We start from the raw sequence: 211,221 nt of genomic DNA on the forward strand, positions 1-211,221 counted from the left end.
TCTACTGGACCGGCGAACCTGCCCGCCTGGATCCGTCCTTCGACGCTGGCATCGAAAAGGCAGCCAGGCGCATCGCCGAGATCGTCGCCGGCAACGCGCCCGTCTATGGCATCAACACCGGCTTCGGCAAACTGGCGTCGATCAAGATCGATAGCGCCGATGTTGCTACCCTGCAGCGCAATCTGATCCTGTCGCACTGCTGCGGCGTCGGCCAGCCGCTTTCCGAAAACATCGTCCGCCTGATCCTGTCGCTGAAGCTCGTCTCTCTCGGCCGCGGTGCCTCCGGCGTGCGGCTCGAACTTGTCAGGCTGATCGAGGCTATGCTCGACAAGGGCGTTATCCCGGTCATCCCGGAAAAGGGCTCGGTCGGTGCATCCGGCGATCTCGCCCCGCTCGCCCATATGGCGGCTGTCATGATGGGGCACGGCGAGGCGTTCTTCGCAGGTGCCCGCATGTCCGGCGCCGAAGCCCTTGCCAAAGCCGGGCTGACGCCGGTGGTGCTTGCCGCCAAGGAAGGACTGGCGCTGATCAACGGCACGCAGACCTCCACGGCACTTGCTCTCGCCGGACTCTTCCGCGCCCACCGCGCTGCCCAGGCGGCACTCGTGACCGGCGCCATGTCGACCGATGCGGCGATGGGATCGTCGGCCCCGTTCCATCCCGACATCCACACACTTCGCGGCCATCAGGGCCAGATCGATACTGCCGCCGCCCTTCGCGCACTTCTTTCAGGCTCGGCCATTCGCGAGAGCCATATCGAAGGCGACGAGCGGGTACAGGACCCCTATTGCATCCGCTGCCAGCCGCAGGTGGACGGCGCCTGCCTCGACCTCTTGCGCTCGGTCGCGCGCGTGCTCGAAATCGAAGCGAATGCCGTCACCGACAACCCGCTGGTGCTTTCCGACAATTCCGTCGTCTCCGGCGGCAACTTCCATGCGGAACCCGTGGCCTTCGCCGCCGACCAGATCGCGCTTGCCGTCTGCGAAATCGGCGCGATCTCGCAGCGACGCATTGCCCTTCTTGTCGACCCGGCCTTGTCCTACGGCCTGCCCGCCTTCCTTGCCAAGAAGCCCGGCCTCAACTCCGGCCTGATGATTGCCGAGGTGACGTCGGCGGCGCTGATGTCGGAAAACAAGCAGCTTTCGCACCCGGCCTCGGTCGACTCCACCCCCACCTCGGCCAATCAGGAAGACCACGTTTCGATGGCCTGCCACGGCGCCCGCCGCCTGCTGCAGATGACCGACAACCTGTTTTCAATCATCGGCATCGAGGCGCTGACGGCGGTGCAGGGCGTCGAGTTCCGCGCACCATTGGCGACAAGCCCCGAGCTTCAGAAAGCCGCAGCAGCGCTGCGCGCTGTTTCGCCGACGATCGAGGAGGACCGCTATCTCGCCGACGACCTGCAGGCCGCCGGCGAACTGATCGCCTCCGGCACACTGAACGCCGCGATTTCCACTGGCATTCTGCCGAAGCTGGGAGCGTGACATGAGCGTCTTCGAAGTCCGCCAGGGCACCTCGCCGGTCATTCTCGGCTTTCCGCATACCGGCACCGACGTACCAGCAGAGATCTGGGAGCGGCTCAACGACACCGGCCGGCTGCTCGCCGACACCGACTGGCACATCCACAAGCTCTACGAAGGGCTGTTGCCGGATGTCACCGTCGTGCGCGCTACTTTCCATCGCTATGTTATCGACGCCAATCGCGATCCTGAGAATGTCAGTCTCTATCCCGGGCAGAACACCACCGGCCTCATCCCGGAGACCGATTTCGATGGGTTGCAGATCTGGAAGGATGGCGAAGCGCCGACGGAGACCGACACGGCAGAGCGCCTGCGCCAATTCCATGCGCCCTATCACGCGGCGTTTCTGGCAGAGATCGAGCGGGTCAAGGCGATTCACGGCATCGCCATCGTCTACGACTGCCATTCCATCCGCTCCCATATCCCCTTCCTGTTCGACGGCAAGTTGCCGGACCTGAACATCGGTACGGATATGGGCCGCACCTGCGCGCCCGACATCGAGAAGGCCGCTGTCGATATCGCAGCTTCGGCAGAGGGTTACACGAGCATTCTCAACGGCCGCTTCAAGGGCGGCTGGACCACCCGCCACTACGGGCGGCCGGAATCAGGCGTGCACGCCATCCAGATGGAACTGGCACAATCGACCCATCTTGCCGCCGAGGAGCCGCCGTTTGCGCTCGACGCCGACAAGGCAGAACGCCTGCGTGCACCGCTTCGGGCCATTCTTCAACGCATCGAGAACACCGCATTCGACCTTAAAACGCTGACAGGGAGCGAGGCATGAACATGAACAATCCGCGCCACAACATTCGCGACGTGCGCGCCCCGCAGGGCACCACGCTCAACGCCAAGAGCTGGATGACCGAAGCGCCGCTGCGCATGCTGATGAACAACCTCGACCCGAACGTCGCGGAAAACCCGCACGAGCTGGTGGTTTATGGTGGCATCGGCCGCGCCGCCCGTACCTGGGCGGATTTCGACAAGATCGTCGAGACGCTGAAGGACCTCAATGAGGACGAGACCCTGCTGGTCCAGTCCGGCAAGCCGGTCGGCGTCTTCCGCACCCACAAGGATGCGCCGCGCGTTTTGATCGCCAACTCCAACCTGGTGCCGCATTGGGCGACCTGGGACCACTTCAACGAGCTGGATAAGAAAGGTCTGGCGATGTACGGCCAGATGACGGCCGGCTCGTGGATCTATATCGGCACGCAAGGCATCGTACAGGGCACCTACGAAACCTTCGTCGAGGCCGGCCGCCAGCACTATGGCGGCAGCCTCAAGGGCAAGTGGGTGCTGACAGGTGGCCTCGGCGGCATGGGCGGCGCGCAGCCGCTGGCCGCTGTCATGGCCGGCGCCTCGTGCCTTGCCGTCGAGTGCAATCCGGACTCGATCGACTTCCGCCTGCGCACCCGCTACGTCGATGAAAAGGCCGAAACGCTCGACGAGGCAATGGAGATGATTGCCCGCTGGACCAAGAACGGCGAAGCAAAATCCGTCGGCTTGCTCGGCAACACTGCCGAAATCCTGCCGGAAATGGTTCGCCGCGGCATTCGTCCCGATATGGTCACCGACCAGACGTCGGCACACGACCCGGTCAACGGTTACCTGCCCAAGGGTTGGACCATGGCCGAGTGGAAGGCCAAGCGCGAGAGCGATCCGAAGGCTGTCGAAAAGGCCGCGCGCGCCTCGATGCGCGAGCATGTCGAAGCCATGATCGCCTTCCAGGACATGGGTATTCCGACCTTCGACTACGGCAACAACATCCGCCAGGTCGCCAAGGAAGAGGGCCTCGAAAACGCCTTCGCCTTCCCCGGTTTCGTGCCGGCCTATATCCGTCCGCTCTTTTGCCGCGGCATCGGTCCGTTCCGCTGGGCCGCCCTCTCCGGCGATCCGGAAGACATCTACAAGACCGATGCCAAGGTCAAGGAACTCACCCCGGGCAACACCCATCTGCACAACTGGCTCGACATGGCGCGCGAGCGCATCTCGTTCCAGGGCCTGCCGGCGCGCATCTGCTGGGTCGGCCTCGGCGATCGCCATCGCCTCGGCCTCGCCTTCAACGAAATGGTCCGGAACGGCGAGCTCAAGGCGCCTGTCGTCATCGGCCGCGACCATCTCGACTCCGGCTCGGTCGCCTCGCCGAACCGCGAGACCGAAGCGATGAAGGACGGCTCGGACGCCGTCTCGGACTGGCCGCTGCTCAACGCGCTCCTCAACACCGCGTCCGGTGCCACCTGGGTGTCGCTGCATCATGGCGGCGGCGTCGGCATGGGCTTCTCGCAGCATTCCGGCGTCGTCATCTGCGCCGATGGCACGGATGACGCCGCCAAGCGCCTTGAGCGCGTGCTCTGGAACGACCCGGCCACCGGCGTGATGCGCCACGCCGATGCCGGCTACGACATCGCACTTGATTGCGCCAAGGACAAGGGCCTGCGCCTGCCGGGCATTCTCGGCAACTGATGAACGACAAGGGGCGTCGGATTGGCGCCCCTTCCTCTCGTCTTTAGGGTGAGACTGTTTTACGGTTGCCACCTTCAAGGAAGAGCAACAACCCGAGGCCCGCCAGTCCTCCGAGGCCTCCTAAAAGTGCGGTTCCCGAATAGTCGCTGACGCGCGTGCCGAGCGCAAAGAGTGCCGCGCAAATGCCGCCGCTCATGAAGATGTTGACCGAGATAAGCGAGCTTCCCAGCCCTGGCCGGTCTGCAATCAGCTCCTGCAGGTAGGTTATCGGGATCGTGATGAGCGCGGCAGCACCGAATGCGCTGATCACGGTCAGTGCATAGATGTGCCAAGGTGCCGACGACAGTCCGAGCAGGACCATGTAGCCGATATAAACGACCGTGCCGACCGCCAGCGCCTTGGCGGGCAGCAGGCTCAGCTGGATGCGAGCCCAGACGAGAATGAAAACCACCTCCAAGAAGGCGACGACGCCGACAATGATACCGATATCCGTGACGCTGCCGCCGACTGCGTCGGTCAAGATCAGCGGCAGGACGGCCGCGTTGATGTGCAACGTCGAGGTGATCATCGCGACGGCGACGACGCGCGCGAAAATGCGCGGTGCGAGGATCTCGCCAAAGGACGTCCAATAGGAAAGACGCCGCCCCAGGCCGGGATCGACGCCCTGCTCGTTCGGTAGGGAGAAATAGACCAGCAGCAGGTTGGCCGCGCATCCGAGACTGGCAAGCAGATAGGCGGGGAGCATGCTCTGGCCACCGGCCAGTGCAAAGCCCACCAGCCCCGGCACCAATACCCAGGCAAGCGAGATCGCGGCGCGGGCGCCGGTCGTCAGGGCGCCGGCATCCTGACCGCTCATGCGTCGCGCGACACTGCGGACATTGGCAAAGAGCAGCGTGTAGAGTGCGCCATAAATCGGCAGGAACAGAAGCACGCTGACGACGAAGCTCGTTTGGTTCGGGAGGACGTAGACGATGCCGTAGCCTACGACCCCAAACAGGATCGCGCTCGACATCAGTACGCGATAATTGCCGATGCGGTCGGCAAGAATGCCGATGGAAACACTGACGATGACGTTCACCGTCGCAGCCATCAGGATCAGGAGCGAATAGAGGCCGTCACTCAGGCCCAGCTCGTTGATGCCGACCACCGACTGATAGGGCGACGTGGCGGCGCCGGCAAAGCCGAAGAGAAAGATCGCCAGCATGCTGACCCGGATCGACGGGTTGCGCATGGCGCTGAAAAGCGAGGAGGTCATGATGGTTCACGTCCGCGAAGCAGGCGATTTCAGGGGAGTGCTTGGCGCCGGCGGATTGCGCCGGCGGTTGCATTGCGGAGAACTGCTTACATTGATTTTGACCAGCGCGCCGAGAGTTTCGCCTCGGGCAAAAACGCAAATTCCTGATCGAAGGGAAAGACGGGACGCTGGCGGTGAAGGCTGGCAAGGCCGGCGATATCCTGGTTGACGACGCCGTCGGTCAAAGCCATCAGGTTGGGATTGGCGATCGGCGCCAGTTCCGGCGAGAGGTAGCCCGATTTGACCACCAGCAGCCGGACCGATTGCGGGTCGAGACCCAACCGTCGAAAATCCTCGATGTTGTGGTAGGGCCGACGTCGCGCCGAAAGCACGACGTCGATCGCGCCGGCACGCACGACCGCCTGGCGTTCCTTTTCCGGACCGGGATCGTCAAGCCGAACAACTTCCACCAGCATTTCGGCAACCGGGCTTGCCGCGTCGAGGCTGCCGCCGATCTTCAGCATCAGGGTTTCGCCTACACCGGCAGCAAAACAGGCGTCGACTGCGGGACGGTCGGCGATCCCTGCGATGAGCGCGCCGCGCCATCCGCGCGCCAGCAGGGCCTTCAGCACGTCCGCCCTGTCACCAACGCCGCCACCGGTCGGGTTGTCGCCGGAGTCGGCAAGGATGATCGGGGTTGTCGTCGCCTTTTCGGCGATATCGAGCATGGTATCCAGCGGCCCTGTGACCGGACCGAAGCGGAAGTTGTGACGTTGCGCCCAGTAGGCTGCTGCGATGTCAACGGCGGCCTGCTCGGCAGCGGCCTGATCGGTCGCGGTGACCACGGCGCAGGCCGTTGCACGCGGCTCGTCCGCCCAGACATAGCCGACCATCAGGTTGGCATCGAGCACGCCCGGTCTGGCGTCGATGTCAGGCAGCGCTCGGTAGAGGCTCCTGGCCGGTTCATCTTCGGTCGACGTGCATTCCCCCGGCAGCAACACAGGGATCCTGGCCCAGGCCACACCTGGACGCGTACCGCTGCGCAGCGCCGAAATGAGCATCGTCCAGGCACGGATCATCGTTTCGCGTGTGTCGATGTGCGGCGCGGTGCGATAGCCGGCAAAGATGTCGATCTGGTCGATGATGCGCTGACTGACATTCCCGTGCAGATCGTAGCTGGTCGCGATCGGGCAGTCCGGGCCAACGAGAGATCTCGCCGCCGAAATCCAGTCTCCCTCGGCATCCTCCATGCCGTCGACCTTGATCGCCCCGTGCATGGCAAGATAGAGCCCGTCGATCGGCAAGGCCTGCTGCAGCCGATCGAGGAACTCGGCCTTGAAAGCGTCATAGGCCGCTCGTGAGACCGGCCCGCCGGGTACAGCGCGGGCATGCAACAGCGGCAGATGCTCGATACCCTCGGCGTTCAGAAAGTCGAAATACTCTGCCTGAAGCAGCTCTGCACCACGCAACACCCTAAAATCTTCAGTCGCCATCAGCACCGGCGAATAGGTGCTGCATTCCGTGTGGATACCGCCGACGGCGATGCGCATGAAAGCTCCTGTCACAGTTTCGGGCTCAACGGAGCGATCACGGCAAAGCGCTGCCAGTCCTTGGCCGATTTCGGAGTCCATGCGGCTTCGGCAATGGCACAAAGCCTCGGGAAGACCAGCCGGTTGAAATAGCCGCGTGACAGGAAATGCTCCGACCAGATGCAGGCCTGCACGCCCTTCATGCGAGACTTCAGCTCTTCCGGAAATTCCCCTTCGGCGTCATAGCCATAGGTGTGTGCCGGCGTCGCCGTCCCGGCCCAGCTCGCACCCGGCTCCTGCCAGGCATCGGCCTGCGCCATGTCGAGATAATAGGCCTGCCCGGGCGTCATGACGACGTCATAGCCTTCACGCGCAAGCTCGATGCCAACCTCCGGCCGCTCCCACGCCATCAAGAGCGTGCCCTCGGTTGAAACGCCGCCGCCATGGGCGACCTCGTTCCACCCGGCAAGCTTGCGGCCTCGGACCGTCAGCATCTGCTTGACCTTCTTCAGGAAGAAGGATTGCAAGGCGAAGGTGCCGGAAAGACCTTCCTTTTCCATCAGCTTCTTGGCCAGCGGCGAGGCAAGCCAGGACCCATTGGCAACCTCGTCACCGCCGATATGGACGTATTGGCTCGGGAACAGCTCGACGATTTCATCGAGGACTTTTTCGAGGAATTCGTAGGTGAACTCGATCGCCGGATTGAGCGCGTTGTTCGGATAGCCTTGAACCGAGTGGTAGCTTTCCGGCGCCTCCTGACCATCAGCCAGATCAGGCAGCGCAACCAGCGTGGCGGTGCTGTGGCCGGGAATGTCGATCTCGGGCACGATCTCGACATGAAGCGCCGTGGCCTGCGCGACCAGCGCCTTCACATCGTCCTGGCTGTAGAACCCGCCGACCGGCTCGGCGCCATTGCCGAGTTGCGGCAGCAGCGGCTCGTCAGGACCGCGCAGGACCCCGAGCGTCGTCAAGGTCGGAAACGCCTTGATCTCGAGCCGCCAGGCCTCATCGTCCGTCAGGTGCCAATGGAAGATGTTAAGCTTGAACCAGGCGAGAATATCGATGAGCCGTGAAACGTCCGATGTCGGATAGAATTGCCGCGACACGTCGAGATGGCAGCCGCGCCAGCTATAGCGCGGCGCATCGGAAATCGTGCCCTGTGCCGGAAAGCGGAACTTGTCCGGATGCGTGCGCGCGCCGTTCATGAGTTGCGCGAGCGTCGTCAGCGCATATTGCCGACCGGCCGCACCGCCATAGGCAAGGCCGATCTCCTTGGTGGAAAAGGCAAGTTGATAGGCTTCCGGGGCGAGTGCTGCATTCTTCGAAAAGACAATCGCTCGTCCCTGGCTGGAGGCAACCAGGCTGAACGGAGCATGCCCTTCCGAAAACAACCGGTGAAAAAGGGCCAGCACCTCGCCCACCGCTGCGATTTCGTCAGGCGCAGCACCGGGTGCCGGGTAGAGAACGACGGGAAAACGGTCACCCGCCCATGCATCGATTTGCGCCGGCCATGGCTGCATCGAAAACGGCAGGTCGAGCTTGCCTTCGGGCAACCGCTGAGGCGGTGGGTCACTGACTGCATTTTCCAGGAGCAGGTCGGAGACGGCAACCGCCACATGCTCGCCGCTGGCAAGCGTGAGATAGGCGGACTTCGCACCATCCGTGCAATGCCTAGCGTTGCGGTGCAGGCCGCTCACCGTAAACGTCCAGCTTTCGCCTGGGGCAACCGTCAATCCTACGGGCGGCGCGAATTCGTGGAAATTGGCATTGCGACGCAGGAAAGTCGCGTTGTCGCAGGCCTCCGGTACGATCACGCGGGTCAACGAGGTGTAGACCAGCCGGAAGCCCGCGAGCGGCACAGCCGAGAAATTGAAGAGCGTGAAGGTGAACCGGCCGAATGCGCCGCCGTCAGGCTGCCAGGACGCTTCGAGACGATAGGAAACCGGCGCCATGATCTTCCTCCCAGAAGTCTTACAGTCAGTAGTGGCTTGATTGCGAGAAGGTTCGCGCGAGCTCCGCCTGGCCGGCCGTCAGACCGCAATCGACCGGCAAGCATACGCCCGATATCGCCGCGGCCATCGGGCCAGCCAGGAAGTGTACGGCGTTGGCGACATCGTCAGGGTTGACGATACGCTGTAACGGATACCAACGGCGGGCCTCCTCAAAGACCTGAGGATTGGCGGCAGCACGCGCTTCCCAAGCCTGCGTTCGCACGGTGCCCGGCGAAACGGCGTTGGAGCGAATGCCGAACTTGCCGTATTCGACGGCAATCAGACGTGTCAGGTGCAGAAGGCCGGCCTTGGCGACGCTGTAGGCGGGGTGCCCAAAGACATTCATGCCGTTGACGGAGGCGATGTTGATCACCGACCCGCGGCTCTCCTTCAGCATGTCTTCGACCGCGCGGAAGCACAGGAAGGCTGCCTCGAGGTTCAGCGCATTGTCCATGCGCCAGATATCCGGCGTCGTGTCGTGCAGGCTGACGGCGCGCGCAGCACCGGCGTTGTTGACGAGCGTGCGCACGATCCCCTGCTCTCTTGCAGTCGCCGCCAGTTTGTCGACGCTTGTCGCATCCGTCACATCACAGGCCACCGCGACGAACCGCTTGCCGTCGCCGATCTCGCGCGCAGCCTTCTCCGCAGCGTCCCTGTCGATGTCTGCAAGCAGTACGACCTCATGATCCTCGCCAAGGCGCCTGGCGATTGCGAGACCGATATCGCCGGCTGCACCGGTGACGATGGCTATGGACTGCGTCATGCGGGAACCTTTCGCGGCAGGTCAGTCTCCCAACAGCTGGCGGTCGTCACCGTCGCGGTGGGTCACCAGCTGTTGTTTGATGCGCCGAAGTGTGACCGTGGCCTGCGGCTGAACCCGGTAGGCAACGAGGCTGGAGAGAATATCGAGCAGCGCCAGGTAGGCGATGCGTGTGGAGGTCGGGCGATAGATGTTGTTGCCCTCGGGCAAATCGACAGGAACCGTAATCGTCGCCGCTGCCGCGACCGGACTGTTGCTCTGGGTCAGCGCGATCGTCGGCACCTTCAGCTCGCGCGCCAGTGTAAAGGCACGCACCAACTCGGCATTGCGGCCGGAGAAGGAAGAACCGATCAGCAGGTCGGTAGGACGAGCGGCGGCTGCCATCATCAGCTGCATGCTGTGGTCCGAACTGGCGGTCACGCGCAGACCGTAGCGAAAGAGCCGGTTCTGCAGCTCGCTGGCAATCATCGAGGAATTACCGCCCGAACCGAAGGCATAGATCATTTCGGCGGTTGCGATGCGCTCGACAGCCTGCTCGATCGCCGCGAGATCGAGGGAGCGATGCAGGAGGAACAGCGCGTTTTGCGCCTTGGTAATGATGTCCTGGGCGACGTCACCGGTTTCGCGGCTCTTCGGCTCCGGCTTCAAATAGCGCATGCCGATATAGGCGGTGCGCGCCAGTTGCACCTTGAAGTCTGAAAAGCTGTCGCAGCCGAGCCGCCGACAGAAGCGCGTGACCGTGGGGGGAGAAACATCAGCCTTGCCGGCCAACTCGATGATCGACGCATTCACCGCGAACTCGAAATCATTCAGAAGAATGTCGGCTATTCGGTTCTCTGATTGCGAGAGCCGGCCTTTTTCTTCCTGAAGTGTCGCGAAAATATCCATCGGCTGCTGATGTCCTTAGGGTCTATCAGCTTTCCTTCGGCTTGTAGGCGACGCAGTCGATCTCGACCTTGCAATCAACCATCATCGCCGACTGGACGCAGGCCCGGGCCGGTGGATGCGCACCGAAATACTCCTGATAGATCTTGTTGAAAGTCCAGAAGTCACGCGGATCGTCGAGCCAAACGCCGCAACGCACCACGTGTTCGGTACCGTATCCGGCCTCTTCCAGAATGGCCAGAAGATTGGCGATCGCCTTGTGCGTCTGCGGGATGATTCCGCCCTCGATGATCTCGCCTTTTTCCATCGCGACCTGGCCGGAAACGTGCAGCCAACCGTCCGCTTCCACCGCGCGTGCAAAGGGTAATGGCTTACCACCCGCACCGACTTGTTCAGTGCCATACCGTTTGATGGTCATGTGCGCCTTCGTGCAAATTATTTTCTTTGATCGTTGACAAATGACCATAGAAAGCTGAATTTGGCCAGAGAAAAACACCATTAATGAAAAGAATTTCAATTTAGGGCGAAAACATGCGGGATCCCTTCCTCAATCCGTTCCCCTCCTCCGACACCGCGCGCCATGCCATCTGGGAGATGCTGGTTCCGCGTGACATCGACGCTTTTCTTTCTGCCGATTGGTCGATGGTATCAGGCGATTTTGTCGAAGACGGCTTCATCGGTATCGACGGACGTCGCGAGACCAATCCCGACGATTGGCGCCTCACCTTTCCCTCGCTTGTCGCCTATCGCGACGAATGGCTGCGCCAGGCGAAAGACTTCGCAGCGCTTTCTTTCGCCGAAGACACGCGCACCGCAATCTTCACCACGACGACGCTTGAGGACATCGAGGTCAATGGCGACGTCGCGCTCGCACGCAAGAAGTTTGATGGCGGCTTGAAAAAGTCGGACGGCAGCTTCGACGTGATGCAATGGCAGACCGTTTATTACTGCCGCCTGCACCAGGGACGCTGGAAGATTTCCGGCTTCACCGGCTACCTGCCGAACCCGATGGGATCGGCTTGAACCAGCGACGCACGAGAAAGGCAACGGCATTGCGGATCTTCACAGCGGCGCTTGCGACGGAAACCAACACCTTCTCTCCCATCTGCATAGACCGCCGTGCCTTCGAGGCGTCGCTCTATGCACCACCGGGCGAGCATCCGGAGACGCCGACGCTCTGTACGGCGCCGCTCACGGTCGGCCGCCGCATTGCAGCGGAGAAGGGTTGGACGCTGATCGAGGGCACCGCCACCTGGGCGGATCCGGCCGGCCTCGTCAACCGCCAGACCTATGAGAGCCTGCGCGACGAAATTCTCGATCAATTGCGCGCGGCACTGCCCGTCGATGCCGTTGTCATGGGACTGCACGGCGCCATGGTCGCCGACGGCTACGAGGATCCCGAGGGCGATCTTCTGACCCGCATTCGCGCGATCGTCGGCCCCGACGTCCTGGTCTGCGCCGAACTCGACCCGCACAGCCACCTCACCGGAAAGCGCGTTTCGGCGGCGGACTTCTTCGTCTTTTTCAAGGAGTTTCCGCACACCGACTTCGTCGATCGGGCGGAAGATCTCTGGCGGATTGCCATCGATACGCTTGAAGGCCGCGTCAAGCCGGTGATGTCCGTTTTCGACTGCCGCATGATCGACGTCTATCCGACGTCGCGTGAACCCATGCGCTCGTTCGTCGACAAATTGATGCGCATCGAGGCAGAGGATCTCGACGTCCTGTCGCTGTCGGTTGTGCATGGTTTCATGGCCGGCGATGTCCCCGAAATGGGAACGAAGGTGCTTGCCGTGACCAACGGCAAGCCGGAGAAAGGCGAGACGCTGGCACGGGAACTCGGGCTCGAACTCTTTTCGAAGCGCGGAACCTTCATCATGCCGCAGATCGATGAGAAGCAGGCTGTCGCCGAGGCGCTAGCCGCAACCGAAGGCCCGGTTGTGATTGCCGATGTCTGGGACAATCCAGGCGGAGGAACCGCCGGCGACGCGACCGTGCTGCTCGAAGAATTGCTGGCGCGAGGCGCGACCAACGCCGCCGTCGGAACGATCTGGGATCCGATGGCGGTACAGATCTGCATGGCGGCCGGCGAAGGTGCTGAAATCCCGCTGCGGTTTGGCGCCAAGTCGGCGCCGGGAACGGGCAGCCCCGTCGATGGCATCGTCAAAGTCGTCAAGCTGGTGCGCAATGCGGAGATGCAATTCGGCGAGAGTTTTGCTCCCTTCGGCGACGCGGCGCTCATCTCTTATCGCGGCATCGACATCATCCTCAATTCGACGCGCGCACAGAGCTTCGATCCGAGCCTCTTTTCGGTGATGGGCGTCGACCCGCAGGCAAAGAGCATCCTGGTCATCAAATCGACCAACCACTTCTACGCCTCGTTCTCCAAGATCGCCACACAGATCCTTTATTGCTCGGCTGGTACGCCCTACCCGAACAATCCCGCCAAGACCGCCTATCTGCGCGCGCCCAGGAATATCTGGCCAAAGGTTGCCGATCCGCATGGCCTTGAGAAAGGCGCAGCCTAAAGCATGACGCGCAAAAGTGCGCCGCGATTTTGCGACAACGACATGCACAAAAACAAGAACTTAAAGCGCGACGAGCGAATCTGAAAGACCGCGACGCGCTTTGGCCCCGCTGCGGTAGCCGCTCGGCAGACCGGCCTCTTCGACCAAGCCTTATCCGATTGGATATGAAACGGCCGCCGTCCCCATCGTGGACGGCGGCCGATTGCATTGGGAATGATCGTCAGGCCGCAGCCGGATCGAGCAACCCCATGTCGATATCAGTGAGCTCTACACGCCGCTCAAGCGCGATACCCGCCTCGTCGAACAGGTGGCAATCAGCGGCGCGAATGCCCGTCAGCACCTGTTCTTCGGGGCGGATGGCCACCGTGCCCGGCAACATTGCGCAGTAGTTTTCGCCTTCGCCACCACCGATCGCGGCGTAGGCAACGGTGTGCGCACCGAGACGCTCGATCACAGTTGGCGTGACGGTCAGCGACAGGTCGCCCGCTCCAAGCAGAATGTGCTCGGGCCGCACGCCCAGCGTCAATGTTCGCCCGACCAGACCGGCATGCGGCCTGACCGGAACGACGACAGTCTGCCCCTTATAGTCGACCTCCACGCCGGCATCGACGACGCCTTTGCATGTCACGGCCAAGAAGTTCATCTTCGGATTGCCGATGAAACCGGCGACGAAGATGTTGGCAGGCTTGTGGTAGAGTTCGAGCGGCGCGCCCGTCTGGGCGATCTCACCGGCATTGAGGACGACGATCCGGTCCGCCATCGTCATCGCTTCGACCTGGTCGTGCGTGACGTAGATCATCGTTGCCTGCAATTGCCGATGCAATTTCGCCAGTTCAATGCGCATGTCGGCACGCAGCGCCGCATCGAGGTTGGAGAGCGGCTCGTCGAACAGAAAAATCTTCGGTTCGCGCACGATCGCCCGACCTATGGCAACCCGCTGACGCTGGCCACCGGACAGCATTCCGGGCTTTTGCTGTAGCCTCTGGTCGAGATGGAGAATGCGCGCTGCGTGCTCCACCTTGGCCTTCAGTTTCTCTTCCGGCATCTTTTCCACGCGAAGCGGAAAGGCAATGTTCTCGAAGACGGTCATGTGCGGGTAGAGCGCGTAGGATTGGAACACCATGGCGATCCCGCGTTTGACCGGCGGCAGGTCGTTGACACGTTTGCCATCGATCAGGATGTCCCCCGAGCTGGTCTCGTCGAGACCGGCTATCATCCTGAGCAATGTCGACTTGCCGCAACCGGAAGGTCCGACGAAAACGACGAACTCACCGTTTTTGACTTCGAGCTCGATGCCTTTCAGCACCTCGAATGTCCCGTAGAATTTCTGAACCGTATTGAGATTGAGCTGTCCCAAGAAACTGTCTCCGGCCACCGGCGAGAAGCGGCAAGTTAAATCTTACGCTGAGGAAGGGCCGCGAGCTGGAAAGTCCGCGGCCCCGATGGCCTTACTTGAACTGCTCGAGGTCGGCCGCAGCCTTCTTCAGTGCATCCGCTGGTTCGGCCTTGCCGGTCACCACGGCCTGCACCATCTCGATCATCGTGTTCTGCAGGCCCTTGTAGTCGAGGAACAGCGGCTCCGGCCCACCGTTGGAGATGCCGTCGATGAACGGCTTCCAATAGGGGTTGGCAGCAACCATGTCGTCGACGGCCTTGCCCGGACGCAGCGGCGTCAGGCCTTCCTGCGCTTCGTAGATCGGCTGGTTCTCGGGATCGGTCAGGAACTTTGCGAATTCGATCGCCTTCTCCTCGACGCCCGTGCCGCTGAAGACAGCAAGGCTGTCGGTGATCAAGAGCGTGCCCGGGCCCTTGGCGCTTGGTCCGAGCGGCAGTGCGGCGACGCCCCAGTCGATCTTGGTTTCCTTCAGGCGGTTGACGGCGCCGACCGATGCCTGGATCATGCCCAGCTTGCCATCAAGGAAGATCGCCCGCACTTCATTCTGCTCGTAGGAGGTCGGACCTTCTTCGGCGTAGGGAACGATATCCTTCAGTGCGGTCAGGGCTTCCAGGTTCTGCTTGCTGTCGAGCGTAATCTTGCCATCGCCGTCGATCACCGAACCGTCATTGGTGTAAACCCAATGCAGGAACTGGTGCATGGTGTTGTCGAAGGTCTTGGCGACGACGCCGAAGCCCGGAATGCCGGTCTTTTCCTTGATCGTCTTGGCGTATTCGAGTTCTTCAGCCCAGGTTGTCGGCGGCTTTTCCGGGTCGAGGCCGGCCTGCTTGAACAATTCCTTGTTCCAGTAGAGCGCCTTGGTGGAGAAGGCGACCGGGATGCCCCATTGCTTGCCGCTCGTCGTCACCGTGTCCATGATGTAGGGGTAATAGGCGGCTTTCTCGGCGTCCGAGAAGGTGATCGGCACGATCAGTTCGTTGTCGGCAAACTCCTTCAGCGTGCGCGAGCCGACATAGGCAAGGGCGACCGGCGTGCCGGCGGCGGCAAGCGTCGTCACCTTGTCCTGGCACTGTGCCCAGCCGACGACTTCCGATGCGATCTTGTATCCGGGATTTGCTTCTTCCCATTTCTTGATGAAGTCGGCGTGCGCCGGCTGCATCTTGTCGCCGCAGGCGATGAAGCTGATTTCCTGGTCGGCTGCCAGCGACGGCAGCGCCGTCGTGGCGAAGAGCGCCAGGGTTGCTGCAATCAATGAGGCATGCTTTTTCATGGTGGTTCCCCTTGCTTATGAAGCTCGTTGTTGCGGTTATTGTTTCACGGCGCCGGCGGTCAGGCCCGCGACGAGATAGCGTTGCATCAGGAAGATGAGGATGACGGCAGGCGCAATGCCGACGAAGCTTGCGGCCATCAACTCATTCCAGATCACTTCCTGCCGGCCGAAATAGGCATAGAGGCCGATGGGAAGCGGCATGTATTCGGTCTTCGAGTTGAAGGTCAGCGCGAAGATGAATTGCTGGGCGTAGGACCCGATGAAGGTGGTGATCGCGACGACGGTGATGCCGGGCATCGCGATCGGCAGGATGACGCGCCGCAACGTGTAGAAATGGCTTGCGCCATCGACGAAGGCGGCCTCGTCCAGTTCGCGCGGAATACGCATCATGTAGGTGCGCAGCAACCAGATCGCCGAGGGAATGAGAAAGGCGACGCCCGGCACGATCATGGCGAAATAGGTGTTGAGCACGCCGAGCGTGCGCATCAGCCGGAAGAGCGGAATAAGCAGAACGGCGCCCGAGAACATGTTGACCGCCAGGAACGCCGCCAGCAGCGGGCCGCTGCCGCGAAACTTGAAGCGGGCGAACGCATAGGCGGACGGCACGACGAGGACGAGCACGACGGCCGTGACGATCGTGGAGATGAAGAAGGAGTTGAAGATGTAACGGGCAAAGCCCGGAACGCTGACCCACATGGTTCGGTAGGCGTCGAATGACCCGTTCTCCGGCCAGAACTTGTAGGGCGAGGAAAAGAGGAGACCGAGCGGCTTCAGCGACACCAGAAAGCCTTCGACGAAGGGCGACAGGATGAACGCCAAGAAGACAAAGATGCCGGCATAGATCGCAATCAGTTCGTACCACCGGTAGCGGTTGATCATCGCGGGCTGGCTCATCGGCTGTCTCCCTGAGCAAGGCGGCTGGTGACTCGGAAATAGGCGAGGCAGAAGATCGACAGGAAGATGCAGATCAGAACCGCCCGAGCAGCCCCCTCCCCGTACTTTTTCGAACCGATGGCCGTGCGATAGGTGTCGATGATCATCGTCGTCGTCTCGCCGTTCGGCCCGCCCTGGGTCAGGATCCAGATGATGTCGAACGAATTGAACGTGGCGATCAGCGACAGCATCGACATCGTGATCATCGACGGAATGAGGAGCGGCAGCGTGATGCGCCGGAAGCGATAGAAGCGCCCCGCCCCGTCCGTCCAGGCGGCCTCGTAGAGATCCTGCGGGATAGCCTGCATTGCCGCCAGCATATAGAGGGTGACGAGCGGCACGCCGATCCAGACGTCGGTGATGATCGTCGCCCAGAAGGCCGTCGAGCCCCGCGCCAGGAAGGCGACCGGCCCATCGACGATGCCCCAATTCTGCAACATGCCCGAAATCATGCCGAACTGGCCGTTGTACATCCAGCCCCACATGAAGATGCCGATCGCCATCGGCACGATCCATGGCGGCATCGTCAACACGCGGAAGAGCGCGCGGCCCGGGACTGCAGCATTGAGCATCGTCGCGCCGAAGACCCCGACGATCATCTTGATCGAGACCGAGAAGAACGTCCACACGAAGGTGCGAACGATGACTTCGGCAAAGGTGCCGTTGAAGATCTTGTCGTAATTGGCCCAGCCGACCCAATTCGTCGTCTTCTTCAGCGACGCGTCGGTAAACGACAGGATGAAGGTATCGACAAGCGGATAGGCGACGATGACCGTGACATAGAGCACGGCGGGCAAGAGCAGGATCCAGGCGAAGATGACCGTGCTGCGTTGAACACTCATCCCGCTTCTCCTCTCAAGCCGCGCGCGAATGCAAGGCTTCGTCGAAGCGGTCCCAGATAGGTCTGAGATCGATTACGCTCCGCTTGCGCCGGGCCTCGTCCATCGACAAGGCCAGGATGCCCGCTTCGAGCGCGTCGATCGTCGAGACAGGTAGCGGGCGGCCGTCACGCACATGGCCGATGATATCGGTCGCCATCTGCTCGTCGGCGCCATAGTGCTGCGACAGTTCTGTGGCGGCGTATTTGTTCTCGATCACCTTCTTGCCGCTCAGCATCTCGTGCACGTCGAAATAGCCGCGAATGAAGTCACCCTCGGCCATGCCGCGCGACCCCATGATGCAGAAGCGGCGGAATTGATCCGGCACATTGAGGTTGGTGTGGAAGTTCATGCCGACACCATTGGCGTATTCGACGATGGCAACCTGGTAGTCGATGATGTCGCCGTCGCTGTCGAACACCTTGTCGGATCCCATCCAGCCGCTTGGCTTGCGATGGAAAAGCTCGAGATCGTTGATGCCCTCGCGTGCGGGGTCGTTTGCCGGAATGAAGCTCTTGCGGCCACCGAAGCTCGCCACCCGTTCCGGGCGGGCGCCAACGACACCGTTGTAGAGATCGAGGTCGTGGCAGCATTTCTCCAGCATGAAACTGCCGGAATAGCGCTCATAGCGACGCCAGTCGCGCATGAAGAAGGCGCCATGGTATGGCTCGATGTGCTCGGATGCCTCGATCGAAACGACCTGGCCGAGCTTCCCTTCGGCAAGGGCTGCGCGCAGGTCGCGGTACATCGGCGCGTAGCGCAGCACCAGACCGACCATCAGGCGCTCATGGCCGAATTTCGCCATCAGCTGCGCCAGCTGCAGGCTTTCCTGAACGGTCGTCACGATCGGCTTTTCGCTGAAGACCTTGAGGCCGGCCTCAAGCCCGATCCGGATATGATCGAGATGCATGTGGTTCGGCGAACCGATCATCAGGAGGTCGAGCTTTTCGTTGGCGATGAGCTCTTCAGGCGTCGCATAGGCCTTGCCGGCGGAGATGCCTTTTTCGACCAGACCCGGCAGGCCAGCCGGCGCCGGATCGACGTAACCGGCGATCTCGAAATTCTCATCCATGGCTTTGAAAACGTAGCCCAGATATCCCAGGCGGAATCCGAGTCCGATTATCCCGACTTTCATGCTCGCACTGTTCCCTTGCCTTATGGCGTAATTTATTTTCGCAGACTGGGACAGATTTTTGAGGTCGTCAACCCAAATCCGCGTATTTTGTAAAATTGTGAAATTCATTTTCATGGAACGCGAGAAATGCCGCTGCGGCAGGCATTCCCTAGACAACCAAAGAGGGTGCGACGACGACAACTCTCCGGCAGGAGGAAAGCGGTCCAGACCACTATACGTTGCGTGGGTGATTTCTGATCGGTTCAGGCTGTTGCGCGCAAGCGGTTGCACCAGTGCAGCGGCCGTAGCGATGGCCTGGCCAGATAGGGTGGCGGTATCTTGGGATGGTCGCCGACCGTTCCCTGCCGCGCGATCGGCGCATTTGGCGCAATCAGGAACGCCACGCCAGCGCACTGCGCGTGGCAGAAACCGCCTTTTGACGCCTCTGTAGAGCACGTGTCATTCGAGCACGCAGGACTGTCTTGCGACGCAACACGCAGCCGATGGCCCCAATGGCATGGCAGGCGGTGAATGCGCCCTGTCCTAGCGTCCCATTCTGGAGCCGAGGCTTCGTTCGGCTGCCTGGAGGGCATCGTGGATCAGGACGGCGAGCACCGCAACGATGAGCCCCCCCTGGACGACGAAGGCAAGGTTGTTGGACTGGAGACCGGCGATGATCACTTCGCCGAGCGTTCGTGCCGCAACCGTCGAGCCGATCGTCGCTGTCGCCAGGCTGATCACCACGGAAAGCCGGATGCCGGCGAGGATCACCGGCATCGCCAGCGGCAGTTCGATCTTCATCAACCGTTGTCGCCCGGTCATGCCGGTACCCCGCGCCGCCTCCATGATCGATGGCGGCAAGGTCGTCAGACCGGTCAGGGCGTTTTCGAAGATCGGCAGCAGACCATAGAGGAAGAGCGCAATCAGCGTCGGCTTTTCACCAAATCCGAAGATCGGCACGGCAAGCGCCAGTACGGCGACCGGTGGAAAGGTCTGACCGATATTCACCAGGCTGCGCGAAAGCGGCAGGAACTCTGCCCCCGAACGGCGCGTCACCAGGATCGCCAGCGCCAGGGCGACGACGGTCGCGCCGGCCGTTGCAATCGCGACCGTGCGCAGATGCAGCAGCGTCAGTTGCAGCAGGCTACCCTGGTTGTAGATCGCCGGCGCGTTCTCCTGAACCAGCGGCCGCAACAGCGGTTCGAACCATTGCGGCTGGACCAGAAAAGCGATGAGGACGGCAAAAGCAAGCAGCCGAAACAGGGTTGGAAGACGCAGCATCACGTCGGCCCCGCGGCACGCTGCGCCAGCCCATCAAGGCTGACCTTGCCTATAACAGCGCCATCGGGGCCGACGACGGGAAGTGCCTTGCGACCGGACCAGAGAAGCATCGACAAGGCTTCGCGCTGGGAGGCCGAGCTCGCAATCGCCTCGCCTTCCGCAACACCCGGCTCTACGGCATCGGCGACGGTGTCGATCGCCAGCAGTCGGAACGGTCGTTCGCCGGCTCCGATCAGGCTTTCGACGAAGACGGTCGCCGGTTTGACGAGCATCTCGGCGGGCGTTGCGTATTGCACCACTTCGCCCTTGTCCATGACGGCGATCCGGTCGGCCAGATGGAAGGCTTCCTCCATGTCATGGGTGACGAGCACGATCGTCGTCTCGAAATGTTTCTGGATCGCCAGGAGATCATCCTGCGCCTTGGCGCGAATAATCGGATCGAGCGCACCGAAGGGCTCGTCCATCAGCAGCACTTTCGGTTCTGCTGCCAGCGCCCGGGCGACGCCTACACGCTGCTGCTGGCCGCCGGAAAGCTCATGCGGATAGCGCGGGCCGAACGCCACCGGGTCGAGCTGGAACAGCGTCAGCAGTTCATTGACCTTGGCCTCGATCCGGGCGCGATCCCAACCGAGCAGTGTCGGCACCGTGGCGATATTCTGGGCGACGGTGCGATGTGGAAACAGCCCATGCCCCTGGATCGCATATCCGATCCGCCGGCGCAGTTCGTAGTCCGGAAGCGAGCGATTATCCTCGCCATCGAGCTTGATCGTGCCCGATGTCGGCTCGACCAGACGATTGATTATCCTTAGCAACGTCGTCTTGCCGGAGCCGGAGGTGCCGACGATGACGGTGACGGTGCGCGGCGCGATCGTCAGGCTGACATCCCTGACGACGGTGGTTTCGCCATAGCGCTTGCTAATACCTTCGATCTCGATCATGCGCTTTGCACCCGGTTGCGGTTTGGTGTGACCGTCTCGATCAGGGCATCGAGGACGATTGCGGCGGTGAAGGCGAGAAGGACGGTCGGAACAGCGCCGAGCAGCACCAGGTCCATTGCCGTCTGCCCGACCCCCTGGAAGACGAAGACTCCGAAACCGCCCCCGCCGATCAGTGCCGCGATCGTCGCAAGCCCGATGTTTTGAACGAGAACGATGCGAATGCCGGTGAGAATGACCGGGAAGGCCAGCGGAAACTCGATACCGATAAGGCGTTGAAAGTCCGTCATGCCGATGCCGCGCGCCGCATCGTTGGCCTCCCTCGGCACGCCGGCAAGGCCGACCACGGTGTTGGCGACGACTGGCAGCAGCGAATAGAGGAAAAGGGCTACGAAGGCCGGCGCCGTGCCGATGCCGCGAATGCCGATGGCGGCAGCACCTGGAACATGGATCGCTATCCAGCCAAGCGGTGCGATCAGAATACCGAAAAGCGCGATCGACGGAATCGTCTGGATCGCATTCAGGACGCCGAGCAGGCCGTCGCGAAGGCGCGCGACGCGATGGCAGAGAACGCCGAGCGGAATTCCGACGGCCGTCGCAGCGGCAAGGGACCCCAAAGCGAGCATCAAATGCTTGCCGGCCTCGGCCCAGAAGGTGTCTGCGCGGCTGGCATATTCCTTGAGCAGGGACAGACCGTCCCAGGTACCGGACGTAAGAACAGCGGCGATGAAACCGAGGACCGCGGAAAGAAAGAGCACGCGCACCAGCGGCGACGGCCGCAACCGGGTCAAGGCGTCGGCAGCCAGCAGACCGAGTGCGAACAACAGGATCCAGAACCCGGACGCCGGCGAAACGCGAGCGTAGGTGTTTTCAGGTGGCGTCAGATGGGCCGCGGCAGCCCCGATGCCGAGCGCCAACGCGGCGATCATCGCAAAGGCAGTGCCAAGGCGCAGCCGGCTTGGCGTTTTCAGGATGGCGATACCTGCCGTGGTGATGATCAAGAAAAGGATGATGGCAGCCCACGCCGGCGGCAGGGCTTCACTTATCGATCTCGCCTCGCCGGCGACGATGCGATTGGCGCGAAAGGTCGCGAAAGGCGCCAGGAGTGCGCCGTAGGCGGCAAGTGCGGCAATGATCACACCAAGCTTGTCCACGCGGAGCTGCATCAGATCCCTTTTTCTCATCCGGCTATCGCTCGCAGGACCTTCGTTGTTCCACGCCCATAAAAGAAAACGCTGGTCGGATGCGTGCCATCCGACCAGCGTCGCGCTTTTGCGTCAACCTATTTCAGGAAGCCGTTCTTCTTCAGGAAGTCCTCGGCGACCGCCTTAGCCGGCTCGCCGCCCACCTGGACGCGGCCGTTCAGTTCCTGCAGCGTCACCAGGTCGAGTTTCTCGAAGACCGGCTTCAGCAGCGTCTCGATCTGAGGGTTCTCTTTCAGCACCGCCTCACGGATGATCGGAGCCGGCTGGTAGACCGGCTGAACCGACTTGTCGTCTTCCAGCACCACGAGGCCGGATGGGGCGATACCGCCATCGGTCCCGTAAACCATCGCGGCATTGGCACCATTCGTCTGGTTGGCCGCCGCAGCGATTGTCGCGGCTGTATCGCCACCTGAGAGGGTGATGAGCTGTTCCGGCTTCAGCGTGAAGGCATAGGTCGTCTGGAACGCGGGAAGCGCTGCCGCCGAGTTGACGAACTCGGACGACGCGGCAAGCACCACGCTGCCGCCGCCAGCAACATATTTGCCGAAATCGGAGAGCGTCTTCAGCTTGTTGGCGTCAGCCACGTCCTTGCGCAGACCGATCGCCCAGGTGTTGTTGGCGGGCGATGGCGTCAGCCAGACGATCTTGTTGGCGTCGTAGTCGAGCTTCTTGGCGTTCTCGTAAGCCTTCGCGGCATCCTTCCAGGCCGGGTCGTCCGCCTTCTCGAAGAAGAATGCGGCATTACCGGTATATTCCGGGTAGATGTCGATCTCACCGGCGGTAATCGCCTTACGTACCACCGGCGTTGCGCCGAGCTGCACACGGTCTACCGTCTTGATATTGTTGGCATTCAGTACAGCAAGAATGATGTTACCGAGCACGCCGCCTTCCGTGTCGATCTTGGAGGACACGACAACGTCGGCGTTGGCGGCGGCGGCCGTGAGCGTGAAGGCAAAGGCTGTTCCGATAAGCAGTCTGGTCAGGCGCATGGAGTTCTCCCTCGAAATTCGGTTCCGCAGTTTGATCACGGAATATTCCCGTCGTCCGGGCAAGCCATTCCATATATGTCAGCCTTCGACGAAAAATAGAGCTGCTGTCAGAGAGCGCCATGGGCGAAAAATCCCAAACTCCAGTATCAATATCGAAAGCATAGACTAAAGGCCGCGCCGGCAGGCGATTGGGCGTTGCAATCGGCAGCGTTGTCGGTCACTCTGATTGCGGCCCGCCATAAAGTCCGCTTTCACTCTTGGTTGCGATGCCGCTCGATCCGAACCGCCTGGGGGCTGGCGGCGCGGGTTCGCCCGGCGAACCTTCGGGGAATCAATGTCGATCTACTTTCTCGCGCTTCTTATCGGCGTGGTCGCCGGCCTTCGCGCCATGACCGCGCCTGCCGCCGTCAGCATTGCGGCTGCGGCCGGATGGCTGCCGGTTTCCGGGACCTGGGCAGCCTTCTTGGGCTTCCGTTTCACGCCCTATATCTTCGGGCTTCTCGCTTTGGTCGAATTCGTCACCGATCAGCTACCGAGCACGCCAAGCCGAAAGGTGCCGCAGCAATTCGGCGCACGTATCGTCAGCGGCGGTTTCTGCGGTGCAGTCCTTGGCACGGTCGACGGCTCGATGATCGGCGGCCTGGTTGCCGGCTTCATTGGCGCCGTAATCGGCACACTTGGTGGTTATGAGGCACGCAAGCGGCTGGTTGCAGCAACAGGCGGCAGGGACCTGCCGATCGCCCTGGTCGAAGACCTTGTCGCCGTGCTGCTCGCGCTCTGGGTGGTGTCCTCGGTCCTATGACGAAACATTTCGATGCCATCATCATCGGCGCTGGCCAGGCGGGACCATCACTTGCCGGCCGCCTGACGGCTGCCGGCAAGTCCGTTGCCCTTGTCGAGCGCAAGCTCTTCGGCGGCACCTGCGTCAACACCGGCTGCATGCCGACCAAGGCAATGGTCGCCAGCGCCTACGCCGTGCACATGGCGCGTCGTGGCGCCGATTTCGGCGTGACGACAGGGCCCGTTTCCGTTGATTTCAAGCGCGTCATGGCGCGCAAGGACAAGGTCAGGACAGACGCGCGCACGGGCGTCGAAAATTGGCTCAAGGGGATGGAAAGCTGCACCATCTTCGAAGGCCACGCCCAATTCGAGGACCCGCACACCATCCGGGTCGGTGAAGAAAGCCTCAGTGCCGACCAGATCTTCATCAACACCGGCGGCCGAGCGGCGACGCCAGATTTTCCGGGTGTCGACGACGTGCCTTTTCTCACCAATGTGTCGATGATGGATCTGGACGTGCTACCGACCCACCTGATCATTGTCGGCGGCAGCTATATAGGCCTCGAGTTTGCGCAGATGTTCCGCCGCTTCGGCTCCGAGGTGACGGTGATCGAGAAAGGCCCGAGGCTGATTGCGCGCGAAGACCCTGACATTTCCGATGCCGTGCTTGCAATTCTGGAGAAGGAGGGCATCCGGTTTCGTCTCAATGCCGAATGCATCCGCTTTTCGAGACAGGGCGACAATGTCACCGCCGGTGTCGACTGCACCTCCGGCGCACCCGAGATCACCGGCTCGCATCTTCTGCTTGCGACGGGACGGCGGCCCAACACCGACGATCTGGGCCTCGACAAGGCGGGCGTGAAGATGGACGCACGGGGTTATGTCGAGGTCGATGACACCTTGTGCACGAACGTGCCGCATATCTTCGCCATGGGCGATTGCAACGGTCGCGGCGCCTTTACCCACACCGCCTACAACGACTTCGAGATCGTTGCTGCCAACCTGCTCGACGGCGAGCCCCGAAGGGTCAGCGACCGCATCTCAACCTATGCGCTCTATATCGATCCGCCGCTCGGCCGGGCGGGCATGAGCGAGACCGAGGCGCGCAAGACCGGCCGCAAGATTACCGTCGGCAGGCGGCCGATGACCCGTGTCGGTCGTGCGGTCGAAAAAGGCGAGACCGAGGGGTTCATGAAGGTGGTTGTCGACGCCGACAGCAAGGAAATCCTTGGAGCGTCGATCCTGGGGACCGGCGGCGACGAAGCGGTGCAGAGCATTCTCGACGTCATGTACGCGAAAAAGCCCTACACCACGATCACCCATGCGGTGCACATTCATCCGACTGTTTCGGAACTGATCCCGACGGTCTTCGGCGATCTCAAACCGGTGGGCTGACGGCCGGGAAACCGGCCGTCACGCACGCTCATACCAGCGCCGAACGCGCCAGGTGGTAAAAATACATCGCCCCGCGCTCGAGGATATCGTCGTTGAAGTCGTAGCGGGTCGTGTGCAATCCGCTCGAATCTCCGTTGCCGATCAGAACGTAGGCGCCAGGGACTTCCTCCAGCAGGAAGGAAAAGTCCTCGCTGCCCATCAGCGGTTCTGCCAGCTCGACGAACGCCTCCTCGCCGAATTTGTCGCTGATCACCGCCCGTGCGTGCTCGACCGCCTCCGCATTGTTGATGGTCGCGGGGTAACCCACCTGCCAGCCGAACGTGACGTCGGCGTTGAAGCTCTGCGCCTGGAAGCGGGCGATCTGCTCGACGCGTTCCTGCAGTTGCTTGCGCACGACCGGGTCGGTCGCCCGCATGCTGATCTCAAGCAATGCCGTGTCGGGAATGATGTTGGAGGCCGAGCCTGACTGGAATGAACCGACGGTGACGACCGAGGGCTGATGTGGAGAGACGTTGCGCGACACCAGAGTCTGCAGCGCCATGACGAGGCTCGAGCCGACGACGACAGGATCGACCGTCAGTTCCGGCTGCGCCCCATGACCGCCCTTGCCCTTGATCGTCAAGGTCAGCACGTCGATGGAAGCGGCCATCGCGCCGGCACGGGTCGAGAAGGTGCCGGCAGGCAGGCCCGGCCAGTTGTGAAGCGCAAAGACGCGCTCGCAGGGAAACCGATCGAACAGGCCGTCGTCGATCATCAGCTTGCCGCCGCCAAAATTTTCCTCGGCCGGCTGGAAGATCAGATGCACCGTTCCGTTGAAGCTTTCGTCCTGCGACAGCGCCCAGGCAGCACCCAGCAGCATGCTCGTATGACCGTCATGGCCGCAGGCATGCATCGCGCCCGGATGCTGGCTCTGATAGGCAAGCCCGGTCTCTTCCTGCATCGGCAGGGCGTCCATGTCGGCGCGAAAGCCGATCGAGCGGTTGCTGTTGCCGCGCTTGAGCGTCGCCACGATGCCGGTGGTCGCCAAGCCGCGCGTGACCTCGAAGCCCCAGGATTGCAGCAGCCCGGCGACGAATTCGGAGGTCTTGACCTCGGAGAGGCCGATTTCCGGCATCTCGTGCAGCTTGTGGCGGATATTGACGAGTTCGGGCAGGAATTCCGACAGGGTCGCGTCGCGCATAGTTCTCTCCTCAGGCCATCTGCAGGAACTGGCGCAGGCGCGCCGATTTCGGGTCACGCATGACCTGGGAAGGGGCGCCGCGTTCCTCGACGAGCCCCTTGTGAAGGAAGATGACTTCGCTGGAGATGTCGCGCGCCAGCGACATTTCGTGCGTCACCATCACCATGGTGCGCCCTTCCTCGGCTAGCTTCTTGATGACCAGCAGCACCTCGTTGACCAGTTCCGGGTCGAGCGCCGAGGTCGGCTCGTCAAAGAGCATGACATCAGGTTTCATCGCCAGAGCGCGCGCGATTGCCGCGCGTTGCTGCTGGCCGCCCGAAAGCTGGTTGGGGTAATGGTCGCGCTTCGGCGTGATGCCGACCTTCTCCATCAGCACCTCGGCCTCGCCGACGGCGTCCTTGCGCGTCATGCCCAGCACATGCATCGGCCCTTCGATGATGTTTTCGAGGATGGTCTTGTGAGACCAGAGATTGAAGCTCTGGAACACCATGCCAAGGCGTGTGCGGATATGTTCGAGCTGGCGCTTGTCGGCTGCAACGAGCTTGCCGTCCTTGCCCTTTACCGTCCGGATCACTTCGCCCGAAACCGTGATTTTGCCCTCGTCCGGCGTCTCGAGATAGTTGATGCAGCGCAGCAGCGTGCTTTTCCCCGAGCCGCTGCTGCCGATCAGCGAAATGACGTCGCCGGATTTCGCTTCGAACGAAACGCCCTTGAGCACCTCGACCGAGCCGAAGCTCTTGTGGATGTTCTTCACAGACAGTGCGGTTGCGACCATCGTCGTTCCTCCTGTGGCGCGGTTGCGCGCCTTGTGCTTATGCCTTCGCCGTGCGGTAGCGGGTCAGCCGCTTCTCGACGACGTTCATGACCCGCGTCAGAATGAAGACGACGGTGAAATAGATGATGCCGGCGGCGATCAACGGTTCGAAGATCAACAGCGACTGGCGCTGCAGCATGCGCGCCGTGCCCATCACTTCGAGAATGGTGATGGTGGAGGCGAGCGAGGTCGTCTTCAACAGAATGATCAGATCGCCCGTCAGAACCGGCAGGCAGGACCGCAGCGCCTGCGGCAGCGTGATGCGCCGAAGGATCAGCGACGAGCGCATACCGATCGACTTTGCCGCCTCGATCTGTCCGCGCGGGATCGCCTTGATCGCGCCGCGGATGACTTCGGCGTTGTAGGCGGCCTGGTTGAGGCTGAGCGCGAAGATCGCATACCACAGCCCGTCGCGAAGATAGGGCCACAGGAAGCTGTGGCGAACCCAGGTTCCCGGCAAGACTTGGCCGAGGCCATAATAGACGAGATAGATCTGCACCAGCAGCGGCGTGCCGCGAAACGCGAAGGTGAACACATAGGCGGGCATCGACAGGATACGGCGCGGCGAAAGCCGGGCGAGTGCCACAAGTGTGCCGATGACCAGACCGAAGATGCCGGCAACAGCCGTCAGAAGCAGCGTGAGCGGGGTCGCCTTGATGAGGGCCGGCAGGAAGCCGATGACGTTGGAGATCGTATCCATCAATGGTGCCCCCGGTTCAGGCGGCGCTCGATCTGGGCGATCACCAAGGCCGAGACGAGCGTGATCAACAGGAACAGGACCGCCGTCAGGCCGTAGAAGAAGATGTATTGCTTGGTGCCTGCGGCAGCGCGGTAGCCTGTGTAAAGCAACTCGCTGAACGAGCCGAGCACGCTGATGATGGCGCTCTCCTTGGTGATCGAAAGCCAGAGATTGCCCATGCCGGGAACGGCGTGCCGCATCATCTGCGGCAGCACGATACGGGTGAAGACCTTGCGCGGCCGCATGCCGATCGACACCGCGGCCTCGATCTGCCCCGGAGGGACAGCAAGAAAGGCCGAGCGCAGCACCTCCGTCATGAAGGCGCCGGAGACGAAGGCAAGCGCGATGATGGCCGCCCAGAAGGAGCTGAACTGGAAGGTCTCGGCAACGAGGCCGAAATGCTTCAACAGTCGCTCAACGCCGCTTGCCACCGAGAAATAGAGAAGCAGGATGACCAGGAGTTCGGGCAGCGAACGCACGACGGTCGTATAGATATCGGCGAGGAGACGGGGAAGACGGTGCTTCGACAGCTTTCCGGCAGCGCCCAGCAAGCCGAAAAGGACCGCGACCGCATAGGCGACCACGGAGACCTGCAGCGTCATCACAAGGCCCCAGGCGAAATCGTCGCCCCAGCCCTCGCCGCCCCAGGCAAGCAATTGCCAGTAATAGTCCATCCGTCGCTACCTGTTCCCGATTGGTGTCGTCAGCCAAAGGGCTGCGATGATGCCCGGACGCTGCGGTCCGTTCGGCAATCGAGGGCGAAGGGGCTCGGCCCGACGCCCTCGATAATCTCAGTTACTTCTTGCCGAAGATCCACTTGTCGACGAGCGTCTTGACCTGACCGTCCTTTTCGAGAGCAGCAAGACCGGCATTGACCTTTTCAAGCGTCGCGGCATCGCCCTTGCGCACGGCATAGGCAACGCCTTCGCCGAGAACGGCGTTCTTCGGAACCTCTACCTTGACTTCATAGTCGGCGCCGTCAGGCGACTTCAGGAACGTCTGGATGTAGAGATCCGGGATCAGAACGTAGTCGACGCGGCCGGCAACGAGATCGGCGACGGAGTTGTCGGCGGTATCGTAGCTCTTGGCTTCTGCGCCCGGCAGGTACTTGGCAACGTAGGCCGACTGCACGCTCGACGTCTGCACGCCGATGATCTTGCCTTCGACGCTGGCCGGATCGATGATCTGGCCCGTGCCATCGGCAGCGTCGACCGTCTTGATCTCGCTGGTGTCGGACTTGGCGCCAACGAAGGACGTGCCTTCGGTGTAGTAAGGCGTAGAGAAATCGACGACCTTGCGGCGCTCATCGGTGATCGAGAAGGCGCCGATGATGAAATCGACCTTGTTTTCCTTCAGCGACGGGATGAGGCCATCCCAAGCCATCTGGTTGATGTCGCACTTCACCGCCATCTTTTCGCAGAGCGCACGCGACAGGTCGGCCTCAAGGCCTTCCCATTCGCCGCCGGCGTTGACCTGCGTGAACGGCATGTAGGGCTCCGGCGTCATGCCCAGGCGCAGCGTGTCCTCAGCGAAAGCGCCACTTGCCGCCAGGGTAAGGGCGATCCCTGCAAACAGGGCAGACTTGAACGTTCTCATGATAATTCCTCCGCGAAAATATGTCTGGATCAGAGCGTGTTGCTGAACCAGCGCAGCGACATGCAGGACAGGCCGGCGTCGATCTTGCCGATTTCAGTCGTCTTCATCGGCACGACCTTGTAGCCGAGCTTGTCGAGCATCTCGATCGTGCGCGGGAAGTCCGAGCCGACCATGACGACATCGTTGACGCGCAGCGCATTGGCCGCCGGCTCTTCGCCCTCAGGGATGATCACCTGCTTGAAACGATCGAACACGCCGGACTTTGCGAGACGGGCGGTCGACAACACGGTCTCTTCGTCAAGAAGCGAGCAATCGGTCTTGAAGTGCAGCACGCCTTCCGGGGTGGCGACGATCTCGCTCTTGCGGCCGAGCTTGTCGAGGCAGGCCTGTAGCGCTTCGGCGCCGACCTTGTCGGTGCGGGCCGAAAGGCCGATCATCACGCTTTCGCGGGTCGTCAGCACGTCGCCGCCGTCGGCAAGACCCGTACCCGGCAGGTCGAGAACGGTCTCGAACATGGCGCGAAGCGTCGGTTCGATCTCGATCGTTTCCTTGACGCGGGTCGCAGCACCCGGACGGAGCAGGATAGCACCTTCGGTGAAGACCAGCGCCGGATCTTCGACGAAGATCGAGTCCGGGAAGGCTTCGAGAGCCGGAAGAACGGTGACCTTGACGCCCGCATCCTTCATCGCAGCGATGTAGGTGTCGTGCTCGGCCTTCACGCCTTCATAGGTCGGATTGCCACGATCATCGGCGCGCAGGCCGTTGACGACGGTCGTCGAGGGCGTGCGGACGATGATGTTGTTGAAATTGTAGACGGGGCGTGCTTGCGACATTTGTAGTACCTTTGGCTTGGATGAGGTGCTTCTATCGATCGGATGGGACGGCGTAAAGCTTTTGCGTACCGGCCGGTTCTCTGCGCGACAAATGAACGCCCGCGAGCATGCAGCGCACGGAGCCGCCGGCAAGCTCGATGGTGGGCACGTCGAAGGCAAGCACCCGGGCCGAAGAGTCGAGCGCCTTGATCTGATCGGCGCGAAGCGACGCGAGCGCCCGCGCCGACATCACCACCACGCGCCCGTCGGCGCCATCGAGCTCGATGGCGTTGCCGGCGAAGTTTTCGATCTGATCGATCGTGAGGTCGATGACCTGGCGACCGGTCTCTTCCAGACGCGCGCAGATCTCCTGCCGCCGTGCGACATCCGGGATCATGCTGGTGCCGATCAGCGCGAAGTCGGTGCCAATGCACATCAGCACATTGGTATGGTAGATCGAGTTGCCGTTGCGGTCGACCGCGCCGAAGACCATCGGCTCGAAATTGAAGTGGGTGCAGAAGCGCTCCAGCGCCACCTCGTTGGTGCGGTTCGAGCGTGCGGCATAGGCGACACGGCCAATATGGTCGAGCACCATCGCGCCGGTGCCTTCGAGATAGACGCCATCCTTTTCGAGACCGGAATAGTCGATCACGTCCTGAACGCGATACTCGGTCTTCAGCATCTCGATGATGTCGGCGCGGCGCTCGCTCTGGCGGCTTTCCGAATACATTGGATAGATCGCCACATGCCCGCCCGAATGGGTGGAGAACCAGTTGTTCGGGAACACGGAGTCCGGGCGCGTGACCGTCTCGTCCTCGAACAGATGGACGGCGACGCCCGCGGCCGAAAGGCCGTCAGCCATGCGCGTCACTTCGTCGAAGGCGGCCGTTGCGATCGCCGAGGGCTTGCGCGCCTTGTCGGTCGATTGGAAGGCATTGTCCTTGGCCGTCATCGGGTTCGGGCCGAAATGGTGCGGGCGGATCATCACGACGCCCTTTGGTGCCTGTACGGACAGTCTCTTCATGTTATGCAGCGCTCCGCTCGGCAGGGGCCGCCGGCTGCTGCCGGAACAGACCGTAGAGATCGCGTGGGTGCGCCGGCTGCGTCGTAAGGTCGAGCTCGGTGTAGAATGCGGTGCCCTGGATCTTGTCGCGCAGGAAGCGGAGCGCCGAGAAGTCCTCGGTGGCAAAGCCGACGGAATCGAAGATGGTGATCTGACCGTTGCTTCGGCGGCCTTCTGCGTCGCCGGTGATAACCTGCCAGAGTTCGGTGACCGGGAAATCCGGCGCCATCTGCTGGATCTCGCCTTCGATGCGTGTCTGCTCCGGATATTCGACGAAGACGTCGGCGCGACGCAGGATATCGCCCTGCAACTCGGTCTTGCCCGGGCAGTCGCCACCGACGGCATTGATGTGGACGCCGGCGCCGACCATGTTGTCAGAGAGGATCGTCGCGTTGCGCTTGTCGGCCGTCACCGTCGTGATGATATCGGCTCCGGCAACGGCCTCTTCGGCGGTCTTAGCAACGACGATGTCGAAATCCATGTCGGCGAGGTTCTTCAGGAACTTGTCCGCCGCCTCGATATCGATATCGAAAACCTGCAGGCGCTTGACGCCGAGCAGAGCGCGGAAGGCCAGAGCCTGGAACTCGGACTGCGCGCCGAGGCCGATGATCGCCATCGAGCGGGCATCGGGACGAGCGAGATACTTCGCCGCCAGCGCCGAGGTTGCGGCGGTGCGAAGGCCGGTCATGATCGTCATCTCGGAGACGAGACAGGGATAACCCGTGCTGACATCCGAGAGCACGCCAAACGCCGTGACCGTCTGCAGGCCGACATTGGGGTTCGTCGGGTGGCCGTTGACGTATTTAAAGCCGTAATGCTCGCCATCCGAGGTCGGCATCAGTTCGATGACCCCCGTCTTCGAATGGCTCGCCAGCCGCGGGGTTTTCTCAAAAGCGTTCCATCTGCGGAAATCGTCTTCGATATATTCCGCGAGACCCAACAGGAACGTTTCAATGCCGATCGATTTGACCAGCTCGATTACGTTGCCGACACCGACATACTGAACCACGATTCCAACTCCATCGCGAAATTTGATGAAGTCAGCGTAGGCATGCAAGAAGCGAGTTGAAATTTTAAACCTGCTCAAAAAGAAAACTATTATTGAGCAAATTGCACAATCAAGTTATACAACATTCATGCATATCTTCGACGAACTCGATCACCAGCTTATTTCGCTCCTGCGAGAAGACGGCCGTGCGCCTTACTCCAAGATCGCAACGGTGCTGGGCATTTCGAGGGCAACCGTCCAGACGCGCATCGACCGCCTGCTGGAGAGCGGCGCGGTTCTGGGCTTCACCCTGCGCGTGCGGCAGGATTATGACGATCGCGCCATCCGGGCTATCATGATGATCGAGGTCAGCGGCCGCAACACTACCAAGGTGATCAAATATCTGCGCGGCCTGCCCGAACTCTACCAGTTGCATACGACGAATGGCGGCTGGGATCTGGTGGCAGAAATCCGCGCAAACAGCCTCAGCGATTTCGACCGCATCCTGCGTGAAGTGCGCGACGTCGAAGGCGTATCCAACAGCGAGACGAGCATTCTGCTCAGTACCGTTTAACTCCCAACAGCAAGAGCGCACCGAAACCGCGCCAGACAGGCATGACCGTGAGCCATATTCCGCAGATCGACTACGACACCGCCTCCGAAGATATCCGCGCCGCCCATGACGAGGAGGTGCGTGTCCGTGGCCGCATGACCAACATGAAGCGTACGCTTTTGCATTCGCCGACGGCGCACCGGATCTATGCGGAGTGGTTCACCCTGAGGGAGGAGTTGCGGCCAGCTCTCGACGATCGGGCGATCTGGCTGCTGTCGCATGCGATTTCGGAGGCGATGCAATCGCCGATCGCGATGGGGTTCTTCCGCCGCGCCTTTGCCAATTCCGGCGTGGACTTCCATTCGCTCGTGCCGACGGCGGACGAACAGCGGCTGATCGATTTCGGCCGGGCGATCGTCGCCAATTCCAATGCGGTGCCTGCGGAGATCTGGGATGGATTGAAGGCACGCTATGACAATGCAGCGCTCGTTAACCTGGTGGCCTTTGTGGGCATCATGGTGGCCACCGCGCTGTTCAACAATGTCGTCGAAGTCGAATTCGACGCGGAACTCGCGCCGTTCATGGATTGACACCCGATGTGGCCCGAGACAGTCGGGCCACTCATGCAAGAACGTCAATCGGCGTATCGGGTCACAAATTCCGGGTTGCCGCGCAAGGTGTTGCTGACGGTGCAGATTTCGTTCTCTGCCGCCTCGGCAATGGCATGTCGGGTCGCCTCGTCGAAATCGCCCTTGATGTCGAAGACAATCTCGAATTTCCCGATCCGTGACGGTTCGTCGTGGGCCTTCTCACCGGTCACCTTGGCGCTGACTTCGGCCAATCGGTCGAGGACGCCAAAGCGGCTTGCCGCAATGCGGGCACTCAACACCAGGCAGCTGGCGAGCGAGGCATAGAGCAGATCGAGCGGTCCGTAGCCGGGCTGCGATGGGCCCGTCACGATATCCAGCTCACCGCCCGTAACCGAAGTTACATGCGGAAAACCGGTTTTTCCCACCTTGGCCGTGGCGCCTGTTTCCCGCGTCCTCACCTTCACGTCTGCCATGTTACTCGCCTTCTTCAGTGTTCACGCCATCGGGCTTTGCTGTTGCGCAGAAGTCCCGAACCGGCCGTCATGCCGTGGGCCACGCGTGGCCCACGGTGCTGATATGTCCGCGCTCAGTCGCTGACGCAAGTGAGCGCGCGCAGGAATCAGTTCTTCTTGACGAGACGGTAGAAGACGAAGTCGGAGGTGGCGCCGTTGACGTAGCCTTCGACCTTGTCCTTCATGGCAACCTGGGTTGCGGCCTGGAACATGATCACGATCGGCGACTTTTCCTGAACCTTGCGCTGCAGGTCGACATAGAGTGCCGAACGCTTGGCCGGATCGGCTTCCTTCAGAGCAGCCTTCGTTTCTTCGTTAAGCTCGGCCGGAACCGCCCAGCCGTTACGCCACGTGGTGGTCGACTGGTACTTGTCGTCCGCATTGTCTTCGTTATAGGCGAAAGCCTTGGCGTTCGAATGCGGGTCCATGAAGTCAGGGCCCCAATAGAGCAGCATGGCTTCATGCGTGCGAGCGCGGTACTTGGTGATGACCTGGCTGCCGGTTCCCGGGATGATGTCGAAGGTGATGCCGGCTTCGGCGAACGAAGCCTGCAGCGACTGGGCCATATCGGTGAACGGCGTCGAGTTGATGACGTCGAGCGTCACCTTGATCGGCGTCTGGACACCCGCGTCGGCAAGGATCTTCTTCGCCTTTTCGACATCATAGGTGTACGGGGTTTCGTCGAGCGAACCCGGGAAGCCCTTCGGCCAGAAGGCCTGGTGGATGTCCATCTGGCCCTTCAGGAAGCTGTCGGTCATGCCCTTGTAGTCGACGAGGTAGCGGGCAGCTTCCCAGACGGCGGGCGGCTGCAGAGCTGCGGCCTTCTGGTTGAACGACAGGAAGTGAACGGCTGCCTGCGGATAGGATTCGACCTTCATACCGCCCTTGGCGGCAACACTTGCCATCTGGTCCGGCGTCAAGTTCTTCGCCATATCGACGTCGCCGGTTTCAAGCATCAGCTGCTGCGTTGCGGCTTCTGCGACGTGACGGATGATCACGCCCTTGATTGCCGGAGCGCCACCGAAATAGTTCGGGTTGCTCTGCAGGTTCAGGAGTTCACCTGCGCGGAAAGCCTTCAGCACGAACGGGCCGGAACCGGCCGAATTCGCCTTCAGCCAGGCGTTGCCGTAGTCGCCGTCCGCTTCGTTCGCCTTGACGGCTTCAGCGTCGACGACCGAGGCCGGACGGGCGGCAAGAACGTTGAGCACGAAGGCCGATGAGAAGTCGCCTTCATACTTGATCGTCACCTTGTTGCCGTCGGCGGTCACCATCTTGTCGATGTTTTCAGGCGTCCAGCCAAGCTGCGTCAGGATGAAGGCGGGCGCCTTGTTGAGCACGACGACGCGCTTGAAAGAGTAGACGACATCTTCGCCACGCAGCGGGTTGCCGGAAGAGAAGGTCACGCCATCACGCAGGGTGAAGGTGATCGTCTTTGCTGCATCGTCAGCGGTCCATTCGCTGGCAAGGCCCGGCGAAAGCTTCAGAACGTCGGGCGCATCGTACTGCACCAGGCGGTCATAGGTCTGCGTCACATATTCGCCGGACGAAAACTCATAGGCTTCGGCCGGGTCGATGCTGACGATATCGTCGATGTTCTGGGCAACGACCAGCACTTCGGCAGGGGTCTCCGCCAAAGCTGCCGGCGACACGCTCAGCATAAGGGACGCCGCGAAAACCGCGACCTTGAACATTCTCATCATTGCTCTCCTATTTTCGATGAGGTTTGGTTTTTGTTGTCGTCGCCGGCTTGGGGACTGCCTGGGGCATGCCGGTCTCGTTGGGCAAGGGTGTGCGGGAACGGAACAGCGGCAACGTTCCGGTCCAGATCAGCCGCACGGGCCGGTCCGTCTTGTTCCACCAGTAATGTGGCTGGATCCCGCGGAAGTGCAGGCCGTCGCCCGGCGTCAGCGTGGTCTCGTCATCATCGAGGCCGAAGAGGATTTCTCCCTGCAGGACATACACCAGCTCTTCGCCTTCATGGCTGAACACCTCGGAGCGGTGCCCGGCGGGGATGGTGATGACAAAGCTGGACAGCTGGTTTCCGGCAAAGTCGGCGCCAATGCGCTCATAGGACACCGGCGAGCCGCCGACGGAAAAGACCATGCGTTCGCTGGCACGCGACAGACCGGTGTCGATCGCCGGCGCCAGGATGAAGTGATTGAGCTCGGCGTTCAGCCCCTGGGCGATCTGCGCGAGCGTGCCGAGCGACGGCATGGCGAGGTCTCGCTCGATCTGGCTGAGATAGCCGACGGAGACGCCGGCCGCATCGCTGAGCGCCTGCAGCGTCATATGCATCTGCCGTCGCCGCGCACGCACCAGCGCGCCGATCCGCGGCTGACCCGCAGTCGCGGCTTTGCCGGATGCGGTCTCTGCATCCTCAGATGGCACGGTCACGATGCGTTCTCCTCCCCAGTAAAATTTTTTTGATTTAAGCAAACTTATTTATATACTCCAAGCGAATTCTTGCGCTATCGACAGCCGCGAGCGCAAGCGAACGAGGGATGGAATCGCCACGTGGCAGACAACAATATGACTACAGCGCCCGCTCCGACGCGCCGCGCCGGGGTGCAAAGCCCTGGCAGACGGCGGTTTTTCTCGGCTCTGGGCTTCCTCGTCACGCTTGGCGTGACCTTCATCGGCCTGCTCGCAATCACCTTCTTCATCGGCCGCATCGTGCCGATCGATCCGGTGCTCGCCGTCGTCGGCGACCGCGCGCCTGTCGCTGTTTATGAGCGCGTCCGCGAGGAAATGGGGCTCGATCGACCGCTGGCGGCGCAGTTCGTCAGCTATGTCGGCGATGTGGTAACCGGCAACTTCGGCACGGCGGTTTCCACAGGAAAGCCTGTGATCGAGGATCTCGCCCGGGTCTTCCCGGCGACGCTGGAAATGGCAACGCTCGGCATCATCCTCGGTGTTCTGATCGGCGTCCCGCTCGGCGTGATCGCCGCAAGCCGCCGCGGCTCGTGGCTCGATCAGGGCATCCGTGTCGTCGGCTTGCTCGGTTATTCCGTACCGGCCTTCTGGCTCGGTCTTGTCGGGCTCGCGGTGTTCTATGCGAAGCTGAAATGGGTCGGCGGTCCCGGCCGGGTCGACATCTTCTATGACGGCGTCGTCACCCCGATCACCGGCCTCATCCTCGTCGACAGCATCATTGCCGGCGACTGGGAGATCTTCCGCAACGCGGTCTGGCACCTGATTCTGCCGGCATCCTGCCTCGGCTTCTTCTCGCTTGCCTATATCGCCCGCATGACGCGCTCCTTCATGCTCGACCAGCTGAGCCAGGAATATGTGACAACGGCTCGCGTCAAGGGCGTGCCGGAACGGCTTGTCATCTGGCGCCATGCCTTCCGCCCGATCCGCGTGCCGCTGATCACCGTCATAGGCCTGTCCTATGCCGGCCTGCTCGAAGGCTCCGTGATGATCGAGACGATCTTTTCGTGGCCCGGCATCGGCAATTACCTGACCGTCGCCCTGCTCAACGCCGACATGGCGGCCGTTCTCGGCTCGACCTTGGTGATCGGCGCGGTCTTCATCGGCATCAACAAGATATCGGACGTGCTCTATCGCGTGCTCGATCCGCGTGCGCGCTAGGGAGAAGCGGACATGACAACACTTCGCGACTGGCTGATTGACGACAGCCCCGCCTCGCCGATGCAAGCGCGCCTCGGCCGGTTCTACCGGATTTTTGGCGCGCTGATGCACAACCCGCTCGCCGTGGTCGGCGCGATCATCATCCTGGTGCTCGTCTTGACCGCGCTGTTTGCGCCCTGGATCGCGACGCATGATCCGCTGCGCCAGGCGCTTGGCGAACGCCTGCTGCCGCCAAGCGCGGCGCACTGGATGGGAACCGACGAACTCGGCCGCGATATCTGGTCGCGTGTCGTCTACGGTGCACGCATCACGCTGGCGATCGTCACCCTGGTTGCCGTCCTTGCCGCACCCGCCGGTCTGGTGATCGGCGTCGCCGCCGGCTATTTCGGCGGCTGGGTCGACCGCATCCTCATGGGCATCACCGACATCTTCCTGTCGCTGCCCAAGCTGATCCTGGCGCTCGCCTTCGTCGCAGCGCTTGGCCCGGGCATCGAGAACGCGATCATCGCCATCGCCATCACCTCCTGGCCCGGCTACGCCCGCGTCGCCCGCGCCGAAACGATGACCTTCAAGAACTCGGAGTTCATCTCGGCCGTGCGCCTGCTCGGGGCTTCGAGCCTTCGGGTCAATCTCGGCCACGTCCTGCCGCTCTGCACCTCGTCGATGATCGTGCGCGTCACGCTCGACATGGCCGGCATCATCCTGACGGCCGCGGGCCTTGGCTTTATCGGCCTCGGTGCACAGCCGCCGCTTCCCGAATGGGGCGCGATGATCTCGCGCGGCCGCTCCTTCATCCTAGACCAGTGGTGGGTGGCAACGATGCCGGGTTTTGCGATCATTCTCGTCAGCCTCGGCTTCTGCTTCCTGGGTGACGGCCTGCGCGACGTTCTTGATCCGAAGAGTGGGGAGCAACGCTGATGAACCCGCTTCTCGAAATCGAAAACCTGCGCGTCACCTTCCCGACGCCGCGCGGCGACCTTGAGGTCGTGCGTGGCCTCTCCTTCACCCTCGGCCGCGAACGTCTCGGGATCGTCGGCGAAAGCGGTTCGGGAAAGTCGATGACCGGCCGCTCGATCCTGAAACTGGTGCGTGCGCCGGGACGGATGACGGCAGACAAGCTGACCTTCGACGGCATCGATCTGTTGACACGCTCCGAACGGCAGATGCGCCCGATCCGCGGCGCCCGCATCTCGATGGTCATGCAGGATCCGAAGTTCTCGCTGAACCCGGTCATGACCATTGGCGAACAGATCGCCGAGGCGCTTCTGACGCATCAGCGTCTGCCGCGCCGCGAGGTGAACAACCGCGTCCTGACCATGCTGGAATCGGTGCGCATCGCCGATCCGGAACGTGTCGCCAAGCTCTACCCGCATGAGGTGTCCGGCGGCATGGGTCAGCGCGTGATGATCGCGATGATGCTGATCCCGGAGCCGGACCTCTTGATCGCCGACGAGCCAACCTCCGCGCTCGACGTCTCGGTACAGGCCCAGGTTCTCGACATCATCGACGAACTGGTCAAGCGCAAGGGCATGGGCCTGATCTTCATCAGCCACGACCTCAATCTTGTGTCGAGCTACTGCGACCGCATCCTGGTGATGAACACCGGCGAGGTGGTGGAAGAGTGCAAGGCGGGCGAGTTGATGAACGCCAAGCACCCCTACACCCGTGGCCTCATCGCTTCGATCCCGCGTCTCGACGAAACCCGGACCGAGCTTCCTGTGCTCGACCGCAGCGCATGGGCAAAGAAATGACGGCGATTTCGCTCAAGAACCTCGACATTTTCTACGGCGAAGCGCACATCACGCACGACGTCAACCTCGAGATTGCCGATGGCGAAAGCTTCGCCCTCGTTGGTGAAAGCGGCTCCGGCAAGTCGACGGTGCTAAAGGCAATCGCCGGGCTTGCGCCCGAATGGACCGGCGAGATCAACGTCTTCGGAAAGCCGCGCAGCCATGGCATCGACCGCGCCTTCTCCCGCCAATGCCAGATGGTGTTCCAGGATCCCTACGGCTCGCTGCATCCGCGCAAGACCGTCGACGCCACGCTCGGCGAAGCCCTGACGATCCACGGCATCGGCGATCGCAGCGCCCGCATCGAAGAGGTCATGTCCTCCGTCGGTCTCGACCGGAAATTCCGCTTCCGCTTTCCGCACCAGCTTTCCGGGGGACAGCGTCAGCGTGTCGCCATCGCCCGGGCCCTGATGCTGAAGCCGAAGGTCCTGCTGCTCGACGAGCCGACATCGGCGCTCGACGTGTCGGTGCAGGCGGAAATCCTCAACCTCTTGAAGCGCCTGCGGCAGGAGCAGAACCTGACTTTCCTCATGGTCACCCACAACCTTCCAGTCGTTTCCTTCCTCTGCGACCGGCTGGCCGTCATGCGGCAGGGCCGCATCGTCGAGGTGGCCGACGTCGCCGACCTCAAGCGCGGCGACCTCAAGGACCCGTATTCGCGCGAGTTGATGCACATCAGCGCAGCGCACGCGAATTAATCAACATTCCAAGGACATATGATGAACAGTGAACAGATCGCTGCCGCGTTGGCTGAATTCGATGCGGCGATTGCAAGGGAAACCGACGCGGACGCCATCTTGGGCGCGCTTCAGACGCTTTGCCGCCAGGTGATCGGCGCCAAGCTCTTCACCACCATGACCGTCGATATGGTCAACGAAGTCGCCCGTCGCGCCTACACTTCGCACCCCGAGGAGTATCCGACCTCCGGCACCAAGCCGATCCGCTACGACAGCTGGTTCGACATCGTCCACAAGGAGCATAAGACATTCGTGGCCAACACCATCGTCGATATCTCCAAGGTGTTCGGCGACCACGAAACGATCTGGGCACTCGGCTGCGGCTCGGTCGCCAACATCCCGGTCGTCGTCGGCGGCGTGCTGCTCGGAACTGTCAACTGCCTTGACGTCGAGCACCATTACACGCCGGAGCGCATTGCCCTGTCGAAGCACCTGGAACTGCCAGCGAAGCTGGCGTTTCTTGCCGCAGCCCGCGCGGCCAAGAGCTGATCTCTCGAGACCGGGGGCATCCATTGTCCCCGGTCCCGGCCTTTGCTTCAGCGACGGATCGCCATCCCGGTCTGCTTCAGGAAGAAATGCATTTTCTGCGCCTCGATCGGCACCTCGATCGTGTCGTCCGGCCGGACAGGCGATGCCGCATGTATCTGTCCGGTGAAGGTGGCTTTCCCAACCTTTCCGAGCGCCAGAGTATGGGGCCCCAGCGGCTCGATATCGCGCACCTGTAGGGTGAGCCTTGGCGCATCGGCCTCCGACGACATCGTATGCTCCGGGCGAATGCCGAGCACGACCGCCTGACCGACAAAAGCGTCCAGCCTCTTGGCGCGGGTGTCCGGGATCTTGACCGCGACACCTCCATCCGCCTTGAACCAGAGCCCGCCATCACCGCGTTCGAGCACTCCTTCGACGAAATTCATGCTCGGCGCGCCGATGAACGCGGCGACGAACAGATTGCTCGGCGCCTCGTAGAGCGTGATCGGATCGGCCGCCTGCTCGATGCGTCCCTGGTTCATGACGACAACGCGGTCCGCCATCGTCATGGCCTCGACCTGATCGTGGGTGACGTAGACCGCTGTGGTCTGAAGCCGTCGGTGCAGCAGTTTGATTTCAGTGCGCATTTCAATGCGCAGTTTGGCGTCGAGGTTCGACAGCGGCTCGTCGAACAGGAAGACATCAGGCTGGCGGACAATCGCGCGGCCGATGGCGACGCGCTGGCGCTGGCCACCGGACAAAGCGCTTGGCTTGCGATTGAGGTAAGCGCCCAGATTGAGAATGCGGGCCGCCTCGGCGACGGATTTTTCGATATCGGCCTTGGACGTGCCGCGCACCTTCATGCCGTAGCCGATATTCTCCGCCACCGTCATATGCGGGTAGAGCGCGTAGTTCTGGAACACCATCGAGCAGTTGCGCAGGCCCGGGCGCAAATCGGTGACATCACGTTCACCAATCCGAACCGTGCCCGAGGAAGCCGTCTCAAGGCCCGCAATCATGCGCAGTGTGGTCGTCTTACCGCAACCGGACGGCCCGACAAGCACGACGAACTCCCGATCGGCAATTTCAAGATCGAGCGGCGGGATAACGGTGACGCTACCGAAGGACTTGGTGATCTGCTCCAACCGGACCTGGGACATGCTGACGCCTTTTCTCATGACGATAGCCGGCGCGAAAGCGGCCGGGATGCTGCACAATTCCTCACCGATTTTAGGATGGAATTATGCAGCAGGTTTCAAGCGCTACAGCGTCAGTGGCGCGTCATATTTGGCGCGTGGCGCTGTAGCATATCTGCGTCCGGTTTGAGCCGGCTGCACCGATTGGAAGCCCGCCCCGATCGTTTCGGAGCGGGCTGCCGATCATCTTACTTCTGCGGCAAGCCCATCGATGCGCGATAGGCAGCAAGCTGCTTGTCGCGACCGAACTCGTCCGTCAGCTTGTTCCACTGATCGGCGACGCTATCGAGCGCCTGTTGCGGCGTGACCTCTCCGGCAAGCGCCTTGGAGAGCTCGATCTCGAGCACTTCGGTGTAGGAGAAATAGCCCGGCAAACGCATATCGAGGGCGATGTTCTTCGCGGTCACCGCTTCCTTCTGCGCACCCAGATATTCCTTGGCTTCACGCTCGGAGAAGATCTTCGACCAGAGATCGAGATTGGTCGTGTGCGAGATGCGGTAGGGATTCACGCCGGTACCGCCGGTGATTGCCGCCTGGCCGGAGACGGCAGGGCTCGACAGATACTGTATGTAGTTCCAGGCCGCTTCCTGCTTGGTGGACGATACGGGCACCGCCGCCTGCCAGCCGCCAAAGGCCATGAAGGAAGTCTGCACGACGTGGTCGAACTTGTCCCACTTCTTGGTCTTGTAGTTCCAGATTTCATCCGAGCCCGGCAACGGTGCCGAGCCGACACTGCCTGCCACCTTCGACTGTTTCGGATCTGCGCCGATGACGCCGGTATCGCCCCAGCCGATCGACTCGGCGACCTGGCCGCCGGCAAAGGCCGCGTTCACTTCGCCGAAGGAGAAGTTGAGGGCGTTCGGCGGAGCGAGCTTCGATGCGCGGATATATTCCTCGAGGCCGCGGACCCAACCCGGATTGTTGACCTGTGCATCCATCGTGTCCGGGTCGAAGAACATGCCGCCCGGATTGTCGGGATGGCTGGTGTAGCCGGCGACGTGACTGAAGAGGAACCAGAACTGCTGGCCACCGCGACGGAAGGCTTCCGCCGTTCCCCACAGGTTGTTGGTGGGCTGGTTGAAGTACTCGGCGATGTCGAGATACTGCTTCCAGGTCTTGGGCGGCGCGAGATCGTAGCCGTACTTGTCCTTGAAGGCCTTCTGGTTGTCGGCGTTTTCGAACAGGTCGATGCGATAGCTGTAGGTGTGGGCGTCGCCGTCCATCGTCTGAGACAGGATCTTGCCGTTCCAGACCATCAACTGCTCGCGATAAACAGGCGCGATATCTTCCCAGTCGGCGCCCTTCTGCATGTCAGCGGGCATTTCCGACAGGAAATCGGTAAAGTCGGGCGCCCAGGCCGGCGCAAAGGCGATGACGTCAAAGGCATCTTCACCCGATGTCAGGGACGTGACGATCTTCGGGTAGAGTTCCGACCACGGAAACTCGACAACCTTCACCTTGCCGCAGGTCTTTTCCTCCCACCCCTTGGCCGCAAGTTGCAGCGCGGACGCGATATAGGGCCCGGTCTGTGTGGTCGCCGTCAGTTCGACGCCGGAATAGTCGGGGTCGCATGCGAGTGCCGTGCCGGTGCTTGCCATGGCAAGAACACCCAGCGACGCTGATGTCAGTAGCAGTTTCCTCATTCGTTCCTCCCTTGAATGAATTGTTGCCGAAAACAGGTCGTTACTTGATCGCCCCCAGCAGCAGGCCGGAGCGCATGAGCCGGCTGAGAAGCCCGGCCATGACCATCATCGGAATGATCGCCACCAGGGCAGCTGCGGAAATTGCCCACCACTCGTCGCCGCGCTGGCTGTTCTGGCCGGCAACGAGGATCGGCAGCGTCTGCCATCTTGAATTCGTCAGGAACAGCGCGAAAAGGAACTCGTTCCACACGAAGGCAAGCGTGATCATGAAGGTCGCGATCAGCCCCGGCTTCGACATCGGCAGCACGATGCCGAAGAAGATGCGCCATGTGGGCACGTTGTCGACCATGGCGGCCTCTTCGACCTCGACAGGCAGCGCCTCGAAGAAGTCGCGCATCAGCCAGATAACGATCGGTAGCGAGAAGGCGATGTAGGCAAAGGTCAGGCCAATGTAGCTATCGACCAGCTTGAAGCCGAGTTTGCCCATCTCGGTGTACATCAGATAGAGCGCGAAGGCGGCCACGATCGGCGGGAACATGCGCTGGCTCACGAACCAGAAGACGATGTCGTTGTTGCCGAGTTCGGGTCCCGGCAGCCGGAAGCGGCTGGAGAGAACCGCCAGCGCCAGGGCGGCGATGAAGGCATAGATCAGCGAGATCCCCTGCCCGAAGCCGAGCGCATTGCGACCGAGCAGGAAGCCGCCGAAGGCGATGACGATGAAGATCAGCGCCGACAGCAGCCGGAAGCGGAAGGTGAAGCGCACCAGCGCATAGGCCGCCATCGCACCGATGCCCGTCGCGAGAACCGATGCCGAAAGGCCGATGATCGTCGAGGCCAGGAACGTGTTGAAGAACTGGCCCCGCTGACCGGACAGCAACTCGCGCCAGGCCGTCAGGCTCGGCTCGAAATCGACGAAGGGCAGATAGGTCGGGCCGCCGACCACCGCGATCGGTGTCTTGAACGATGTGATCAGGACCCAATAGAGCGGAAAGAACGTGATGGCGAGCCAGACAAGGCAGCCGCCAAGCGCGATCCAGCGCCGCTTTCCCTTGAGAGTGCGCACGCTCATTTGTGCTTCTCCAGATACGGTTTGAGGATGGCGAGATAGACGAGGCCGATCACCGTGATGACGATCAGGAACAGGAACGACAGCGCCGAGGTGTAGCCGAGATTGAACTTCTTGAAGCCCTCCTGGTAGGCAAAGAGCGTCAGCGTCTCGGTCGAGATCCCAGGTCCGCCTCCCGTCATCACGAACACGGTATCGATAATCTTGTAGCTTTCGATCAGCCGGATGAAGACGACGGCGACGGAGATGGGCAACAGCATCGGAAAGGTGATGTCGCGGAACTGTTGCCAGGGCGTCGCATTCTCCAGAGCCGCGGCCTCGTAGACATCATCGGGCAGTGTCTGCAACCCGGCCAGCAGCATCAGGATGACAAACGGCGTCCATTGCCAGACCTCGACGGCGATGATCGAGCCGAGCGCCCAGCTCGTCTGCGTCAGGAACGGCAGATTGGGGAAACCGAGGGCGCTCATCAATTCGTTGAGCGGGCCCATCGTCGGGTTGAGCACCTGGCGGGCGATCAGCGCCACGGCGACGGGAGCAACCAGCATCGGCAGGAGAAAGCTGACGCGAAAGATGCCCTCGCCCGGCACCCGGGAATTGAGCGCAAGCGCGACGGAAAGGCCGATCACATATTGCAGGCCGACGGAGATGAAGGCGATCAGCGTCGTCGTTCCGGCCACGTGCCAGAACCGGGGGTTCTGCAGGAGATCCGCATAATTGCCGAAGCCGACGAAACGCGCCGGCATTGGCGGCACGAGGCGCATGCTCATGAAGCTCGTGGTCAGCGAATAGACCAACGGAAAGATGGAGATCACCAGAACGATGATCAGGGCCGGCCAGATGAAAAAGTGTTTGATCGGGTCGTTGCGCGTCGTCATGCGGCCGCCCCTTGCGCAAGGAGAGCTTCGATCTCGCCAAGCGTCGGCATTGCAGGGGCCGTGCCGCGGCGGGTGACCGAAATCCCGGCCGTCGCGCAGCCGAAGCGCGCCGCATCCACCGGCGCCAGCCCCCGTGCCAAGGCTGCTGAAAACCCGCCGACGAAAGCATCGCCCGCACCGGTCGTGTCGATCACCGGACCGCTTGCCATCGCCGGGACGAAAACGGACTGGCTCTGATTGTGGAGAAGAACGCCTCTTTCACCGAGCGTGATCAGTGCCGACCTTGCGCCCTTCCTCAGAAGGGCGTCACCCGCCCGCCGCGCATCGTCAGCCGTGGCAAGAGCAAATCCGACCAGTGCCGCCGCTTCGGTCTCGTTCGGCACGATGTAGTCGCAAAGCGGATAGATCGCATCCGGGAAGGGTTCTGCCGGCGCCGGATTGAAAACGGTCACCACGCCTGCCGCATGTGCAATTTCCAGCGCTCGCTGGGCGGCGGCCGCAGGCTGCTCCAGTTGCGTGACGAAGATGCGCGATGCTTCGATTGTATCCCGCGCCGCCTCGACATCGTCGATTCCGATCGAGCCGGCGGCACCGGGATAGACGATGATGGCGTTCTCGCCATTCTGATCGTTGACGTAGATGAAGGCGGCGCCGGTCGGCAAGTCGTCCATCTGGACGATTTTCGGGGTCACGCCCGCCTCGGCATAGGTGCGAAGCGCCATGTCGCCGAAGGTGTCGCGTCCGATTTTCGAGATGAAGGACACCGGACTACCGGCACGTGCGGCTGCAACCGCCTGGTTCGATCCCTTGCCGCCTGGGCCGACCGAGAAGCCGCTGCCGGTAATCGTTTCGCCGACAACCGGCATGCGCCGCGCCAGATAGGCCGTATCGGCAACAAAGATCCCGAGGATCGAAACACCAACCTTCATTCCTGCCTCCCCTGGTCACGCCGCTGCCAAAGGCGAAGCGGCGATCCAAGATAAATTTCACGCGTTCAAGATGTTATGACGCCCAGCTCTGAGAGCCGATGCGCAGGCTAACGTTTGTCAGCTAGGCATTTTCAGGCGGAATGACGCCCTTGGTGAAAAGGAAGCAGCCATAAAAGCGCGTTTCACCGGTGGTAATGACGCAATAGGCCTTCTTGGCTTCTTCATAGAAGGCGAAGCGTTCAATGCCGTACATCGGCGCGGGCTTGCCCTCGGCACGATCGATTTCGGCCTGGACTTCCTGCTGCACGCCAGGAATTTCCGTCGGCGCACCCATGATCTCCATGCGGCCTGCCGATGGCTGCAGCGGCGTGTCGAGCGGAAGCACCGACAGAACCGCCTTCACGGCGCGCGCTGCAGAGACATTGTCGATCCGCAAAAGTTTGCCGAGTGTGGTCTGCCTGGCAATCGCATCGGACGGGAAATTGGTATCGGAAATGACCAGCGTGTCGCCGTGCCCCATGGAGCGAAGCGCGTGCAAAACATCGGCGTTGAGTGCCGGGTCCAGATTCTTCAGCATAGACAACCCTCCTCCAGACGCCGGCTCGCATGCTTTCGAGTGGCGCGAAACTCGGTGACGCGCTGTCGGCGCCACCTTCTCCCAAATAGATCTTGCAACGTTGCAGTCGCTGCATTCCCGGGCCGGCTCCCCCCGCCCCGGGATCTGGATTCCTTACTCCCCGTAAGGGATCCAGATGTTCTTCACGTCCGTCGCGCGACGCAGATAGGCTTGCCCTTCGGCTGCGAAGCGATCGAACCAATCGGTCGCCTTGCCATAGTCGACGAAGGTCCGCTTCAAATTGCCAGCCGAGAGCTTCTCGACGACGGTCGAAAGCTCCTGCGTGCCGAAGGCCCAGAGCGCATCGACGTCGTTGTGGCTTGCCAGTGTCTTCGCCAGTTCCATCGCCGAACCGGTGACGATGTTGACGACACCTGCCGGAACGTCGGACGTTTCGAGGATCGAATAGAAGTCGGTGGCTGCCAGCGGATGCTGTTCGCTCGGTACCGCGACGACGCGGTTGCCGGTGGCAATCAACGGCGCCACCAGGCTGATGAAGCCGAGCAGCGGCGCTTCCGTCGGGCAGATGACGCCGACGACGCCGATCGCTTCAGGCATCGCGAGTGCGACGCCCCGCAACGGCGGCTGATGGACCACGCCCTCGTACTTGTCAGCCCAAGCGCCGTAGCTGAAGAGCCTGGATATCGACGCCTCGACCTCGGCCTTCGCACCGGCTGCCGATACGCCGGTCATCGCGGAAATGCGGTTGGCAAACTCATCGGCCCGGCCGCTGAGATTTTCGGCGATGTAGTAGAGGATCTGCGCCCGATTGTGCGATGTCGCCGACGCCCATCCGGAAGCCGCATGCGCAGCAACCACGGCGTTTCGGATATCCTTGCGGTTGCCCTCTCCGACTTCACCGATGACCTTGCCCTTGGGCGAAAGCACGGGACGCGAATAGTTGCCGTCAGGGCGCGCTTGCTTGCCGCCGATGAAAAGCTTCGCCGTGCGATCGAGCGACGGAGCCGAGAAATCGCCGGTGGCCTGCTTCAAGACCGGTTCTCCTGGCGCTGCGCGCAGCTTGCGACCCGCCCACGCCTTGGGCTTCAGATACTCGTAGCAGCCTTCGCGGCCGCCCTCGCGGCCGAAGCCGGATTCGCGCTTGCCGCCGAAACCAGCCGCAGCATCGAACAGATTGGTGGCGTTCACCCAGACGACGCCCGCTGCGAGCTTGGCAGCGACGTTGAGCGCCAGACCGATCGTCTCGCTCCACACACTTGCCGCAAGACCGTAGCGGGAATGGTTGGCGAGCTGGATAGCCTCTTCCGGGGTACGGAAGGTCATCGACACGGCGACGGGACCAAAGATCTCCTCGGTCGCGACAATCGATGTCGGCTGCACATTGGTGAGCAAGGTCGGCGGGTAGAAGCTTCCGCCCTTGGGCAGCTCGATGTCAGGCTGGTGGAGCTTGGCGCCTTCGGCCACGCCCTTGGCGACCAGGCTCTCGATGCGCTGCAATTGAACCGGCGCGACGATCGCCGCCATGTCGATTGCTTTGTCGAGCGGATGGCCAACGCGCAGGCTCTGCATGCGCCGCGTCAGGCGTTCGTAGAAGAGAGGTGCAACACCTTCCTGCACCAGCAGCCGCGAGCCGGCGCAGCAGACCTGGCCCTGGTTGAACCAGATCGCATCGACCACGCCTTCAACGGCGCCATCGATGTCGGCGTCGTCAAAGACGATGAACGGCGACTTGCCGCCGAGTTCGAGCGTCAGCGACTTGCCGGTGCCAGCCGTCTTCTCGCGGATCAGGCGGCCGACTTCGGTCGAACCGGTAAAGGCGATCTTGTCGATATCCGCGTGCTCGACAATCAATGCTCCGGTTTCGCCCTCGCCGGTCACGACATTGAGCACACCCGCCGGCAGGCCGGCGGCAGCGGCGAGCTCTGCAAACAGCAGCGCCGTCAGCGGCGTGAACTCGGCCGGCTTGAGGATGACGGTGTTGCCCAGCGCCAGGGCCGGAGCGACCTTCCACGCGAGCATCAGGAACGGGAAATTCCAGGGGATGACCTGACCGACGACGCCGACCGGCACCTGATCGGCAAACTCGGTCTCCTGCAGCTGCGCCCAGCCGGCATGATGGTAGAAGTGACGGGCAGCGAGTGGAATGTCGATATCGCGCGTCTCGCGGACCGGCTTGCCATTGTCGATCGCTTCGACCACCGCGATCAGCCGCGCATGGCGCTGGATCATGCGGGCAAGAGCATAGAGGTGGCGGGCACGGGCATGGCCCGGCAGTTTGGCCCAGGGACCTTGCGCTTTGCGTGCGGCGGCGACCGCGTCATCCACGTCCTTGGCATTGCCGAGGGCGAGCTTCGCCAGCAGCGCGCCGGTTGCAGGCTCATGGCTCTCGAAGGTCTTGCCGGAGGATGGCGCAACAAATGCACCGTTGATGAAGTGGCCGAACTCGCCGTTGTGGCGCGCCAGCCATTGGCGGGCCTCGGTATCGGCTTCCGGTGCGGGACCATAGGACATTTCGTCAAAATACCTTGCGACGGTCATCGGGATCATCCAATCGGGTGTCGGTTGAGGGCCGAGTAGGCGCCGGTCACGTGATGCTCGAGTTGGCGCTCGATGTCGCCGAGCAGACTCGATGCACCGATGCGGAACAGATCCGGCTCCAGCCATTCGCGACCGAGTTCGTCCTTCATTAGGAACTGGTAGTTGAGGATATCCTTGGCGGCCGAAATGCCGCCGGCCGGCTTGTAACCGACCTTGATGCCGGTGCGCTCCTGATAGGCCCGGATCATGCGCAGCATCACCAGCGTCACCAAGAGGGTGGCGTTGACGCCTTCCTTGCCGGTGGAGGTCTTGATGAAGTCGGCGCCCGCCATCATGCAGACGAGCGAGGCGCGGGCAACATTGCGCAGCGTCTTCAGGTCGCCGGTCGCCAGGATCGCCTTGACATGCGCATCGCCGCAGGCGGCACGGAAATCGCGCATCTCGTCATAGAGTGCCTGCCAGTTGCCTGTCAGCACATGCTCGCGGGTGATGACGATGTCGATTTCCTTGGCGCCATCGGCAACCGAAGCCTCGATCTCGCGCAGCTTGACGTCGTGCGGGATGAGACCGGCGGGAAAGCCGGTGGAGACGGCGGCAACCGGTATGCCTGAACCTTCGAGCGCCTCGACAGCGGTCGAAACGAAACGGTGATAGACGCAGACGGCGCCGGTGGTGATACCACGATTGCCCATGCCAAGCGCTTCGAGAATGTCCTGGCGCACCGGCTGGCGCGCCTTGGCGCAGAGCCGCTTGACGCGTTCCGCCGTGTCGTCGCCATTGAGCGTCGTCAGATCGATGCAGGTCACGGCCTTCAAAAGCCATGCGGCCTGAGCGTCCTTTTTCACCGTCCGGCGGCCCGGCAGCGTCGCCACGCGCCGCTCGGCGGCTGACAGATTGATGCGCTGGTCGACCACCCAACCGAGATCGAGCTCCGTGCCGTCGTTGCGCGGCCAGTTGTGGCTCGAGGCCACGGGCGGCACGCTTTTCACGGCCACATTCTTCACAGCAAGGTCTTCCAAGCGATTGCTCCTCGAACTCCCTGACATCGCAGCACGATACCATGGCTGTTATCCATGGCGGCGGCGATTCTCTTTTTGTTATTTTTCTATCGTATTTTTGTTAGCATTCCATCAGATGTGGAAAGTGTCAAGCGCCACGATCGCGTTTCGATGGAATCCTGTCATTTTCTCGGCGAAGCGTCAGACCGCCGGAAAGAGCGTGTCGCCGTCCTCGGTGATCACCGAGCGAAAGACGTTCATCGGCGCAAAGAAAGCGGGCTTCAGCTTGCCGATCTTGCTCAGGTCGACAACGAGATGGCTTTCGCGCGCCAGCGAGATCACCTTCTGCTTCACCGCCACCTCGTGAAAATGCACGCAGGTTGCACCACGTCCGGGGTCTACGCCTGCAGCTGAAAGAAAGGCGACATTGATCCCAAGTGAATCGAGCGTTTCGAGCCCGGAATTTCCCGAAAACGACGCTGATGCCGGATGATAGACACCGCCGAGCATGACGATGCGGACATTGGGCTTCCGCGTCAGCCTGTCCGCGACGTTCAACGAGTAACATACTGCAGTAATTGAATAATTTTCTGGAATGAGATCGACAAGATATTCAAGGGTCGTCCCGCAATCGATAAAGATGGTTTCGTCCGGACGGATGTGCTGGGCAGCATGAATACAGGCTTCGCGCTTTGCGGCTGCATGGCTGTCGGCCTCCCGCGCCAACTCATACGGCATATCGCCATCCATCTCGCCCGCCGGTACGATATGGCCGCCCAAGAAGGTGAATTGCCCCGGATTATCGGCGACGTCGCGCCGAACGGTCATCTCGGAGACCCCGAGCAAGGCTGCGGCGTCGCGCAGATGAAGAACGCGACGGCCCGAGAGCGCGTCGGCGAGTTGAATGATGCGGGATGTCTTGCGGCTGGCCATGATCGTTCCGTATGTCCGGTCGTCCGAACCAGTGCATCGCAGCTGAAGTGGTCGAACAATATTTGTGACAATTATCACAAAGAGTCGTTATTAGGCAAGTAACTTCACACGGGTCAGCGAACGCAAACGACGGAGACCGCATCGCAAGCCTCCGTCGTCCAAATCTTCACATTGAGAACGCCAAGGGCGGCAGATCCATTCCCGGCCGCCGCTTTTCGTTCGGCTATTTGCCGATCGGTGCCGTCCTTGCTGCCAGCCAGGCATCCGTCGCCGGATCGAGCAGCCCTTCCATGGTCCTGGCAACGCGCCAATGATAGGCGTCGATCCACTGCCGCTCGGCTTCGCTCATGAGCTTGATATCTGCGAGCCGCAGATCGATCGGCACCAGCGTCAGGCTGCGAAAGCTCATGAAGCCGTCGCCATCGTCGATGACTTCCACCTGGTTCTCGATGCGGATGCCATATTCCCCGGCCTTATAGTAGCCAGGCTCGATGGTCGTTACCATGCCTGGCCGCAATTCGATTTCGTTGACGCGTCGGTCGAAGCGCTGCGGCTGCTCGTGCACCGACAGGAAGTGACCGACACCGTGACCGGTGCCGTGATCGTAGTCGAGGCCGAGATCCCAGAGCGGACGGCGTGCGAAAGCGTCGAGCTGATGGCCGTAGGTCCCCTTCGGAAATTTGAGCGAAACCATGGAGATCAGCCCCTTGAGGACGGCCGTATAGGCGCGGCGGATCTCATCGCAGACTGGCCCGATCGCTGTCGTGCGTGTCGCATCCGTGGTGCCGGTATAATACTGCCCGCCGGAATCGAGCAGATAGACGCCATGCGAGGTGATCGGTGCATCGCTCTTGGCGGTGGCTGCATAATGACACATGGCAGCGTTGCCGGCAGCCGCCGAGATCGTGCGGAAGCTCGGCTCGACGAAGGTCTGCTCCATCTGGCGGAAGTCGAGGATGCGATCCTCCGCTTCCAGTTCGGTCACCGGACGCCCGCCCTCCTCGCGCTCTGCGGCATTGGCCTCCAGCCATGCGAAGAACCTGATCCACGCGGCGCCATCATGGCGATGGCAGTCGCGAAAGCCGGAGAGTTCGACAGGGTTCTTCAGCATCTTGGCAAGCGTGATCGGGCTGCGCGAGAGGCGCACGCTGCCGCCGGCCTCGCGCGTCGCGTGGGCGACTGCCGATGGTGCGAAGCCGGGATCGATGAGCGCCACCCGCCCGGCGGTCGCGGTGCGGACCCGAGCGAGCAACAGATCGGGCTCGGACATTGCCACCCCATCGAGTTCGAAGTCTGAGAGATCATTCGGCAGCTTACGGTGATCGACCAGCCATTCGACCTGGCCATCCCTGTCGGCGATCATGAAGGATTGTGGCATCGGGTTGAAAGCGACGTCGCGGCCGCGAACATTCAGGAACCAGGCGATGTTGTCGGGCTGCGCCTCGATCAGGACGTCGGCGCCCTGCTCCGCCAGCATCTGGCCGATGCGGCGTTTCTTGTCGGCGACGCTTTCGCCTGCATAGTCGCGCGACAGGGCAATGACATTGCCGAGCGGCTTCTCGGGCTGGTCCGACCAGATCGCATCGACGAGATCATCGGTCACGGCAATCCATTCGGCGCCGGCGGCCGCAACGGACTGGCCGCAGTCGCTGTCCCAGGTCGATGGCAGCAGCAAGGAGTTGAAACCGACGCGTTCGCCCTTGCGCAGGTTCTTCCGCAGCCAGTCCTTCAAGGGGGCATCGTAAAAATGCTCGATGGCGAGGCTGTCGACATCGATCTCCTGCCGAACCTGCACCTGATAGCGGCCATCGACGAAGATGGCTGCGCGGTCGCGCATGACGATCGCAACGCCTGCCGATCCGTTGAAGCCGGTGACGAAGGCGAGCCTGTTGTCATGCGGCGCGCAATATTCGCCCTGATGTTCGTCGAACCGTGGGATAACGTAGCCGTCCAGTCCCTGCTCGTCGAGTTTCCGGCGCAGGGCCTCTATCCGGCTGGAGGTATCCGGCCCGTCTTTCGATGTCATGTGGTCTTTCCCTATTGAATAATAGTTTTCACGCGCCGGCGATCGTTTCGGCGAAGTGACAGGCAGTCATGCCGGGTCCGACCGGCCGCAGCGTCGGTTTCTCCTGTCGGCATAGCGCGGTGGCGTGCGGGCAACGGACGTGGAAAGGGCAACCTGGAGGAATGTCGAGCGGGCTCGGCAACTCGCCGGAGAGCGCCGGCGCCCGGCGTCGCGCCGTCGGATCGAGCGAAGGGGCTGCCGCCAGCAACGCCTGCGAGTAGGGGTGCATCGGCTTGGAGAAGAGCGCCTCTGAGGGAGCGATCTCGACGATAGCACCGAGATAAATCACGGCAACACGATGGGAGACGTGGCGCACCAGCCTGAGGTCATGGGCAACGAACAGCACCATCAGTCCAAGGTTGTCCTGCAACTCCAGCAGCAGATTGACGACCTGCGCCTGGACGGAAACGTCGAGTGCCGAAACCAGTTCGTCGGCAACAAGGCAGGTTGGCTCCAGCGAAAGCGCCCGCGCGATGCCGATGCGCTGGCGTTGCCCACCGGAAAATTCGTGCGGATACTTGTCGGCGGCGCCGTCAGGCAACCGCACCAGATCGAGCAGTTCATCGACGCGACGGTCGACGCCCGCACCCTCGCGCATATGGTGGACAGTGATCGCTTCCCGTAGCGTGTCGCGCACCGTCATGCGCGGATTGAGTGAGGTGTAGGGATCCTGGAACATCATCTGGACGCGCTTGTTGTAGCCGCGTCGTTTGGCGCCCTTGAGATCGATGACGCTCTCGCCTTCAAAGCGGATATCGCCCGATGTCGGCCGGTTGAGACCGGCGATGCAGCGCGCGAGCGTCGACTTGCCGCAACCGGACTCGCCGACGATCCCCAGGGTTTCTGCCGGCATCACGTCGAGATCGACACCGTTCAGGGCCGAGACGACCTGTCGCGGACGGCCGGCAAGCATGTCCGATAAGGACCGGCGCTTCTCGAACCGCATGTGGAGATCGTGGATGGAAAGCAGCGGCGTCGCCGCCTGATGGCTTGATCGGCTCATTGCGCAGCCTCCCGTGCGCTGAAATGAATGAGGGCTTCCTCGCGGTGATGGCAGGCGACCTGACGCTGTCTTCCGGTGGTTTCGAGGCTCGGCCGAACATCGCGGCATTCCGGCCCGGCCACAGGACAGCGCGCCGTAAATGCACAGCCGGCCGGCAAGGCGTTGAGTGACGGCGGCGCACCGGGGATGGAATAGAGCGGCGTGCGCGGCGCGACGTCGCGCGGGATCGAACGCAGAAGTCCGAGCGAATAGGGATGCCGGGCATCTGCGATGACATCAGCCGTCAGGCCGGTCTCGCAGAGCCGGCCGCCATACATCACCGCCACACGGTCGCAGGTCTCCGCCACCACGCCCATGTCGTGGGTGACGAGGATCACGGCCATGCCGAGATCGCGACTGAGCGCCTGGATGAGCCGCAAGATCTGGTCCTGGATGGTCACGTCAAGCGCCGTCGTCGGCTCATCGGCCAAAAGCAATTGCGGGTTGGAGGCAAGGGCAATCGCGATCATCACCCGCTGCCGCATGCCGCCGGAAAATTCGTGCGGATAGTCGCCAAGCCGATTGCGTGCTGCGGGAATGCCGACCATGTCGAGCAGTTCGATCGCGCGGGCTTTGCGCTCCTTCGAATTCAGATCGGTATGAGCGGCCAGGTTCTCCGAGATCTGCAAACCGACGGTCAACAATGGGTTCAACGACGACATCGGCTCCTGAAAGATCATCGCGATTTCACGCCCGCGCACCCGCCGCAAGGCCGCCTCGTCGAGCGGCACCAGGTCCCTGCCCTTCCAGAGGATTTCACCCCACACGCGACCGCGCGGCCGGACAATGCCGAGGATCGAGCGCAAAGTAATGCTCTTGCCCGACCCGGATTCGCCGACAAGCCCGAGGATCTCGCCTGCCTTCACCTGAAACGATACATCGTCGACGGCGACCAGCGGGCACTCGGCGAGGCCAAACTCCGTGCGCAGGCCCCGGACGTCCAGAACCGTTTCTTTCTCAATCTGGTGCATGTCAGCGCCCTTTCGGTCGGAGCAGATCGGCAAGGGCGTCGCCGACGAGGCTGAAGCCGAGGCCGGTGAGCACGATAGCGATGCCCGGCATCAGGCTCATCCACCAGGCGGTCAGCAGGAAGTTGCGGCCTTCAGCGATGAGGACACCCCATTCGGCAGCCGGAGGCTGGGCGCCGAGGCCGAGATAGCCGAGCGACGAACCAAGCAGGATGGCGAGCGCCATATCCGTCATCCAATAGACGATGATCGGCGAGGTCGCGTTGGGAAGCAGATGTCGGAAGATGATGCGCCGGTCGGAGTAACCGAGGACCCGGCCGGCAGCGGCATAGTCGTTGGCCTTCTGCGCCATGATCTCGGCCCGAGTCAGACGGGCATAATAGACCCAGTTCACCGCCGTGATCGCCACATACATGTTGACGAGGCCCGGCCCGAGCACGGCGACGATGGCGATGACCAGGACGAGGAAGGGAAAGGTGATGATCGCATCGACACAGCGGCCGAAAATGGTGTCGGCGATGCCGCCATAGTAACCGACCAATGCGCCGACCGTGACCCCGATCAGCAATGCGAAGATCGTCGCGAAGAACGCCATCTGCATGTCGACGCGATAGGCCCAGATGACGCGCGAGAGCACGTCACGTCCGAAATTGTCGGTGCCGAAGGGATGGACGAGGCTTGGCCCCTGCTGGATCGCGCTGAGGTCGAAGGCGAGCGGATCGTAGGGCGCGAGCACCTGCGGGAACAGTGCCAGTGCGATCGACAGCGCCAGGATCGCAAAACCGATAACGAAAGATGGCCGCGAGAAGGCCCGGCCAAGGAAGGCGCCAATACGGCCGGCCTTGCGCGTGGAGGATTGCACGACGATGCTCATGACTGACGAAGCCTCGGATCGAGCCAGGATTGCACGATATCCGTCAGCAGGAAGACGACGGAGACGAGCACAGCGAAGGTGAGAGTCAGCCCCTGGATCAGCGGGTAATCCCTGGCGAAGATCGCCTCCAGCATCAGCCGGCCGACGCCCGGCACCGCAAAGACCGTCTCGGTGACCAGCGTTCCGCTCATCAGGTTGCCGATGGAAAGGCCAAGCAGCGTCACGGTCGAAACCAGCGCGTTGCGCAGGACATGCCTCGTCATGACGATACGCCGCGAAAGCCCCTTGGCGCGTGCGAACTGCACGTAGTCGGCATCGAGAACCTCGATCAGCGAGGCCCTGAGATTGCGAAGGATAATGGCCGAGGTGTAGAGCGCGACGCTGAGCGCCGGCAGCATCAGATGATGAAGATTGTCGAGAAAGCTCGTCCCGTAGCCGCCGACGGGAAACCAGCGCATTTGGGCGGCCAGCACCGTCAAGAGCACCAGACCGATGTAAAAGACCGGCATCGACAGTCCGACCTGGAAGACGCTGCGGATCGTGACGTCGACGGCACTGTTGACCCGCGCGGCTGCAAGAAACGCCAGCGGACCGGCAAGGCAGATGGCCAACAGCACGGAATAGAGCGCGAGGAAGATCGTGGTCGGCAGGCGGTCGAGGATGATCTCGGTGACCGGTGCCTTCAGCATGATCGAACGGCCGAGATCTCCAGTCAGCGTGTTCTTGACGAAAACCAGAAACTGGATCGGCAGCGGCTGGTCGAGACCGAGATTGTGGCGGATCTGCTCAAGTTGGGCGTCGGTGGCCTTAGCCTCGGCCATGGCAATCGCAGGGTCGCCGGGCAGCAGGCGGACAAGCAGGAAGATGAAGATCATGACCAGAAGAAAGGTCGGGATGATCTGCAGCAACCGCGCCAGAAGATAGGATAGGGAAGGCATGGATTGAACCTTGTGTGCGATGCCGGGCAGCGCTTGCCACCCGACCTCGTGAATTCAGGCTGTGGTCACTTGGCCCGCCAGGCCTCGGAGAAATCGTTCGCACCGAGCGGCGTCTGCACATAGCCCTCGATCGACTTCGAGACAGCGACGGCAAAGGGCGTTTCGAACAGGAAGAGCAGCGGCGCGCCTTCGGCGTAGATCTCCTGCATCTTCTTGTATTCGTCCTTGCGCTTGGCCGGATCGACCTCGACATTTGAGGCTTCGAACAGGGTGTTGAACTCTGCGTTGTTCCACCCCGTGCCCACGGCCTGGCGCTGCTTGTAGTAGCCGAGCCAGCCGGTCACCTGCGCCGGGTCGTTGACATCGTTTGCCCAACCATAGGTGTGGATGTCGAAGTCGCCGGAGCGGTTCTTTTCGCCGCGCGTGGGGTTGTCGACCTGCTCGACCTTGAGGTTGACGCCGAGCGGCGACCACATCTGCTGGAGGGCCGTGAACAGGGTCGCGTCGTCGGCGCTGCCGGCAAGCGTCGTGAACGTCACTTCGAAGCCGCCGCCGAGGCCGGCTTCGTCAAGCAATTGCTTGGCCTTTTCCGGGTTGTAGGGGTAGAGCGGCTCAGGCCCATAATGCAGTTGGGTGGCCGCCGACATCAGCGACGTCATCGGCTTGCCGGTGTCGAAGGTGACGAGCTTGATCAGCATGCTCTTGTCAGTGGCATAGTTCAGCGCCTGACGTACCTTGACGTCGGCAAGCGGGTTCTTGGCGCCGTCCTTGCGGGTCTCGCGTGTATTGATCGGCGCATAGACGATGCGGGTCGAGGGGAAGAGTTCCATCTTCAGCGCCGGATCGGCACCGAGCTCACCCACACGGGCGGAGGGAATGAATTCCGCCGCGTCGACTTCGCCGGCCTGAAGCTTGAGAATGCGGGTGGCATCGTCGGGGATGATGACAAAATCGACTTGATCCAGGTAGGGCAGCGGCTTGCCGTCTGCGCCTGGGCGCCAGTAGTTGGGATTGCGCTCGAACGTCATGCTCGAGCCCTGCATGCGGCTCTTCATCGTGAAGGGACCTGACGTCACCGGACCGGCCTCAAAGAAGGCGCGTGCCTTTTCCTGGTCGTTGGCGCCGGCCGCCTTCTCGAAAGCCGCCTTGGGCATGATGCCGGTGTTGAAGGTTGCCAGAATCGAGACGATTGTCGGGTCCGGGTTCTTGAGCGTCAGCGTCACCTGGTTGCCGTCGGCCGAGACCTTGTCGACGGCGCCAAGCAGGCCGGCCCATGGGCCAAGTTCGGGATTGCGGGCCCGATCGAGCGAGAACACCACATCGGCGCCGGTGAGGGCAGAGCCGTCGGAGAACTTCAGGCCGTCGCGCAACTTGAGCTTGATCGAAAGCCCGTCGGCCGCAACGTCATAACCTTCCGCCAGCCCCGGGACGATCGAACCGTCAGGGCCGTTGCGCAGCAGCGTTTCATAGAGACCGGTGACCATCCAAAGATCGGGATTGCGATCGGCATAAACAGGGTCGATGACGGTGGAATCGTCGTAGCGGGCAAAGGTCATCGCACCGCCACGCTCCATAGCGAGCGCCGACGTGGCGGCAGCCAGTCCAAGCGCTGCGCCCAGCAAGATTGGCAACAAACGTTTCATCTCTCACTCCTCCTGTTTGATCGACCGGCGAGCGCCGGCGCGACGCCTATCGCTGATTGGATATTGGATCCTATTTTTCCGGACGTTTTTCTTTGCGTCTGGATTGCAGCGCGGGCATTGTTGTTGTTCCCCTTTTAAAAGCGGTCGGCGGCGGGATTGATCCGCTTGCATAACCGACTTTAGCTGGACTAAAGTACAACGACAGACGCGAGTCAAGCGGAAAGAAAATCATGCCTCTCGATACCGACGAGGCGCCAGTGACAGATGCCGGCGCCCCCCTCACCGACATGCCTGCGGCCGCAACCATCGGCCAGATGCTGCGGGCCCGCCGCAAGGAAATCGGCAAGACGATGAAGCAGGTCGCGCGCGAAGCCGGCCTGACCGAGGGCTTCATCAGCCAGATCGAAAGAGGCATTTCCACCCCCTCACTGATCTCGCTCTATAACGTCGCCAATGCGCTCGGCACCAGCGTCGATACCTTCCTGTCGCAACCGCCGCAGCACGCCCACTCCATGGTGTCGCATGCCGGCGAACGCCGCGGCTACAATGTCGAGACGAAGGAACGTGTCTATGAGCTGCTCGAACGCGGTTTCCCAGGCGCGCAGCTCAACGGCTGCATCACCCATATGCCGGTCGGCTACGCGTCCGAGCTGACCAGCCACGAAGGCGAGGACTTTCTCTATCTGATCGAGGGCGAAATGCTCTACGAGATCGACGGCAAGGAATACGTGCTGAAGGCAGGCGATACCTTGCACTTCCCCTCATCCCTGCCGCACCGCGCCCGCAACATTGGCGCAGGGCCGGCCCGTGAACTCTGGGTCGGCACCACGCGCATCATTGCCGAGTAACAGGCTTCTGACGGCCTATTGCTTCCGCGGCCAGGTGTCGGCGAGCCGGTAGCCCGACGGCCAAGGGTCGGCCGGATCGAGCATCACCTGATGCGTGCCGGTGACCCAGGCGCGCCCGGAGATTTCCGGGATGATGGCCGGGTGCCCGCCAACCGTCGTTTCGCCGACGATGCGGCAATCGAAGGTCGAATCGATGATCGAGTGGCCGACGAAACGCTGCCCCACCTTCATCTGCCCGCGCGCGTGCAGCACTGCCATGCGCGCCGAGCAGCCGGTCCCGGTCGGCGAGCGGTCGAGCTTGGCCGGCTGAATCACCACCGTATTGCGGCCATGAAGGACACCCTCGCGCTCCTCGACCGGCAGCGTCAGCTGGCAGAACGAGATATGCGCCCATTCCGGGTTTTCCGGATGCGTGAAGCCGAGCTGCTCGTTGGCCGCACGGGTGATCTTGATGCCGGTCTCGGCGAGTTCACGCGCTTCGTCCGGAGTGACGGCAAAGCCAAGCGTGCGCGCGTCGGTGATGACGAAGCTGTCGCCGCCATAGGCAGTGTCGACCGTCAGCGTGCCGAGCCCTTCCACTTCGAGCTTGGCATCGAGCTTGCCGGCAAAGGATGGGACGTTTGTGACGGTGATGCGCTCCGCCTTGCCATTGCGGCAGGTGGCGACCACATCGACCAATCCACCGGGCGCCTCCAGCACCATCCGCGTCTCCGGCTCCTGCATCGGCACGATGCCGCTGTCGAGCAGCACGGTCGAAACGCAGATCGAGTTGGAACCGGACATCGGCGGCGTGTCCTCCGGCTCCATGATGATGAAGCCCATGGTCGCGCGCGGGTCCTTCGGCGGGACCAGCAGGTTGATATGGCGGAACACGCCGCCCCGCGGCTCGTTGAGCACGAAGTTGCGCAAGGTCTGATCCTCGGCGATGAAACGCCGCTGCTCCCAGAGTGTCTTGCCGGGCGGCGGCGCCACGCCGCCGACGATGACATCGCCAACTTCGCCTTCCGCATGGCAGGAAACAATATGAATGACCTTGCTGCTTCGCATTTTCGCCTCCACGCGATGCATGCGGACCGTATCCACATGCCCTGCCTTGATATCTATACATCGACACGCGGGAGAAGGGCTCTCTCACGGCGACCGAAGAGCCGCCACCGCCGACGCGTCAACAGTCATAGAAATATTGGATCCAATATACAATGTGAAATATACGAAATTTTTGCGCAGGCCCCGGCCTCTGTTGCCCGGCCGTGGGAATGGACCTATGACCGGAAGGACGGCAGGCTCCGCACTGCCATAGCCAGAGACACAAGCCACCGGGAACTGGACGCGATGAAACTCGATGCCGTTGATATCAGGCAAGCTGCTTCCGCCGCCGATATCGTTTACGAGGCATTGCGCAAGGCGATCATCGAGGGCGCGCTTGCAGAAGGCGAGAACCTGCGGCAGGACCAGATCGCCCAGATGTTCAACACCAGCCGTATCCCGGTGCGTGAAGCGCTTTCGCGCCTTGAGCAACACGGCTTGATCACGACGCAGCGCTACAAGGGCGCCGTCGTCGCCGGTCTTTCCATCGAGGAGATCGAGGAGATCTTCGAGTTTCGCGCCCTTCTCGAAGCCGAGGTCATCCGGCTCGCGGTTCCCAATCTGGATCGAAAGACGCTCGACCTTGCCCGCAGGCACTGCGACGACTTTGGTAAAGAATCCGATTCGGCAAAGTGGGGCGAAACCAACCGCAACTTCCACTACAGCCTCTATGAAGCCGCACGCCGGCCCTACTATCTGCAAATCGTGCGTGCCTCGCTGGATCGCATCGATCGTTATCTGCGCGCTCAGCTGACGCTGACGGACGGCATGAAGCGTGCAGCGCGCGAGCACGAGGCGATCTTCGACGCCTGCGCCAAAGGGGATGCCGATATGGCCTCCTCCCTGACACGGGATCACATCCTCGATGCCGGCCGCTCGCTCGTCGTTTTCCTGAGAGATCAGAGGGGTTAAGCGCCTCTTCGCCGGCCATCGACAGCCATGATACGCATGGCGCACTCTGATGCTGATCGTCGTTCAACTCTTGGGCGTCCAAGGTTGACAATGCGTCCCGAACCTTGAAAAAGTGAAGCCCTATCGAGACCGGTTGCGTTGGGAGGACTTGATGTCTGTGCGCGCGTTTTTCGGCCTTTCCACTCTCCTTGTTTCTGTTTTGGCCACCGGAAGTCCGGCCTTTTCGGCCGAGACCGGCCGGCAGGTCGAGATCACGCAAGACGCCGATTATTTCGGGTTCGATCTTCGAACCGAGCAGAATGTTTCCCTGGACCAGTGCGAGACCGCCTGCATTGCGGATCAATCCTGCCGTGCGTTCACCTACAATCCCAAGGTGAAATGGTGTTTCCTGAAATCCGACTTCAACCAGCTGAACGATTTTCCAGGCGCCATCGCCGGCAAGGTCGTCCAGGCACAGGCGGTTCAAGCGGACCTCGGCGCCCCGCCGCGGCTATCCTTCCTGTCTGATCAGATCCTGCAGGATGCGCGCGACGCCAAGGCAAATCTTTCCCTTGCCGAAGACCAGCAGGGCTTTGGCGTCAACGGCCTGATCGAATCGGCGCGAGCTCTGGCGTCGTCGGGCACGATCGACGCTGCGTTGAAAGCATTCCAGGGCGCGCTTGCCATCACCCCCGATGACAGTGAACTGTGGCTGGAGACGGCACGCACGGCAAACCGAATTACCGGCAATACCGAGGTCGCAACGCAGGCGGCGCTTGCAGCTATCAACGGCTACGAGCTGACCCGCACGGCAGAAAGCCGCGCCCATGCGCTGGCCGTTCTCGCCAAGGCGCTGGAAAATGCCGAGAATTTCCGCGGATCGCTCAATGCCTACAAGGCCAGCCTCGAACTCGTGCAATCGAAAACGGTCGAGACGGCCTATCTCGACCTGAAAGAGCGCAAGCGCTTCCGCGTCATCGAAAACACTGTCGACGCCGACAGCGCCACGCCGCGCGCCTGCGTGCAATTCTCCGAGCAACTGCTGAAGAGCGGCGCCGACTATGCGTCCTTCGTCACCGTGGATGGTGCCGCCGCGAAGGCGGTGGAAGCCAAGGGCGACCAGATCTGCGTCGAGGGGCTGTCGCACGGCCAGCGCTACAAGCTGACGCTACGCACCGGCCTGCCCTCGTCGGTCGATGAGGTGCTGGAAGCGCCGGTCACGCTCGAGGTCTACGTCAAGGATCGCGGCCAGGTCGTGCGCTTTACCGGCGACAGCTTCGTGCTGCCGTCGACGGCGCGACGCGGCATTCCGATCGTTTCGGTCAACATCGACAACGCCAAGCTCAAGCTCTATCGCATCGGCGACCGCAGCCTGGCGCAGGTGTTGCAGAATTCGCAGTTCCTGACACAGATCGACGGCTACAGCGCCCAGCGCATCCAGGACGAAAGCGGCGAACTGGTCTGGGAAGGATCGATCGCCATCGACAGCGTGCTCAACAAGGAAGTGGTTACCAGCTTCCCGGTCGATGAAGCCTTGCCGAAGCGCAAGGCCGGCGTCTACGTGCTGACGGCTGCGTCCGAAACCGGTCTCAGCCAAGACTGGGATGCGCGCGCTACGCAGTGGTTCGTCGTTTCCGATATCGGCGTGTCGACCTATGCCGGCACCGACGGCCTCAACGTCTTTGCCCGGTCGCTCGCAACCGCCAAGCCGATCGAAGGCGTCGAGTTGCAGCTTGTCGCCAAGAACAACGAGATCCTCGGCACGGCAACGACCGACGGAGACGGTCGCGCCACCTTTACCGCCGGCCTCATTCGCGGCGCGGCCGCGCTGACGCCTGCGGTGATCACCGCAAAGAACGGTGAAGACGATTTCGTCTTCCTCGACATGACCCGAGCCGGCTTCGACCTTTCGGATCGAGGCGTTACGGGTCGTGCGGCTCCCGGCGCAATCGACATTCTTGCCTGGACCGAACGCGGGATCTACCGCGTCGGCGAAACGGTGCATGCCGCAGCGCTCGCCCGCGACGTCAATGGCGAGGCGATCGAGAACCTGCCCCTCACCTTCGTCTTCCTGCGCCCCGATGGCGTCGAATATCGGCGGATGATCAGCAACGGCGGCAAGCTCGGTGGCCATACGCTCGACCTCGATGTTCAGGAAAACGCCATGCGTGGCACCTGGACGATGCAGATCTTCACCGACCCCAAGGCTTCGCCGATCGGAGAAAAGCAGTTCCTTGTCGACGATTTCGTGCCGGATCGCACCGAGTTCGACCTGACGAGCGAAGCAAAAGAGATCGCCATCGGCGAACCGGTGCAGGTCGCAGTAGATGGACGCTATCTCTATGGCGCACCGGCCGCCGGGCTGACGCTTGAAGGTGAAGTTGTTCTGAAGCCCACGCGCGAAAATGCTGCCTTCAAGGGCTATTTCTTCGGCCTTGCCGACGAAGAGGCGAGCGAGGATACGCGCCTGCCGCTCGAAGAGCTCGTGCCCCTTGATGACGAGGGCAAATCGACGTTCGACGTCGTGCTCGCCGAAGTGCCGTCGACGACACAACTCATCAACGCCAATGTCACGGTGCGCATGCGCGAGGCCGGCGGCCGTGCCGTCGAGCGCTCCCTGACGCTGCCGGTAAGGCCGGAAGGTCCTGTCATCGGCATCAAGCCGGAATTCTCGGGCGACCTGCAGGAAAACTCGGTCGGAAAATTCCGCGTGATTGCCATCGATGCGGACGGCGGCAAGGCCGCCATGCCCGGCGCGCTCTGGAAGCTCGTCAGCGTCGAGCGCAATTATCAATGGTACCGCGACGGAACCGCCTGGAAGTATGAGCCTGTTGTTTCCACCAAGCAGGTGGCGAACGGCACGATCGATGTGACCGCCGACGGCAGCGAGATCTCGGTACCGGTCGGCTGGGGGCGCTACCGTCTCGAAGTTGAGACTTCCGCCCTCGATGGACCGACGTCGAGCGTCGAGTTCGACGCCGGCTGGTACGTCGCCTCGACATCGACCGAGACGCCCGATGGCCTCGAAATCGCCCTCGACAAGGAAAACTACGCCGTCGGCGAGACCGCCAAGCTCAAGGTTTCTCCGCGTTTTGCCGGCGAGTTGCTCGTGACGGTGGGAACGGAAGGCCTGGTGACGACGAAGAGTGCGACGATTGCCGCCGAAGGCGGCGAGGTCGATCTGCCCGTCACTGCCGAGTGGGGCGCCGGCGCCTACGTCACCGCGACCCTTTACCGCCCCGGCGACGCGCAGGAAAGCCGCATGCCGATGCGTGCCATCGGCATCAAGTGGCTGACAGTCGACCCGGCCGAGCGCAAGCTTGCCGTCACCCTGGACGCGCCCGAAAAGACCGAACCGCGCAAGCCGCTCGATATCAGTCTGCAGGTCGCAGGCGCGGGCGCCGACGAGGAAGCCTATGTCACGATCGCCGCGGTCGACGTCGGTATCTTGAACCTGACCCGCTACGAGGCGCCGGATCCGGCCGCCTGGTATTTCGGCCAGCGCCAGCTCGGCCTTGAAATGCGCGATCTCTACGGCCGGCTGATCGACGGCTCGCTTGGCGCGACCGGCAAGCTGCGCACCGGCGGCGACGGCGGCCAGGTGGCGCTGCAGGGAAGCCCCCCGACCGAAAAGCTCGTGGCCTTCTTCGAAGGCCCGGTGAAGCTGGACGCGGACGGCAAGGCGACCGTCAGCTTCGACATCCCGCAATTCAACGGCACGGCACGCATCATGAGCGTCGCCTGGACGAAATCCGGCGTTGGCAACGCCGTGCGCGACGTCGTGATCCGTGATCCTGTTGTGGTGACCGCCAGCCTGCCCCGGTTCCTGGCGCCGGGAGATCGCGCCGAGCTGCGGCTCGATATCGCCAACACCGATGCGCCTGCCGGCGACTATCAGGTCCAGCTGACCACCAACGGACCGGTGACAGTCGAACAGGCCGGCCCGAGCGAGACGGTGCGCCTCGATGCCGGCGGGAAGTCGGTCCTGACGCTGCCGCTCGTCGGCCAGCACCCGGGCGACGGGCTCGTTACAGTCCAGCTCACCGGCGCCTCAGGGCTTTCTCTCGAACAGGTGCTCAACATTCCGGTGCGCCCGGCCACCCTGCCGGTCACGCAGCGGCAGGTGGTCAACCTTGCCGCGGGAAGCAGCCTGACGATCGACGGCCAGTTGCTGGCCGATAGTGTGCTGCAGGGCGCCTCGGTGTCGCTGAGCGTCACCCGGTCGGCCGCCTTCGATATCCCAGCCATCCTGATGTCGCTCGACCGCTACCCCTATGGCTGCGCCGAGCAGACCACCAGCCGGGCGCTGCCGCTGCTCTACATGAGCGAACTGGCGATGCGGTCCGGCCTTCCCGATGATGCCGAAGTAACGAAGCGGGTGCAGGAAGCGATCTATCGCGTCCTCTCGTACCAGTCGTCATCAGGCAGCTTTGGCCTGTGGGGCCCAGGCTATGGCGACCTCTGGCTCGACGCCTATGTCACCGATTTCCTGACGCGTGCGCGCGAACAGAAGTACGACGTGCCTGAAGCGGCGATGGTGCAGGCACTGGAAAACCTCCAGAACGGCCTCGGCTACGACACCAATGTTAGGGATCGTGGCAACGAGATCGCCTATTCGCTCTATGTGCTGGCGCGCAATCGCAAGGCCGCGGTCAACGACATCCGCTATTACGCCAACACGCTGATCAACGACTTCCCGACGCCGCTCTCCAAGGCGCATGTGGCGGCCGCACTAGCACTCTATGGCGATGCCCAGCGGTCGCAGGAGATCTTCGCGGCGTCCGCCAACATGTCGACGGGGCTTGTCAATGTCAGCCTGGCGCGATCCGACTATGGTTCTTCGCTGCGTGACGACGCGGCCGTGCTCGCGCTCGCTGCCGAAAGCCGCCCCGTTCCGCCGATAATTCCGGAACTGTCGAAGATCGTGGCGCGGCAATGGGACCAGAAGAAATATACAAGCACCCAGGAACAGGCCTGGATGCTGCTGGCCGCACGCGCCGTGCAGGGCGGCGACGAGGACATGGTGCTCGACGTCAACGGCGCCTCGAAGAACGGCGCTTACGCCGCGCGCATCACCGGCGACGCCCTGCTGTCGCACCCGGTGGTGATCAAGAACGAAGGGGCGGATGCCGTCTCTGCGGTCGTGACGACAGTTGCGGCCCCGGCACAACCGTTGTCCGCCGGGGGCGACGGCTTTGCCATCGAGCGCACCTACTACACACTTGACGGTGCCGAGGCCAATGTCAGCCAGGCAAGGCAGAACGAGCGTTATGTCGTGGTGCTGAAAGTGACGGAAACCAATGACTGGCCGTCGCGCGTGCTCGTGTCGGATCTGCTGCCGGCGGGCTTCCAGATCGACAATCCGAGCCTGGTCGACAGCGCCCAGCTTACCAACTTCGAATGGCTCGGCGAGATCAGCGCGACGCACACCGAGTTCCGCAACGATCGCTTCGTCGCTGCCTTCGACCGCGGCACAGGAGACAGTCGCGAGTTGACGCTCGCCTATGTCGTGCGCGCTGTGAACCCTGGTGTTTACGACCATCCTGCCGCAAGCGTCGAAGACATGTACAGGCCGCAGTTTTCGGCCCGCACCGCGACAGGGCGCATGGAGGTGCTTGCAGCACAATAGGCCTGACGATGTCGATAAGGCACAAATTGCTGATCGCAATCCCCGTCGGCCTGTTGCTGACAGGGTTGTCGGCCTTTGCGATAGACAAGGCCGACCAGGCGTTTCCGCCGCCGCTTGAGGCAGCCGGCGTCGTGTCGCGTGAGGTGCTCGACGTCGACGGACAGTTGCTCAGGGCCTTTGCCACGCCTGACGGCCTGTGGCGGCTGAAGACGACTGTCGATGACGTCGATCCGCAATTCCTGCGGATGCTGGTCGCCTACGAGGACCAGCGGTTTCGCGAGCATGCCGGCATCGACATCCTGGCGCTCGGGCGCGCCGCGCTGCAGTTCGTCACCAATGGCCGCATCGTTTCCGGTGCCTCGACCCTTTCGATGCAGGTCGCGCGGCTGATCGAACCGCGAGAGCAGCGAAGCATCACCGCCAAGCTGCTGCAGATTGCCCGCGCGATCCAGATCGAGCACCGGCTGTCGAAGGACCAGATCCTTAACCTCTATCTGAGCCACGCGCCCTATGGCGGCAATCTCGAGGGCGTGCGCTCAGCCAGTCTTGCCTGGTTTGGCAAGGAGCCGAAACGTCTTTCGGTCGGTGAAGCGGCCCTCTTGGTGGCGCTGCCGCAATTGCCGGAAAAACGCCGGCCCGACAGAAACCATGTCGCCGCCGAAGCGGCGCGCCAGCGTGTCCTAACCCGGATGGCCGTCGCCGACGTGATCGGCGAAGGCGAAGCCGAGCGAGCGGCAATGACGGCCGTTCCCAACCGTCGCCTGCAATTGCCGGCCTATGCCGCGCATCTGGCCGAGATTGCATTGCGCAAGCAGCCGACGGCCGTACAACATCAGACGACGCTGCGCCGCAATGTCCAGCGTGGTCTCGAAGCGGTTGCGCGCGACGGCGCCGCCAAGTTGGGACCGAAGGTGTCTGTCGCCATGATCATGGCCGACGCGCGCACGGGCGAGATCATCGGCGAAGTCGGCTCCGCCGATTATTTCGATGCAAGCCGCTCCGGCTGGATCGACATGACGCGGATCAACCGCTCGCCGGGATCGACCCTCAAACCCTTCATCTACGGCCTCGCCTTCGAAGAGGGCCTGGTCAGCCAGGAAACCATCATCGAGGACCGCCCGGCCGATTTCTTCGGCTATCGCCCGCGCAATTTCGACATGAGCTACCAAGGCGACGTCAGCGTGCGCCAGGCGCTGCAATTGTCCTTGAACGTGCCCGCCATCCGCCTGCTCGACGTCGTCGGCCCTGCGCGGCTGATGGTGCGGTTCCGTCGCGCCGAGGTGAAGCCGGTGCTGCCGGCCGGCGAGGCTCCCGGCCTGGCGATCGGCCTCGGCGGGGTCGGGCTGACGCTGCGTGATCTCGTGCAGCTCTATGCGGGGCTCGCCAATCGCGGCTTCCCGGTGCGCCTCGGCGACGGCATCACCGGCACGGCGGGGCTGATCGACGGAGAGCCGCTGCTGTCTCCGGTTTCCGCCTGGCACGTCTCGGATGTGCTTTCCGCCGTCCTGCCGCCGGCAGGCAGCCGCCAGCGCGGCATCGCCTACAAGACCGGGACCAGCTACGGCTATCGCGACGCCTGGTCGGTTGGCTATGATGGCCGGTATGTTCTCGGTGTCTGGGTGGGGCGGCCGGACAATGGCGCAGTCCCAGGTCTGACCGGCTATGGTGCTGCCGCGCCAATTCTCTTTGAGGGATTTGCAAAATCCGGCCTGCCGATCACACCGCTCCCGGATGCGCCGTCGGGTGCTGTGCGCATCTCGCAGACGGAACTGCCGATCAGCCAGCGCCGCTTCTCGATGACCGCAAGCGGCCTCGTCAACGCCTCGGCGCGCGAGCCGGCTCCACAGATCGTCTTTCCGCCCGAGGGCGCCCGCGTCGAACTCGGCGTCGGCCTTGACACCATGTCGCCCCTGACGTTGAAGCTGCAAGGCGGCCGCGCCCCCTTTCGCTGGCTGGCCAATGGCAAGCCGTTGCCAGATCCTACCCGGCGACGAACCACACAGTGGCAACCCGATGGCGCCGGTTATTCCACCTTGACGGTCATCGACGCCGTCGGCCGGGCCGCGAGCGTCCGTGTCTTCATCGAATAGATCAGCGCCTCAATGGTCTGAAGTCTTGGGCAAGACGTCCGACAGGGCGGGGCATCGGGAGCCAGCGAGACATTGCGCTCCATCTCGTATGCGGCAGGCCAGCAGCGGTCACCGCCTCCCTTCCAGAACGACGGCAACCGGCGGTAGAATGCTCAAATTTGCGACCAGCACCGCGCAAGATTGACGAAATAGTAGCTCTATCAGGAGAGGTCGCAATCGCTGATTGCCGTTTGCGTCGCCACCTCGCGCCAACCTGTCTATGGTCGCGGACAACGACTGATATCAATGAAGGATTGCTTAAATGTCGAAGGCCATGACCGTTATCGTTGCCGACGACCATGCCATCGTGCGCGAAGGCTTGAAGATGCTGCTGTCTACGATGGCGGATGTATCCGTGGTTGCCGAGGCGGCTGACGGCGAAGCCGTGCTGGCCCTTGCCCGCAGCGAGCCGGCAGGCCTTCTGATCCTCGACCTCGGCATGCCGGGTGTTGCCGGCATCCAGTTCATTGCCGACATCAGGGAAATTGCACCCCGAATGAAGATCCTGGTGCTGACCGCCAATGTCGAGCCGCGGACGGTCCGCGCCGCCATCGAGGCCGGCGCCAACGGCTATCTCACCAAAAACGGCGACCCCGCCGAGCTTGCCGACGCCGTTGATGCGCTGCGCGCCAATGATATCTATCTCGCCCAGTCGATCCGCTTCGCCGTCAGCGATCCCGCACGACAGACACTGCCGTCGGCCACCGACGAGGCGCTTTCGCCCATTCCGCTCACCCGGCGAGAGATGCAGATCCTTTCCCTCGCCGCCCAGGGCCTGACGGCGCGCGAGAGCGCCGAGCGGCTTGGCATCAGCCCACTCACCGCACGCAAGCACCGCGAAAACCTGATGCGCAAGCTCAGCCTGCACAGCGCCGCCGAAATCGCGGCCTATGCGGTCCGCATCGGCCTGCCTATCGGCTGAGATCCGCATGGCGCAACTACTCCCGTTGGTCACGTTCGCTTAACCACCGCAATGTCAGCCCCAGGTTCATCCTGTCGAAATACGGCACCTGCCGTATGTCGCGCCGATACAACCAAGCGTAGTTCTCCGCCTGCTCGATTCCGAATGTGTCGGGGTCGGGTCGAATGCCGCATTGCCGCAAGGCCATGCGGCGAACCGGAGGAACTGCGATGCCATCGATTGATCACTGGATGTCCTTTGCGGTTGCCACCGCGATCTTCGCCTGCATGCCGGGGCCAGCCATTCTCTATATGACGGCACAAACGCTCGCGCATGGCCGCAGTGCCGGGTTCCTCGCAGCACTCGGCATTCACCTCGGTTGCTATGCCCATATCGCCGCTGCGACGCTGGGTCTTGCCGCCCTTCTCAGTCACGCCCCCTTTGCCTATGCGGCAATCAAACTTGCCGGCGCGGTCTATCTCATCTGGCTCGGCGGCACGATGCTGCTCGGCATCGGCAAACACGACGAGCACAAGACGGACGCCAAGCCGGGTGTGCTGCGCGACAGCATCCTCGTCGAAATTCTCAACCCCAAGACGGCGCTGTTCTTCGTGACGTTCCTGCCGCAATTCGTCGATCCGGCAGCGGCCATGCCAGTCACGCTGCAGTTCCTGATCTTCGGCATGCTCGTCAACCTGGCATTGTCTGCGGCGGATGTCGCGGCGGTGCTGCTCGCGTCGCTGACCCTTGGTCGTTTCACCGGCGGCCAGAGCCGTCTGGTGCCGCGGGCTTGCGGGTCGATCCTTATCGGTCTCGGCATGATGCTGGCGACGCAGTCGGTCTGACGGGCGCTCCCCAATTCCAATATGTCGGCGAGGCTCGTTCATCCCATCGCGCCCTTTCCTATCGCCCGTGTTTCGGCGATGATATCGGCACCTGGAAACGCAGCGGAATACTCGAAATCCTTCCGATGCCCATCGCCAAGGCGTGACGGGCGGCCCTGTGAGAGGAAGACGGTCGCATGCTTAGTCTTGCCGAGATTTCACAAGCAGCCGAGAGCCTCCACCGGGCCGAAGTCGATCGCAACCAGATCGGCCTCCTGTCGCTCAAGCACCCTGGTATGACCGTCGATGACGCCTATGCGGTGCAGTCGGCCTGGATCAGGCGCAAGCGTGACCTCGGTAGGCGCATCATCGGCTTCAAGATCGGTTTGACCTCGAAGGCGATGCAGCAGGCGCTCGGCATTGACACGCCGGATTCCGGCGTCCTGTTCGACGACATGCTTTTCGAGGATGGCGCAACCATTCCGGCCGACCGATTCATCCAGCCGCGGGTCGAGGCGGAAATCGCCTTCGTGATGAAGGCGCCGCTCAAAGGCCCGCGCGTCACCGTGTTGAACGTGCTCAATGCCACCGACTTCGTGATCCCAGCCCTTGAGATCCTCGACACCCGCATCCTCAGACGCGACCCAGAGACACAACAAGCCCGGGGGATCGCTGATACGATCGCGGACAATGCAGCGAATGCCGGTCTGATCCTCGGTGGCCGGCCGATGCGCGCGGACGCGGTCGACATGCGCTGGATGGGCGCGATCCTCTCGCGCAATGCCGAGGTTGAAGAAACCGGATTGGGCGCCGGCGTGCTCAACCATCCGGCCCATGGCATCGCCTGGCTCGCAAACCGGTTGGCACATTATGGCGATGCGATCGAACCCGGACAGATCGTTCTATCCGGTTCGTTCGTGCGGGCAGTCGAGGCGCGCAGCGGCGACACGTTCGTCGCCGATTTCGGCGCTCATGGTACGGTCAGTTGCCACTTTGCTGGCGTGACGCCTGACAACGCGGTACCAACACTCTAGCCGGCTTAACCTCGTGTGCTATTGCACCAAGATCGCCCGGAAATCATTGACATTCGTGCCCGTCGGCCCTGGCTTGAAGATATCGCCAAGCGCGTCGAAGGCGCTCCAGCTGTCGTTGCGCTGCAGGAACGCTGCCGCATCGAGCCGTTGCGCCACGAGCCGGGTGATGGTGGTGCCATCGGCAAAGGCGCCGGCATTGTCCTCGGAGCCGTCGATGCCGTCCGTGTCGGCCGCGAGCGCCGAAACGCCGCTTGCACCATCGATGCCGAGCGCCAGCGACAACAGGAATTCGCTGTTGCGTCCGCCCTTGCCGGCACCCTTTATCGTCACGGTCGTCTCGCCGCCGGAGAGAACCACAACCGGCTTGGCAAAGGGACGGCCGCGACCCGCGACCTCGCGGGCAATCGCGGCGTGCACACTGCCGACGTCGCGCGCCTCCCCCTCGATGGCATCCGACAGGATGATTGCCTCGATACCGGCTTCCCGCGCCTTGGCGGCCGCGGCTTCGAGCGAGACGGAAGCGGACGCGATCAGGCGTACTTCATTGTCGACGAAACGCCGATCGGACGGCAACGGCGCGTCGGCGGCCGGGTTGGCGAGCCATGCCCGCACCTTTTCGGGCAATTGCAGATCGTAACGCTCGACGATCTTCAAAGCGTCGGCACGATTGCTGGCATCGGGTAAGGTCGGGCCGGACGCGACCAGCGCCGGGTCGTCGCCGGGTATGTCGGAAACGACCAGCGAAACGACCTTCGCCGGGTAAGCGGCAGCGGCAAGCCGGCCACCCTTGATCATCGAGACATGCTTGCGCACCGCGTTCATGGCACTGATCGGCGCGCCGGAGGCGAGCAGCGCCCGGTTGACCGCGACCTCGTCCTCAAGCGAAAGCCCTGGAGGGGGGGCAGGCAGCAGGGCCGAGCCGCCACCGCAGACAAGGGCAACGACCAGATCGTCCTTTGTCAGCCCGCTGACCTCGGCAAGCAGGCGCTTCGAGGCCTGCAGCCCGCTTTCGTCCGGTAGGGGATGCGACGCCTCCAGAACCTCGATGCGCTCGCACGGGACCGCGTAGCCATAGCGGGTGACAACAACGCCAGAGAGCGGGCCGTGCCAGTGACGCTCGAAGGCCTGCGCCATCTGGGCAGCACCCTTGCCGGCGCCGACGACGACGGTGCGGCCTTTCGGCCTCGCCGGCAGGTTGGTGGCGATCACCAGCGCCGGATCGGCGGCGGCAACTGCGGATGTAAACAGCGTTTCCAGAAATCTGCGCGGATCGGCAATCGCTGCCATGTCTCTCCCCTTCATCTGATATTTCGGGCGGCGGCTCCTCCTTCCGCCGCCCGCAGGCACGATCGGCACGGCGGAATGCTCCGCCAGCCAATCATGCGCATGCCAAGCTTTCGTCCAAGCGTGTCAGGCGACCTGATGGTTTGCCATGCGCTCCAGCGCCCGCACCAGCCCGGAATGGTCGAGCCCGCTGTCGCCGTTGGCGGCGCAGTTGTTGAACAGTTCCTGGGTTGCGGCCGTGTTCGGCAGAGAGATGCCGAGGGACTTTGCGCCCTGCAGCGCCAGGTTCAGGTCCTTCTGGTGCAGCGAGATGCGGAAGCCCGGATCGAAGGTGCGCTTGATCATGCGATCGCCATGCACTTCGAGAATGCGCGAAGAGGCAAAACCGCCCATCAGCGCTTCGCGAACCCGCGCTGGATCTGCCCCGGCCTTCGACGCAAAGACCAGCGCTTCGGAAACCGCTTCGATCGTCAGCGCAACGATGATCTGGTTGGCGACCTTGGTCACTTGGCCGTCACCGCAATCGCCGACGAGTGTGATGTTCTTGCCCATCAGCTTGAACAGGGGCAGTGCCCGGTCGAAACTCTCCTGAGAACCACCGGCCATGATCGACAGCGATGCGTTCTTGGCGCCGACTTCGCCGCCGGAGACCGGCGCATCGACGTATTCGGCGCCGGTTTCGCGGACCTTCCTGGCGAATTCCTTGGTCTCGATCGGCGAAATCGAGCTCATGTCGATGACGAGCTTGCCTTCGGAAAGACCATAGGCGACGCCGTTCTCGCCGAAAAGAACATCCTTCACTTCGGGCGTATCCGGCAGCATCAGGATGATGGTGTCGACCGTTTCGGCAAGCGCCTTCGGCGTCTCGACGAATGTCAGGCCGTTGTCGATGAGTTCCTGTCGCGGCGGGATCGCGAATTTCGAAGTAATGATCGTGTGTCCGGCGTCCTGCAGATGGCGTGCCATCGGCGTGCCCATGATGCCCAGTCCAATAAAGCCGATCGTTGCCATTGTGCTTAACTCCTGATCTTGATGATGTCTGCGGATTGCGTGCGCTTGCGCTCGGCCCCAAGCCAGCCAAGGCCTTCGGCCGTCGTCGTGCGCGGCTTGTATTCACAGCCGATCCAGCCGTCGTAGCCTGCCTCTTCGAGCGCATCGAAGACGTAGGGATAGTTGATCTCGCCGGTCCCCGGCTCGTTACGGCCGGGGTTGTCGGCAAGCTGCACATGGGCGATACGGTCGGCAAAGCGCCTGTAGGTGCCGATGAGTTCGCCCTGCGTGCGCTGCTGGTGATAGAGGTCGTACTGGATGAACAGATTGTCGCTGCCGACTTCGTCGATGATCGAGGCGGCCTGCTCGACCGTGTTGAGATAGAACCCCGGAATATCGAAGTCGTTGATCGGTTCGATCAGCAGGCGAATGCCCTGCTTACCGAGTTCGCTTGCCGCAAGCCGGAGATTGGCAACGAGCGTGTTGCGCAGAACGTCTTCCGCGATACCCGCCGGCGCGATGCCGACCAGGCAGTTGACCTGTTTGCAATCGAGCGCAGTCGCGTAGTCGATGGCGCTCGCCACGCCCTTACGGAACTCGTCGATCCGGTCGGGCAGGATGGCAATGCCGCGCTCGCCGCCCGCCCAGTTGCCGGCCGGCAGGTTGTGCAGCACCTGTGTCAGGCCATAGCGCTGCAGCTCGCCGCGCAGGCTCACCTTCTCGAACTCGTAGGGGAAGAGATACTCGACGCCTTCGAAGCCGGCCTTGGCAGCCAGGGCAAAACGATCGAGGAACGGCGCCTCGGTAAACAGCATTGTCAGGTTCGCAGCGAACTTCGCCATGCGGTGTTTCCTCCTTATGATTGGTTTTAGTCGAGCAGCGCTTCGATCGCGGTCGGTGCGTCCTCACCGCGTGCCGCAAGTTCCTCGAACTCCACCACCGCATTGATGTCGACACCCATGGCGATGTTGGTGACGCGCTCGAGGATGAATTCGATGACGACGGGAACCTGGTGCTCGTCCATCAGGGCGCGTGCCCGGTCGAACGCGTCCTGGAACTCGTTGGGGCTGCGCACCCGGATCGCCTTGCAGCCGAGCCCTTCGGCAACCGCAACGTGGTCGACGCCATAACCCTTCTCCGCATCTTCAGACGCATTGATGTTGTCGAAGGCGAGGCTTACCTCGAAGTCCATGTTGAAGCCGCGCTGGGCCTGGCGGATAAGGCCGAGATAGGAGTTGTTCACGACCACATGCAGGTAGGGCAGCTTGTGCTGGGCGCCGACCGCCAGTTCCTCGATCATGAACTGGAAGTCGTAGTCGCCGGAGAGTGCCACGATTATGCGATCCGGATCGGCGGCGCGGACACCAAGAGCGGCGGGAAGTGTCCAGCCCAGCGGGCCGGCCTGGCCGCAATTGATCCAGTTGCGCGGCTTGTAGACGTGCAGGAACTGGGCGCCGGCGATCTGGCTGAGACCGATAGTCGACACATAGCAGGTGTCGCGGCCGAAGGCCTTGTTCATTTCCTCATAGACACGCTGGGGCTTGAGCGGTGTCTGGTCGAAATGGGTCTTGCGCAGCATGGTCCGCTTGCGTTCGCGGCATTCCTCCGCCCAGCCTGTCCAGTCTCGCAGCTTGCCGGCCGTCTTCCACTCGGTTGCGACGTCGAGGAAAAGCTTCAGCGCTGCACCCGCATCGGAGACGACGCCGAAATCAGGCGCGAAGACGCGACCGATCTGCGTCGGTTCGATGTCGACGTGGACGAACTTGCGACCCTCGGTATAGGTTGGGACATTGCCGGTGTGGCGGTTGGCCCAGCGATTGCCGACACCGAGCACGAAGTCGGAGGCGAGCATGTTGGCGTTGCCGTAGCGATGCGACGTCTGCAGGCCGCACATGCCGGCCATCAGCGGATGGTCATCGGGGATCGTGCCCCAGCCCATCAGCGTCGGGATAACAGGAATGCCGGTAATCTCGGCAAATTCAGTGAGCAGGTCCGAGGCGTCGGCGTTGATGATGCCGCCACCGGCGACGATCAACGGCCGTTCGGCCTCGTTCAGCATCGCGATCACCTTCTCCGCCTGGGCGCGCGTCGCCTTGGGCTTGTAGGGTTCCAGCGGTTCATACGTGTCGGGATCGAACTCGATCTCGGCCAGCTGAACGTCGACCGGAAGGTCGATCAGTACCGGGCCCGGACGGCCGGAGCGCATCAGGTGAAAAGCCTTCTGGAAGACGAAGGGCACCAGCGCCGGCTCCATGACGGTGACGGCCCATTTGGTGACCGGTGCCGCAATCTTGGCGATGTCGACCGCCTGGAAATCTTCCTTGTCGAGACGAGCGCGAGGCGCCTGGCCGGTGATGCAGAGGATCGGGATCGAGTCGGCCGATGCCGAGTAGAGGCCGGTGATCATGTCGGTGCCGGCAGGGCCGGATGTGCCGATGCAGACGCCGATATTGCCGTGCTTGGCGCGGGTATAACCTTCGGCCATGTGCGAGGCGCCCTCGACATGGCGGGCGAGGATATGGCGGACCGAGCCGCGCGCCTTCAGGGCGGAATACAATGGATTGATCGCCGCACCGGGTACGCCGAAGGCACAATCGATGCCCTCTTTTTCGAGAACGTAAACAGCCGCATCGACGGCACGCATCTTAGCCATGGGAACTCCTCCTATTTGATGAGACGATAACCCATTATCCACGACACACAACACATAAATGGAATTCATTTCCAGCATATGGAAATAAACATCTTCAAGAATTTCGAAACAATCGATCTCGGTCCTGCTAGAGGATGATGATCACGACTCGGGCGCTGGAGGATGAATGATGGACGCGACAGGCAAGGGAAAACGCGGTCGGAAGGCCGGCGAAAACGCGGCACCCGGCTCCGTGCAGGTGCTTGATCGCAGCCTGATGCTGCTCGCGATCGTCGCCGAAAACGATGGCTCGACCCTGACGCAGTTGTCGGATGTAACCGGCATGGCGCCATCGACCGTGCACCGGCTACTGACGTCGCTCGCCAACCACGGAATGGTGATGAACGATCCGGACACCGGCGCCTGGACCATCGGCCTCAAGGCCTTCGAGATCGGCAATGCCTATCTGCGTTTCCGCAAGCTCGGCACCATCAGTCGTCCGTTCCTGAAGCAGCTGATGGAAGAAAGCGGCGAGACTGCCAATATCGGTATCGAGGAAGGCGGAGACGTCGTCTTCATCTCGCAGGTGGAGAGCCATGCCCCGATGCGGGCGTTCTTCCGCCCCGGCCGGCGCGGGCCGATCCATGCATCGGGCATCGGCAAGGCGATCCTGTCGACCTGGGCGGACAAGGATGTGGCGCATCTGCTTGCCGGGCGCGAGCTTGCCCATTTCACCGACAAGACGCGCGACAGCTTGCCGGCGCTGCTGCAGGACATCCAGACCATCCGCCAGCGCGGCTGGTCTGTCGACGATGAGGAACACACGCTCGGCATGCGCTGCGTGGCCGCTCCGATCTTCAACGAGTATGGCGAGACGATTGCCGGGATCTCGATCTCAGGGCCGTCGGTCCGCGTCAACGACGACAGGCTGGCACTGCTCGGGCCGGTCGTGCGCGAGCGCGCCGACGCCCTGACCCGGGCGATGGGCGGCAAGCGGCCGGAAGATCTGTAACGAGGAAGACCTCTTTCCCTGTCGGAGAGGTCCTAATTGCCGACAAAACCAGAACTACGAGACTGAGTGCTCGCTAGGTTCTTCGTCATTCCTGTGCCTGTGACAGGAAGCTCCAGCAGTTCCGCAGGAACTGCGGGACCAGCACAGGTCCTTGGGCGGAAACGCCTTATGACCTGACGGAAGTCAGGTCGTTGGGTTCCGGCACAACGCCTGTCTGGGAGAAGTGCGCAAACTTCCCCCAGACAGGCGTTCAAGATTTGTCCGATTCAAGCTTTGGACGGCGGCCGCCGCAACGGCTCAGACCGTCTCGAGTGTCCGGCTACCTTCGGATTCTGCCGCAACGGCTTGGGCACTTGCGCGATTCCTCATCGGCTTGCCGGCGACATAGGTTTCCGCCACCGAGCGGTCATCCCCCATCGTCTGCAGAATGAAGAGTTCCTCGGCGAGCGTCTTCGCCACGCGCATGCGCAGCTCCATCGAGGGCTTGGCGCGACTGTCGAGCACGACGATATCGGCGTCGGCACCGACATGCAGCGAGCCGATGCGGTCATCGAGTTCGAGCGCCCGCGCGTTACCGAGGGTCATCATGTAGAAGGAATTGAGCGGCGAGAGCCGCTGGCCCTGCAGATGCAGAACTTTGTAGGCCTCATCCATCGTCTCCAGCATCGAGAAGCTGGTGCCGGCACCGACATCGGTTGCCACCGACCAGCGCGCGCCGAGCTTGTCGAACCGGTCGCGATCGAAGAGACCCGAGCCGAGGAACAGGTTCGATGTCGGACAGAAGGTGCCGACGGCACCGGTCTCGGCCAGAACCGAAATCTCGCGATCGCTCAGATAGATGCAGTGTCCGAGCAGCGTCTTGTGCGTCAAAAGGTCGTAGCGCGCATAGATGTCGGTATAGTCTTTCGCCTCCGGGTAGAGCGAGGTCGCGAACGCGATCTCGTCCTTGTTCTCCGAGAGATGCGTCTGGACGTAGCACTCGGGATGTTCGGCCACGAGCGCGCGGCTCATCTCCATCTGTTCCGGTGTCGAGGTGATGGCAAAACGCGGGCTGATGGCATAATGAGCACGGCCGCGGCCATGCCACTTGCCGATCAGGTACTTGGTCTCGTCGTAGCCGAGCTCAGGCGTATCGCGCAGCGCGTCGGGCGCGTTGCGATCCATCATCACCTTGCCGCCGATCATCAGCATGCCGCGTGCCTCAGCGGCGCCGAAGTAGGCATCGACGCTTTCCGGATGCACCGAGCAATAGGCCACAGCCGTGGTCGTGCCGTTAGACAAAAGCTCGTCCATGAACCGACCGGCAATGAACTGCGCATGCCCCGGCTCACGAAACTTCTGTTCCTCGACGAAGATGTAGGTGTTTAGCCATTCGAGCAGTTGCGCGCCGTAGGAGGCGATCGCCTGCGTCTGCGGGAAGTGCAGATGCGTGTCGATCAGACCCGGCAGCACCAGGTTCGGCCGGTGATCGGCGACCTTGACGGCGGGACCCGCACGGCGCGAAACGTCCGTATGCTCGCCGATATCGGCAACCTTGCCGCCACGCACCAGAACGGCACCATCTTCGAAGTAGCGATAGGAGGCTGTATCGTAGATGCCCTCAGGCTTTTCGACGAAGGTCAGCACGCGGCCGCGGATCAGCAAATCGGTCATTGAACCTTCTCTCCCTTTACGACCGTCTCATACCAGGCAACGAGGAGCTTGCGCTCCTCGTCGGATATGCCGGTGACATTGGCGGGTGGCATGGCGTGCGAGCGGCCGGCCTGAAGATAGATTTCGCGCGCGTGGTTGGCGATCTCGGTATCGGTCTCCAGCGTCACACCCTTAGGCGGCACGACGATGCCCTCCCAGCCGGGTTCCTTGGCATGGCACATGGAACAACGGCCAAGCACGGTGTCGCGGACCTTCGGAAAGGCTTCGGCGGTGACAAACGGCTGCTGTGCTGCCGAAACCTTCGCCTCCTCGTCGCCGCTCAGAATCTTCGGCACGGTCGACAGCCACATGATGACGATGAAGAGCAGCACCGTGGCAAGCCAAGTCCAGGTCGGGTTGCCCTTGTCGGCATGGCGGGTGTTGAAATAGTGGCGGATGGTCACGCCCATCAGGAACACCAGCGACGCGATGATCCAGTTGTACTGGGTACCGAACGCCAGGGGGTAATGGTTCGACAGCATCAGGAACAGAACGGGCAGCGTCAGGTAGTTGTTGTGGGTCGAGCGCTGCTTGGCGATGACGCCGTATTTCGCGTCGGGCGTGCGGCCGGCGATGAGGTCGGCAACGACGATCTTCTGGTTCGGAATGATGATGAAGAACACGTTGGCCGACATGATCGTCGCTGTGAAGGCGCCGAGATGCAGGAAGGCGGCGCGGCCGGTGAAGAGCTGCGTATAGCCCCAGGCCATGCCGACCAGGATGAAATACAGAAGCACCATCAGCTTGGTGTTGTCGCGACCGGCTGGCGACTTGCAGATCGTGTCGTAGGCGAGCCAGCCGAAGCCGATCGATGCCAGCGAAATGGCGATCGCCGTTGTCTTCGAGACGTCGAGCACGTTGGGGTCGATCAGGTAGAGGTCCGCACCAGCGTAATAGACCATGCACAGCATGCCGAAGCCGGAAAGCCAGGTGACGTAGGATTCCCATTTGAACCAGATGAGGTGCTCGGGCATATTTGCCGGCGCCACCAGATATTTCTGGATATGGTAGAAGCCGCCGCCGTGAACCTGCCATTCCTCGCCATAGGCACCGACCGGCAGGTCGGGTCTCTTCTTCAGGCCAAGGTCGAGCGCGACGAAATAAAACGACGAACCGATCCACGCGATACCGGTGATGACGTGCAGCCATCTCATGGCAAAGGTCAGCCAATCCCAGGCTATGGCATACTCGTACATGCAATTCTCCCATTTCTCCGTGCGGCATTATGTGTCATTGCTGGAGGTCGGGGGAACGTCGCTGCGTCACCAACACTTTCAAAAAAATCTATATAATCGCGACGGAATGGATGCGTTACATAACGCCCGGAGGAGAGATCGGGAGGCATGTCATATCTGGACAATGTGCGCGTATTCGTACGCGTCGTAGAACTTGGAACCCTGTCGGCGGCTGGTCGCGACCAGCGCGTCACGCCAGCGGTTGCGAGCAATAGAATCAAGGAGTTGGAGCGCCACATGGGCGTTCGGCTGTTCAATCGGACGACGCGCAAGCTGACGCCGACGGAGCACGGCCGCGTCTTTTACGACGGTGCGGTCAAGATCCTCGAGGCGGTCAACGAGGCGGAAAATGCCATCGCGGACCTGTCGCACAATCCGAAGGGCGCGCTGAAGATTACCGCTCCATTGGGGATAGGTCGAAGGCTGATCGCTTCGGGTATTCCGGAGTTTCACGACAAGTATCCTGATATTGAGGTGCGGCTCAGGCTCTCCGACCACAACGTCGACATCTTGTCGGAAGGCGTCGATGTCGCCTTCAAGCTCGGCATCCTCGAAGATTCAAACCTGCGCATGCGCGGCATCATGAACTGCGAGCGGGTCGTGTGCGGTGCACCCGCTTATTTCGAGAAGCGCGGCCTGCCGCAAACGCCCGACGAGTTGATTGCCAACAAGCATGACTGTCTGCTTTTGCGCTATCCCGGCTCCAAGGAATATTTCTGGACGCTGCAGACGCCAGAGGGCGTCAAAAAGCTCGAAGTGACGGGACCCTACGATTCCGATGACGGCGACGTGCTGACCCAATGGGCGCTCGACGGGCGCGGCATTATCAACAAGCCGCTGTTCGAAGTGAAGAGCCACATCAACGCCGGCGAACTGGTGCCGATCCTGGCGTCAACGCCGCCGCTCGGCGTGCAACTGGCGGCGATCTATCCCCACAAACGTTTCCAGGACCCGAAAGTGCGGCTGATGATCGACTATATGGCAGAGCGCTGTCAGCGGCTCATCGGCAAGATGCTCGCCTGACGCCCAGGCGAGCTCAAACAACGCTCTCCGCATAACTACGGCACAAGCACGATCTTGCCGATCGTGCTTCGCGCTTCCATGGCGCGATGCGCCTCGGCCGCCTGCGCCAGCGGAAACCGGCCGCCCACATGAACCTTCAACCGCCCATCTTCTATGCGACGGAACAGATGGCCGAGATCCGCCTTCAGGGACGAAGGTGTGAGCAGCGGCAGCAGCGCGAAACCGCGCAGGGATTGGTTGTCCGCCGCCATTTTCTCGACGTCGGCCGCGTCTAATTCGAAGCGGCCCATCGCCCCAAAGACGAGCTCGCCGCCGGGAGAAAGCACGCCAAGCGCAGATTTGGTGAAGTCACCACCGACGAAGTCGTAGATCGTCTCGATCGAGTTGCCCGCCAGATGCCGCCCGAGTGTCTCCCGCCAGTCTGATATCCGGTAATCGATCGCAAGGTCCGCGCCAAGCGAGCGCGCGAACGCGACCTTCTCGCTGCCACCCGCAAGCGCGATCACCGTCTTGGCACCCGCCTCCCTTGCAAGCTGAAGGAGCAGCGAGCCGACGCCACCGGCCGCAGCAGTTACCAGCACGGTCTTGCCCGCGGGATTGCTCTGCCGAAGAAGATGACGCGCCGTCAGTCCCTGGATCATCAGCGCCGTCGCCACTTCGAACGAAACGTCGTCGGGGAGCGGCACGAGAGCGTCCGCATCGATCGCGACATACTCTGCGCAACCACCCGAGCCGCGACCAAAGGCAAACATTGGTACGGCGACGCGGGTGCCGACCGCTGCCGATTCCACACCTTCGCCCAGCGCCTCGATAACGCCTGCCACCTCGACGCCCGGAACCATCGGCACATCAGGCGTGACAGCATATCGATCCTGCCGCATCAGCACTTCGAAGAAATTGAGCCCGATAGCGCCGACCCGCACCAGCACTTCACCGCGCGCAGGCACCGGCTTCGGTATATTGAGCAGCTCTAGGACTTCAGGGCTTCCGAAGGAGCGGTATTCAATAGCTTTCATGAATCTCGACCTGATTTGATTGGCGTTGATCCGTAGCTAGCCCTACTCTCCAATTTGGCTCTACACACTCTTTCGTTCCATACTGACCTGTTGGTAACCATGGCCGAGATCTTTAAGCGACTGCCGTCACTGCCATCCGAGCGTGCGCTCAAGGTGATCTCCGGGCGATGGAAGGCGGTGATCCTTTATCACCTGTTCGACGGTCCGAGACGGCTTTCGGAACTGCGACGGCTCGTCCCGGCCGTGAGCCAGAAAGTGCTGATCCAGCAGCTTCGCGAGATGGAGGAGCACGGCCTCGTCCATCGCGAGATCTTTCGCGAAGTGCCGCCGAGGGTGGAGTATTCGGCAACGGCGCTGGGCCAAAGCCTCGAGCCGGTTCTGCTCGCTCTATGCGAATGGGGGCAGCGCCATGCCGAGGAGTTGGGCGAAGTCGATCAGGTCGGCGATTGCATCATCCGGCCGCGCCAAGGCGCCTGATGTCAGGCGCCGACGTGCTTGCCCCGCTTGGTCGACACGACGGCCGGTGTTTCCCAATTATGGTTGAGAGCAGCGGTCATGATCTCGGCGGCGGCCAGCGCCGCGATCACGGTGGGCCTCTTGTCCTTTACCGCCGTGCCGCCAATCGGGCAGACGAGCCGGTCGAACAGATCCGGCCGACCGATTTCCCGAGACAGCCAGCTTTTGAACGTGGAACGCTTGGTCTTCGAACCGATCATGCCGACATAGGAGGCGTCGTCGCGCCGGAGCGCCTCGGCCGCGATCAGGAAGTCGAGCGCATGGTCGTGGGTAAGGATGACGAAGGCGCTGCCGCGCGGCGCATCGCGGACCACCGCCTCGGGCATCGCCGTCAGGCAGGTCTCGATGCCATGGATGCCTGCGGCCTCGAGCTCATCTTCTCGCGTGTCTACGAGGATGGTGCGCACCGGCACGAGCGACAGGGCCATCGCCAAGGCGTCGCCGACATGGCCGGCGCCGAAGACGTAGACATGGGGTCGGCTGGCAATCTCCAGATCGCTGCGTTCAATAAGCATGGCGGCTTTCTCCCGGTCGATGCGCGTGAAGGCGAGCGCGACACGCCCGCCGCAACACTGGCCGATCTCGGGGCCGAGCAGGATCGTCATCGTGTCGGCGCGGTCGCCGCGCTTCAGCGCCCGCCGGCCGTGATCGATCGCCATATACTCGAGCTGGCCGCCGCCGATGGTGCCGAAAAGACCGTCCGGCGCCACCAGCATCCAGGCGTCGGTGTCGCGCGGCGTCGAGCCGGCAGCCCCCGTCACCTCGACCAGCACGCAGTCCGGCTCGCGGCGCAGAAAGTCCCGGATATCCTCTCGGCTCGCAACCATCGTCATCAGTCCTTACGCCACGTCCCCTTGCCTTGCGGCAGCGCGAAGTCGCTCGATCGCCATCAGCACCCGCTCCGGCGTCGCCGGCGCGTCGATGCTCGGAGCAATACGATACTCCGCAACGCTCGCGGCTGCCATCGACAAGGCCTCCAGAACCGAAATGCCCAGCATGAACGGCGGTTCCCCGACGGCCTTCGACCGGCGGATCGTCTCCTCGCGATTGACAGACCATTCCGCCAACCGGACGTTGAACACACGCGGACGATCGGAGGCAAGCGGGATCTTGTAGGTCGACGGAGCATGCGTGCGCAGCCGTCCCTTGGCATCCCACCACAATTCCTCGGTGGTCAGCCACCCCATGCCCTGGACGAAAGCACCTTCCACCTGCCCCAAGTCCAATGCCGGGTTCAGCGACCGGCCGACATCGTGCAGGATATCGGTGCGATCGACCTGGTATTCGCCGGTCAGCGTGTCGACGCTGACTTCGGAGCAGGACGCGCCATAGGCGTAGTAGAAGAACGGCCGTCCGCGCCCCTCTGAACGATCCCAGTGGATCTTCGGCGTCTTGTAGAAGCCGGCGGCAGACAGCTGGATGCGGGCGCCATAGGCGAGCTTGATGAACTCGCCGAAGGGTAACCGTTCCGCGCCGATGCGCACCGTGTTCGGCTCGAAAGCAACATCGGATTCCGCAACGTTCCAGCGTTCGGCAGCAAAACGCACCAGCCGCGCCTTGATCTGCTGCGCCCCATTGGCGGCGGCCATGCCGTTGAGATCCGCGCCTGAAGATGCAGCCGTCGCCGACGTGTTCGGCACCTTCGCAGTTGTCGTCGCCGTGACCTTGATCCGGTCGAGATCGACCTGGAACTCGTCGGCCACCACCTGGGCGATCTTGGTGTAGAGACCCTGCCCCATCTCGGTGCCACCGTGGTTGAGGTGGATCGACCCGTCAGCATAGACATGCACCAGGGCGCCCGCCTGATTGTACTCTGTCTTGGTGAAGGAGATGCCGAATTTGACCGGCGTGAGAGCAATGCCGCGCTTGATGACGTGGTTTTCACGGTTGAAGGCGATCACGGCCTTTCGACGCGCGGCGTAATCGGCCGACGTTTCCAGCTCTTCGATGATGCGCCCGATGATGTTGTCTTCGACCGTCTGGTGATAGGGCGTGAGATTGCGGCCTTCGCCACCATAGAAGTTGAGCTTGCGGATCTCGAGCGGATCCTTGCCGACGGCATAGGCCACGTCCTCGATCATGCGTTCGCCACCGACCATGCCCTGAGGGCCGCCGAAGCCACGAAACGCGGTGTTGGACACGGTATTGGTCTTCAGCGGCTTCGAGCGCAGGCGCACGTTCGGATAGAAGTAGCAGTTGTCGGCATGAAACAGCGCACGGTCGGTCACCGGACCGGAGAGGTCGGCGGAGAAGCCACAGCGCGCGGCAAACACCGTATCGACCGCTTCGATGCGACCTTCGTCGTCGAAACCGACCTTGTAGTCGACATGGAAATCGTGGCGCTTGCCGGTCGCCGACATGTCGTCGTCCCGGTCGGGCCGCACCTTGACGGCGCAGCGGTATTTCTTGGCGGCCAGCGCCGCCACGGCTGCGAAGATGTTGGCCTGTGTTTCCTTGCCGCCGAAGCCACCGCCCATGCGGCGCACGTTCACGGTGACGGCGTTCGACGGCACGCCGAGCACCGTTGCCACCATGTGCTGGGTTTCGCTCGGATGCTGGGTCGAGGAATAGACCAGGACCTCGTCGTCTTCGCCTGGAATGGCAAAGGAAATCTGGCCTTCAAGGTAAAAGTGGTCTTGGCCGCCGATGCGCATCTCGCCCTTGACGACGTTCTTCGCCTTGGCAAAACCAGCTTCGATGTCGCCGCGCTCCAGCTTCAGGGGATCGATGACCAGAGGGTAGTTCGCGGCCGCCGCTTCCAGCACGTCGGTCACATGCGGCAGATCGCGATACTCGACCTTGACCTTGGCGGCGGCCCGCCGTGCCGCTTCACGCGACGTGGCGATGACGGCGAAGATCGGCTGGCCGTGGAATTCGACCTTGCCGGTCGCAAACACCGGATCGTCGTGCTTGTGGGCCGGGCTGATATCGTTTTCGCCCGGAATATCGTCGGCAGTCAGTATGCCGATGACACCTTCGGTAGCACTGACCGCCTCGAAATCAATCGACAGAATATCGGCATGGGCGCGTTGCGACAGACCGAGATAGCCGTGCAGCGTGCCTGATGGTTCGGGGATATCGTCGATATATTCGGCGGTTCCCGACACGTGCTTGTGGCCGGATTCGTGTTTCTCGTTTTCGTGGACGCCACCGCGGATGCGGTCGATGGGCTGCATCACATTCATGGGTCTCACCTCCTAAACGGCAACGGCGATGGTGCGGTCGAGCCGGATCTGTCCGGTCGCCTGTGTTTCCAGATAGAAGCGGCGCAGCAGGTTCTTCGCCACCAGCTGGCGGTATTCCGCCGAGGCCCGCCAGTCGGTGAGCGGTGTGAAATCCTCATCGAATGCCGAGATCGCCTGCTCGACGGTCGCCTCGCTCCATGCCTTGCCCTTGAGCGCAGCCTCGACATGGTCAGCCCGCTTCGGCGTTCCGGCCATGCCGCCAAAGGCGATCACGGCGTCCGTGACATTGCCGGCACCGTCGAACGTCAAGCGGAACGCGCCGCAGACCGCGGTGATATCCTCATCCAGACGCTTGGTTATCTTGTAGACGGCAAAGCGCGTATCGGCTTCGAGGAAGGGAATATGTACCGCCTCGACGAATTCGCCGGGCTCGCGATCCTGTTTGCCATAGGCGATGAAGAAATCTTCAAGCGCCACGGTACGGCGGCGCGACCCCTTGCGCAGCGTCACCGAGGCTCCGAGCGCAATGAATGCGGGCGGCGTGTCGCCGATCGGCGAGCCATTGGCGATGTTGCCGCCGACGGTGCCCATATTGCGCACCTGCTGCCCGCCGATCCGGTCCCAAAGCTCGCGCAGCTGCGGAAAATGCTCGGTGATCACTGGGTAGGCTTCGGCGTAGCTGACGCCAGCGCCAAGCGTCACGCCCTTGTCGTCGACGGTGATGAGGCGCAGCTCTTCGAGATGCGTCAGGTGCACGACCGGGGCGATATCGCGCATGAACTTCGTGACCCAGAGGCCGACGTCGGTCGATCCGGCGACGATCGTCGCCTTCGGATTGGCTTCGAGCACATCGGCAAAGTCGTCGACGGATGCCGGCAGCATGAACAGTTCGGATCCCTCGCGGATCACCACGCGGCGGCCGTCCTGCAGGCTCGCAAGTTCGCCGGCGATCCGGTCCCGTTCGGCAAACAGCGGATCCTTGCCGAGATCACCGATGGTCGAGATCGCTTCCGCGGCACGGATGATCGCGGCATAGCCGGTGCAGCGACAGAGGTTGCCCTGCAGCGCCTTCTCGATTTCCGTGATCGACGGCTTCGGGTTCTCCATCCAGAGCCCATAGAGAGACATGACGAAGCCCGGCGTGCAGAAGCCGCACTGCGAGGCGTGCGTCTCAACCATCGCCTGCTGGACAGGGTGAAGCGGGCCGCCCGGCGTTGCCAGCGAATCCACCGTCACCACATGACAGCCGTCGAGCGAACCGACGAAGCGGATGCAGGCATTGACGGCCTCGTATTTCAGCTGGCCGCCGAGCAGGCGGCCGACCAGCACGGTGCAGGCGCCGCAATCGCCTTCGGCGCAGCCTTCCTTGGTGCCGCGCAGATTGCGGTCGATGCGCAGGAAATCGAGCAATGTCTGCACCGCGGAAACATCTGAAAGCTCGACGAGGCGGTGGTTCAGCAGGAAACGGATGGTGTTGCGAATCTGGATAGTCATTGCAGCTCAGCTCCCGCGATAGGTCGAATAGCCGTAGGGCGACAGGAGCAGCGGTACATGATAGTGCGCGGCTTGGTCGTCGATACCGAAGCGGATGGGGATGACATCGAGAAACGGGTTGGCGCCGCGCGCCGCTTCGGACCCGAGGTAGTCGCCGGCGTGAAATTGCAGTTCGTAGGTGCCGGCCTGCATCAGCGATCCGCTGAGGAGCGGCTGGTCACAGCGTCCGTCGTCGTTGGTGCGGACGGAACGCAGATGCGTCTGGCGCTCGCCCTCGATGCGATAGAGCTCAATGCGCAGGTCCTTGGCCGGTTTGCCACTGGCCGTATCCAGCACATGGGTCGTCAGACGGCCGTCGTTTCCACCATGAGATTGCATGCGTATTGCTCCTCCCGAAGTCAGCTTTCCAGTTGGCAGTATCGAGGTGAGCCAGTGCATTGAGAAGCAGGCGGATCATTCGAGACTTTCAAATTTTTTGGGGGGAATGACGCTGGAAAAATCCCGTTAGGAATCAGGCCGCAGAGACAAATGTCTGGAGGACTGCTTCAAATGAGATACCCCCGCGATCTTCACGGCCATGGCCAGAACCCCACCACCGTCTGGCCCGACGAGGCGCGGATCGCCGTGCAGTTCGTGATCAATTACGAGGAAGGCGGCGAGAACTGCGTGCTCCATGGAGACGCCGCATCGGAGGCTTTCCTGTCGGAAATCGTCGGTGCGCAGGCATGGCCCGGACAGCGCCACTGGAACATGGAATCGATCTACGAATACGGCGCCCGCGCCGGCTTCTGGCGCCTCCACCGCATGTTCGCCGAAAAGGCGGTGCCGGCCACGGTCTATGGCGTCGCGACGGCGCTGAAGCGCTCTCCGGTGCAGGTCGCCGCCATGCAGGACGCTGGCTGGGAAATCGCCTCGCATGGCCTGAAATGGATCGAGCACAAGGACTTCAGCCCCCAGCGTGAGCGGGCGGAAATCGCCGAAGCAATCCGGCTGCACACCGTGGTCACCGGCGAGCCGCCGCGCGGCTGGTACACCGGCCGCTGTTCCGATAACACGCTGGATCTCGTGACCGAAACCGGCGGCTTCGACTATGTCTCCGACAGCTATGCCGACGATCTGCCCTACTGGCATGAACATGCCGGGCGCCACCAACTCGTCATTCCCTACACGCTCGACACCAACGACATGCGCTTTGCGACGCCACAGGGGTTCAACAGCGGCGACCAGTTCTTCAGCTATCTCAAGGACAGTTTCGACGTGCTCTATGCGGAAGGTGCAGCCGGCGCGCCGAAGATGCTGAGCATCGGCCTGCATTGCCGCCTCGTCGGCAGGCCCGGCCGCGCAGCAGCGCTGGCCCGCTTCATCGACTATGTCAAAGGCCACGAAAAGGTCTGGCTCGCCCGGCGCATCGATATTGCGCGCCACTGGGCAAAGGCCTATCCGTTCAAGGCCTGGGACGATCGCCCGTCGCGGCTGTCCGAGGCCGATTTCGTCGCCCGCTTCGGCGGCGTTTTCGAACATTCGGAATGGATCGCCAGGCGTGCCTTCGCCGGCGAACTGTCGGCCGCCAACGACACGGCGATTGGGCTTGCTGCGGCGCTGAGTGCAGTCTTCCGCGAGGCGACAGCAGACGAGCGTCTCGGCGTACTCAACGCCCACCCGGATCTCGCCGGCAAGCTGGCGCAGGCAAAGCGACTGACCGAAAGCTCGACCAGCGAACAGGCCTCGGCCGGTCTCGATGCGCTGACCGATGCCGAACGCGCGCGGTTCACCGAACTGAACAGCGCCTATGTCGAAAAATTCGGCTTTCCCTTCATCATCGCCGTCAGGGGCCGCAGCAAGGATGACATCCTCGCGGCATTCGAGACCCGGATCGGCAACGATCGCGACAGCGAACTTGAAACGGCCTGCCGACAGGTGGAGCGGATCGCGCTTCTCCGCCTCAAAGACATGCTGCCGAGCTGAGGTCGGGCGATGACGATCGACGGCGCCGGCCTGCCTGAATTCGCGCGAAAGGCGATCAATCTTGCCTCTGCCGGGCTCGGCGCGCGGCCGGTCCTTGCCACGGACGAATTCTTCGCGCCGCTCGAAAGGATGCTGCAGGATTGTCCTGCCGTCTTTCATGCCGGCGTCTATGACGACCACGGCAAGTGGATGGACGGCTGGGAAACACGGCGGCGGCGCGACCTCGGGCATGACCATGCAATCGTTGCCCTTGCGACCACCGGACGCATTGCCGGCTTCGACGTCGACACCGCGCATTTTACCGGCAACTACCCCAGCGCCTGCGCCATCGATGCCTGTCTGGCGCCGGAGGGCCCGAATGATACGACGGTTTGGACCGAGCTTCTGGGCATGAACCTGCTTGGCCCAAGCGCTCATCATTTCTTCCCGGCGCAGGGCGAAGGGGTCTGGAGCCATGTCAGGCTGCGCATCTATCCCGATGGCGGCATTGCCCGGTTGCGGGTCTACGGCACGCCCGAACTCGACCTCGACGGGATCGGCGACGAGCCTGTCGACCTCGCGTCCTCGCTGCTCGGCGGCCGGATTGTTACATTTTCCAACGGCCATTACGGCCATCAACGACTGTTGGCACCCGGTCGGGGGATCAATATGGGCGACGGCTGGGAGACGCGACGGCGGCGCGAGCCCGGAAACGACTGGATCATCGTAAAACTCGCTGCGCGCACCTCGATCGAGCGCATCGTCGTCGATACCGCGCACTTCAAAGGCAACTACCCCGACGCCTGCTCGGTGCAGGCGGCCGACATCGGCGAGGCGGAGTGTACCGTCGACGCCGCGATAACAGCATCTTCGCTTTACTGGCGAGAGGTGTTGGCGCGCCAGAAGCTGAGCGCCGACAGCATCCATGACTACGGCGGCAGCATGATCGAGGACATCGGCCTTGCCACCCATGTCCGCCTCAACATTTACCCCGACGGCGGCGTCAGCCGGCTGCGTGTCTTCGGGCGCATTGCAAGGGCCGGCACCCCCTAAACGACCAACATAGGACGGAGGAGCGTCACATGAAGGAGATCGAGATAAAGCCGCTGACACGCGAGGCATTCGCGCCATTCGGCGACGTGATCGAGACTGAAAACGCCCACAGCTTTCCCATAAACGGTGGCAAATGCACCCGCTACCATGACCTCGCCAAGATCGAGACGGCCGGCGACAAAGGCCGGCCGATGATCAGCCTCGTGCGCGGCGAGCCCTATCCGCTGCCCTTGAAGCTCACCATGGTCGAGCGCCACCCGCTCGGCAGCCAGGCCTTCATTCCCCTGACCGACAATCCGTTCCTGGTGGTCGTTTCGGGAGAGACGAAGGAAGGCCCGAGCGAACCGATCGCCTTCAGGACTGCGCCCGGCCAGGGCGTCAACATCGCCCGTAATGTCTGGCACGGCATCCTGACGCCACTCGACGATGTCTCCGACTTCGCCGTGGTCGACCGTGGCGGAGAAGGCGTCAATCTCGAGGAGCATTTCTTCGAGGAGCCGTTCCTGCTGCGTTGATGGCAGGTTCGAAACAGGAGGACGGACCCGCTTCTTTCGAGTGGGTACCGTCATCTTTTCATCGCGATCTCAGTACCCACCGTCGCGCCTGAACTTTGTCGGCGTGTAGCCGGTCAAACGGCGAAAATCGCGGGAAAAATGATAGGGATCCGGATAGCCGCAATGCGCGGCGACCGCCGAAATCTTGGCCCTCGGCTCAACCAACAGGCGCTTGGCCTGGTTGATGCGCTCATGGCGTAGCCAGTCCATCGGCGTCGTCCCTATCGTATCCTTGAACCGGCGAAACAGTTGCGACGGGCTGAGCCTTGCAAGAGCAGCAAGGTCGTCGATCGTCCAGGCCTTCGCCAGGTCCTTTCTGACCGCGGCAAGCACGCCGGTTATCCGATCGCGCAAGGCGGGGTCGTCAGGTGCTGCGGCGCCGGCCAATCGTGGCGCGCTGAGGTTGGCGATCAGGCCGGCAATGGCGGCGCTGACCAATGCATCCGTTGCCGATGAGCGATCGTCCAGATAGGCGATGACGGACTGGAACGCGGCCTGCGCCGCCTCGCGATCCGACGGCTCGAACAAGGGCGCCTGCTGCACATTGAGGAAGGCATAGACGTCGTCCAACCCGTGCCCCTCGACGCCCATCCAAAGATAGCGCCACTCGGCAGCGTCTGGGGAGCAACGATGCTCATAGGCCTGCGACGTGTCCAGCCAGATCGACATGCCCTTTTGCGCGACAAACCGCTGCCCACGCACTTCGATCTGCCCTTGCCCTGAGGTGGTGTGAACGAGCACGTGCTGATGGAACCGTTTGCGGATCGGCGGCTCGTCGGGCAACGCCACGCGGGCGCCGGCCACCAGCGCCTTGTAGGGAAACGCTCCGGCCAGACGGGCTGGGGTGTGAAAATAGATCTCTTCGCGCTCGGCCGACATGCGAGACACTCTGCACATCGATGCGAGTTTTGTCCATTATCTCGCGAGATCGCTGCATTTCCATGAAGCTGGCGATGACGCTATCATGCAGTTTTTGCAGGGAGTGCGGCCAATGACAGAGAGCGTATCGACACGGGACCAACTGGAGGTGACGTTCGCCCCTCTCTCCCCGGATTTCGCGCGCGATCCCTACCCGACCTACAAGGCGCTGCGCGACAAGGGCGGCCTGCACTATTTCGAGGATTTCGACATCTGGCTCGCCTCGCGCTTCGAGGATGTCTCGGCCATCGTCATGGACAAGCGCATGGTCCGCTCGCTCGAAGATATCGCCACAGCCGAAGAAATCGCCCGGATCCAGCGCGCCGGCAACTGGCACGACATGCCGAACCATTCGCGCTTCGTGCAGTTCAGCCTGCTCGACAGCGACGGCGCCGTGCATGACCGGCTTCGCCGGCAGGTCTTCAAGCTGTTCACGCCGGCAATGATCGCCAAGCTGCGCGACCAGATCCAGACCTATGTCGATAAGCTGTTCGACAGTCTCGCCGATCGCGGCCAGATCGATTTTGTCGACGATCTCGCAGCCCACGTGCCCGGTCACATCATCGGCCGCCTTCTTGGCGTTCCCGACGAAGACTGTCCCCAGCTGCGCATCTGGTCGGAAAACATCGTGCAATTCTTCGACGTCGACCGCTCGAATGAACGCAAGCGGATCGCCGAGACCAACACCACCGAATTCTACGAATACCTGACGGCGCTGAAACACGAGCGCGAGCGCAGCCCCAAGGACGACCTCATCTCGGTGCTGATCGAGGCGGAGCGCGCCGGTGCGATGAACGCCGACGAATTCATTTCGACCTGCATGCTGATCCTGATGGCCGGTCACGGCTCGACGATCGACGTGCTTGGCAGCGGAATGCATGCGCTCTTGCGCTTTCCCGAGCAGATGGCGCGGCTGCGCCAGGATCCGGCATTGATCCAGACGGCGGTGCAGGAGATGTTCCGCTACGAGTCGCCGCTGCCTTTCTTCCACCGCCACTGCATCGAGGATGTGGAAATCGGCGGACGGACCTTTGCGCGCGGGACGAAGTTCGGGCTGCTTTATGGCGCGGCAAACCGCGACCCGAAACAATTCGAGAACGCCGATGCCTTCGACATCGGCCGCAGCCCCAACCGACATCTCGCCTTCGGCGGCGGCGTGCACTTCTGTCTCGGCAACCATCTCGCCCGGCTGGATATGGACATCATCTTCAGCACGCTGCTGCGACGCTTCCCGACGATCGCGCTTGTCGACGAACAGCCCGAATACAAGCGGGGCCTTTCGGTGCGTGGCCCGAAGAAGCTGCAGATCGCGATCAGGCCGGCTTAAGGGCCGGACGCGGGGCGACCAGTGCCAATCAACACGACGATTTCAGATTTGAGTGGAGACTATTTATGCCAAGGATTGTGTTTGTGGATGCTGAGGGAAAGACGACCGAGGTTGTGGCCGAGATCGGCCAGTCGGTGATGTCGGCAGCCGTGCAGAACGGTATCGACGCCATTGCGGCCGAATGCGGCGGCTCCTGCGCCTGCGGTACATGTCACTGTTACATCGATGCGGCATGGAGCGAAAAGCTGCCCGCGCCCGACTATCAGGAGCAGGACATGATCGAGTGCGTCGTCAATCCGGATGAGCGCAGCCGGCTCAGCTGTCAGATCGCGGTCTCCGATGCGCTCGACGGATTGGTCGTGCACTTGCCGGCCGGGCAATATTGATCGGGCGTCCGCCCGATTGTCAAAACGAAAAAAGACCGGAGCCGCAGCGATGTCTGCGGTCCGGCCAGCTTCACGGGGGAAGTTCTGAAGATGCGGAGCCGGGGCATCGCCCCGGCTTCTTACTATTCGGCGAAGAAGGCGAAGCGCACGATGAAAAGCGCCGCGACAAGCTGTGTTGCAGGGTGGATGACGCTCCACTTGCCGGTGAACACCTTGAGCACGACATAGCTCACGAAGCCGAAGGCCAGGCCATTGGCGATCGAGTAGGTGAAGGGCATGGCAAGCGCGGTGAGTGCTGCCGGTGCGGCTTCCGTCAGGTCGTCCCAGTCGACTTCCGTCAGTTCGCGCATCATCAGGCCGGCGACGTAGAGCAGAGCCGGTGCTGTCGCATAGGTCGGCACGGCGGCTGCCAGCGGCGAGAAGAACAGGGCCGCCAGGAAGAGTACGCTGACGGTCAGCGCCGTCAGGCCCGTGCGACCGCCAGCCTGGACGCCCGAGGCGCTTTCGACATAGGCGGTGGTGCTGCTGGTGCCGATCAGCGAGCCGGCGACGATGGCGGTGCTGTCAGCCAGAAGCGCCCGGCCGAGGCGGTTCGGCTTGCCTTCTTCCACCAGCTTGGCGCGCTTGGCCACACCGATCAGCGTACCCGTGGCGTCGAAGACTTCGACGAGCACGAAGACGAGGATCACGTGGACCAGGCCACCATGCAGCGCACCCATGATGTCGAGCTGCATGAAGGTCGGCGCGATGCTCGGCGGCGTGGAAACGATGCCCTTGAACTCGCTGACACCCAGCAGCATCGACAGAATGGTGACGACCAGAATACCGATCAGGATCGAGCCGCGCACTCTAAGCGAATCGAGCACCGCAATGACGAAGAAGCCGAGGATCGCCAGCAGCGGGCCGGTCTGCTTCAGGTCGCCGAGTCCGACCAGCGTTGCCGGATTATCGACGACGATGCCAGCATTCTTGAGCGCGATGATGCCCAGGAACAGTCCGATACCGGTGGCGATCGCGCTTCTGAGCGAATGCGGGATACCGGCGATCAACCAGCTTCGGACCCCGGTTACCGTCAGGATCAGGAAGATCACGCCCGAAATGAACACGGCGCCGAGCGCCTGCTGCCAGCTGAAGCCGAGGGCTGCAACGACTGTGAAGGCGAAAAAGGCGTTGAGGCCCATGCCCGGCGCCATGCCGATCGGCCAGTTGGCGACGAGCGCCATGACAGCCGAGCCGAGTGCGGCGGCAATACAGGTTGCGACGAATACGGCATCCCTATCCATGCCCGTGGTCGACAGAATGTCGGGGTTGACGAAGATGATGTAGGACATCGTCAGGAATGTCGTGACGCCGGCGATCACCTCGGTGCGCACGGACGTCCCATGCTCATTTAACTTGAATAGTCGTTCAAACATATTTCCTCCCTTGGCGGCGTCGCCACGACGCAGCCGAACGACAGAGATCGGGACACAGTCTCCTCCAGTACCCGACCGATGCATTTCGATCATCGCCGAATATTCCGGCGCGATCGCATCACGAACCTTTGACGGTCCATGCCGGGCGGGCGAACGTCCGCCCCCATGAGACGACGCGAATGCCCTTGTGCACAGCCTTCGGATTGTGCGTCTTCCCGCGGCCGACCGCTAGCCGTCCATTCCAGGGTTCGGTAATGAAAGACTTTCAAATTTTTCGGAGCAGTTGCCGGCGAAATACGCGCCGGTTTCCAACCTTTTGCCACCGGGTTGAGCGACCGAAGCATGTTGAAAAATATCGGCGAACGGCCACTTGACCTTCCAACGGTGGGAAGCCCCATGTTTGTCTCACATCGAAAAGAAGGAGACAAGCGATGCAGAATTACAAGATCGACAACATGACCTGCGGACACTGCGCCGGCACCGTGCAGAAGGCGATCCTGAGCGTCGACCCGCAGGCAACCGTCAAGGTCGATCTCGGCGCGCGTGAGGTCAGCGTGGAGACTGTCGCCGCGGCCGGCCCGATCACAGAGGCGCTGAAGGCAGCCGGCTACGACAGCCGCCAGCTCTGAATTGCAAGCTTAGCGGTGCCTCCAGCCACCGGTTGACGCCTCGGCCTTGTGCCGGGGCGTTTTTCGTTTAACGGCGCCGGACCGAGGCAGACGATCGTGGCGCGCATTATCAGAAGAAATGTTTCGAACCGCCCTTGACCTTCCCATCGTTGGAAGCCCCACCTTCCGATAAAAGAACAGGATAAAGGAGCACGATCATGGGATCTGTGACCACCATCGAAACGAAGAACGCGACCGCAATTCCCGGCGCTGCGCTGACGGCGAGCATACCGGTCGAAGGCATGACGTGCGCGTCCTGCGTCGCGCGCGTCGAAAAGGCTATCCGCGCGGTCCCAGGCGTCACCTCCGCTTCCGTCAACCTTGCGACCGAGCGGGCAGACGTCCGATTCGATGGAACGACCAAGACCGTCGACATCGTCAAGGCGATCGAAAACAGCGGCTATGCCGCAGCTGAAGAATCGATCGAGCTGGCAATCGAAGGCATGACTTGCGCCTCCTGCGTCGCCCGCATCGAGAAGGCGCTGAAGGCGGTGCCCGGTGTTACGCAGGCCAACGTCAATCTCGCAACCGAGCGCGCCTCCGTACGCCTGACCAAGGGCATTGCAACGGTCGCCAGCCTCGAAGAGGCCGTGCGCGCCGCCGGTTACGACGCCAAGCGCATCACCGGCGATGAGAACACCGACGAGGAAGCCGAAAAGCGCGAGCGCGAAGGCCGGCGCCTCAGCCGCTCGTTGCTGGTTGCCGCAGCCTTGACGCTGCCGATCTTCGTCCTTGAGATGGGCTCGCACTTCATCCCAGCCGTGCACGACTTCGTCATGAACAATATCGGCATGCAGGAGAGCTGGTACCTGCAGTTCGTGCTGACGACGCTGGTGCTCTTCGGCCCGGGTTTGCGCTTCTACCAGAAGGGCATACCGGCTCTGCTGCGCCTCGCGCCCGACATGAACTCGCTCGTCGCCATCGGCACGGCCGCCGCCTGGGGCTATTCTGTTGTCGCGACCTTCGCCTCCGGACTTCTGCCCGAGGGCACCGCCAACGTCTATTATGAGGCCGCGGCCGTCATCGTGACGCTGATCCTGCTCGGCCGGGTGCTGGAAGCCCGTGCCAAGGGCCGCACGTCCGAGGCGATCAAGCATCTGATGGGCCTGCAGGCAAAGACGGCGCGCGTCTTACGCGACGGCGAGACGATGGAGATACCGCTTGCCGACGTCCATTCCGGCGACACCGTTATGGTGCGTCCCGGCGACCGGGTACCGGTCGATGGCACCGTTATCGACGGCAGTTCCTACGTCGACGAATCGATGATCACCGGCGAGCCGGTTCCCGTTGAAAAGTTCGCCGGTGCCGATGTCGTCGGCGGCACGATCAACAAGACGGGGTCCTTCACCTTCCGCGCCACCAAGGTCGGCGCCGACACGGTGCTTGCGCAGATCATCCGCATGGTCGAGCAGGCGCAGGGCGCCAAGCTGCCGATCCAGTCGCTGGTCGACAAGGTCACAGCCTGGTTCGTTCCCGCCGTCATCGCGATTGCCGCGATCACCTTCGCGATCTGGCTGATCTTCGGCCCGGATCCGGCGCTGAGCTTTGCGCTCGTCAATGGCGTCGCCGTGCTGATCATCGCCTGCCCCTGCGCCATGGGCCTGGCGACCCCGACCTCGATCATGGTCGGCACCGGCCGGGCCGCTGAAATGGGTGTCCTGTTCCGCAAGGGCGAAGCACTGCAGACATTGCGCAACGCCGAGATCATCGCCGTCGACAAGACGGGCACGCTTACCAAGGGCCGTCCGGAGCTGACCGATCTTGATACTGCCGCCGGATTTGAACGCGATGACGTGCTCACACTGGTCGCCGCTGTCGAGACCCGGTCGGAACATCCGATCGCCGAGGCAATCGTCGAGGCTGCCAAGAAGGAAGGCCTCACCATTGCCGCCCCGGCAGACTTCGAAGCTGTCCCGGGTTTCGGCGCCAGCGCCTCCGTCAATGGTCGGAGCGTCCATGTCGGCGCCGACCGGCTGATGACCAAGCTCAACCTTGATGTCTCGGCGTTTGCCGACCAGGCGGCTCGCCTCGGCTCGGAAGGCAAGAGCCCGCTCTATGCCGCGATCGACGGCAAGCTTGCCGCCATCATCGCCGTTGCCGATCCGATCAAGGAAACGACACCGCAGGCAATCCGCATGCTGCACGATCTCGGCCTCAAGGTGGCGATGATCACCGGAGACAACCGTCGCACGGCCGAAGCGATCGCCGCCAAGCTCGGCATCGACGAAGTCATCGCCGAGGTGCTGCCCGACGGCAAGGTTGCCGCGCTGAAGCGCCTGAAGGCTGACGGCCGTGCCGTCGCCTTCGTCGGCGATGGTATCAACGATGCGCCGGCCCTTGCCGAAGCCGATGTCGGGCTGGCGATCGGGACCGGCACGGATGTCGCGATCGAAAGCGCAGATGTGGTGCTGATGTCCGGCGATCTCCTGGGCGTGCCGAACGCGATCGCCCTGTCGAAGGCAACAATCCGCAACATCAAGGAAAACCTGTTCTGGGCCTTCGCCTATAACGCGGTCCTGATCCCGGTTGCAGCCGGTGCGCTCTATCCGGCCTATGGTTTGCTGCTGTCGCCGATCTTCGCCGCCGGCGCGATGGCGCTGTCGAGCGTCTTCGTGCTCGGCAATGCGCTCCGGCTGCGGCGTTTCCGCGGCGTTGTCGCGCAAACGCCGGGCGCTCGATAACAGCTCACGTCTTTCCGGCGGGTTCGCCCGCATGGCGTCCGCCGGGGAGACTTCCTATATTCGACCTGAATACCCGCGCTCCGCGCACCGCTCGAAAGGTGAAGTCATGAACATCGGCGAAGTTGCACGCGCTTCCGGCGTTTCGACGAAGATGATCCGCTATTACGAAACGATCGGCCTCATTCCGCCCGCTGATCGCAGCGAGGCTGGCTATCGCAACTACGGCGACAACGACGTCCACACCCTGCGTTTCATCCGCCGCTCCCGCGATCTCGGCTTCACGGTCGAGCAGATGGCCGACCTCTTGACGCTGTGGCGCGACCGTTCGCGCGCCAGCAGTGAGGTAAAGAAGATCGCGCTCGAACACGTGGAAATCCTTGAGCGAAAGGCCGAGGAGCTGAAGGCCATGAGCCGGACACTCAAGCATCTGGCCGCCAACTGCCACGGTGACGGCAGGCCGGATTGCCCGATCCTTGATGATCTCGCCGCCATGGCAGCTGAACCCGGCAAGGCTCCAGAGCCTGCCCGCTTTGGCCCGGCCGGCATCGAGCCCGTCCGCAACCGCCGACGGGCCTGAAAACTTGGGCAAAGGCTCACGCATTCGTGAGCCGAAGCCCAGTCGGCAGCATTGACAGGAATCGAGAGCGTTTCTACGGATTGATGATGGAAAAGGCACGACATGCGTATCAGCGTCTGCTGACGATGCTCAAGCTGGTGACGATGCTGTCGCTGGCGGTGTTGCCCTTTTCCACGGCTGCCGGCATGACCCATGTCGCCTCGCACGCCGCAATGCAGATGCACATGGTGACACAGACCGATGCCTCGGTCGACAACAGTGCTTCGGCGCTGAGCGAACACTGCCCGAGTGCCGACACAAACAAGACAAAACCGATCGGCGACAGCGGCAAGTCCGACAAGAAGGATTGCTGCAAGACCTTCTGCGCCTCCGTTGCCGTTCTTGCCGACGCCGGCGAGGTACGCTTCGGTCTACCGCGCTCCACGTTGAACGTTGGCCTGCAGTCGCAGCTGAGCCCTGGCGAACGCGCCGGCCTGCACCGCCCTCCAAGAGCCTGATTTCGTGAACAGCTGACCGCGTCTGCGGTCAAGGTCTTGGCCTGCCCGGCATCGCCGGTCGGACGCCGTCGTCCATCCTTCACATTTCAGGTTGAACCATGAAACGTCTGTTTCCCATGGCGCTCCTGCCCATCCTTCTGGGCGGATGCGCAACCACAATGCCTGCCGAGGTAACAAGCCTCGCCGATCCCGCTGAAAGTTCCACTGGCGCTGACGGCCAGACCTATCGAAGCCCTGTCGCCGGCTACGTCCACCGTGAGCCGGTCGGCCCAAAACGCTGGGTGCCGCTCAACGACGCCCAATCTCCCGGCAAGGGAGACGCATCATGACCATACAGAAGTTCAAGCTCGCCGCGATCATCGGCCTGCCGCTGGTCCTTGCCGGCTGTGCGACGAACACGGAGTATTCGGCTGGGGATGCCGGCTTCACGGCCGTCGAGGCCAAGGTCGGCGCCGGCACGGCCAAGCGAAGCGTCTGGATCCAGAACCGGCAACAGGCCGAAAAGGCTGAGGCACAGGTGAAGGCGCTGCTGGCGCGCAAATCGGTCGATGCCGATACCGCCGTGCAGGTCGCGCTGCTCAACAACAAGGGCCTGCAGGCCGCCTATGCCGATCTCGGCGACGCGTCGGCGGACGCCTGGCAGGCAACGATGCTGCTCAACCCGACGATCTCGATCGGCACAAGCGGGATCGGCGCGCCGGAGCTTCAGGCCTATCGTGCCATCGAAGGGTTGATCACCACCAATATCCTGGCGCTGATCACGCGGGAAAAAACCATCGCCGTTGCCGACGCCCGCTTCCGCCAGGCTCAGCTTGCCGCCGCGTTACAGACGCTTGCGCTTGCCGGCGAAACCCGCCGTGCCTGGGTCGAGACGGTCTCGGCCTGGGAAACGGTGACACAGCTCAACCGAGCACAGGCCGCCGCCGACGCGGCCTCGGAACTCGCCGCCAAGCTCGGCGAAACCGGAGCCATGGGCAAGGCAGATCAGGCCCGCGAGCATGTGTTCAATGCCGAACTCGCCGGCCAGGTGGCGGAGGCCCGCCTCGCGGCACGCCTTGCCAAGGAAAACCTCACCCGGAAAATGGGGCTCTGGGGGGCAAATGCCGAATACCGGGTCCCGAACCGGTTGCCTGACCTGCCGAAGGCGCTTTCCCGCCTCGATAGCATCGAGGCCGAGGCACTCAAGCGCCGTGTCGACCTGCAGATGGCACGCCTCGATCTCGAGGCCGTGGCAAAGTCCTATCGGCTGACCGAGGCGACACGCTTCGTCAGCGATCTCACGCTGGTTGCCGGTGCGGAAACCGAGCGCGAACGCGAAGACGGCGGCACCAAGTTCGAGACGACAGGCCAGGCGGAGTTGGAGTTCTCCATCCCCATCTTCGATACCGGCCAGGCAAGCCTGCGCAAGGCGGAGCTGGCGCATATGCGCGCCGCCAACCTGCTTGCCGAAAAGGCCGTCAACATCCGCTCGGAAGCCCGCTCGGCCTACCAGGCCTATCGGTCGCGCTACGACATCGCCCGCCACTACCGCAACACCGTCGTGCCATTGCGCACGAAGATCGAGGAGGAAGCCACCCTCAGCTACAACGGCATGATCACCAGCACCTTCGAGCTGCTCGCCGACAACAGGTCCAAGGTGGATTCCGTGATCCTGACCATCAATGCCAAGCGCGATTTCTGGCTCGCGGACGCCGATCTGATGACGGCGATCCATGGAGGCGGTGAAGCAGGCGCAGCGGCAGCAGCGGGCGCGGATTGAGAAGGACGATGACCATGTTCAACAGACGACAAATCCTCGGTGCGGGCGCCGCACTTGTTTCAACCACCGCCTGGGCACAGACATCCAACTCCGGCCTACCGGAAGCGGAGGGCATGAACAATGCCGCCACGCAAAAGCCGCTCGTGCCGACGAGCGGGCCGGACTACAACCCGGTCGTTACGCTCAACGGCTGGACGCTGCCGCACCGGATGAACAATGGCGTCAAGGAATTCCACCTCGTCGCCGAACCGGTGGAGCGCGAGATGGCCGACGGCATGACCGCCTATCTCTGGGGCTATAACGGCCAGTCCCCCGGACCAACGATCGAGGCGGTCGAAGGCGACCGCGTGCGCATCTTCGTCACCAACAAGCTGCCTGAGCACACGACGATCCATTGGCACGGCATGATCCTGCCGTCCGGCATGGATGGCGTCGGCGGGCTGTCGCAACCGCATATCCCGGTGGGCAAAACGTTCGTCTATGAGTTCGATCTCGTGAAATCGGGGACCTTCATGTATCACCCGCATGCCGACGAGATGGTCCAGATGGCCATGGGCATGATGGGTTTCTTCGTCATCCATCCGAAGGACCCGGCCTTCATGCGGGTCGACCGCGACTTCGTCTTCCTGCTCAACGCCTATGACATCGATCCCGGCACCTATGTTCCGCGCATCATGGAGATGACGGACTTCAACATGTGGTGCTGGAACAGCCGCATTTTCCCGGACATCGATCCGCTGGTCGTTGCCAAGAACGACCGGGTGCGGGTGCGCGTCGGCAACCTGACGATGACCAACCATCCGGTCCACATGCACGGCTACGATTTCGAGGTGACCTGCACCGATGGCGGCTGGGTTCGCCCGGAGGCAAGATGGCCGGAGGTCTCGATCGACATTCCCGTCGGCGCCATGCGCGCCTACGAGTTCGACGCCAAGTATGAAGGCGACTGGGCGATCCATTGCCACAAATCGCACCACACGATGAATGCGATGGGCCACGATGTCCCGACCTTCATCGGCGCCGACAAGACCGAAGTCGCGGCCAAGATCCGCAAGATCAAGCCCGACTACATGCCCATGGGCACGGCCGGCATGGCCGACATGGGCGAAATGGAAATGCCGCTTCCCGACAACACGATCCCGATGATGACCGGCTGGGGTCCGCACGGGGCGTTGGAGATGGGCGGCATGTTCTCGGTGGTGAAGGTCCGCGAAGGCATCTCCGCCGGGGATTACAGCGACCCCGGCTGGTACGAGAACCCGCCGGGAACGCAGGCATGGGAATGGTCCGGCGCGTTGCCGGAAACCACCCGGGCCACCGATGCCAAGACCGTGATCACGCCACCTTCCGCAAGAAAAGGCTGACCGCAATGACCTCTTCCAACGCAATCAAGGAAATCAAGATGAAGACGACACTTTTCGCGCTGGCGTTCCTCGCCGCTTCCTCGCTCGCCTCGCCGATGCTGGCAAGCGGCTCGCACGCAGGCGTTCATCAGTCCATGTCGATCGGAGAACCCGGCGAGGCCAAGAAGGCGACTCAGACCGTGCGCGTGACGATGAAGGAAACCGACGACGGCAAGATGATCTTCACGCCGGCAAGCATCAAGGTCCGCCAGGGGCAGACCGTGCGCTTCGCCCTCAAGAATGTCGGCGAGCTCGAACATGAATTCGTGCTCGACGACAAGGCGCAGATCCAGGAGCACAAGGCGGCGATGGAGAAGTTCCCGGACATGGAACACGCTGACGCAAACGCCATTCGCCTCGAGCCGGGCAAATCAGGCGAGATCGTCTGGACCTTTACCAACACCGGCACGTTCGAGTTCGCCTGCCTGGTCCCCGGCCACTATGACGCCGGCATGCATGGGCCGCTCGAAGTCGTGAAGAAGTGACTGTAACCGATTGAAAGGATGCCATTATGAAAACGCTCATCACATTGTTTGCGGCTCTGACCCTCGCCGCTTCCGCTCAGGCAGCCGAGTTCACCAAGGGAACCGTCAAGAAGCTTGATGCCTCCGCCAAGAAGGTGACGATCGCCCATGAGGACCTGAAAAACCTGGATATGCCCGCCATGACCATGGTGTTCCGCGTCAAGGACGAGGCTATCCTGGCCAAACTCAAGGAAGGTGCGGCGATCGAATTCGTCGCCGACCGGGTCGATGGCAAGCTGACAGTGATCGAGATCAAGTAATCCAACGCTCAAGGCCCGGTATAAGGCCCGGTATAAGGAATGTCCGGGCCTTGGGCGACCAGGCAAAACAGACAGGAAAGGAGCGTTCGATGTTGAACCTCAAAAGTAGACATTTCATTGCCGGCACGATCACGAGCATGTCAATGCTGACGGCCGGTGTGGCGATCGCGGCGGGCCCGATGACGGTCTACAAGGATCCGCAATGCGGCTGCTGCGAACAATGGGCAGAAGCGATGGAGGCAGCCGGCTTCAAGGTCGACATCCGCGACGAAGCCGACATGACGCCGATCAAGACCCGGTTCGCCGTGCCCGCCGAAATGGAAGGTTGCCATACCGCCGTCATCGACGGTTACGTCGTCGAAGGGCATGTACCGCTTGAGGCCGTGCAGAAGCTGGTCTCCGAAAAGCCGGATGTTGCAGGCATCGCCGTGCCGGGCATGCCCGCAGGCTCGCTCGGAATGGGCGACGACCCCAAGGCGTCCTATGACGTCTACACCATCGCAAAGACCTCGGGCGCGGCGGCAACCGTCTATTACAAGGTGCGACCGGCGCAATAGCGCCGGCTTGACTGGGCAGATTGGACCGTCAGGCGGCGCGCCACGCGCCGTCTGCCTCTTTGGTCAGCAACGGCGTGCGGAACACACCGACGACGCGGTCCGGCCAATGCGGCGCGAGGTCGGCCAGTGGCTGTCGCCAACGCTCGGTCTGCAGCATGGCGGCACCGATCGCGACCGGCTCCACGCCGCAGGTCTGCATCAGGGTCAGTCCGGCCACGATCGACGTGCCGCTGGAAATGACGTCATCGACGAGCACGACGCGCTTGCCCTCGAGCAACGGGAGCATGCGCGGATCGACATACAGCCGCTTCGTCTGGTCGGGGGTGGTGATGGACGACAGTGGGACGGAGAGATCGTCGACATACCAAAACTTGCGCGACGTTCCGAGCGGCACGTAACGGGCATGTCCGAGCTTGCGGGCCACGGCGCTCGCGAGCGTCAGTCCCAGCGTCGGCAGGCCGGCGATCACGTCCGGGTTGAATGGCGCCAGCCTTAGAGCAAGTTCCGTTGCCAGGGCTTCCTCAACGGCGAAGCTCGCCTGGTTGATGATCAGCGAGGCCAGCGCATGCTTGCCATCGGAGAGCTGCCGGATCGGCAACTGGATCTGACGACCGTCGTCGAGTGTTGCCGGGAAGAAATCCCGATAACCGCTTCTAGTATCGAAACTTTTCGGCGGAAACACATCCTGCCAGAATTCATGCGGCTGCATCGATACGGTCCTATTCTGCGCCAACAAGGCTTCGAACGAAAGGCGATGAAAACACCGGCGCACTGTTCTGGTTCCGGCGGTTTTCGTCTATACCGTTTACCACTTCGATCAAACCGAAAGGGCGCCCCGGCCGACGCAAATCTGGGGAATTCGACGGCCCTGCTCCGACAGACATGCAAGGAACTGCCAGACAATGCGCGTGCCAGATGGGATCTCCAACGACCTGCCCTTCCTCACCGAATTCCGTCGTGATCTGCACGCCCACCCCGAACTTGGCTTCGAGGAGGTTCGCACCAGTGATCTGGTCGCCAAACTCCTTGAAGAAGTCGGCATTAAAGTCCACCGCGGCCTTGGAAAAACCGGTGTCGTCGGCACGCTGCAGATCGGCAACGGCACCCGCTCGATCGGCCTTCGGGCGGATATGGACGCACTCGCCATGCCGGAGCTGGCCGACCGGCCGTACAAGTCGAAGGAAGCCGGCAAGATGCATGCCTGTGGCCACGACGGTCACACGACCATGCTGCTGGGTGCCGCCCGCCATCTCGCCAAGACACGGAATTTTTCTGGCACGGTGCACTTCATCTTCCAGCCTGCCGAGGAAGGCCGTGGGGGTGCCAGACGCATGGTCGAGGACGGCCTCTTCCAGCTCTTCCCCTGTGATGCCGTCTACGGCCTTCACAACATGCCCGGCCTCGATCCAGACGAGATGGCCGTGGTGGCGGGGCCGCAGCTTGCCTCCTCCGACAGCTGGCGGTTGACCTTCCGCGGTGTCGGCACCCATGGCGCCAAGCCGCATCTCGGCCGCGATCCGGTGACGGCGGCCGGCACCTTCCTCGCCTCGCTGCAATCGATCGTCGGTCGCGTCGTCGACCCGCTGCAGCCGGCTGTCGTCAGCGCCTGCTCGGTGCGCGCCGGCGACCCGAAGGCGCTCAACGTCATTCCGGATACGGTCGAGATCGGTGGCACGGCCCGCGCCTACACGCCTCACGTCCGCGATCAGCTCGAAGAAGAGATCGGCCGTCTGGCGCGCGGCACGGCCGAAATGTACGGCATCAAGGTCGACTACGAATTCGAACGCCGCATCCCGCCTGTCGTCAATGACACAGATGCGAGCGAACGGGCGCTTTCGGCCGCCCGCACCGTCTTCGGAGAAAAGACGCGCACGCAGTTTCCGCCCTCAACCGCCGGCGACGATTTTGCCTTTTTTGGCCTCGAAGCGCCCGGCTGCTACGTCTGGCTCGGCAACGGCCCCGCCGTCGACGGCGCGCTTCACCACAACACCGCCTACGACTTCAACGACGACGCGATCGGTCCCGGTGTCGCCTTCTGGACGACATTGGTGGAACAGGAATTGAGCGCCTCGGCGGATCGCTGAACATCGAACGCCTTCACTCGGCACGTCTCCGCGTGCGTGGTTGCTCTGAGCAGATTGCGTGAGCAAGATTCCAGGAAAAGGGCACGCCAAAAAAGGCGCCGGCCTGTCGCGCCGCCAAGACGCCTTGGGCGTCAGCACTTGCATCGATGGTCGGACTTTTGCACTGGGCACACGGGATTTCGCCAAGGCGGCGAACGGATGAATTGTCGCGATCACTTGTGTGCATGGCAGGGCGACAACCGTAGCCCTGCGTGATGCCTCACAGGACTTCGAGCACCGGGTTTTCGAGCAACTTGCCCGTCACCACATCGGCAATGCCGCGATCGGTCTGGTGCGGACCTGCGTTGCAGGCAAGCGTCGCTCCGAAACACGCCTTGAAGACGAGATAGGGCGGCTGCCACTCGACGATCCGCCCGACAGCGTCGCGCAAGCGCGCAAAGCCGGCTGACACCTCTGACAGCGGCGCATCCGAGACCAGGCCGCACAGCGGCAAGGGCAGGATCGCATCGACCTTGCCCGCCGACGCCACAGCCATGCCGCCGCCGGCAGCGATGACGGCATTGGCCGCCACCGTCATGTCGTGGGCGTTACCGCCGAAGACCGTGAGGTTGTGGCTGTCATGCGACACCGTCGTCGCGAAAGCCCCGCGCCATTCTCCCCAGCCGGTGAGCAGCCCGACACGCGGCCTGCTGTCGGCGCGGCCGTGGCGGTGGGCAACAGCAATCAACGCCGCGCCTTGCGGCGGAACGACGTAGCCGTCCTCGACGTCGGCCACGACCTCACTCCACTCAGTAAAGCGCGGACGGTCGATGGTGGCGATGCGAACCTTCGACCCCGTCGAAGCGATGGCGAAATCGGTCTCGTGCAACGGCTCGATCTTCATCGTACCGGCAAGGGTCCGGACGTCTGCCTTCGGCGCGCCCTCGATCATTCGTTCGCCCAAGGCTACCTGCCTGCCGCCGGCAATGACCGACCGAGTACGAAACGCCTGCACGTCGTCGAAGATCGCGATATCCGCCCGCCGTCCCGGCGCAACGAGGCCGAGGTCGGCACGGCCTAGGCGCTGAGCGGCGTTCAGCGTTGCGGCGCGCAGGGCCCATTCGGGTTTGAGCCCGTAGCGCACCAGCCGCCGCACCACGTCGTCCAATCCGCCTGAGCGGACGAGATCGTCTGGAAAGACATCATCGGTGCAAAGCGTGACGGTCTGCGGCAGGTGGCCGAGCGTGTTCAGCGCCTCGACGAATTCCGGCAGCAGGTGATCGTGCGAGCCACGCAGTTCGATCGTGAGCCCGGCACGGAGCTTTGCCATGAGATCGTCGGCAGAGACCAGCTCATGATCCGAACTGACGCCTGCTGTCACGAATGCCTGCAGGTCGGATCCGGCAAGGCCGCGCGCATGGCCGTTGACCGGCTTGGCAGCAGCAAGCCCCGCCTGCACGATCGCGTGCATGCGGGGATCGCCATCGATCACGCCGCGCATGTTCATCATCTCGGCGATGCCGCCGATCTCGGGCCAGGCGAGCATGGTGGCGATGGCATCGGCGTCGAAATCGGCACCCGTCAGTTCAAGGCCAGGAGCCGACGGCACGCTCGACGGTGCGAGCAGCACACAGCGCAGCGGCAAGTCTGCGATCGCATCGGCAGCCCAGCGCACCCCGGCAATGCCGCTGACATTGCCGAACTCATGCGGATCCCAGACAACAGTCGTAACGCCGCGCGGCAGCACCGCGTCGGCATAGGTCGCGGGCGTCACCATCGAGCTTTCGACATGCATATGGGTGTCGATCAGTCCCGGCGACAGATAGGCGCCGGAGGCATCGACGATATCTGCGGCATCGCTGCGGCTACCCGGCGCATGCACGCTGGCAATCAGCGCACCGACGATGCCGACGTCTGCTGCGCGCCGTTCGCCGGTGACCATGTCGACCACGGTGCCGCCGGTGATCAGCAGGTCGAATGCCTCAGAACCCCGCGCGGCCGCGATGGCGCGCGCGCGCAACGTCGCATCCATCAGATCCATCGGCTCCTGCGGGCGCGTCACTTCGCGGCTTCCTTCATCAGGGCGCCAAGGATCTGCGCACGGGCCGTTTCCGCATGCACGTCGGTTGCGTATTCCGCGTTGAAGGCAGCGTGACTTTCACGGGTCTCGACCACCGTGCGCCCACGCGTGAGTGTGCCGGCAAGTTCCGCATCGATGCGGGCCTTGCGGAAGGAAATCGCGCCAGGATTGACGAAAGCGACGGCGGCTGAAGGATCGTAGATCGCCATGCCCGGACGCCCGCGGCTTGTGCCGATCGAGACGTAGCCGGACAGGAGATCGGCGATCAGCGCAGCGTTGACGCCACCGGTGGCCCGAATGGGCGCGATATCATCGGGATAGGCGAAGACCTTGCGGCAGAGGTCGAGGTCGACCATGCGCAGCGGCAGGTCGTGCGCCAGCACGATCGCGAGTGCTTCCGGGTCGGCGAAAGCGTTGAATTCGGCCGACGCCGTGTGGTTGCCGCTGGTGACGCCACCACCCATCCAGGTCAAGTCGGTGATCTTCGCCGCCAGATCCGGACGCGCGAGGCAGAGGGCTGCAAGGTTCGTCAGCGGACCAAGCGCCAGGATGCGGCGTGGCTCGTCGCCCTCCTCCAGCCAGCGGCTAAGGGCGACAAAGGCATCGCTCGCCGGGAGTGGCTGGGCCGTCGGTAACGACAGGCCTGCGGTCGGCATGCCGGTCTCGCCAAGAATCCGCTCCGCGGTTTCGAGCTTGCCGAGCACGGGCAAAGCGCGCCCTTCGTGGATGGGAAACGTCCAGCCGAATGCCATCGCCGCACTGGCGGCGTTGCGCCTCACCTGCTCCATCGGCGTGTTGCCGAACACGAGAGAGACGCCGTCAATCACCTCGTTGGCGTGGAGAACGACGAGCACCGCTGCGATGTCGTCAAAACCCATGTCGGTATCGATCCAGATCCCCATGGCCGGTTATCCGAACCGCTCGAGCCGTGCCGCCTTGGCGACCGGCAGGTCGAAGCTGAGTTCGGTGCCGGGCTGATGCGCGGCGAGGCCTGCATCCTCCTCGGCCTTGATGGCGCCGAGCGGTGTGTCGAGCAGATATTCGCGGGTGCTTCCGGAGAAAGAGGCTCCGCGCACAGTGCCTTGGAAAGGACCTGAACCAAGGGTCACCATGCGCGGACGCCACGCAAGCCCTGCCGTGTCAGGCGGCAGGGATTCGGAAAGAGCGATCGGGCCGTTTGCGGCTTTGAGCTTGCCGCCTTCGACCGCAAAGATGTTCTCGAAGCCGACGAAATCGGCAACGAAGCGGGAAACCGGGCGATTGTAGATGTCTTCCGGCGTGCCGATCTGCTCGATCGCGCCGTTCAGCATCACCACGATCCGGTCTGCAAGCGACAGCGCTTCGCCCTGATCATGGGTGACGAAGATCATCGTCACGCCGGTTTCCTTCTGCACGCGCTGCAGCTCTGTGCGCATCTCCAAGCGAAGCCGCGCGTCGAGGTTCGACAGCGGCTCGTCGAGCAGCAGCACCTTCGGCTCCATCACCATCGAGCGGGCAAGGGCAACGCGCTGTTGCTGGCCGCCGGAAAGCTCGGCCGGCTTGCGTGTCGCGAACTTCGACAGTCCTACGGATTTCAGGCCAGCGGTGACGCGCGTCTCGATATCACTTACCGGCATCTTCTTCAGGCGCAGGCCGAAGGCGACGTTTTCGAACACCGAGAGATGCGGAAACAGCGCATAGGACTGGAAGACGAGCCCGACCGACCGCTTGTTGGCGGAAACCCGGGTGATGTCGACGCCGTCAAGACTGATGCGGCCAGACGCCGGCGTCAGCAATCCGGCGATCGAGCGCATCGTCGTCGTCTTGCCGCAGCCGGACGGACCGAGGAACGCCACCAGTTCGCCCTTGCGGATCGACAGGTCGAGATCCTTCACCGCGACAGTATCGCCATAGGCGAGCGTGAGTTTTTCGAGGCTGAGGAAGGAAGCGTCAGACATAGCGGGAAAATCCTAGGAAGCGTTCGGCAAGGAAGACGATGCCGATGGACATGAAGGCGAGCAGCGCAGACAAGGCCGCAACCGACGGGTCATAGGTGATCTCCATGTAGGAGAGCATGTCGATCGGCAGCGTGCGCACGCCCGGCCCGGACAGGAACAGCGAGACCGGCACCTGGTTGAAGCTCGTCACGAAGCCGAGGATGAAGGCGGCCAGGATGCCGCTGCGGATATTCGGCATCACCACCCGGAAGAAGGCACCGGCTCGTGAGGAGCCAAGCAGCACCGCCGCTTCCTCGATGTCGGAGCGCAGGTTGTTGAGGCTGGCCGAAACGACGCGCACCGCATAGGGCAGCACCAGCGCCGTATGCGCCAGGAACAGCGCCAGCGTGATGTTGAAGCCGAAAGGCACGACGATGTAGCGCAGCAGCGCCAGACCGACGATGATACCCGGCACGATGATCGGCAAGGACACGATCGTGCGGATGGTTTCGCCGAACGGCAGCTTGTAGCGCGACAGCGCATAGGATGCGGGAATGCCGAGCACCAGCGCCATCGCGGTGCCGCCGATGGCAAGGAACATCGACACGGCGAAACTTTCGCGGAAGCTCTCGACCGTGAAGACCTTGACCACCCACTTCAGCGAGAAGCCCTGCGGCGGGAAGGCCAGCGTCTCGCCACCCGAAAGCGATGCCGCGACAATGATGAAGAACGGCCCGATCAGGAAGGCGACGACCAGAAGCAGGACGAGGGGCGAAAAGATACGGGGGGTCATCGCTTGTTCCTCGCGGTGGCAAGCCGTTTCAGAAGGAGATTGGCAGCAAAGCTCATGACGATCAGGATGAAGGCGATGACGCTGGCCGAGACGAAATCATTGGCGACGGTGACGCGCTGATAGAGCAACGTCTCGAGCATCAGCACCTTGGAGCCGCCGAGGATTGCCGGCGTGATGTAGGCGGTGAGCGAACCGGTGAAGACCAGCGTTCCACCGATGACCAGACCTTCCTTGGTCAGCGGCAGGATGACCTTCCAGAACACCTGGAACCAGTTCGCACCCAGCACGCGCGCAGCGGGAATGGCGTCCTTCGGCATGTTCTCGAGCGCGCTGATCAGCGACAGGATCATCAGTGGCAGGAACAGCTGCAACAGGCCGATGAACACGGCCGTTTCGGTAAAAAGAAAGCGGATCGGTTCATCCGAAAGGCCGATGAGCTGAAGCGCCTGGTTGACGATGCCGGTGCGGCCGAGAATGACGATCCAGGCATAGGTGCGCGCGACCGACGAGATCATCAGCGGCAACACGACGAGGCCGATCATCTGGCCCTTGCTGCGCGGCGAAAGATTGACGATCGCAAAGGCCGCGGCATAGCCGATCACGGCGGAGACGGCGGTCACCATCAGGCCAAGCCGGAACGTGCGCAGGAAGACGGTGCGGTTCAGCGGGTCGGTGAAGAAATCGACATAGGCGGCGAGCGACCAGCTGTCGGCGCTGCGAAAGCCTTCGGAGAGCAGAATGACGACGGGCGCCAGAAAGACGATCGCCGCAAACACCGCTGCCGGCAATGCGAGCGCCAATGCCTCGGCGCGGTTCTGAAACATCCTTCGTCTTCCTTTCGTCGCGTTCATTCATTGCGGGGTCGGCTCAGTTCACCGGATCGCCCGCGAAACCGCCCCCACCCTTCGGATGGGGGCTTCTCCAGGTGGTGTTACTGGCCGACCTGGGCGTTCCACTCGGAAAGCCAGGCTTCGCGGTTGTCGAGGGCAACTGCAGACGGAATGAGCTTCAGGCTCTTCACCGTCTCCTCGCCATAGGTGAGGTTTTCGGCGATTTCCGGCGCGACCTTCACGTCCTTGTTGGAGGGGCTGTCGACCAGCTTTTCGGCAAGGGCCGTCTGGATTTCGGTCGAAAGCCAGAAGTCCATGAATTCAAGCGCCAGGTCCTGGTTCTTGCCACCCTTGGTCAGGACCATGACGTTCATGCCGCCGGTCTGGCCTTCCTTCGGGGTCGCCCACTTGATCGGCAGGCCGAGCTTGGTGAAGCCTTCCCAGGAGAAGCGGCCGATCGGTGCGGCCCAGATTTCTTCCTGCTGCATCAGCTGCACGAGTTGCGAAGACTTGACGTAGAAGGTGACGATCTCGTCCTTCTTGGCGCCGACGGCGGCGATAGCTTCCTTGAGGTCCGGCGTATTCTTGCCGATTGCCTCACCGACCATGTAGAGCGCCGGCGGGCCCTGGTTTGTGGTGACGTTCGGGAAGGCGACATGGCTGGCGTTCTTCTCATCGAGCAGGTCTGCCCAGGAGTTCACTTCCATCTTGTCGGAGCGATAGACGATCGAGGTTGCGTAGAAGGTATAGCCGACGCTCATGCCGTCGCCGTTCGGATCCTTGGCGATGTCGTAGAGCTTGTTGAAGTTCGTGAGCTTCGCGTTGTCGATCTTCTCGATCAGGCCGGCACGCGAGGCCGAAAGCGCATCAGCCATGGAGACGACGGCCATGTCGACCACGGGACTAGCCTTGTTGGCTTCCATCTTCGCCAGGCGCTCGACGCTGTTGCCGGTCTCGACCACCAGCTTGCAGCCGCACTTGGCTTCGAAGGGCGTGTAGACCAGTTCCTTGAAGGCGTCCTGGGCGAAACCGTAGACGGAAATGGTCAGCGTCTTTTCCTGAGCGGAAGCGGCATTGGCGCCGACGAGCAAAAGCGCGCTGGAAGCGAGCAGGATCTTCTTCATGGCTGGTGTTCTCCTTCTGGGGCTGTGTTTCTGGCTGAGGCCGCGGCTCCGGCGTTGGCGATCGTCTGGGCAGGCTGAAACTGTGTTGCGGGCGGCGCAGCACTCGATTGCCGCACGACCAGTTGCATCGGCACTTCGGCGTTTTCGGCGGTCACCGGCGCGCCGATGCCGGCATCGGCCGGATCCCGCTCGCCGATCGCCTTGACCAGCGCTTCAACGGCGATCGCCGCGATCCGGGTCATGTCCATGCGCGCCGTGGTCAGCGCCGGCGTCACCACCGGCGACCAGATGAGATCGTCGAAGCCGGTGACGCTCGCCTTTTCCGGCACGTTGATGCCGGCGCGCTGCAATTCGGTCAGGGCTCTCAGCGCATGCAGATCGGAGACGCAGGCAAAGGCGGTGAAGCCTTCGGCCACCTTCGCGGCAAGGCCGAGCGGGCAGCCCTTGCCCTCTTCGCGTTCAAGCGATTCGATCCACAGGATCTCGACGAATGCGCCATCGCCGAAGGTCGAGCGAATGCCGCCGATACGATCGTTCTGCACGTTGGAGGCAGGGTTGTTGCCAATCACAAGTACGCGCCGATGCCCGAGCGCCTTCAGGTGCTCGGCGATCTGCCGGCCACCGCCCCAATGATCGGCGGCAACAGTGTTGCCCGGCGTCGATGGGGTATCGATGACAGCGACGGGACAGCCGACATCGGCGATGCGCGTTCCGCGCCGGGGCACGATGACCATGCCGTCGACATCACGATCGATCAGCCGCTCGATGGCCTTGGTCTGGGTGGCGACGTCGCCGCGGGAGTCGGCGATCAGCACGCCATAGCCGGCCGAAGACGCGGCAAGCTCGATGGCCTGTGCGATCTGCGGGAAGAGCGGATTGGCGATATCAGGGAGTACGAGGCCGAGGACGGCGGTGCGACCGGTTCGAAGCGCCCTGCCCGCAAGGCTCGGGACATAACCGAGCTCTGCGGCTGTTACTCGTATCTTTTCGGCGAGTTCCGCAGAGACGCGGCCCTTGCCAGAAAGCGCGTTGGAAACCGTCGCCGCGGAGACGCCCAGTGTTCTGGCAATCCTCGTCAGTTTTGGTCCGGAACGCGCCAAGGCCGTAGTTTCCGCTATCGATGATTAAACGATTAATCATGCGATATATCAGAATGCCGTAACTGTCGAATCCTTTTGCCGGCTCAGGATGATTTTTGCCGCATTCGCTGGCGTCACCTGTGGACAGTCTCGGCGCTTTCCGATCAGCCACGACCAGTCGGTATTGAACCGTTCCGCCCGGAACCCGAGCGCGAAGATATGTTTCGCCTCAGGATCGGCATGAGGCGCTTCGCGCGCGATCCTCGATCCCAGTTGGCCGCAAGAATGCCCAGCCGACCGGACGTACCGACGTCAGCAATGGCAGCACGCAAGTGAATATCCTCACTCGTGGGATTACCGCGGGATGCCTGCCACTGACGGCAGATGGATATGCGCGCTCGATCGACGCGGTTCTTCAAAGAGCTCCGTCGGATGTCGTCGCCATAACGTCGACGAAGGCGCCGTTGCTATCGAACCGGCATCGGAACGTCTTGACGCCTTCGCTCCCTTTGTCGACCGTACCGTCGATCACCGTGCTGCCGTCCGCCTGCTTCATCGGCGTGCCGGTTTTCACATAGGCCGGTTTTGTCGCGTATTGGCCGGCCACCTCCCCGCGACAAAAGGCCGGCATGTTGCCGGCAGCAATCGGCGCGCCGCTCCCGACAAGCGCCGTCGCCGTCGGCAACTGCGTTTGCGCAGGCACGGGTGCGGACGTGCTCGAAGATTCACATCCGTAAAGGCCAAAGGCCAAAACGGCGGAGACGGCTGTCAGAGCTGGATGCCTCATATCATTCCTCAATTGTTCAGACGAAAGCCTATGGTGTCTGTATGGCTGTGATGGGTCTGCAAAGCGATGGATCCGCAAGGGGCCCGGTGGTTGAACCGACCGCGCCGAGTGCCTCCTTCGAATTCGAATGCCTGACTTGTTGTTACTTAACCAACGCCTGGATTTTGTCCCATAGTTCTCACGAGATGTCGTCAACATTCGCATCGACCGATACCCGCTCGATACCGGCCACGGATATCCGCGCGAGCCGCCTCCCGTCTTCCCTTCCCCGACGACGCAGAATAGGTCTAGGAAAAAGCTACAGGAAACCACCATGACCTTTCAGCGACGGCGTCGGATCATCAAGCGCCAGCGAACCGGCACAGCGCTTCTCGTGGTCGCGCTCATTTCCTTTCTGGCCGGGATGACCGATGCGATCGGCCTACTGACGGTGGGCGACTTTGTCTCCTTCATGAGCGGCAACACCACGCGCGCCGCGACAGCCGTCTCCGACGGCAATATCCTGCGATCGCTCATCCTTCTCGGCTCGCTCGCGGTCTTCGTCGTCGGCAATGCCTTGGGAACGATCGTCGCAAGCCGGTTTCGTGCGAGCGGCGTTCTATGCTGCGTCACCGTCATCCTCACCCTAGCCGCCGCAGGCGGCGACCACTTGGCGAACGAACTGCGCTTCTATCTCATCGTCCTTGCCATGGGCGTCGTGAACGCCTCCGTCGAGCACATCGAGGGACTGCCAATCGGCTTGACCTACGTGACCGGCGCCCTCTCCCGTTTTGGCCGCGGTCTGGGCCGATGGATCATGGGGACGGGCAACATACAATGGACGATCCAGATCGTCCCCTGGCTTGGCATGCTTGGCGGGGCCATCGTCGGCGCCATACTGGAAAATCGATTCGGGCAACTGTCGCTCTGGGCACCCGCTCTCCTGGCCGGGCTGCTGTGCATTCTGGTCCTGACGATTCCGGCGCGCTGGTCGAAGCGTTACGCACAAAGATAATCCCGTCGGTGCATCCTCCACGGGAGGAACGCCCTTCGCTTGCCGGCGCCAGCCGCAGGTGCAAATTTCAACTTTGCGCGACAAAACGAACCAAAATTCCCACTAAATTACTAGGGAATTTGTATGATGGACCGCAACCGCCCGATGTGTACATTCGGAAGGCAAGCGCGACATCGCGTCATGAGCATTTATGCAGGAGTTAGGGAAATGACAGGCAACACGATCGATTTGGGCGGACTTTCAGGGAATGGCCGGAAACGCGGGCGTTCGATTCTTGCCTCCGCAGCCTTGGTCATGGTTGTGTCGACGAGCACGGCAGCGCTCGCGCAGGACGCAGGTTTCAACCCGGATGCCTCCATCGTCGTCGGTTCGCTCTATGAGCCGCAGAACCTGGACAACACTGCCGGCGCCGGCCAGGGCATCAACGAAGCCTTCAACGGCAATGTCTATGAAGCGCTGTTCACACTGACCGACGCGGGCGATGTCGCGCCCGGTCTCGTTGCCGAACAAACGGTTAGCGAAGACGGCCTGACCTACACCTTCAAGCTCCGGCCGAACGTAAGCTTCCACTCCGGCGACCCGCTGACGGCCAAGGACGTGAAGCACAGCATCGAGCGTGTTGTCGCGCCGGATTCTAAGAGTTCGCGCAAGAAGAGCCTGGCGACGATCAGCGAGATCCAGACCCCCGACGACCAGACTGTCGTGATCAAGCTCTCCGCCCGTTCCATTTCGCTGCCCTATAACCTCAGCTACGTTTGGATCGTCAACGACGCAGCCAAGGATCTGAACGCCAGCGAAGACGGCACAGGCCCTTACCGCCTGGACGAATGGCGCCGCGGCTCCTCGCTGGCGCTGACGCGCAACGACAAGTACTGGGGCACCGCGCCGACCAACGGCGAAGTCGTCTTCCAGTACTTCACCGATGCGACTGCGCTCAACAATGCGCTGTTGACCGGTGCAGTCGATGTCATCACCAGCGTCCAGAGCCCGGATTCAATCGCCCAGTTCAAGGACAATCCTGATTTCACCGTAACCGCCGGCCAGTCGACCACCAAGGAGTTGCTGGCATTCAACGACAGGATCGAGCCCTTCAACAACGTCAAGGTTCGCAAGGCCATTGCCCGCGCGATCGACGACAAGAAGCTGCTGCAGTCGATCTGGGGCGAGTACGGCACGCTGATCGGCTCCTTCGTGCCGCCGACCGATCCTTGGTACGTCGACCTGACCGCCGTCGATGCCTATGACGTCGAAAGCGCCAAGGCGCTTTTGAAGGAAGCCGGCTTTGCCGATGGCTTCTCGTTCAAGCTCGACACGCCGAACTACGATCCGCATCCCATCGTTGCCCAGTTCCTGCAGAGCGAACTGGCGAAGGTCGGCATCAAGGTCGAGATCAACGTCATCACCGCCAACGAGTGGTACACCAAGGTCTACAAGGCGCACGACTTCCAGGCGACGCTGCAGGAACACGTCAACCACCGCGACATCGTGTTCTACGGCAACCCCGACTTCTACTGGGGCTACAACAACCCTGAGGTTGTCGACCTGATCAAGCAGTCGGAAGCCGCCGCCAACACCGACGAGCAGACGGCAAAGCTGACGGAGGCAAATCGCATCATCGCCGAGGACGCAGCCAGCAACTGGCTCTACCTCTATCCGCAGATCGTGGTCTCAAGCTCGGCCGTTACCGGCTATCCCGTCAACGGCCTTAACTCGCAGTTCTTCGCCTACAACATCAAGAAGAGCGGTAACTGATCCTCGTTTCCCAGAGCATTTCCAGGAAAAACGCGAAGCGTTATTCCGTCAGGAAATGCGTAGAAACAAAGAGGCAGAGCGCTTCAGCGGACCCGCCTAAGACGGAAGCGCTCTAAGCTATCCGTTGCAACGACACGCTGATGAAGGAGCCCCAAGCGATTTGGGGCTCCTTTGCGTTGCACGTCAGTCAGCTTTGTTGCGTCGGCAACGGCAACGCAAGGTCAGCTCATTTTCGCCCACATTTGCGACTGCTCCCCGCGCCGGCTCGGATGCCCGAAGTGCAGTGCAGCGTTTGAAACCCGCCGGATCATTTCCGCGGATATCGATGCTCATTTTGGGGACAATGCAGTAGCGTCACGGTTGTTTTTGTGCAAAAGCCAGCACTGCCGGCCTCGGGCGTCACGCCTGTCGGACGAAAGGAATCCTACCATTCTCGCCTATATCCTGCGCCGATTCGCCATCTTGATCCTGTCGCTGCTGATTGCTGCGGTGGTGCTGTTTGTGTTGCTGCGTCTGCTGCCGGGCGACCCTGCGAACGCCCTGCTCTCCGTCGGTGCAGATCAGCAACAGATCGAGGCGGCGCGCGAACAGGTCGGTTCCAACCTGCCGCTCTGGGAGCAGTTTCTGCGCTTTGTCGCCAGCCTCGCCCGCTTCGATCTCGGCACGTCCTTCGTCAGCGGCAAGCCCGTTGTCGAGGAGATCGCCACGCGCCTGACCGTGACGGTGCCGCTGGCGCTGCTGGGCTTCGCACTCGCGGTCGCCATCGCCGTTCCGCTTGGCATCCTGTCGGCCGTCAAGGTAAACCGCTGGTACGGCGCAGCCATTTCGACCGTGTCCCAGCTTGGCATAGCCATACCGGTCTTCTGGGTCGGAATCCTGCTGGTGACCGTCTTTGCGGTCAATCTCCGACTCTTTCCCTCCGGCGGCTACCCACGGCGCGGCTGGCAGAACGAAGGCCAGGTTCTCTACGCGCTCGCGCTGCCGGTTTTAACGATAGGCCTCGTCATGGCAGCCTCCCTCATCCGCTACATTCGATCCGCGACGCAGGACGTTCTGGGCAGCGACTATCTGCGAACCGCCCGCGCGCTCGGGGCCAGCTTCTCGCAAGCACTGATCCGGCATGGCATTCGCAACGGCGCCGTGCCGATCGTCTCGATCCTCGGCATCGAACTTGCAACGACCCTGCTCGGCGCCGTCGTGGTCGAGCGCGTGTTCGCCCTTCCCGGCCTCGGCTCGATGCTGCTCCTGGCGATCGAGCAGCGCGATTACCCCAACGTCCAGGGCGTTTTGTTCATCTCGACCCTGCTGGTGCTGCTGATCGGTTTTGCCGCCGACCTGCTCCAGCGCGTCATCGATCCGCGCCTGCGCGAACGGGCTACGGGGGCTGCTACATGACCGCGTTGGATCTTTCGGCGGATCGCCCCGCCCGCAAACATTCACTGGCGCTTTCCATCGGTCTTGCCCTTGTCGGCCTCAATGTCGCGGTCGCGATCCTCACCCTGTTCTGGACCCCCTACGACCCGCTGAATGCCTCCGGTGGCCGTCTCGAAGCGCCGTCATTGCTGCATTGGGTCGGCACGGACCGGCTCGGGCGCGATTACCTGACGCAAATCATGATCGGAGCCCGCACGGCGTTGATCGTCGGAACCGGTGCGGTTGCAATCGGCGCCTCCATCGGCGTGACGCTTGGAATTCTTGCCGCCTTCGCGACGCGCCTACTCGACGATGTGATGGCAGCCACGCTTGATATCCTGATCGCTTTCCCAACGCTGCTGCTCGCGATGTTGGTCGTCGCCGCCAGCGACAGTGCCAGCCTGTGGTCGGCGATCCTGGCGCTTGGCCTGGCCATCTCCGCGATCGTCGCCCGTCTGACCCGCATCCTTGCAAAACGCGTGCTGCGTCAGGACTATATCATCGCATCCCGGACCTCCGGCACGTCGTGGCCGGGCGTGGTCGTTCGACATGTGCTGCCCAACATCTGGCCGACGCTCTCGGTCAACTTCGCTCTGCAATTCGGCTTGGCAGTGATCGCGGAAGCGTCGCTTTCCTATCTCGGCCTTGGCGCACCGCCGCCCAACGCATCCTGGGGCAGGCTGCTGCAGGAGGCGCAAGGCACGGTCTACACCGCCCCCGTCGGCGCAATCGCGCCGGGCATTGCCCTGGTCGCGCTTGTCATCGGCATGAACCTGCTTGCCGATGGCCTAAGGGATGTAGGCGACCCGACACGCGGGAGATCCAGATGAGCGCCTTGCTTTCCGTTCAGGGCCTGACCGTGAGCACCGGCGGCAAGACGCTGGTGTCGGACCTGTCGTTCTCCATCGGCGCCGGCGAACGCATGGGCTTGATCGGCGAATCCGGCTCTGGCAAGTCGATGACCGCGATGGCCGTTACCGGCCTTTTACCGGGGAACATCTCCGTGTCAGGCTCGATCATACTTGATTGCCAGGAGGTGGTCGGCGCGGATGACAGGCACCTGAACCGGCTGCGCGGGGTGGCAACCGCCGTCGTCTTCCAGGAGCCGCTGACGGCGCTTGACCCCCTGATGAAGATAGGCAAGCAGATAGCCGAACCCGTCCGCCGACGGCTCGCACGCGAGCAGGGACGTGCGATGCGGCTGGCGGTCGACCGCGAAGTGCTGGATCTGCTCGACAAAGTCGCGCTACCGCAGCCGGAGCGCATTGCCAACGCCTACCCGCACGAGGTGTCGGGCGGTCAACGCCAACGCGTGGCGATTGCCATGGCGCTCGCCTGCCGTCCAAAACTTCTGATCGCCGACGAACCGACAACGGCGCTCGACGTGACCACGCAGGCGGAGATCCTCAGGCTGCTGGATGGGCTGGTTCGTGAAACGGGGATGGCGCTGCTCTTCATCAGTCATGACTTGCCTGTCGTGGCCCAAGTCGTAGAGCGGGTGATGGTCTTGCGCGACGGGATCGCGCTTGAAGAGGGCGCCGTTGCCGACGTGTTCGGCAATCCGTCGCATGACTATACGCAGACGCTCGTCGACGCCGCCCGTGTGTTCGACGAAGCCCTTGGACGAACGGGATCGTGATGCTCGACCTGCGGAATGTGAATTTCGGCTACTCCCGCCACCGCAAGGTTTTGACCGATGTGTCGTTCAGCGTGCGTTCCGGCGCCAGCGTCGGCCTGGTCGGCGAGTCCGGTTCCGGCAAGACGACGCTGCTGCGATTGCTGCTCGGCCTCGAATGGCCCACCAGCGGCACCATTTGCTTCGGTGACGATCCGCTCGATCCGGCAGATGGCGCGTTCATGCGCCGCTACCGGCGTGCGGTGCAACCGGTCTTCCAGGATCCCTATTCGTCGCTCGATCCGCGCCAGAAGGTACTCGACATCATCGCCGAGCCGCTGCAATCGCTGCGCATCGCCGGACCGCACAAGGATGCGGTGGCGCAGGCGCTGGAGGCCGTTGGCCTGCCGCTCGACGCCATGCAGCGCTATCCACACGAATTTTCCGGCGGCCAGCGCCAGCGCATCGCGATTGCACGCGCCATCGTCGCGCGCCCACAGATCATTCTTGCCGACGAAGCCGTCAGCGCACTCGATCTGTCGACCCGCATCCGGATCGTCGATCTGTTCAAGACCCTATCGGCAACGCTGACGCTAGTGTTCGTGTCGCACGACCTCGGCGTCGTCGCAGCGCTTTGCGAGGAGATGGTGATCCTCGAAAAGGGACAGGTGGTCGAGAGCGGCAAGACGCGCGATATCCTGGCGGCGCCGCAGCATCCCTATACGCGGCGGTTGCTTTCCAGCATCCCGCGCATGCCCGCTTGAGCCCTTCGATTGGATAGCCTTCCACCCGGCCACGAATCTGCCGGCGGCCGCCATATCGTCAACAAACTGAAGACCTTGATCTAGAACAACCTCTCCCCGGACGGAGTTGTCCATAGTGCCGCTGGCCGCAGATTCCCTGCAGCCGCCTGCCCTAAATGGCAAATTTGAAACTCTTCTGGGGGTCCGGAATCATGTCTACTCGCTCCATCCTGCCAACTGCCGTCGCATTTCTTCTGCTGGCGGCCTCGGTCACTACGGCGCGCGCCGCGGACCTGACTGCACCGAGCGAACCTGCCCCTGAATTGCCGGCCATAAGCGAGCAGAGCCCATGGATGATCCGCGCTCGCGCGCTCGCCGTTCTGCCCGAAGACAAGGCGTCGTTGCAGCTGAACGGCACGTCGCTTAACGGCGAAAAGGTCGGCGTCAGCAATTCGGTCGTACCCGAGCTCGATATCACCTACTTCTTCACCGACAATATTGCGGCGGAACTGATCCTTGGCACGACCCCGCACACGGCCAGGGGCAGCGGCTCGATCGCCGGCCTCGGCGAGATCGGCAAGGCGTGGCTGCTGCCACCGACGCTGACGCTGCAGTACCACGTCAATCTGACCGACACGATCAAGCCCTATGTCGGCGCCGGCGTGAACTACACCATCTTCTACAACGAAAAGGCGAAGGGCGACTTCTCCAGCTTCAACCTCAAGAACACCTTCGGCGTTGCCTTGCAGGCCGGCGTCGACATCAAACTCGACGATCACTGGGGGATCAACTTCGACGTCAAGAAACTGTTCCTCGAGCCTGAGGTCAACGCGACCCTGCCGGGGGCCGGCACGGTGACAGGCAAGGTGAAGCTCGACCCGTGGCTGATCGGCACAGGCATCACCTACCGCTTCTGACGTTCGTCGCCAGCGCGAAGCGATCGCGCCGTAGGATCGACGACGCCACCCGAACGACTGTGCGCCTTCGTCACTGTTCAGCGGCGAAGGCGCATCCAAGTCGTCAGTCGCCTGTCATGCGTGGTGTGCGGTTACGGCCTTAACCAATCCGGTTGTCAATTCACGGCTGGTCGCATGCGAGATATCGCCAAGCGACAACATGCCGACCATGCGCTTTTCGTCATCGATGACCGGCAGGCGCCGTACTTTCTTTGCCTCCATAAGACGGACAGCCTCTTCGATACTCTCGCTGGTGCGGCAATAGACGATGTCCTTCGTCATGACGTCGCGCGCGGTCAGCGATGCAGCGTCGTGCCCATTCGCCCAGGCCCGAACCGCAATGTCCCTGTCCGTCACCATGCCGATGAGGCGATCGTTTTCGCCAACCGGCAGGGCGCCGATATCCTCATCACGCATGATCCTTGCCACGGTGCGCAAATCCGTTTCAGGGGCTATCCAGCGCGCGCCGGGGTGCATGGCTTCCCAAGTTCTCATCGCATCCTCCTACGGTTTGGAGAGCTGACGATAGACGAAGATCGTGGCCAATCGTTGATCCGCGCAGCCGGCGTGGTCAGCGATATCAGTTGCTCAAAATCCAGAAGGAAAGAAGTCGTCGGACCGGACGGGGGCGTCGTTGCTCAGGCGAAACGCAACCGGCCCGACGCCATCGGCGACCGGCAGGTGAAGCGTTCCGTCCAGGCCGACCGGAGAAACGCGCAACGTCGTCGCCGCCCTCGCGATCGAGAGATCGATCTCCCCTCGCCGGATCGGCACCAGCGGTGCACTGCCCGGATCGTAGCCGCCGACCCAATCATGGCAGGTGTTCACCGTGACGACTTCGAGCTCACGGCGGCTGCCGTGCGCTCGAAAAGCCACACGTTTTCGTTCTCGGAAGTGTGAGGTTACCGGCCGCCGTCTTTGGCGACGAAGAGCAGATCGAACCCGCGGAATTCACGCCGGGCGGCGGACTTCTTGAGGGCAGTCCATATCGCCTGGGGATTGTCGAGGCGGAAGCCATTGAAGCTGCGGACCAGGCCCAAGGTCGCCAGGATGGTGCGAAACGCCCTGACGATGACGGGGCCACTCAGCGAGGCGAACAGAATTTGCGGGTGCACGGCGAGCAGGACGCCCGCCGTCCGCGCCCGATCGATATCGCCGAACTGAGCCAGGGACCTGTACTCATAGCCCTCTATATCGATCTTGAAACACAGCTTGTCGGTTCGGGCCATCGATTGCAATTCGGCGATCGTGATCGTTTTCGCCTTGATTGCCTGCCCCGTCTCGTCCGCGATCAAAGCCGAGGTTTCCGAACTGCCAAAGCCGCCGCCAACCGAGTTCAGCACCAGCACCTCGTCCTCGGACAGTGCGGCATTGATCAACGTGACATCGCCCTCATTCTGCGGCTCCATTTCCTTCAGTATGCCGAAGCAGACGGGGTCGGGCTCAACAGTAATGACATTGTCGGCAATCTGAGCCGCCCAATAGGGCGTCACGCCGATCCAGCCGCCGATATCGACAAAGGTCGTGTTGGCGTCGACGAGGCGTTCGATGTTCTGGAACGTGCAAGGCTCCCACTCGCCGCTTTGAAGGCGCGTAAAGAAACGCTTCTTCTCAGGCTTGTCGGGGAAATGGACGGTCTTACAGAAATAGGTGATCGCACGCATGGCGCTTCTCTAGCCCATATCCCGGCGAAGCGGAATCGTTTTTGCGAAGATCTTCCATGCGGCCAGGGCATGTCAAAGACAGGTGCCGTCGGTCCGGTTTCACGCTTCCATGCGCTCGTTGCGGCTGCGCGCTTCCGTCAGTTCAGCGGTCGTCTGGCTCAAGCGGTCAGCCAGCACGCGCATGATCTCCACCGCCATTTCGGGGAAGTCGGCCAGCAGCTTCAGGAAGTCGTCCTTGCGGATGCGCAGGGCCTCGAGCGGGGTCGTGGTGCGCACGGTTGCCGTACGCGGGGTATTACAGAGAATGGCGATTTCGCCGACGATGGAATTTTGCTCGACCTCCGCCAGCTTCAGTGGCCCGCCTGCGGTCGTCACCAGCACGTCGGCCTTGCCGGAGAGGATGACATAGGCGGCGTCACCGATATCACCCTGGTAGAAAAGGGCCTCCCCGGCGCTATACATGACCCGATCGGAGGTAAAGGCAAGAAGCTTCAATTTTGCAGGCGGCAATCCCGAAAACAGGGTTATCCGGCGCAGCATTTCCACTTCATCCTTGAGCAACATCACAATCCGTTTCTCCCAGTATCCGGTCGAAGGCAACCCGTGTCCCGCTTCGCTGCGGGACCTTATGCTCGTGCCCTGACATTAATATTACATCAAGATGCCATTTCCTTATAGTCGGGTCCTTCGTTAGCCCCCACTTCCGTATGGTCGTCGCGAAGCAGGCGGCCATTCTCGAAAACTGCGACGCGGTCGAACAGTTCCATCACCGCCGGATTGGCAACGACCCAGACGATTGCCGGGTTGCGACCATCCTGGCGCAGAAGCGCAAAGACGTTGCGGATCACCTGCTCCTGTACGCGTTGGTCGAGTGCCAGCAGGGGCTGGTTGAAGATGTAGAAATCGCAGATTCGGATGAGCGCGCGGGCCAGATCCAGCTTCTGCCGCTGGCCTGCGGTCAACCGCTTCCCCCCAGCACCGACATTGAAATCGAAGCCGAAGGCGAGCACATCGTTGTAGAGGCCGACAGCCTCGAAAAGATCGCGCACGATTGCCCGGATCTTCTCGGATCCGTCGGCGTGCTTGTGGCCAATGCGCCCGAAAAGCACGTTGTCGATGATGCTGCCGGAAGCGATGTAGCGGTTTGGACGATAGTGTTCGATCATGCCTGCAAGGTCCGCCGGCAGCCCTTCGTCGAACTCACGTCGTGCTGCGACGATCTTTGCCATGAGCTCGTCGGTCAGGAGACCGAAACGGTGGCGAGGTTCGATGTAGCCGAAACACAGACGAATGATCTTGACCTGATCGTCCTCGGCAACATCGGCGCGCGCTCGGCCGCGAACCTTTTGCAGCAACGCCTCATACACGGGGATTTCTTCCGCTGTCATGAAGGTCAGCTGCTGGAAGAACGGGTGATCCGGCGGCAGGTCGCGGAACAGTTCGACAACGTTCTCGGCAATCTCCAGGCCCATTTCGTAGAAGACGTCACGCAGGCCGACCCGCTGCAGCACTGTCTTGAAAAACGGATGCCCCTCGAGCGCACCGTCCCACATCACCTGGTCGGTGATCGTGCCGAAGAGCAGGTTTTCGCCGATGGTCGCTTCGATGTTGTACGAGCCGGGCTCGAAGAACACCACGAGATCGCTGAGCTTCTCCTTTTCGAGGCGCTGCCGGAGCGCACCGCGCATCTCGACGATACCGGCGGCAAAAGCCGCATTGCGGTTCGGATCGATGGTCGAGCGAACCGCGAGCGCCATCACGTCGTTGGTGAGAAGAACGGCATCGAGCACCGGCCTGATCTTGACCAACAGATCCTCAGGCCCGGTTGCGCCAGCGGCCCGATAGTCGATCCAATCGCTGTTGACGTCGAAGTGCGGGTTCCCGGCGAGTTTGGCTTCGACCAGCTCCCACTTGCGATGGACCGCACCTTCACCTTCGTAACGCACTTCCGTCAAAGGCGCGTGCTTCAAGCCGTAGAGCAGGTTGTCGCCAAGGCTGCCCTGAAACACGTAGACATCCGAGGAAGCGTAGGAGATACGCCTGCCCGTCACCGATTCCGGCATCTCCAGAATATCCTGGCTGCCGATGAGAATTCGACCGCTCGCCGGCCAGATCAGTCGGGCGAAAGCTTCGGCCAGCACTTCGCCGCCGGGTTTGAGTGCGACCGCCTCGCCTGGCTGCACCTGCAGCGAAACGTGATCGAGAAGCGTTGCGCCGCCATCATCAGTCACCGTCAGGTTGACCGCTGCGAGCGCGCCACTCAAGGGCTCGGCACTTGTCGCTGCGATCGCGTGAACCTTGGGATCGAGCAGCGGATCGACGCTGAATTGCTCGACGACCTGCGCATATTTGACCTGCACGTCCTGGCGCGCCTGATCCCAGTCGATCAATTCCTTCAGAGGCCCAGGCAGATCCTTGTAGGCGCCGATGACGGCAACGAGTTGGCCTATGTCAAGCCGGCCCTGAAGCGCGAAATAGCCACCGATCGAATAGAACAGGAACGGCGTCACCTGGGCGAGGAAGTTGTTGATGAACTTGACCAGGAACTTCCACTGATAAAGGTCGTAACGGATCTTGAAGATCCGGGCGAGCCGCGATGCGATGTCGGCGCGCTCGAAATTGGAGGTGTCGTAACCCCGGATGGTGCCAATGCCATCGACGATCTCGCTCACCCGGCCGGACAATTCTCGCGCGGTCAGCTGGCGCTCTCGCCCAAGGACAAGCAACCGCTTTCGCATGCGTGGGATAATGATCGCCTGCACGGCGACGATGACCGTGGCGATGAGACCGAGCCAGAAGCTCTGCAGCAGAATGAAGATCAAGGCCGTCAATGCCTGGCCGCCGAGCAGCGCCGGCGACACGAAGGCATCGCCTGTGAAACCGCCGAGGGGCTCCACTTCATCCTTGATCATCGTCGAGATCTCGGCCGGCTTCACCCTTTTGAAATGCGTTGGTGGAAACCGCAGCACCCGATCGACGAGTTCGAAGCGGATGCGCCGCAAGAGGCGCTCGCCGAGCCGCCCCTTGAAGGTGTTGATGTAAAACTTGAAAAGGCCGTTCACCACCACAAGCAGCAGGAAGACGAGACTCAGCGCCAGAAGCATACCTTCGCGGCCGAGCTGGAAGCCGTCGAACAGATTGATCGTCCCGAGATAGGGCAGGTCAAAAGAGATCGCCAGGAACGCCTGCGTCGCTTCCGGACTGTCAAAGCCGTCGCCTTGTATAGGTCCGTTGACGATCTGCTTGGGCAGATCGAAGGACAGGAAATACGGGATCATGGAAAACGCGACGACCACCAGAATCCAAAGCTGGTCCTTGCGCGTATGGGTCCAAATGTAGCGGGAGAGGCGTGATTCCATGTTTCTGGCAACGGGACCTTATTGAACACTACGATGTGTGCGGCGAGGGCTGCCACCATACCCGGCCACGATATGCTTGCTTACCGCGCATTTCGACTGAACCGATACAGGCCTTCGGCCGCGAACGCGTTTCGGCAAAATCCGATCCGGCTTCGAATCCGGTTTATTAGATTATGCAGGTGCAAGAGAAATCCGCAATGGACCTGCCTTCGCCTTTGAGACCCGCGATCGATTTCCATGGCAAGAGGTGGAACTGGTACCAAGGGAGAAGAGCGCGCTTATTGCACTCGATTGCCTGCCAGCTTACAACGGCAGCATGAAACACGCCAGCCACCACCCTACTCCTGCGAGCGACTGGTACGAAAACGCTTTCGACCTGACGCGCGGAATTGCCGCTTACACCAGAAGTCCGCTGGTCGACGGCATAGCCAAGGTGATCGCCAAACATCCCGACGCCGATATCGCCAACGCCTTCAACCATAAGCAGGTTGCCTGCAAGATCTGGGCGCGCGACACGCTGCTGCAAGCCGCGGGGAAATCCTATGAGCGGATCGTGGTTCTGGGCGGTTGGTATGGAATCCTTCCGGCCATGTTGCTGGAGGACCGCCGATTCGAGATTGCCGTGGCTGAAAGCTATGACATCGACCCCTCCGTAGAGACTGTGGCGCGTACGCTCAACGCGACCCATGCCGACCGTTTTCGTGCGGTCACCGCCGATATGTACGCGATCGACTACCCTCGCCTCGGCGCCGACCTGATCATCAACACGAGCTGCGAACACATCGCCGATCTTCGCAGCTGGCTTGAATTGATACCGGCCGGCACACGTGTCCTCCTGCAGTCCAACGATTATTTCAGCGAACCGACACACATCAACTGTGTTGCGTCCGTAGAAGCATTCGCCGACCAGGCGAAACTTTCGACAATCGATTTTGCCGGCGCCTTGCCGACGAAGAAATACACACGGTTCATGCTGATCGGGACGGTCTGACAGGCGCCTTCAAAAGCCACTCACGCAGGATCGCCGCCGTCTGGGCGGCGCCTTCGAGGTCAAGCGGCGGCATTGCCGGCTTCGCGCGAGCAAGCTGTGTTTCAACATCGCGCGCCAGGCGAGCGGGCGTTATGTCGTTTTCGGGCAGGACGCCGGCGAGCCCGAGCTTTTCCAGTCGCGCTGCCCGCGTCGATTGTTCCGTTTCGCCGCCGGCCGTGAACGGGATCAACAGAGATGCACAACCCGCTCGAATGATGTCGCAGACCGTATTGTAACCGGCCTGTGAAACGGAAAGCCGCGCGCCGGAAAGCAGGCTGGCAAAATCCTGGCGAAACCGGAACAGATTCACATTCCCGGGAGCAGCGGATTCGAAAGCGTCATAGTCGGCCTGCGGCAGATTGGGGCCTGTCACCAGGCACCATTTAAGCTCCTGCGGCAGAAGTTTCGCGGCCTCAAGGCCGGCGCCGATCAGCTCTTTACCAACCGCGCCGCCGCCGGCCGAAACCAGCACGTCGAACCGCTCCCGCGGCAGCGCAGGCGCGCTGCCCGCGACGAGGCCGGTATAGGCGACCTTGTCGGCGATCTCCCGCGCGTAGGGAAACGTCTCTTCAAGCCGGGCAAAGGCGGGATCGCCGTGGACGAGCACAAGGTCGAAATGCGCCTGCACCAGCTCCAGCATTTCCTCGGCGCGGCCCGGCTTGTTCCGCTCCTGCAGGATATCGCGCAGCGATGTTGCCACCAGCGGGCGCGGGTTTGACGCCTCGATCAGGTCGAGCAACGGCATCAATTCAAACCGCATCTGGCGGCGCCCGAACGGAAACGCCTCGAAAATCACAACATCCGGGTCGCAGGTGCGGAATGAATCCAGCAGCATATCCCGCCGACGTTCCTTGAATTCATCATCCACCGGCTGTCCGGTTTCGTCGGCGAGGCCAGAAAACCCCTTGTCGCCGGCAACGACCGGCGGCAACGCTACGTGCTTCAAATCGGACGCTGGAAAGCCGGGAACCGGTGTACCGCCAGTGACGACCGTGACGTCGAAACCGTCGACAGCCAGCGCACTGGCAATGCGACTTGCCCGTGCCAGATGGCCGATCCCCAGCAGATGCTGGACATAGAAGAAGACCCGCAGCTGCCGTGTCATGCCAATTTCCACTCGTTTGCAAACAGCTTCGTAAGCTGGTCGATGCTGGAGTGATGGTCAAACTGCGTCCTCACCCGCTGTTCGGCAGCAGCCCCCAACTGGGCGCGGCGTGCAGGGTTGCGGATCAACTCTTCCAGCGCGAGCGACAGCGCCTGCGGATCTTCCGAAGGAACGACCCGGCCGTTTTCGCCGTCAATCAGGAGTTCGGGCACGCCGGATATTGCCGTAGACACGCAAGCAAGTCGCTGGCTCGACGCTTCGACGAGCACATTCGGCAGGCCATCGCGATCACCGTCGGCCGTCACACGGCAGGCGAGCGCAAAGATATCACTGGTTCGATAGTGCGCGAGTACGTCCGTCTGATCGAGCGCACCCTTCCAGGCAATTCTGTCGGAAATGCCGAGCTCGTCACCCAAGATCTTGAGCTTCCCCGTCAGTTCTCCGGCGCCGATGTGCTCGAAGCGCCAGTGCAGCTCGGGCGGCAACAGGGCGAGCGCCCTCAGCAGGACATCGTACCCCTTCTTGCCCACCGCCCTGCCGACGCTGACGATGCGGACCGGTTCTGCCCTGTCGGAGCCATCGCGGATCGAATGTGCGCCTTCGAAATGCGGGAAGCGCTGAAGGTCGAGACCATGATAGCTCAGGTGCACCCTTGCCTTCTGCGATGTCAGGCTCTGCAGGTGCTCATATCCGGTGCGCGTGCACGTCACCGTCCAGCGCGCGCGCGCGAGCTTTTCGGAAAGCTCCCAGTCGGGCGATGTCCAGATATCCTTGGCATGCGCCGAACAGGTCCATGGCGTACCGGCGATCATGCTCGCATATGCTGTGACCGAAGCGGGCGTATGAATGAAGTGCGCATGCAGCCAGCCTGGATCGCCCGGCCACTCCGACGCAAGCACAAGCGCCTGCCCGAAACGGCGGAAACGATTGCGGGTCGGGTCCCGTGCAAGGTCCTTAGAGAATGGCCCAAGTGCCTGCCAGAAACCCGCTTTTGGCAGCGAACGCACCAGCGCCTTGAGGACCCGCAACGGCTCCTCGTGCAGATACTCCGGCAGATAGTGGACATCGGCACGGATCTCGTCATGCACCGGATGGCGCTTGCCATCGGTGGGACGTCGGAGCGCGATCAGGACGAGATCATGCCCGGCCTTCTCAAGCCCGAGCAATTCCTGTGCAATGAAGGTTTCCGAAAGGCGCGGGTATCCTTTCAGAACGACGGCAATCTTGCGGTCTGTTGGCAATGCTTCAGCTCGATTTCTTGACGATGCTCAGATGTTCGCTCGACTGCTCGCCGAGCCATCCACCGACAATTTCCGAGATATGAACGAGCCCCTCGAGCCGCAGCCCGTTGGCACAGCTTTTAGACGGCGGCGCACGTTGCGGCAGAGCCTTCAACGCAGCGGCGAAACGCAAGGGGTCTTCGGCCTCCTCGGGCAGCAACATGTCGATAAGACCCAACTCCGAGGCGCGGCGCGCGCGGATCAGTTGCTCTTCACGCGGCTGGATCCGGGGCACGATCAGCGCCGGCTTGTCGAACGACAGGATTTCGCAATAGGTGTTGTATCCGCCCATCGCCACGACGCCCTTGGCTCCAGCGATCAGCTCTTCCATGCGGTTGTCGAACTCGATGATCTTGATATGGGGGATCTTGCTTCCCTTCCTGATCAGCTTTTCACGTTTCTTCACCGGCATATAGGGCCCGAGGACCACCAGCGCCTTATGGGTCAGCCCCGGATCCTGCTGGTAGGCATGAATGAAATCGTGGATCAGATCGGCACCATCGCCGCCGCCGCCGGTCGTCACGAGAATATAGTCACCTTCCGGCTTGTGGCCGGGCAGTTCCTCTCGCGGCACGCTCCTCTGCAGGAAGCCGACAAAATTCATGCGCTCGCGCACCGCAGGCGGCACTTCGAGTTCCGTGAGCGGATCGTAAAAGTCCGGCGGGCCGTAGACCCAGATCGTGTCGTAATACTGCTCGATCTTGCGCATGGTGTCGCGGCGCTTCCATTCCGCCTCGAGCAGATGCGGCGCATCCATGACCTCGCGCAAGCCCAGCACGAGCGTGGTGCCATGCGCCTTGAGGTAGGTGAGCGTCTCCTCGACCTCGCCCCGCAACCCCATCGGTTCCTTGTCGACGATGAAGATGTCCGGCTTGAAGGTTTCTGCCGTGTGCCGGATGATCGACTGGCGCATCTTCAAAGTCTCGTCGAGCTCGATATGGCGATCGAGGGACGTGTAATCGCCGTTATGCAGCTTGATGACGCTCGGTATCTTCACGAAATCGACGCGAGCGCGATAGTCGAAGGCGCCGGCAATCGTTGCGCCCGAAATGATCAGGATGTTCAAACCCCGATAGTCTTCCACCAGCGAATGCGCAATCGTACGGCATCGGCGCAGGTGGCCGAGCCCGAAAGTGTCGTGGCTGTACATGAGAATTCGGGCATCGTCTAAGCGCCGCGTCATGCCAGAAACCTTTCGCTCAGGAAAAAACGTACCAAAACACGCGACGCCGGCTTGCGGCCGGCGTCGAAACGAACCTCATTTGTAGGGATCGGCGGCATCGCGCAAGCCATCTCCCAAGAAGTTGAACGCCAAAATCACAAAAATGACCGGGATCGTTGGGAATAGCAGCCAGGGGTAGAAGGCAATGACGCTCACGCTTTTCGCCTCGGTCAGCAGGATACCCCAGCTGGTGATCGGGGGACGCAACCCCAATCCAAGGAAGCTTAGCGCCGTTTCGCCAAGGATCATGCCGGGGATGGAGATTGTCGCGGTGGCGATCAAGTGAGACATGAAGCCTGGCACCAGGTGCCGGCCGATGATGCGGCCGCTCTTGGCGCCCATCAATTGCGCGGCAAGGACATAGTCCTCCTCGCGCAACGCCAGCAGTTTCGAACGCACCGCTCGGGCAAGCCCTGTCCAGTCGAGAAGCCCAAGGATGATCGTGATGCCCAGATAAATCAGGATCGGGCTCCAGGTCGCTGGCATGATTGCGGCCAGCGACAGCCACAGCGGAATGCTCGGGATCGACTGCAGCACTTCGATGACGCGTTGGACGATCAGGTCGAAAATGCCGCCGTGATAGCCAGCGAGACCACCGATAACGATCCCAAGAACGAAGCTGACGGTAATGCCGAGAAGACCGATCGTCAGCGAAATGCGGGCGCCATAGATGATGCGCGACAGCACATCACGGCCAAGCCTGTCGGTACCGAGCAGGAAGAGCTGCCCATCCTTTGCGGGGCACACAAGGTGCAGGTTGCTTTCAAACAGCCCCCAGAACTTGTAGCCGTCACCGCGGCAGAAGAAGCGGATCGGCTCGACTTGCTGCGGATTGTCGGTGTAGGCGCGCCTCAGCGTCTCCATGTCGAGTTCCATCGTCCGCCCGTAGACGAACGGGCCGATGAACTTGCCCTCATGGAACAGGCGCACCGACTGCGGAGGCGCATAGATGAAGTCCACATTGCGCGTGTGCAGATTGTAGGGCGCCAGGAACTCGCAGATGAGGATCATCAGGTAGAGGGCGACCAGGAAGATGCCGGAGATCAGCGCCAGCTTGTGCCGGCGGAATTTCCACCACATGAGCCGCAGTTGCGACGCCTGGTTAACCCGCACCTGCTCTTCCGTCATCGCTTCGACGGAATAGGGATCGAATGGTGCAGTCGATACGTAGTGCGGCAACGGTTCGCCGGGCGCCGGAAGGAATGACGTCACTTGGTGCTCCTGCCTTGCAGCCGTATCCGAGGATCAAGAATGGCGAGCGCGAGATCGGAAATCAGCACGCCGATGACAGTCAGAAAAGCGAGGAACATCAGGAAGGATCCCGCAAGGTACATATCTTGGCTCTGCAGCGCCTTGATCAACATCGGGCCGGTGGTTTCGAGCGAAAGCACGATCGCCGTGATTTCCGCACCGGAAATGATTGCAGGCAGGATGGAACCGATATCCGAGATGAAAAAGTTCAGCGCCATGCGTAGCGGATACTTGATGAGCGTACGCATCGGCGAAAGCCCTTTTGCGCGTGCGGTCACGACATATTGCTTCTGCAATTCATCGAGCAAATTGGCACGCAAACGCCGGATCATGCCGGCGGTCCCTGCTGCACCGACGATTATGACCGGTATCCAGATGTGTTCGAGGATCGATTTCGCCTTCGCCCAACTCATGGGCTCGGCCATGTATTTCTGATCCATGAGGTGGCCGATCGAAATGCCGAACCAGATATTGGCGAAATACATCATGATCAGCGCCAACATGAAGTTGGGTATGGCAATACCAATCAAGCCCATCAGAGAGAGGCCGTAATCGCCCCAGCTATATTGATGCGTGGCCGAATAAATGCCGATCGGGAAGGCGATCAGCCATGTGAAGATGATCGTCAGGAAGGAGACGAGGATCGTCAGCCACAACCTGTCGCCGACGACATCGCTGACCGGCAGTTCGTATTCGAACGAATAGCCGAAATCGCCCTGCAGCATGCCACCGAGCCAGTGGACATATCTGAGCAGCGGCGGCTGATCGAAGCCATATTCCTTCCGGAGCGCCTCGATCTGCTCCATGTTGACGCCTTCGCCCTGCGCCCTGATCTCGGCGACATAACTTTCGAAGTAGTCGCCGGGCGGCAACTCGATGATGGTGAAGACAAGCGCTGAAATGATGAGCAAGGTCGGAACCATCGCCGCGATGCGCCAGAGGATGTATCGCAGCATGTCAGCCTTCCTGCTCGATCCAGAACGTATCGGGTTTGTAAACGCCGAAATAGCTCATGGGGTCGAAGCCGTAGAGCGCTGATTCCGGGACGTTCCTGATCTTGTTGGCAACGAGGATCGGCTGCAAGGAGGCGTTCACGATGCCGATCGAGAAGACCTGATCGGTATAGATCGACAACATCCGTCCCCAGATTTCCGCCCGCTCCGCATCCTCGGCCGAGCGCCGCCAGCGCTCGAGCAGCTCTGTCAGCTCGACGACGGCCGGCAGATCGGGCGCCTGCCCCATCTCCCCATGCGAGAGATAGTTGAGCCCCCAGACCGGCCATTGCAGCTGATCGTCGGCGGTCGGCGCCAGCTGTCCGGGGTTCATGTCCGCCGTCGGCACGCCATTGTCGAGCCCGAACCACATGGACATGATGATCTCGCCGCCTACGGCGCGGCTTCGGAACGTGTCACGCTGCGACGTGCGGATGAACAGGGAAATGCCGACTTTCTGCCAGTAGTCGGTGATCAGTTGCAAGACATCGGTCTCGAGCGTGCTTTCGCCAGCGGTCTCGACGACGATCTGCGCGGCGCGGCCATCCGAGAGAATACGAATACCATCGCTGCCGCGGTTCGTCAGACCGGCTTCATCCAACAGCGCGTTGGCCTGTACCGGATCGTGGGCGATCCAGGCGGAGGCAAATTCCGGCCGGAACAGCGGGCTCTCGGGCAGAACCGTGTCGGCGCTTTCCTTGGTCAGCCCGTAGAAGACGGCCTTGTTGATCTCGGAACGGTCGATGGCCAGCGACAACGCTCGCCGTACGCGCACATCCTGCAGCAGCGGACGCCAGACCGGATCGGAGCAGTTGAGGTTGGGAAGCAGCGCAAGCCGTGAGCCTTGCGTCTTCTTCCACAACTTGACCGTTACGGGATAGCGCTTCTCGGCGTCCTTCAGAAAGGTGTAGTCGATGAAGTCGATATTCGTCGCTTGCAGGTCGCTTTCGCCGGTGCCCGCTTTCGCGGGGATCAGCGCCGGCGAGCTGACATTGAGGACGAACTTATCGATGTAGGGCAGTTGCAGACCGTTCTCGTCGACCCGGTGATAATAGGGATTACGCTCGAATACGAACTGTTCGGCCGGCATCGACGTCGTGTTGCGCCAGGGGTCAAGCGTCGGCAGATCGGGATTTTCCGGGCGATAGGAACGGGCCATGCGCATATGCAGCTGGCTCCATTTCTTGACCCTTTGTTCCTTCATGATCGCCTTGAGCTTGTCCTCGTCCTGGTACTTTTCGTGAAACTGCTTGAGGTAGGCGGCTGGCATTGCCAACACCAAAGGCTGCGGCGCCGCGAGCTTCTGCAGGAAATCCGGGTTGGGTGTAGACCAGGAATAGCGCACGGTTCGCGCGTCTATGACCTCGAATTTCCCGGCTTCGCCGTCCATCACCAGCGCCGTCGACAGGCCCGCCGGGCTGAGCTTCTCATTGAGCAGCACATCTTCCCAACAATAGCGGAAGTCTTCCGTCGTCAACGGGCTGCCGTCTGACCACTTGTGTCCCTCGCGCAAATGGAACGTGAAGATCCGATCCTCGACCGTCTCGTAGCTTTCCAGCACGTCTGCGTGCATCTCGAGTTTTTCGTCGTAGCCGACGAGGCGCGAATAGCCATAGACGGTCATCAACCGTATGTCCTTCGCGCTGCCGATCAGGCTTTGTACGGTGCCGCCATGCTTGCCCGGCTGGCGGCCCATGCCGGCAACATTGATGACGCGCGGGGTCTTCGGCACCCGCTCATTGACGGGCGGCAGCTTTCCCTCGGCGACAAGCGCCTCGAAAAACTTCGGCTCGCTTGCCGCCGCAAGGAGATATTTGGGAAACGCCGCGGTAGCGAGCAGGGCGAGCGCGGTTCGGCGAGTGATCATGGCCGTAACTCCCTAGCATCCACTGACTTGCGCGCCAGCACGTAGTGATCGCCGCCGAGATCAGCAGGAAAAAGCGCACCTTCCTCGCCGTCGTCACTGAATTGCGGCCCCCACCGTCGCATGTCCGATCCCTCAACTGCCTTGAGCAGATCGAAATCCAGCGGACGATCGAGATCCGGATACGGAACGGCAGCGAGCAGCGACTTCGTATAGGGATGCACTGGCTTGCGCATCAGAACTTCGCGCGGCGCCAATTCCACGATGCGCCCTGCACACATCACCGCGATCCGATCGGCCATGTAGTCGACCACCGCGAGGTTGTGCGAGATGAACAGGCATGTCAGCCCGAGTTCCTTCTGCAGATCCTTGAGCAGATTGAGGATTTGCGCCTGGACCGAAACGTCGAGCGCCGACACCGGTTCGTCGCAGATCAACAGTTGCGGCACCAGGGCAAGCGCCCTGGCGATACCGATGCGCTGGCGCTGGCCACCGGAAAAACTGTGCGGATAACGGTTGACGAACCGCTGGTCGAGGCCAACGGCCTGTAGCAGCAAACGGACCGTCTCTTCGCGCGACTTTGCCGTTCCGCGTCCATGGATCTCGAGCGGTTCGCTCAGGATGTTCTTGACGGTCATGCGCGGAGACAGCGACGACACCGGATCCTGAAAGACCATCTGGATTTTCGAACGCAGCGTTTTCAGCTCGTCACCTTCGGCCTTGAGGACGTCAATCGGCCCCTCGCCGTCGTCGAAGTTGACACTGCCGCCATCCGGCGTGATGGCCCGCATCAGGATCTTGCTGATCGTCGTCTTTCCGCAGCCGCTTTCACCCACCAGGCCCAGACATTCGCCACGACGGATATCGAAGCTGACATCGTCAACCGCGCGATGCCGGGACGGATCCTTCTTGCCGAACCAGGAGGTTTTGCGCGTGCCGTAGGTCTTGGAAAGGTTGCGTACCGACAGAAGGACGTCGGGGCCAGCCGCCTTGTCGGAATCCTTGGCTCCCAGCAAAGTCCCTGCTTTGACCGGCACTTCGCGAAGCGCCTTCAGCCGCTCGCCCGGCTTCATGTCGAAATGTGGAACGGCGGCCATCAGGCCCTTGAGATAGGGGTGCTGCGGATTGCGGAAGATCGCATCGACCGGGCCCGCCTCGACGATCTGGCCGTGGTAGATCACCACGACTTCGTCAGCCATGTTGGCGACCACGCCAAGGTCGTGGGTGATCAGCAGCATCGCCATGTTGAGCTTGACCTGCAATTCCCGAAGCAGTTGCAGGATCTGTGCCTGCACCGTTACGTCGAGCGCCGTCGTCGGCTCGTCGGCGATCAACAATGCCGGCCGGCAGATCAGCGCCATGGCGATCATCGCGCGCTGGCGCATGCCGCCGGACAGCTCGAAGGGATACATGTCGTAGGCGCGCTTCGGGTTGGCAAAGCCAACATAACCGAGCAGCTCTTCCGTTCGTGCGCGCCTCTCGGACTTCTCCGCATCCGTATGAATCTTCAGAACTTCGGAGATCTGGTTGCCGATCGTATGGAGCGGTGACAGCGACGTCATCGGCTCCTGGAAAATCTTGCTGATGCGCGTGCCGCGCAAAGCACGGATTTCCTCACCTTCGCGTTCCAGCGAGAGCAGATCGATCGGCTTACCCTTGACATCGGGATCGTTGAAAAGGATCTGCCCGCCGACCCGCGCAACGTTGGGAAGAATGCCCATGACAGCCTGGCTGATGGCCGACTTTCCGGACCCGGACTCGCCAACGAGAGCGGTCACCTTTCCTGGCAAGATTCTGAAATTCGCTTCCTTGACGGCTTCAACCTTGCCGCCGAGCACCGAGAATGTGATCCGCAGACCTTCAACTCGAAGCAGGTCCGCCCCTGATGTCATCGCAGCACGCTTCCCTCATTGCCCGTGTATCCGTCGCCACTAAAAAAGACTATCGCAGCTTCAGGAGGCTGTCCAGCTTAGGCCTTGCAACCACAGCATAGTTCACGGTCGCGTCGCAATCGTCAGGGAAAGGGGCAAGCCTCTTTGGCCAGCACGTCGGCGCAGCTCGGGGACCGACGGAAATCGTCGTAGTAGAGCGTCCAGTCCGTCACATCGGCCGCACGATATGGCCCGAACTTGAAATACTGGTTGTGGCCGAGCCCCTTGTCCGCGTGTCCGACATGACCCTTGACGGTGATGATCGGCTTACCATTGGCATAGAGCTCGATATGGCCGGTGCCGTCGGCGCCGGGCTTCGTGTAAATCGCGAAATCGATCCAGCCCGATTTCGGATCCGGCAGTGCATTGCCGTGGTTCGTCACGGCGATGGCGTCGGTGCAGCCATTGAACAGATTACCGTCTTCCGCCGTCCACGCGGGATCGGTCGCCACCAGCATGCGCATCTGGTTGAGGCCCAGGCGGCCCCAAACCGGCACTTCACCCGGCCGGCAGACGGCAGCGACGCCGTCCGGCCCGGAAGACGCGGGCGCGATATAGTTGGTCTCCACCGTCGCAAACAGCTTGCCGGAATTCATGCGCAAGGCGAGGAACGGACTGAAATCGCCTTCCGCTCCCGGGTCGATTTCGCGCTTCCATTGCGCCACGAGATAGCGGTGGTCGCCTGATGGCACCGGGTCGGCAAACTTCACCGAGAAGCCATACCAGATACCCTGGTCATACGGCACGCGCAGGGGCGTCTTTTCCCAGATCTCCGCTCTTTCGCTGCAGCCATCAAGTGAATCCGGGCAGGTCGGCACGACGCTCAGCTTGAGACCGCCATTGCCGCTGCGTTTGACGGCGCTCTGAAACTCGACCGTGCCCGCGCTCTGTTCGAAATTCTCCCGGTAGTAAAGCCCGCCATCCGGCGAGAAGTCCTTTCCCTCGAAACCGTCGTAAAGCTTGGTCTCCCACGGTTGCGCAGCCGCAACGCCAGTGATGAAGAAACTCGCGACGATGAGGGCTGTTCGGAACATGGCGATCCTTACTGAAGCATCTTGTCGATGAGGCCGCGCGGCGGCTGCAACGGACGGGTGTTGCGATGGAGCAGCATGACATGTTCGGCCTCCGAAAGTCCATCCTGCAAAACGTCGTCGAGGCGCTCGTCCGTCTTCGGCAAAAGTGCTGCCTCGTTCGGGTAGAGAATGGTGAACTTCTGGCGCACGCCCCGCAGTTTTTCTTGGCCCAGCGCCGTCCAGTCGCCACCGCAATAATTGACGAAAGCCTCACTCGCGACGATGCTGTGGGCGTACTTCTTCGTCAGGTTCTGCAGCCGCTGCACCTCGTTGACCGCCGAACCGAAGGCCGAGAAGGTCAACCGGTCGCGAAGACCGACATTGCCGAACATCACATTGCCGACATGCAGGCCGACGCCGTAACCGATAGGATCGCGCCCCTGCTTTCGCCGCTCGGAGTTGAGCAGCTCCATACGGGCCGTTGCGGCGCGCACTGCGCCGAACGCTTCGCGGGCAGCAAACTCGGAAGGCTCCTTGTGCCGGCCACACGGATAGACCGCAAGGAACCCATCGCCGACAAAGCTCAAAATGTGGCCGCCATTGCGGTTGAACGGTGCGGCAATCGCATCGAAGTAGCCGTTCAACGTTTCGATATAGGACTGGCGTCCCTCCTTTTCCGCAAGCATCGTCGAGCGGCGCATGTCGGCCATGACAAGGATGGCGCGCACCGTCTCGCCGTCGCCGCGCCGGACCTGCCCGCTCATCACCCGACGGCCGGCGCTCGATCCGAGATAGGTGGTCAGCATGTTGTCGGCGAGCTTGCCGAGAACGGCCATCTTGGCCGCAACCGCCAGATGGTTCTGCAGTCGCAGCAACGCGCCGATCACATCATCGGTGAAGCCGCCATGCCGGTCCGTCGTCCAGGAGCCGACCATACCGTGGCCGGAGTCAGCACCGAGCGACTGCATGAAGGCGATATAGTCGGTCGCCCCCTGCTCCTTCAGTTCGTCGAAGATCGGGAACTCGGACGGGGTATCCTTGTAGATGCGGCGCCGCACATGCTCGAGATTGTTGTTGAGCAGGTAATAGTATGGACTGCGCAGGAACCGCTCGGGGTTGAGCGCAAGCTCCTCATGGCGAAGACCGCTGACCTCGACGCCCTTGCCCCGCACCCAGGTGAAGCCGAGCGCGTCGTAAAGCGGATGCAGCATCGAAAACGACAGGTGCACGCGCATCAAGGGCAGGCCGGCCGCAGCCAGCCGCTCGCAAAAGCCCTTGACGATCGTCTCCAGCGACTCGTCGCTGAGCGACGTTCGCATGAGCCAGTCCGCGACCTTGTCGATCAGAATTTCGGATACGTTGTCGTTTACCGCGCCCATTTCGCGTCCTCACCGTGACAGACAGTCCAGCACCATCCCTTTGCGATGGTCGAACGGCCCGACGATGTGTCGGCGTTCGCTCGCGGCGGGTGATGATGATACGTGCCCGTTAAGAAAATGCTCCAACCGATTCCAGCGTCGATGACGTGCAGGCACCCGGAATGCGGCGGTTATATGCTGCAGATATTGATGGCCCTCTGCAATTTCCAGAGGTGTGACAAGTTTTATTCGTTCATCTGGCCACGCGAAGATTTGATAGCGGGCTCACCACGCGCGGCCACAGCCGGGAAGAGTTGCCGCGCTTGACTTGCGGCCCGTTTCTATCCAACAAACCACGGCATGTCGCCTGGTAGGCGCTTCCCATTCACGAGAGCTGGAACCGAACTTTGACCTCCCCCCACAACGAAAGGCTGCTGGCGTCGATTTCGGCCCGCGCCGCCCATGTCGGCGTCATCGGACTTGGTTATGTCGGCTTGCCGCTGGCGATCGCAGCCGCGCGCGCGGGCTTTTCCGTCACCGGATTCGACATCGACCCGGCAAAGATCACGACACTTGATGCGCACAAATCCTATATTGCTGCCGTCCCGGACACGGTACTTGCCGAGCAAGCGACGGCCGGACGGTTTCGCTCGACAACGGATTTCGAAAGGCTTGGCGGCTGCGACGTCATTGTCATCTGCGTGCCGACGCCGCTGACGAAACACCGCGACCCCGACCTTTCCTTCGTCGAAAGGACGGCGCGCGCGATCGCTGCGACGTTGAGGGCCGGTCAACTCATCGTTCTCGAGTCGACGACATATCCGGGAACGACCGATGGCGTCGTGCGCACCATTCTCGAAGAAACAGGCCTGAAATCGGGCCTCGACTTCTTTGTCGGTTTTTCGCCCGAACGCGAAGACCCGGGCAATCCGGTCTACGAGACGACGAGCATCCCGAAGGTCGTCGCCGGCGACGGACCGCTCGCCGCAAGCCTGATGGAGGCTTTCTATGGTGCCGTCGTCAAGACGGTCGTTCCGGTATCGTCCAATGCCACCGCCGAAGCTGTCAAGTTGACGGAGAACATCTTCCGCTCGGTCAACATCGCCCTCGTCAACGAATTGAAGATCGTCTACGAAGCGATGGGCATCGATGTGTGGGAAGTGATCGAAGCGGCCAAGACCAAGCCGTTCGGCTACATGCCCTTCTATCCAGGCCCCGGTCTCGGCGGCCATTGCATCCCGATCGATCCGTTCTACCTCACCTGGAAGTCGCGCGAATACGAGTTGCCCACCCGGTTCATAGAGCTGGCCGGCGAGATCAATTCGGCGATGCCGCGGCACGTGATCAGCCGGCTCGCCGAGGCGCTCGATCGCCACCAGGGCAAGGCGCTCAGCCGCTCGACAGTCCTTGTCATCGGCCTCGCCTACAAGAAGAACGTGCCGGACATTCGCGAAAGCCCGTCATTGAAATTGATCGAACTGATCGAGGAACGCGGCGGTCATTGCGAATACCACGATCCCTATGTCGCTGAGATTCCGTCGACGCGCGAATACAGCGCCCTGAAGGGCAGGCGATCCATGGCACTCGACGAACAATCGATACGCCAGTTCGATGCTGTGCTGGTGGCGACCGACCACGACCAGGTCGACTACGCCGCGCTTGCCGCTGCCTCGCCGCTCATCGTCGATACCCGCAACGTGTTTCACCGCCAGGGGCTAATCGGCACGCACATCGTCAAGGCCTAGCCAAGGCCGCCTTCAACTTGGCAGCGGCAACGGCATAGCCGCCAGAGGCTCCGTCGACGAAATGCATATGGTCCCGGCTCATCGGCGTCGGCACGATGCAGGTCATCAGCGCGGAATCCTGCTGATGCAGACCGTAGCGGCTGACACCGTCCGCTGCGGCCCGGCGCAACCGAGCCTCGATCAGGGCGAGGCGCGCGGCACTGATGTCGATGGTCATCTTGAGACCGTCGTCGAACTTGCGAAAGTCGGTGTTGTTGGCGAGATCCCGTCGATAGCGATTGGTATCGAACGTGCCCAGATTCCAGCCCATGCGAAGGCAGACGAACAGCGCCAATGTCTGCAGCGTGATCCAAACGCGCGACAGAAGCCGCCCTCCTCGCGGTGATCGCGCGCGCGATTCGGCTTCGATGCCTTGGATGGAGAACCGCGGTTCAGGTCCAAGTTCGGGTACGGGGTGCGCGTGTCGTTCCTCTTCGTCGGCGAGGGCGACAATATCGGCGATCAACGCCTGAAACTCGGGTCCACTGCCTTTGTCTCCAGGCACCGCGATGATGGACGCGATCGAACCGTGACGCGATTGGATCGGGTTCCAACGGCAGGAAAGCCCCGTGAGATCCGGCCGTGTGCCAGGCGGCGCGGCCTCCACCTGGTATCGACCCGCCTTCATGGCCGCTTCCGCCCAGCTTGCTCCGCCACCGGCAAACATCGCATAGGAAACGTCCTCGCTCGCCTTGAAGCGCGCGACGCGCATGTCGAGGCCTGCGGCCCTGACATCGCTGACCGGAACCAGTGCGGCACGCAGTTCCAGACCGAGTTCTTCGAGCACCCAGGTCTTGACGGCAGAAAGCGTATCCTTCGCGCGCCCGGACATCGATGCCGGCAGGACCGCCAATGCGCCGTCGCCGCCAAAAACGAACGGCATCGACTTCACGTCGAACGCGTTCATCAGCGCCGAGATAACGCTCGCGCCAGCCATGTTCACGGATTTGTATCGACCTTCGGCGATCGCCCCGGTGGAATTGACGATGTCGGCAAGGGCCAGCACCCAGTCATCAGGCAAGGCCCGATAATTCGCCTCGTCTGCCACGCCTTCGAAGACATCGAAGAGCGGCACGCTATCGTAAAATCCCGTTTCACCTGCCTGTGCCATGGGTGCTCCGACCTGCTGACCGTCGGCTATGTCGATAGATGTTCCACGCGAGACCGCAAGAAAAAGTTTCATGCGGCTTGTCCGCTACGGCGCGACAACACAGGCGGTGAACGGACCGCGGTATCGCCAGACTGGCCAAGTCTGCCACTTATCGCAACGCTCCACCGTGCCGCTGTTACCTCGGGCACAGCGGCGCATGTGTGAGCATCGATAAGGTTAATGTCTAAACAATAACCCATGGCATTGCAGGGGGGTGGTCATATGTGCTTGTCTATTGGGCAAGCGCAGGCAACCAGGTCTGCGCGGGCAGCGTAAAGCCGAAACAGGAATGCAAGAAGACAACTTTCGAGTGCGGTTCTGGGGCGTAAGAGGGAGTTTGCCGGTCTCCGGCGAGCAGTTCCTGCGCTATGGGGGAAATACATCCTGCATCGAAGTCCGGTGCGGCAAGGAAGTGTTGCTCTTTGACGCCGGATCCGGCTTGCGAGAAGCCGGCGCTTCGCTGATCGCCGAAGGCGTCGACAACTACGATCTGTTCTTCACCCACAGCCACTACGATCACATCATCGGCCTGCCCTATTTCAAGCCTATCTACAAATGCCAGTCGTCGGTGCGGTTCTGGTCAGGGCATCTGCATGGCGTGATGACCACAAAGGAAATGATCCGCGACTTCATGCGGCCCCCGTGGTTCCCGGTCGATCCGGACATCTGTCAGGCGAGCCTCGAAGGCATAGACTTCAAGCCGGGTGACGTTCTGACGCCGCGCGACGGCGTGACGATCCGCACGACGAGCCTCACCCATCCCGGCGGATGCATCGGCTATCGCGTCGAATGGAACGGTCGCGCCGTAGCGCTTGTCTACGACACGGAACACGAACCCGGCATCCTCGACCCTGCGGTGCTGGAGCTCATCGCCGGCGCCGATATGATGATTTACGACTGCACCTATCTCGAAAGCGAGATGACGTATTATCGGGGCTTTGGGCATTCGACCGGAGCCCACGGCGCTCGCCTTGCTTTGGCCGCCGGCGTCAAGCGCCTGGCGATGTTCCATCACGACCCCGCGCGAACGGATGCGCAGCTGGACGCCATGGAAGTCGACGTGCAGTCCCTCTTCGCTGGCGCATTTGCCGCCCGCGACGGCCAGACTATCGATCTATAAGGTCTCTTGTCCGACGCCAACGGCACGCGGGATGTCCTGATGTGGCGGTGAAGAGCCTTTCAAGAAAATCCCACACGGCAGCATCATGCACGAGGTGATGGGTCAACAACCCGACCGTGCCGCCTGACTGATCCTCCCTGCCCTCCACGTCGCCGCAGACCTGCCGTATGCGCTCGACGACGTCTGCAATGATCAACGTATGGTCCCTGCATCCGCGCGTGCCGCGCCAGTCCATGACGTCGACGTGGGTATTGACGAGCGGGAACGGCGACGGCTTCTCCGGACCGAAAACCGAAAGCACGGAAAACCCGATCTCGGGCAACCGAGGCGATAGAGCCGCGTCGATCCGGTTCCATGGCGGCACGAGCATTGGGACGAAGTGTTCGGGAAAAAGCGCCTGCAGGCGCTCGGCGCCGCGTCGCAGTTCATCGAGGATCACCGCTGGGGGGCGATGCGCACCGAGTTCCTGCTTCTTCTCCTCTCTCGGTGCATGGTTCCGGTGCGCCCAGCCATGCGCCGCCACACCGATTTCGGCCCGGCCCGAGAGATGCCGCGCCAGCGCTTCTGTCGCCGGCGCAGGCGGCACGGCGAGTGTCACGGGCACCGCGTGGCTTGCCGCAAGCGACAGAAGTCGGTCGAGCGGTGTGGTCGGCTCGACGGCGTCGTCGTCCCTCAACCAGAAATCGACCTGTCGTTCCCGCGCATGAACGCGATCGAGTTCATCGACGAGCAAGTGCCAATCCGCGTCAACGGTCACGAAGTCTTCTCCAGGAATTTGCCGAAAATCTTGTCCAACCGTCTTGCCGCAGCGCCAAAGGACCGTTCTTCGTGGACAAAGCGGCGGGCGTTTTCGCCGAATTGCCGGCGGATCTCAGGCTGATCGATCATGTGGCGGATCGCGGCCGAATAGGCATCGATATCGCCCTGCGGCGTCAGCACTCCGGTTACGCCGTCCCTGACCACCTCCGGCACACCAGCCGTCCTTTGCGCGATGACGGGGAGCCCCGCCGCCTGCGCCTCGAGATAGGCCAACCCATAGGCTTCGCCGCAGCCGGGCCAAAGGTAAAGCGCACTTTCGCCGAGGATGCCCGGGATCTCGCTCGCCTCTCTTTCGCCGAGCCATTTCAGCCGATCCGCCGGCAACGCGGCAAAAGCATCGCAGACCTCCGGCCGGCATGGCCCATCGCCGACGATGGTCATGGCCCAGGGGCGATCGGCAACCATGGAAAGGGAACGGGCAAGCATTTGATAGCTTTGCATCTTGTCGCCGCTGCGCATCATCGCCACGGTGACGAGACGGCAGTCGTCAACGGCACCAGACGATACCGATGGGAACCGCGTGGTATCGATAAAGGGGGCCAGCATCGCATGCCGACACGCGGGCGCAGCCTCGAGCAGGCCATCGCGATCCCGCTGCGTCAGGCAGATGTTGACCGCCGCCTGCTCGATAGCGGCAAGCACATGGCTTTGCGCGACTGCCCGGATGCCTTCGTTCCGGCGCAACGAGTAGGAGGCTTCGGCAGTTAGGTAGGGGATGCAAAACTCGGCCGCAAGCCCCGGTCCGATCAGGTCAGGCGCCTTGTAGTAGGGGTGGTAGCAAAACCAGGCATCGGGCGGCGTTCCTGCCAGCCAAAGCTTGCGAAGACGCTCTGTTTCGCCCGCTGCCGCTGCCATCGTCAGCGCGAACTGCGCCTCGGAACCATCCGCCATGAAGCTGCGCAGTTCGCTTGCGATCGACACGTCATGCCCGGCTTGTCGCAGCGCATCGATCAACATGCGCGCCATCAGCCGGTCACCTGATGGAACGGGGTGGCTGGGCGATTTCAGCGGTGCGTAGAAGGCGATTTTCATACCGGATGAGCTATCTCGTCTTCCTGGTATGGTGTCAACGGCGGCGGGGCGTGCAAATGCGGCCTTTGCTCAGGTCAATTGACAGGTATGTCGAAGTAATCTCTGCGAACAAGCCTCAGCGATCGGTCGGGCTGGATGATGTAGCTCTCTTTGACGAAGCTGCTTCCGCTCATGAAAGTATGCGGCACGATGCTGCCGACCGGTGCCTTCGTCAGCTTGGTGCGCGGTTGTCCACCATAGGTGATGCTGCCCGGTATCGGCTGCAGATCTGGCGTCGTGCAACTGGCGAGACTTAAGCTGATGGCGGCAAACATCAGCATAGATCTGCCTGAACGTGATATGCGCTTGGCTTCAACCATGACCAGTGTCCCCCCCAAAGCATGTCGCGGGAAAGTGTGCCGCGGTCTTGCGATAACGACATGCGTGAAAACAGGCTTTAGCGGCCGGCCCTAACGAGGCGCATTGCGTCCCACGGCGTTGCCGCCATATCATCCATCTAGCTCTCTTATCCCGATCGTCAAGAACGCCGCCGGCTACTCAAGCAGAGGTGATGCCATTCTACTGTGCGCTGGCGTCCGACGCATCCGGCGATCTTGCCGCCGACGCTTCCTTGGCGTGTTCCGCCAAAAGCCCGTAGGCGACATAGTACTTGTAGATATTGCTGACATATTGAACCGTCTCGCGCCCGACGATCTCGGCGGCGGCATTTTCGACATTGCCGAACCAGAGGTCAGGATCGAGCCCCATGTCTTTTGCCTTCGCCCGAAACTTGCGCAGGTTTCCCGGTCCGGCGTTATAGGCTGCAAATGCAAAGAGGAGCTGATCGCGCGGCGTGATCTGCGGGTCGTTGATATAAACATCAACAAGATGTCTTAGATATTTCGACCCCGCCTCGACGTTGCGATCCTGATCCTTGTCGATCCCCTTGATGCCGACAGACTTGTCGGCCGCCGTCGATGGCAGCAGTTGCATGACGCCGACTGCACCGCGCGGGCTTCGCCTGGACTGATCGAGCTGTGACTCCTGATAGCCTTGCGCCATCAGCATGAGGAGTCGAAGGCGTATGTGCCGCCATGCTTGCGGAAGATCTCTACCAGGTTCTGGAAGCGCTCGACATCAGCCGGCGCATAGGCGCGCTTCAGCATCTTGTCGCTCTTGTAATAGGAGTTCTTCAGGATATTGCCGAATGTCGTGCCGATGCGATGCGTCTTGACGAAGGAACCGAGCGTGGCTTTCAGCTTTGGGCTGTCCTTGCGAATTGCCCAGGCGATCTGTCCGTGGTCCGACACCAGGATGTCGTCCCGTATCTTGAGATCGCCAAAGACCGTCGCCCAGATGTCGGCCTTGTACTTATCGACAACAGTCCACGGTAGCGGGCCGGCGTTGATCATCTCGAGCACGTCTTCGTCCTCAAGGTTTTCGTCGATGTCCTTGATCGATATCGGCGCACGGCCTGCCTTGACGAAGCCTTCGCTCAAGGCAGCCAGGTGCTCATAGTAGCTGCTTGATTTACGGACGCGGACCTCCTGTCCGCTGAGATCGTCCAAACTTGCAATCGCCGGCGCAGACGGCCCCGTTACCAGCACTTCCTTGGCCTCATCGAACAGGGGGGCGGTAAAATCGACCCTGGCGAGCCTTGCCTCGGTTATCGTGAGGTTGCCCATCACGATATCGCCGCGCCCGTCTTCCAGCGCTGTCAGGAGACGCGATCGAGATACGGGCACAAAGGCGACGCGAATTTTCTCGATCTCCTTCTTCCGCGCCGCATTCAGCTCTTTCTCCAAGGCAGTCCCGAACTCCACGGCCGTGCCAAACTGCCGGCCGCGATCGATGAAGTAGATGGTCTTGCTGAACGGAACGAGAATGCGAACGAGGCGTCGCTTCTCCATGTCGTCGAGATCGCCCAGATGCGGGGCGGTGATCGCCTGGAATGTGCTTTCGTTCGATTGTGCCCATGAAGGTCCAATCCCCGCCACTGCGAAGAGCAGAACAAGCAGTGCCAGCCGTCTCATCTTGGCCTCCCCAGCCCGAAAAAACTTACTCCTGCGGAGCGCCCTCGCCGAGCGCTATCGCGGCATTCTTCTTGGCGATGGCGTCGCGCGTCGCAGCGGCGGCAGCCGAATGCTGTTCGTCGCCAGCCACCTGCACCGTTGGCGACGCGAAGGAGATGCCGTTCTTGTCGAAGGCCTCCTTGATCATCGCCTGTGCCCGGCGCCGGATCTGGGTTTGATGCCCCGGCTTCGTCGTCATGGCAAAGCTCAAGCTGATGCCGTAGTCGCCGAAAGTCTCGACGCCCTTCATCTTGACCGTCTCGATAATCATCGGCCCCAGTTCCGGATCCTCAAGAAGCTCCGCCCCGATGCCCTTCACCACCTTCTTCACCTTGGCGATGTCAGCGTCGTAGGAAACGTTGATCAAGAACTTGTCGATCACCCAGTCACGGCTCATGTTTTGAACGGCACCAAGGGAGCCGAATGGCACGGTGAAGACCGGACCGCGATGATGCCTGAGCCTCACCGAGCGTATGCTGAAGGATTCGACAGTGCCCTTGTAGCTGCCGCTCTGAATATACTCCCCGATGCGGAAAGCGTCATCCGTCATGTAGAAGATCCCGCTGATCACATCCTTGACGAGCGTCTGGGAACCAAAGCCGATGGCAACGCCGAAAACGCCGGCGCCGGCGATCAGCGGGCCAATCTGCACGCCAAGGCCCGAAAGGACCATCAACACCGCGACGACCAGAATGAAGGCTGCAAGGAAATTGCGCAGGATCGGCATCAGCGTCAGCAGGCGGGTGTTGCGGGCACGTTGAGCCGGGTCCGTCGTTTCACAGGCGGCATGCTTGACGCGAAGGCTGATCAGGCTCTTCGCCAACTGCCAGATCAGATCAGCCGCCAGCAGGATGACGATACCGGCAAGCACACCACGGAAAATCCGATTGAAGACATCGTCCTGGACCATCATCGATGCGTTGACGCGGAAGACAAGCGCAAGCCAACCCGCGGCCAAGGCGATGATCACCAGCCTGGCGCCGCGCTCGATCAACACGTTGCGCATCACGCGGATGTCGTCGTCTGCCGACGTGTCGAGCATCGTCCTGGCGAAGGCGCTGGTGAAACGCAGGAGCGGCGGCAAGCCGATGATGTAGAGACCGATCCAGAACAGAACCCGCAGGTCCGCCACCCACAGCAGCCACAACAGCACGAGAAATGCCACCATCATGATATTGCCGACGACACGGCGCGAGCCCGTGGTAACGCCCGCAGGTCGCCGCAGCACGGTCAGGATCGCAAGCGCAAGCACGATAAGACCGAGAACAGCGGCAATAAAATCGCGAACGTCCGGGGAGACCGAAAGGGCGGTCATGGCATCGCCGATACCCCATATGCCGGCGGCGACGCAAATTATCGCCGCTGACGAGCGATACCAGAACCGTGCACCCTCAGCCGTCAGTGAAAAATAGCCGGTTCGGCCGGACGGATCCGTCGCATCGGCCGGCCCACCCGACAGCACGGCGGAAGCGATGGTGATCAACAGGCGAGCCCCGATCCAGGCAACCAGGAGCGGCGCGATGGTCTTCTCGAGCCGCGAGGGCCAGTCGGCCACGGCGAGAACGGTGGTCGTGGCAATCGCAAAGACGAGCAGCGGCAATACCTTGACGAGCATCGAGCGCGCAGGCCCGGTCAACTGCGTGGAACTCAATGTCCGTCTCAGCAAATAGCGCAGCAGGTATTCGGCGCCGTAACCGATCAACAGGATGAAGAAGAAACCTTTGAGGATCGGCGAAGAGCCGTGGTTTTCCATTTCCCCCATGAGGCGGGCGCGCGCTGCGTGGAATTCGGGAGCGATGCGAGGGATCGCGTTCGTGATGCCGGCCATATGGCGACGGAGTTCAGCCGTCCAGCGCGCCGCAAACCCGCTCGCCGGCGCCGCATCTGCTGGTGCCGCCGTCTCAGGCGTCGTACCGGCGGGCGTCGCTGGCCGTTTGGTGGCCAGCCATTGCCGGACCTCGGGATCGTCCAGCAATTCGATCAGTTGCTGCACTTTTGCCGGTTCGGTGGCCGGTGCCGCGCCTTGGGTCTGGGCTTGGCCCACGGACATGAACCCAAGGAATATCGTCAAGAAAGCGAGCATACGGGGCATCAGCCCCCAGACTGCAAGCGACAACCTGATACCGATCATGCTGAACATTCCCCCAGCGATCGGCGGAGTGCCGACCGATTCCTGCCCTCATCCGCACAAACGCTAACACAGTCCCCTACGTTTATGCCAACGTCCGTTTCCGATGCACCTTTGCGGATCAACGACGACGGAAACCGCCGCCACCACCGCCATGAAATCCGCCTCCGCCTCCGCCTCCGTGAAAACCACCACCGCCGGAGAGCCCGCCTCCACCATGAAAGCCACCGCCGCCAAATCCACCACCGCCACCGCCAAACCCGCCGGGACGATCAAAACCACCGCCGCCGTAGCCGCCACCACTCGGGAAATTCAACGGACGCTGGTTGTATGACTGATGCTCAAAGGAGCGCTGATTACCGATCTGGCGCCCGGCACGGTCGATCGCCAGATGGTCGGGCGCGCGGTTGCCGATCGCGTTTCCGCCGCCCGTGGCAAGACGGTTGTCGCTGCGCCTGTTCAGGTTCTGCGCTGCGTCCGGGTGCTGGGTCGCGAACTGCTGGCCGGTCTTCTTTGCATCCTGGATCGATGGCTTTTGCACCGGTTGCCATCCGTCCGGCGTATGCTTCTGCCATTGGCCGTCATCGCGGCGATAGACGTTGCCGTCGCGTCCGGCGTAGACGTCGCCGCCCTTGCCGCCGGCGACAAAGCCGTGATTGCCGTCGGAGGTGCGCCAATGGGCACCGGCACCGCCGGCCGTTGAGCCGCCACTGATGCGTGCAAAGTCCGAACCGTGCTTGACCGCAGCCGTCCCCCAGCTGCCATAGACATTTTGGCCGCCGCGCGCGATCGCCGCGTTACCGGTGCGAGGATTGTAGGCGGCAACGAAACCGCGCTCACCCGCAGGGCCATAGCCAGCCGCGCCACGGATATAGGTGCCGGTACGAGGATTGTAGGCAGCGCCTGCAGCGATGCCGCGGTAAGGACCATAGGCATAGCCGTAGCGACCGAATGTGCCGACCGCCGGATTGTAGAATGCGCCGACACCATAGGTAACCGGCCGCGGATAATAGGGATAGTAGCCCCCGGCCCAGCCGTAGTCCCAATAGTCGTCATAGTACCAGCCGGTGCCGTAGACGAACGTATCCCAGGCGAGATAGGCGCCGAGGTAACCCATGGTATATCCTACCCAAACCGCGTCGGGCTCGGTTTCGTAAATGCGGACATAGGTGGCATTGTAGACCGGCGACGACGGCGGGATCGTGTAGACCTCATCCGGCACGGCCTTCGCCACGGCGAAAGGCCCTGTCGGCGTATCACCGACAAACCAGACCCCGTCCTTCAGCACGAAATATTTGTCGGCGACCTTGATCACCGTCTCATTGGTATTGACGGCATAGGTGAGCGACGTTCCGTCGATCTCCTCGAATTTCGGGTCGCCGCTATAGGCGACGTCAACCTTGACCGAACCGTCCAGCGAGACGCGCGCTTTCTCGGGGATGCTCGCCTTCAGCCTGGCTTCGGCATTCTCCGAGGTGCCAGGAACAGACGAGCGGACGGTGTAATAGGTGGCATCCTCCGGGATGTTCTGGAAATCCTGCGGAAGATTGGGGGTGGCGAAGGTCCAGGGGCCATCAAGCGACGCGGCAGAGAACCAGCGGCCCGAAACGAGCACGTACCAGTTCGAGTCCGCAGGCAAATAGAAAACGTCGCTCTCCGTGTTCGTCGCAATCTTCAGCGCGGTCCCCGGCACCGGTTCAAGCCTCGGCTCACCGTTGAAGACGATCAACTCCGACGGTTTGTCGGAATAGACGATCTTTGGCGTTACACCCTCCCCGGAGGCAAGCGGGATTGCCGCCTTCGCATCCTTCCAGTTGTCATCGTCGGGCAACTTACCGAAGAGATCGGGCAGCGCGGTCGCGGGCTGCCAGCCATTCGACAGGTCCTTCGACTGAAGCCATGCCTTTTCGTTGCGCAGGTAGTAGGGGCTGTCGGCGTCGAGCTTGAACAGATCCCAATTGGTGTTGACGGCAAAGGAAAGGCCTTGAACGCCTTTGACCGGCGCGAACACCGCCTTGCCGTCCGTCTGGACAAGCAGCGCCGGCTCCTTGCTGACATAGATCGGCGGCGGATCGGCTTTCAGCCCCTCGACGTTGCCGAGCCGTTCATAGTCGGCAAGGCTTGCGGTCAGCTTGTCCTCCGACAGCGTTATCGTGCCGACAGGCATCAACTTGCCGACGTCCAATGCCAGGTCGGCGAGTTCCTGCCGATCGAGAACCGAGAAGTTGATTTCGTCGACCTTGATGTCGGAGACGATCACCTCGTTCGAACCACTATCCGTCACGGTCTTGCCCGTCACCCCGATGACACCGAAGATCGGCTTGGCATCGTCGGACTGCTTGTACTCGGCAGCGATCAGGGCATCGAGATCGGTAAAATCCTTCCAGGCGTTAACCTGCGGTTGGTGGAGCGTGATCGTCGCCCCCTTGTCGGTCTTGTAGGCGCGCGGCCATCCGAGACCTTTCGGATCTGCATCGCTCAGGTATTTGCCGCTGACGAAGCCATCCTTTCCCTCGAAGCTGACGGCGCACCAGGTGCCGGCATCGTCACATTCCTTGACGTCGACCTGGCCGCCCTCGTCTATCGTTCCCATGCTGGCGAACCCGGTGCCCGGACCGGCCCGAAAGTTGACCGACGCCGTCGTCGTGGCCGGACCTGCCCACGCTGGAGCGGAAGCAATGGCGAGCAGGGTCAGGGTGAAGCTTGTTGCGCGCATCTCGCATCTCCGACGTGGTCGAAACTGTCTTATTGCCCGCGGGTTTATCCTCGGGTCAGGCCCACATTCTTCAACACAATCGCTCCGGCCCGATCCGGCGCAAGTACGTAACAGTAACAACGTGCGTAACTTTGGGCCTGCCTGGGCGCGTAGCGGCTCGTTCAGGAGCAATTATCCGTGTATTGGCGCCTAGTGATTGCATCGAGTCATTTATTCGAGCAAACTCATATGTATGATTTGGTGACGCCCTACATGCGGAGGATACACACGTGAACACGAAAGCACCCAGCCAGATTGATGTCTTTGTCGGTTCCCGCGTCAGGATGCGTCGGTTGATGGCCGGGTTGAGCCAGGAAAAACTGGCGGATGGACTCGGAATCACCTTCCAGCAGGTCCAGAAATACGAAAAAGGCACGAATCGCATCGGTGCCAGCCGGCTACAGGCAATAGCCGACGTTCTCGGCGTTCACCCAAGCTTCTTCTTCCAGGAAGGCGAAGAGGGCGCAACCCCGCGGGCGGGCCTTGGCGATGTGCGCGAACCCAACGAGATCTCGTCTTTCGTTTCGTCGAAAGAGGGGATTGCGCTCAACCGCGCGTTCCTGAAGATCACCGACCCGGTCCTGCGCAAGAAGATCATCTCGCTGGTCGCGGCTGTCGCACAGACGCCCGAGGCAGAAGCTGTCGCAGCCCATGGCGGCGCGACGCACGCCCCTGACCTCCACGGATAGGCACGACCGGTTGCCGATGAGATAGCCAGATGAAATTTCGTTTGCAGACCCTCGGACGGTTACGTCTCGTCGATGAAGACGAGTGCGATGTCGCCTTCCCCGAAAAGGGTCTGCTCATTCTCGCTCAGGCAATCGCCGGCGGCCATCGCGAGCAATCCCGCAACGATGTGGCCAAGCTCCTATGGAACGAAGTCGTTCCGAGCCAGGCCTTCGTCAATCTGCGCAAGACGATATCCCGCGTCACCGCGCGGCAGGAGGAACTCGGCCACACGTTCCTCAGTTTTTCGCCATCGACCGTCCGGATGGAGCCGGATGCAATTGCGAGCGACCTCGACGACATCGTCGGGAACGACGATCAGGATGCGTTATCGCGTTTCCGATGGGCAGCTGAAAAATTCCGCGACGATTTCCTCAAGGATCTGAAATCGCAGGGCCAGGCGCTGCGCGACTGGATCGCCCAGCAACGCGCCGATCATGCCGCTCTCCTGCGTGAGACCCTGATCAATGCGGCCGAGAAGGCCTCCGGTCCGGACCGGAGGCTCGTCAGGTCTACTGCCGTCAAGCTTCTGGAGAGAAGCCCGGAAGACGACGACGTTCGCAAGATCCTCGAGACTGCCCTGGCATTGGAGGGGCGGCAATATGATGCGCGCCTGCTGCAGAGGGGTAGTCCGCAACCTATGCCTGCCACGGCGGCGCCATTGCCTGTCGCTGCCAATGCGCCGCTGGCGGAGATTATGGGCGACATGCGCCCGCCGCGCGTGGTGTTGCTGCCGCCAGGCGCCGGCAATGCCGACGCGACGGCAACACTGTTTGCTCATTCCCTGATCGAGGACGTCACCATCGGCCTTTGCGCACTTCGCTCGGTTTCGGTGATCGCACCCTACACGGCCGCCCAGATCAGCCTGCAGGCAGACAAGGCCAGCACCTACGAACAACACGCCATCAGCTACATCCTCGATACCCGCCTGACCAATGAGGGCAGCCGCCAGACGCTGTTTACGCAGCTCATCTTCTTTGCCAACGACGAAGTGATCTGGGCCGACCGCTTCACGCTCGATGACCGCGGGTTGATGAAGTCGCGCCAGGAGATCGCGCGACAGATCGCATTCGCCATCGCCAGTCAGGTCGAGCGCAACGAGACGATGCGCAAGACCTACGAAGGCAATGGCGGCTCCTATCGCAGTTACCTGCTCGGCCAGCGCTACCTCAAGCAGCTCAATCTGCCGGAGGTGCGGCGCGCCCGGAAAAGTTTCCGCGAGGCGCTCACCCAGAATGCCGATCTGGCTCCGGCCATGAGCGGGCTTGCACGCAGTTACTTCGTCGAGTGGCTTTTGACCGCCCGCGGCGACAGCGAACTCCTGGCTCTTGCCGAACAGCACGCGCGGGATGCGATTGCCATCGACGATACGCTCGCGGCCGGCTACCGCGAACTTGGTGTCGTCAAACTTTACAGCCGACAATTCGACGAGAGCATCGAATTCCATGAGAGGGCCGAAGCGCTCAGCCCGCAGCACGCCAATGTGATTGCGAGCTACGCCGATACGCTCGTGCAGGCCTCACGGCCGGATGGCGGCCTGCGAAAGATCGAAACGGCGATCAATCTCAACCCGATCGCTCCGGACGAGTATTTCTGGACGGCGGCCGGTGCCTGCTATTCGCTTGGTCAATACGATCAGGCCCTTGCCTACATCGATCGAATGCGCGACCCCACTCCCGCCGATCGGCTGGCAGCAGCGAGTTGGGGCATGCTCGGCAATCGCAAGAAGGCAGGCCAGTACGTGCGCAAGACGTTTGAAGTTCATCCGGACTTCAACCTGGAGAAATGGATGGCGATCGTTCCGTTCCGGGAGGAGTGGCAGAAAGCCCATTACGGCGAAGGTCTGCGCAAGGCTGGTTTCTAAACTGGAGCATCCCGCTTTCAAGTGGCTACACTCAAGGCGGGTAAGATGCTCCAGAATCAAAGCGCGCGGAGCGTCTCCGGGCGTTCCTACGCACGGCGCTCTCGCGCAATCACATGAGGGATAAGGGGAAAATCGATGACGGTACAAACGACACAGGTAGTTGTATTTGGCGTTGAGGGTGACGATGGCCTGTGGCTTGCCGATCTCGCGGCGGGAACTGTCACACGCATCGTAGATCCGCTCACCGGCGCCTTGGCTTCGGCAAACGAGCACAGAAATGCCGGCGCCACTGTGGTCAAGGGCGTTAACTTCGCCGTCAGGGCCAATTCGGCCGGCTCCGTTTCCGGCGGGTTCATGGACGGCTAAGCCTCGGCTCGCCTGCGCATGACGATTGCTATAACTACGGATCGGGCGGGCGAAAGTCGTCCGATCTCAGACAACTCCGGCATTGCGGACAACTACTCCGACCGCGTCTGTGCGCCCGAAGAAACCTTCGCGCGCATCGCTCCCCTGTTGCCCGCCTTTGGTGTCAGCAGGCTTGCACGTCTGACCGGGCTCGACAGCATCGGCATACCCGTCTGGAACGCGGTCTCGCCCAACGCAAAATCGATCGTCATCAACCAGGGCAAAGGCGTCACCGATATCGATGCCAAGGTATCGGCGGCGATGGAAGCCCTGGAACGTGCAGTCGCCTGCAATCCGTCAGTTCCGGTGCTGGACGCGACGCGACAGGCGCTTGTCGAGCGCGGCGAGAGGGCGCTCGGTCTGCCCGGCCTTGTGGCGGCAGGCGAGAGCGATCTCGGCGATGATGAACCGGCGCCGTGGTTGCGCGGCTTCGATCTCATCGGCCAGCAGACGACTTTCGTGCCGTTTCATGCCGCACTGCTCGACCGCACGCTCGAGCGGTGCCGCTACTGGCAGTCGTCTGACGGGCTTGCCTCGGGCAACACCGAAGACGAAGCAATCCTGCACGGCCTGCTGGAACGGATCGAGCGCGATGCCGAAACCCTGTGGCGGCTGCTGCCTCTGACGGCGCGCCTGCGCACGTGCATCGACGCCGGCTCGTTCAACGACCCCATTCTCGATGAGATGACAGGACGGATTGTCGCGGCCGGTCTCACGTTTCGCCTTTTCGACATGACCAGCGACATCGGCATCCCGTGCCTGACGGCGGTCATAGCAGATACCGACATCCTCGAGGCGAAAGAGCCCCGCTACCATGACGTGACCATCGGGCATGGCGCCCATTCCGATCCGCGCCGCGCCGCGATCCGTGCCGTCACCGAGGCTGCACAATCCCGCCTCACCTATATCAGCGGCGCACGTGACGATGTCTTCCCGGAGACTTTCACGCGCAGGCTGCCGCGCGAGACGCAGCAACTTTTCGAGGCGGATCCGCGCGCACAAAACCCGGTCGTCCCGGTTGCCGGGAACACAGCAAGCGCGTTGCTCGAATATGTGCTCGAAGCCTTGAAGAACGCCGGCATCGGCACCGTCGTTGCCGTTCCGCTGCTCGCCGAACCGTTGCCGTTTTCCGTGATCAAGGTCTTTGTGCCGGAACTCGAAAATCCGGATGGAGCACGCAAGCGCCGTTTCGGCGCACGGGCACTGTCGCGCGCCCTGGAGATCGCATGAAGATCCTCTTTTGCGGCCCCACCTTGCCCGATGCGCAGGCGCTGGTCGGCACGGACATCGTGCTGCAGGCGCCAGCCGTACAAGGCGACATCCTGCGCGCCACGCAGGACGGCGCAACGGCCATCGGCCTTGTCGACGGCCATTTCGAACAGGTCGCGCCGGTCTGGCACAAGGAGATCCTGTTTGCGCTTTCCAAGGGTGTCCGCGTTTACGGGGCTGCCAGCATGGGCGCGCTTCGCGCCGCCGAATGTATGGCCTTCGGCATGATCGGCGTTGGCAAGATCTACCATCAATACGCAGCAGGCGAACTTGAAGACGACGCCGATGTTGCCCTGCTGCATGGACCGGCGGAGCTGGGCTACATGCCGTTGACCCTGCCGTTGGTAAACGTCGTGGCGACGCTTGAGGATCTGTGCGCGCGGCAACAGATTGGTCCTGCGCCTGCCGCGCAACTCCGGTTGGCTGCTGCCGAGATCTTTTACAAGCACCGTAACTGGCGCGCGATCGTGGCGCGTGCCAACCTTCCACACGGCGCGGATTTGAAAGGTATCGAAGCGCGTCTTGCGAGCGGGACGATAAATCAAAAGCGTCTCGACGCCGTGCGACTGCTCGACATCATGCGCTCTGCCCCCGCCCGAAGGGCGACGGCGCCGGAAGGGTGGACATTCAATTCCACAAGTCTTTGGAAGCGCTTGCTCAATCAACTTGTCGCTTCATCTTAAGCACACGATTTTCCCATGCAACGTGTGTCACGCTCGTGTCACGCGCATCACTAAAAAGTCACGCTATGATTTGCCATGTTGAAGCGGATCGGGCTGATCCGCAGGGAACCGGGGAAAATCATGCAATCTTCGATCGCCATGTCCTTTGAAGCAGAAGACAAGGAGAAGGAGCTGCTGGCGCTGGCCCGCCTTGTCACCTACGCGCGCGATTCATCGCGCACACTGAATGTCGAAGGGGTTCAATATTGCCTCGAGCTGGCGCTCGCAGCGCTGCTCAAGGAAGTCGAGGAATGCGGCGACAAGACCGCACTGCTGACCAACGAGCTCATGAGCCGCGCCAGCCTCGGAAACTGCTGAGCAGGCGAGGTCGACGTCAATTTCGCTGGTGGCATAGAAAAAAGCCCTGCTTCGCGCTCCCGCAAGGCAGGGCTTTCGATTTCAATCAGCCTGGCAATCCCACCAGAAACGCGAGAAGTTCAGGTCCCAGCTCTGCATCGGGATATAGGCATAGCCCTGCAGGCATTTGCTTGCGGCGTAGCGCTGTGACTCCACCGTCAGGAACACGTCGGCCTGCGCATCGGTGACCTTGCGCTGTATCTGCTTATAGAGATCGTTCTGCGCGGCGGGATCGAGCGTCTCGCGCGACTTGTCGATCAAGGCGTCGACTTCCGGATCCTGCAGCCATTCCATCGACGCCCAGGTGCCCTTCGCCTTGGAGTGATACTGCACATAGAAAACGCTGTCGGGCGATGGATAGGTCGGGCCGTAGAAGACCTGCGTGGTCGCCGGCGTCGTTTCCACCTTGGCGGCAAGTTCGGTGATCCGGTTCCATGGCTCCGGCTTGATGTCGAGCTCGATACCGATCTGCTCGAGATTGGCCTGCATCAACAGCGCAATGTCTTCTTCGAACGCCAGCCCCGTGACATAGGTGTGGCTGAGCTTGATTGGCCCCTTGCCGGCATATTTCGACTTGGCAAGCTCTTCCTTCGCCTTTTCCAGATTGTATTCCGGGGCGGACAAATCGTTGAGATAGGCGTCCTTGAACACGGATGCCAACGGCCCGTTCATCGGTTCGCCAGGATGAATGACGTTGCGCACCGTTTCGTAATCGGTCGCGAGCGCGATCGCGCGCCGGACGTGGATATCGTCGGTCGGCGGGACCTGGGTGTTCATCTTGATGTAGAAGCCGGTCGCGGTCGTGCCGCGAAGGATCTTGTAGCCCGGCATCTTCTCGATCGCCTCGAAGGTCTCGTTTGCCTGGGCGCGCGCCGACATGCCGAGTTCGCCCTTGGCCGCAAGCGCCTTCACCGTCGCTTCGTCATGGGTGATGACGAAGCGGATTTCGTCGATCGGCTTCCCCTTGCTCCAGCCGCCGTGATAGCCCTCGAAACGGTTGACGACCATCTGCGAGGCGCGCTGCCAGGATGACAGCATGTAAGGCCCCGCTCCAGCCGGGTGATCGGTCAGGTAGTCGGTGCCCCATTCCTCCTTGCTGTTTTCTCTGATCAGCTTTTCGTTGAGCACAAGGATCAGCGGCGTGTTGCTGATGAACGGCGCATAGACCTTCTTCAGGCCGATCTCCACGGTGCGGTCGTCGACAACCTTCAGCTTGTCCGCGTCGACGATATCGGTGAAGAGGTAGGACGGACCTTCGTTGATCGCGAGCAGGCGCTTGACCGTGTAAACCACATCGGACGCCTTGACCGGCGTGCCATCCTGGAATTTTGCGCCTTCCTTCAGCTTGAAGGTATAGGTCTTGTCGTCATCGGAGACGCTCCAGCCTTCGGCAAGCTCCGGCACCACGGAGCCGTCAGGGTTGACCGTCGTCAGGCCGGAATAGAGGTTCACGGCGGCCATATACTCCGTGTAGTCGTTGATCTTGCCGGGATCGATGGTGCCGAACTCCTGCGTCGCGTTGACGACGATCGACACCTTCTCCTGAGCCGCGGCCGGGGCGGTGAGTGCCGTTGTCTGCACCAGCCCCAGAAGCAGCCCTGTGATGAGTGTTCTCTTCATGTCTCAGTTCCCTTTTTTGTTGATTGTCATTGTGTTTCGGCTCGACCGTCTTCAGGCGGCCGGATTGAGCGCCTCGACCGGCTCATAGGCGTGGTCGTAGCCAAAGTAGCCGGGGCCGGCGAGTTCGAGCCCCTTGGCCGTTCGCCATTGCCGATCGCAGGGAAGTCCGGTGAATTCGACCGTCAGGCCGTAGCGCAACTGCTCCGTCGTGACCGGCAGCCCGCCATCCGCGTCGAGCGCGCAGATGAGATCCGGCGTGGAGGCGATGACCTGCCCGCCGTCGCCGCGTGCGACAAGGAACTCGTTCTGGAAGGCGACTTCGAAGGTGCGGCCGGCAAAACCGTCAATGCCCTTGAGCACGGCCCGGCCGCGCGCAAAACCGCCGGTCGTCGCCCGGTCGACATCGACCACGCGGCCGGTAAACAGATGCCGGCCGTCGAATTGCTCGCGAAGGGCGACGCCGGGATGACGCTTGGCGACACGCTCGGCGGCAATCGTCTCGCCGATGCCCTTGATGAGACTGAGCGTGCCGCGCAGGATCCCGGCCTTCATCTGGGCCCCGGTCATCGGATAGGCGGCCACAAGGCTGGCGCCGCCCATCTGGATCGCCTGAACGCGGGCGAGACGTTCGGTCCAAAGGTTCGAGACCGCGTTGATGATCGCGCTGTTGCCCTTGTCGTCGGCGTGAACCAGCGGCGTCGCGCTGATGTCATGCATGGTGAAGCTCACCATCTGCAGCTCGGGAAAGGCGCGGCCCATGCCGTCGCCGTCGATCAGCGGCAGGCCCGTAGCGGCAGCCACGGCGAACGGGATGGTCGAGTTCAACCCGCCGGCCTCAACGCAGATCAGCGCATCGGCCTTGCGTCCGAGGAATCGTTCGAGCTGGCGCAGCGCCTCCAGCGCTTCGTCGCCGCGCGGCAGCTTCTCCACCATCACGGTCGGTGCCCCCATCATGAAGACGGGAACACAGAGCGCGTCGTCGGCGACGGCTTCCGGCTGAACCACACGAACCGGACCGTTCGCCTCGATCGCCGTTCGGGCCATCAGCTTGCCGATATAGGGATCGCCGCCGCCGCCGGTGCCGAGATAGGCGCCGCCGACGGCGATCGCCTCCATGTCGGCAGCGGTAATCAGCTGCTTGGTCATGGCTTCGTCTCCTCGATCGGCCGGAAGGTGATATCGTCGAACCCGAAGGCCTTCGGGCCGACAACCTCAAGTGCCGCGGTGGAGCGCAGCAAGGAGTGGCAGGGCAGCGCCACGATCGCGACGCGCTGACCGTAGCGCAGCATTTCCGTGGTGATCGCGTTGCCGCTGTCGACATCGAGCACGATGATCAGGTCCGGCACCGACACTTCGACTTCGCCGTTACGGCTGAAGACGAGGTTTTCGTTCTGGATCATCACCGAGGCGGTGTCGCCGTTGAAGGCATCGATGCCGGCAAGCTTGGCTTCGCCGATGACGAAGCCGCCACGCAGATGACGTTCGAGATCGACGATCTTGCCGGAAAAGACCTGGCGGCCGTTTTCCTGGGCGCAGATCGCTGCGACCGGATCGGCGTGCTCGCGCCGCGCCTTCAGCACCGCCCGCCCGAGCGAAACCGCCTGGGTATAGGAATGCGGGATCGAGTACTTCTTGAGAAACGCTCCCGTCATCGGCGCCGAGGCAAGTGTCGAGGCGCCGCCTTGCGAGACGACGCAGGCACGCGCCATGCGTTCGTGCCACAATTCCGATGCCGCGTGCTGGAACAGCACGACATTGCCGTGCAGGTCGCACATGACGCTCGGGGTCGAGCGATGACCGTAGATCGAGAAGGTGGTCATCTGCATTTCAGGGAAGGCGCGCCCCATGCCGTCGCAATCGACGACGGGCAGCCCCGCAAAAGCGGCCGCGATCAGCGGCTCCATCGAATTGGCGCCCCCGATTTCCTCGCAGACGATGGCGTCGATCGCGATCCCGAGATGCTCTTCGAGCGCGCGAACGCACCGCAGCCCTTCGCGTCCTTCCTTCAGCCGCTCATAGGCAACGACCGGCGCGCCGATGCCACCGAGCGAAATGCAGCGCGCATCGTCGGCCAGCCGGTCGAGCGGTAGGATCGACAGGTTGTAACCGCTGCGCATCGCCAGCCGCGCCCGCAGCTTGCCGATATAGGGGTTGCCGCCGCCACCGGTGCCCAGAATGCCGGCGCCGATTTCCAGCGCTTCCAGGTCCTCTTCGTCGAGTACCCAGAGATCGGACGGATCGTAGTTCAAAGCCTTCAATGCACGCTCAGCCATGGAAGCCTCCCATTTCGCCGACGACCTTGACGTGGATGCGGGTCGCATTGCCCGGCAGATAGGCAAGCGGCACGTCTTCCCGCTCGATGACCTGGATCGTTTCGGCGATCGCGCCGGCCGAAAGCGCGCGTTCCGTCGCTTCCTGCTCCGCCTGCTTCAGGCAAATTTCGCGCGTCAGACCCTTCTCGAGCGCAAAGACGCGGTCGACTTCGCCGCTGATCTGGGCGATGGCCGCACCGACGGCATTGGCGACGGCGAAATTCTCCGGGCGGATGACCTCCAGATCCCCGAGCCTGTCCGGCATCAGGATCGAGCCGCCGCCAACGGCGATGACCGGGATCGGATCGGCAGAGACACGGCTGCGCTCGACCGAGTTTTCCAGCATCTGCACGATCCTGGCATGGGCCTTTTCGGCCAGCGCCCGATCCAGATGCGCTACCTTCTGCGCGTCGCCGATATCGGCCTTGCCGAGGGCGACGGCGATATCCGTCGTCGTCAGGGTCTGTCCGCCGAAGACCAATGCGTCCCTAGCGATGCGATAGCCGACCGACTGCGGGCCGACAGTCACGTCACCATTGGCGAGTTCACGCACCAGCGAGCCGCCGCCGAGACCGATCGAGAAAACGTCGGGCATGCGGAAATTGGTGCGCACACCGCCGACGTCGACGATGGTCGCCGCCTGCCGGGGAAAGCCGTGATGCAGCGCGCCGACGTCGGACGTGGTGCCGCCGATATCGACGACGATCGCTTCCTTGCGGCCGGTCAGGAAGGCCGCGCCGCGCATCGAATTGGTAGGCCCCGAGGCGAAGGTCAGTACCGGAAAGCTTCTGACTGTGGCAGCCGCCATCAGCGTGCCGTCGTTCTGGGTGATGAAGAACGGGCAGGAAAGTCCGGCATCCTTCAGCGCCTTGGCGAAGGCGTCCACTGTCTTGGCGGCAAGCGACAACAGGCTTGCATTCATGATGGCCGCACTTTCGCGCTCCAGCAGGCCGATGCGGCCGATGTCGCCGGAGACGACCACCGGAAGGCCCGGGCAATGCTTTTCGATGACAGCCTTGGCACGCTGTTCCATCTCGGCGTTGATGGGGCTGAAGACGCAGGTGATGGCCGCCGCCTTGACGTTCTTGAGGCGAATGTCGGCAGCGATCCGGATCAACTCTTCTTCATCGAGCGGGGCAATGGTGCGGCCGTCGAATTCGTAACCGCCGCGAACCAGGTAGGTGTGATGACCGACGGCTTCGGCGAGATCGTTCGGCCAGTCGACCATCGGCGGCAGGCAGGCGGTCGCCGGCAGGCCGAGGCGAATGGCGGCGACATGGTTGATATGCTTGCGCTCGATCACCGCATTGGTGAAATGCGTCGTGCCGATCATCACGGTGCTGATCTTGGATCGATCGATGCCGGCCTTGGCGATTGCCCCCTCCAGCGCCTCGATGACACCCGTCGTCACGTCTTCCGTCGTCGACGCCTTGACGCCTGACAGAACGTGCCGCCCCTCCATGATCACGGCGTCGGTGTTCGTACCCCCGACATCTATTCCCAATCGATACACGGACAGTCTCCTTGTTGATGGGCCTTCGGCCCTGTTTCCTCGTTCGGCCTCAGGCCGTTGATCTCACCAGGAAGCGCGCTCTCTCCTCGACGCTTACCGTGGGTTTCAATGCTTCCTCCTCGTCGCTCATCACCGGGATCGCCGAGATGAGAGCGCGGGTGTAGGGGTGCTTCGGATCGGCGAAGACATCCGCCGTTCTCCCCTCCTCGATGATCTCGCCCTTCAGCATGATGGCGATGCGGCTGCAGAAATTGCGCATCAGCGAAAGGTCGTGGGAGATGAAGAAATAGGTCAGCCCAAGCTCGTCCCGCAGGCGCTGCAGCAAGGCGATGACCTGTTTCTGAACGGAGACGTCGAGCGCAGAGGTCGGCTCGTCGAGCACGATGATCTTCGGTTCGGCCGCAAGCGCCCGGGCGATTGCCACCCGCTGCTTCTGCCCGCCCGAAAGCTCGTGCGGATATTTGGAAAGATAGGCGGACGGCAGGTTGACCAGCGCCATCAGCTCTTCCATCCGCAATGTCGCCGCCTTGCCGCTGAGGCCGACATGGCCGAGCGGCACCGCCAGGGTCTGCGTCACCGTGCGCTTGGGGTTCAGCGACGTGCCGGGGTTCTGATAAACGATCTGCGTCAGGCGCTGCGGCGCACTTGCCTGCGCAGGCGAACCGACGCGGATCGTGCCGGAGCTCGGCGCAATCAGCCCCATCACCATGCGGGCAATCGTGGTCTTGCCGGAACCGGATTCGCCTGCGAGGCCGAAAATCTCGCCCTCTGGCACCGAAAGCGTCACCGGCTTGACCGCCTCATGGCGCTTCATGCGGCCAAGAAATGGCTTTTCGACATAGACCTTGCCGGCCCCCTCGAGCGTGATGATCGGCGCGTTCGACGAAACCGGCTGATCGGTCACCTTCGGCCCGTAAAGCGGCGGGATCGCATCGATCAGATCGATCGTGTAGGGCTGCCGCGGCGTGTGAAAAATCTGGCGCAGATTGCCGCTCTCGACGATCTCGCCATGACGCATGACGAAGACGCGATCGGCCGTCTGCCGGACCACGCCGAGATTGTGCGTGATCATCAGCAGGGAAAGTCCCTCGCTGTCGACCAGGCGGTTGATCAGTTTCAGGATCTCGTCCTGCGTGGTGACATCGAGCGCCGTGCCAGGTTCGTCGGCGATCAGCAGTTGCGGCTGGTGCAAAAGCGCAAGGCCGATCAGCACGCGCTGTCGCATGCCGCCGGACAGCTGCGAAGGATAGGCATCGAAGACCCGCTCCGGATCCTGAAGCTGCACGCGGCGCAGGACATCGAAGATGCGCTGCTTTCGGTCTTTCGCCGTGGTTCTGACGCCATCGCGCCGATCGGCATAAAACATCACGTCGTCGAGATGCCGGCCGATCCGGAACACCGGATTGAACGAAGACAGGGGGTCCTGCATGATGATCGAGAACGCGGTGCCTTTCAGCGCCTCGCGCTCGCGGCTAGGCATATCGAGAACCCGCCTGCCGTCATACTCGATGTTGCCCCCTTCGATGCGGGCATTGTCAGGAAGCGTGCCGAGGATCGCCTTCGAGGTGACCGACTTGCCCGAGCCGGTCTCGCCAATCAGCGCCACGCGCTCGCCCCGACCAATCTCGAAGGAAACATCCTTCAGGATATGCTGGCGGCGGCCATAGGTGGTGAAGGCGATGTTGAGGTCTTCGACCTTAAGGAGAGGAACGCTCATCGTCTCAGGCCTCCACATCGAACATGTCGCGCAGCCCGTCGCCGAGCAGGTTGAAGCCGAGCGTGGCATAGAAGATGGCAAAACCTGGAGCCAGAACCTCCCACCATTTCTCCGGCAGGAACTGCCGGCCGTCGGCGACCATCGAGCCGAGATCCGGTGTCGGCGGCTTCACGCCGAGCCCGAGGAAGGAGAGCGTCGCGCCGAAGAGGATGACGAAGGCAGCATCGAGCGTCGTCTTCACCGAGATGACCGAGATGCAGTTCGGCAGGATCTCCTTGGCGAGAATATGCAGGTGGCTGGCGCCGGCAAGCCGCGCTGCCTCGATGTAGTCTTCCGCCGCGATCGATTTTGTCACGCGATAGACGAGGCGCGCATGCCAGGTCCACCAGAGCAGCGTGATCGCCAGCATGGCGTTGACCAGATTGGGCTCGAGCACGTTGCCGATGGCGAGCGCCATCACCAGCGGCGGGATGGCCAGCATGATGTCGGTGAAACCGGTCAGGAGCCGCTCGGTCAGGCCGCCGGCATAACCGGCGATCATGCCCAGCGCCGAGCCGATCGGGACAGCTACGCCGAGCACGCCGATGACAAGCAGCAGCGAGACGCGGAACCCGAAGACCGTTCGCGAGAAGATGTCACGCCCGGCCTTGTCGGTGCCGAACCAGTTGTCGGCATCCGGCGGCATATGGCGGTTTCGGAAGTCGACGACGGCGCCGACATGTTCGGGAAAGCGGGCGATCAACGGCGCGAAGACGGCCATGACGATGACCGAAAGCACGATCAGCGCGCCGATGACGGCGGCCGGGTTCCGGCTGAACCGGTACCAGGTCATGTAACCGGCGGACAGGCGGGTTGCTTCCTGCATCAGCGGGCCTCCTTGAAGCGAAGCCGCGGGTCAAGGATGCTGATGATCAGGTCGATGACGAGATTGGCGGCGATGAAGAAAATGCCCGAGACGAGGACCACGGCCATGACGGCATTGAGATCCTTCTGCAGGATGGCGTCGAGGCCGTAGGAGGCAAAGCCGCCCCAGGAGAACACCATTTCGACGACGAAGGCGTTGCCGATCAGCGAGGCGAATTCGAGCCCCATGATCGTCAATGGTGCGATCGAAGACAGCTTCAGCAGATAACGAAACACGATGACGCGGTCCGGCACACCGAAGGATTTCAGCGTCAGCACATGATCGCGACGCTGATGGTCGATCATTGCAGAGCGGGTGATGCGGGTAATCTGGCCGATGCCGGCCATTGCCAGCGCCAGCGCCGGAAAGACGAGATGCTGAAGCGCGCTCAGAAACACGTCGGGGCGGCCGGCAAGCAGGCTGTCGACGAGCAGGAAGCCAGTGGGGCCTGCGGGTGCGCCGAGCTGGAAGTCGACCCGGCCGAGCGTTGGCCATGAGGGGAAATGATCTGCCGCAAGGATCTGCAGGGTTACGGCGAAGAGAAAGCTCGGAATGGTGACGCCGATGAGCGAGAAGAAACGGCCGCTGTTGTCGATCCAGCTGTTCCTGTAGCGCGCCGTCAGGACGCCGAGTGGCACGGCCACCGCGAAAATGATGACGATGGTGACGATCACAAGCTCGAGCGTCGCCGGCAGGAAGGTGGCGATGTCGGCGCTGACCTCGCGATCGGACACGATCGAACGTCCGAGGTCGCCGGTCACCGCATGGCTGACATAGCTGACATACTGGGTGATCAGCGGCTCATCGAGCCCCATGCGCTGGCGGAGCTGGTCGACCTGCGCTTGCGTTGCGCTCGGACCGAGGGCCATGCGCGCCGGGTCGCCCGGCACGATGCGAGCGAGCACGAAAATCATCAGCGACAACACGAACAGCACCATGAGGAAGCCGACCGCGCGCCGCGCAAACAATGCGACGTAATAATTGCCCATTGGCAACCCTTTCCCCTCGGCCGGTTATTGTCCGGCCTGTCTGCCGCGTTTTGCGGTCGAGGGCAGTTTCAAGCCGAAAGGGTCGTTTGCACAACGGCCAGAAAGGATAGGTTTTGATAAGAAAGGTATAGGTTTTTCGATCGACCAAATGGGAGAACGACGCATACCGCCGCCCACGGCAACCTGATCAGGAAATGACGCCGAGCGCCTTTGCCGCGATGATCGCTTCCCGTCGGCGGCTGCAGCCGAGCTTGCGATAGAGATTGCCGAGGTGGAATTTCACCGTGGCCTCGCTCAAGCCCAGGGCATGGGCGATGAACTTGTTCGACGCGCCCTCGGCAATCATCAGCAGCAGGCGGGTTTCGCGCCGGGTCAGGCCGTTCTTTTCGCCGAGCGGAGCGTTGGGCAGGCCGGTGTCGCGCAGGCGGCGCAGGATCTGTTGCGACGTCGGCGTGATCTGCAGGAAGTCGCTGATGCGGCGGTCGCCGGTCAGCTCCCGCAGGAACTGCCGCTCTTCCGACAGCGGCGCAATGGTGCCGAGCCGGGCCGCATTCTCGAACGTTTTCTGCAGGATAGCGCGCGCGCCGGTGAGGTTGTGCCGGCGACGAGCGACATAGGCCTGCCAGACCTCGATGGACAATCGCTGGCGGCCCGTCAGGTTGAGGTTGCTCGCCAGCGCCGCAAGCTGCCGGTCCAGATGCACGCGCCCCGGCATTTCGAAGACGATATGGCGCAGCCAGACGACAGCCAATGCTATCTCGTCGCGGTCCTGCAGGCGGGTCAGTTCGTCGACAGCCGCCTCCACCCAGGTTCTGTTGATACGGGCCTGCACCGCCGAAAGCTTTTCTGCCGCTTCCTGCCAGCGGTTGCCGTTCTGCAGAATGACGGCGTCGCGGACCTCGATCATCAGGCGGAACTGCCTGTTATAGACCTGGTAGGCGCGCCAGCGATCGAGGAAGCCGCGTGCGGCAATCATCGAAAAATGCTCGCTCAGCGCCTGGCTGCCATATTGCAACGCGAACTCGATCAGGCTCGGCCAGATCTCGCCATGCGAGAAATCATCCATTTCGGAGGCCAGGAAGCGCGCCAACGGCTCCGGCTTGCCGTCCTCGTATTCCACGCACGCTTGCAGCAAAGCGAGCAGCCGTGCATCCATCGGGCTCTCGAACGGCACGCGCGACAATTGCTCGGCAGCGTCGACCGAATTCCTGCGGGCACGCACCGCATCGCCGCTCATCAGGTGCATCATCGCCTGATGCAGATTGATATAGAAACACAGAAGCGGCACGCCCGCGCGCTCATAATGGAAGAGTGCCCGATCGGCGATATCCTGCGCGACGGCGAACCGGCGGCGGCGAATGTAGAACTCCAGGATCGAATTGTAGATGCTGCCGCGCTCCAGATCGGCGTCGAGCGGAAACTCCGACAAAAGCGTCGTCGATTGCTCCAGCAGATCATCGCCGAGCACAACGTCCTCGTAGATCAGCATCACCAGGCGGAAAGAGCGGAACGCGGCTGAGAATGCCGCACGGTCGCTCAGCACCTTCAGCACATTGTTGGCGCGCGAGCCGTAGCAATCGGCAAGCAGCCGCTGCGCGCGCAGCACTTCGCCGCGCTTCAGCGCCTGCATGGCAAGCGCGGTGACGATGCCTTCATTCTGTGTCGCCAATTCAGCCGGGAACCCGGCGAGAACCCGGTCGAAGGCTTCCGAGCCGTGGAAGAAGATGTAGTACCGGCCGAAGTTTGCAGCGAAGGCGCGGACCGCCAGTTCGTGAAGCCCCGCGCCCTGCAGCACGAGGATCGCTTCCGTTTGCATGCCGTGCGCGGCATAGGCAGCCGAAATCGCCGGCACGCGAGCGCCGTCTTCGATACGCTCTGCCAGCACCATGTCAACCGCTGCAGCAAGCGCACCGCCGATGCCGCTTGCCTGCAGATAGGCCGGCACCGCTTGTTTCGCCTTGGCCGAAGCCTTTGCGGTCTGCCGGGCAAGCCTGAGCTGGACGAGTTCGAAATCTGTCGTTTCACTCACGACATTGTTCGCCAGAAAGCGGGTGACCGCCGCCTCGTCTCGTGACGATCGCGAGAGCAGCCCAACGAGAAACGGCCACCCACCAGTCTCAGTCAGAAGCAGGGCGGCCTCCACTTTGCCATAGACTGCCTCGAGTTCGCCGGGCGAGAAGCGGAGGTCCTGAGCACCAAGGCAGAGTGCCTTGCCGTAGGCAATCGCCCGATCGAGACCAAGGAGCCGGGTTCGCGGCCGTTTCGCGATCACGACGCGTCGTCCCTCGTCCTGCCAGGTTGCAGGAATTTCAGCTTCCTGCATGTCCGGCGGCACGTCCCAGAGCAGCACGTCGTCGAAGAAGTCTTCCTCGCCGGGAGGACGCGCCGATCGCCATATGCGGCATTGAAGGCGGGACGCCAGTTGCGACAACAGCGTCGACTTTCCCATGCCCGCAACGGCGTCCAGAACCACGGTCGGTTCGGCCGCCGTCACGATGCGTTGCAGAAGATCGTCTCGCCGGATGTCGATCGTTTTGTGGGGCGTATCAGCCATTCATTCTCTGCCCAACGGGCCAAGCGCGGTTGTCGGCGAAACCTAGACAAGGACGCTCGGGTTGGCAAAGGCGGAATAGACTGGTCGGCCAGCGTCGCCCGAAATTTTTCGCAGCGCCGCTAGAAATGGCGAAAACAATCGACCAAGGCGTCGACCGCGATGCGCACGCGCGGGGTCGTACCGAGCCGATGCGGCCAGAGTGCGTAGATGGGGAGCGGCACAGCCGCAAACGCCTCCAGAACGGGAACGAGGCGACCCTCCTTGATCGCATCGTCGACAATCCAGCTCGGCAATTGCACGAGCCCATGCCCACGACAGGCAGCGTCCGCCATCAAAGCGTGATCCGCAATGCTGAGCACGCTGCGCACGGTGACGTGCTTCGTCTGCCCGGACTCGGCAAATCGCCAGCTCTGTGCCGCGGGCCCACGCGATTGCGTTACGCAATGATGGGCAGCAAGCTCCGCGGGGCGCGATGGCGTCCCGTGCTTCGCCAGATAATCCGGCGCACCGCAAATCGTCAGGCGCTGCACACCGAGCTTTCTGACCATCAGGTCGCCGCCGCCCGCAAGTTCGCCGACACGCACACAGAGGTCGATGTTCTCGTCGACCAGATCAACGAGCCGATTGGTGAAGGCAATATCGAGTTCGAGTTTCGGATAGTCGGCCGCGAGCGCGATAAGGCATGGCCCGGCAATGCGCCTGCCGAGCAGTTCCGGCAAACTGACCTTGAGGCGGCCGGCAGGCTCATCCATGCGCGAGGCAAGTGCGGACTCGACCGCGGCCAGTTCCGCCACGGCGCGTTCGCACCCCTCGAGGAACACCCTGCCTTCCTCGGTGAGTGCGAGATGGCGTGTGCTGCGCTGAAACAGACGCACGCCCAACTGGGTCTCAAGCCGGGCAACAGCCTTGCCCACCGTCGATGTGGAAAGGCCAAGCCGCTCGGCGGCTTCGGAAAAACTGGATGACCGCGACGCCTGCATAAAGGCACGGATGGCGCTGAGATGATCGCCGGGCAGCATGGAAAACTCCGGAATTTCTGTCGCAGGTACTGCGCTGAATGTTCTCATAAGCGATTTTGGTTCGCGGATATAGTGTGGCTTGGCATTCACATCTCAAGGATCCGAAAGAATGAGAAAGCAGAGAGTAGCAATCATCGGCGGCAGCTCCGGCATCGGCCTGCGCGTTGCCGAGCGCGCGATCGACCTTGGCGCGGACGTGGTTATTGGCGGGCGCGATGCGGAAAAGCTGCAGCGCGCGGCAAGCAAGCTCGGTCCCGCCAGCCGCGTGCTGACGGTCGACAATGTCGATCAGGACTCCTTGCGCCGCTTTTTCGAGCAGGCGGGTCCGATCAACCACCTGTTCACACCGGGCGCATCCTATTCGCGCGGACGGATCGACAAGGCGTCCGACGAGGTTGCCGAAAGCTCGTTCCGATCGAAGTTCTGGGGCCAATACTACGCCGTGAAGCACGCCCTGCCGTACCTCGACAAGAACGGATCCATCACCTTGATGGCCGGCGCCTACAGTGTTCGGCCGGCGGCCGAGGGTGCGGCCTACGGCGCCTGCAATGCCGCGATCGAAGGCCTTGGGCGAGCGCTCGCCGTCGAGTTGGCGCCGATCCGCGTGAATGTCATTTCGCCCGGCACGATCGATAGCGACCTGTGGCGCCGTCAACCGGACGCCATCAGAGAGGCGTCGTTCTCCAGCTATGGGGAGGCTGCGCTGCTCAAGCGCGTCGGCACCACCGACGAGGTCGCGCACACAGTCATCTATCTCATGGAGAACGGCTTCATGAACGGCTCGACGCTTTACCCCGACGGGGGCTTTGCGTTGCGTTGAGCCGAACGACGGCAATTGAACGCTCCCGTCACACCAACACCATTCCCGTTGCATCGGGAATGGGCAGAGCGGCGGCGCTTTATCGCCCGATCAAGAGCGGCCCCGTTGCTCCTGACGGTCCGAGACGCCTGAAGGCAGCCGCTCAATCGCTCCCGCTTACAAGGCGTTGGTGCTCAGCGTGGCCGGCAAATCCCTCGGCAAAACCCCAAAGGTTGAAAATTCTCGGAGCTCAATCGTTGCTCGGACGGCTCTTGCGCCAATGTCGCGATATTTAGTCTATCTTTTCAATAGACAATATTGAAAGGACGCCAACAACAGGTAGGCTTCTCATACCACTTGTGGCGAGCCGCAGCAGCAGGGTGTCGGCACACCCGACGGCATCAACTGCGCACCGCCGCACAGACACTGAAGGGAGCCACCATTGACCGACGCCAAATCATCCCTGCCCATTCTCGATTTGCAACGCTTTGCGGCGGGCCATCCCGAGCGGGCGGCGGCGCTTGACGAATTGCGCAGCGTCGCCCGCTCGGTGGGCTTTTTCTATCTCGAGGGGCATGGCATCCCGCAGGAGCAGATCGATGGCGTCCTCGATCTCTCCAAGCGCTTTTTCACCCTGCCGGAACAGGACAAGCTGGCGATCGAAATGCGCAAGTCGCCGCACTTTCGCGGCTACAATCGCGCCGGTCTCGAATACACCCGCGGCACGCAAGACTGGCGCGAACAGGTGGACTTCGGGCCCGAACGCGAACGCCTCGACATCAGGCCGGGCGATGCTCCATGGAAGCGCCTGGTCGGCCCCAACCAGTTTCCCGACGCCCTGCCCGAACTGAAACCGGCGATCCTCGCCTGGATCGAGGCGGTGACCCGTCTTGGTATCCGCCTGATCGAGGTCTTCGCCGAAGCGCTCGGACAGCGCGCCGATGTGTTCGAGCCGATCTACCGTGATGGCCCGAACCAGCTGTTGAAGATCATCCGCTATCCCGGCCGCGATAAGACCGAAAGCTACCAGGGGGTCGGCGCCCACAAGGACGGCGGTTTCGTCACCATCCTGCTTCAGGATGAGGTCGGCGGCCTGCAAGTCGACGACGGCAAGGGCGGCTGGATCGATGCGCCGCCGAAGCGCGGCACCTTCGTCATCAATGTCGGCGAGCTTTTGGAGCTGGCATCGAACGGCTACCTGCTTGCCAACATTCATCGCGTCGTCACGCCGCCCGCCGGCGGTGATCGCAGGTCGGTCGCCTTCTTCCTCGGCGCCAACCTCGCTTCCACAATTCCAGTTCTCGACCTGCCGCCCGAGCTTGGTGCCGAAGTTCGCGGTGTGACGCAGGACCCACTTAACCCGTTGTTCCACGAAGTCGGGCGCAATGTCCTGAAATCACGCCTGAGATCACACCCCGACGTCGCCGCCGCCCATCATGCCGATCTTGTCGAGCTGCTGAAGGTGCCGGTACCAGCCTGAAAAATCCTGCTGCATCCACTCAAACGCTGAAGGAAGCTATCTATGACGATCCATCAAAAGCCTGAGGAACCTGCAGTCGAAATCAAGGCGCCGAGCGGACTGCGCGATACCTCGCGGCCGCTTCGGCCCGAAACGCTGGCGCTTCACGGCGGCAGCTATCGTTTCGATCCGGTCACCGGCGCCGTCGCTGTGCCGATCTACCAGACGACGTCCTACCAGCTGCCCGGCACCGACGGCGCCGACAAACTGTTTGCGCTCGAGGCTGCCGGCCATCTCTACACGCGCGTCTCCAACCCGACGCAGGACGCATTCGAGCAGCGCCTTGCTGAAATCGAGGGCGGAGCCGCGGCGCTGGCGCTCGGCTCCGGTCAGGCGGCATCGGCCTATGCCCTGCTCAACCTCGCCCGCTCCGGCGACAACATCGTCAGCGCCGCCGGGCTCTATGGCGGCACTTGGGCGCTCTTCGCCTCGACGTTGAAAAGCTTCGGCATCGAGGTGCGTTTCATCGACGCGTCCGACCCCGAGGCTTTCGCGCCAAGGCAACCGATGACAAAACGCGGGCCTACTATGCGGAATCCCTTCCCAATCCGAGCCTCGAGGTCTTTCCGATCGGCGAGGTCGCCGAGATCGGCCGCCGTTTCGGCATTCCGCTTGTCATCGACAACACCGCGGCACCCTTGACCATTCGGCCGTTCGACCACGGCGGCCGCGATCGTCGTCTATTCCACCACAAAATATATCGGCGGGCACGGCACCTCGATTGGTGGCGCCATCATCGATAGCGGCTCCTTCCCCTGGCACGAAAATGCCGAGCGCCACCCCAATCTGAGTGAGCCGGATGCGAGCTATCAGGGAAAGACCTGGCTGGAGAAGGCCGCCGCGATCGACTTTCATCCTTATATCCTGCGCGCCCGCGCCGTTCTGTTGCGTGACCTCGGCGCCGCCATCAGCCCGCAGAATGTCTTCCAGTTCATTCAGGGGCTGGAGACCTTGCCGCTGCGGATCCGCCAGCACAGCGAAAACGCCATCAAGGTCGCGGACTTCCTGCGTGCCCACCCCAAGGTGGCGCGGGTTATTTTCCCGAAATTCCAGGAAGGTGCAGCCAAGGCGCGCGGTGAAAAATACCTGCGCAACGGTCACTATGGTGCTCTGGTCGGTTTCGAGCTGAAGGACGGACGCGAGGCGGGCCGTCGCTTTATCGACGGGCTGCAGCTGCTCTACCACGTAGCCAATATCGGCGACGCGCGGTCGCTGGCGATCCATCCGGCAACGACGACCCATTCGCAACTGTCCGAGGCGGACCAGCTGAGAACGGGTGTCACGCCCGGCTATGTCAGGCTGTCGATCGGCATCGAGCACCCGGATGACATCATCGCCGACCTGAAGCAGGCCATTGACGCCGCTTGAGCCGGCGATGTCCACAATGTGCTCTTTGGCCCAACCGTCAGCAGCGGTTGGGCTTTTGGCATGTTTGGTGACGGGGCCTCTATTTGGGCAGTTCGAAGCACCCGACCCGGGGGTCAGAAGTCGCGGCTTGCCGTCTTGCACGACGCCCGCGAAGGTAGGCCCGACCAGAAACATCATAGCTGCTGCGCTACCACCGTCGGATTGCGCCAGCAGTGGAAGGAAACGCCATGACGTCCGAAAATATCCAGGTCCTTCTTGCCTCCCGCCCAGACGGCAAGCCAACACCGGACAATTTCAAGATCGGGCATTCCCCGATCCCCGAGCCTGCCGATGGCCAGGTATTGCTGAAGATCCTCTACCTCTCGCTCGATCCCTATATGCGCGGACGCATGAATGCCGGAAAATCCTACGCCAAACCCGTCGAGATCGGGGACGTGATGGAGGGTGGAACGGTGGCTCGCGTCGTGCGGTCACGCCATCCGGATTTCGCCGAGGGCGATGTCGTGCTGTCCCATTCCGGTTGGCAGAGCTACGCGCTCTCCGATGGTGCGGGCCTGCGCAAACTCGACCCGCAGGCCGCACCACTTTCGACCGCGCTCGGGGTCTTGGGCATGCCGGGCTTTACCGCCTATTCCGGCCTCTTGACGATCGGCAAGCCGAAGCCGGGCGAAACGGTGGTGGTTGCCGCGGCAAGCGGCGCCGTCGGCTCCGCAGTCGGACAGATCGCTCGCATCAAGGGCGCACGTGCCGTCGGGATCGCCGGAGGGGCGGCGAAATGCGCCTTCGTTCGCAACGAGCTCGGCTTTGACGCGGTCGTCGACCACCATGCCGCGGACTTTGCCGAGCAACTGGCAGCCGCCTGCCCCGGGGGCATCGACGTCTATTTCGAGAATGTCGGCGGGCATGTCTGGGATGCGGTGTTTCCGCTGCTTAATGATTTCGCCCGCATTCCCGTCTGCGGCCTGATCGCACAGTACAACAGCCGCCCAGGCGAACAGACGGGTGGTGATCGCCTTCCCGCCGTCATGCGCGACGTTCTAAGCAAGAGCCTGTCGATACGCGGCTTCATCCAAAGGGAGTTCGTCGAGCAACGCCCCGACTTCCATCGAGAAATGGCCGCATGGATTTCCGCGGGCGAGGTTCGCTATCAGGAAGATATCGTCGATGGCCTCGAAAACGCGCCGAACGCTTTCATCGGCCTGCTGGAAGGCCGCAACTTCGGCAAGCTCGTCATCCGCGTTGCCGACGAGCGGTGAAAACCGGAGCGGCGGCACGCGGTGCCGCGGCCCGAAGCATGTCGCGCAAAAGCGTTCCGCGGTTTTGCGATAACGACATGGGTGAAAACAAGACCTTAAAGCGCGCCAAGCGAACCTGAAAGATCGCGACGCGCCTTAAGGATTTCCGTTGATTTGAAGGCTGGCCTTGCCGAGGCCGTCTTCGATAGCCGCGGCCAGTTCCGGTGCATAATTCCTCGTAGCCGGTTCAGCCGTCAGCGAGATTTCCAGCGGACCTTCCGGAGAACGCACTTCGCCAAGAGCGTTGGTCGCCTCCTGCGTCAATCCGAGCTGACCGGCAACGGCCAGCCTGAGCAGATTGACGACCCGATCCGATGAGTTTGCAAGCTGGCGCACGCGAAGCAGGGCCTCTTCGTAACGGCGTCCTCGATAGGCATCGAGGGCCAGCGTCAAAGCCGCATCGTGATGCGCATACTCCCCATTCTCCTCAGCCAGGCGCGCCAGCCTCAGGCCCTCGGACCAATGGCCGGAGATGTACCGCAACAGACCCATTCTGGCTGGGATAGCCTCATCCAGCGGATTGAGTGCGCTGGCGCGTAGTCCCGACAGAAAGGCGGCTTCCCGGTCGCCGGCAGCAAAGCGCGCCATCATCTGAGCCACGTAGCTCTGGCTCGCCTGGGGAGCAAGCGCGACAGCTCGGTCGGCAAGCTTCAGCGCTCTGTTGCGGCGGGTTGGTGAAGTGCCTGCCTCGCCCGTCGCCACGAGGACCATCGCCAGGCTGGCCGATACATCGGGATCATTTGCGTTGTAGGCGAGGGATCGCTCCAGGCAAGTGAGCGCATTTGCGAAATTTTCAGCATCGGTCCGCGAGAGGGCCATATCGGCCTGCAACACGCAACCATATCCCAGCGAAGGCGCCGCTAGCTGGCGTGCGGTCTCCAGACTGGTGACCACACCGTCTTCACCCGCAAGCGCGCGAGCAAGTCGCACCAGAAGGGCCTGTTGGACTTCCTCGGCGTTACCGCCATCTTCGAGCGTTCGTTTCAATGCGCCGGAGCGCAAGGCTTCGTTGCTCTGCGGGTCGACCACCTGCCAGGCTAGCTCGTGAGCATCGTTTGCCATGTTATAGCTGATCGACAGTTTGTATTCCTTGCTGCCGGCAAGGCGGACGACGGATCTGGGCGCAACCCAACCGGTCACCGATGCGACGTCGATGCCCTCAGGCGGCTCCTGCGCCAGCGTCCGCACTGACGAGAACTGCGACAGCGCATGGACCAGATAGCCCCCCACTCTCCTGCGCTCTTCGCCGTCCTTCAATTTTTGCGGTTCAACATCGACGATGATGGTCGGTTTTTCCGACAGGATCGGCTTCCAGGGAAATTGATCGACCATCGAAGCATAAAAGGCAAAGGCAACCGCCAAAACCCCCACGCCTGCAAGGGCAACCTTCGCCACGGATAGACGACGACCGACAACAGCCGTCGAAGACAATTGCTCGGGTGGCTCCGGCACATTGGAGGATATCGGCGGCGGAGCGAGCAAAACCTGCGGCGGTTTTCCGTCAGACCTGACAAAGAGCGGCACATAGTTGCCCTTGGGCAGCTCGATACGCAGCGTGGCTTCATCACCAAGCGCTTCATAATATTGTGCCAATGCAGCGCGAAGTCGCGACGCTTCAACCCGGACGATGGGGTCCGTTGCCGGATCGAACGAACTCGGCCGGGCAAAGACGTCGATCGCGATCGTATAGGCTTTCACCGACGCTGACCGCCCGGCGAAAAACTCTTCAACCAGGTATCGCAACAGTTTGCGGTGGCGCTCGGTGCCGTGAAAGCGCGGATCGCTTAGCATGCGATCGAGTTCGGCTCTGGCCGGGCGTTCGGCAACAGGGCAATAGGCCGCTCGGTCCGCGTCTTCTCCTGTTTTCATATCGCGCCCCCATCTACCTACAACCCGAAAGAGAGTGCCAATGCGAGGTGAACTCTAGATCACACACCGGGCAGCGGGAAGAGAAATATTGACCCGTCACAAAACATTTTCAAAGAAACGCCGCAGGTTCAGAATGAAACAACGGACTGAATTGAAAACCACTGAGTTTGCAGGGGCAAATCGATAGAAAAGCGCGATGCTATACGAATGAATAACTAATCACATTGGATTAGATTTGTTATCTGCATTGGCAAGACAGATGGAAATCACTTCCTCTTCGATCTCCAAACAGATCAGTTCGTACTCCGCCACCATCGAAGTATCCTGCGGATCACGCCGGCGCTGGCGATCGAGCATGGAAGCCGCCTCGTCATAGGCCTCGCAAAGACTGGCGAGCGGCATGTTCTTGCCGCTCAGAAGCTGCAACTGGCCGCGCAGCGCCGGAAGCTTGAGCATCAGCTTCAAAAGTCCCCGTTGTTTGGCTTCGTTGGGCATTGTGCTCTACCCGATTGAACGATGATCGATGCTTCATGCCACGCCTGCACGCAAAGGCTTCTTTCGCGCGCATCTTGCACGGATTCAGAGGTGCCACCGCCACTCTGATTGCCAGCGTCTCGTTGAGATTTTCCTATCTGACGGATACTGTCTTGGGTCAGGCAGCTGACCAACTTCCGCCTGCACCTCTCCTGCGCTGCAAATTTGCAGGAACCCGGTCCGTGCGGAAGTACGTAACAGTTACATTGGTGCCGACCGCTTGACGGAGGCTGCATAAAGGTGGGCAACCACGGCGCTGGCACACATCGGATCACGCATCGCTGACCGGACTAAAGGATTATCGCCGCGGCCGCCTTTTCATTGACCGCCAGCGCACAACTGACCGCAACCGGTGCGGCTTGCCCGGCTTGGGCAGTGCGCTACAGTCGGCGTTGCCGGGTGTTACGTTTGGGCTACGGCCTTCCTCGGCCTTCAATCGCTGCCGATTGTAACTGTTACGTACTTCAATCCGGAATGCTGCTGCGCTTAGAATACCTGCGGCGACATCCGGCGACAGGCCCTATCGCGTGTTGAGCACAACGGAGAGAATTCCATGCGATCCTTGGACAAGATTTCTCGTGACCGACGTGTTGTGACGTCCCTTTCCGCCGGGATTGTCGCGACCGTTATGACGCTGTTGAGCACCGAGCTTGCGGCAAGCGACGACAAATTGAGCGGCCTGCCCTCGCTTGTCCTTGCCGGGCAGACGGCGACGGCGCAGACGTTCCAGTTCGAAACGCCGTTCAACAATCTCATCAATGCCGGCCCGCTCTCGATCGTGCTCGAAAAGACGACCCTCGACGAGGTGAAGGCCGCATTCGGAGGCAATATCCGCAGCCGGTCTGCGGAGGGCCTGTCGATCGGTTGGCTGTGCTACGAGCTTTCCACCGGCGATCTGCCGCGGCGGATCTGGTTCGTGGCCAACGACAGAGACGCCGCGGCGCCCACAGAAAAGCCGGTGACGTTCATCTCCACCGAAGAAGTTTCCGACGAAACCGAAAAATGTGATACGCCGACTGTTGCCCTCGCCCCTCTGTTGCTGCCGGTTCCGACACTGAAGGACAGTACCGAAGCCCTGGAGAAACGCTTTGGCGCGGCCCCCAAGGAGGGCATGGTGCGTTATGCCCACCAACAGCAAGGTGAGCAGAATATGATGATCTTGCAATCGCTCGTCTACCGTCTGAAAGACGGTCACATCGATGGCATCGCCTTCACACAGGTTACAACGAAATAGTTGGCAGATAGGCGTTGCTCGCCACCGCTCAGGCGGCGAGCAATCTGCCCGTGGCGCTTTCTATTTATCGAAAGCGTAGACCTTGTTCCAATCGACCTTCATGTCGACGAGCAGCCACTTTCTCTGCTCGGCCTCGTTCATCGCCTTGTCCAGCTTTCCGACATGCGACTGGCGATCGTAGGCCCATTCCCGCTCGCCGTCGGTGTGATGCACGATCATGCCGAAGCTCGGCCCTGAGCCGGACGTAACCCAGCGCAGCATTTCGTAGTCGCCATCGGAATTTCCGGCGGCAAAGATCGGGCGGCGGCCGATGAACTTGTTGATACCGACGGGCTTGCCGGGACCATCGTCGATGAAATCAACCTTCGGCTCGCGCATGAGCACCGGCGTGTCGCCCTGAAGCTCATATTTGGTTGTAATGGTGCTGCCGACGACCTGCTCCGGAGGGATGCCATACATCTGCTCGGTCATCGGCCGCATGAACTCGATGCCACCGCCCGAAACGATGTAGGTCTTGAAACCGTTTTCCCGGAGATAGTCCAAAACCTCCCTCATCGGCTGGAAGGTAATCTCGTTGTAGGGCCGGTCGAAACGGGGGTGTTTCGCGCTTGCGTACCAGTCCTTGACGATCTTCGTGAAATCGTCCGTCGTCATGCCGGCGTGCGTCGCCATGGCGAGTTCGACAAGGCCCTTTTCACCCGCCGCAGCAACGCCGGCCATGTCGCCCTTCAGCAGCGATGCAAACGGCTCCTTGTCCTTCCACTCCGGGTGATCCGGGGCCATCGCCTTGACACGATCATTGATGAACATGCCCTGAAAATACATCGGCTGCTCGCTCCAGAGCGTACCGTCGTTGTCGAACACGGCGATGCGGTCGGCCTCGGCGACATAATCAGGACCGCCCTCGGTCGTCACTCGCGTCACGAAATCGATGATGGCCGACTTCGCCTCGCCGTCGTTCCAGGAGGGAAGGCCGATTGGAGGCGCATCGGCGGCCACCGCAAGCGTGGGAGCGGCCAGCATCATTGCAAGCGATGCGGCCGCCGCCATAAAGGTCCGCCGCCGCCAGCCTTTCCCTTGCGATTTCATGCCCGTCGACGCGTACCGTCCTGCCATCGGAATCATCGTTTCTTCTCCTCAGCTGAAACAAGACTGACTTTGCGAAAGCGCCTAAGTCCGCCGGATGCAGCGGAAACCGATATGGGTCGTTGCCGCGTTTTCCTCATGCGCGTGGCGGGCAGCCGGGCGGTAGCGACGGCAATAGTTTGGCGCGCAGAGGTGAGACCCACCTTTCACCACCCGCCGCGCTATCAGGATTTCCGGTTGTCTTGGATCGAAGCTCGCCTCAAGTCCACCACCGCGCGGATTGGAGGGGATGCAACAGCTTTTTGGCGCCGGCGCGGGATGATTGCTCGACCAGTAGTCGCTCGTCCATTCCCAGACATTGCCGATCATGTCGTAAAGGCCATAGCCGTTGGGAGGGAAGCTGGCGACCGGAGAGGTACGCTCGAAACCATCAGGCCGCAAATTCTCCGTCGGGAAAGCGCCGTGCCAGGTGTTGGCCATAAAGCGGCCCTCCGGCACGAGTTCATCGCCCCAGGCAAATTCCGCGCCCTCCAGGCCTCCCTTGGCGGCGAATTCCCACTCTGCCTCCGTCGGCAGATCCTTGCCGGCCCACTTGGCATACGCCATGGCATCGACATAGGAGATGTGCACGACGGGATGGTCGAGCTTGCCGCGAATGTTGCTTTGTCGGCCATAGGGCCGTCGCCAATCGGCGCCGAACTTGAAGTCCCACCATTGCGAGGAATCCCGGCTGACGAGCCGTTTGGGAGGATCGAAAATGACCGAACCCGCCCGCATCATCTCCGGCTTGGCACCTGGATAGTCCTTGGGATCGGGCGCCTTTTCGGCGACAGTGACATAACCGGTCGCGTCCACGAAGGCCGCAAACTGCCTGTTCGTGACCGGCGTGACATCGATCCAGAAACCGTCGACCTTGACTGGATGGGCCGGAGCCTCTTCGGGGTAATGATTGTCGGATCCCATGATGAAGGTGCCACCTTCGATCCAGATCGGTTCGCGCGCGCTGATCGCCATCGGCGTTTCGTCAGGGACCTCTCTTGCCGATAAGACTTGCATAGGGTCGAATTCTCCCTTCGAGGATGTCCCGATTATCCTAGTCGCCTCAAGCCTAAACGCAAATCTTGCGCATCCAAAGTACGTAACAGTTACGACGAAACAGAAATTGCGCGCCGAGGCGGCTCTCCTCGCCCACGCAGGGTGGAAAGCCGCAATCGTCTCCTTCGTTACTGTTACATTCTTTCCATCGAGCCACATGTAACCTTAATCTGCGTTGGGAGTTCACAAGGGCTGGCGCCACCGGGCCGGCGGGAGGGGCTAGATCACATGGGTGCACGTGACGACATCGAACAGCTCGGCAAGCGCATCGGCCAAGCCATTGTCGGCCAGGAGGGCATGATCGAACGCCTGCTGCTCGGTCTCCTGAGCAATGGCCACCTGCTCGTCGAGGGTCTGCCGGGGCTTGCCAAGACGCGGGCAATCAAGAGCATGGCGAAGAACCTCGACGCCAGGTTATCGCGGATCCAGTTCACGCCCGACCTTCTCCCGTCCGACATCACCGGCTCGGAAGTCTATTTCACCGAAAGCGGCAAGGGCGAATTCCGCTTTCAGCGGGGCCCGGTCTTTGCCAACCTCATCCTGGCCGACGAGGTAAACCGCGCGCCGGCGAAAGTGCAGTCCGCTCTGTTGGAGGCGATGGAGGAGCGGCAAGTCACGGTGGGCGGCGCCAGCCATGAACTGCCCGACCTCTTCATGGTCATGGCGACACAGAACCCGATCGAGCAGGAAGGCACCTATCCCCTGCCTGAGGCGCAGCTCGATCGTTTCCTGATGCACATCCAGGTCGATTATCCCGACGCCAAGTCGGAGGCCGAGATCATGCGGCTGGTGCGATCGGAAGAAACGGCCGTCACTTCGAAAGCGAGTTCCGACGAAAAGCTTGCTCAGGATGCGGTGTTTTCGGCGCGCAAGGAGATTTCTGCCGTCACCGTATCAAGCGCGATCGAAGATTACATCGTCGCCCTCGTCATGGCGACGCGCTACCCTGACAAGCTCGACAAGGACCTCTCCAAATGGATCCAGGTGGGCATCAGCCCGCGCGGCGTCATCGGCCTCGACAAGGTCTCTCGCGCCCATGCATGGCTGAAGGGCCGAGATTTCGTGACGCCGGATGATGTGCAGGCAACCGTGCACGACATCTTCCGCCACCGGCTCGTTCTTTCCTATGAGGCCCATGCCGGCGGCACGACAGCCAACCAGGTCATCGACCGCATCGTGCAGCAGGTTGCTGTCGCTTGAGAGATGGAGAAGGTGCGATGGCAATATCCCTGTCCGCATTTGCGAGATCGAAGGGCATTTCCCGTCCGGAGAAGGTTAAGGCATCGGGCGCCTACACCTCGGTCGACGAACTGGTCGCGCTTGAGGCGATCGCCTGCGACCTGACCTTCCTGCGCAAGGCGCCGGTGCGGCGATTGATGGCCGGGCGCCATGAATCGCGCATGCGTGGCCGCGGGCTCTCTTTCGAGGAACTGCGGGAATACCTGCCCGGCGACGACATCCGCGCCATCGACTGGAGGGTAACGGCGCGGACCGGAAAGCCGGTCGTGCGCGTCTATGACGAGGAAAAGGACCGACCGGCGCTCGTGATCGTCGACCAGCGAATGAACATGTTCTTCGGCAGCCGGCGTGTCATGAAGTCGGTGGCGGCGGCGGAAGTGGCGGCTCTTTGCGCCTGGCGCATCACGGCGCTCGGCGACCGGGTCGGCGGCTTCGTGTTCGGTGACGAAACCGTCGACGAAGTCCGCCCCCATCGGAGCCGCGATGCCGTCATCCGTTTTGCAGATGTCATTGTGCGCCATAACACGGCGCTTAACGCCACATCCGAGGTTGCAAGGGGCGACGAGCAACTGGATCTTGTGCTTTCGACCGTCGCCAACATTGCCAAGCACGACCATCTGATCATCGTCATCAGTGATTTCGACGGGCACGGCCTGGAAACGCGCGACATGCTGCTGAAGCTGTCTGCCCATAACGACGTGATCGCCATCCTGATCTACGATCCCTTCATGCTGGATCTGCCGCGCAAGGGCGACATCGTCGTCAGCGGTGGCGCCGCGCAGGCGGAAGTTCAGTTTGGCCGCGGAAACGTCCGCGAAGCGATCGACAGCTTTGCCCGCAAGCGCGGGCGCGCGCTGAAGGCATGGCAGGAGGATTTGGGCCTGCCGATGCTGCCCATTTCCTCGGCGGAAGAGATCGCACCGCAATTGCGCACCATGCTCGGCCAGTTGGCCTGGCGTCAGCGGAGACGGTAGCGATGGAGGGCACCACGCCAGCGGTCGATCCCGGGCTTGCTGCAGCTCTCCGCGGCCTCGCCGACATCACCTTGCCGCCTGATGTCTCGATGTTGCCTCAGACCTGGGCGTGGGCCGTGCTCGCCGCGCTCGTTTTCCTGGCGTTCGCCTTCTTGCTCTGGCGCTGGTATCGCCACCGTCAGCGCAATCGTTACCGTCGTGAGGCGCTTTGCGAGCTTCGCGAGATCGAAGGGCGTATCGGCGCGGCTCGAACACGGGGCCATGCGCTCGCAGCACTGCCCGCCCTTCTCAAGCGCACCGCACTCGCCGTCTGGCCGCGTGAGACGGTTGCCAATCTGAGCGGCCGCGGCTGGATCGGCTTCCTCGACGCCCATTCCGGTGGCCCTGTCTTTCCGGCAGCGGCAGCACATTTCTTCGAAGAGGCGGAATATCGTGGGCCGGCGGCGTTGGCATCTGTCCCCGAACCCGAAGCGAGGGCCCACATCGCTGCGGCACGCCATTGGATCGAGGCGCATCATGTACGTCCTTGATCATTCGTGGCTGCTCGTCCTTCTGCCGCTTCCCGTCATCATCTGGTGGCTGTTGCCGGCCTATCGCGAGCAATCGGCGGCAGTCCGCATCCCATTCTTCAAGGACATCACCGCGGCGGCGGGCATCGGGGCGACCGAGGGGTCGGTGGTGCCGAAGACCAATCTCGGGCAAAAACTGATTGCGCCGATCTGCTGGATCCTGATCGTCCTGGCGCTGGCACGGCCGCAATACATCGAGCCGCCGATCGAAAAGACCGAACCGCAGCGTGACCTGATGCTGGCGATCGACCTTTCGCAATCGATGGACACCCGCGACTTTCACGATCCGGCCGGCAATCTGCAGGCCCGTGTCGACGCCGTACACACCGTCGTTGCCGATTTCATCGACAAGCGCCCCGAGGACCGCCTCGGCCTCATCGCCTTTGGCGATGCCCCCTACCCGCTTGTGCCGTTCACGCTCGACCACAGGACGGTCCGGGCGATGCTGGCGGACAGCCTGCCGGGCATGGCCGGCCCGCGCACCGCGATCGGCGATGCGATCGGCCTGGCGATCAAGATGTTCGAGGAAAGCACCGCACCGGACAAGGTTCTGATCCTTTTGACCGACGGCAACGACACCGCCAGCAAGATGCCGCCCGACAAGGCGGCCGGCATTGCCAGCGAGAAGCACATCGTCATCCACACCGTCGGCATTGGTGACCCCAATGCACAAGGGGAGCAGAAGCTCGACACGGCAGTTCTGCAAGAGATCGCCACCGCCACGCACGGCCGATACTTCTTCGGCCAGGATCAGGCCTCCCTCCAGAACATCTACGAGCTTCTCGACCAGTTGACGCCGGAAAACCAGAAGATCTTGTCCTGGCGGCCGCGCATCGAATTGTTCCACTATCCGCTTGGCGCGGCATTGATCCTGGTCCTCGTCTATCACTCGATCATGTGGCTGCTCTCGGCGCGGACGGACCGGCGGCGCGAAAAGGAGGCGGATGCATGATCGCCGACTTCCATTTCCTCCGGCCCCTCTGGCTGCTTGCACTCGTCGCCGTGCCTTTGCTCGTCGTAGTTATCGGCAGGCGCACCGACGTGCGTGCGCAATGGCAGGGCATGATCGCACCGCATCTTCTCGATCATCTGCTGATCGAGAAAGGCGGCAAACGCCGGTTCCACCCCGTTCATCTGACCGCTGCCCTGATTGCGATCGCCGCGATCGCCACAGCCGGCCCCACATGGCAGCGCGAAAAGCCGCCCTTCGTCGAAGATACCGCACCGCTGGCGATTGCCATCGACTTGACCGCGACGATGAATGCCACCGATCTCTCACCCACGAGGCTCGAGCGGACCAAGCTGAAGGTGCAGGATATTCTCGCGCTGCGAAAGGGTGCCCGCACGGCCCTGTTTGCCTATGCCGGCACCGCCCACATGGTGCTGCCGCTCACCGACGACGCCAACCTGATCAGAACCTATGTTGCTGCCCTTTCGCCAGGCATCATGCCGGTGGCCGGCAAGAACACCGGCAAGGCACTACAGGTGGTGGAAGACGCGCTTTCTGGCGAGGCCGTGCCGGGCACGATCCTGTTCATGACGGATGGCGTCGAACGCACGGCGTTCGACGCCTTTGCGCACTACAAGGGACGCAACGACCTGATGGTACTCGGCATCGGCACCGCCGACGGTGGCCCGGTGAAGACGGCCGACGGTCAGTTTCTGACGGATGCGACGGGCGCGCGGGTCCGCGCCAAACTGGACGTCGACGCGCTGAAGGCGTTGCAGGCGGCCTCGGCAACTCAGGTCGCAACGGTCACGCCCGACGATGCCGACGTGCGCTGGATCGTCAGGCGCATCCAGACGAGCTTCGCGCAGAAGACCGCTGAAGGCCTGACGCGCTGGTACGACGCCGGCTGGTGGCTGACCATTCCGATCGCGATCCTTGCCGCACTCTGGTTCCGTCGCGGCTGGTCGGTCCGCTGGGCTGTTTTTGTGATCGCCATCGGCACGGCGCTGCCGGGCACAAGAGTGGAAGCAGCCGAGCGCAGCTTTGCCGATCTCTGGTTCACGCCCGACCAGAAGGGACAGCGCGCCGTCGATCGCGGTGATTTCCAGGGTGCCGCCGGCGATTTCACCGATCCGGCCTGGCAGGGCGTAGCTCTCTATCGCATCGGCCGATACCAGGATGCCATCAATGCCTTCGCGCAAGGCGATACAGCCGAAAGCTACTACAATCAGGGCAATGCCCTGATGCATCTCGACAAGGTCGAGGAGGCGGTTGCCGCCTACCAGCAGGCGCTCAAGCAGCGGCCGGACTGGCCCGAAGCCAAGCAGAACCTTGCGGTCGCCGAGAAACGCAAGGCCGACAAGGACAAGCAGGATCAGGACGCCGAGCAGGAAGCGGCCGGCCTCGACCCGGACCAGGTCCAGTTCGACGACAAGGGCACGAAGGGCAAGGAAGGCACCGTCCCGGGCGCGCCGCAGACGGCCGAGATGTGGATGCGCAATATCCAGGTCTCGCCCGCCGATCTGCTGGCGCGGAAATTCGCGATCGAAGCGAAGGATGCGCAGCCATGACCCTTCGCATCTGGCCTACCCTCCTTGTGTTCACGGCCTTCTGGCTGTCGTTGGCAAACCCGGCGCTCGCGGCCGAGCCCTTCGCGCGCGCCACGCTCGTCACCAAGGGAACGATCTACGCCGGGCAGCAGGTAGAAATCGACGTCGACGTGTTCGCGCCGAACTATTTTCTGTCTCCGCCGGAGTTTCCGCTGTTCGACCTACCCGGCACTGTCGTCACGATGCCCGACGATCGCGGCCTGAACCTCAACGAAACCATCAACGGTGCCGCCTTTTCCGGGATCCGCAAGACCTACATGATCACCCCGCAGGCAGCCGGCGACTACGTATTGCCGTCGGTCGATATCCCATTCGGCTACGCCGCCGTTCCGGGCGAGACCACGCAAGCGCGGGTGAAACTGCCGGCTCTGCGGTTTACGGTCACGGCCGTACCGGGGGGCGCTGCCGGCCAGCCGGCCGTCACCGCCGCGAAGGTGACGATCACCCAAACCTTCGACCGTGACCCCGCCAGCCTCAGCGCCGGTGACGCCCTGGTACGCACCGTCGCCGTCAACGCTCAAGGGCTGGCGGCGATGATGATCCCGGAGCCGTCCTTCGATGCGCCAGAAGGCGCGCGGGTCTATATCCACGATCCCGCTTTATCCGACGACAAATCCGACCGGGGCGAGTTCCGCGGTGGTATTCGCAAGGATACGGCCACCTATGTTTTTGCGAAGGCCGGGGACTATAAGATCCCTGCGATCACGTTGCAGTGGTTCGATCCGGCCCTCGGCAAAGCCCAATCGGCCGAGGCACCTGGGGCCAAGGTGTCGGTGGCCGCAGCACCTGCACGTGAGACCGATCTTGCGCCGCCATCCCCATCGCCGGACAAAGCGCCCTTCGACTGGTTATGGTGGGTTGCCGCTGGCCTTGCCGTCGCGGCATTTGCGCTCTTTATCCATCTTGCCGCCATTTTGGCTGGTCGCGTCCAGGCGTGGTTTGACGAAGTGCAGGCGGACAGAGCGCAGTCCGAACCCACGGCCTTCCGTCGCGTCGGCGAGGGATGCCGCAGCGGCGACGCCCACCGTCTTGAAGCGGCGATCGACGCATGGTCGCGCATGACGGGGAATGTGCCGTTGACGCAGTGGCTCGACCGCTTTGCCGACCCCGGGACAAAGGCAGCCTTCTCCCAACACCAGCAGTCGCTTTATCGGCTTGCGGAAGCGACGCCGACGCCAGATCTCCTGCCGCTCAGGGCCGGTCTCAGCAAGGCGAGACGTCGCTGGCTAGAACAGACCTCTGACATCGAGTCCGCGCCAGCCAACGAACTGCCCGATCTCAATCCGACACTGGAGGCCGACTTGCCGACCGCTCGATAGCGCTCGCAAGCTCGGACGTAACGGCGCGAAGCAACCCTTCGTAACTGTTACGTACTTGTCGGCTACACCCGCCTCAACTCACAGTCCAGCGGTACGATCCAAGACTTTGCCTGCCAGACCGAAAGCAATCCATCGTGGCCTCAGGGAGACATGAGATGCCAATTGATATGAAGAGCGCCTTAGGCCTGCTGGCTGCTTCAGCAGTCCGCAGGTCAATAAAGCCGAAAGCGCTTGCGCTTGCCGGAACCGTGCTGATGTCGACCTTCTCGACGTCGCCCTTGCCAGCCTTCGCGCAGGATGCAGCCAAGCCCAACATTCTCGTTATTTTTGGCGACGACATCGGTCAGACCAATATCAGCGCCTATTCCATGGGCGTGATGGGCTACAAAACTCCGAACATCGATCGGCTTGCCAGCGAGGGCGTGCTGTTCACCGACTATTACGCCGAAAACAGCTGCACAGCCGGCCGATCCACCTTCATCACTGGTCAGTCGGTGCTTCGCACCGGCATGTCGAAAGTCGGCGCTCCCGGTGCACCCGTCGGCATTCAGGCCCGCGACGTAACGATTGCGCAGGCGCTGAAGCCGCTCGGTTACGCGACGGGCCAGTTTGGCAAGAACCACCTTGGCGACAAGGACGAGTATTTGCCGACCGCCCATGGCTTCGACGAATTCTTCGGCAACCTCTATCACCTCAACGCCGAGGAAGAGCCGGAGCGCCCCTATTGGCCGAAGGATCCAAACGACCCCTTCGTCAAGAACTTCTCGCCACGCGGCGTGTTGCATACCTTTGCCGATGGCAAGATCGAGGATACCGGTGCGCTCAACACCAAGCGCATGGAAACGATCGACGACGAGACCACGGCGGCGGCTATCGGCTTCATGGAAAAGCAGGTGAAGGAAGGCAAACCTTTCTTCACCTGGATGAACACGACACGCATGCATCTGTTCACCCATGTGCGGCCTGAATACCAGGGCCAGAGCGGCATGCCGGGCAACGAATATGCGGACGGCATGATCGAGCATGACAACGATGTCGGCAAGCTGCTGAAGGCGATCGACGACCTGAAGATCGCCGACAACACCATCGTTGTCTACGCCACCGACAACGGGCCCAATCAGTTCTCGTGGCCGGACGCGGCAACGACACCCTTCCGCAGCGAGAAGGATACCAATTGGGAAGGCGCCTTCCGCGTCCCCGCCATGATCCGCTGGCCGGGCAAGATCAAGCCCGGCGTCTCCAACGAAATGATCTCGGGGTCTCGACTGGTTCCCGACGCTGCTGGCAGCCGCTGGCGACAAAGACATCAAGGATCGCCTGCTGAAGGGAGCCAAGCTTGGCGACAAGGACTTCAAGGTCCACCTCGACGGCTACAACCAGCTTCCCTATCTGACCGGGGAGCAGCCGAAGAGCGCGCGCAACGAGTTCTTCTATTTCAACGACGACGCCAAGCTTGTCGCCATGCGATGGGACAACTGGAAGGCCGTCTTTTGCGAAATGCGCAAGCCAGGCGGTTTCGAAGTGTGGCAGGATCCCTTCGTGTGCCTCCGCGTTCCGAAAATCTTCAACCTGAGAATGGATCCGTATGAACGCGCGGACACGGTTTCCGACCAGTACAACGACTGGCTGACAAAGAACGTCTACCTGGTGGCAATCGCGACGATGAAAGCTTCTGTTTTCCTTGAAAGCTTCATCGACTATCCGCCGAGCCAGAAGCCCGCGAGCTTCTCGGTTGACCAGGTCGAGGAAGGCGTGCATGCCAAGATCGACGAGATCATGAAGAAGGCCCCGGCCGCTCAATAAACTGAAAAAGGCGGCGCTCGTCCGAGCGCCGCCTTTTCTTTCCTGGCATTTAGAACCTATGGTGAGCCGGATTGACCGCAAAGAGTTCCGTGCCCGTACACTCGGTCGATGTCGACGGGTCCAACGAGAGACAGGGCATGCAGCATCGGGCCTATGCCTTCAGCCCCGCAATGGCCGGCTTCATGCTTTTCCTGTCCGGTGCCGCCGCGCTGATCTTTCAGGTTCTGTGGATCAAGCAGCTCTCGCTCGTCACCGGCGTCGACATCCATGCGGTGAGCGCCGGCGTCAGCGCCTTCTTTCTCGGTCTTGCCCTCGGCAGCTTTGTTCTCGGACGGTTCGGTGATCGCTCTCTACGTCCCTTGCGCGTCTATGCCGTGCTTGAGATTGGCGTCGCCCTGCTCGGCGTAGGCGTTACCTTTGGGCTTGCGCGGATCGCCCCGCTCTTTGTCTCGATCGAATCGAGCCTGCCCGTTGCCGCGTGGGCGATGTTGATCCTGATTGTTGCCGCACCGGCCTTTCTGATGGGTGGGACGCTTCCGGTGCTCCTGCGCGCCCTCGAAACAGCGCCCGGCGGTGTCGGCGCCAAGGGTGGACGCCTCTACGCCGCCAATACGCTTGGCGCCATCATCGGCTGCCTTGCGATCTCCTTCGTCATCGTTCCAGCACTCGGGGTGCAGGCAACCGGCCTTACCGCGGCCGCTCTTGGGCTTGCCGCGGCAGCCCTCGCGCTGTCTCGCAGCGCGGCGTCCACCATCGCTACACCACAGGCATTGTCGGCACCGTCGGACAGCGAAGGCGGGTCCCGTCTGGCGCTTGCACTCTACGCGCTCGCCGGCGGTGTCGCGCTCGGCTACGAGGTCGCCTGGTCGCAGGCGATCGTGCAATTCATCTCGACCCGTTCTTTCGCCTTCTCGGTCGTGCTTGCCACCTATCTCGCCGGCCTTGCGCTTGGTGCCGCGCTGTTTGCACGACGGACCGATCGGCTTGACGATCCCTGGACCACTTTCGGCCTGCTCATTACCGCGGCAGGCCTCGTCGCACTTTTCGAGCTGGCCGTGCTCGGCACGTGGCTCACCGTTTGGCAGACAAACGCCGAAGCTGCGGTTGCAGCCGTCACAGGCAGTGTCTTTGCGGGCATGAGCGCCCGCTTCGTTGTGGCAGCACTCACCATCGTTTTCGTGCCGACGCTGATCCTCGGCGCCGCCTTTCCGGTGGCGTTGCGCCTTGCCGTCGACCCCGCCCATGTCGGCCGCGATACCGGCCGTGTGCTCGCCTTCAACACGCTCGGCGGCATCGCCGGAACGCTCGTCACGGGCTTTCTTCTGATCCCGACGCTCGGCATCATCCGAAGCTTCTCCATCCTGGCAGTCGCCGCCGCCGTGATCGGCGTTGTCGCGATCAGCCGGGGTAAAGGCAGCTTGCTTGCCGGCCCTCGGCTGGCCGTGCCCGTGCTCGGTGCCGTCACTCTCTTGCTTGCCGTCTTCGTGCCATCGGACAGGCTCGCCGCACTGCTGACCAAATCGCGCAGCGACGGCACGATCGTCTCCTACGAAGAAGGTCTCGGCGCCACGGTCGCGGTCATCGAACAGGGGCAAGCCGACCGGCGCTTCCGCCGGCTCTATATTCAGGGCGTCTCCAATACCGGCGACGCCATGCCGTCGCTGCGCTACATGCGGCTGCAGGCGCTGCTTCCTCTCCTCATCCACAAGGGCGAACCGAAGTCGGCGCTGGTGATCGGGCTCGGGACCGGCATTACCGCCGGGTCGCTGCTGGCTTATCCCGGGCTGGAACGCCGCGTGGCCGCCGAACTTTTGCCTTCGGTCGCGCGTGCATCCGGCCTGTTCAAGGGTAATTACGATGCTGCCACGGATCCCCGGCTGGAGGTGCGGCTGCGCGATGGGCGGCGTGAACTGCTGCGCAGCGACGAGCGCTACGACCTGATCACGCTTGAGCCGCCGCCGCCGTCGGCCGCCGGCGTCGTCAATCTCTATTCATCGGATTTCTACAGGCTCGCGCGCGACCGTCTGGCCGAGAACGGCATGCTGGCGCAATGGCTGCCGATCGCCACCCAGAACGATGAAGACACCCGCTCGCTGGTCAAAAGCTTCCTGGATAGCTTCCCGCAGGTCACGCTCTGGTCGACGGAATTGCACGAAATGCTGCTGGTCGGCTCGCTCCAACCACAGGAGATCGATGCCACTCGGATTGCAGAGCGGATGAAGGAGCGCCCGATTGCCGCAGCGCTTGGCGAGGTCGGCATTTCCGGGCCGGCCGATCTGCTGGCGACCTGGATGATGGATCGCTCGGGGCTTGAGCGCTACGCCGGCTCCGCCCTTCCCGTTACGGACGATCAGCCGCGGATCGAGTACGCAAGCTGGGTGCGGCCCGACGAGTTGCAGCGCACTCTTCCGGCGCTGATCGCTCTCAGGACGCAGGCCCCGCTCCTTGCCGTCGACCCCGCAACGAAAACGGCAATTGCCGAAGCGCACAACAGGCTGCTGCTTTTCTACCAGGCCTCTCTCAATGCCTATGCCGGCTACCGTGCCGAATGGGCGCGCGACATGGAGCTGCTGATGCGCGGCGAACAGGCCAACCCCTATTACGGCTGGTTCGTTTCAAGCAGTCAGCGATGACGGGTTGACTGATATCGTCGACATGCCGCTTTGGCTTCCGTGCGACCTGCTCAAGCCGCGCGCATAGACGCAGCCGACCAAGAATAATTCCACTCGAATGGCAAACGGGCGCGAAATATTTGCGCAACAGCCCTTATGAATGGCACCTGATTGCAACCCGGCATCTACACTCCCGGTGTATCCTGTCGCCATTCAATCCAACCATCTGTTGGGCAGGGAGGCAGGATATCTCATGACGGACCAGGACAAGACCTCAGGCGCCGCGACATCGCGCGCGGCGATGGAAGGCGAGCTTGGCATTCTCGCGCGGCGGCGCATAGAGGCCGGCATCATCGCACCGATCTATGAGGCGATGCGCGAAGAGATCGGCGAGGAGCGCGCCCAGGCGATCCTCGACAAGGCCGTCAGCCAGGCGGCCATCGAGGCCGGCAAGGCCTTTGCGGCCAAGACCCCCGGCGGAACCAACCTGCGGACGTTTCAGGAACTGCAGGATCTCTGGACACAGGACGATGCCCTGACGATCGAGGTGACGAAGGCGACCGACAACGAATTCCACTACAACGTCAAGCGCTGTCGATACGCCGAGACCTATCGCGAGATGGGCCTCGGCCATATCGGTCACCTGCTTTCGTGCAACCGCGATGGCGTGTTCTGCACCGGCTACGATCCGCGCATCACGCTGGAGCGCACACAAACGGTGATGCAAGGCGCCTCCCATTGCGATTTCCGCTATCGCCTGAATGCCGAGGCGCCCGGAGAGCAAAAATGACGGCGACCGGAAACGCACGCAGCATGCCGGCCAGCGGCACCAACATGCCTCGAATCAACGGTAACCGGCTCTGGGCCGATATCGTCGCGACCGCACGCTTCGGCGGCACCGACAACGGCGGCGTGACCCGCCTGACGCTGACGGAGGAAGACCGGCACGTCCGCGACTGGTTCATCGCCGAATGCCGCTCCCTTGGCTGCACGATCGAAATCGACCGGATCGGCAACATCTTCGCCACCTATCCCGGCGAGGACCCGTCGCTGCAGCCGATCGCCGTCGGCAGCCATCTCGACACCCAGCCGCAGGGCGGCCGGTTCGACGGTATCCTTGGTGTTCTCGCAGGGGTGGAGCTGATCCGGACGCTGAAGGAGACGGCGACCGTGCTGCGGCACGGCCTGACGGTCGTCAACTGGACGAACGAGGAAGGCTCGCGCTTCTCGCCGGCGATGATGGGCTCCGGCGTCTTTGCTGGTGCATCCCGGCTTGAGGCTATAGAGGCGGTTCGGGACCGGGATGGGACGAGCGTGCTCAGCGCACTCGAGGCGATCGGCTATCGCGGCGAGACCCTCGTCGGCCATCTCGGCTTTGCCGCCTATGTCGAACTGCATATCGAGCAGGGCCCGCTGCTGGAAGCGGCGGCGACGGAGATCGGCATTGTTACCGGCGTGCAGGGCGTACGCTGGTTCGATGTCTCCATCTCCGGAACGGAAGCCCATGCCGGCAGCACGCCGATGGCACAGCGCGACGATGCGCTGGTCGCAGCTTCCGAGATCGTGCTTGCCGTTCGCGACATCGCGCGCCGTCATCCACCGGGCGTTGGCACTGTCGGCTTCGCCTCGGTCGGCCCGAATTCGCGCAATGTCGTGCCGGGTTCGGTGCAGCTACAGATCGACATGCGCCATCCTTCCGAGGCGGGGCTCGACCAGATGCAGGCCGCCCTTGAGCAAGCGATCGAGGCGAGCCACTCAAACATCGCGCTCCGTCATATCTGGTCGAAGCAGCCGGTCGTGTTCGATCCCGCTATCGTCGATGCCGTGCGCGCCAACGCCGCCGCACTCGGCCTTTCCGCAACCGAAGTCGTCTCCGGCGCCGGTCACGATGCGGCCCATATCGCCGGCATCTGCCCGACGGCGATGATCTTCGTGCCTTCCAAGGACGGGCTGTCGCACAACGAAGCGGAGTATTCCTCGCCGGAGGAATGTTCGCGCGGCGCCGACGTACTGTTACAGACTGTGCTGCAGATCGACCTGAAATAACGACAAACGTCGCCGGCAGGATTTCCTGCCGGCGACGTTTTCGCAATACTCACAAACTCAGCTGCGGGCTGAATCCAGTTGCTCATGGTCCTTCTCGACCTGCTGCGCCTTCAGGTAGCTTTCGATCAGCAGCTGATATTCCGGGAAGATCTTGGTGTAGATTTCGGCCCATTGCTGCGCGTCGTCGCGGTGCCAGGTGCGCTGTAGCTCGGAGGCAACGGCCGCCGTGTCCATCGGGACGACGCCAGCCTGAACCACGCGAGCAAGCGTGATCTCCTGCGCCATCTTCGAATAGGTGCCGGACGCATCGACGACCGCGAAAACCTTGTAGCCTTCATGCACGGCGCTGATCGCCGGGAACGCCATGCAGACGCTCGTGATCGTGCCGGCAATGATCAGCGTCTTGCGACCGGTCACCTTGACGGCCGCCACGAAGTCCGGATTGTCCCAGGCGTTGATCTCGCCGCGGCGCGCGATGTATGTGGCATGCGGCGCATTGGCATGGATTTCAGGGATCAGCGGACCGTTCGGTCCCTGCGGCACCGACGCCGTGGTGATCACAGGCATCTTCGTCAGCGTCGCCATGCTGGCAAGGGCCGCCGCATGCGCGCGCAGCTTCGGCATCGGCATGTCGTTGACGGTCTGGAAGAGGCCGCTCTGATGGTCGATCAGAAGCATGACCGCATCATCGGGATCGATAACAGGGCGGGCACCGTTGAAATTGGCGACATTGTTGACGTTCGTCATGACTCTTCTCCTATGACTGGCCCGCTATTAGCGGGAAGCCTTGGTGGTCGTGTAGCTGGTGATCAGGTTGCGGTAGTCGGGGATGTGGTTTGAGAACAGCGTACCCAGGCCCTCGACGTCGTTGCGCCAGTCGCGATGCAGCTCGCAGGCAAGACCAAACCAGGTCATCAGCTGGGCGCCGGCCTGCGACATGCGATCCCATGCCGAATGGCGGGTGATCTCGTTGAAAGTGCCTGACGCGTCAGTAACGACAAAGACGTCAAAGCCTTCCTCGAGAGCAGACATTGCCGGGAATGCGACGCAGACCTCGGTGACGACGCCGGCAATGATCAGTTGCTTTTTGCCCGTGGCCTTGATCGCCTTGACGAAGTCTTCATTGTCCCAGGCATTGATCTGGCCGGGACGCGGGATGAAGGGCGCATCCGGGAACATTTCCTTGAGTTCCGGCACGATAGGGCCATTCGGGCCGTCCTCGAAGCTGGTCGTCAGAACCGTCGGCAGCTTGAAGTATTTGGCGAGGTCTGCGAGCGCCAGAACGTTGTTCTTGAACTTGTCGGGATCGATATCCCTGACCAGCGAGAGCAGGCCCGCCTGGTGGTCGACGAGCAGAACCGCCGCCTGATCCTTGTCGAGACGCTTGTAGGTTTTTGCCATAGTGAAGACTCCTTCATCTCTAGTCATGTCCGCGTGCTCTGACCGTTTATCGGCCGTCTTGGGCCCGGCGCGGAGTTCCGAGCCCACGAGAACTCAAAGTGCCGGTTCGGAAATCGCGCCGAAGCTGCCGTTCTGGAAGTCGGCGAAGGCCTGACGGATTTCGTCTGATGTGTTCATGGCGAACGGGCCATGCATGACCACCGGTTCGTCGATCGGCTCGCCGCTGAGCACAAGCACCGTCGCATCCGAGCTGGCGTCGAGCGTGATGGCGCCGCCTTCGCGGCCGAGTAGGCCGAACTGGGCTTCGCCGATCAGGTCGCTGCCGTTGACCAGCACGGTACCGTGCAGCACCGCCAGGCCGACCGAATGGCCCTGAGGAAGATCAATCGCCAGCGAGCCACCCTGCTTCAGCCAGACATCCCAGAGATTGATCGGCGTAAACGTCTTGGCTGGTCCTTTGCGACCATCGAACGCTCCGGCGATCACCCGCAGCGTGCCTGCACCCTCCGGCAGCGTCACGGTTGGGATGTCGCCATCGAGCAGGGTCTGGTAACCAGGCGTTGCGGACTTGGCGCGAGCCGGCAGGTTGACCCAGAGCTGGACCATCTCGAGTGTTCCGCCCGTTTTGGTGAAGGCTTCGGAATGGTACTCCTCGTGCAGGATACCACCGGCGGCCGTCATCCATTGCACGTCTCCGGGTCCGATATGGCCGCCATTGCCGGCAGAGTCGCGATGCTCCACTTCACCGCGATAGACGATGGTCACGGTATCGAAGCCGCGATGCGGATGCACGCCGACCCCACGCGGACGACTGGTCGGGGCGAATTCTGTCGGACCTGCATAATCGAGCAGCAGGAAAGGGCTTGCATGTTCGCCGACGCTGTCATGGGACAAGAGCGAACGCACTGGAAAACCGTCGCCGACCCAGTGAGGCCGGGCGTTTCCGAAGATGCCGAGTATCTTGCGCATTTGTGTTTCTCCTTGTGCATCGCGTTGCAAGCGATGACGTTGGGAGGAACATATTCCCGCGACAAATCTGGCGGTAGATAGCCAAACCGGGCTATAGTGTCCTATCAATAGGACAATAATTCGCCATGCAGGACTTGAACGATCTTAGGCTTTTCGTCGATGTCGTCGAGCAGAACGGCTTTGCCGCCGCCGCGCGCAAGCTCGACATGCCGCGTTCGCGGCTGAGCCGCCGCATCGGCTTGCTGGAAGAGCGCCTCGGCGTCCGGCTTGTCCAGCGTTCGACGCGGCACTTCGTCGTGACCGAGATAGGCCGGGAATACTACCGCCATTGCGTCGCCATGCTGGTGGAGGCCGAAGCTGCGCAGGAAGTGATCGACCGTACACGCTCCGAGCCGCAGGGCGTCGTGCACGTCAGTTGCCCCTCCTCGGTGCTTTACTTCCAGGTCGGAGAGATGATTGCCCGCTTCATGGCCGGCTGCCCGAAGGTCGCGGTGGTGCTCGAAAGCACCAACAGACAGGTGGACGTGCTTCGCGAAGGCATCGACATCGCCATTCGCGTCCGTTTCCCACCGTTGGAGGAGAGCGATCTCGTGATCAAGAGGCTGGCCGAAAGCGCGCAGCGCCTGGTCGCCAGCCCGCGGCTGCTCGGGCATGACACACGGCCGCTGAAGCCCGCCGACCTCACGGCCCTTCCGAGCATGGCCTGGAATTCCAACCGGCAGGAACATGACTGGTGCCTGGACGGGCCCGATGGCGCCAATGCCGTCGTGCGCCACAGCCCGCGCCTCGTCACAGAAGACATGGTGGCCCTGCGCCTCGCAGCACTGAAAGGCGTCGGCGTCACGCAATTGCCGACAATGGTCGTCAGGCAGGACCTGAAGGATGGGACGCTGGTCGACGTATTGCCCGATTGGGCACCCCGGGCCGGTATCATTCATGCCGCCTTTCCATCCCGGCGCGGGCTGCTTCCCTCGGTCAGGGCCCTGCTCGACTTTCTTGCGGTCGAATATGCCGAACTTGCTCGCCTGGACGAGCCGGGGACGTGACCCGGCCGGCACTTCCCCGCTCGGTCAGGAAGCGTCGGCGCTGCGCGTCTTCAGGATTGCGGAAAAACGGGGATCGAAGGTACGGCTGATAGGCTCGGCAGCAGCCCCGATGGCGACGGCCCAGGGATCGGTGAAGCCGACCTGCAGCCGCGGCAGGCTGCGATCGCGGCGATCGGCCAGCGAAGCAAGCAGCGGCTGCATCGCATCGACGATCAGCCGCGCCAGACCAGGCGGGAGTCCGCCGCACAGGATCACCGTCTGCGGGTCGAAGACGGTTTCGAGCGCCTGGACGACGGCGCGCAATTCGTAGACGGCCGCATCCAGCCAACCGGGCAACCGGATATCCTCGCCTGCCACGGCCGCATCGATGCGGGCATAGAGCTCCGGATCGGCCGGGTCGAGCTCAAGCAATTTGCAGAGAGAGGCAATCGACGCGCGATATTCGAGCGGTGTGCGCTCGTGCTCGGCAGCCCCGCGCGGCCGGCTGAGGATCATGCCGATCTCGCCGGCGTTGCCGTTAGCACCCCGATAAAGCTCGCCGTTGAGGATCAGCCCGGCGCCAAGACCGTAGCCGAGATAGATACAGATGGCTTGATCGACGCCGTGCGCTGCGCCGACCAGACGCTCGGCCGTGGCGGCCGCCGCCGAATCGTTCTGCAGGGCGACATCGAGGCCGGTGCCGGCGGCAAGCGTTTCAAGCAGGGGAAAATTCTGCCAGGCAGCCATCATCCAGGGATCGTCGCCATCCACTTCAACACCGAACGGACCGGGCATCGCCGCACCAAGTCCGACAAGGCGTTGCTCCGATTGTGGCGCGATCGATGCCAGATCACGTCGGGTCTTTTCGATGAGATCCAGAATGGTCTTGACACCGGTCGCCGGCCCGCCCGCCGGGAGGTTGGCCTCTGCGCGCGCCAGAACCGTACCCACGAGATCGACAGCGATGGTGCGCGTTGCGTGCCGGTCGATCTGCAGGCCGATGGCAAAGGCGCCCTCGGCAACCAGGCGATAGGGGGTCGACGGCTGGCCCCGGCCGTTGCGTACAGCTGTCAGCGACTGGACCAGCCCGTCGCGTTCCAGATCCTCGATGATGTTGGAAACCGTCTGCTTCGTCAGCGCGGTCGCACGGGCAAGGTCGGCGCGGGACAATTGTCCGTTCAACCGCAACGCGTCGATCATGACGCGCCGGTTGTGGGCACTCGTCCCTTCCTGGTTGGTGCCGCTCTTTGCCCGGATCGGCCGCAAGTCATTCATCCCGAAAACCCCACTTGACACCGTTAGAATATTGAACAAGAAATAAGTCAAGACAATTGACTTAATTGGGAGCCATCAAGAGCTCCGGGGGAACGAAGGCGACGGCCAAAGATCGTCGCAAGCGCTCCAATAGATATGTCGACGGCCGTCCGCAAGCGGGCGGATTTCTCATATCCGATGCACCAGGGAGGTGTATCGGCACCACTGATACCACTCAGTTATTGGAGGCAGGAATGTTGAAATCCATTAAAACCACGTTGCTCAGCGCAACCTTGCTCGGCTTGTCCTTTGCCGGTCACGCCTATGCCGAAACCACGCTCAATGCGCTGTTCATGGCGCAGGCGGCCTATAGCGAAACCGACGTGCGCGCCATGACCGAGGCCTTCACCAAGGCCAATCCTGACGTGAAGGTGAACCTCGAATTCGTTCCCTATGAAGGCCTGCACGACAAGACCGTGCTGGCGCAGGGCTCCGGCGGCGGCTACGACGTCGTGCTCTTCGACGTGATCTGGCCGGCCGAATACGCGGCCAACAAGGTGCTGGTCGATGTCTCCGAACGTATCACCGACGAGATGAAATCCGGCGTCCTGCCGGGCGCCTGGACGACGGTCGAATATGACGCCAAGCGCTATGGCATGCCGTGGATCCTCGACACCAAATACCTGTTCTACAACAAGGAAATCCTTGAAAAGGCCGGCATCAAGGCGCCACCGAAGACCTGGGACGAACTGAGCGAACAGGCCAAGATCATCAAGGACAAGGGACTGGTCGCAACCCCGATCGCCTGGAGCTGGTCGCAGGCCGAGGCCGCGATCTGCGACTACACCACACTCGTCAGCGCCTATGGCGGCAAGTTCATCGACGGCGGCAAACCGGCCTTCACCTCGGGCGGCGGTCTCGACGCGCTCAACTACATGGTGACGAGCTATTCCTCGGGGCTCACCAATCCGAACTCGAAGGAATTCCTGGAAGAAGACGTTCGCAAGGTCTTCCAGAACGGCGAAGCCGCCTTCGCGCTCAACTGGACCTACATGTACAACCTCGCCAACGACCCCAAGGAAAGCAAGGTCGCCGGCAAGGTCGGCGTCGTGCCGGCACCTGGTGTCGCGGGCAAGAGCGAGGTTTCGGCCGTCAACGGTTCGATGGGCCTCGGCATCACCTCGACCAGCAAGCATCCGGACGAAGCATGGAAATACATCGTCCACATGACGTCGCAGCCGACGCAGAATGCCTATGCGAAGCTGAGCCTGCCGATCTGGGCGTCGTCCTATGAAGATGCCAATGTCACCAAGGGCCAGGAAGAGCTGATCGCCGCTGCCAAACTCGGCCTTGCCGCCATGTATCCGCGCCCGACGACGCCGAAGTACCAGGAGCTCTCGACAGCCCTGCAACAGGCAATCCAGGAAGCGCTGCTTGGCCAGGCCTCCGCCGAAGATGCGCTGAAAACCGCCGCCGAAAACAGCGGCCTCTGACCGCTTCGGTCTTCGACCTCCCGGGTGGCTCAGCCGCCCGGGACTTGCCGGGACGATTTGATCGGCAATAGCATCATGGCCAAGATGGCCGAAAAGGTTTCCAACCCATGTCCGGTACCTGGATAACGACGCGCGCGTGGCTTTTGATGTTGCCGCTGCTCATCGTCATGATCGCTGTCATCGGCTGGCCGCTGCTCGACACCGTCAGGCTTTCGTTCACCGACGCAAAGCTCGTCGGCACAGAAGGCACGTTCGTCGGCCTCGACAACTACGCCAAGGTTCTCGGCGGCTCGAACTTCCAGCGAGCCCTTGTCACGACCACCTGGTTCGCGGTGGCCTCGGTGACCGCTGAAATGGTGATCGGCGTGCTCGCGGCACTGTTGCTCAATCAGCAATTTCGTGGTCGCACGGCGTTGCGCGCCTTGATGATCCTGCCCTGGGCCCTGCCAACCGTCGTCAATGCCACCCTATGGCGGCTGATCTACAATCCGGAATATGGCGCATTGAACGCAGCGCTGACCCAGATCGGGCTGATCGACAGCTATCGCTCCTGGCTCGGCGAACCGAGTTCGGCGCTGACGGCGCTCATCGTCGCCGACTGCTGGAAGAACTTTCCTCTTGTCGCCCTGATCGCGCTTGCCGCCCTTCAGGCCGTGCCGCGCGACATCACTGCCGCATCGCTCGTCGACGGTGCCGGCCCTTTCAACCGCTTCCGCTACGTCATCATGCCCTATCTCGCAGGCCCGCTGTTGGTGGCACTGGTGCTGCGCACGATCGAGGCCTTCAAGGTGTTCGACCTTGTCTGGGTGATGACGCGCGGCGGTCCGGCCAATAGCACGCGCACGCTGTCGATCCTCGTCTATCAGGAAGCCTTCTCTTTTCAGCGCGCGGGATCCGGCGCCTCGCTGGCGCTGATTGTCACCTTGCTGGTGACCGTCCTTGCCGTCGCCTATGCCGCCCTTGTGCGCAAAGCTGCGGGAGCCACGTGATGGAACGCCAGAGCCCGCTCTTTACCGCCTTTATCTACGCCTCAGCCCTGTTGCTGGCAGCCGTCATCCTAGCGCCCGTGCTGTGGCTCTTCATCATGAGCATCTCGTCAGCGGCAGACCTTTCGGCAAAGCCGCTCAACTGGTGGCCCGATGAGATCGACCTGTCACGCTATGGGCTGCTGCTGAGCACGCTCGAAAACAGCGCGGGTGCGGCCTTCGTCGCCTCGCTCCTCAATAGCCTCAAGGTCGCAGGCATGGCAACGCTTGCAGCCATCGCCGTTGCCATTCCCTCGGCCTGGGCCGTGTCGCGCACGCCTTCCGTCTCCTGGTCGCTCTACGCGGTGATCGCCACCTACATGCTGCCGCCCGTGGCGCTCGCCGTGCCACTCTATATGGGGCTTGCCACTCTCGGCCTGTTGAACTCGGTCTTCGGTCTGGCGCTCGTCTATCTCACCATCCTTGCCCCCTTCACCACCTGGCTGTTGAAGTCCGGCTTCGATGCCATCCCGAAGGAGATCGAGAGCGCTGCGATGATCGACGGCGCCCGGCTCGACCAGATCCTGAGGATCATAACCCTGCCGCTCGCGGCCCCCGTGATGGCGACATCGGCACTCTTTGCCTTCCTGCTTGCCTGGGACGAATTCTTCTACGCGCTGCTGTTCACATCGGACCTCCGCGCCAAGACGCTCACGGTCGCCATCGCCGATCTCGCCGGCGGCCGGGTTTCCGACTACGGACTGATCGCAACAGCCGGCGTGCTTGCCGCCCTGCCCCCGGTGCTGATCGGTCTCATCATGCAAAAAGCCCTGATCTCAGGGCTCACCAGTGGCGGCGTCAAGGGATGACCATGAGCGATACAATCAACCGCCCGGCCGGGCTCATTGCAATCGACCTTGAAATGGCACGTCAGGCCGCTGACGCGATCGCGTCGTTCCACGCAGCCGAAGCGCTGGCCGGCAGGATCGCCGCATCGCTCAAGGCGACCCGCAGGTTGCTGCTGCTCGGCATGGGCGGCTCGCATGCGGTCGGTCGGGCACTGGAACCGCTCTACCGTGCACACGGCATCGATGCGATCGCGCTGCCGTTGTCGGAACAGTTGGGACAGCCTCTGGCGATTGAGGGCAAGACGATCCTCGTCACCTCCCAGTCCGGAGAAAGCGCAGAGGTATTGCGCTGGTTTACGGAAACGAACGGAGCCACCAGCGACACCTTCGGCCTGACCCTTGAAGGCAGCTCGTTCCTGGCCCGCAGCGCGCCCTCCCTGGTGGGCGTCGGCGGCACGGAAAAGGCCTTCGCTGCAACACGCAGCCTGACGATCAGCTTTGCTTTGCACCTTTCAGTCCTGGCCGCCCTCGGCGACGACGCTGCCGCCGCCTTACAGGCAATCGAAGCGCCCCAAGCGCCCGACGCAGCACCGGCTCTCCCAGCCCTTGCCGGCGTCCGCGCCGTCGTGACGTCGGGGCGCCAGCTTCAGGGATTGGCCGAAGCGATCGGCCTCGGCCTGACCGAACTGTCGCGGCTGCCCTGCTTTTCGCTCGAAGGCGGGCAGTTGCGGCATGGGCCGATGGAGATGCTCGGCCCGTCGGTTGGCGTCGTCCTGTTTCGCGCCGCGGATGCAACCGCCGGTCTCGTCAGCGCCATGGCTGTTTCGGCGGCAGAGGCCGGCTCGCCGGTCATCGTCTTCGATGCCTCCGGCGAGGCACCGATCCCTGGCGTGACCACGCTTTCCTTCAAACCGGCTGCCGGCATGGCAGCGATCTTCGCGATGCTGCCGGTGGCGCAATCCTTCATGATCGCCTTTGCGGAGGCACGTGTTGCCGATGCCGGAACCCCGGTGCGATCTACCAAGATTACCCGGAGCGAATGAAGCATGCGTCCTCTTGTCGTCATCGGCAACGTCAACGTCGATCTCATCCTCGGGCCGGCCGCCCCCTGGCCGAAGGCCGGTACCGAAATCATCGTCGATCATGACGAACTGCGCGTCGGCGGCTGTGCCGGCAACAGCGCGCTGGCCTGGGATTCGCTCGGCGTCGACTATGCGATTGCGGCCAACATCGGCAACGACCAGTTCGGTACCTGGCTGAAGGACGCCTTTGCCGAACGCGCCGGCGGCTGGCCGGTCGAAAACATCGGCACGACGCTGTCGGTCGGAATCACCCATCCGGACGGCGAACGCACCTTCTTCACCACCCGCGGGCACCTGCCGCTCCTCAGTTTTGACGAAGTTCGCGGCATGCTCGACGGTGAGCGCCTGCGTGGCGGTCTTGCGCTGCTTGCCGGTTCGTTCCTGACCGATGCGCTGACCGCTGCCTATGACGATGTCTTCGACTGGGCCGAGGCGCACGACATTGCCGTCGCGCTCGATACCGGCTGGCCGCTCGACGGCTGGACGGACGCCAACTGTGCCGCGACGATCGGCTGGCTGAGGCGCTGCCGGCTGGCGCTGTTCAACGAGGTCGAGACGACGACACTGACCGGCCTTGCCGATCCGGCAGAAGCTGCGTGCGCATTGAAGACGCATATGCCCGACGACGCGATCGTCGTCGTCAAGCGCGGACCGAACGGGGCACTGGCGCTTGGCCGAACCGGAGACACCGTCTCCGTAGCGGCCCCCTCGGTCAAAGTCATCGACACGATCGGCGCGGGCGACGTGTTCAACGCTGGCTTTCTCGCAGCCCTTGCCGCCGGCATGCCGCTCAAGGACTGCCTTCGAACCGGCGTCACCATCGCCTCTGAAGCGATCTCGACGCTGCCGCGCGCCTATGGAAAACCCTTGTCCGCCTTTCTTCAGGAGACGACCGCATGAGCGCCCTTGAGATCCGCAACATTCACAAGCGCTACGGCGAAGTCGAAACGCTGAAGGGCATCGATATCGCGCTGGAAAGCGGCGAATTCCTGGTGCTGCTCGGCTCTTCGGGGTGCGGCAAGTCGACCCTGCTCAACATCATCGCCGGCCTTGCCGAACCGAGCGGTGGCGACATCCGTATCGGCACCCGCTCGATCGTCGGGGTACACCCGAAGGATCGCGACATTGCTATGGTGTTCCAATCCTATGCGCTCTACCCGAACATGAGCGTCGCCCGCAACATCGGCTTCGGCCTCGAAATGCGCAAGGTTCCGGCGCCCGATCGGGAAAAGGCGGTCGCCGAGACTGCAAAACTGCTGCAGATCGAAAACCTGCTTCAGCGCAAACCGAGCCAGCTCTCCGGCGGCCAGCGCCAACGCGTCGCCATCGGTCGGGCGCTCGTGCGCAATCCACAGGTGTTCCTGTTCGACGAACCGCTGTCCAACCTCGACGCCAAGCTGCGGATGGAAATGCGCACGGAGCTGAAGCGGCTGCACCAGTTGCTGAAGACGACCGTGGTCTATGTCACCCACGACCAGATCGAGGCGATGACGCTGGCCACCCGCATCGCCGTCATGCGCGATGGTCGCATCGAACAGCTCGGTACGCCTGAAGAGATTTACGACCGCCCCGCAACGCTCTATGTCGCCGGCTTCGTCGGCTCTCCACCGATGAATATTTTCGAGGCCTCGGTCTCTGACGGCGGCTTGCGGGTGCCGGGCGGCGACCAGCCGATCGCCCTGCCGACACGCTTTCACGGCAGAGTGCAGACTGGCCAACCGGTCAAGGTCGGCATCCGCCCGGAAGCGCTGCGGCTGGCAACGGAAGAGGCAGGTGCGCTGCGGCTGGCGGCACGCGTGGACGTGGTCGAACTGACCGGCCCGGAACTGGTTGTCACGGCGCGCATCGGGGGTGAGCGCATCACCGCTTGCCTGCCGCCGCGCACGCAGCTTGCAATCGACGCCGAGCGGACGTTTGCCTTCGACGAAAGCGCCTTGCATCTGTTCGACCCGGAAACCGGTCGATCGCTGCTCGCCTCATGACACCGGCAGCAACCATTGCGTGAAACGGTGGCCTGTGCATAGTCCGAGGTCCTGACGTTATGGTGCGAGGACTGCGATGAAGCCGCTGAGCCATTTCTTTTCTGTTATCGACTACACCGCGTCCGGCGCGGACGACCAACCCGCGATCGCGGCCGAATTCGCCCGCCTACAAGAAGACTGGGTTGCGTCCTATCCACGCTTCGTCTCCGCGCGCTTTCCTGCAAACACCGACGGCAGCTCCGTATGCGCCATCGTCGAATGGGCAAGCGAGATGGATTTTCACAATTTGGAACGCGTTTCGGATAACAAGGGCCGGATCGCTGCATTGGCGGCTGCATTTGAACATGTGGCGGCCAAAGGCGCGCGTCGCACCTTCCGAGCGATCGGCGAAGTCGGGCCAACACCGGCGGCCTCCCCTGCCAAGACCGGCGCTTAGCAAAAGGCTGTGGACGCTCTTCACCGACACGCCCATCGTTTCATGAAGATCAGCCGGGAGGAAACCTTTTGGTGTAAAGCATGTTGTTCGCGGCAAGCAGAACCCTTTCTGCCCTTCGCCCATATTCCATTATAATAGATTTCAGTCCTGAATAATGGATTGACGCCCACAAGGCCAGCGGTCATAACTTGTCAAGGGCCAATGATGTAGCTTCGTCTTATGTAGCGCCCGACAGAAGGATTTGATGAGCGATGCCCGTGCCAATCGAAACCCCCGCCGTGCTGGTGGATATCGAGATTGCCAAGCGGAACATCCGCACGTTCCAAGCCTATGCGGATGCGCACGGCATCCGCGTCCGCCCGCATATCAAGACGCACAAGTTGCCACAGATGGCCGAGCTGCAGCTGGACGCCGGCGCTGTTGGCATCACCTGCCAGAAGGTGACCGAGGCCGAGGCGATGGTCGACGGCAGTGAGCGGATCACGGATGTGCTCATCACCTACAATATCCTGGGCAAGCCCAAGCTCGAGCGGCTTGAGCGCCTCAACCAGCGCATCGGACTTGCCGTCGTCGCCGACAATGAGACCGTCATCGACGGGCTTTCCGGCCATTTCGCCGACAAGGAAAAGCCGCTCAGGGTTTTTGTGGAATGCAACACCGGTGCCGACCGTTGTGGCGTCGGGTCGCCCGTGGAAGCCGCCCGTCTGGCAAAGCGGATCAACGATGCCAAGGGCATCGACTTCGCCGGATTGATGACCTATCCGCCGATTGGCGGCGAGACGAAGGTCCAGGCCTTCATGAGCGAGGCCAGGCGCCTGATCGAGGCCGACGGCATCGCCGTGCCCTCAATCACCTCCGGCGGAACGCCCAGCATGATGCATGCCGCCGGCGCGCCGATCGCGACCGAATACCGGCCGGGCACCTACATCTATAACGACCGCTCCCTCGTTTCGCGCGGGGTCGCCACCTGGGAGGACTGCGCCCTTACCGTGCTCGCCACCGTCGTCTCGGTGCCATCGGAACACCGTGCGATCATCGATGCCGGCAGCAAGGTGCTGACCGCCGATCTCCTGGGCCTGACAGGCTATGGCCATGTGCTTGGCCGCGACGATATCCGTATCGACCAGCTGTCCGAAGAACACGGCCGGCTTGTGAGCGACGGGCCGATCGGTCTTACCGTTGGGCAGCAACTGCGCATCGTCCCCAACCACGCCTGCGTGGTCACCAACATGGTCGACGCCGTGCATATCGTCGAAGGTGACGAGCCCAAGGCGATCTGGCCGATTGTCGCGCGCGGCCACGTGCTCTAACCGCCACGCATCAAAACGGCGTGCAAACACCGCCCGAATGATATCGGCAACGCTCGCGTCGTGACTTCCGGACCATATTCGAGCTAGTCGCGTCTTCGAAGCCGCAAGCGGACGGCTGGCTTCGACGACGTACCCGCACTTTTGATGCACGCCTGAGAAAGCGCCATGCTATTCTCCCGCCGGCTCTCCAAACAGGGAAGATTGGCGGGTCGGATGGGCGCTGGGCAAACTGTTCCTGAAAAATGCCAAATAACGATAGGACATTTCCCGATAGCCACTTCCAGCATCATCAGTTTGCGTTGTTGCAGTCGATTAAATTGATAGTTTTATCTGGTAACCGATGGAGGTCGAGATGGGCTTTGGACGAATTACCGGAATTGTGGGACTGGCAATTGTAGTCGGAGGCCTGCAGCTGGGTGCTGCAAGTGTGGCTTTTGCCGACACGACGATCCTGAACGTGTCCTATGACCCGACACGTGAACTATACAAGGACTTCAACGTCGCTTTCGCTGAAAAGTGGAAAGCGGACACCGGCGAGACGGTGACGATCCAGACGTCGCATGGCGGTTCGGGCAAGCAGGCTCGCTCCGTGATCGACGGCCTGCAGGCCGATGTCGTAACCCTTGCGCTTGAGGCCGATATCGACGCGATCGCCAAGGAAACCGGAAAGATCCCGGCGGACTGGAAGACCAAGTTCGAAAACAACAGCGCACCCTATACGTCGACGATCGTCTTCCTGGTCCGCAAGGGCAACCCGAAGGGCATCAAGGACTGGGGCGACCTGGTCAAGGACGACATTCAGGTGATCACGCCGAACCCGAAGACCTCGGGCGGCGCCCGCTGGAACTTCCTGGCGGCCTGGGCCTATGCCCGTGCTGCCAATGGCGGTGACGATGGCAAGGCACAGGAATTCGTCACAGAGCTGTTCAAGCATGTGCCGGTGCTCGATACCGGTGCACGTGGCTCGACCACGACCTTCGTGCAGCGTGGCCTTGGCGACGTTCTGCTCGCCTGGGAAAACGAAGCCTATCTTTCGCTTGAAGAGCTCGGGCCCGACAATTTCGATATCGTCACGCCGTCGATCTCGATCAAGGCTGAGCCGCCGGTGGCACTCGTCGATGGTAATGTTGACGCCAAGGGCACGCGCAAGGTCGCCGAGGCCTACCTCGGTTACCTCTACAGCGATGCCGGCCAGAAGATCGCAGCCAAGCACTACTATCGCCCGTTCAAGCCGGCTGCTGCCGACCCCAAGGACGTTGCGCGGTTCGGTGACCTCAAGCTTGTGACCATCGAGGACTTTGGCGGCTGGAAGGAAGCGCAGCCGAAGTACTTCGGCGACGGTGGCGTGTTCGACCAGATCTACAAGCCGGGCCAATAATCGACCCTGTTGAAGCAATGATGCAATCGGCCGGACCATCCGTTCCGGCCGATTGTTTTGTCAGGCCCGCATGGGGAATGCGGGTATAATGGGAGCGCCTGGGTTTTTCCTGAGGCGCATGGAAGAGGTGAGCTGGATTTGAGCAAGCAAGGCCACAAGAGCCGCTGGCGGTTTCGCCAGCCGAGTGTGCTTCCCGGGTTCGGTCTGGCGCTCGGCGTCACGCTTTTCTGGCTGGTGCTGATCATCCTCATCCCGCTGTCGGGCCTGATCTGGCGTTCGAGCAGCCTGGGCTGGTCGCAGTTCATCACGCTGGCGCTCGACACCCGCACGTTGAACGCCCTGCGCATCAGTTTCGGCACGGCCTTTGTCGCAGCCATCGTCAATCTGGTGTTCGGCGTCATCCTGGCCTGGGTGCTGGTGCGCTATCGCTTCCCCGGCAAGCGGGTGATCGACGCCATGGTCGATCTGCCGTTCGCACTGCCGACGGCGGTCGCCGGCATTGCGCTCGCCACGCTCTATGCCCCCAATGGCTGGATCGGCGCGCTGCTCGCCCCGCTCGGCATCAAGATCGCGTTTACCCCGGCCGGCATCGTCATCGCCTTGATCTTCGTCGGCCTGCCCTTCGTCGTCAGGACCGTGCAGCCGATCATGGAAGAGATCGACAAGGAAGTGGAGGAGGCAGCCGCCACCCTTGGCGCCAGCCGCTTCCAGACGATCAGCCGGGTGCTGCTGCCGGGCTTGCTGCCGGCAGGCCTCACCGGCTTTGCGCTCGCCTTTGCCCGCGGCGTCGGCGAGTACGGCTCGGTGATCTTCATTGCCGGCAACCTGCCCTATGTCTCCGAGATCGCGCCCCTTCTGATCGTAATCCGGCTGGAGGAGTTCAACTACCCCGCCGCCACCGCCATTGCCGCGGTGATGCTGATCATCTCCTTTGCCATGCTGCTTATCATCAACTCGATCCAGGCCTGGAGCCGGCGGAGATATGTCTATGTCGCCTGATGCCGCAGCCAGCTCCCATCATGTGCGCGCCGCCACCTCGGAAAGCCGCTTTGCGCGCCTCAGCCTGATCGTTGCAGCGCTCGCCTTCGTCGGCCTGTTCCTGCTTCTGCCGCTCGCCGCCGTCTTTACCGAGGCCCTGCGCAAGGGGCCGGCCGAGTTCTTCGCAGCGCTCGGCGATGCCGAAACCTTTTCCGCCATCCGCCTGACGCTGATCGTCGCCGCCATTGCCGTGCCGCTCAATCTCGTCTTCGGGGTGGCCGCCGCCTGGGCGATCGCCAAGTTCGAGTTCAAGGGCAAGGCCTTCCTGACCACGCTGATCGACCTGCCGTTCTCGGTCTCGCCCGTCATCTCCGGCCTGGTCTTCGTGCTTCTGTTCGGCTCGCACAG

Annotated in this window: 184 protein-coding genes and 2 pseudogenes (1 of these 186 cut by a window edge); 83 read left to right on the top strand and 103 right to left on the bottom strand. The window is 62.2% G+C overall.

Going from position 1 to position 211,221, the window contains the following annotated elements; translation table 11 throughout:
* The 3 genes in view from hutH to hutU are tightly spaced (at most 2 nt apart) and all read left to right on the top strand, a layout consistent with a single transcriptional unit that may run on beyond the window.
* On the top strand, positions 1-1,484 hold the 3' portion of the coding sequence (hutH, locus tag HT585_RS26250) for a histidine ammonia-lyase (protein ID WP_176355746.1). The gene continues 52 nt to the left of window position 1, outside the view; only the last 1,484 of its 1,536 coding nucleotides appear in the window; the start codon falls outside the window, past its left edge; its stop codon occupies positions 1,482-1,484.
* A 1-nt stretch (position 1,485) separates the two neighbouring features.
* Positions 1,486-2,304 carry an N-formylglutamate deformylase gene (gene hutG, locus HT585_RS26255; RefSeq protein ID WP_176355747.1) on the top strand — a complete coding sequence of 273 codons (819 nt, stop codon included), beginning with the start codon at positions 1,486-1,488 and terminating at the stop codon, positions 2,302-2,304.
* A gap of 2 nt (positions 2,305-2,306) precedes the next feature.
* Entirely contained in the window at positions 2,307-3,980 is a 1,674-nt protein-coding gene (hutU, locus tag HT585_RS26260) for a urocanate hydratase (RefSeq protein ID WP_057218298.1), read from the top strand.
* A gap of 43 nt (positions 3,981-4,023) precedes the next feature.
* Here hutU and HT585_RS26265 read toward each other — a convergent pair whose 3' ends face one another.
* From HT585_RS26265 to HT585_RS26290, 6 genes are all read right to left on the bottom strand, one after another.
* Positions 4,024-5,235 carry an MFS transporter gene (locus HT585_RS26265; RefSeq protein WP_176355748.1) on the bottom strand — a complete coding sequence of 404 codons (1,212 nt, stop codon included), beginning with the start codon at positions 5,233-5,235 and terminating at the stop codon, positions 4,024-4,026.
* 86 nt (positions 5,236-5,321) lie between these two features.
* On the bottom strand, positions 5,322-6,764 hold the full coding sequence (locus HT585_RS26270; protein ID WP_176355749.1) for a M81 family metallopeptidase: 1,443 nt from the start codon (positions 6,762-6,764) through the stop codon (positions 5,322-5,324).
* An 11-nt stretch (positions 6,765-6,775) separates the two neighbouring features.
* A complete protein-coding gene (locus tag HT585_RS26275) occupies positions 6,776-8,695 on the bottom strand; it encodes a beta-N-acetylhexosaminidase (RefSeq protein WP_176355750.1) in 1,920 nt (639 codons plus the stop codon).
* A gap of 25 nt (positions 8,696-8,720) precedes the next feature.
* Complete coding sequence (locus HT585_RS26280; protein WP_176355751.1) at positions 8,721-9,497, bottom strand: SDR family oxidoreductase; 777 nt, start codon at positions 9,495-9,497, stop codon at positions 8,721-8,723.
* A 21-nt stretch (positions 9,498-9,518) separates the two neighbouring features.
* Positions 9,519-10,382, bottom strand: a complete 864-nt coding sequence (locus HT585_RS26285; protein ID WP_077501810.1) for a MurR/RpiR family transcriptional regulator — start codon at positions 10,380-10,382, stop codon at positions 9,519-9,521.
* Positions 10,383-10,407: 25 nt separating this feature from the next.
* The gene (locus HT585_RS26290; RefSeq protein ID WP_176355752.1) at positions 10,408-10,797 is read right to left on the bottom strand and encodes a RidA family protein; all 390 of its coding nucleotides are present in this window, start codon (positions 10,795-10,797) and stop codon (positions 10,408-10,410) included.
* Positions 10,798-10,910: 113 nt separating this feature from the next.
* On the opposite strand from HT585_RS26290, the gene HT585_RS26295 reads away from it, so the two are divergent.
* Both HT585_RS26295 and HT585_RS26300 read left to right on the top strand, forming a co-directional pair.
* Positions 10,911-11,402: a hypothetical protein gene (locus HT585_RS26295; protein ID WP_176355753.1), complete on the top strand. Its 492-nt coding sequence runs from the start codon at positions 10,911-10,913 to the stop codon at positions 11,400-11,402.
* A gap of 29 nt (positions 11,403-11,431) precedes the next feature.
* On the top strand, positions 11,432-12,907 hold the full coding sequence (locus HT585_RS26300; protein ID WP_176355754.1) for a M81 family metallopeptidase: 1,476 nt from the start codon (positions 11,432-11,434) through the stop codon (positions 12,905-12,907).
* Positions 12,908-13,127: 220 nt separating this feature from the next.
* Here the strand turns inward: HT585_RS26300 and HT585_RS26305 are convergent, their stop codons facing one another.
* From HT585_RS26305 to osmF, 9 genes are all read right to left on the bottom strand, one after another.
* Complete coding sequence (locus HT585_RS26305) at positions 13,128-14,264, bottom strand: ABC transporter ATP-binding protein (RefSeq protein ID WP_176355755.1); 1,137 nt, start codon at positions 14,262-14,264, stop codon at positions 13,128-13,130.
* Between the two features lie 91 nt (positions 14,265-14,355).
* Positions 14,356-15,573, bottom strand: coding sequence for an ABC transporter substrate-binding protein (locus HT585_RS26310; protein WP_176355756.1), 1,218 nt, complete (start codon positions 15,571-15,573; stop codon positions 14,356-14,358).
* A 36-nt stretch (positions 15,574-15,609) separates the two neighbouring features.
* Positions 15,610-16,467 carry a carbohydrate ABC transporter permease gene (locus tag HT585_RS26315; RefSeq protein WP_176355757.1) on the bottom strand — a complete coding sequence of 286 codons (858 nt, stop codon included), beginning with the start codon at positions 16,465-16,467 and terminating at the stop codon, positions 15,610-15,612.
* Positions 16,464-17,348: a carbohydrate ABC transporter permease gene (locus HT585_RS26320; protein WP_176355758.1), complete on the bottom strand. Its 885-nt coding sequence runs from the start codon at positions 17,346-17,348 to the stop codon at positions 16,464-16,466. Before HT585_RS26320 ends, HT585_RS26315 begins: the two co-directional genes overlap by 4 nt.
* Before the next feature lie 13 nt (positions 17,349-17,361).
* On the bottom strand, positions 17,362-18,519 hold the full coding sequence (locus tag HT585_RS26325; RefSeq protein WP_176355759.1) for a Gfo/Idh/MocA family protein: 1,158 nt from the start codon (positions 18,517-18,519) through the stop codon (positions 17,362-17,364).
* Positions 18,520-19,041: 522 nt separating this feature from the next.
* Complete coding sequence (locus tag HT585_RS26330; protein WP_176355760.1) at positions 19,042-19,779, bottom strand: ABC transporter permease; 738 nt, start codon at positions 19,777-19,779, stop codon at positions 19,042-19,044.
* The gene (locus HT585_RS26335) at positions 19,779-20,717 is read right to left on the bottom strand and encodes an ABC transporter ATP-binding protein (protein WP_176355761.1); all 939 of its coding nucleotides are present in this window, start codon (positions 20,715-20,717) and stop codon (positions 19,779-19,781) included. The genes HT585_RS26330 and HT585_RS26335 overlap by 1 nt, the downstream gene beginning before the upstream one ends.
* Positions 20,714-21,880 carry an ABC transporter permease gene (locus tag HT585_RS26340; RefSeq protein ID WP_176355762.1) on the bottom strand — a complete coding sequence of 389 codons (1,167 nt, stop codon included), beginning with the start codon at positions 21,878-21,880 and terminating at the stop codon, positions 20,714-20,716. The genes HT585_RS26335 and HT585_RS26340 overlap by 4 nt, the downstream gene beginning before the upstream one ends.
* Positions 21,881-21,996: 116 nt before the next feature.
* Positions 21,997-22,908 carry a glycine betaine ABC transporter substrate-binding protein OsmF gene (osmF, locus tag HT585_RS26345; protein WP_176355763.1) on the bottom strand — a complete coding sequence of 304 codons (912 nt, stop codon included), beginning with the start codon at positions 22,906-22,908 and terminating at the stop codon, positions 21,997-21,999.
* Between the two features lie 334 nt (positions 22,909-23,242).
* Between osmF and HT585_RS26350 the strand changes: the two genes are divergently transcribed.
* Both HT585_RS26350 and HT585_RS26355 read left to right on the top strand, forming a co-directional pair.
* Positions 23,243-23,710 carry a DUF4126 domain-containing protein gene (locus HT585_RS26350; RefSeq protein WP_176355764.1) on the top strand — a complete coding sequence of 156 codons (468 nt, stop codon included), beginning with the start codon at positions 23,243-23,245 and terminating at the stop codon, positions 23,708-23,710.
* On the top strand, positions 23,707-25,083 hold the full coding sequence (locus HT585_RS26355; RefSeq protein ID WP_176355765.1) for an FAD-containing oxidoreductase: 1,377 nt from the start codon (positions 23,707-23,709) through the stop codon (positions 25,081-25,083). Before HT585_RS26350 ends, HT585_RS26355 begins: the two co-directional genes overlap by 4 nt.
* A gap of 28 nt (positions 25,084-25,111) precedes the next feature.
* On the opposite strand, the gene HT585_RS26360 is transcribed toward HT585_RS26355, so the two are convergent.
* From HT585_RS26360 to HT585_RS26395, 8 genes are all read right to left on the bottom strand, one after another.
* On the bottom strand, positions 25,112-26,263 hold the full coding sequence (locus tag HT585_RS26360; protein WP_176355766.1) for a M20 aminoacylase family protein: 1,152 nt from the start codon (positions 26,261-26,263) through the stop codon (positions 25,112-25,114).
* Positions 26,264-26,273: 10 nt separating this feature from the next.
* Complete coding sequence (locus HT585_RS26365) at positions 26,274-27,038, bottom strand: ABC transporter ATP-binding protein (protein ID WP_176355767.1); 765 nt, start codon at positions 27,036-27,038, stop codon at positions 26,274-26,276.
* 37 nt (positions 27,039-27,075) lie between these two features.
* Positions 27,076-27,777 (bottom strand): ABC transporter permease, encoded by a 702-nt coding sequence (locus tag HT585_RS26370; RefSeq protein WP_176355768.1) that lies wholly within the window; start codon positions 27,775-27,777, stop codon positions 27,076-27,078.
* On the bottom strand, positions 27,777-28,490 hold the full coding sequence (locus tag HT585_RS26375; protein WP_176355769.1) for an ABC transporter permease: 714 nt from the start codon (positions 28,488-28,490) through the stop codon (positions 27,777-27,779). Before HT585_RS26375 ends, HT585_RS26370 begins: the two co-directional genes overlap by 1 nt.
* A gap of 121 nt (positions 28,491-28,611) precedes the next feature.
* On the bottom strand, positions 28,612-29,412 hold the full coding sequence (locus HT585_RS26380; protein WP_176355770.1) for a transporter substrate-binding domain-containing protein: 801 nt from the start codon (positions 29,410-29,412) through the stop codon (positions 28,612-28,614).
* A gap of 29 nt (positions 29,413-29,441) precedes the next feature.
* The gene (locus tag HT585_RS26385) at positions 29,442-30,245 is read right to left on the bottom strand and encodes a dimethylarginine dimethylaminohydrolase family protein (protein WP_173423018.1); all 804 of its coding nucleotides are present in this window, start codon (positions 30,243-30,245) and stop codon (positions 29,442-29,444) included.
* A gap of 31 nt (positions 30,246-30,276) precedes the next feature.
* The gene (ctlX, locus tag HT585_RS26390; protein WP_176355771.1) at positions 30,277-31,248 is read right to left on the bottom strand and encodes a citrulline utilization hydrolase CtlX; all 972 of its coding nucleotides are present in this window, start codon (positions 31,246-31,248) and stop codon (positions 30,277-30,279) included.
* Position 31,249: 1 nt separating this feature from the next.
* Complete coding sequence (locus HT585_RS26395) at positions 31,250-32,299, bottom strand: ornithine cyclodeaminase (protein WP_425513791.1); 1,050 nt, start codon at positions 32,297-32,299, stop codon at positions 31,250-31,252.
* 124 nt (positions 32,300-32,423) lie between these two features.
* On the opposite strand from HT585_RS26395, the gene HT585_RS26400 reads away from it, so the two are divergent.
* Entirely contained in the window at positions 32,424-32,849 is a 426-nt protein-coding gene (locus tag HT585_RS26400) for an Lrp/AsnC family transcriptional regulator (RefSeq protein WP_176355773.1), read from the top strand.
* Positions 32,850-32,896: 47 nt separating this feature from the next.
* A complete protein-coding gene (locus HT585_RS26405) occupies positions 32,897-33,418 on the top strand; it encodes a hypothetical protein (RefSeq protein WP_176355908.1) in 522 nt (173 codons plus the stop codon).
* Positions 33,419-33,462: 44 nt separating this feature from the next.
* On the opposite strand, the gene HT585_RS26410 is transcribed toward HT585_RS26405, so the two are convergent.
* The 3 genes from HT585_RS26410 to HT585_RS26420 all read right to left on the bottom strand — a co-directional run bounded on the left by HT585_RS26410 (position 33,463) and on the right by HT585_RS26420 (position 36,324).
* Complete coding sequence (locus HT585_RS26410; RefSeq protein ID WP_176355774.1) at positions 33,463-33,891, bottom strand: OsmC family protein; 429 nt, start codon at positions 33,889-33,891, stop codon at positions 33,463-33,465.
* A gap of 146 nt (positions 33,892-34,037) precedes the next feature.
* Positions 34,038-35,627, bottom strand: a complete 1,590-nt coding sequence (locus HT585_RS26415; protein WP_176355775.1) for an ABC transporter substrate-binding protein — start codon at positions 35,625-35,627, stop codon at positions 34,038-34,040.
* A 10-nt stretch (positions 35,628-35,637) separates the two neighbouring features.
* On the bottom strand, positions 35,638-36,324 hold the full coding sequence (locus tag HT585_RS26420; protein ID WP_343214089.1) for a helix-turn-helix domain-containing protein: 687 nt from the start codon (positions 36,322-36,324) through the stop codon (positions 35,638-35,640).
* Between the two features lie 135 nt (positions 36,325-36,459).
* On the opposite strand from HT585_RS26420, the gene HT585_RS26425 reads away from it, so the two are divergent.
* Genes HT585_RS26425 through HT585_RS26445 form a run of 5 tightly spaced genes read left to right on the top strand, consistent with a single transcriptional unit; the run spans position 36,460 to position 40,537 of the window.
* Positions 36,460-37,521 carry an ABC transporter permease gene (locus HT585_RS26425; protein WP_176355776.1) on the top strand — a complete coding sequence of 354 codons (1,062 nt, stop codon included), beginning with the start codon at positions 36,460-36,462 and terminating at the stop codon, positions 37,519-37,521.
* A gap of 12 nt (positions 37,522-37,533) precedes the next feature.
* Positions 37,534-38,439, top strand: coding sequence for an ABC transporter permease (locus tag HT585_RS26430; protein WP_077501841.1), 906 nt, complete (start codon positions 37,534-37,536; stop codon positions 38,437-38,439).
* Positions 38,439-39,272 (top strand): ABC transporter ATP-binding protein, encoded by an 834-nt coding sequence (locus tag HT585_RS26435; RefSeq protein WP_176355777.1) that lies wholly within the window; start codon positions 38,439-38,441, stop codon positions 39,270-39,272. The genes HT585_RS26430 and HT585_RS26435 overlap by 1 nt, the downstream gene beginning before the upstream one ends.
* Complete coding sequence (locus tag HT585_RS26440; RefSeq protein WP_077502081.1) at positions 39,269-40,009, top strand: ABC transporter ATP-binding protein; 741 nt, start codon at positions 39,269-39,271, stop codon at positions 40,007-40,009. Before HT585_RS26435 ends, HT585_RS26440 begins: the two co-directional genes overlap by 4 nt.
* A gap of 21 nt (positions 40,010-40,030) precedes the next feature.
* Entirely contained in the window at positions 40,031-40,537 is a 507-nt protein-coding gene (locus tag HT585_RS26445) for a GAF domain-containing protein (protein WP_176355778.1), read from the top strand.
* A 47-nt stretch (positions 40,538-40,584) separates the two neighbouring features.
* On the opposite strand, the gene HT585_RS26450 is transcribed toward HT585_RS26445, so the two are convergent.
* From HT585_RS26450 to HT585_RS26520, 15 genes are all read right to left on the bottom strand, one after another.
* Positions 40,585-41,676 carry an ABC transporter ATP-binding protein gene (locus tag HT585_RS26450; protein WP_176355779.1) on the bottom strand — a complete coding sequence of 364 codons (1,092 nt, stop codon included), beginning with the start codon at positions 41,674-41,676 and terminating at the stop codon, positions 40,585-40,587.
* Between the two features lie 224 nt (positions 41,677-41,900).
* The gene (locus HT585_RS26455; protein WP_176355780.1) at positions 41,901-43,355 is read right to left on the bottom strand and encodes an ABC transporter substrate-binding protein; all 1,455 of its coding nucleotides are present in this window, start codon (positions 43,353-43,355) and stop codon (positions 41,901-41,903) included.
* A 40-nt stretch (positions 43,356-43,395) separates the two neighbouring features.
* Complete coding sequence (locus HT585_RS26460) at positions 43,396-44,424, bottom strand: carbohydrate ABC transporter permease (protein ID WP_176355781.1); 1,029 nt, start codon at positions 44,422-44,424, stop codon at positions 43,396-43,398.
* Complete coding sequence (locus HT585_RS26465; protein WP_176355782.1) at positions 44,421-45,299, bottom strand: carbohydrate ABC transporter permease; 879 nt, start codon at positions 45,297-45,299, stop codon at positions 44,421-44,423. Before HT585_RS26465 ends, HT585_RS26460 begins: the two co-directional genes overlap by 4 nt.
* On the bottom strand, positions 45,296-46,228 hold the full coding sequence (gene rbsK, locus HT585_RS26470) for a ribokinase (protein ID WP_176355783.1): 933 nt from the start codon (positions 46,226-46,228) through the stop codon (positions 45,296-45,298). Before rbsK ends, HT585_RS26465 begins: the two co-directional genes overlap by 4 nt.
* Before the next feature lie 121 nt (positions 46,229-46,349).
* A complete protein-coding gene (locus tag HT585_RS26475; RefSeq protein ID WP_176355784.1) occupies positions 46,350-46,805 on the bottom strand; it encodes an RbsD/FucU family protein in 456 nt (151 codons plus the stop codon).
* 153 nt (positions 46,806-46,958) lie between these two features.
* Positions 46,959-49,343 (bottom strand): aldehyde dehydrogenase family protein, encoded by a 2,385-nt coding sequence (locus HT585_RS26480; protein ID WP_176355785.1) that lies wholly within the window; start codon positions 49,341-49,343, stop codon positions 46,959-46,961.
* A 5-nt stretch (positions 49,344-49,348) separates the two neighbouring features.
* A complete protein-coding gene (gene deoC / locus HT585_RS26485) occupies positions 49,349-50,362 on the bottom strand; it encodes a deoxyribose-phosphate aldolase (protein WP_176355786.1) in 1,014 nt (337 codons plus the stop codon).
* A 180-nt stretch (positions 50,363-50,542) separates the two neighbouring features.
* Entirely contained in the window at positions 50,543-51,274 is a 732-nt protein-coding gene (locus tag HT585_RS26490; RefSeq protein ID WP_176355787.1) for a DeoR family transcriptional regulator, read from the bottom strand.
* A 223-nt stretch (positions 51,275-51,497) separates the two neighbouring features.
* On the bottom strand, positions 51,498-53,300 hold the full coding sequence (locus tag HT585_RS26495; RefSeq protein ID WP_176355788.1) for an aminopeptidase P family protein: 1,803 nt from the start codon (positions 53,298-53,300) through the stop codon (positions 51,498-51,500).
* 28 nt (positions 53,301-53,328) lie between these two features.
* Positions 53,329-54,342 (bottom strand): ABC transporter ATP-binding protein, encoded by a 1,014-nt coding sequence (locus tag HT585_RS26500; RefSeq protein ID WP_176355789.1) that lies wholly within the window; start codon positions 54,340-54,342, stop codon positions 53,329-53,331.
* Complete coding sequence (locus tag HT585_RS26505; RefSeq protein WP_176355790.1) at positions 54,339-55,352, bottom strand: ABC transporter ATP-binding protein; 1,014 nt, start codon at positions 55,350-55,352, stop codon at positions 54,339-54,341. Before HT585_RS26505 ends, HT585_RS26500 begins: the two co-directional genes overlap by 4 nt.
* Position 55,353: 1 nt before the next feature.
* On the bottom strand, positions 55,354-56,223 hold the full coding sequence (locus HT585_RS26510; protein WP_176355791.1) for an ABC transporter permease: 870 nt from the start codon (positions 56,221-56,223) through the stop codon (positions 55,354-55,356).
* Positions 56,220-57,161, bottom strand: a complete 942-nt coding sequence (locus tag HT585_RS26515) for an ABC transporter permease (protein ID WP_176355792.1) — start codon at positions 57,159-57,161, stop codon at positions 56,220-56,222. The genes HT585_RS26510 and HT585_RS26515 overlap by 4 nt, the downstream gene beginning before the upstream one ends.
* Positions 57,162-57,226: 65 nt before the next feature.
* Positions 57,227-58,804, bottom strand: a complete 1,578-nt coding sequence (locus HT585_RS26520; RefSeq protein WP_176355793.1) for an ABC transporter substrate-binding protein — start codon at positions 58,802-58,804, stop codon at positions 57,227-57,229.
* Positions 58,805-59,034: 230 nt separating this feature from the next.
* Here HT585_RS26520 and HT585_RS26525 point away from each other — a divergent pair, with 230 nt between their 5' ends.
* On the top strand, positions 59,035-59,652 hold the full coding sequence (locus HT585_RS26525) for a helix-turn-helix domain-containing protein (protein WP_176355794.1): 618 nt from the start codon (positions 59,035-59,037) through the stop codon (positions 59,650-59,652).
* Between the two features lie 15 nt (positions 59,653-59,667).
* On the opposite strand, the gene HT585_RS26530 is transcribed toward HT585_RS26525, so the two are convergent.
* Positions 59,668-60,699 carry a trans-3-hydroxy-L-proline dehydratase gene (locus tag HT585_RS26530; protein ID WP_176355795.1) on the bottom strand — a complete coding sequence of 344 codons (1,032 nt, stop codon included), beginning with the start codon at positions 60,697-60,699 and terminating at the stop codon, positions 59,668-59,670.
* Between the two features lie 285 nt (positions 60,700-60,984).
* Between HT585_RS26530 and HT585_RS26535 the strand changes: the two genes are divergently transcribed.
* The 6 genes from HT585_RS26535 (at position 60,985) to hpaH (ending at position 72,146) form a co-directional block, all read left to right on the top strand.
* The gene (locus tag HT585_RS26535) at positions 60,985-61,650 is read left to right on the top strand and encodes a GntR family transcriptional regulator (RefSeq protein WP_176355796.1); all 666 of its coding nucleotides are present in this window, start codon (positions 60,985-60,987) and stop codon (positions 61,648-61,650) included.
* Positions 61,651-61,801: 151 nt separating this feature from the next.
* Entirely contained in the window at positions 61,802-67,258 is a 5,457-nt protein-coding gene (locus HT585_RS26540; RefSeq protein ID WP_210270571.1) for an alpha-2-macroglobulin family protein, read from the top strand.
* A gap of 8 nt (positions 67,259-67,266) precedes the next feature.
* Positions 67,267-69,348 carry a penicillin-binding protein 1C gene (pbpC, locus tag HT585_RS26545; protein ID WP_176355797.1) on the top strand — a complete coding sequence of 694 codons (2,082 nt, stop codon included), beginning with the start codon at positions 67,267-67,269 and terminating at the stop codon, positions 69,346-69,348.
* A gap of 301 nt (positions 69,349-69,649) precedes the next feature.
* Positions 69,650-70,309: a response regulator gene (locus tag HT585_RS26550; RefSeq protein WP_176355798.1), complete on the top strand. Its 660-nt coding sequence runs from the start codon at positions 69,650-69,652 to the stop codon at positions 70,307-70,309.
* A 209-nt stretch (positions 70,310-70,518) separates the two neighbouring features.
* The gene (locus HT585_RS26555) at positions 70,519-71,133 is read left to right on the top strand and encodes a LysE family translocator (protein WP_176355799.1); all 615 of its coding nucleotides are present in this window, start codon (positions 70,519-70,521) and stop codon (positions 71,131-71,133) included.
* A 176-nt stretch (positions 71,134-71,309) separates the two neighbouring features.
* Complete coding sequence (hpaH, locus tag HT585_RS26560) at positions 71,310-72,146, top strand: 2-oxo-hept-4-ene-1,7-dioate hydratase (protein ID WP_176355800.1); 837 nt, start codon at positions 71,310-71,312, stop codon at positions 72,144-72,146.
* Positions 72,147-72,164: 18 nt separating this feature from the next.
* Here the strand turns inward: hpaH and HT585_RS26565 are convergent, their stop codons facing one another.
* The 4 genes from HT585_RS26565 to gcl form a co-directional block, all read right to left on the bottom strand.
* Positions 72,165-73,433 carry a glycerate kinase type-2 family protein gene (locus HT585_RS26565; protein ID WP_176355801.1) on the bottom strand — a complete coding sequence of 423 codons (1,269 nt, stop codon included), beginning with the start codon at positions 73,431-73,433 and terminating at the stop codon, positions 72,165-72,167.
* Between the two features lie 123 nt (positions 73,434-73,556).
* Positions 73,557-74,441, bottom strand: coding sequence for a 2-hydroxy-3-oxopropionate reductase (locus HT585_RS26570; RefSeq protein WP_176355802.1), 885 nt, complete (start codon positions 74,439-74,441; stop codon positions 73,557-73,559).
* A 5-nt stretch (positions 74,442-74,446) separates the two neighbouring features.
* Positions 74,447-75,262, bottom strand: coding sequence for a hydroxypyruvate isomerase (gene hyi / locus HT585_RS26575; RefSeq protein ID WP_176355803.1), 816 nt, complete (start codon positions 75,260-75,262; stop codon positions 74,447-74,449).
* 26 nt (positions 75,263-75,288) lie between these two features.
* Positions 75,289-77,073, bottom strand: a complete 1,785-nt coding sequence (gene gcl, locus HT585_RS26580; protein ID WP_176355804.1) for a glyoxylate carboligase — start codon at positions 77,071-77,073, stop codon at positions 75,289-75,291.
* 169 nt (positions 77,074-77,242) lie between these two features.
* Here gcl and HT585_RS26585 point away from each other — a divergent pair, with 169 nt between their 5' ends.
* On the top strand, positions 77,243-78,064 hold the full coding sequence (locus HT585_RS26585) for an IclR family transcriptional regulator (RefSeq protein ID WP_176355911.1): 822 nt from the start codon (positions 77,243-77,245) through the stop codon (positions 78,062-78,064).
* Positions 78,065-78,361: 297 nt separating this feature from the next.
* Here the strand turns inward: HT585_RS26585 and guaD are convergent, their stop codons facing one another.
* On the bottom strand, positions 78,362-79,717 hold the full coding sequence (guaD, locus tag HT585_RS26590; protein ID WP_176355805.1) for a guanine deaminase: 1,356 nt from the start codon (positions 79,715-79,717) through the stop codon (positions 78,362-78,364).
* Positions 79,714-80,952: a urate hydroxylase PuuD gene (locus HT585_RS26595; protein ID WP_176355806.1), complete on the bottom strand. Its 1,239-nt coding sequence runs from the start codon at positions 80,950-80,952 to the stop codon at positions 79,714-79,716. The genes guaD and HT585_RS26595 overlap by 4 nt, the downstream gene beginning before the upstream one ends.
* Positions 80,953-81,099: 147 nt before the next feature.
* On the opposite strand from HT585_RS26595, the gene HT585_RS26600 reads away from it, so the two are divergent.
* Complete coding sequence (locus tag HT585_RS26600; protein ID WP_176355807.1) at positions 81,100-82,014, top strand: LysR family transcriptional regulator; 915 nt, start codon at positions 81,100-81,102, stop codon at positions 82,012-82,014.
* A gap of 35 nt (positions 82,015-82,049) precedes the next feature.
* Here the strand turns inward: HT585_RS26600 and HT585_RS26605 are convergent, their stop codons facing one another.
* Complete coding sequence (locus HT585_RS26605; RefSeq protein WP_176355808.1) at positions 82,050-83,030, bottom strand: quinone oxidoreductase family protein; 981 nt, start codon at positions 83,028-83,030, stop codon at positions 82,050-82,052.
* Between the two features lie 99 nt (positions 83,031-83,129).
* Between HT585_RS26605 and HT585_RS26610 the strand changes: the two genes are divergently transcribed.
* Positions 83,130-83,507 (top strand): winged helix-turn-helix transcriptional regulator, encoded by a 378-nt coding sequence (locus HT585_RS26610; protein ID WP_176355809.1) that lies wholly within the window; start codon positions 83,130-83,132, stop codon positions 83,505-83,507.
* 2 nt (positions 83,508-83,509) lie between these two features.
* Here the strand turns inward: HT585_RS26610 and xdhC are convergent, their stop codons facing one another.
* The 4 genes from xdhC to uraH are packed head-to-tail and all read right to left on the bottom strand — an operon-like array spanning position 83,510 to position 88,603.
* Positions 83,510-84,373: a xanthine dehydrogenase accessory protein XdhC gene (xdhC, locus tag HT585_RS26615; protein WP_176355810.1), complete on the bottom strand. Its 864-nt coding sequence runs from the start codon at positions 84,371-84,373 to the stop codon at positions 83,510-83,512.
* A gap of 12 nt (positions 84,374-84,385) precedes the next feature.
* Positions 84,386-86,731 (bottom strand): xanthine dehydrogenase molybdopterin binding subunit, encoded by a 2,346-nt coding sequence (xdhB, locus tag HT585_RS26620; protein ID WP_176355811.1) that lies wholly within the window; start codon positions 86,729-86,731, stop codon positions 84,386-84,388.
* 12 nt (positions 86,732-86,743) lie between these two features.
* A complete protein-coding gene (gene xdhA / locus HT585_RS26625) occupies positions 86,744-88,225 on the bottom strand; it encodes a xanthine dehydrogenase small subunit (RefSeq protein WP_176355812.1) in 1,482 nt (493 codons plus the stop codon).
* A gap of 6 nt (positions 88,226-88,231) precedes the next feature.
* On the bottom strand, positions 88,232-88,603 hold the full coding sequence (uraH, locus tag HT585_RS26630) for a hydroxyisourate hydrolase (protein WP_176355813.1): 372 nt from the start codon (positions 88,601-88,603) through the stop codon (positions 88,232-88,234).
* Positions 88,604-88,774: 171 nt separating this feature from the next.
* Here uraH and puuE point away from each other — a divergent pair, with 171 nt between their 5' ends.
* From puuE to HT585_RS26645, 3 genes are read left to right on the top strand one after another with little or no spacing between them, the layout of a single operon-like run.
* The gene (puuE, locus tag HT585_RS26635; RefSeq protein WP_176355814.1) at positions 88,775-90,190 is read left to right on the top strand and encodes an allantoinase PuuE; all 1,416 of its coding nucleotides are present in this window, start codon (positions 88,775-88,777) and stop codon (positions 90,188-90,190) included.
* Positions 90,191-90,199: 9 nt separating this feature from the next.
* The gene (gene alc / locus HT585_RS26640) at positions 90,200-91,222 is read left to right on the top strand and encodes an allantoicase (RefSeq protein WP_176355815.1); all 1,023 of its coding nucleotides are present in this window, start codon (positions 90,200-90,202) and stop codon (positions 91,220-91,222) included.
* A gap of 29 nt (positions 91,223-91,251) precedes the next feature.
* Positions 91,252-91,737 (top strand): ureidoglycolate lyase, encoded by a 486-nt coding sequence (locus HT585_RS26645; protein WP_176355816.1) that lies wholly within the window; start codon positions 91,252-91,254, stop codon positions 91,735-91,737.
* 69 nt (positions 91,738-91,806) lie between these two features.
* Here the strand turns inward: HT585_RS26645 and HT585_RS26650 are convergent, their stop codons facing one another.
* The gene (locus tag HT585_RS26650; protein ID WP_176355817.1) at positions 91,807-92,655 is read right to left on the bottom strand and encodes a helix-turn-helix transcriptional regulator; all 849 of its coding nucleotides are present in this window, start codon (positions 92,653-92,655) and stop codon (positions 91,807-91,809) included.
* Positions 92,656-92,767: 112 nt separating this feature from the next.
* On the opposite strand from HT585_RS26650, the gene HT585_RS26655 reads away from it, so the two are divergent.
* Entirely contained in the window at positions 92,768-94,021 is a 1,254-nt protein-coding gene (locus HT585_RS26655; RefSeq protein ID WP_176355818.1) for a cytochrome P450, read from the top strand.
* A 65-nt stretch (positions 94,022-94,086) separates the two neighbouring features.
* The gene (locus tag HT585_RS26660; protein ID WP_176355819.1) at positions 94,087-94,407 is read left to right on the top strand and encodes a 2Fe-2S iron-sulfur cluster-binding protein; all 321 of its coding nucleotides are present in this window, start codon (positions 94,087-94,089) and stop codon (positions 94,405-94,407) included.
* Between the two features lie 122 nt (positions 94,408-94,529).
* Here the strand turns inward: HT585_RS26660 and HT585_RS26665 are convergent, their stop codons facing one another.
* Complete coding sequence (locus tag HT585_RS26665) at positions 94,530-95,822, bottom strand: NCS2 family permease (RefSeq protein WP_176355820.1); 1,293 nt, start codon at positions 95,820-95,822, stop codon at positions 94,530-94,532.
* Between the two features lie 431 nt (positions 95,823-96,253).
* Here HT585_RS26665 and HT585_RS26670 point away from each other — a divergent pair, with 431 nt between their 5' ends.
* The 10 genes from HT585_RS26670 (at position 96,254) to HT585_RS26715 (ending at position 104,748) form a co-directional block, all read left to right on the top strand.
* Entirely contained in the window at positions 96,254-96,451 is a 198-nt protein-coding gene (locus tag HT585_RS26670) for a heavy-metal-associated domain-containing protein (RefSeq protein ID WP_176355821.1), read from the top strand.
* A gap of 197 nt (positions 96,452-96,648) precedes the next feature.
* Positions 96,649-99,171 (top strand): heavy metal translocating P-type ATPase, encoded by a 2,523-nt coding sequence (locus HT585_RS26675; RefSeq protein ID WP_176355822.1) that lies wholly within the window; start codon positions 96,649-96,651, stop codon positions 99,169-99,171.
* Between the two features lie 106 nt (positions 99,172-99,277).
* Positions 99,278-99,748 (top strand): Cu(I)-responsive transcriptional regulator, encoded by a 471-nt coding sequence (gene cueR / locus HT585_RS26680; protein ID WP_176355823.1) that lies wholly within the window; start codon positions 99,278-99,280, stop codon positions 99,746-99,748.
* An 86-nt stretch (positions 99,749-99,834) separates the two neighbouring features.
* Complete coding sequence (locus tag HT585_RS26685; protein ID WP_176355824.1) at positions 99,835-100,245, top strand: hypothetical protein; 411 nt, start codon at positions 99,835-99,837, stop codon at positions 100,243-100,245.
* Positions 100,246-100,343: 98 nt separating this feature from the next.
* Positions 100,344-100,574 carry a hypothetical protein gene (locus HT585_RS26690; RefSeq protein ID WP_176355825.1) on the top strand — a complete coding sequence of 77 codons (231 nt, stop codon included), beginning with the start codon at positions 100,344-100,346 and terminating at the stop codon, positions 100,572-100,574.
* Complete coding sequence (locus HT585_RS26695; protein WP_176355826.1) at positions 100,571-102,004, top strand: TolC family protein; 1,434 nt, start codon at positions 100,571-100,573, stop codon at positions 102,002-102,004. The genes HT585_RS26690 and HT585_RS26695 overlap by 4 nt, the downstream gene beginning before the upstream one ends.
* A gap of 14 nt (positions 102,005-102,018) precedes the next feature.
* Positions 102,019-103,368 (top strand): multicopper oxidase family protein, encoded by a 1,350-nt coding sequence (locus tag HT585_RS26700; RefSeq protein ID WP_176355827.1) that lies wholly within the window; start codon positions 102,019-102,021, stop codon positions 103,366-103,368.
* Positions 103,369-103,406: 38 nt separating this feature from the next.
* Positions 103,407-103,892, top strand: coding sequence for a cupredoxin domain-containing protein (locus HT585_RS26705; protein WP_176355828.1), 486 nt, complete (start codon positions 103,407-103,409; stop codon positions 103,890-103,892).
* A gap of 26 nt (positions 103,893-103,918) precedes the next feature.
* Positions 103,919-104,191 carry a copper-binding protein gene (locus HT585_RS26710; RefSeq protein ID WP_176355829.1) on the top strand — a complete coding sequence of 91 codons (273 nt, stop codon included), beginning with the start codon at positions 103,919-103,921 and terminating at the stop codon, positions 104,189-104,191.
* 89 nt (positions 104,192-104,280) lie between these two features.
* Entirely contained in the window at positions 104,281-104,748 is a 468-nt protein-coding gene (locus HT585_RS26715) for a DUF411 domain-containing protein (protein WP_176355830.1), read from the top strand.
* Positions 104,749-104,776: 28 nt separating this feature from the next.
* On the opposite strand, the gene HT585_RS26720 is transcribed toward HT585_RS26715, so the two are convergent.
* Positions 104,777-105,457, bottom strand: a complete 681-nt coding sequence (locus HT585_RS26720) for a phosphoribosyltransferase (RefSeq protein WP_176355831.1) — start codon at positions 105,455-105,457, stop codon at positions 104,777-104,779.
* Between the two features lie 193 nt (positions 105,458-105,650).
* Between HT585_RS26720 and HT585_RS26725 the strand changes: the two genes are divergently transcribed.
* Positions 105,651-106,832, top strand: a complete 1,182-nt coding sequence (locus HT585_RS26725; RefSeq protein WP_176355832.1) for a M20 aminoacylase family protein — start codon at positions 105,651-105,653, stop codon at positions 106,830-106,832.
* 259 nt (positions 106,833-107,091) lie between these two features.
* Here HT585_RS26725 and HT585_RS26730 read toward each other — a convergent pair whose 3' ends face one another.
* The 8 genes from HT585_RS26730 to HT585_RS26765 all read right to left on the bottom strand — a co-directional run bounded on the left by HT585_RS26730 (position 107,092) and on the right by HT585_RS26765 (position 115,336).
* Entirely contained in the window at positions 107,092-108,852 is a 1,761-nt protein-coding gene (locus tag HT585_RS26730; RefSeq protein WP_210270581.1) for an adenine deaminase, read from the bottom strand.
* A 17-nt stretch (positions 108,853-108,869) separates the two neighbouring features.
* The gene (locus HT585_RS26735) at positions 108,870-109,793 is read right to left on the bottom strand and encodes a nucleoside hydrolase (protein WP_176355834.1); all 924 of its coding nucleotides are present in this window, start codon (positions 109,791-109,793) and stop codon (positions 108,870-108,872) included.
* Between the two features lie 6 nt (positions 109,794-109,799).
* Positions 109,800-110,828, bottom strand: coding sequence for an ABC transporter ATP-binding protein (locus HT585_RS26740; protein WP_176355835.1), 1,029 nt, complete (start codon positions 110,826-110,828; stop codon positions 109,800-109,802).
* Positions 110,821-111,600, bottom strand: coding sequence for an ABC transporter permease (locus tag HT585_RS26745; RefSeq protein WP_176355836.1), 780 nt, complete (start codon positions 111,598-111,600; stop codon positions 110,821-110,823). Before HT585_RS26745 ends, HT585_RS26740 begins: the two co-directional genes overlap by 8 nt.
* Positions 111,597-112,424, bottom strand: a complete 828-nt coding sequence (locus tag HT585_RS26750; protein ID WP_176355837.1) for an ABC transporter permease — start codon at positions 112,422-112,424, stop codon at positions 111,597-111,599. The genes HT585_RS26745 and HT585_RS26750 overlap by 4 nt, the downstream gene beginning before the upstream one ends.
* A 107-nt stretch (positions 112,425-112,531) precedes the next feature.
* Positions 112,532-113,554, bottom strand: coding sequence for an ABC transporter substrate-binding protein (locus HT585_RS26755; protein WP_176355838.1), 1,023 nt, complete (start codon positions 113,552-113,554; stop codon positions 112,532-112,534).
* Entirely contained in the window at positions 113,551-114,654 is a 1,104-nt protein-coding gene (locus HT585_RS26760; RefSeq protein WP_176355839.1) for a LacI family DNA-binding transcriptional regulator, read from the bottom strand. The genes HT585_RS26755 and HT585_RS26760 overlap by 4 nt, the downstream gene beginning before the upstream one ends.
* A 394-nt stretch (positions 114,655-115,048) precedes the next feature.
* Positions 115,049-115,336: a hypothetical protein gene (locus tag HT585_RS26765; RefSeq protein WP_210270572.1), complete on the bottom strand. Its 288-nt coding sequence runs from the start codon at positions 115,334-115,336 to the stop codon at positions 115,049-115,051.
* Positions 115,337-115,733: 397 nt separating this feature from the next.
* On the opposite strand from HT585_RS26765, the gene HT585_RS26770 reads away from it, so the two are divergent.
* From HT585_RS26770 to HT585_RS26800, 7 genes are all read left to right on the top strand, one after another.
* The gene (locus HT585_RS26770; protein ID WP_176355840.1) at positions 115,734-116,414 is read left to right on the top strand and encodes a YoaK family protein; all 681 of its coding nucleotides are present in this window, start codon (positions 115,734-115,736) and stop codon (positions 116,412-116,414) included.
* A 228-nt stretch (positions 116,415-116,642) separates the two neighbouring features.
* Positions 116,643-118,166, top strand: a complete 1,524-nt coding sequence (locus HT585_RS26775; RefSeq protein WP_425513792.1) for an ABC transporter substrate-binding protein — start codon at positions 116,643-116,645, stop codon at positions 118,164-118,166.
* A 441-nt stretch (positions 118,167-118,607) separates the two neighbouring features.
* The gene (locus tag HT585_RS26780) at positions 118,608-119,561 is read left to right on the top strand and encodes an ABC transporter permease (RefSeq protein ID WP_343214094.1); all 954 of its coding nucleotides are present in this window, start codon (positions 118,608-118,610) and stop codon (positions 119,559-119,561) included.
* Positions 119,558-120,409 (top strand): ABC transporter permease, encoded by an 852-nt coding sequence (locus HT585_RS26785; RefSeq protein WP_176355842.1) that lies wholly within the window; start codon positions 119,558-119,560, stop codon positions 120,407-120,409. Before HT585_RS26780 ends, HT585_RS26785 begins: the two co-directional genes overlap by 4 nt.
* Positions 120,406-121,218, top strand: coding sequence for an ATP-binding cassette domain-containing protein (locus HT585_RS26790; RefSeq protein ID WP_176355843.1), 813 nt, complete (start codon positions 120,406-120,408; stop codon positions 121,216-121,218). Before HT585_RS26785 ends, HT585_RS26790 begins: the two co-directional genes overlap by 4 nt.
* Complete coding sequence (locus HT585_RS26795) at positions 121,212-121,958, top strand: ATP-binding cassette domain-containing protein (RefSeq protein ID WP_176355913.1); 747 nt, start codon at positions 121,212-121,214, stop codon at positions 121,956-121,958. The genes HT585_RS26790 and HT585_RS26795 overlap by 7 nt, the downstream gene beginning before the upstream one ends.
* Before the next feature lie 191 nt (positions 121,959-122,149).
* The gene (locus HT585_RS26800) at positions 122,150-122,854 is read left to right on the top strand and encodes an OmpW/AlkL family protein (RefSeq protein WP_176355844.1); all 705 of its coding nucleotides are present in this window, start codon (positions 122,150-122,152) and stop codon (positions 122,852-122,854) included.
* A gap of 114 nt (positions 122,855-122,968) precedes the next feature.
* Here HT585_RS26800 and HT585_RS26805 read toward each other — a convergent pair whose 3' ends face one another.
* The 5 genes from HT585_RS26805 to HT585_RS26825 all read right to left on the bottom strand — a co-directional run bounded on the left by HT585_RS26805 (position 122,969) and on the right by HT585_RS26825 (position 127,916).
* Complete coding sequence (locus tag HT585_RS26805) at positions 122,969-123,388, bottom strand: CBS domain-containing protein (RefSeq protein WP_176355845.1); 420 nt, start codon at positions 123,386-123,388, stop codon at positions 122,969-122,971.
* 93 nt (positions 123,389-123,481) lie between these two features.
* Positions 123,482-123,769 (bottom strand): hypothetical protein, encoded by a 288-nt coding sequence (locus tag HT585_RS26810; RefSeq protein WP_176355846.1) that lies wholly within the window; start codon positions 123,767-123,769, stop codon positions 123,482-123,484.
* 26 nt (positions 123,770-123,795) lie between these two features.
* The gene (locus HT585_RS26815) at positions 123,796-124,557 is read right to left on the bottom strand and encodes an FkbM family methyltransferase (protein WP_176355847.1); all 762 of its coding nucleotides are present in this window, start codon (positions 124,555-124,557) and stop codon (positions 123,796-123,798) included.
* Between the two features lie 99 nt (positions 124,558-124,656).
* Positions 124,657-125,121 carry a cyclic nucleotide-binding domain-containing protein gene (locus HT585_RS26820; protein WP_077501973.1) on the bottom strand — a complete coding sequence of 155 codons (465 nt, stop codon included), beginning with the start codon at positions 125,119-125,121 and terminating at the stop codon, positions 124,657-124,659.
* Positions 125,122-125,213: 92 nt separating this feature from the next.
* Positions 125,214-127,916 (bottom strand): ABC transporter ATP-binding protein, encoded by a 2,703-nt coding sequence (locus tag HT585_RS26825; RefSeq protein WP_176355848.1) that lies wholly within the window; start codon positions 127,914-127,916, stop codon positions 125,214-125,216.
* 316 nt (positions 127,917-128,232) lie between these two features.
* Between HT585_RS26825 and HT585_RS26830 the strand changes: the two genes are divergently transcribed.
* Positions 128,233-128,907, top strand: coding sequence for a class I SAM-dependent methyltransferase (locus tag HT585_RS26830; protein ID WP_176355849.1), 675 nt, complete (start codon positions 128,233-128,235; stop codon positions 128,905-128,907).
* On the opposite strand, the gene HT585_RS26835 is transcribed toward HT585_RS26830, so the two are convergent.
* The 9 genes from HT585_RS26835 to HT585_RS26875 all read right to left on the bottom strand — a co-directional run bounded on the left by HT585_RS26835 (position 128,885) and on the right by HT585_RS26875 (position 140,983).
* The gene (locus HT585_RS26835) at positions 128,885-130,051 is read right to left on the bottom strand and encodes a glycosyltransferase family protein (RefSeq protein WP_176355850.1); all 1,167 of its coding nucleotides are present in this window, start codon (positions 130,049-130,051) and stop codon (positions 128,885-128,887) included. The two genes, HT585_RS26830 and HT585_RS26835, sit on opposite strands and share 23 nt — an antisense overlap.
* On the bottom strand, positions 130,048-131,292 hold the full coding sequence (locus HT585_RS26840; protein WP_176355851.1) for a glycosyltransferase family 4 protein: 1,245 nt from the start codon (positions 131,290-131,292) through the stop codon (positions 130,048-130,050). Before HT585_RS26840 ends, HT585_RS26835 begins: the two co-directional genes overlap by 4 nt.
* Positions 131,293-131,296: 4 nt before the next feature.
* Entirely contained in the window at positions 131,297-132,514 is a 1,218-nt protein-coding gene (locus HT585_RS26845) for a glycosyltransferase family protein (protein WP_176355852.1), read from the bottom strand.
* A gap of 75 nt (positions 132,515-132,589) precedes the next feature.
* On the bottom strand, positions 132,590-133,765 hold the full coding sequence (locus HT585_RS26850; RefSeq protein ID WP_176355853.1) for an ABC transporter permease subunit: 1,176 nt from the start codon (positions 133,763-133,765) through the stop codon (positions 132,590-132,592).
* Positions 133,762-134,760 carry an ABC transporter permease gene (locus HT585_RS26855; RefSeq protein WP_176355854.1) on the bottom strand — a complete coding sequence of 333 codons (999 nt, stop codon included), beginning with the start codon at positions 134,758-134,760 and terminating at the stop codon, positions 133,762-133,764. The genes HT585_RS26850 and HT585_RS26855 overlap by 4 nt, the downstream gene beginning before the upstream one ends.
* Before the next feature lies 1 nt (position 134,761).
* On the bottom strand, positions 134,762-136,663 hold the full coding sequence (locus HT585_RS26860) for an ABC transporter substrate-binding protein (RefSeq protein WP_176355855.1): 1,902 nt from the start codon (positions 136,661-136,663) through the stop codon (positions 134,762-134,764).
* A complete protein-coding gene (locus tag HT585_RS26865) occupies positions 136,660-138,552 on the bottom strand; it encodes an ABC transporter ATP-binding protein (RefSeq protein WP_176355856.1) in 1,893 nt (630 codons plus the stop codon). The genes HT585_RS26860 and HT585_RS26865 overlap by 4 nt, the downstream gene beginning before the upstream one ends.
* Positions 138,553-138,674: 122 nt before the next feature.
* Complete coding sequence (locus HT585_RS26870; RefSeq protein ID WP_176355857.1) at positions 138,675-139,625, bottom strand: polysaccharide lyase family 20 protein; 951 nt, start codon at positions 139,623-139,625, stop codon at positions 138,675-138,677.
* An 8-nt stretch (positions 139,626-139,633) separates the two neighbouring features.
* Positions 139,634-140,983, bottom strand: a complete 1,350-nt coding sequence (locus HT585_RS26875) for an adenylate/guanylate cyclase domain-containing protein (protein WP_176355858.1) — start codon at positions 140,981-140,983, stop codon at positions 139,634-139,636.
* A 386-nt stretch (positions 140,984-141,369) separates the two neighbouring features.
* On the opposite strand from HT585_RS26875, the gene HT585_RS26880 reads away from it, so the two are divergent.
* On the top strand, positions 141,370-142,707 hold the full coding sequence (locus HT585_RS26880) for a nucleotide sugar dehydrogenase (protein WP_176355859.1): 1,338 nt from the start codon (positions 141,370-141,372) through the stop codon (positions 142,705-142,707).
* Here the strand turns inward: HT585_RS26880 and HT585_RS26885 are convergent.
* Positions 142,697-143,857 carry a DUF3095 domain-containing protein gene (locus tag HT585_RS26885; RefSeq protein WP_176355914.1) on the bottom strand — a complete coding sequence of 387 codons (1,161 nt, stop codon included), beginning with the start codon at positions 143,855-143,857 and terminating at the stop codon, positions 142,697-142,699. The genes HT585_RS26880 and HT585_RS26885 overlap by 11 nt on opposite strands.
* A 328-nt stretch (positions 143,858-144,185) precedes the next feature.
* Between HT585_RS26885 and HT585_RS26890 the strand changes: the two genes are divergently transcribed.
* A complete protein-coding gene (locus HT585_RS26890) occupies positions 144,186-145,016 on the top strand; it encodes an MBL fold metallo-hydrolase (protein ID WP_176355860.1) in 831 nt (276 codons plus the stop codon).
* Here the strand turns inward: HT585_RS26890 and HT585_RS26895 are convergent.
* From HT585_RS26895 to HT585_RS32150, 7 genes are all read right to left on the bottom strand, one after another.
* The gene (locus HT585_RS26895; RefSeq protein ID WP_176355861.1) at positions 145,003-145,773 is read right to left on the bottom strand and encodes a polysaccharide deacetylase family protein; all 771 of its coding nucleotides are present in this window, start codon (positions 145,771-145,773) and stop codon (positions 145,003-145,005) included. The two genes, HT585_RS26890 and HT585_RS26895, sit on opposite strands and share 14 nt — an antisense overlap.
* Positions 145,770-146,867, bottom strand: coding sequence for a glycosyltransferase family 4 protein (locus HT585_RS26900; protein ID WP_176355862.1), 1,098 nt, complete (start codon positions 146,865-146,867; stop codon positions 145,770-145,772). Before HT585_RS26900 ends, HT585_RS26895 begins: the two co-directional genes overlap by 4 nt.
* A 74-nt stretch (positions 146,868-146,941) precedes the next feature.
* The gene (locus HT585_RS26905; RefSeq protein ID WP_246707965.1) at positions 146,942-147,187 is read right to left on the bottom strand and encodes a hypothetical protein; all 246 of its coding nucleotides are present in this window, start codon (positions 147,185-147,187) and stop codon (positions 146,942-146,944) included.
* A 238-nt stretch (positions 147,188-147,425) separates the two neighbouring features.
* The gene (locus tag HT585_RS31895; protein WP_343214091.1) at positions 147,426-147,914 is read right to left on the bottom strand and encodes a transglycosylase SLT domain-containing protein; all 489 of its coding nucleotides are present in this window, start codon (positions 147,912-147,914) and stop codon (positions 147,426-147,428) included.
* Entirely contained in the window at positions 147,908-148,879 is a 972-nt protein-coding gene (locus HT585_RS26910) for a transporter substrate-binding domain-containing protein (RefSeq protein ID WP_246707956.1), read from the bottom strand. The genes HT585_RS31895 and HT585_RS26910 overlap by 7 nt, the downstream gene beginning before the upstream one ends.
* Before the next feature lie 25 nt (positions 148,880-148,904).
* The gene (locus tag HT585_RS26915) at positions 148,905-151,049 is read right to left on the bottom strand and encodes a mechanosensitive ion channel family protein (protein ID WP_425513789.1); all 2,145 of its coding nucleotides are present in this window, start codon (positions 151,047-151,049) and stop codon (positions 148,905-148,907) included.
* Between the two features lie 118 nt (positions 151,050-151,167).
* A complete protein-coding gene (locus HT585_RS32150) occupies positions 151,168-153,762 on the bottom strand; it encodes an SH3 domain-containing protein (protein ID WP_176355864.1) in 2,595 nt (864 codons plus the stop codon).
* A 269-nt stretch (positions 153,763-154,031) separates the two neighbouring features.
* On the opposite strand from HT585_RS32150, the gene HT585_RS26925 reads away from it, so the two are divergent.
* The 6 genes from HT585_RS26925 to HT585_RS26950 all read left to right on the top strand — a co-directional run bounded on the left by HT585_RS26925 (position 154,032) and on the right by HT585_RS26950 (position 159,105).
* Positions 154,032-154,490, top strand: a complete 459-nt coding sequence (locus HT585_RS26925) for a helix-turn-helix domain-containing protein (RefSeq protein ID WP_077502009.1) — start codon at positions 154,032-154,034, stop codon at positions 154,488-154,490.
* A gap of 29 nt (positions 154,491-154,519) precedes the next feature.
* The gene (locus tag HT585_RS26930; protein ID WP_176355865.1) at positions 154,520-156,391 is read left to right on the top strand and encodes an AfsR/SARP family transcriptional regulator; all 1,872 of its coding nucleotides are present in this window, start codon (positions 154,520-154,522) and stop codon (positions 156,389-156,391) included.
* Between the two features lie 135 nt (positions 156,392-156,526).
* Entirely contained in the window at positions 156,527-156,757 is a 231-nt protein-coding gene (locus HT585_RS26935; protein ID WP_176355866.1) for a hypothetical protein, read from the top strand.
* A gap of 18 nt (positions 156,758-156,775) precedes the next feature.
* A complete protein-coding gene (locus HT585_RS26940; RefSeq protein WP_176355867.1) occupies positions 156,776-158,026 on the top strand; it encodes a YcaO-like family protein in 1,251 nt (416 codons plus the stop codon).
* Complete coding sequence (locus HT585_RS26945; protein ID WP_176355868.1) at positions 158,023-158,748, top strand: TfuA-like protein; 726 nt, start codon at positions 158,023-158,025, stop codon at positions 158,746-158,748. Before HT585_RS26940 ends, HT585_RS26945 begins: the two co-directional genes overlap by 4 nt.
* Before the next feature lie 120 nt (positions 158,749-158,868).
* Positions 158,869-159,105: a hypothetical protein gene (locus HT585_RS26950; RefSeq protein WP_176355869.1), complete on the top strand. Its 237-nt coding sequence runs from the start codon at positions 158,869-158,871 to the stop codon at positions 159,103-159,105.
* Positions 159,106-159,186: 81 nt separating this feature from the next.
* Here the strand turns inward: HT585_RS26950 and HT585_RS26955 are convergent, their stop codons facing one another.
* The 9 genes from HT585_RS26955 to HT585_RS26995 form a co-directional block, all read right to left on the bottom strand.
* Positions 159,187-160,764, bottom strand: coding sequence for an ABC transporter substrate-binding protein (locus tag HT585_RS26955; protein ID WP_176355870.1), 1,578 nt, complete (start codon positions 160,762-160,764; stop codon positions 159,187-159,189).
* Between the two features lie 51 nt (positions 160,765-160,815).
* Positions 160,816-161,910, bottom strand: coding sequence for an S-methyl thiohydantoin desulfurase family protein (locus tag HT585_RS26960; RefSeq protein ID WP_176355871.1), 1,095 nt, complete (start codon positions 161,908-161,910; stop codon positions 160,816-160,818).
* Positions 161,907-163,037: an S-methyl thiohydantoin desulfurase family protein gene (locus HT585_RS26965; protein WP_176355872.1), complete on the bottom strand. Its 1,131-nt coding sequence runs from the start codon at positions 163,035-163,037 to the stop codon at positions 161,907-161,909. The genes HT585_RS26960 and HT585_RS26965 overlap by 4 nt, the downstream gene beginning before the upstream one ends.
* Complete coding sequence (locus HT585_RS26970) at positions 163,030-164,589, bottom strand: hydantoinase/oxoprolinase N-terminal domain-containing protein (RefSeq protein WP_176355873.1); 1,560 nt, start codon at positions 164,587-164,589, stop codon at positions 163,030-163,032. Before HT585_RS26970 ends, HT585_RS26965 begins: the two co-directional genes overlap by 8 nt.
* Positions 164,590-164,638: 49 nt before the next feature.
* Positions 164,639-166,306 (bottom strand): ATP-binding cassette domain-containing protein, encoded by a 1,668-nt coding sequence (locus HT585_RS26975; RefSeq protein WP_176355874.1) that lies wholly within the window; start codon positions 166,304-166,306, stop codon positions 164,639-164,641.
* 4 nt (positions 166,307-166,310) lie between these two features.
* Positions 166,311-167,171, bottom strand: a complete 861-nt coding sequence (locus tag HT585_RS26980) for an ABC transporter permease (RefSeq protein WP_176355875.1) — start codon at positions 167,169-167,171, stop codon at positions 166,311-166,313.
* Entirely contained in the window at positions 167,171-168,199 is a 1,029-nt protein-coding gene (locus HT585_RS26985) for an ABC transporter permease (protein WP_176355876.1), read from the bottom strand. Before HT585_RS26985 ends, HT585_RS26980 begins: the two co-directional genes overlap by 1 nt.
* Positions 168,200-168,386: 187 nt before the next feature.
* Positions 168,387-170,753 (bottom strand): helix-turn-helix transcriptional regulator, encoded by a 2,367-nt coding sequence (locus HT585_RS26990; RefSeq protein WP_176355877.1) that lies wholly within the window; start codon positions 170,751-170,753, stop codon positions 168,387-168,389.
* Positions 170,754-170,872: 119 nt separating this feature from the next.
* Positions 170,873-171,772: a LysR family transcriptional regulator gene (locus HT585_RS26995; RefSeq protein WP_176355878.1), complete on the bottom strand. Its 900-nt coding sequence runs from the start codon at positions 171,770-171,772 to the stop codon at positions 170,873-170,875.
* Positions 171,773-171,881: 109 nt separating this feature from the next.
* Between HT585_RS26995 and HT585_RS27000 the strand changes: the two genes are divergently transcribed.
* The 4 genes and pseudogenes from HT585_RS27000 to HT585_RS27015 all read left to right on the top strand — a co-directional run bounded on the left by HT585_RS27000 (position 171,882) and on the right by HT585_RS27015 (position 176,714).
* Positions 171,882-172,592: an SDR family oxidoreductase gene (locus HT585_RS27000; protein WP_176355879.1), complete on the top strand. Its 711-nt coding sequence runs from the start codon at positions 171,882-171,884 to the stop codon at positions 172,590-172,592.
* A 421-nt stretch (positions 172,593-173,013) separates the two neighbouring features.
* Positions 173,014-174,051, top strand: coding sequence for an isopenicillin N synthase family dioxygenase (locus HT585_RS27005; protein WP_176355880.1), 1,038 nt, complete (start codon positions 173,014-173,016; stop codon positions 174,049-174,051).
* 42 nt (positions 174,052-174,093) lie between these two features.
* Positions 174,094-175,458: pseudogene (locus tag HT585_RS27010) on the top strand (O-acetylhomoserine aminocarboxypropyltransferase/cysteine synthase family protein).
* 227 nt (positions 175,459-175,685) lie between these two features.
* Positions 175,686-176,714 carry an NADP-dependent oxidoreductase gene (locus HT585_RS27015; protein ID WP_176355881.1) on the top strand — a complete coding sequence of 343 codons (1,029 nt, stop codon included), beginning with the start codon at positions 175,686-175,688 and terminating at the stop codon, positions 176,712-176,714.
* Between the two features lie 135 nt (positions 176,715-176,849).
* Here HT585_RS27015 and HT585_RS27020 read toward each other — a convergent pair whose 3' ends face one another.
* On the bottom strand, positions 176,850-178,622 hold the full coding sequence (locus HT585_RS27020) for a tetratricopeptide repeat protein (protein ID WP_176355882.1): 1,773 nt from the start codon (positions 178,620-178,622) through the stop codon (positions 176,850-176,852).
* A gap of 219 nt (positions 178,623-178,841) precedes the next feature.
* The gene (locus HT585_RS27025; RefSeq protein WP_176355883.1) at positions 178,842-179,117 is read right to left on the bottom strand and encodes a hypothetical protein; all 276 of its coding nucleotides are present in this window, start codon (positions 179,115-179,117) and stop codon (positions 178,842-178,844) included.
* Between the two features lie 667 nt (positions 179,118-179,784).
* Here HT585_RS27025 and HT585_RS27030 point away from each other — a divergent pair.
* A complete protein-coding gene (locus HT585_RS27030) occupies positions 179,785-180,390 on the top strand; it encodes a hypothetical protein (protein WP_176355884.1) in 606 nt (201 codons plus the stop codon).
* A gap of 60 nt (positions 180,391-180,450) precedes the next feature.
* Here HT585_RS27030 and HT585_RS27035 read toward each other — a convergent pair whose 3' ends face one another.
* Positions 180,451-181,416 (bottom strand): HAD family hydrolase, encoded by a 966-nt coding sequence (locus HT585_RS27035; protein ID WP_246707968.1) that lies wholly within the window; start codon positions 181,414-181,416, stop codon positions 180,451-180,453.
* A gap of 144 nt (positions 181,417-181,560) precedes the next feature.
* Positions 181,561-182,490, bottom strand: a complete 930-nt coding sequence (locus HT585_RS27040) for a formylglycine-generating enzyme family protein (RefSeq protein WP_210270575.1) — start codon at positions 182,488-182,490, stop codon at positions 181,561-181,563.
* Positions 182,491-182,799: 309 nt separating this feature from the next.
* On the opposite strand from HT585_RS27040, the gene HT585_RS27045 reads away from it, so the two are divergent.
* The 10 genes and pseudogenes from HT585_RS27045 (at position 182,800) to HT585_RS27090 (ending at position 195,692) form a co-directional block, all read left to right on the top strand.
* A complete protein-coding gene (locus HT585_RS27045) occupies positions 182,800-183,771 on the top strand; it encodes an AAA family ATPase (protein WP_176355886.1) in 972 nt (323 codons plus the stop codon).
* A gap of 17 nt (positions 183,772-183,788) precedes the next feature.
* Entirely contained in the window at positions 183,789-184,784 is a 996-nt protein-coding gene (locus HT585_RS27050; RefSeq protein ID WP_176355887.1) for a DUF58 domain-containing protein, read from the top strand.
* 2 nt (positions 184,785-184,786) lie between these two features.
* Entirely contained in the window at positions 184,787-185,314 is a 528-nt protein-coding gene (locus HT585_RS27055; RefSeq protein WP_176355888.1) for a DUF4381 domain-containing protein, read from the top strand.
* Complete coding sequence (locus HT585_RS27060; RefSeq protein ID WP_176355889.1) at positions 185,301-186,305, top strand: vWA domain-containing protein; 1,005 nt, start codon at positions 185,301-185,303, stop codon at positions 186,303-186,305. The genes HT585_RS27055 and HT585_RS27060 overlap by 14 nt, the downstream gene beginning before the upstream one ends.
* The gene (locus tag HT585_RS27065; protein ID WP_176355890.1) at positions 186,302-187,873 is read left to right on the top strand and encodes a vWA domain-containing protein; all 1,572 of its coding nucleotides are present in this window, start codon (positions 186,302-186,304) and stop codon (positions 187,871-187,873) included. The genes HT585_RS27060 and HT585_RS27065 overlap by 4 nt, the downstream gene beginning before the upstream one ends.
* Positions 187,870-189,231, top strand: a complete 1,362-nt coding sequence (locus tag HT585_RS27070; RefSeq protein ID WP_176355891.1) for a BatD family protein — start codon at positions 187,870-187,872, stop codon at positions 189,229-189,231. The genes HT585_RS27065 and HT585_RS27070 overlap by 4 nt, the downstream gene beginning before the upstream one ends.
* A 167-nt stretch (positions 189,232-189,398) precedes the next feature.
* Positions 189,399-191,034 (top strand): annotated as a pseudogene (locus HT585_RS27075) (arylsulfatase).
* 71 nt (positions 191,035-191,105) lie between these two features.
* Positions 191,106-193,667 (top strand): fused MFS/spermidine synthase, encoded by a 2,562-nt coding sequence (locus HT585_RS27080; RefSeq protein ID WP_246707957.1) that lies wholly within the window; start codon positions 191,106-191,108, stop codon positions 193,665-193,667.
* 232 nt (positions 193,668-193,899) lie between these two features.
* On the top strand, positions 193,900-194,436 hold the full coding sequence (locus HT585_RS27085; RefSeq protein WP_210270576.1) for an L-2-amino-thiazoline-4-carboxylic acid hydrolase: 537 nt from the start codon (positions 193,900-193,902) through the stop codon (positions 194,434-194,436).
* Positions 194,433-195,692, top strand: coding sequence for a M20 family metallo-hydrolase (locus tag HT585_RS27090; RefSeq protein WP_246707958.1), 1,260 nt, complete (start codon positions 194,433-194,435; stop codon positions 195,690-195,692). Before HT585_RS27085 ends, HT585_RS27090 begins: the two co-directional genes overlap by 4 nt.
* A gap of 57 nt (positions 195,693-195,749) precedes the next feature.
* Here HT585_RS27090 and HT585_RS27095 read toward each other — a convergent pair whose 3' ends face one another.
* From HT585_RS27095 to HT585_RS27105, 3 genes are all read right to left on the bottom strand, one after another.
* The gene (locus HT585_RS27095; RefSeq protein ID WP_176355892.1) at positions 195,750-196,439 is read right to left on the bottom strand and encodes an isochorismatase family protein; all 690 of its coding nucleotides are present in this window, start codon (positions 196,437-196,439) and stop codon (positions 195,750-195,752) included.
* 27 nt (positions 196,440-196,466) lie between these two features.
* On the bottom strand, positions 196,467-197,093 hold the full coding sequence (gene ycaC / locus HT585_RS27100; protein ID WP_176355893.1) for an isochorismate family cysteine hydrolase YcaC: 627 nt from the start codon (positions 197,091-197,093) through the stop codon (positions 196,467-196,469).
* A 93-nt stretch (positions 197,094-197,186) separates the two neighbouring features.
* Complete coding sequence (locus HT585_RS27105) at positions 197,187-198,062, bottom strand: pirin family protein (RefSeq protein WP_176355894.1); 876 nt, start codon at positions 198,060-198,062, stop codon at positions 197,187-197,189.
* Positions 198,063-198,187: 125 nt separating this feature from the next.
* Between HT585_RS27105 and HT585_RS27110 the strand changes: the two genes are divergently transcribed.
* Complete coding sequence (locus HT585_RS27110; protein WP_176355895.1) at positions 198,188-199,108, top strand: LysR family transcriptional regulator; 921 nt, start codon at positions 198,188-198,190, stop codon at positions 199,106-199,108.
* A gap of 24 nt (positions 199,109-199,132) precedes the next feature.
* Here HT585_RS27110 and HT585_RS27115 read toward each other — a convergent pair whose 3' ends face one another.
* Positions 199,133-200,362, bottom strand: coding sequence for an ROK family transcriptional regulator (locus HT585_RS27115; RefSeq protein ID WP_176355896.1), 1,230 nt, complete (start codon positions 200,360-200,362; stop codon positions 199,133-199,135).
* A 233-nt stretch (positions 200,363-200,595) separates the two neighbouring features.
* On the opposite strand from HT585_RS27115, the gene HT585_RS27120 reads away from it, so the two are divergent.
* From HT585_RS27120 to HT585_RS27170, 11 genes are all read left to right on the top strand, one after another.
* Complete coding sequence (locus HT585_RS27120) at positions 200,596-201,834, top strand: extracellular solute-binding protein (RefSeq protein ID WP_176355897.1); 1,239 nt, start codon at positions 200,596-200,598, stop codon at positions 201,832-201,834.
* A 107-nt stretch (positions 201,835-201,941) separates the two neighbouring features.
* Positions 201,942-202,823, top strand: a complete 882-nt coding sequence (locus HT585_RS27125) for a carbohydrate ABC transporter permease (protein WP_176355898.1) — start codon at positions 201,942-201,944, stop codon at positions 202,821-202,823.
* Positions 202,823-203,668 (top strand): carbohydrate ABC transporter permease, encoded by an 846-nt coding sequence (locus HT585_RS27130; protein ID WP_176355899.1) that lies wholly within the window; start codon positions 202,823-202,825, stop codon positions 203,666-203,668. Before HT585_RS27125 ends, HT585_RS27130 begins: the two co-directional genes overlap by 1 nt.
* Entirely contained in the window at positions 203,665-204,690 is a 1,026-nt protein-coding gene (locus HT585_RS27135) for an SIS domain-containing protein (RefSeq protein WP_176355900.1), read from the top strand. The genes HT585_RS27130 and HT585_RS27135 overlap by 4 nt, the downstream gene beginning before the upstream one ends.
* Positions 204,691-204,693: 3 nt before the next feature.
* Entirely contained in the window at positions 204,694-205,629 is a 936-nt protein-coding gene (locus HT585_RS27140; RefSeq protein ID WP_176355901.1) for a PfkB family carbohydrate kinase, read from the top strand.
* Positions 205,626-206,711 (top strand): ABC transporter ATP-binding protein, encoded by a 1,086-nt coding sequence (locus HT585_RS27145; RefSeq protein WP_176355902.1) that lies wholly within the window; start codon positions 205,626-205,628, stop codon positions 206,709-206,711. Before HT585_RS27140 ends, HT585_RS27145 begins: the two co-directional genes overlap by 4 nt.
* Before the next feature lie 76 nt (positions 206,712-206,787).
* Complete coding sequence (locus tag HT585_RS27150; RefSeq protein ID WP_176355903.1) at positions 206,788-207,147, top strand: antibiotic biosynthesis monooxygenase; 360 nt, start codon at positions 206,788-206,790, stop codon at positions 207,145-207,147.
* A 251-nt stretch (positions 207,148-207,398) separates the two neighbouring features.
* On the top strand, positions 207,399-208,457 hold the full coding sequence (locus tag HT585_RS27155) for a D-TA family PLP-dependent enzyme (protein ID WP_176355904.1): 1,059 nt from the start codon (positions 207,399-207,401) through the stop codon (positions 208,455-208,457).
* Positions 208,458-208,797: 340 nt separating this feature from the next.
* Positions 208,798-209,835: a sulfate ABC transporter substrate-binding protein gene (locus HT585_RS27160; protein WP_425513790.1), complete on the top strand. Its 1,038-nt coding sequence runs from the start codon at positions 208,798-208,800 to the stop codon at positions 209,833-209,835.
* 138 nt (positions 209,836-209,973) lie between these two features.
* Positions 209,974-210,834: a sulfate ABC transporter permease subunit CysT gene (gene cysT / locus HT585_RS27165; RefSeq protein WP_246707959.1), complete on the top strand. Its 861-nt coding sequence runs from the start codon at positions 209,974-209,976 to the stop codon at positions 210,832-210,834.
* On the top strand, positions 210,824-211,221 hold a 398-nt coding region (locus HT585_RS27170; protein WP_484840038.1), incomplete at its 3' end, for an ABC transporter permease family protein. The genes cysT and HT585_RS27170, both read left to right, overlap by 11 nt.

The organism is Ensifer oleiphilus (assembly GCF_013371465.1).
GTDB classification, from domain to species: Bacteria; Pseudomonadota; Alphaproteobacteria; order Rhizobiales; family Rhizobiaceae; genus Ensifer; species Ensifer oleiphilus.

Bases quoted from the DNA above. Each gene is read 5' to 3' on its own strand.
- xdhC (WP_176355810.1), bottom strand. From the start codon at position 84,373: ATGGTTGCGAGCCGAGAGGATATCCGGGACTTTCTGCGCCGCGAGCCG.
- uraH (WP_176355813.1), bottom strand. From the start codon at position 88,603: ATGCAATCTCATGGTGGAAACGACGGCCGTCTGACGACCCATGTGCTG.
- HT585_RS27150 (WP_176355903.1), top strand. From the start codon at position 206,788: ATGAAGCCGCTGAGCCATTTCTTTTCTGTTATCGACTACACCGCGTCC.
- HT585_RS26480 (WP_176355785.1), bottom strand. From the start codon at position 49,343: ATGACCGTCGCAAGGTATTTTGACGAAATGTCCTATGGTCCCGCACCG.
- HT585_RS26555 (WP_176355799.1), top strand. From the start codon at position 70,519: ATGCCATCGATTGATCACTGGATGTCCTTTGCGGTTGCCACCGCGATC.
- HT585_RS26675 (WP_176355822.1), top strand. From the start codon at position 96,649: ATGGGATCTGTGACCACCATCGAAACGAAGAACGCGACCGCAATTCCC.
- HT585_RS27040 (WP_210270575.1), bottom strand. From the start codon at position 182,490: ATGGCGATCAGCGCGCGCGAACCGATCTGGATCGAAGGTGGCACCTTC.
- HT585_RS27130 (WP_176355899.1), top strand. From the start codon at position 202,823: ATGGAACGCCAGAGCCCGCTCTTTACCGCCTTTATCTACGCCTCAGCC.
- HT585_RS26645 (WP_176355816.1), top strand. From the start codon at position 91,252: ATGAAGGAGATCGAGATAAAGCCGCTGACACGCGAGGCATTCGCGCCA.
- HT585_RS26700 (WP_176355827.1), top strand. From the start codon at position 102,019: ATGTTCAACAGACGACAAATCCTCGGTGCGGGCGCCGCACTTGTTTCA.
- HT585_RS26270 (WP_176355749.1), bottom strand. From the start codon at position 6,764: ATGCGCATCGCCGTCGGCGGTATCCACACGGAATGCAGCACCTATTCG.
- HT585_RS26475 (WP_176355784.1), bottom strand. From the start codon at position 46,805: ATGCTGAAGAATCTGGACCCGGCACTCAACGCCGATGTTTTGCACGCG.
- HT585_RS26910 (WP_246707956.1), bottom strand. From the start codon at position 148,879: ATGAGACGGCTGGCACTGCTTGTTCTGCTCTTCGCAGTGGCGGGGATT.
- HT585_RS27045 (WP_176355886.1), top strand. From the start codon at position 182,800: ATGGGTGCACGTGACGACATCGAACAGCTCGGCAAGCGCATCGGCCAA.
- HT585_RS26525 (WP_176355794.1), top strand. From the start codon at position 59,035: ATGCCTCTCGATACCGACGAGGCGCCAGTGACAGATGCCGGCGCCCCC.
- HT585_RS26655 (WP_176355818.1), top strand. From the start codon at position 92,768: ATGACAGAGAGCGTATCGACACGGGACCAACTGGAGGTGACGTTCGCC.
- HT585_RS26275 (WP_176355750.1), bottom strand. From the start codon at position 8,695: ATGGCGCCGGTTTCCTATCGTCTCGAAGCGTCCTGGCAGCCTGACGGC.
- HT585_RS26685 (WP_176355824.1), top strand. From the start codon at position 99,835: ATGGAAAAGGCACGACATGCGTATCAGCGTCTGCTGACGATGCTCAAG.
- xdhB (WP_176355811.1), bottom strand. From the start codon at position 86,731: ATGAATGTGATGCAGCCCATCGACCGCATCCGCGGTGGCGTCCACGAA.
- HT585_RS26445 (WP_176355778.1), top strand. From the start codon at position 40,031: ATGAACAGTGAACAGATCGCTGCCGCGTTGGCTGAATTCGATGCGGCG.
- HT585_RS26835 (WP_176355850.1), bottom strand. From the start codon at position 130,051: ATGACACGGCAGCTGCGGGTCTTCTTCTATGTCCAGCATCTGCTGGGG.
- HT585_RS26460 (WP_176355781.1), bottom strand. From the start codon at position 44,424: ATGAGCGTGCGCACTCTCAAGGGAAAGCGGCGCTGGATCGCGCTTGGC.
- HT585_RS26790 (WP_176355843.1), top strand. From the start codon at position 120,406: ATGAGCGCCTTGCTTTCCGTTCAGGGCCTGACCGTGAGCACCGGCGGC.
- HT585_RS26650 (WP_176355817.1), bottom strand. From the start codon at position 92,655: ATGTCGGCCGAGCGCGAAGAGATCTATTTTCACACCCCAGCCCGTCTG.
- HT585_RS26280 (WP_176355751.1), bottom strand. From the start codon at position 9,497: ATGACGCAGTCCATAGCCATCGTCACCGGTGCAGCCGGCGATATCGGT.
- HT585_RS27160 (WP_425513790.1), top strand. From the start codon at position 208,798: ATGGAGGTCGAGATGGGCTTTGGACGAATTACCGGAATTGTGGGACTG.
- HT585_RS27110 (WP_176355895.1), top strand. From the start codon at position 198,188: ATGCAGGACTTGAACGATCTTAGGCTTTTCGTCGATGTCGTCGAGCAG.
- HT585_RS26310 (WP_176355756.1), bottom strand. From the start codon at position 15,573: ATGAAAAAGCATGCCTCATTGATTGCAGCAACCCTGGCGCTCTTCGCC.
- puuE (WP_176355814.1), top strand. From the start codon at position 88,775: ATGAGATACCCCCGCGATCTTCACGGCCATGGCCAGAACCCCACCACC.
- HT585_RS26930 (WP_176355865.1), top strand. From the start codon at position 154,520: ATGAAATTTCGTTTGCAGACCCTCGGACGGTTACGTCTCGTCGATGAA.
- HT585_RS26430 (WP_077501841.1), top strand. From the start codon at position 37,534: ATGACAACACTTCGCGACTGGCTGATTGACGACAGCCCCGCCTCGCCG.
- HT585_RS26535 (WP_176355796.1), top strand. From the start codon at position 60,985: ATGAAACTCGATGCCGTTGATATCAGGCAAGCTGCTTCCGCCGCCGAT.
- HT585_RS26845 (WP_176355852.1), bottom strand. From the start codon at position 132,514: ATGACGCGGCGCTTAGACGATGCCCGAATTCTCATGTACAGCCACGAC.
- HT585_RS26975 (WP_176355874.1), bottom strand. From the start codon at position 166,306: ATGAGCGTTCCTCTCCTTAAGGTCGAAGACCTCAACATCGCCTTCACC.
- HT585_RS27035 (WP_246707968.1), bottom strand. From the start codon at position 181,416: ATGATGCTGGCCGCTCCCACGCTTGCGGTGGCCGCCGATGCGCCTCCA.
- cueR (WP_176355823.1), top strand. From the start codon at position 99,278: ATGAACATCGGCGAAGTTGCACGCGCTTCCGGCGTTTCGACGAAGATG.
- HT585_RS26860 (WP_176355855.1), bottom strand. From the start codon at position 136,663: ATGATCACTCGCCGAACCGCGCTCGCCCTGCTCGCTACCGCGGCGTTT.
- HT585_RS27055 (WP_176355888.1), top strand. From the start codon at position 184,787: ATGGAGGGCACCACGCCAGCGGTCGATCCCGGGCTTGCTGCAGCTCTC.
- HT585_RS27020 (WP_176355882.1), bottom strand. From the start codon at position 178,622: ATGAAAACAGGAGAAGACGCGGACCGAGCGGCCTATTGCCCTGTTGCC.
- HT585_RS26900 (WP_176355862.1), bottom strand. From the start codon at position 146,867: ATGAAAATCGCCTTCTACGCACCGCTGAAATCGCCCAGCCACCCCGTT.
- HT585_RS31895 (WP_343214091.1), bottom strand. From the start codon at position 147,914: ATGCTGATGGCGCAAGGCTATCAGGAGTCACAGCTCGATCAGTCCAGG.
- HT585_RS26450 (WP_176355779.1), bottom strand. From the start codon at position 41,676: ATGTCCCAGGTCCGGTTGGAGCAGATCACCAAGTCCTTCGGTAGCGTC.
- alc (WP_176355815.1), top strand. From the start codon at position 90,200: ATGACGATCGACGGCGCCGGCCTGCCTGAATTCGCGCGAAAGGCGATC.
- HT585_RS27145 (WP_176355902.1), top strand. From the start codon at position 205,626: ATGAGCGCCCTTGAGATCCGCAACATTCACAAGCGCTACGGCGAAGTC.
- HT585_RS26350 (WP_176355764.1), top strand. From the start codon at position 23,243: ATGTCGATCTACTTTCTCGCGCTTCTTATCGGCGTGGTCGCCGGCCTT.
- HT585_RS26360 (WP_176355766.1), bottom strand. From the start codon at position 26,263: ATGCGCGACGCGACCCTGTCGGAATTCCTGCCCGAACTCGTCAATATC.
- HT585_RS26515 (WP_176355792.1), bottom strand. From the start codon at position 57,161: ATGCCTTCCCTATCCTATCTTCTGGCGCGGTTGCTGCAGATCATCCCG.
- HT585_RS26690 (WP_176355825.1), top strand. From the start codon at position 100,344: ATGAAACGTCTGTTTCCCATGGCGCTCCTGCCCATCCTTCTGGGCGGA.
- HT585_RS26295 (WP_176355753.1), top strand. From the start codon at position 10,911: ATGCGGGATCCCTTCCTCAATCCGTTCCCCTCCTCCGACACCGCGCGC.
- HT585_RS26455 (WP_176355780.1), bottom strand. From the start codon at position 43,355: ATGAGGAAACTGCTACTGACATCAGCGTCGCTGGGTGTTCTTGCCATG.
- HT585_RS26585 (WP_176355911.1), top strand. From the start codon at position 77,243: ATGGACGCGACAGGCAAGGGAAAACGCGGTCGGAAGGCCGGCGAAAAC.
- HT585_RS27120 (WP_176355897.1), top strand. From the start codon at position 200,596: ATGTTGAAATCCATTAAAACCACGTTGCTCAGCGCAACCTTGCTCGGC.
- HT585_RS26665 (WP_176355820.1), bottom strand. From the start codon at position 95,822: ATGTTTGAACGACTATTCAAGTTAAATGAGCATGGGACGTCCGTGCGC.
- HT585_RS27025 (WP_176355883.1), bottom strand. From the start codon at position 179,117: ATGCCCAACGAAGCCAAACAACGGGGACTTTTGAAGCTGATGCTCAAG.
- HT585_RS26520 (WP_176355793.1), bottom strand. From the start codon at position 58,804: ATGAAACGTTTGTTGCCAATCTTGCTGGGCGCAGCGCTTGGACTGGCT.
- HT585_RS26325 (WP_176355759.1), bottom strand. From the start codon at position 18,519: ATGAAAGTCGGGATAATCGGACTCGGATTCCGCCTGGGATATCTGGGC.
- HT585_RS26670 (WP_176355821.1), top strand. From the start codon at position 96,254: ATGCAGAATTACAAGATCGACAACATGACCTGCGGACACTGCGCCGGC.
- HT585_RS26490 (WP_176355787.1), bottom strand. From the start codon at position 51,274: ATGGCCAGCCGCAAGACATCCCGCATCATTCAACTCGCCGACGCGCTC.
- HT585_RS26330 (WP_176355760.1), bottom strand. From the start codon at position 19,779: ATGCTGCGTCTTCCAACCCTGTTTCGGCTGCTTGCTTTTGCCGTCCTC.
- HT585_RS26340 (WP_176355762.1), bottom strand. From the start codon at position 21,880: ATGCAGCTCCGCGTGGACAAGCTTGGTGTGATCATTGCCGCACTTGCC.
- HT585_RS26600 (WP_176355807.1), top strand. From the start codon at position 81,100: ATGTCATATCTGGACAATGTGCGCGTATTCGTACGCGTCGTAGAACTT.
- HT585_RS26710 (WP_176355829.1), top strand. From the start codon at position 103,919: ATGAAAACGCTCATCACATTGTTTGCGGCTCTGACCCTCGCCGCTTCC.
- HT585_RS26725 (WP_176355832.1), top strand. From the start codon at position 105,651: ATGCGCGTGCCAGATGGGATCTCCAACGACCTGCCCTTCCTCACCGAA.
- HT585_RS26380 (WP_176355770.1), bottom strand. From the start codon at position 29,412: ATGAGAACGTTCAAGTCTGCCCTGTTTGCAGGGATCGCCCTTACCCTG.
- HT585_RS26565 (WP_176355801.1), bottom strand. From the start codon at position 73,433: ATGGCAGCGATTGCCGATCCGCGCAGATTTCTGGAAACGCTGTTTACA.
- HT585_RS26955 (WP_176355870.1), bottom strand. From the start codon at position 160,764: ATGAAGAGAACACTCATCACAGGGCTGCTTCTGGGGCTGGTGCAGACA.
- HT585_RS27105 (WP_176355894.1), bottom strand. From the start codon at position 198,062: ATGCGCAAGATACTCGGCATCTTCGGAAACGCCCGGCCTCACTGGGTC.
- HT585_RS26945 (WP_176355868.1), top strand. From the start codon at position 158,023: ATGAAGATCCTCTTTTGCGGCCCCACCTTGCCCGATGCGCAGGCGCTG.
- HT585_RS26730 (WP_210270581.1), bottom strand. From the start codon at position 108,852: ATGGATCTGATGGATGCGACGTTGCGCGCGCGCGCCATCGCGGCCGCG.
- rbsK (WP_176355783.1), bottom strand. From the start codon at position 46,228: ATGAAGGTTGGTGTTTCGATCCTCGGGATCTTTGTTGCCGATACGGCC.
- HT585_RS26570 (WP_176355802.1), bottom strand. From the start codon at position 74,441: ATGGCAACGATCGGCTTTATTGGACTGGGCATCATGGGCACGCCGATG.
- HT585_RS26785 (WP_176355842.1), top strand. From the start codon at position 119,558: ATGACCGCGTTGGATCTTTCGGCGGATCGCCCCGCCCGCAAACATTCA.
- HT585_RS26805 (WP_176355845.1), bottom strand. From the start codon at position 123,388: ATGAGAACTTGGGAAGCCATGCACCCCGGCGCGCGCTGGATAGCCCCT.
- HT585_RS26855 (WP_176355854.1), bottom strand. From the start codon at position 134,760: ATGCTGCGATACATCCTCTGGCGCATCGCGGCGATGGTTCCGACCTTG.
- HT585_RS26935 (WP_176355866.1), top strand. From the start codon at position 156,527: ATGACGGTACAAACGACACAGGTAGTTGTATTTGGCGTTGAGGGTGAC.
- HT585_RS26320 (WP_176355758.1), bottom strand. From the start codon at position 17,348: ATGAGTGTTCAACGCAGCACGGTCATCTTCGCCTGGATCCTGCTCTTG.
- HT585_RS26915 (WP_425513789.1), bottom strand. From the start codon at position 151,049: ATGATCGGTATCAGGTTGTCGCTTGCAGTCTGGGGGCTGATGCCCCGT.
- HT585_RS26980 (WP_176355875.1), bottom strand. From the start codon at position 167,171: ATGCAGGAAGCAACCCGCCTGTCCGCCGGTTACATGACCTGGTACCGG.
- HT585_RS26365 (WP_176355767.1), bottom strand. From the start codon at position 27,038: ATGGTCGCAACCGCACTGTCTGTGAAGAACATCCACAAGAGCTTCGGC.
- HT585_RS26400 (WP_176355773.1), top strand. From the start codon at position 32,424: ATGCATATCTTCGACGAACTCGATCACCAGCTTATTTCGCTCCTGCGA.
- HT585_RS27115 (WP_176355896.1), bottom strand. From the start codon at position 200,362: ATGAATGACTTGCGGCCGATCCGGGCAAAGAGCGGCACCAACCAGGAA.
- HT585_RS26820 (WP_077501973.1), bottom strand. From the start codon at position 125,121: ATGTTGCTCAAGGATGAAGTGGAAATGCTGCGCCGGATAACCCTGTTT.
- HT585_RS26750 (WP_176355837.1), bottom strand. From the start codon at position 112,424: ATGTTTCAGAACCGCGCCGAGGCATTGGCGCTCGCATTGCCGGCAGCG.
- HT585_RS26830 (WP_176355849.1), top strand. From the start codon at position 128,233: ATGAAACACGCCAGCCACCACCCTACTCCTGCGAGCGACTGGTACGAA.
- hutU (WP_057218298.1), top strand. From the start codon at position 2,307: ATGAACAATCCGCGCCACAACATTCGCGACGTGCGCGCCCCGCAGGGC.
- HT585_RS26510 (WP_176355791.1), bottom strand. From the start codon at position 56,223: ATGAGCATCGTCGTGCAATCCTCCACGCGCAAGGCCGGCCGTATTGGC.
- HT585_RS26960 (WP_176355871.1), bottom strand. From the start codon at position 161,910: ATGACCAAGCAGCTGATTACCGCTGCCGACATGGAGGCGATCGCCGTC.
- HT585_RS26940 (WP_176355867.1), top strand. From the start codon at position 156,776: ATGACGATTGCTATAACTACGGATCGGGCGGGCGAAAGTCGTCCGATC.
- HT585_RS26540 (WP_210270571.1), top strand. From the start codon at position 61,802: ATGTCTGTGCGCGCGTTTTTCGGCCTTTCCACTCTCCTTGTTTCTGTT.
- HT585_RS26290 (WP_176355752.1), bottom strand. From the start codon at position 10,797: ATGACCATCAAACGGTATGGCACTGAACAAGTCGGTGCGGGTGGTAAG.
- HT585_RS26815 (WP_176355847.1), bottom strand. From the start codon at position 124,557: ATGCGTGCGATCACCTATTTCTGTAAGACCGTCCATTTCCCCGACAAG.
- HT585_RS26995 (WP_176355878.1), bottom strand. From the start codon at position 171,772: ATGCTGCCCGGCGATCATCTCAGCGCCATCCGTGCCTTTATGCAGGCG.
- guaD (WP_176355805.1), bottom strand. From the start codon at position 79,717: ATGACCGATTTGCTGATCCGCGGCCGCGTGCTGACCTTCGTCGAAAAG.
- HT585_RS27015 (WP_176355881.1), top strand. From the start codon at position 175,686: ATGACGTCCGAAAATATCCAGGTCCTTCTTGCCTCCCGCCCAGACGGC.
- HT585_RS26550 (WP_176355798.1), top strand. From the start codon at position 69,650: ATGTCGAAGGCCATGACCGTTATCGTTGCCGACGACCATGCCATCGTG.
- HT585_RS26370 (WP_176355768.1), bottom strand. From the start codon at position 27,777: ATGGATACGATCTCCAACGTCATCGGCTTCCTGCCGGCCCTCATCAAG.
- HT585_RS26715 (WP_176355830.1), top strand. From the start codon at position 104,281: ATGTTGAACCTCAAAAGTAGACATTTCATTGCCGGCACGATCACGAGC.
- HT585_RS27140 (WP_176355901.1), top strand. From the start codon at position 204,694: ATGCGTCCTCTTGTCGTCATCGGCAACGTCAACGTCGATCTCATCCTC.
- ctlX (WP_176355771.1), bottom strand. From the start codon at position 31,248: ATGAAGAGACTGTCCGTACAGGCACCAAAGGGCGTCGTGATGATCCGC.
- HT585_RS27060 (WP_176355889.1), top strand. From the start codon at position 185,301: ATGTACGTCCTTGATCATTCGTGGCTGCTCGTCCTTCTGCCGCTTCCC.
- HT585_RS27030 (WP_176355884.1), top strand. From the start codon at position 179,785: ATGACGCTGTTGAGCACCGAGCTTGCGGCAAGCGACGACAAATTGAGC.
- HT585_RS26505 (WP_176355790.1), bottom strand. From the start codon at position 55,352: ATGCACCAGATTGAGAAAGAAACGGTTCTGGACGTCCGGGGCCTGCGC.
- xdhA (WP_176355812.1), bottom strand. From the start codon at position 88,225: ATGACTATCCAGATTCGCAACACCATCCGTTTCCTGCTGAACCACCGC.
- HT585_RS27050 (WP_176355887.1), top strand. From the start codon at position 183,789: ATGGCAATATCCCTGTCCGCATTTGCGAGATCGAAGGGCATTTCCCGT.
- HT585_RS26695 (WP_176355826.1), top strand. From the start codon at position 100,571: ATGACCATACAGAAGTTCAAGCTCGCCGCGATCATCGGCCTGCCGCTG.
- HT585_RS26735 (WP_176355834.1), bottom strand. From the start codon at position 109,793: ATGGGGATCTGGATCGATACCGACATGGGTTTTGACGACATCGCAGCG.
- HT585_RS26265 (WP_176355748.1), bottom strand. From the start codon at position 5,235: ATGACCTCCTCGCTTTTCAGCGCCATGCGCAACCCGTCGATCCGGGTC.
- HT585_RS26375 (WP_176355769.1), bottom strand. From the start codon at position 28,490: ATGGACTATTACTGGCAATTGCTTGCCTGGGGCGGCGAGGGCTGGGGC.
- HT585_RS26950 (WP_176355869.1), top strand. From the start codon at position 158,869: ATGCAATCTTCGATCGCCATGTCCTTTGAAGCAGAAGACAAGGAGAAG.
- HT585_RS27155 (WP_176355904.1), top strand. From the start codon at position 207,399: ATGCCCGTGCCAATCGAAACCCCCGCCGTGCTGGTGGATATCGAGATT.
- HT585_RS26465 (WP_176355782.1), bottom strand. From the start codon at position 45,299: ATGACGACGCGCAACGACCCGATCAAACACTTTTTCATCTGGCCGGCC.
- HT585_RS27095 (WP_176355892.1), bottom strand. From the start codon at position 196,439: ATGACGAACGTCAACAATGTCGCCAATTTCAACGGTGCCCGCCCTGTT.
- HT585_RS26595 (WP_176355806.1), bottom strand. From the start codon at position 80,952: ATGTACGAGTATGCCATAGCCTGGGATTGGCTGACCTTTGCCATGAGA.
- HT585_RS26355 (WP_176355765.1), top strand. From the start codon at position 23,707: ATGACGAAACATTTCGATGCCATCATCATCGGCGCTGGCCAGGCGGGA.
- HT585_RS26875 (WP_176355858.1), bottom strand. From the start codon at position 140,983: ATGGGCGCGGTAAACGACAACGTATCCGAAATTCTGATCGACAAGGTC.
- HT585_RS27000 (WP_176355879.1), top strand. From the start codon at position 171,882: ATGAGAAAGCAGAGAGTAGCAATCATCGGCGGCAGCTCCGGCATCGGC.
- gcl (WP_176355804.1), bottom strand. From the start codon at position 77,073: ATGGCTAAGATGCGTGCCGTCGATGCGGCTGTTTACGTTCTCGAAAAA.
- HT585_RS26770 (WP_176355840.1), top strand. From the start codon at position 115,734: ATGACCTTTCAGCGACGGCGTCGGATCATCAAGCGCCAGCGAACCGGC.
- HT585_RS26530 (WP_176355795.1), bottom strand. From the start codon at position 60,699: ATGCGAAGCAGCAAGGTCATTCATATTGTTTCCTGCCATGCGGAAGGC.
- HT585_RS26500 (WP_176355789.1), bottom strand. From the start codon at position 54,342: ATGAGCCGATCAAGCCATCAGGCGGCGACGCCGCTGCTTTCCATCCAC.
- hpaH (WP_176355800.1), top strand. From the start codon at position 71,310: ATGCTTAGTCTTGCCGAGATTTCACAAGCAGCCGAGAGCCTCCACCGG.
- ycaC (WP_176355893.1), bottom strand. From the start codon at position 197,093: ATGGCAAAAACCTACAAGCGTCTCGACAAGGATCAGGCGGCGGTTCTG.
- HT585_RS26965 (WP_176355872.1), bottom strand. From the start codon at position 163,037: ATGGCTGAGCGTGCATTGAAGGCTTTGAACTACGATCCGTCCGATCTC.
- HT585_RS26885 (WP_176355914.1), bottom strand. From the start codon at position 143,857: ATGGCACAGGCAGGTGAAACGGGATTTTACGATAGCGTGCCGCTCTTC.
- HT585_RS27065 (WP_176355890.1), top strand. From the start codon at position 186,302: ATGATCGCCGACTTCCATTTCCTCCGGCCCCTCTGGCTGCTTGCACTC.
- HT585_RS27085 (WP_210270576.1), top strand. From the start codon at position 193,900: ATGACGGACCAGGACAAGACCTCAGGCGCCGCGACATCGCGCGCGGCG.
- hutG (WP_176355747.1), top strand. From the start codon at position 1,486: ATGAGCGTCTTCGAAGTCCGCCAGGGCACCTCGCCGGTCATTCTCGGC.
- HT585_RS26410 (WP_176355774.1), bottom strand. From the start codon at position 33,891: ATGGCAGACGTGAAGGTGAGGACGCGGGAAACAGGCGCCACGGCCAAG.
- HT585_RS26825 (WP_176355848.1), bottom strand. From the start codon at position 127,916: ATGGAATCACGCCTCTCCCGCTACATTTGGACCCATACGCGCAAGGAC.
- HT585_RS26985 (WP_176355876.1), bottom strand. From the start codon at position 168,199: ATGGGCAATTATTACGTCGCATTGTTTGCGCGGCGCGCGGTCGGCTTC.
- HT585_RS26870 (WP_176355857.1), bottom strand. From the start codon at position 139,625: ATGTTCCGAACAGCCCTCATCGTCGCGAGTTTCTTCATCACTGGCGTT.
- HT585_RS26865 (WP_176355856.1), bottom strand. From the start codon at position 138,552: ATGACATCAGGGGCGGACCTGCTTCGAGTTGAAGGTCTGCGGATCACA.
- HT585_RS26435 (WP_176355777.1), top strand. From the start codon at position 38,439: ATGAACCCGCTTCTCGAAATCGAAAACCTGCGCGTCACCTTCCCGACG.
- HT585_RS26285 (WP_077501810.1), bottom strand. From the start codon at position 10,382: ATGGATATTTTCGCGACACTTCAGGAAGAAAAAGGCCGGCTCTCGCAA.
- HT585_RS26610 (WP_176355809.1), top strand. From the start codon at position 83,130: ATGGCCGAGATCTTTAAGCGACTGCCGTCACTGCCATCCGAGCGTGCG.
- HT585_RS26905 (WP_246707965.1), bottom strand. From the start codon at position 147,187: ATGCTGATGTTTGCCGCCATCAGCTTAAGTCTCGCCAGTTGCACGACG.
- HT585_RS26990 (WP_176355877.1), bottom strand. From the start codon at position 170,753: ATGGCTGATACGCCCCACAAAACGATCGACATCCGGCGAGACGATCTT.
- HT585_RS26745 (WP_176355836.1), bottom strand. From the start codon at position 111,600: ATGACCCCCCGTATCTTTTCGCCCCTCGTCCTGCTTCTGGTCGTCGCC.
- HT585_RS26605 (WP_176355808.1), bottom strand. From the start codon at position 83,030: ATGAAAGCTATTGAATACCGCTCCTTCGGAAGCCCTGAAGTCCTAGAG.
- HT585_RS26440 (WP_077502081.1), top strand. From the start codon at position 39,269: ATGACGGCGATTTCGCTCAAGAACCTCGACATTTTCTACGGCGAAGCG.
- HT585_RS27125 (WP_176355898.1), top strand. From the start codon at position 201,942: ATGTCCGGTACCTGGATAACGACGCGCGCGTGGCTTTTGATGTTGCCG.
- HT585_RS27135 (WP_176355900.1), top strand. From the start codon at position 203,665: ATGACCATGAGCGATACAATCAACCGCCCGGCCGGGCTCATTGCAATC.
- HT585_RS26755 (WP_176355838.1), bottom strand. From the start codon at position 113,554: ATGAAGAAGATCCTGCTCGCTTCCAGCGCGCTTTTGCTCGTCGGCGCC.
- HT585_RS26720 (WP_176355831.1), bottom strand. From the start codon at position 105,457: ATGCAGCCGCATGAATTCTGGCAGGATGTGTTTCCGCCGAAAAGTTTC.
- HT585_RS27070 (WP_176355891.1), top strand. From the start codon at position 187,870: ATGACCCTTCGCATCTGGCCTACCCTCCTTGTGTTCACGGCCTTCTGG.
- osmF (WP_176355763.1), bottom strand. From the start codon at position 22,908: ATGCGCCTGACCAGACTGCTTATCGGAACAGCCTTTGCCTTCACGCTC.
- HT585_RS26705 (WP_176355828.1), top strand. From the start codon at position 103,407: ATGAAGACGACACTTTTCGCGCTGGCGTTCCTCGCCGCTTCCTCGCTC.
- HT585_RS26315 (WP_176355757.1), bottom strand. From the start codon at position 16,467: ATGAGCCAGCCCGCGATGATCAACCGCTACCGGTGGTACGAACTGATT.
- pbpC (WP_176355797.1), top strand. From the start codon at position 67,267: ATGTCGATAAGGCACAAATTGCTGATCGCAATCCCCGTCGGCCTGTTG.
- hyi (WP_176355803.1), bottom strand. From the start codon at position 75,262: ATGGCGAAGTTCGCTGCGAACCTGACAATGCTGTTTACCGAGGCGCCG.
- HT585_RS26335 (WP_176355761.1), bottom strand. From the start codon at position 20,717: ATGATCGAGATCGAAGGTATTAGCAAGCGCTATGGCGAAACCACCGTC.
- HT585_RS27090 (WP_246707958.1), top strand. From the start codon at position 194,433: ATGACGGCGACCGGAAACGCACGCAGCATGCCGGCCAGCGGCACCAAC.
- HT585_RS26385 (WP_173423018.1), bottom strand. From the start codon at position 30,245: ATGTCGCAAGCACGCCCCGTCTACAATTTCAACAACATCATCGTCCGC.
- HT585_RS26740 (WP_176355835.1), bottom strand. From the start codon at position 110,828: ATGTCTGACGCTTCCTTCCTCAGCCTCGAAAAACTCACGCTCGCCTAT.
- HT585_RS32150 (WP_176355864.1), bottom strand. From the start codon at position 153,762: ATGCGCGCAACAAGCTTCACCCTGACCCTGCTCGCCATTGCTTCCGCT.
- HT585_RS26890 (WP_176355860.1), top strand. From the start codon at position 144,186: ATGCAAGAAGACAACTTTCGAGTGCGGTTCTGGGGCGTAAGAGGGAGT.
- HT585_RS26495 (WP_176355788.1), bottom strand. From the start codon at position 53,300: ATGACATCGAAAGACGGGCCGGATACCTCCAGCCGGATAGAGGCCCTG.
- HT585_RS26800 (WP_176355844.1), top strand. From the start codon at position 122,150: ATGTCTACTCGCTCCATCCTGCCAACTGCCGTCGCATTTCTTCTGCTG.
- HT585_RS26415 (WP_176355775.1), bottom strand. From the start codon at position 35,627: ATGAGAATGTTCAAGGTCGCGGTTTTCGCGGCGTCCCTTATGCTGAGC.
- HT585_RS26660 (WP_176355819.1), top strand. From the start codon at position 94,087: ATGCCAAGGATTGTGTTTGTGGATGCTGAGGGAAAGACGACCGAGGTT.
- HT585_RS26425 (WP_176355776.1), top strand. From the start codon at position 36,460: ATGACTACAGCGCCCGCTCCGACGCGCCGCGCCGGGGTGCAAAGCCCT.